This is a genomic window from Methylobacterium nodulans ORS 2060, assembly GCF_000022085.1.
Lineage (GTDB): Bacteria > Pseudomonadota > Alphaproteobacteria > Rhizobiales > Beijerinckiaceae > Methylobacterium > Methylobacterium nodulans.
The window spans coordinates 7471993-7701317 of record NC_011894.1 but is presented as its reverse complement, the minus strand read 5'-3'; the positions used below and the strand labels follow the sequence as shown (position 1 = coordinate 7701317).

Below are 229325 nucleotides of genomic sequence, written 5' to 3'. Positions count from 1 at the left end.
TCGTCGGCCGCGGCGATCAGATCCGCCATGTCCTCCCCTGCCTTCAGCAGGTTCACCGACGAGAGCACGTAGTGGAAGTCCGAACAGGAGCCGTGCTTCGCCTTCAGCGCGCTCGCTCGGCGCCTCGCGCCTACTCCGCCCTCGGCGGCCACGTAGAGGACGGGAACCTTGGTCGTGCGCATCCCGTCCCACGGTAGCCCGCGGGCGACATGGTACGCCAAGCTAGTCGCCACGAAGGTCTTCCCGGCTCCGGACTTCCCGTACAGAACCGACAGGGTGCCCATGTCGAGCAAGCCTTTCACGAGAGGTTTGAGGCTTGATCCGAGGGCAGTATCTGCGGCTTCGTCGAACGAGATGAGCTTCAGCCTGCGGGGCGGGGCTGCCGGCTCAGGCTGGACCGCGATCGGTGCCTCGGCCTCTGATTTAAGGAACGCCTCCGGAAGGGGCGCATCCAGATCGATGTCCTTGAAAAAATATTCCACCAGGTCCAGCCAGTAGGTCGTGCCCGAGCCGACGTCGTGGATGAAGGGCCGACCCCCGTCGTTGAGGGCGATGAAAGCGGCCTCGCTACTGGACTCCCTGAAAGGCGCCTCGCAGCGCAGCTTGCCGCCGGCTGGGATGTCCGGGAGCCACTCCTCAAGCGTCCTCACGACGCCCCGGCGCTCGATCTCCGTGTCCCGACGGAGCGAGGACTCGTCGTGGGCGGTGATCGTCACGCCGTCGTCGCTGAAGCTGATCGCCCGGCCGGTGCGCTCCCTGTACGTGTCGCACGCCCGCGTGTCGGGCAGCTCCACCCACGAGAGGTCGAGCGGGCCGCCCCCCCGCATTCACGATCCGCACGCCGGCGTCGTGCACCTCGCGCCCAGGTGCGTCCTGCACGTCGGGACGCGCGACGAAGACGAGACGCCCGTGGTCCCAGACCGCGAGGTCGATCAGCGTCCGCCAGTCGCTCCCCGTGACCTTGCCCGGCTCGGTGCGGCTGTAGCGGGGAGAAGCGAAGGCGAGGTCGGCGTTCACGGCCGCGATCCGCACCGCCGCGCGCAACCGCTCGATCTTCTCGGGGTGGCTCACCCGGATCCACGCATGTGTACGCTCCCCAGGGGGCTCGCCAATCTTGCTCACCCGCGCGGTGGATGAGCGGTACTCGACGCGCTCCACCGACGAGACACCGGGGATGATCGCCTCCAGCAGCTCCAGTCGCCCGGCGATCGGCATGCCGACCCACTCCGCGCGCATCCCGGCGGGATCGTCGGCGTCGAGCAGCAGCCAGGGCGAAGGATCGATGCCGCGCTTGACGCGGGCGGCGACGCGCTCGCCGCCGATCGTCTGGACCCCGCCGGGCGGCGCTCCGGCGCTGCCCAGCAGATCGGCGAGCCGCCGCTCGGTCACCTGCCGGAAGGGCTCGTCGCCCGCGCCGTGGAAGGTCCCCGAGCAGAAGGCGAGGTCGGTGCTCTCGGTCACCTCCGTCAGGAGCGCCGCCAGCGCCTCCGCGTCAGGCACGGCCCGGGTCTGCGCCACACCGGCGGTGACGTGCGCGACGGCCCTCTTGTCGAGCTTACCGCCCTGGTCGAGGAAGAACCGCTTGCCGACGTGGCTTGGGTCGGCCGACCGAATGACGGTCAGCGCCGCGCAGGCGGGCGCCGCCTCGACGCTGCCCATCGGCGGTGCGTCGCTCCCGATGAGAGAAGCCGCGGCAAAGTGCTCGTCAGGCGCGTCTTGACACAGCGCCTGAGTAACGCTAAATTCAAGCATAGAGATTACACTTATTGAGCCCCGCAGGTAAAACCCCTGACGGGGCTCTCCTTTGTGGGCATGGGTTGTTGAACCGTGCCTCGTCGCCGAGGCGGCCTGAAGTCTGCTCCTTTGTCTGTGGGTCTACTTAGCTGGCGCGCGGAGCCTCCGCCGGCAGGGCCAGCATCTTCCTGATCGGCAGCGTCGGGATGAGCTTCCCGCGCCCGACCGGCACCGCCGGGATGATCCCCTTCCGGATTGCCGAGTAGATGGACCTCTCCCCGACGTTCATCGCCGCCGCGACCACGCGCGGCGGCACCATCGTCTTCGTCAGAACCTCCACGACCGCGTCGCGGTCGCTGATCTTCCGTCTCATGCACTTCCCCTATCTCGGCACACCTGCGTGCCTGCCGGCGACAGTGGGGTGCATTACGAAAGGTTTCAAGCTACTAGCGCCGCACCCTCCAGTTTACGCTGTGGGGTATGGGACTGCGGAGAGCCCCGCAAGTGCGAGTCAAATCAAAGACTTAAGCGGCGTAACAACTATTGTGTGATATCGCAGCTTCGCTCCACCACGTTGGCGCTGGCAGCACGCGGAACATCGGCTGCGAAGACACGGCGGCTCCGAAGACACGGCACGCGGAACGCCGGCACGCCTGCGAGCCCCGCGCTGCCATGCCGACGTTCCTGCTCCGCGGTGTTGCGCGTCCTACTCAGCCGGATCGACCAGATCCCCATAGTAGGCGCGACGACCGTGATCGTAGGCAAGGATAGCCCACAGCTCGACCCACTCGGCCGCGTCCCGTGGCTCGCACTGGGCTAACTCCGCCACGACGGCGCGGCGCATGTCCTCTATCTCGTCGCAACGGTGGCAGAGCCAGTGCCAGAAGACGCCTTCGGGTACTGCCTTCTCGATAAGAGGGAAGGCAGCGCGCACTTCTATCTGCCAACACGCGATCTGATCATGCCGATCTGCCAGCGCCCGAAAGTCGAGCGCTTTCAAGTCCGGCTCCTGACTCCACGTGTGAAACGCATTATAATCGAATTCAGCCATGGTCGTACCCGCAGTGCGACAGTGGTCAGACCCGATCGAGGCTGGCAGGCCCTTGATCGGGTCGCCTGTTAGTTGCATTTTTGCCCAGGCATAACAAGAGTTAAGATGGATTAGGCCACCGACAAATTGTCGGTTATTTTCCATGAGGGTAGGGAAGATCCTCTATTGGACAGCGTAAAGTGACTAGTGACGTCGCGTGACGCCTATTTTATTGATGCTTGCTGCGGAATCATCTTCTACCCTGGCAGGAAGATCCGCAGCGGACGCGTTGATATGCGCGCAGACGCAGAGCCGAGGCGGGGAGTGGCGGCCGGGCCGGCGGGGCGGCCCGAGTCTAGAGAGGAAACGCACGGGAATGTGTCGCACCGCAATAGCACGTGTTGCAGTGCAGGGTTCCTCAATCCATCGACGTCAGAAGCAGAGATTGGCGGCAGGGCCGATCACCGAACGCATCGCCCTGGCTTGTCGATGGGTATGAAGGCGCCTTGCTGGCTCGGTGGAATAGATGTCACTGGCGAAGGCTCCCCCTCTTTCCAACCGCCACGATTTCGCTAGGCTACGGCCAAGCTGAATTGCGGAGGGCCATGCCAATGAGCCTAGCAAGCAAGCTGCGGGCGAGGATTGCCGACTGGCGCCAAGCGAGGCAGCCTGATCGAATAGCAATCGCTGCACTCAGGCTGCTGAATGACGTTTCGGCCGGCCGCAGTCTCAGCGGGCATGAGCTGATCGCGATGGCACGGGCCGCCAGGTCACAAAACAGCTGGCACTGACACAACACTGAGCCGGCGGCCGGTCCGCCGGTTACCGGCAGCTCCGATCGAGCTTGAACCCGTGCGGACCGCTGAAGCCCGTGAAATGACAGCCGCCGAACGTGCCCTCGAAGCCGTAAGCGTCCCGCCCGGTCTTCCAGGTCGCGCCCCCGCCCCCATTCCACTTCGCAGCGCGATAGCCGACGGGGCGGTCCGGCCGGCGATAGTCGGACGGAGCCTCGACAACTTCCCTCGCCGGGGTACGGACCCTGCGCGGCGCGACCACCGGCTCGTTCGCGGCGGGATAACCCTCGGGCTGAGCCACCCCAGCCGGGGCCGGCACGTAGCCCTGGTTCGGCGCATCGGCCCGGGGCAAGTCGATCACGCGCGGAGCGGGCCTGCTGGCCTGAGGCTGTTCGTCGGCATCGCTCTGAGTCGTGGAGGCTAAGGTTGTCACCTCAGCGTAGACCTTGGGCGGGGTGCGCGTTGCCGCCTGCGCAGGAGTAGGTTCGGCCCAAGCGGTGGGCTGAGGGGCCGGTGGGGTGGGCTGGCTCAGGCTGAGGTTCGCGTGCGCGACAGTGGCTAGCCCGAGGGTAGCGATCCCAGCAGCGGCGAGCGAGCGCTTGATCATGGTGTACTCCGGCGAGGAACCAACCTGTGGTGAGATCTCCGTCGCATGCGGACCGTCGTGTCGGAGTGCTGGGGCGCACCAGCTCATTGACCCATTTCGAACTGGTCAGGTTTTCCACAGCTATCCACATCCCTAAGCGCCCTTGACCGAACCGGACGCCCCGTGGCGTGTTCCTGTTTCGTTCTCATCTGAGTCGGACGGGACAGCCATGGCCAAGGCATCAGCACCCCAGAGTGCCCAAGCGTCCAACTCCTCGCCGGTTGAGGAGATCGCGGCGGCCTACCTGTCCAGGGCGGCTGGCGATCCCGAACTGGCCCTCCGGTGCGCGATAACCGACGCGCTGGCGGACCTCATGGACGCGGAGCGGCGCACGCGTGAGCGCAGCCGCCTGATCTCGCTCGGCTACGTCCGGAACCGCCTCCACGATGTCTGAGGACGCTCTGGAGCCACGCAGCCTCGCGAGCTATCCGTATGTCGTCGTTCGGGTCGCCTGCACGCTCTGTCCTCACCGGCAGGGCACCTATCGGCTGGCACGGCTCGCGGCGAAGTTCGGCCCGGAGATGGGCCTGGACGAGGTGTTGGATCGGATCGCGTTCGATTGCCCGTGGCGGCCGTCCCGGCGGCTTCGGCCGGGCAACCAGTACGTTCCGAAGTGCAAGGCATCATTCGTGGATCTGGAGCAGCCCAGGAGGCCGCCGGATCTACCTCCGGGGCTTATGGGGCTGCGCGTGGTTAAGGGCGGGTGCGAATAACCCTGAAAAGCGTCAGGCGACCTGAACCGCCTTCGCGAGAAACGCATCAAGGTCGATGCGGCGAATTACAGTGCGGCCGCCAATGCGCACACGAGGGAGTTCCCCTCTCTTGAGCAGCCGCCAGATAGAAGCGCGGGATATACGAAGGTACTCCGCGGCCTCATCAACGCTTACGGCACCAGAACCCGCTTCTCTATTAGAAACGTATCGGCGTGACATCATGAAGCCTCATGGTTGATCATGTGGATTCATGATTGTCACTTTCGGTGCGAGCTGTCTCCTGACAAATTCGCTGCGGTCTTTTTGTCGGCTCGGCGCTTCGCGCGTTGGTAGTAGCGCTCGATGGCCGCGGGCGTGTTGCCGCGGTTCTCGCCAAACAAGCTTTGGGTTTTGGTAGTGGCGAGGTCGAGGTGCGCTTGCTCCCACAGTGCCCTGCCTCTGAGGCCGTCGCGCTTCAGCCCTTCAACGTAGGCGATGACCAGCCTGTCCTGCGAGGGATCGACACGCCGCCCGCTTTTGCTGACCGGTCGCTCAACACCGAGCTTGGCGCAGACCGCCCGGACGAAGGCGCCGCCTCTGTCCAATTCTCGAAGAGCCTTCTCCGGATCCTCTCCGGCCGCAACCGCCCATTCGCGCACGGTGCGGCGGAACTGGTTCCAGGTTTGCGGACCCGGGGGTTTGGCCGACGAGTTAGGCGGACTCATCGCGCGGGCCTGCAACGAATTCGACAACGAATGTGCGGGAGGCATCCCGGGCGTTGGCTAACCTATTGAGAAGGTTGGCGCTCCCAAGGGGACTCGAACCCCTGTTTTCGCCGTGAGAGGGCGACGTCCTAGACCGCTAGACGATGGGAGCTTGCCCGAGCGGTGAGCGGGGGTATAGCGACGGCGATCCGGGGGCACAAGCCTGAATCGTGCGTGATGCGAGCTTTTCATCAGGAGCAGGATGTGGAGAGCGAGGTCAGGGTTGCAGAGATTCCGGCCGGGGAGGCGCCTGAGCGTCTCGACCGCGCGCTCGCGCGGACCTGGCCCGATCTCTCGCGCAGCCGTCTGCAGGGGCTGATCCGCGAGGGCGGGGTGCGGCTCGACGGGGCCGAGATCCGCGACGCGGCGGTCCGGGTCGCGGGCGGCCAGACCGTCGCGGTCACGGTGCCCCCCGCACGCCCCGCCACGCCGGAGGCGGAGGAGCGCGCCCTCATCATTCCTTACGAGGACGACGACCTCATCGTCATCGACAAGCCGCCCGGCCTCGTCGTGCACCCGGCCCCCGGGCATGACAGCGGCACGCTCGTCAACGCGCTCATCGCCCATTGCGGGGCGAGCCTGTCGGGGATCGGCGGCGTGCGCCGCCCCGGCATCGTGCACCGCCTCGACAAGGATACGAGCGGGCTCCTCGTCGTCGCCAAGAACGACATGGCCCATGCGGCCTTAAGCCTGCAATTCGCCGATCACGGCCGCAGCGGCCAGTTGGAACGGGCCTATCTCGCCCTCGTCTGGGGCGTGCCGGAGCCGCGGGCGGGGAGGATCGACGCGGCCCTTGCGCGGTCGGACAGCAACCGGGAGAAGATCGCCGTGGTGCGCCCCGAGAAGGGCCGCCATGCGATCACGCACTACCGCACCGAGGCGGTTCTCGGCGTCCGCGAGCCGGTGGGGCTCGTCCGCTGCCGCCTGGAGACGGGGCGCACGCACCAGATCCGCGTCCACCTCGCCCATCGCGGGCATCCGCTCCTCGGCGACGCCACCTACGGCGCCGCCTTCCGCACCAAGGCCGCACGCCTCGAACCGGAGGCCCGCGCAGCGCTCGACGCCCTCGGACGCCAGGCGCTGCATGCGGCGGTGCTGGGCTTCGTCCACCCGCGCACCAACGCGTTCCTGCGCTTCGAGAGCCCGCTGCCCGCGGATCTCGCCCGCCTCGTCGCGGCGCTCGGGCCCTCTCCGGGCGGGCAGGGACCCCGCGTCTGAGCGCCGCACTCGCGAGATCGTGTGGACCGCTCCGTTCCCCCGAACCGAACCTTGCCCGAATGGCGACGCACGCACCAACCGAAGGGTTGCGCGTTGATCGCGGCGGACCCTCGGTCCGTTGCTACCCGTCGGCGTCTCGTCCTGCTATAAGGGCAGATCGGACGGCCGGCCGCTCGGAGGTCGTTCGCGCTCGCCCAGATCGGGGAGCTTCCAGGAGGTTTGAATGGCTGCTGCACTGCCCGTGCTCGCCAACGAGGGGGGCCTGTCCCGCTATCTCGACGAGATCCGCCGGTTTCCGATGCTGGAGCCGACGGAGGAATACATGCTCGCCAAGAGCTGGCGCGAGCACGGAGACCGCGAGGCAGCCCATAAGCTCGTCACATCCCATCTGCGCCTTGTCGCCAAGATCGCCATGGGCTATCGCGGCTACGGCCTGCCGATCGGCGAGGTCGTGTCCGAAGGCAATGTCGGCCTGATGCAGGCCGTCAAGCGCTTCGATCCCGACAAGGGCTTCCGCCTCGCCACCTACGCGATGTGGTGGATCAAGGCGGCGATTCAAGAATACATCCTGCGCTCGTGGTCGCTCGTGAAGATGGGCACCACCGCGAACCAGAAGAAGCTGTTCTTCAACCTGCGCAAGGCGAAGGGCCGCATCTCGGCCCTCGACGAGGGCGACCTGCGCCCCGAGCAGGTCAAGCAGATCGCGACCCGGCTCGGCGTGCCCGAGCAGGACGTGATCGACATGAACCGGCGCCTCTCCGGCGACGCCTCGCTCAACGCCCCCTTACGCGAGGAGGGCGAGGGCGAGTGGCAGGACTGGCTGGTGGACGACAGCCCGAGCCAGGAGGCCGTACTCGCCCGCGAGGAGGAGGGGCAGAACCGCCTCGCGGCGTTGCGCGACGCGCTGAGCGTGCTCAACCCGCGCGAGCGGCGCATCTTCGAGGCGCGCCGGCTCGCCGAGGAGCCGATCACCCTGGAGGATCTGTCGACCGAGTTCGGCGTCTCCCGCGAGCGGGTGCGGCAGATCGAGGTGCGCGCCTTCGAGAAGGTGCAGGACGCCGTCAAGCGCAACCTCGCGAGCCGCGAGACCGCCCGCGCGGGCGTGCCCGCCTGAGTGCGGGCGGCCTGCCCGACAGGCTGCCCGCCGGATCCGCTCCGTTCACTGCCACTGCGCGAAGGCGTCGCGCATCACCTGCTCTCCCGCCGAGCCCTTCTCGAAGGTGAGGATCGCCCGGCCGCCCGACGCATAGCGAATCGGCAGGTCGATCCAGTTGCGGCGCATGAGGAGATCGCTGTTGCGCTCCACGTCGCTCTTCAGGCTGGAGAGCCCGATCAGGAAGATGTTCTCGCGCACGGGGACCGGCAGGCCCGAGACCGGCGAGCCGCGGCCGCTCTCGTCATCCTTGAACTGAAGCAGACCGACATCGCGGACCGACCGCGAGGGGTTGCCCGGCGTGAAGGTCAGCTCGATCACGTGCGAGGCCGGCAGCGTGGTGTCCGTGTTCCTGCGAATCACCAGGGCGAGGGAGAGGCCGGCCTCCTGCACCTCCAGGGTCGCCCGCACCACCGTCTGGAGCGGCTGGCCCTGGCCGGCATTGATGGCGTCGAGGCGCCAGACGACCTGGCCCTGGATCGCCCGCGGCGCATTGTTGGGGCCGCCCGATTCCTCGTACAGGGTGGCGCGCTGCGCAATGGCGATGTCGCTGCCGGCGGCGCTGGGGCGGGACGGCGCAGCGGGGGCGGCTGGCGCGGCCGGGGCGCGCTCGCCCCCGACGCGGTCGGCGAACTTGGAATCCTGGCTCTCGGGCGGCCGTTCGGCAGCGTTCTCGCTGATCTTGGATTGCAGGGTCGCGGGGGTGTCGCGGAGCGACCAGGCCGTGAACGCGATGGCCCCGATCACCGCCGCCAGCACGCCCGCCACGATGCCGTTGCGCAGGAGCCGCGAGCGGTCGCCCTTCGGGCGCACCACGTCGATCCGCGGGCGCTGCCGCGTCGCCTGCCCGTCCTCGGCCGGTGATTCGGCGGCCGGCTCGGCGAGCTTCGAACGGTCCGGATCGGGCAGCTTCAGGGCGACCGGCGGCCCGGGCTCGGGGAGGGCCGGCTCGGCGGCCGGCTCGGGCTCCGGCAAGGGCGGCGCGGCCTCCGCGACGGCGGGCTCCGGCTCCCGCACCCGCGGGGCGCCGCCATACTCCACCTCCAGCCGGTCGATGGCGGCGTCGAGCGACCGGCGCTCGGCGTCGATGTCCTCCTCGGAGAGCGGCGGGTCGAGGGAGCGCAGCTGCCCGGTCAGCGCCGCCCGCGCGCGCTCGTAGACCGCCTTGCGCATGTCCGGCGACCGGTCGGGCAGGGCGTCGAGCGCCCGTGCGAGCAGGGGATAGTAATCGGCCATGGGATCCGGCGCCTGCCATGTCGCGGCAGGCGCCTGACGTCAAGCTTCGCGACGTCGCTTCGCCGGCAAAGCCGGCGGCTCAGTCTTCGAAGGGGTTGTGGACGAGGATCGTGTCGTCGCGCTCCGGCGAGGTCGAGAGCAGGGCGACGGTCGCGCCGATCAGCTCCTCGATTCGGCGCACGTACTTGATCGCCTGGGCGGGCAGCTCGGCCCAGGAGCGGGCGCCGGCGGTCGTCTCGAACCAGCCGTCGATGGTCTCGTAGACCGGTTCCACGCGCGCCTGGTCGGCCTGGCTCGCCGGCAGATGGTCGATGATGCGGCCGTCGAGGCGGTAGCCGGTGCAGATCTTGATCGTCTCGAATCCGTCCAGGATGTCGAGCTTGGTGAGGGCGATCCCGTCGATGCCGGAGGTCCGCACGGTCTGGCGCACGAGCGCGGCGTCGAACCAGCCGCAGCGCCGCTTGCGCCCGGTCACGACGCCGAATTCCCGCCCGCGCTCGCCGATCTTCTCGCCGATCGCGTCGGTGAGCTCGGTCGGGAAGGGGCCCTCGCCGACGCGGGTCGTGTAGGCCTTCACGATGCCGAGCACGTAGCCGATGGCGGAGGGGCCGAGGCCCGATCCGGTGGCGGCCTGTGCGGCGACGATGTTGGACGAGGTCACGTAGGGGTAGGTGCCGTGGTCGACGTCGAGGAGCGCCCCCTGCGCCCCCTCGAACAGGATGCGGCGGCCGGCGCGGCGCGCCTCGTCGAGGAGCGCCCAGACCGTGTCGGCGAAGGGCAGGATCCTGGGCGCGATGGCGAGGAGCTCGGTCTTGAGCGCCGCCCCGTCGACCTCCTCGATGCCGAGGCCCCGGCGCAGGGCGTTGTGATGGGCGAGCAGCCGTTCGATCTTGGCGCCGAGCAGGTCCGCATCCGCGAGATCGACGACCCGGATCGCCCGGCGGCCGACCTTGTCCTCGTAGGCCGGGCCGATGCCGCGCTTGGTGGTGCCGATCCGCAGCGTGGCGTTGGCCGTCTCGCGGAAATGGTCGAGTTCGCGGTGGAGCGGCAGGATCAGCGTCGCGTTGTCGGCGATGCGCAGCGTCTCGGGCGTGATCGTCACGCCCTGCTGGCCGAGCCGCGCGATCTCGTCGACGAGATGCCAGGGATCGACCACGACGCCGTTGCCGATCACCGACAGGGTGCCGCCGCGCACGACGCCGGAGGGCAGCAGCGAGAGCTTGTAGGTGGTACCGTCGATGACGAGCGTGTGGCCGGCATTGTGGCCGCCCTGGAAGCGCACCACCACGTCGGCCTGCTCGGCAAGCCAATCGACGATCTTGCCCTTGCCCTCGTCGCCCCACTGGGCGCCCACGACGACGACGTTCGCCATCCGCTGATCCCGATCCTGTCACGTAGACGGACAGCCCCGGCCGGCGGCCGGGGCTGTCGCATGCTGGCGGTCTTGGGCGATCCGGGCCGGGAAATCAAGGAACGCCGCCCGGCGAGGAAGGCCGGTCTGGGCTGCGTCGCCCGCGCCCCGGCTTCGGCTACTTGGCGTCGGCGGAGCCGGGCAGGTCGCCGGGCTTGATCACCCGGGTCGAGTTCGGGTTCGGCTCCGGTGGCTTCACCGTCATGTCCGGCGCCGCATTCGGCGGCGGGCGCAGGACGCCGTCGGACTTCTCAAGCTTGTCGCTGAGGGTCGAGCCGGTCGTGTCGGGGTCCGCGGGCGAGCCGTTCGGGCGAATCTTCTCGGGAATGCGCTCGTTCGGCGGCGGCAGGGGAGAGGTGTCCCGCCCCCGCAGAGGAGCATCGGGCGATTGCGCCAGGGCGGCAGTGCTCAGGAGCGCCGCGAACGCGAGCCCGGCGCCGTGCATCAGCTTCAGCATCGGAATCTCCTTCGGTCGTTGCTGAGGAAACCGGCCCACGCGGGGTCCGGTTCCGGCCCAGCTCACGGCCGAGCTGGAGAGACCGCTGGAGAGACCTCAGGCAGCCGCCATCTCCAGGTAGAGCCCGCGCAGGCGGCGGGTGAGGGGGCCCGGCTGGCCGCCGCCGATCCGGCGGCCGTCGATCTCCACGATCGGCATCACGAAGGCCGAGGCACTGGTGAAGAAGGCCTCGGCCGCCCCGAAGGCTTCCTCCAGCGTGAAGGCGCGTTCCTCGACGGTGAGCCCCTGCTCCTCGGCGAGCCGCATCACCGCGCGCCGGGTGATGCCGGGCAGGATCGCGGTCGAGAGCGGCCGGGTGACGATGCGCCCGTCCTGCGTGATGATGAAGGCCGTGGAGGAGCCGCCCTCGGTCACGAACCCGTCCTCGTGCATCCAGGCCTCGGACGCGCCGGCCGCGGCGGCGTGCTGCTTGGCGAGCACCTGGGCGAGGAGCGCGACCGACTTGATGTCCCGCCGCTTCCAGCGCAGGTCCTCCACCGACACGACCTTGGCGCCGCGGTCGGCGAGCGGGTTGGCTGCGATCGACTTCGCCTGCGTGAACATCACCACGGTCGGCGGCGTGCCGTCAGACGGGAAGACGAAGTCGCGCTCCGCGACGCCCCGCGTCACCTGCATGTAGACGACCCCTTCCTTCAGGCCGTTGCGGGCGACGAGTTCCTCCTCCAGCCGGGTCCAGCCGGCCGCGTCGTGGGGGTTGCGGATGCCGATCTCGGCCAGCGAGCGGTCGAGCCGCGCCAGATGGGCCTCGTTGTCCACGAGCCGGCCGTTCAGCACCGCGCTGACCTCGTAGATCCCGTCCGCGAACAGGAAGCCGCGGTCCATGATCGGGATCGTGGCCTCCTCATAGGGGAGGAACCGGCCGTTGACGTAGACGATGCGGGACATGGGGGTGGTCCTCGAGGGCTGGATGGTCCGGGCGCGGGCTCCTTCAAGCACCCACCTCGACCGCGCCGCAAGCGCAATTCGCAGCGCTTGCGCATACGGACGAGGCAGTTGCGCCGGTGCGAGCAACCCTCCTAGGGTGACGGCTCCTTAAGCACGGACCCGGCTCATGCGGCTCTCCTCCGACGCCAAGGGCGTCTATCCCATCGCCCCGACCCCGTTCCTGCCCGACGGCCGGATCGATGAGGCCTCGATCGACCGGATCACCGATTTCTACGGCGAGATCGGCGCGACCGGCCTCACGGTCCTCGGCGTGATGGGCGAGGCGCCGAAGCTCGACGGGGCGGAAGCCGCCGCCGTGGCCGCGCGGTTCATCCGGCGGACCTCCCTGCCGGTCATCGTCGGCGTCTCGGCGCCGGGCTTCGCCGCGATGGCGTCCCTCGCGAAAACCGCCATGGAGGCGGGCGCGGCGGGCGTGATGATCGCCCCACCCAATACGCTCCGCACCGACGACCACATCGTGACCTATTACCGGCACGCTGCCGAGGCGATCGGGCCCGACGTGCCCTTCGTGATCCAGGACTATCCCTTGAGCTTCTCCGTCGTGATGACGCCGGGCGTCATCCGCCGCATCGTCGCGGACAATCCGTCCTGCGTGATGCTCAAGCACGAGGATTGGCCGGGCCTCGAGAAGATCTCGGCCCTGCGCGGCTTCCAGCGCGACGGGTCGATGCGGCCGATCTCGATCCTGTGCGGCAACGGCGGCCTCTTCCTCGACTTCGAGTGCGAGCGTGGCGCGGACGGCGCCATGACGGGCTATGCCTTCCCGGAGATGCTGGTCGACGTGGTGCGGCTCGTCGCGGCGGGCGAGCGCGCGCGGGCCCACGACATCTTCGACGCGCATCTGCCGCTGCTGCGCTACGAGCAGCAGCCGGGCGTTGGCTTGGCGGTGCGCAAATACGTGCTGATGCGCCGCGGCCTTCTCGCTTCGGACGCGCAGCGCAAACCCGCGGGCGGTCTCTCGGCCACGGCGCGGGCGGAGGTGGATTTCCTGCTTGCGCGCTTGGCGCGGCACGACGGGCGGGCGCGGCTCGCCTGAGCGGACCGCGCGCGCCTCCCGCGCTGGAGAGGGGGCCCGGCCGGGTCAGCTCTCGCCGAAGACCCGGCGGAAGATCGTGTCCACGTGCTTGTAGTGGTAGCCGAGGTCGAAACAGGCCTCGATCGCCTCGGGGCTCAGCGCGGCCGTCACCTCCGGATCGGCCTTGAGCAGGGTCAGGAACTCGCCCTCGCCACGCCAGACCGGCATCGCGTTGCGCTGCACCAGCCGGTAGGCATCCTCGCGCGACACGCCGGCCTGGGTCAGCGCCAGGAGCACGCGCTGGGAATGGACGAGGCCGCCTAGCCGATCGAGATTGCGCTGCATGTTCGCCGGATAGACCAGCAGCTTGTCGATCACGCCGGTGAGGCGGGCGAGCGCGAAGTCGAGGGTGACGGTGGCGTCCGGCCCGATCATGCGCTCGACGGACGAATGCGAAATGTCGCGCTCGTGCCAGAGAGCCACGTTCTCCATCGCGGGGAGCGCATAGGCCCGCACCATGCGGGCGAGGCCGGTCAGGTTCTCGGTCAGAACCGGGTTGCGCTTGTGGGGCATGGCGGAGGAGCCCTTCTGCCCCTCGGAGAAATACTCCTCGGCCTCCAGCACCTCGGTGCGCTGGAGATGGCGCACCTCGATCGCCAGCCGCTCGACCGAGGAGGCGATGACGCCGAGCGTCGCGAAATACATGGCGTGGCGGTCGCGGGGGATGACCTGGGTCGAGACGGGCTCCGGCGTCAGCCCCATCTTCTCGGCGACGTATTCCTCGACCTGCGGGTCGATGTTGGCGAAGGTGCCGACCGCCCCCGAGATGGCACAAGTGGCGACCTCGGTGCGGGCCGCGACCAGCCGCTCCCGGGCCCGGGTGAACTCCGCATAGGCCTGCGCGAGCTTCAGCCCGAAGGTGACGGGCTCCGCGTGGATGCCGTGCGAGCGGCCGATCGTGGGCGTGAGCTTGTGCTCGAAGGCCCGGCGCTTGAGGGCGGCGAGCAGCGCGTCGAGATCGGCGAGGAGGATGTCGGCGGCGCGGACGAGCTGGACGTTGAGGCAGGTATCGAGCACGTCCGAGGAGGTCATGCCCTGGTGGACGAAGCGCGCCTCCGGCCCGACTATCTCGGCAAGGTGGGTCAGGAAGGCGATGACGTCGTGCTTGGTGACCCGCTCGATCTCGTCGATGCGGGCGACGTCGAACACCGCGTCGCGGCCCTTCTCCCAGACCGTCTCGGCGGCTTCCTTCGGCACGACGCCGAGCTCGGCGAGCGCCGTGGTGGCATGGGCCTCGATCTCGAACCAGATGCGGAAGCGCGTCTCCGGCGACCAGATCGCCGTCATCTCGGGCCGGCTGTAACGGGGGATCATCGGGCGCCTCGCATGCGACTTATGTTCAGGATGCGCGGCCGGTAGCATGGGCCGGGGAGGGGCTCAACGCGAACCCGCCGATCGCGGCAGGCGTCCCCGCCTCACTCCACCCGGACCCAGCCCTGCGGCATCAGCCGCTCCTGGGGGCCGAACTTGGCCTTGTAGTCCATCTTGCGGGAGCCCTCGACCCAGTAGCCGAGATAGAGATAGGGCAGGCCCAGCAGCCGCGCGCGCTCGATATGGTCGAGAATCATGTAGGTGCCGAGCGAGCGGTCGGCCTCCGACGGCTCGTAGAAGGAATAGACCATCGAGAGCCCGTCCGAGAGGACGTCGGTCAGGCAGATCGCGATCGGCGCGCCGACGCCGCGCCCGTTGATGGCGGTGTCCGGGCCGCGCTTGCGGTAGACCACCAGATGGGTTTCGACGTGGCTGTCCTCGACCATCATGGCGTAGTCGAGCACGGTCATGTCGACCATGCCGCCGTCGCCGTGGCGGGCGTCGAGATAGCGGCGGAACAGGGCGTACTGCTCCGAGGCCGGGCGGTTCGGCTGGGGCTGGCCCACGAGGTCGCGGTTGCGGCGCATCACCCGGCGCTGGCTCGCGCTCGGCACGAAGTCGCCGACGATGACGCGCACCGAGATGCAGGCGCGGCAGGTCTCGCAGGCCGGCCGGTAGGCGATGGTCTGCGAGCGGCGGAAACCGCCCTGGGTCAGGATCTCGTTGAGGTCGCGGGCCCGGCGGCCGACGAGGTGTGTGAACACCTTCCGCTCGTATTGCCCCGGCAGGTAGGGGCAGGGCGAGGGCGCCGTGAGGTAGAACTGAGGGGCGTCGCGCGGATGGCTCGTCACACTTCGGATCGCTCGCTGGGGCGGCACGAACACACCGCAGAGGCCACCATAGCATTCCGCCTCTGCGGCTCAACACGGTCACACGGTGGACGCATCGGTTTATTCCCCGGTCTCCCGGCGGAAGGGCGTCAGGCGGCGCGCACGATGGCGAGGCCGACGATGAGGTCGTGGCCGGTGCGGCGGTCGGCGCGCATCAGGCCGATGCCGACATCGAGGAGCCAGAGCAGGAAGGTCGAGACCGCCACGTAGAACAGCAGCGCGTGGACGCCTGCCGTGATCCAGTCGACCGGGCCGCCGGTCTCCGCCTGGATGCCGCGCAGGCCGAGCATCCGCATGCCGTAGGTGCTCTGATAGGCCCCGCCGAGCGTCACCGCGCTGTAGATGATCCCGCTCGCCGGCAGGATCGCGAACAGCGTCCAGCCCAGCCCGAAGGTGATGACGCCGAGGACGGCGATCGCCACCCAGAGCAGGCAGGTGAAGCCGAAGATGAACACGATGTCGAGGAGATAGGCGAAGAAGCGCCGGCTCAGCGAGGCGTATTCCACCGCGACCGGTGCCCCGTATCCCGGCGCGGGCTGCGGCGCGCCCTGCCAGGACTGCCCCTGCCATGGCTGGCCCTGCCAGCCGTTGCCCTGCCACGAATTCGACATCGCCCGCGCTCCATCGGCCGCGCCACTCCCGTCAGGTGGCGCTTAGGTCGGCTGGGCTCAAGGGCTCAGCGCGAAGTTCCGGCAACCGCCGTGCCGTGCGGACCGATGCGGCGCGGGGCGAGCCCCTCCTCCGCCAGCCTCGCCAGGATCTCGGCGGTGTGGCCGGGGCCGCGGGTCTCGATGGTGACGTCGATCGACACGCTTTTCGCCGGCACGTCGAGATGCAGGCGCCCGTGCGAGACCTCCAGGATGTTGGCGCCGAGCTCGCCGAGACGTCCGGCGACGCGGCCGAGCACCCCCGGCCGGTCGCTCGCGGTCACGCGGAAGGAGACGATGCGGTCCTCCCGCTCGAGCTCGCGCACCATCACGGAAGCGAGGAGCCGCGCGTCGATGTTGCCCCCGCAGAGGACGAGGCCGACCGTGCGGCCCGCGAAGAGGTCGGGCCGCGCGAGCAGCGCGGCGAGACCCGCTGCGCCCGCTCCCTCGGCGAGGCTGCGCTGCAGTGTCGCGTAGTCGTGCACCGCCCGTTCGATCTGCGGCTCGTCGACCAGCAGGATCTCGCGCACGCGCTCGCGGATGATCGGCAGAGTGAGCCGCCCCACGGTCTTGACCGCGATGCCCTCGGCAAGGGTCGGGCCGCCGATGGGCCGCGCCTGACCGTCGATGGCGTTGAGGAAGGACGGGTAGAGGGCGGCCTCGACGCCGAAGAGTTCGATCTCGGGGCGGGTGGAGGCTGCAACCGCCATCCCGGCCATCAGCCCGCCACCGCCGATCGGCACGACGAGGCAGTCGAGGTGAGGCGCGTCCTCCAGCATCTCCAGGGCGACCGTGCCCTGTCCGGCCATCACGGCCGGGTCGTCATAGGGGTGGACGAGGACGAGGCCGCTTCTGTCCACGAGGTCGCGGGCGACCTCCGCCGCCTCGGAGAGGGTTTCCCCCTCCAGGACGACGGTGGCGCCGTGGGCGCGGGTGTTCTCGACCTTCACGAGCGGGGTCGTTGCCGGCATGACGATGGTGGCTGGAACGCCGAGGCGGCGGGCGTGATAGGCGACCGCCTGGGCATGGTTGCCCGCGGACATCGCCACCACCCCGCGGCGGCGCTCGTCGGGATCGAGGCGGCTCAGGCGGTTGACCGCGCCGCGCTCCTTGAAGGCGCCCGTCGCCTGCATGTTCTCGTGCTTGACCAGCACCCGGGCCCCGGTGAGGTCCGACAGGCGCGGGGCCGGCACCAGGGGGGTGCGCAGCACGTGGCCCCGGATGGCCTCGGCCGCCCGGGCGACGTCATCGGGACTGATCGCGTAAGGCTCACTCAACGGTCGCTCCTGCATTGCGGCGCCCGCAGCAGCGGGCCGCGGTCGACTAGCCCGCCTGACCGATCCGGCCCTTGCCGGAGATCGCCGTGACGATCACGCCGCGGTTACACCACCAAGGGGGGACACGACCCGCGCAAAAGTAGCGGACGCTATTCCTCTCGCAAGCGGAACTCTCAGTGGTAATGGCGAGCTGTGTGTTTCTGCAGAAACCGGCCGAGTCACGACTGCGCGGCGAATTGTTCGACGATGTTGGTCTGGCCGCAGACGATGAGAAGGTCGCCTGGCTCGATCATAGTCTCAGGCCTCGCATAGATGAAATCTTGCCGCGGCCGCTTCACTCCGATCACCGTGACGCCGAACCGCGCGCGCAGTTGGGAATCGGCCAGGGTGCGGCCCACCGTCTGCTGCGGGGCGCGCATCTTGACGATGGCGAATCCGTCGTCGAACTCGATGAAGTCGATCATCCGGCTGGTCACGAGATGAGCGACACGTTCGCCCATAGCGGCTTCCGGAAAGATGACGTGGTGCGCACCGATGCGCTCGAGGATGCGCCCGTGATTGGCGGTGACCGCCTTCGCCCAGATATCCGGCACGCCGATTTCGGCCAGCGCAAGGACGGTGAGGGCGCTCGCCTCGATATCGGTGCCGATCGCCACGACAGCGCGGGGAAATTCATGGACGCCGAGACTGCGCAGGGTATCGGCATCGATACTGCTCGCCTGAACCACATGAGTGAGCCGGTCGGACCATTGCTGAACGAGGGCAAGGTCGACATCCATGGCCAGGACATTGTGGCCAAGCCGGACCAATGCCTCCGCGACGGAACTGCCGAAGCGGCCGAGGCCGATCACGACGACGCCGGTGGTCCGATCCGTGCGCGGGCGTTGAGCCATCGCATGTCTCCTTTCAGGGCGCGCGCGGCGCGCCAGAGCATTTTCCGACGAAGTGGATACCGGCTCGTCGCAGAAAATGCGGCAAGATCAAAGAGCTAGCCGACAATGGGCCGCTCCTCGGGGTAGCGGAAGGCGGAGCGGCGCTCCTTGAGCGCCAGCACGCTCGCAACGGTGATCGTGCCGACGCGCCCGAGGAACATCAGGCAGGTGAGTACGGCGAGCGCCGGCGCCGGCAATTGCGGCGTAATCCCGGTCGAAAGTCCGGTCGTCGCGAAGGCGGATACGACCTCGAACAGCACCGTCTCGAAGGCGAAATCGGTCAGGCTGAGCATGATGAGGACGCCGATCGCTATGATGCCGACGGCGAGCAGCACGACCGAGAGAGCCTGGCGCTGCGCCTGCTGGCTGATGCGGCGCCGGAAGGCGGTGGTGTCCTCCTCGCCTCGGATCTCCGCCCAGACGACGAAGCCGAGGATAAGGAAGGTGGTGATCTTGATGCCGCCGGCCGTGCCAGCGCTGCCGCCGCCGATCAGCATCAATGCATCACTCACCATGAGGGTGGTCAGCTTCATCTTGCCGACGTCGACGGCGTTGAAGCCGGCGCTGCGGGTCATGACGGAGTGGAAGGCGGCGTTGAAGAGCTTCTCGGGCCAGGCGAGAGCGCCGATCGTCGCCGTGTTGTCCCATTCATAGGCGGCGACCGCGACGAAGCCGACGAGCAACAGCAGAGCCGAGCCGAAGAGCGTCATCTTGCCGTGAACGGACCAGCGCGAGGGCCGGCGCGCGCCATAGGCGAGTTCGTGGATCACAGGGAAGCCGAGGCTGCCGATCATGACGGTCAGCATGATCGGTGTCAGGACGAAGGGATCGCGCGCGAAGCGCATCAGATTGTCGGAATAGGTCGAGAACCCCGCGTGGTTGAAGGCGAAGACCGCGTGGCAGAGGCCGTGCCAGAGCGCCTCGCCCCACGTCTGATCATAGGCGTAGCGAAACCTCAGGGTCAGGGCGGCCATCGTCGTGGCCTCCATGACGAGGGTGACGGTCAGGATCAGACGCAGCACTGTGGTGACGTCGCCGAGGCGCAAGCTGCGCGTTTCGGCTTGCGCGATAAGCCGTGTCGCTAGACCGAGGCGACGGCTTACCAGCAAGCCGAGCAGCGTCGCCCCGGTCATGATGCCGAGCCCGCCGATCTGGGCGAGGATCAGAATGGTCGCTTGGCCGAAGGCGCTCCAGTAGGTCGCGGTGTCGGTCGCGGCGAGGCCCGTCACGCAGACGGCCGAGGTCGCTGTGAACAGCGCGACGATGAACGGAGCATGGCCGGGAGCGGCCCGCGCGGCCGGCAGCATCAGCACGACTGTGCCGAGCGCAATGACCAAGAGAAAGGCGAGTGGGATGATCCGGCCGGGATGACTCAACCTGGTCTTGCGCACGATCGCCTTGGCCCACTCTGCCTTCAGATGCTCGGATCGAGCTTAGAGCATCGTGCCGAAAAGTGGATACCGGTTTTCGGCGGAAAACGATGCGAAAACAAAGAGACAGCATCGGACCTGATTCCCGAAGAGAGGTCCGATGCTGTAGAGCGCGTTATTGACCATCCATAGCCCGTTGATTTTGCATCACTTTCTGGATTGTTTCTTTTTTAGAAAGACAAGCAAAATCAAAGGCTTGGCGGCACTCAATAACACGCCCTAGCCGGGTCCCGGCTCGGCCGCCACCGCGTCGGGCGTGTCGAGATAGTAGCGCTTGAGCAGGTAGAGGGCGGCGCCGCCCACCGGACCGCGGTCGCTGATCACGCCCGAGAGGTCGGTGCGGCTCATCTCCGAGAAGCGGCAGACCGCCCAGCGGGTGACAGGCGGGCGCCCGGGTCGCTGCTCCACGAAATCCATGCGGATGCTGCGCGGCTCGCGGCCCGCCGCGGCGCCGAGCACGCGCACGCTGCCGCCCTCCGCCACCAGCGTCGGCAGGACGCGGCGGCAGACCCGCTCGCGCTCGGGATCGATGTCGGAGGAGCAGGCCCCCAGGAGGGCGAGCCCCAGCAGGAGGGGGGCCGCCGGAGACGCGGTGCTCACCCCGCCCGCAGCCGCTCCGCCACCTGGAGCGCGAAGTAGGTGAAGACGCCGTCCGCCCCCGCGCGCTTGAAGGCCATCAGACTCTCGATCATGGCGCGCTCGCCGTCGAGCCAGCCGTTCTGCGCCGCGGCGGCGATCATCGCGTATTCGCCGGAGACCTGATAGGCGAAGGTCGGCACGCCGAACCCGTCCTTCACCCGGCGGATGATGTCGAGATAGGGCAGGCCGGGCTTCACCATCACGGAATCGGCACCCTCCTCGAGATCGAGGGCGACCTCGCGCAGGGCCTCCTCGGAATTGCCCGGATCCATCTGGTAGGTGCGCTTGTCGCCCTTGAGGGTGGCGCTGGTGCCGATCGCGTCGCGGAACGGACCGTAGAACGCGCTCGCATACTTGGCCGCATAGGCCATGATCTGCACGTCCCGGAACCCGGCCTTGTCGAGCCCGGCCCGGATCGCGCCCACGCGCCCGTCCATCATGTCGGAGGGGGCGATCACGTCGGTGCCGGCCTCCGCCTGGACGAGGCTCTGCTCGACGAGGAGTGCCACCGTCGCATCGTTCACGATCACGGTGTCGTCGAGGAGGCCGTCATGCCCGTGGCTGGTATAGGGGTCGAGGGCGACGTCCGTGATGACGCCGATCTCCGGCACGGCCGCCTTCACGGCCCGCACGGCCCGGCAGACGAGATTGTTGCGGTTGAGCGCCTCGGAGCCGGTCTCGTCGCGTAAGGTAGGGTCGACATAGGGAAAGAACGAGATCGCCGGGATCTTGAGCGCGGCGGCGCGCTCGGCCTCCCGCACCGCCTCGTCGACGCTCAGGCGCTCGACGCCCGGCATCGAGGCGACGGGCTCGCGGCGGCGCTCGCCCTCGATGAGGAAGAGCGGCCAGATCAGGTCGTCGACGGTGAGCACCGTCTCGCGCACGAGCCGGCGCGACCACTCCGCCTTGCGGTTGCGCCGCGGGCGCTGCGCCAGGGTGAGGCCGGGCGCGGCCTGCGTCCGGGCGGCGTCGCGCGCGAGGGGACCGGCCAAGGGCTGGATCTGGAGCATCGGAGTCGAAGCCTCCCGGACCCGCTCGGGCACGGGTCGCTGTCATTGTTCTAAAGAACGCCTAGCACAGTCCTGCCGCAGCCCGGAACCCGGTCGGCAAGGCGCCCGCGGCATAGCTGTCAGCGATGCAGCGCGGCGGTCGCGTTGACGCACCGCCCGGCGGCTGGTTTACGGCCCTCGCATCAGGATGGATGGGCATGACAGGCGACGCTTCGGACGAGGTGCTGGTCGAGCGGCGGGGCGCTGCGGGGCTCCTGACGCTCAACCGGCCGAAGGCGCTCAACGCGCTCGATCTCGGCATGGTCCGCCGGCTCCGTGCGGCGCTCGATGCCTGGGGCGAGGATCCCGGCGTCACCCGGATCGTGCTGCGCGGGACCGGACGGGCCTTCTGTGCGGGCGGCGACCTCCGCCGCATCCACGACATCGCGAAGGCCGCCGGCCCCGCCGCGGTCGACGTGTTCTGGCGCGAGGAATATGCCCTCAACACGCTGATCCACCGCTACCCGAAGCCGATCGTCTCGCTCATCGACGGCATCGTGATGGGCGGCGGCGTCGGCCTGTCGCTGCACGGCTCGAACCGCGTCGCGGGCGAGCGCTACGCCTTCGCGATGCCGGAGGTCAGCATCGGCTTCTTCCCCGATGTCGGCGCGACTTACGCGCTGCCGCGGCTGCCGGGGGCCTTCGGCACCTATCTGGCGCTCACGGGCGAGCGGGTGGGGCCGGGGGATGGCCTCGCCTTCGGGCTCGCCACCCACGCGGTGCCGGCCGCGTCCTTCGAGGCGATCACCGAAACCCTCGCGGCGGGCGGCCCGGTCGAGGAGGCGCTGGAGCAGGCGCCGGGGCACGACGCGCCGCCGCCCGGCCCGCTCCATGCCGCGCGCGCGCTCATCGACGCCTGCTTCTCGGCCGAGAGCGTCGCCGCGGTGCTGGCCCGGCTCGATGCCGCAGCGGCGCAGGGGTCGGACTTCGCCGCCAGGACCGCCGCCACCATCCGCACCCGCTCGCCCACGAGCCTCGCAGTCGCCTTCGCGCAGATGCGCCGCGGCGGCTCCATGAGCTTCCCGGAGGCGATGCTCACCGAGTACCGGATCGTCACCCGCATCCTGCAGGGCCACGACTTCTACGAGGGCGTGCGCGCCGTGATCATTGACAAGCATGGCGCGCCGCGCTGGCAGCCCGACAGCCTCGACGCGGTGGCGCCGGCGGCGGTGGAAGCCTATTTCGCGCCGCTGCCCGACGAGCCGCGGTTCGGCTGACATGCGCCCCCTCACGAAGGTCCGCACGCCAGCCACCCGCGGCACGACGCTCGCGGAGGACAGGGGCGACCGCATCGAGCGCAACCCGCAGCCGCCGGGCGCGCGCTGGGACGTCGTGCTCGTCTGGCTGATGCGCATCGTCGCGGTGATCTGGATGATCAAGGGGCTGAGCGCCTGGGCGGAGATTCTGGGGGCCCGGCCCGGCGCGCCGCCCTTCGAGGGGGCGCCGGTGGGGCGGCAGGCCGTCATCATCTATTTCGGCGTGATCGATCTCCTGGCGGCGGTGGGCCTCTGGCTTGCCACCGCCTGGGGCGGCGTGGTCTGGCTGCTCGCCGCCACCTCCGCCTTCGTGCTGGCGCTGCTCACGCCGCAGCTCCTGCCCATGAGTTTACCGAATCTTGCCTTCGACGGCACAATCATCCTGCTCTACTTCACCGTTTCTTGGCTCGCCTCGCGCGAGATGCGCTGACCGGAGCCGTGCCCGCGCCGGTCGGGCCATCCGATCGGATCGGGCCGCTCTTCAGGTCCAGCCGGGAGTCGGGCTCTCTTGCGCCGAGCCGGCCTCCACTTCGGCTAGGGCATTGTCCGACGAAGTGGATCCCGGTTCGTCGCAGACAATGCGGCACAATCAAAAACCTGGAGCAGGGTCTGTTCACGGTGGAACGGAGCTTGCTCTAGAGAGCGCCCGAGGGGCATCCGCGTGCCGGATTCCCGGCACTTCATCTTCAGTTTACCCAGATCGGTAAATCGAGAATTTAGCCTGTCGCTTAAACCCAGATTCACGGGGCCGGCCTAGGTTGGCTGCATAAGCGGAGCGGGAAACACCGCCGATGCAAGCAGTACAGAGAGGCGCAACCATGAAGAACCAGGCGTTGAAGGTGGCCGAGCAGGTCCGGGCTCCCGAAGCCGAGCCGACGGTCCGCACCCAATACCTCGAGGCCCTGCATCTCGTCGAGCGCCTGCACCGCCGGCTGCTCGACGTGATCAAGGACGAGTTCGAGCGGCGGGGCCGGGAGGACGTCAACAGCGTCCAGGCGCTGCTGCTCTACAACATCGGCGACAAGGAGCTGACCGCGAGCGAGCTGCGCACCCGCGGCTATTATCTGGGCTCGAACGTCTCCTACAACGTCAAGAAGCTCGTGGAGTCCGGCTACCTGCACCACGCCCGCTCGAAGACCGACCGGCGCTCGGTGCGGATCAGCCTCACCGACAAGGGCCGCGAGATCCACGAGATCGTCCGCGGGCTCTATGACAAGCATGCCAAGACGATCCAGCCGATCGGCGGCATCTCGGAGGACGACTTCGCCCGCCTCAACCAGTCCCTGGCGCGCCTGGAGCGCTTCTGGACCGACCAGATCCGCTACCGCCTGTGAGCGGGGAGCGTGCGCCGTCGCGCCCGTCGACAGGCGGGCCGCACCGGCCTACACCGCACGGATCGGCAACGGAGGCAGGCATGCTGGGTCGGTTCGAGCGCGGGGGATCGGGCGAGGCGGTCGTCGAATACGGCGACAGCAATCTCAGGGTCGTGCGGCCCGGCCGGTTCGTGCGCTGCGCCGTGACCGGCGTGGAGATCCCGCTCGACGACCTGCGCTACTGGAGCGTCGCCCGACAGGAAGCCTATGCCAGCCCGGACGCCGTGATGCAGCGGCTGCGCGAGACCGGCCGTCCGTGAGCCATGCGCCGCCGGACAGGCGGCCGCGCAAGGGCTGACGGCGCTCATCCGACCGCGTGAGTTTGCCACCGGCCGGGCCGACCTTGACGGATGAAACCGCGGCTGAATGAGCGCTCCCTCCCGTGGCGGCCAACCCCGCTCCTCATGCTGAGGAGCGGAATGGCTTCCACGCACCACAGTTTCAATTGCGGGGATGGGTCCGTCGCTCAGTCGGGGCGCGTGCGCGGGTCCGGCGGCGCCGGGCCGAGGGCGGCGAGGCGCGCGCGCAGGAGCGCCGCGTCCGGCTCCGAAAAATGAAGGCTCACGGGCAGCACCGTCACGGGTGCCGCGGCGGGCAGGCGCACGCGGTCCTTCTCGGTCGTGACGAGGGTCAGGCCCTCCCGCCGGGCGAGGCGTTCGAGCCCCGCGAGATCCGCAGCCCGGTAGGCGTGGTGATCGGGAAAGGCGCGCGTCGCGCGGATCTCCGCACCGGCGGCCCGCAGGCTCTCGAAGAACTTGTCCGGCCGGCCGATTCCCGCGAAGGCGAGCACGGGCCGCCCTGCCAGCGCGGCGGCGGCACCCGGCTCGGGCCGCAGCTGCGCCCGGATCACCGGAAGGCCGCGCCGGACCGCATCGGCCGCCACGGGCTCCCCCGCCGGACCCTCGCCGATGATCAGAACGGCATCGATATGGGGCCATTGCGCCGCCAGCGGCGCCCGCAGCGGACCCGCCGGGAAGGCGAGACCGTTGCCGATGCCGACGCCCGCATCGAACACCGCGATCGACCAGTCCTTGCGCAGCGACGGGTTCTGAAGCCCGTCATCCATGATGATCGCCGTGGCATCCGCCGCGGCGCAGAGGGCCGCTCCCGCGGGGCGGTCGCGCGCGACGATTGTCGGCGCCGCACGGGCGAGGAGCAGCGGCTCGTCCCCGACCTCGGCCGCGCCGTGCTGCGCCGGATCGACACGCACCGGGCCCGGCAGGCGCCCGCCATAGCCGCGGCTGAGAAAGGCGGGCTCGTGCCCGATCTCACGCAGCAGCCCGGCGAGGGCCAGCGCCGTCGGCGTCTTGCCCGCGCCGCCCAGGGTGACGTTGCCGACGCAGATCACCGGCAGCGGCGCGCTCGCGCCGGGACGCGCCATCCGGCGCGCCACCTGCCCGCCATAGAGCCGCCCGAGTGGGGCGAGGAGCCGCGCCGGCAGGGCGGTTGGGACGGACCACCAGAATCCGGGCGCGCGCATGCTCAGCCGAGCCGGCCGGCGATCTTCATCTGGCAGATGAAGGGTTCGAGGGCCGCCATGGTCCGCTCCAGGGCGCCACCGCCGGCCGCCACCGCCCCCTGGCCCGCCCGCGCCATGACGCTCCGGCGCGCCGGATCGGCGAGGAGCCGGGAGACGGCCCCTGCGAGCCCCGCCGCATCCGGCACGGCCACGGCCGCACCCGCCTCGTCCAGCACCGCATAGGGCTGCGCGAAGTTCCAGACATGCGGGCCGTGCAGGATGGCGCTGTCGAGCCGCGCCGGCTCGATGGGGTTCTGGCCGCCGTGCTCGGCGAGCGATCCGCCCATGAAGACGAGGGGCGCGAGGCGGTAGAACAGGCCGAGCTCGCCCACCGTATCGGCCACATGGAGGTCGGTGCGGGCGTCCGGCAGGCCGCCCGCTTCCCGCCGCGAGACGCGCAGGCCCGCCGCCGCAGCCTCGGCGGCGATCTCCACGCCCCGCCGCGGATGGCGCGGCACCACCAGGGTCAGGAGGCCGGGATGATGCGGGGCGAGGACCCGGTGCGCCGCGATCACCGCCGTCTCCTCGCCCGGATGGGTGCTCGCCGCGAGCCAGACCGGACGTCCCGCCACCATGCCGGAGAGCTGCGCCAGAGCCGCCGGATCGGCCGGCGGCGCGGGAGCGTCGAACTTGAGATTGCCGGCGACGGCGACCCGCGGGGCGCCGAGGCTGCGGAAGCGCTCGGCCTCCTCGGGCGTCTGGACGAGGCAGACGGCGATGCGCGCGAGCACCGCCTGCGCGAGGGCCGGGCTGCGCGCCCAGCCGCGGGCCGAGCGCGCCGACATCCGCCCGTTGACGAGGATCAGCGGCACCTGCCGCGCATCGAGGGCCAGGACGGTGTTGGGCCAGAGTTCGGACTCGGCCACGAGCGCGAGATCGGGGCGCCAGTGATCGAGGAAGCGAGCGACGTAGCGCGGCGCGTCGAGGGGGGCGAACTGGTGCAGGGCCCCCCGCGGCAGCCGCGCGGCGATGAGCTCCGCCGAGGTCCGGGTGCCCGAGGTGACGAGCACCGTGAAGCCGCGCCGGGTCAGCCATTCCACGAGGGGCAGGAGCGACAGGGCCTCGCCGATGCTCGCGCCGTGCGCCCAGACCAGAGCCCCGGCCGGCCGCGGCTTGCCTGGCCGCCCGACCCGCTCCGGCAGGCGCTCGGGATCCTCCTTGCCCTTGTGGCGGCGCCACGCGAGCAGGCCGCCGAGGGCCGGCTCGAGGGCGATGAGCCCATAATGGTAGGCCCGCAGCAGGGGCGGGACGGGGCGGGGTCTCATGCGGCGACGCGACCGGGGCCTCGGAGGAGGCGGGGCCTCAAGGAAGATGGCGGAGCGGGAGATGCCACGATCCGGCTGTCCGGTCAGGGTCCGCTCCGGGACTGCGCCGCCTCTAGCGTCGTTGGCGGCCGAACCGCAACTGCCTCCAGTGGCCTATGCCGGATCCTGCGGCGAAAGCCCCCTGCAATCGCTGCAGCCCTGCCCGGCGATCACAGGAGCGCGAGCCGGTTGTTTGGAACGATTCGAAGTTATAGCTCAGAATTATTCCAAACAAGGAGGGGTCTATGAAGGCGCTCGGCGATCTCACCCCGCGGGAGGTGCTGGCGCTCGCCATCGCCAGCGAGGAAGAGGATTCCCGCATCTACCAGAGCTTCGCCGAGCAGCTGCGTCCGGACTTCCCTGCCTCGGCCGGCTTGTTCGAGGCGATGGCCCGGGAAGAGCGCAGCCACCGAGACGCCCTCACGGCGGCCTACCGGGAGCGCTTCGGCCAGCATCTGCCGCCGCTGCGGCGCGAGGATGTCCGCGGCTTCGCCAAGCGCCGGCCGTTCTGGTGGGACGGCCTCGATCCGGCCCGGATGCGCCAGGAGGCGGCGGCCATGGAGGCGCAGGCGGCGGCCTTCTACGAGCGCGCCGCGGATCTCTCCCGCGACCTCGACGTGCGCGGGCTGTTCACCCGGCTCTCCGAGGTCGAGCACGGCCACGAGCGCCGGGCCGAGGCGCTGGAAGCGGAGCATCTCACCGAGACCGCGGCGGCGAACGAGGCCGCCGCGCAGCACCGGCTCTTCGTGCTGCGCTACGTCCAGCCGGGCCTCGCGGGCCTGATCGACGGCTCGGTCTCGACCCTCGCTCCGCTCTTCGCCGCCGCCTTTGCGACCCACAACAACGGGCAGACCTTCCTCGTCGGCCTCGCCGCCTCGATCGGCGCAGGGATCAGCATGGGCTTCACGGAGGCCCTCTCCGACGACGGCAGCATCACGGGGCGCGGCTCGCCCTGGATTCGCGGCCTTGTCTGCGGGCTGATGACGGCTCTCGGCGGCCTCGGCCACACGCTGCCCTATCTGGTGCCGGATTCCTGGACCAACGCCTTCGCGATCGCCACGACGCTCGCGGCGATCGTGGTGGCGGTGGAGCTTCTCGCGATCTCGACCATCCGCACCCGCTACATGGAGACGCCGTTCTGGCGCGCGACGCTCCAGGTGGTGCTCGGCGGCGTGCTGGTCCTCCTCGCCGGAGTGGTTATCGGCAGCGCGTGAATCTTGCGGGGGCCGGCCGGCTTGGACATAAGCCGACCGGCCCCACGATGCGCCCCATGCCGCGGCTCACCGGAGGCGCCCGCGCGTTGTCCCATCCGATGTTCCGCCTCGCCCACCTGACAGATCCGCATGTCGGCCCGCTCTCGAAGCCGCGCCTGCGCCAGCTCCTCAGCAAGCGCGCCACCGGCTGGGTGAACTGGACCCGCGGCCGTCACCGCACCCACGACATGGCGGTGCTGGAGGCGCTGATCGCCGACCTCCTGGCGGCCGCGCCCGATCACATCGCCTGCACGGGCGACCTCTGCAACATCGGCCTGCCGAGCGAGTGGGAAACCGCGCGGGTGTTCCTGGAGGCGCTGGGCGGGCCCGAGGCGGTGAGCTTCGTGCCGGGCAACCACGACGCCTATGTGCGGGGCTCCCTCGAAGGCCTGCTCGGCGCGGTCGGTCCCTGGACCCGGGACGATGCGGGCCGCGAGCGGGCCTTCCCGTATCTGCGCCGCCGCGGGCCGCTCGCGCTCGTCGGGCTCTCCTCGGCGATTCCGACCGCGCCCTTCGTGGCGAGCGGGCGGCTCGGCTCGCGCCAGCTCGCGGCGGCGGAGGCGCTGCTGGGCAGCCTCGCCCGTGAGCCCGAGCGACCCTGCCGGGTCGTGATGATCCACCATCCGCCGCATGTCGGCGGCGCCCTGCCGGGCCGCAACCTGACGGATTCCTCGGCCTTCGAGGCGGTGATCCGGCGGGTCGGCGCGGATCTCGTCCTGCACGGCCACAACCATGTCGGGTCGGTCGCCTTCCTGATCGGGCCGGACGGCCGGCGCGTCCCGGTGATCGGCGCCCCGTCGGCCTCGGCCCGTGGCGGCACGCTGACGCATTGCGCCGGCTACCACCTCTACGGCTTCGAGCGCACCGCGACCGGCTACGCCGTGACGGCGACCCTGCGGGGGCTCCTGCCCGACGAGCGGATCGGCGACCTCGGCACCCTCACCCTGTACGGCTGAAGCCCGCAACATTTCCCGAAAGCCGGCGTTCTCCGGGCGGGCGGGGTAACCCATGCGCCCGGCACGGAGCCGCGACTGCGGGTTCCCAGTCGCCAGGCGCCGGCGCGGGAGACGGATCACCATGGCCGAGGAAACGGGCGTCGTTCGGGCGCAGGTGGCGAATGCGCGGGCGCAGGATGTGGGGCGCGGCGTCGCCCGGGTGAGCGCGGCGTTGCTGCACAGCCTGCGGCTCCAGGAGGGCGACGCCATCGAGATCATCGGCAAGCGCCACACCACCGCGCTCGCCATCGCGCTCGGCGCCGAGGACGAGGGCCTCAGCATCATCCGCCTCGACGGCCTCCAGCGCGTCAATGCGGGCGTCGGCTCGGGCGACCACGTGGAGATCCGGCGCGCCGAGGTGCGCCCGGCCACCCGCATCGTCCTGGCGCCCGCCCAGAAGAACCTGCGCCTGCAGGGCTCGGGCGAGGCCCTGCGCCGCACCTTCTACCGCCGGCCCCTCGTCGCCGGGGACGTGATCTCCACCTCGGTCCAGTCGCGGATGGGCCGCGACGACGTGCCCCCGGAGCTGCGCTCGATGTTCAACCTGCCGGCCTATGGTCTGCAGGAGATCCGCCTCGTCGTCGTCTCGACCCAGCCGCGCGGCATCGTGCAGGTCACGGCCGAGACCGAGGTCGAGCTGCGGCCGATGTTCGAGGAGCCCAAGGAGGCGCGCCGCGCCGACGTCACCTACGACGACATCGGCGGCCTCGGCTCGACGGTCGATCAGGTCCGCGAGATGGTGGAGCTGCCGCTGCGCCATCCCGAGCTGTTCCAGCGCCTCGGCATAGACCCGCCCAAGGGCGTTCTCCTCTACGGCCCGCCCGGCACCGGCAAGACGCTGCTTGCCCGCGCGGTCGCGAACGAGACCGAGGCGCAGTTCTTCCACATCGCCGGTCCCGAGATCATGGGCAGCCAGTACGGCGAATCCGAGCAGCGCCTGCGCCAGATCTTCTCCGAGGCGCAGCGCAACGCGCCCGCCATCATCTTCATCGACGAGATCGACTCAATCGCGCCCAAGCGCGAGGAAGCCCGCGGCGAGGTCGAGCGGCGCATCGTCGCCCAGCTCCTGACCCTGATGGACGGGCTCGAACCGCGCCAGAACATCGTGGTGATCGGCGCCACCAACCGGCGCGACGCCATCGACGAGGCCCTGCGCCGGCCCGGCCGCTTCGACCGCGAGATCGTCATCGGCGTCCCCGACGAGCCGGGCCGGCGCGAGGTGCTGACCATCCACACCCGCGGCATGCCGCTCGGCGAGAATGTCGATCTCGACGAGATCGCCCGCACCACCTACGGCTTCGTCGGCGCCGATCTCGCGGCGCTGGCCCGCGAGGCGGCCATGGACGCGCTGCGCCGCGTGCTGCCGCAGATCAACCTGAAGGAGGGGATCCCGCCGGAGATCCTGGAGACCCTGCAGGTCTGCCGGGAGGATTTTCTCAACGCGCTCAAGCGCGTGCAGCCCTCGGCCCTGCGCGAGATCATGATCCAGGTTCCGAATGTCGGCTGGGAGGATGTCGGCGGCCTCGGCGACGTCCAGACGAAGCTGCGCGAGGGCGTCGAGCTTCCCCTCAAGAACCCGGAGGCCTTCCGGCGGATCGGCATCCGCCCGGCCAAGGGCTTCCTGCTGTTCGGGCCGCCCGGTACCGGCAAGACGCTGCTCGCCAAGGCTGTGGCCCGCGAGGCATCGGCGAATTTCGTGGCGACGAAGTCCTCCGACCTGCTCTCGAAATGGTACGGCGAATCCGAGCAGCAGGTCTCGCGCCTCTTCGCCCGCGCCCGCCAGGTCGCCCCGACGGTGATCTTCATCGACGAGATCGACTCGCTTGCTCCCGTGCGGGGCGGCGGGCTCGGCGAGCCCGCCGTGACCGAGCGGGTGGTCAACACGATCCTGGCCGAGATGGACGGGCTCGAAGAGCTGCAGGGCGTGGTGGTGATCGCCGCGACGAACCGACCGAACCTCGTCGATCCGGCCCTGCTGCGCCCCGGGCGCTTCGACGAACTCGTCTACGTGCCGGTGCCGAACGTGGCCGGGCGCCGCCACATTCTGGGCATCCACACCCGCGGCATGCCGCTCGCGGGCGACGTCGACCTCGACGACCTCGCCGCCCGCACGGTGCGCTTCACCGGCGCGGATCTGGAGGATCTCACGCGGCGCGCCGGCCTGATGGCCCTGCGCGCCAATCTCGACGCGCGCGAGGTCACTCGGGCGCATTTCGACGCTGCCCTGCAGGAGACCCGACCCTCGGTGACGCCCGAGATGGAGCAGGATTACGAGACGATGCTGCGCACGCTCAGGCAGGAGGGCCCGCAGCGCCAGCCGATCGGGTTCGTGCCGCGACGGCAGACGGCGGAATAGGCGCAGCGCGCGGCTGGAGCATGTTCGGCACCCGCTCGGCATGACGACCGTGCCATGCGGATCTTGGATAAGACCGCGTCAGCCCACGCGAGGATGTCCGCTCCTCCTTTCCCGGGCGCATGCAGCGCCAGCGGAATGCGACCCGGGAAAGGGCAGAGAATCCGGGAAGGGGCGGAGACCCTGTGATCCTGTGATCCGTTCGCAGACCGGATCATCGCGCCTACCGGAGCGAAGCCGGCACCCGCAGGGCGAAGCCGTCGATCGGACTTCGCATCACCCGTTCAGCGCCCGGCTCTCCTCGTCGGTGAACAGGCGCGAGCGCACGTGGAAGCGCACATCCCGGCCGTTCTCCAGCGAGAACATGCCGCCGCGGCCCGGCACCACGTCGATGATGAGCTGCGTGTGCTTCCAGTACTCGAACTGCGCGCGGCTGATGTAGAAATCCGCGCCGCCGATCTGACCGAGATGGACATCGCTGTCGCCGATGATGAAATCACCAACAGGATAGCACATCGGCGAGGAGCCGTCGCAGCAGCCGCCCGATTGATGGAACAGGATCGGACCGTAGTCCCGGCGCAGGGTGTCGATCAGGGCAAGCGTCGCGTCGGTCGCGGTGACGCGAGGGGGACGATCGATCATCGGCGGCTCGTCAGGCGTGGAACGATGCCACCGCCGCAGCCGACACGCGGCCGGGCGGTGCGGGTGCGCCCCGCCGGCCGTTTGGCCGGCGGGGCCGTACCGGGATGCTCAGAAGAACCCGAGCGCCTTGGGCGAGTAGCTGACCAGCATGTTCTTGGTCTGCTGATAGTGGTCGAGCATCATCTTGTGGGTCTCGCGGCCGATGCCGGACTGCTTGTAGCCGCCGAAGGCCGCGTGAGCCGGATAGGCGTGGTAGCAGTTCGTCCAGACGCGGCCGGCCTGGATCGCCCGGCCGAAGCGGTAGGCCCGGGTGATGTCGCGGGTCCACACGCCGGCCCCGAGCCCGTAGAGCGTGTCGTTGGCGATCGCCAGCGCCTCCTCGTCGTCCTTGAAGGTCGTCACCGACAGCACCGGCCCAAAAATCTCCTCCTGGAAGATCCGCATCCGGTTGTGGCCCTTGAACACCGTCGGCTTCACATAGAAGCCTTGCGCGAACTCGCCCTCCAGCCGGTTGCGCTCGCCGCCGGTGAGAAGCTGCGCGCCCTCCTGCTTGCCGATGTCGATGTAGGACAGGATCTTCTGGAGCTGCTCGCCCGAGGCCTGGGCGCCGATCATCGTGGCGGGATCGAGCGGCGAGCCCTGCTTGATGGCGTTCACGCGGGCGACCGCCTTCTCGATGAAGCGGTCGTAGATCGCTTCGTGCACCAGCGCCCGGCTGGGGCAGGTGCAGACCTCGCCCTGGTTGAGGGCGAACATCGTGAAGCCCTCCAGCGCCTTGTCCAGGAAGGCGTCGTCCTCGGCCAGCACGTCCTTGAAGAAGATGTTCGGCGACTTGCCGCCCAGCTCCAGCGTGACCGGGATCAGGTTCTGGCTGGCATACTGCATGATCAGCCGGCCGGTCGAGGTCTCGCCCGTGAAGGCGATCTTGGCGATCCGCGGCGAGGAGGCGAGCGGCTTGCCGGCCTCCAGCCCGAAGCCGTTGACGATGTTGAGCACCCCGGCCGGCAGCAGGTCGCCGACGATCTCGGCCAGCACCAGCACCGAGGCCGGGGTCTGCTCGGCCGGCTTGAGCACCACGCAGTTGCCGGCCGCCAGCGCGGGGGCGAGCTTCCACACCGCCATCAGCAGGGGGAAGTTCCACGGGATGATCTGGCCGACCACGCCGAGCGGCTCGTGGAAGTGGTAGGCGACCGTGTCCTGGTCGATCTCGGAGAGCGAGCCCTCCTGCGCGCGGATGCAGCCCGCGAAGTAGCGGAAATGGTCGATGGCGAGCGGGATGTCGGCGTGGGTGGTCTCGCGGATCGGCTTGCCGTTGTCCCAGGTCTCGGCGAGCGCGAGGAGTTCGAGGTTCTCCTCCATGCGGTCGGCCATCCTGTTGAGGATGCGGGCGCGCTCGGCCGGCGCGGTGTGGCCCCAGGCCTCCTTGGCGGCGTGCGCGGCATCGAGCGCCCGCTCGATGTCCTGCGCGTCGGAGCGGGCCACCTCGCAGATCACCCGGCCGGTGAGCGGCGACGTGTTCTCGAAGTAGCGGCCGCCGGCCGGCGCCACCCACTGGCCGCCGATGAAGTTGTCGTAGCGCGCGGAGAACGGCGAGGCCGTCGTGCCGTGCAGGAATTCGGGCTTGTTCATCGTGTCCCTCCCACAATCGTCGCCGTCGTCTTTCTCGTCCGTGGCGACGCGTGCCTTCTTGAGCAGCCGTCGTGCCAGCAGCCGAACCGCCACGCCGAGGATCGATGCTGCATTGCGGTAAGTCTTTGAGGCTGCTTTGGAGCGACGACATCTCCGCCGCCACCGCGGTGGCATGCGGCGATGCTTCCCGGTTCATGGGCCAGATTTCCCTCGACTGATCCTGCGACACCTGCAACAGGTGTCGCAGCATGCGACAGACGGGAGGCTGAGCATGGAGAGCCGCGTGGCGACGCCCCGCACGCTCCTGGCTGCGCGCCAGCGCGTGTTCGCGCAGGGCGGCGTCGACGGGGTGCCGGACCCGATCCTGCGCTCCTGGCAGCGCTGCGCGGCGCTGGGCCTCGATTTCGGCGCCAGGCCTCGGGTCGAGCCGCTGACCGAGCGCGAATTGCGCGAGGCCTGGGAGCGCAACGACGCGCTGCGCCGCCGCTGCCGCCCGGAGATCGAGGCGCTCCATGCCGACGCGCAGGCGACCGACAGCCTCGTCATCCTCACCGATGCGAACGGGCTCGTCCTCGACACAATCGGCAGCACCGCCTTCGCGGGCCGTGCTGCCCAGGTGGCGCTTCGCCCCGGCGTGCCCTGGAGCGAGGCCGTCACCGGCACGAACGCCATCGGAACGGCGCTGATCGAGCGCCGGCCGGTCGAGGTGCACGGGCCCGAACATTATTTCGAGCCGCACCGCATCCTCAGCTGCGCGGCGATGCCGATCCTCGGCATGCGGGGCGAGACGCTGGGCGCCCTCGACCTGTCGGGGCCGGCGGCCGTGCACCACATGCACGCGCTCGGGCTGATCCGGCTCGCCGTCGACGCGATCGAGCACCGGCAGTTCGAGGCGCCGGCCCCGGACCGCGCGACCTTGCGGCTCCACTACGATCCGGCGCTGCTCGGCACGCCGCGCGAGGGCGTGCTGGTCTTCGCCGAGAACCGGCTCGTCGGCGCCAATCGCGCCGCCCTCGCGCTGCTCGGGCTCGACTGGGACGCCCTCGACCGGACGGTTTTCGAGGCCCTGTTTCCCGACCAGCGCGCTCCGGCGCCGGGCCCCTTAAGCCTGCGCGACGGGGCCGGCCGCGCCTTGCGCGGCCATTTCCAGGCCGAGCCGGCCCGGCCGCAGCCGCGGCGGAAGGCCGCCCCCGCAGCCTCCGCCGAGCATCCGGTCTTCGATCCCGGAACCGAGCACCTGCTGGCCCGCGCGGTGCGGCTGCTTGATGCGGGCATCCCGATCGTCGTCGAGGGCGAGACCGGCACCGGCAAGGAGGTTTTTTCGCGATCAGTGCATGCCCGTTCGGCCCGGGCGCAGGCCCCCTTCGTCGCGGTGAACTGCGCGGCGCTCCCCGAGAGCCTGATCGAGGCCGAGCTGTTCGGCTACGAGCCGGGCGCCTTCACGGGCGCGGCCAGGCACGGCGCCAAGGGCCTGCTGCGGCAGGCCGATGGCGGCCTCCTGTTCCTCGACGAGATCGGCGACATGCCGCTGTCCCTGCAATCGCGCCTGCTGCGGGTGCTACAGGAGCGCGAGGTGCAGCCGGTCGGCGGCGGGCGCCCCGTGCCGGTCGATTTCACGCTGATCTGCGCGACGCACCGCGACCTCGGCCAACTGGTGGAGGAGGGGCGCTTCCGGGCCGATCTCTACTACCGCATCGCGCCCTACCGGGTGGCACTGCCCCCCTTGCGCGCGCGCAGCGACCGCCTCGCTCTCGTACGGACGCTGTGGGACCGGCTCGGCGGCGGCCTGCACCGCATCGCGCTCGCGCCCGCCTGCGCGGCGGCCCTGGCGGAGGCCGAATGGCCGGGCAATTTCCGCCAGCTCGTCGGCACGCTGCGCGCGCTCCTCGCCCTGGCGGATCCGGGGGACGTGGTGGGGCTAGACGCCCTGCCGGAGACCCTCCGGCGGCCGATGCCCATCATGGCCGCGCCGCCCGAGGCGGCTGCGCAGTCCCGCGCGACGGTGCCGCCGGCCGGGGACCGTCTCGACAGCATCGCCCGGGAGGCGATGCGGGCGGCCCTCGACGCGGCAGGCGGCAATGTCTCGGAGGCCGCGCGCCGCCTCGGGATCAGCCGGAGCACGCTCTACAGGCGCTGCCTCTCCGAGCGCGGGTAGCGCCGGTCCGAGACGGCAAAGCCGCTCCTGCGGAGAGCCGGCGCTCAAGAGCCGACCGCCCACCCCCTGCCTTTCCCGGACGACTGAAACGAAGTGGAAGGAGATCCGGGAACCAGCGAGAGACGTCGCGCAGCGACCGCTTGTCGGCCACGGTGGAGGCAACCGGAGCCGCTTCGCGGCGAGTCCTCGCGCTGGATCCCGGATCTCCTTCTGACGCTGCAGTCGTGCAGGCCCGAACGGGCCCGAAAAGGGCGGGGCGGGCGAGGCGGAGTCTCGGTCAGAGCGCGCGCAGGAACCCGGCGAACCGCATCAGCCCTTCCGGCCAGGGCCCGTGCCCGCTCTCGCTGTTGAGATGCCCGGATTCGCCCGCATCGACGAGCTCGGCCCCCCAGGCCGCCGCGAATTCGTGGGCACGGTCATAGGCCGTCCAGGGATCGGTGCGGCTCGTGACCAGAACGGCGGGGAAGGGCAGGGGATCGCGCGGGATCGGCGCGAAGGCGTGCAGCAGGGCAGGCGTGTCGGGCCGCTCGATATCGGGCAGCGCCACCAGGAAGGCGCCGCGGGTCGAGCCCGGCGGCAGGTAGGGTGCGGCCTGAACCGCCGAGACCACGCCGAGGCTGTGGGCGACCAGGACCACCGGCCGCGTCGCCGCCTGGACGGCCGCGATGACCGCGTCGCGCCACGGCCCGGGATCGGGATGGTCCCAATCGGGCATCGCGATGCGGCGCGCCGTCGAGAGGCGCTCCTCCCAGCGGCTCTGCCAGTGGTCGGGCCCGGAATTGCCGAAGCCCGGGACGAGGAGGATGTCGCAATCGGCGGTTCGCATGGCGGTCCATCGATACCGTGCGGGAGCCGGGGCGTCGAGGCGGGCTCACTCCGCCGCAAGCGCCGGCGCCGGCCCGCCGAGGTTCTCCTGCTTCGCCTCGATCTCGAAATCGCTCCAGGCGAGATGCCGCGCTTTCTCAAGTCGCATGCCGCTGTCGCGGCATGCGCCCCGGACGGAAACCACGCGGGTCGACGCGCCTCAATGGGTCTGGATCGTCGGCCCGCCCGGCCGCGGTGCGGAAGATCCTTCCGTCCCGCGCTGCTTGAGCTCGTCGGAGGCGGCGTTCGCGGCGGCGGAAGCCGCATCCTGCGCCTGATCGAGGGCCGTCTCGACGAATTGCCGACCGCGCTCGGTCGCCTCGCGGGCGTAGCGCAGGCCCTGGTCGCGCACTTCGTCCGCCCAGGCGCCGACGGTCTGATCCTCGCGGCGCGTGCGCGGCAGCAGGGCGCCGAGGAGCAAGCCGGCCGCGAGGCCGACGACGCCGACGAGGAGCGGGTTCTCGCCCACGAACCGCTCGACTGCGCTCTGCCCGCGCGAGAACCGCGCGGCGCCGCGCTCGCGCAGGTCCGCATAGCGGCGCGCGCCGCTCTCGATGGCGTCGTTGGCGAGATCGCGGGCGCGATCGAGGGCCTCGGAGCCGCGCTGCTGGACGGCGCCGTAGGTCTGGTTCGCCCGCTCGTGGGCCTGCGCGACCGCATCGCTCGCGGTGCGCCTCAGGCGCTCGGCGGCGGCATCCGCGGCCTGACGGACCTGATCGGCGGTCTGCCCGGCGGTCTCGCTCACCTTCGCGGCGAGGTCCGCGGCCTGGCCGGACGCCTGGGAGGCGGCATCCCGCACGTCGCCGGCAGCTTGACCGGCGGCGCCCGTCACGCTGTCGCGGTCCTGATGGAGATTCCGCTCGGGCCCTGCGCCGGGCACCTGGGCGGAGGGTGAATCGGGGGAGGCGGGCTTCACGGTATGGTCTGCCATCTCTGCAACTTCCTTGGTTGGCGGGCGGTCCGCGGGGCGCGCGGCCCGGCCCTCGTCAGATCCGGGCGGAATGCGGGCTGGCGATCGCGTCCGCGGCCGGGTGGTCGGTCGGGCGGTCCGGATCGTAGACGCGTGCCGCCCCGTCGTTGAGCACGGGCACGGATTCGGCGCTGCGGGCGGTCGCCTCGATATGGCGGCGGCGGCGCGCATCCTCCGACATCCGGTGCAGCAGCCAGCCGACGCCCGCGGCGATCAGCATCACCGGCACCGGGTTGCGCCGCACGGCCGCCAGTGCCCCGTCATAGAGGCCGCTCATCGGCGATTGGCGCATCGTCCCGAGCATCTCGTCGACGATGCTCGCAGGCGAGAGCCGATCCTGGATCCGGTCGATGGTCTGGTCGAGCCGGGCGCGGGTCTGCTCGATGTCCTGTTCGAGATCCGAGATCGACTGGGTCATCCGGAAACCCTCTCCGACAGAACGCGGGCGTCCTGGCGGACCTGGCGCGTGGTGCGGGTCGGCGTCAGCGCCGAGAGCGACATCGCCCGTCTGCCCGCGAGCGCGAGGCCGGCCGCGATGACGAGGAACACGCCTCCCACGATGAGCGCGGCGAGCGCCTCGGAATGGACCACGGTCGCCAGCCACTTCACCAGCGCGTCGACCAGCACGAGAAGGGCGACGACCGCGAAGACCGCGGCGCCCACCATCATGCCGAGCCCGAGGAACAGCGTCCTCAGGTTGTTCGACATCTCGGTGCGGAAGAGGGCGATCTCCTTGCGGGCGAGATCGGTCGTCTCGCGCAGGGCCTCCGCGAGAAGGCCCTGGATGCTGCCGTTGCCGGGCTCGGCCATGGGCGTCTCCCTCAGGCCGTGTGGCGCATGCCGGGCCGGCGCTCGGCCGAGGAGGCGTCACGCTTAGGAATCGCGTGCGGCGGATGGGCCGAGGACTTGATGAAGCGGGCCGCCAGGAAACCGGTGACGAAGCTCGCGATCGCCACCGCCGCGGGACGCCGCCGCGCCACCGCCTCGACGTCGCTGTAGAACTCCTCGAAGCTGCGCGCGCGGATCGAATCGGAGAGATGCTCCAGCCCCTCGGCCGCGCTGTCGAAGAAGGCCTTCACGTTCGGCTGCCTCTCCAGGCCGTCGCCGGATTGGCGCAGCGCGTGGGCAAGCTCGGCGACCGATTGCGCGGCATCCTCCTTGCGCCGGCCCACATAGCCGGTGACCTGCTCGCGGGCGGCCTCGACCAGGCTGTAGCCGCGCTCCATGGCGACGTCGCCGAGTTGGCGCACGTCCTCGCGCAGTTCCGTCCAGTCGGCGGGGTGATCCGCGGACGCCCCGGCCCGTTGCGTCTGGTGTTGCCCGTTCTGGTAACCCGCGCTCATCACTGGGACTCCTTGGAAACGTCATGGCGCGTCGGACCCGCGCCCGGCGCGCTGAGCAGTGTGTGCGAGTAACCGCAGCCGCGTCCCGGGGTTCCGGAGTCCCGTACTCCCGGGGTTCTGGAATCCCGTACTCACTGGAATCCGGTACTCCCGGAGTTCTGGAATCCCGTGCTCCGGCTTGGACATCCTGCGTGACGGCCCTGCGAAGGCGGCCGGGAATCCTGTGGAGCGCCGCCCCCCGGCCGGAGCGCCCTTCTGCAACCGATGCGTTCGGCAAGGGTTGACCACGGACCGCGGATCGCGCTTGCATGCCGCGCGTTCTACGCTCGTGCCGTGAGGGAGGGACCGGAGCCGGAACCCTTCCCCGCTCAGGGAGTCCGTAACCGCCGTGTCACGCCTGATCATCGTCTCGAACCGCGTCGCCGTCCCGGAAGCGGGATCCAAGGCCGTCGCGGCGGGTGGCCTCGCGGTCGCGCTGAAGGAAGCCTTCACCGCTTACCGGGGCCTGTGGTTCGGATGGAGCGGCAAGATCGCGGAGCAGCCCGCCGACACCCCGACCATCGCCGATCGCGGCCGGGTCCGCTACGCGGTGATGGACCTCTCGCCCCAGGACCATCGCGAGTACTACAGCGGCTTCGCCAACCGGGCGCTCTGGCCAATCATGCACTACCGGCTCGGCCTCGCCGCCTATTCGCGGGCCGACTATGCGGGCTACCAGCGCGTCAACCGCATCTTCGCCCAAGCCCTCGCGGGGCTGATCGAGCCCGGCGACCTGATCTGGGTGCACGACTACCACCTGATCCCGCTCGCCTCGGAGCTGCGCGGCCTCGGCGTGGCGAACCCGATCGGCTATTTCCACCACATTCCCTGGCCGTCCGGCGAGGTGTTCAACACCCTGCCGGCCTCGAACGAGCTCCTGCGGGCGGTGGCCGACTACGACCTGATCGGCCTCCAGACCGAGTGCGACGTCCACAATCTCTCCCGCAACCTCGTCGACGAGCTGCGGGCGATCCCGCTCGGCGGCGGCTCGCTGATGGTCGACGGGCGCCGCACGCGCATCCGCAGCTTCCCGATCGGCATCGACGTGGAGGGCTTCCGGCAGGCGGCGGACCGGGCGGGCATGAACCGGACCGTGCGGGACACGGTGGCGGGCCTGCGCACCCGCAAGCTGCTCATCGGGGTCGACCGGCTGGACTATTCGAAGGGCGTGCCGGAGCGCATGGAGGCGGTGGACCGCTTCTTCGCCTCCAACCCCGACCAGCGCGGCAACGTCGTGTTCCTGCAGATCGCCCCGAAGTCGCGCACCGAGGTGCCCGAATACGAGCAGCTCAGCCGCGACGTGAACGAGGTGCTCGGCAACATCAACGGCTCGCTCGGCGAGCCGTCCTGGACGCCGATCCAGTACGTCACCAAGGCCTATCCGCGCGCCGTGCTGGCGGGACTGTACCGGGCGGCGCGGGTCGGCCTCGTCACGCCGATGCGCGACGGCATGAACCTCGTCGCCAAGGAATACGTGGCGGCGCAGAACGAGGAGGATCCGGGCGTCCTCGTGCTGTCGAAATTCGCAGGCGCCGCCCGCCAGCTGCCCGAGGCGCTCCTGGTCAATCCGTATGACCGGTTCGAGGTCGCCGAGGCGATCCGCGCCGCGCTCTACATGCCGAAGGCCGAGCGCCTGGAGCGCTGGAAGCCGATGGTCGAGCGTTTGGCCCGCGAGGACGTGGATTGGTGGGCCCGCACCTACCTGACCGAACTCGAAGCCTTCCGGACGATCGAGCGCGAGCCGCCGGCCGCGGCCGAGGCGGCACAGTAGACGACCTGCCCCATCCGCCGCGGCGCGAGGCTTGACCATAGGCCAGCTGCGCGTCGATGAAGGCGGGATGATCGCCCTCGACGACGGCCTGCCGGCTCCCCTTGGCGCCCATTTCGACGGGCGCGGGGTGAATTTCGCGCTGTTCTCCGCCCATGCCACCGCGGTGGATCTCTGCCTGTTCGATCCGACCGGGCGTCACCAGACCGACGTGATCCGCCTGCCGCGGCGGACCGACGACATCTGGCACGGCTATCTCGCGGGGATGCTGCCGGGTCAGCTCTACGGCTACCGCGTCCACGGGCCGTGGGATCCCGGCCAGGGACACCGCTTCAACCCGCACAAGCTCTCTCTCGATCCCTATGCGCGTGAGCTGCAGGGGCGGGTGCGCTGGCACGACGCCGTCTACGCCTACCGGCGGGGCCTGCACCGGGACGACCTGATCGACCGGCGCGACAGCGCCACCATGGTGCCGAAGGGCGTCGTCACGGCGCCGGACGCGCCGGTGTCGGAGGATCCGCCACTCCGCCGGCCCCTTGTCGACAGCGTGATCTACGAGGCCCATGTCAGGGCCTTCACGCAGACCCATCCGGGCGTGCCGCTGCCGTGGCGCGGCACCTATGCGGCGCTCGGCCATCCGGCCATCGTCGAGCACCTCCTGCGCCTCGGCGTCACGGCGATCGAGCTCCTGCCGATCCAGGCTTTCGTCGACGACCGCTTCCTCGTGGAGCGCGGCCTGTCGAACTTCTGGGGCTACTCGCCGCTCAACTACTTCTCCCCCGAGCCGCGCTATCTCGGCCCCGCCGGGATCCCGGGCCTGAAGGCCGCGATCCGGCAGCTCCACGCGGCCGGGATCGAGGTGCTGATCGACGTCGTCTACAACCACACCTGCGAGGCCGACCGCACGGGCCCCAGCCTGTCCTTCCGGGGCATCGACAACGCCGCCTACTACAAGCTGCGGCCGGACGACCGGCGGGAGACCCTCGACTTCACCGGCTGCGGCAACACCCTCGACGTCGCCCATCCCAGGGTGATGCAGATGGTGCTCGATTCCTTACGCCACTGGGTCGAGGCCTACCGGGTGGACGGATTCCGCTTCGACCTCGCATCGAGCCTCGCGCGCGCGCCGCACGATTTCTCGCCGCGCGCCGCAGCGCTCCAGGCGATGCTGCAGGACCCGGTGCTCTCCCGCGTCAAGCTCATCGCCGAGCCCTGGGACCTCGGCATGGGCGGCTACCAGCTCGGCGGCTTCCCGATCGGCTGGAGCGACTGGAACGACCAGTTCCGCGACGCGACGCGCGGCTTCTGGCGCGGCGACGACGGCCAGCTGCCGCGCCTCACCCAGGGGCTCACCGGCTCGCGGGAGATCTTCGCGCCCTCCGGGCGCGGGCCGGGCGCGAGCGTCAACTTCATCACCTCGCATGACGGCTACACCCTCGCCGACGTGGTCTCCTACGAGCACAAGCACAACGAGGCGAACGGCGAGGGGAACCGCGACGGCCACGGCCACAACGTCTCGTGCAACTATGGCGTCGAGGGGCCGACCGACGATCCGGCGATTCTGGCCTTACGCGCGCGCCAGAAGCGCAACCTCCTCGCCACGATCGTGCTGGCGCAGGGCGTGCCGATGCTGCTGATGGGCGACGAGCGCTCGCGCAGCCAGGGCGGCAACAACAACGCCTATTGCCAGGACAACGCGACCTCCTGGGTCGACTGGGAGGATGATGGGGGCGATCCGGCGCTGAGCGATTTCCTGAGGAACCTGCTGGCGCTGCGCCACGACCACCGGGCGCTGCGCCGCCGCAGGTTCCTCACCGGCGAGGCGGTGACGCAAGCCGGCCTCAAGGACGTGCACTGGCTCTCGCCCTGCGGGCAGGAGATGGATGCGGCGGCCTGGGCGGATGGCAGCCGGCGGGCCTTCGGCATGCAGGTCGGCAACGACGCGCCGGACGGCAAGCGCCTGCTGTTCCTGGCCAATGCGGCGCCCGACCCGGTCGCCTTCCACCTCGCCCGGGTCATCGGCGGCCCCTGGACGCCGCTCTTCGACACCTCGGTTCCGGACGGGCGGCCCCGCGGACACGAGCCGGTCCGCATCGGCGGCACGGTGACGATGCCCGCGCGCGCGCTCCTGGTGTTCAGCCGGCACATGGCGCGGCCGGGAAAATCTGCCCGAGCGTAAGCGCGGCCGGTTGCCCCGTGCGGTCGCCGCCATACCTCGTCGGTCGTGGCTGAGTTGGCCCCGGAACCAGGGCAAGCTCGGCGGATTGCCTCAGCGGGAGAATGCCGGGACGCCTCCCGCAACCGAACGGCACGAAGGATGGTGGATCCGATGCGGCGCGCGCACAGCATGCCTTTCGGCGCACAGATCGAACCGGAGGGTGTGCGCTTCGCGCTCTGGGCACCGACGGCCCGGGACGTCTCCCTCCTCCTCGACGGCGCCGAGCACCCGATGCCGGAGGAAGGCGAGGGATGGCGGCGCCTCACCCTGCCGACCGCGAAGCCCGGCGGCCGCTACGGCTTCCGCATCGACCGCAACCTCGTCGTGCCGGACCCGGCCTCCCGCTTCCAGCCGGACGACGTCTCGTCCTTGAGCGAGATCGTCGATCCGCGGGCCTTCGCCTGGAGCGACGGCTCCTGGCGCGGGCGCCCCTGGGAGGAGGCGGTGATCTACGAGGCCCATGTGGGCAGCGCGACGCCGGAGGGCACCTTTGCGGGCCTCACCGCGAAGCTCGAGACGCTGCGCGACCTCGGCGTGACGGCTCTCGAGCTCATGCCGCTCGCCGATTTCAAGGGGAGGCGCAACTGGGGCTACGACGGCGTGCTCCCCTACGCGCCCGATTCCGCCTACGGCACGCCCGACGACCTCAAGCGCCTGATCGACCATGCCCATGCGCTCGGGCTCATGGTCTTCATCGACGTGGTCTACAATCACTTCGGTCCGGCCGGGAACTACCTCCACTCCTACGCCAGGACCTTCTTCACCGAGCGCCACCAGACCCCCTGGGGCGCGGGCATCAACTTCGACGGGGCGGAGCGGCCGGTGCGGGACTTCTTCCTGCACAATGCCCTGTACTGGCTGGAGGAATTCCACGCGGACGGGCTGCGCTTCGACGCCGTCCACGCGATCCTCGACGATTCCGAGACGCATTTCCTCGCCGAGCTCTCCGAGCGCATCCGCGCGGCGTTCCCGCAGCGCGAGATCCACCTGATCCTGGAGAACGAGGCGAACCAGGCACGCTGGCTCACCCGAGGGGAGGGCGGCAAGCCCGTGCGCCACACCGCCCAATGGGCGGACGACCTCCATCACGGCTGGCACGTGCTGCTCACCGGCGAGGATGCCGGCTATTACGGGAGCTTCGCGGACCGGCCCGTGGCGCATCTCGCCCGCAGCCTCGCGGAGGGGTTCGCCTATCAGGGCGAGCCGTTCCGCACCCTGGACAACCACCCGCGCGGCGAGCCCTCCGGCCACCTGCCACCTTGCGCCTTCGTCACCTTCCTGCAGAACCACGACCAGGTGGGCAACCGTGCGATGGGCGAGCGCCTGAGCCACCTCGCGGATCCGCAGCGCCTCGCACTCGCCCGGGCGGGCCTGCTGCTGGCGCCCCAGATCCCGATGCTGTGGATGGGCGAGGAATGGTCGGCCTCGGCGCCTTTCCTGTTCTTCGTCGATTTCGCGCCGGACGAGGATCTCAACCGCGCGGTGCGCGACGGGCGCCGCCGGGAGTTCCGCCACTTCGCGGCCTTCGCGGATGAGGAGAAGGCCAAGGCCATCCCCGACCCGACCGCGGAAGATACCTTCCGGCGCTCGAAGATCGACTGGGCGGAGCGCGAGCGCTCGCCCCACCGGGAGGTGCTGGCCGACACCGCTTCGCTGCTGGCGCTCCGCCGGGCCGAGATCGTGCCGCTGACGAAGTCGGACTGGCTCGGCGGACGGGCCGCGCTGCCGCGGCCGGACGTGATCGACGTGACCTGGCGCTTCGGGCGCGGCACGCTGCGCTTCGTCGCCAATTTCGGCGCGGACTTCGCCTTGCCGATGCCGGCGGGCCGGGTGATCTGGACCTCGCCGGCCGCGACCTGTCGCGAGGGCGGCGAGATCGTCCTGCCCGCCTGGGCCGGCCTGTTCGCGAAAGAGGTGGCGTGATGGCCGTGTCCGAGGATGTCGTCGCGCGGCTCGCCCGGCTCGCGGGCCTCGCCGCCGACTACGTCGATGCCTTCGGCAGCCCAATCGAGACGCCCCTCGACGCCCGGCGCGGCGTGCTCGCTGCCCTGGGCCTGCCCTCCGGCACCGAGGAGGAGGCCCGCTCAAGCCTCGCGCGGATCGAGGCCCTGCGCCATGGCCTGGTGCCGCCGCTGGTGCCGGTCGAGGCCAGGCGCGCCTCGCGGGTGCCCGTGCGGGCGGACCGCAACGGGACCCTGAACTGGCGCGTCGTCGACGAGCGCGGCAGCGCGCGGGACGGCCGCGCCCCGATCGCTCTCGGGGGCGGGACACCCGCCTTCGACCTGCCGCCGCTGACTCCGGGCTATCACCGCCTCACCGTGACGCTGGGTGACAAGCGCGCCGAGGCGACCGTGATCGCCGCGCCCCAGCGCTGCTGGCGCCCGCGGGCGCTCGGCGAGGAGGGCGCCCGGGACTGGGGCCTCGCCGTGCAGCTCTACGGCCTGCGCTCGGCCGAGAATCTCGGCATCGGCACCTACACGGATGCGGGCCGGGCGGCGACCGACGCGGGCGCGCGGGGCGCGGCCTTCCTGGGGCTCAGTCCCGTCCACGCGCTGTTTCCGAGCGACCGGCACAAGGTCTCGCCCTATTCGCCCTCCTCGCGGCTCTTCCTCGAAACCCTCTACATCGACCCGCAGGCGGTGCCGGGCTTCGCCGGCAGCCGGGCCGCTTCCCTCCTCGACGCGATGCGCCCGCAGGTGGAGCGGCTGCGGGAAGCCGCCCTCGTCGACCATGCTGGCGTCTGGGAGGTGCTGGGGCCGGTCCTCGACGCCCTCTGGCAGGAATCCCGCGCCCGGGCCGGGCAGGATACGGAGTTCCTGGCCTTCCGCGCCGCGGGTGGCGAGAGCCTCGAAGCGCACGCGACCTTCGATGCCCTGTCCGAGCATTTCCGCCGCCAGGGGGCGTCCTGGCTCGGCGAGTGGCCGGAGGAATACCGCCGCAACGGCACGCCGGCGGTTCTGGCCTTCGCGGCGGAGCACCCTGAGCGCATCGCCTACTACGCGTGGCTGCAGTTCATCGCCGACCGGCAGCTCGCGGCGGCGGCCGCCGCCGCGCAGGCCGCCGGCATGCGGCTCGGCCTCTACCGCGACCTTGCGGTCGGGGCCGACCGGGGCGGGTCCGAGGTCTGGTCGAACCCTGAGCGCTTCGCCACCGGCCTGTCCATCGGCGCGCCGCCGGACCTCCTCGCCCCGAACGGCCAGGATTGGGGTCTGCCGCCCTTCGATCCCCTCGAACTGGAGCGGGACGGGCTCGCGGCCTTCCGGGCGCTGGTTCAGGCCAATATGCGCCACGCGGGCGCGATCCGCATCGACCACGCCTTCCAGCTCGCCAGGCTCTACCTGATCCCGGCGGGGCAGGGGGCGAAGGCGGGCGCCTATGTGGCGATGCCCTTCGAGCCGATGCTGGCGGTGCTGCGGCTCGAGAGCCACCGGGCGAAGTGCCTCGTCATCGCCGAGGATCTCGGCACGGCGCCGCAGGGCTTCTCCGACGCGCTGATGCAGGCGGGCATCCTGAGCTACCGCATCCTCGCCTTCGAGCGGGGCGAGGGCGGCTCGTTCAAGAGCCCGGAGGCCTATCCGCGCGACGCGCTCTGCGCCATCACCACGCACGACCTGCCGACCTTCGTCGGCTGGTGGCGGGGGGTCGACACGGATCTGCGCCAGTCGCTGGGCCTCTACGACGGCGAGCGGGCGGATGCGGAGCGGGCCGAGCGCGTGACCGAGCGGCGGCGCCTCACCGAGGCGCTCCACAGCGAGAACCTGCAGCCGGGCGCGGAGCCCCCGGACCAGCCGCCCTTCGATGCGGCGGCCCGCTATCTCGCCCGCGCCCCCTCGGTGCTCACCGCCGTGCAGTACGAGGACGTGCTCGGCGAGGTGAGCCAGGCCAACATGCCGGGCATCACCGACGGCTACCCGAACTGGCGCCGCAAGCTCGACCGGGACCTCGATGCCATCGCGGCGCCGGGCGGGCCGCTCGCCAAGCTCGCCGCTTCGCTCGCCTCGGAGGATCGCGGCCCGCGCTCGGGCGCCGCGCGCCTCGCCTCCGAGCCGCCGCGGGCGACCTACCGCCTGCAGTTCCACAAGGACTTCACCTTCGACGACGCGGTCGGCATCCTGCCCTACCTCGCGAAGCTCGGGATCAGCCACGTCTACGCCTCGCCGATCCACAAGGCCCGGCCCGGCTCGACCCATGGCTACGACATCGTCGACCACCGCGAGATCAATCCGGAGCTCGGCGGCGAGGCGGCCTTCATCCGCTTCAGCGACGCCCTGAAGGCGCACGGGCTGAAGCTCCTCCTCGACATCGTGCCCAACCACATGGGCGTGGGCGGCGCCGACAATCCCTGGTGGCTCTCGGTCCTCGAATGGGGAGCGCTCTCGCCCGCCTCCGAGGCCTTCGACATCGACTGGGAGCGAATCGGCGCGCACAACAAGCTCGTGGTGCCGTTCCTGGGCGACCGCTACGGCGAGGCCCTGGAGAAGGGCGACCTCAAGCTCACCTTCGATCCGGCCGAGGGCGGCTTCTCGGTCTGGCACCACGAGCACAAGTTCCCGATCTGCCCCTTGAGCTATCCGATCGTGCTCGACCGGGCGCTGGCGGCCCTGCCGGAGGCCGGCGACGAGCCCTCCGCCGAGGTGCTGGCGATCTCCGAGCGCCTGCGCCGCATGAGCGAGGAGACGGATCCGGAGCGCCTCGCCGGCTTCCCGGCGGAGGCCGACGGGCTCAAGCACCGCCTCGCCGAGGCGGTGAAGTCCTCGCCCGAGCTGCAGCAGGCGATCGACCGCGCCGTGGCGCTGGTGAACGGCTTCAAGGGCCATCCCGACAGCTTCGGGGCGCTCCACCGCATCCTGGAGGCGCAATCCTACCGGCTCGCCCATTGGCGGGTCGCGGCGAGCGACATCAACTACCGCCGCTTCTTCGACGTGAATTCCCTCGCGGGCCTGCGCGTCGAGCGCCCGGCGGTGTTCGAGGGCGCGCATGCGATGCTCTTCCGCCAGATCCGGGCGGGGCGGATCGACGGATTGCGCATCGACCACATCGACGGCCTCGCCGATCCGGCCGGCTACGTGCGGGCGCTGCAGGAGGCGGTCGGCCCCGGCTTCTACATCGTGGTCGAGAAGATCCTGGAGCCGGGCGAGCGGCTGCGGCCCTGGCTCGTCGCCGGCACCACCGGCTACGACGTGCTCAACCAGATCGACGGGCTGTTCGTCGACCGCGACAAGCGCGAGGCGGTGCGCGCCTTCTACGCGGAGGCGACCGGGACCGACGAGCCCTATGGCGTGCTCCTGCGGCAGGTGAAGGCGGAGATCCTGGAGACGAGCTTCGCGAGCGAGCTCGAGGTCCTCACCTCCGACCTCAAGCGCGTGGCCGATGCCGACCGGCGCACCCGCGACTTCTCGGTCAACGCGCTGCGCCAAGCCCTCACGGAGATCGTGGCGCGCTTCCCCGTCTATCGCAGCTACATGCCCCAGGACCTCGACGGGGACGAGCTGGAGGCCGAGGACGTGCGGCTGATCGAGGGGGCGGTGCGCAAGGCCAAGCGCCATTCGCGCCTGCCCGACCGCTCGGTCCACGACTTCGCCCAGAGCGTGCTCCTCGGGCGCATCGACACGGATAGTCCGGGCCGGCCCTCGCCCGAGATCGTGCGCCGCGTGCGCCGCCGCTTCCAGCAGCTCACCGGCCCCGTGATGGCGAAGAGCCTGGAGGACACCCTGTTCTACCGCTTCGTCGAGCTCCTGGCGCTGAACGAGGTGGGCGGCGATCCCGGCGAGTACGGCCTCACCGCGGAGCATTTCCACGCCCTCCAGGCGGCCCGCGCCCGCGACTGGCCGAATGCGCTGATCACCACGGCGACGCACGACACCAAGCGCGGCGAGGATGCCCGCGCGCGCCTCCTCGCGCTCTCGGCCATGCCCGAGCTCTGGCAGGCCGAATGGGCGCGCTGGCGGGAGATCGCCGAGCCGCATCTCACCGAACTCGAGGGCGAGCCCGCCCCCGACGCCAACGACCAGTGGATGTTCTTCCAGGCGATCCTGGGCGCTTGGCCCCTCGACCTCCTCGACGACGTCTCGGACGCAGGCACGGTCGAGGCGTTCCGCCAGCGCCTCGGCGCCTATGCGGAGAAGGCCCTGCGCGAGAGCAAGCGCTGGTCGAGCTGGGTCAACATCGACGAGGCCTACGAGGGCGCGGTGGCCGGGCTGTTCGATGCGCTCATCGCGCCGGGCTCCGAATTCCTCACCGCCTTCCGGCCCTTCGCGCGCCGCCTCGCCGAGGCCGGGATGGTGACCGGGCTCGCCCGCACGGTGCTCAAATGCACGCTGCCGGGTCTGCCCGACACCTACCAGGGCACCGAGTTCTGGGACTTCTCCTTCGTCGATCCCGACAACCGGCGGCCCGTCGACTATGCGGCCCGGGCGCGCGCGCTGGCGGAGGATGGCCCCATCGACGAGATGCTGGCGCAATGGCCGGACGGGCGGATCAAGCAGGCGGTCCTGGCGCGGCTCCTCGCCGACCGCGCGGCCGAGCCCACCTTCTACGCCGATGCCGATTACCGCCCGGTCGAGGCGGAGGGGTCGCGGGCGCGCCAGCTGCTCGCCTTCATCCGCGGCGAGGCCGCCACGGGCGGCGAACTCCTCGTCGTCGTGCCGCGGCAGGTGGCAGATCTGGCCGGGGACCTGCCCCGCTTCGGAGAGGCTTTTTTCGGTACCGTGCTCCCCGTACAGGAGGGCAGCCGCTGGCGCGATCTCGTCACCGGACAGGAACTCGGGCCCGAGGGCGGGCGTCTTCCGGTCGACCGCCTCTTCCGGAGGCTCCCCCTCGCGGTTCTGCGACGGCTGACCGCGTCGAGTTAGTCCGCAGCCGGGGATCCTGGCGCGGGAAACCCCTCTCCCGAGCGGGAGAGGGGACCCGCACCATTCCCGGCTGCAGGTTCACGGACACGTCGCGGCCGTCGTGCACACGGCCCGTCGACCCAAGGTCGACTCAACCACGAGTCGAACCAAGACAGGATGCAGGCAGGATCGGTTCGATGAACGTACCCCGCACCAGCACCACGCCCGCCGAGCGCGCCGTGACGCCGCTGCCGTCGACTCTCGCGCCCCTCGCCGCAGGCCCCCGGATCTACAACCTCTTCCCGCTCCTCGTCGGCCGGGTGCGGGACTGGACCGCCGAACTGCCCCGCATCGCCGCGATGGGCTTCGACTGGGTCTACCTCAACCCCTTCCACCAGACGGGCGGGTCCGGCTCGCTCTACGCGGTGGCGGATCCCGATCGGCTCGACGACCGCTTCCGCGATTCCGACGGCACGCCGGACGACGAGCAGATCCGCCGCTTCGTGGCCGCGGCCGCAGAGGCTGGCCTCAAGGTCATGACCGACCTCGTGGTGAACCACGCCGCCAATGACGGCCGCCTGGTGCGCGAGCGCCCGGAATTGTTCCTGCACGAGGCGGACGGCACCCCGGTGAGCCCGGCCGCGGTCGATCCCGACGACCCGACCAAGGTCACGGTCTGGGGCGACCTTGCCGAGTTCGACTATGGGGCGGAGGCGCCGCGCGCCGCGCTCACGGAATTCTGGGACGGCTACATCGCCCGGCTCCAGGGCCTCGGCGTGGCCGGCTTCCGGTGCGATGCCGCCTACAAGGTGCCGCCAGAGGTCTGGCGGGTGCTGATCGGGCACGCGAAGGCGCGCGACCACGCGGTGCTGTTTGCGGCCGAGACCCTCGGCTGCACCTTCGAGGAGACCCGCGCCACCGCGGGCGCGGGCTTCGACTACCTGTTCAACAGCTTCGCGTGGTGGGACCTCAAGGCCCCCTGGGCCCTGGAGCAGTACGACCGCTTACGCACCATCGCGCCCTCGATCGCCTTCCCGGAGAACCACGACATGGCCCGGCTCGCCGCCGGGGTGACGGGCGGGCCAGAGGCGGTCGCGCAGCGGCTCAAGACCCGCTACGCGCTCGCGGCCTTCTTCTCGGCCGGCGTGCTGATGCCGATCGGCTACGAGTGGGGCTACCAGAAGGCCCTGCATGTGGTGGAGACGAGCCCGGCCTCCCGCGAGACCGACAGCGGCCTCGACATCTCCCCCTACATCGCGGCGGTGAACCGCCTGCGGGCGGAGCTGCCCGCCGCCAATGTCGAGGGCGCCCAATGGCGCCTCTCGGCGCCGGACGCGCCCTATCTGGCGCTCTGGCGCCTCGATACCGGCCATCCGGGCTCGGCCACCCACGGGGTTCTCGTGCTGTACAACCCGACCGACGCGCCGGTCGCGGTGGATCCCGGGCCGCTCATCGCCCGCACGGGCGGCGAACTCGGCCCCTTCGAGGACCTGACGCCGGAGACCGCCCCGCTGCCCTTCCGGGCCGATCTTTCGATCGATCTCGGCCCCGGCGCGCTCCGCATCCTGGCGGCGCGGCGGATCGCGGCGCCGGCCCTGCCGCGGCGGCGCAAATCCGAGCCGAGCGGCGAGGGACGCGTCATCATCGAGGCGGTGAGCCCGGAGATCGACGGCGGTCGCTCGGCGGTGAAGCGCGTGGTCGGCGAGCGCCTGCGGGTCGAGGCCGACATCTTCACGGACGGGCACGAGATCATCAACGCGGCGGTGCTGTCGCGGCTCGCGGGCGAGCGCGAGTGGCGCCGCGACCCGATGGTGTTCATCGACAACGACCGCTGGGGCGGGTCCTTCCCGCTCTCGCGCAATGCCCGCTACGAGTACACGGTCGAGGCGTGGCGCGACGACTTCTCGTCCTGGCTGCGGGGCCTGGAGAAGAAGCGGCTCGCGGGCATCGACGTGCATCTCGAGACGCTGGAGGGCGTCGCGCTGGTCAGGCGCGCCGCCGAACTTAGCCAGGGCAGCGACGCCCAGGCGCTCAACGGCCTCGTCGCCGCCCTCGAGGCGGAGCAGGCGGGATCGCCCGCGCAGCTCACCCGCATCATCGAGCAGCAGCGGCTGATCCACCGCAACTCCGAGAAGGTGAACCTCTCGCGCTATCCGGTCGTCCTCGAAGTCGTCGCCGACCGGCTCGCGGCCCGCTTCTCCGCCTGGTACGAGATCTTCCCGCGCTCGCAATCGGGGGACCCGAACCGCCACGGCACCTTCGACGACGTCATCGCGCGGCTGCCCGCGATCCGGGAACTCGGCTTCGACGTCCTCTACTTCACGCCGATCCATCCGATCGGCCGCAAGAACCGCAAGGGCAAGAACAACTCGCTGAAGGCGAAGCCGGACGATATCGGCTCCGTCTACGCGGTGGGCTCGCAGGAGGGCGGCCACGAGGCGGTGCATCCCGAACTCGGCACCCTCGACGATTTCCGCCGCCTCGTCGCGGCGAGCCACGCCCACGGCATGGAGATCGCCCTCGACTTCGCCATCCAGTGCTCGCCGGACCATCCCTGGATCAGCGAGCATCCCGGTTGGTTCGACTGGCGGCCGGACGGCACCATCCAGTACGCCGAGAACCCGCCGAAGAAGTACGAGGACATCGTCAACGTCGACTTCTATCGGGAGGACAGCCTGCCCGCCCTCTGGATCGCGCTGCGGGACGTCGTGGTCGGCTGGGTCGAGCTCGGCGTGCGCATCTTCCGGGTCGACAACCCGCACACCAAGCCGATCCCGTTCTGGGAATGGATGATCCGGGATGTCAACGACCGCTACCCGGACGTGATCTTCCTGGCCGAGGCCTTCACGCGCCCCAAGATGATGAAGAAGCTCGCCAAGACGGGCTTCCAGCAGAGCTACACCTACTTCACTTGGCGCAACACGAAGGACGAGCTGACCAGCTACGCGCTGGAATTGGCCGGCCCGATGGGCGAGTACTACCGCCCGAACTTCTTCGCCAACACGCCCGACATCAACCCGTTCTACCTGCAGACGAGCGGCCGGCCGGGCTTCATCGTGCGCGGCACGCTCGCCGCCACGCTGTCGAGCGTCTACGGCATCTACAACGGCTTCGAGCTCTGCGAGGGCACGCCGATTCCCGGCAAGGAGGAATACCTCGATTCCGAGAAGTACGAGATCAAGGCCTGGGACTACGACCGGCCGGGCAACATCCGCGACCACATCATCAAGCTCAACCGCATCCGCCGCGAGAATCCCGCCCTCTGGGATTTCCGCAACGTCGTGTTCACGCCGGCCTGGAACGACCAGATCATCGCCTATGTCCGGGCAACGCCGAGCCGGGACAACGTCGTGTTCGTGATGGTCAATCTCGACCCGAGGAACCGGCAGGAATGCACCTACGAGGTGCCGCTCTGGGAGTTCGGCCTGCCGGATGACGGGGCGGTCGCGGTGGAGGATCTGCTGCTCGGCTACAAGTTCCAGCTGCGCGGCAAGGTCCACCGCATCGCGCTCGACCCGTCCGAGCGCTCCGTCGTGATCTGGCGCCTGAGCCGGGTTGCGGTCTGAGTCCGCGCGTGGCAGGTCGGGCGGCCGGCCTCGGCGGTCCCGCGCCGAGGCCGATCGCACCCGTCGTTTTCCGTACCCCCTCCCGGCGCTACCCGCGTTCAAGCAGGACCTCACCGTCTTATACGCTTGGCGCACGCAACCCGGTCGAACGAGGCTCTGACGCGATGATCGATCGCAGCGATCCGCAATGGTACCGTGACGCCATCATCTACCAGGTCCACGTCAAATCCTTCTTCGACGCCAACAATGACGGGATCGGCGACTTCGACGGGCTGACCGCCAAGCTCGACTACATCCGCGACCTCGGCGTCACGGCGATCTGGCTGATGCCGTTCTACCCATCGCCGCTGCGGGACGACGGCTACGACATCGCCGACTACAAGGGCATCAATCCGTCCTACGGGACGATGCGCGACTTCCGGCGCTTCGTGCGTGAGGCCCACGACCGGGGCTTGCGCGTCGTCACCGAGCTCGTCATCAACCACACCTCGGACCAGCACCCCTGGTTCCAGCGCGCCCGCAACGCCCCCAAGGGCTCGAAATGGCGCGACTTCTACGTCTGGTCCGACACGGACGACAGATACCGCGACACCCGCATCATCTTCCTCGATACGGAAGCCTCGAACTGGACCTGGGACCCGGTCGCCAAGGCGTATTACTGGCACCGCTTCTACTCGCACCAGCCGGATCTCAACTTCGACAACCCGCGGGTGCTCGAAGCGGTGATCGACGTGATGCGCTACTGGCTCGACATGGGCGTGGACGGCCTGCGCCTCGACGCGATCCCCTACCTGATCGAGCGCGAGCACACGAACTGCGAGAACCTCCCCGAGACGCACGACGTCATCAAGAAGATCCGCGCGGCGCTCGATGCCGGCTATCCGGACCGGATGCTGCTCGCCGAGGCGAACCAGTGGCCCGAGGAGACGGCGCAGTATTTCGGCAACGGGGACGAATGCCACATGGCGTTCCACTTCCCGCTGATGCCGCGCATGTACATGGCGATCGCCCAGGAGGACCGGCACCCGATCACCGACATCATGCGGCAGACACCGGAGATCCCGGAGGGCTGCCAATGGGCGATCTTCCTGCGCAACCACGACGAGCTCACGCTCGAGATGGTGACCGACAAGGAGCGCGACTACCTCTGGAGCTTCTACGCCGCCGACCGGCGCGCCCGCATCAATCTCGGCATCCGCCGCCGTCTCGCGCCGCTCCTGGAGAACGATCGGCGCAAGATCGAGTTGATGAAGTTCCTGCTGCTGTCGATGCCCGGGACGCCGGTGCTCTACTACGGCGACGAGATCGGGATGGGTGACAACATCTATCTGGGCGACCGCGACGGGGTGCGCACCCCGATGCAATGGTCGCCCGACCGGAACGGGGGCTTCTCCCGCGCTGATCCCGCGCGCCTGTTCCTGCCCACCATCCAGGACCCGATCTACGGCTTCGACGCCGTGAACGTCGAGGCCCATAGCCGCGCCCAGACGAGCCTGCTCAACTGGACCCGGCGCATGATCGCCATTCGCAACAACCAGCGCGCCCTCGGGCGCGGAGCCTTACGCTTCCTCTATCCGAGCAACCGCAAGGTGCTGGCGTGGCTGCGCGAGCTCGATACCGAGAAGGTGCTCTGCGTCGCCAACCTGTCGCGGGCGCCCCAGGCCGTCCAGCTCGACCTATCGGAGCTGCGCAATGCCGTGCCGGTGGAGCTCACCGGCGGCACCTCCTTCCCGCCGATCGGCGACCTGCCCTACCTGCTGACGCTGCCGGCTTACGGGTTCTACTGGTTCCAGCTCGCCCAGGGACAGGCGGAGACGGCGCCCCGGGTCGAGCCGCCCGAGCTCTTCACCCTCGTGCTCACCGGCGGCGTCGAGACCCTGATGAAGGGCCGCGAGCGGCTGGCCTTCGAGCGCACGGTGGCGCCGCTCTTCATCGGCTCCCGCCGCTGGTTCGGCGCCAAGGGCTCGCGCATCCGCAGCGTCCAGGTGACCGACAGCGCCACGCTCCCCGACCGGACGGGCAAGGGCAGCTTCCTGCTGCCGCGGCTCGCCGTGTCGCTCGCCAATGGCGAGCGCCAAGCCTATTTCACGCCGCTTGCGGTCGACGAGGGCCGCGAGGACGAGGCGCTCCTCGACCATGCGGTCGCCCGGGTGCGGCGCGGCCCGCGCATGGGCCTCCTCTACGGGGCGTCCTCCTCGACCGAGTTCGCGCTCTCGATGGTGGACGGCATCCGCCGGGGCCTCGATCTGTCCTCGGAGGAGGGGGTGCTGCAGTTCCGGGCGACCACGCTGTTCGACCCCGAGCTCGACCTCGATCCGGCCGATATCCGCCGCCTCTCGACCGAGCAGAGCAACACCTCGATCGCCTTCGGCTCGCGGCTGATGCTGAAGATCCTGCGCCGCCTCCAGCCGGGGGTCCACCCGGAGGTCGAGGTCGGGCGCTTCCTCAGCGAGGCGGCAGGCTTCCGCAACACGCCGGCGCTGCTGGGGAGCGTGGAGCACGTGGCGCCGGACGGCACCCGCACGGCCCTCGCGCTGCTCCAGGCCTTCGTGCGCAACCAGGGCGATGCGTGGACGCTGATGCGCGAATACCTGCGCCGCGACCTCGACACGATCGTGCTCGTCCCCGAGAGCGAGGCGCCCACGCCCGAAGAGGTCTTCGCCACGCATCTGCGCTGGGCGAGCCTGCTCGGCCAGCGCACCGCCGAGATGCACCGCGCCTTCGCCATGGAGACCGACGATCCGGCCTTCGCGGCGGAGCCCTTCACGGCGGACGACCTCGCGACCCTCGTCGCCGATACGCGGCGTCAGGCCGAGAAGGCGATGCGGGGCGTCGCGGGCATCGGGCCCGCGGCCGCCGAGAGCGCCCGCGAGGCGGCGGCCGAGATCCTGGCCTCCCGCAACGAGCTCGACGCGCTGATCACCCGCCTCGGGCAGCACGAGCCGCTCGGCGCGTGCAAGATCCGCATCCACGGCGACTACCATCTGGGCCAGGTGCTCGCCTCGCAGGACGACCTCATCATCGTCGATTTCGAGGGCGAGCCGTCCCGCCCGGTCGACGAGCGCCGGGCGAAGTCCACGCCCTTGCGCGACGTCGCGGGCGTGCTGCGCTCCTTCGCGTATGGCGGCGAGACGGTGACCCGCGAGATCGTCTCCCGCTTCGCCGAGGCGAGCGACCGGACCGTCACGACGGTCGCGGCATGGCGCGCCATGATCACGGCGGCCTTCCTCGAAACCTATGGGCTCGCGGTGCGGGGCAGCCGGGCCGCCGTCTCGGACGACGCCACCCACGACCGCCTGCTGCGCCTCTGCCTGCTGAACAAGGCCCTGTACGAGATCGACTACGAGGCCAACAACCGCCCGGACTGGATCGAGATTCCCGCCCGCGGCGTGCTCTCCCTCCTCGACGAGATGCGAAAGGTGCCCGAATGACGGTTGACGCGCCCCGCACCCGCCCGCCGGCTCCGCCCTCGCGGATGCCCCAGACCGCCGCGATGCATGCCAATGCCTCCTCGGAGCCGGCCCGCATCGTCACGCCGTCCCGCCACGCGGGTCTTCACCCCGACGCCGTCGAGGCGATCATGGCGGCGAATCACGGCGACCCCTTCGCGGTGCTGGGGCCCCACGAGATCGGCCCGGGCCAGTGGGAGGTGCGGGCCGTGCTGCCCGAGGCCCGTGCGGCGGCCGTGATCCTGGGCGACACGCGCATCGAGATGGAGCGCCGCCACCCGGCGGGCTTCTTCGTGGGCGCCTTCGCGCATGACCGCCGCCCCGATTACCGGATCGCCGTCGAGGCCTGGGACAATACCGAGCGTGTCCGGCGCGACCCCTACGAGTTCGGCGAGACCCTCGACCAGGACGAGATCCACCTCCTGCGCGACGTCGGCAACGACGCGGTGCAGCGGGTGCTGGGCGCTCAAGGCGTCACGATCGGGGGCATCGAGGGCTTCCGCTTCGCGGTCTGGGCCCCGAACGCGCGCCGCGTCAGCGTCGTCGGCGACTTCAACGACTGGGATGGCCGCCGCCATCCCATGCGCCTGTGGCACGACGGCGGCGTCTGGGAGCTGTTCATCCCGGACCTGCCGAAGGGCACGAACTACAAGTTCGAGATCCGCGGCCCGGACGGCACTCTCCTGCCGCTCAAGGCCGACCCGGTCGCCTTCGCGTCCCAGCAGCCGCCCGAGACCGCCTCGCGCGTCAACGGCCGGCCGGCGCCGCGCTGGCACGACGCGGCCTGGATGACGGGCCGCGGCAAGGCCGACCACCGCCACAGCCCGATCTCCATCTACGAGGTGCATCTCGGCTCCTGGGCGCGGGTGCCGGAGGAGGGCAACCGCTACCTCACCTACCGGGAACTCGCCCAGCGCCTGATTCCCTACGTGAAGGAGATGGGCTTCACCCATATCGAGCTTTTGCCGATCACCGAGCACCCGTTCGACGGTTCCTGGGGCTACCAGCCGGTCTCGCTCTTCGCGCCCACCAGTCGCTTCGGCGCGCCGGAAGACTTCGCCGAGTTCGTGAATGCCGCGCACGAGGCGGGCATCGGCGTGCTGCTCGACTGGGTGCCGGGGCACTTCCCCCTCGACGCCCACGGGCTCGGGCTCTTCGACGGCACCCACCTCTACGAGCACGCCGACCCGCGCCAGGGCTTCCACCAGGATTGGGGCACCTACATCTACAATTTCGGGCGTACCGAGGTCGCGGCCTTCCTCGCCGCCAATGCGCGCTTCTGGCTTGAGGAGTACCACCTCGACGGCCTGCGGGTCGATGCGGTGGCCTCGATGCTCTACCTCGACTACTCGCGGCGGCCCGGGGAGTGGGTCCCCAACCAGTATGGCGGGAACGAGAATCTCGACGCCATCGACTTCATGCGCCGCACCAACGAGGCGACCTACAGCCACGCCCCCGGCACCATGACGGTGGCGGAGGAATCGACCTCGTGGCCGGGCGTCTCGCATCCGACCTATACGGGCGGCCTCGGCTTCGGCTTCAAGTGGAACATGGGGTGGATGCACGACACCCTGCGCTTCATCGCGAAGGACCCGATCCACCGCCGCTACCACCACAACGACCTGACCTTCGGGCTGCTCTACGCCTTCTCGGAGAACTTCATCCTGCCGCTCTCCCACGACGAGGTCGTGCACGGGAAGGGCTCGCTCTTCGGCAAGATGCCGGGCGACCGCTGGCAGAAATTCGCGAATCTGCGCGCCTATCTCGGCTTCATGTGGGGCCATCCCGGCAAGAAGCTGCTGTTCATGGGCGGCGAATTCGGCCAGGAGCGGGAGTGGAACCACAACCAGAGCCTCGACTGGCACCTGCTGGAGGACAGGTTCCATGCCGGGCTCAAGGATCTGGTGCGGGACCTCAACCGCCTCTACGTGGGGACGCCGGCCCTCCACGCCCGCGACACGGAGGCGGCCGGCTTCCAGTGGCTGGTGGCGGACGACGCCGACAACAGCGTCATCGCCTGGGCGCGCAAGGGCCGCCACGAGGGCGAGATCGCCGTCGTGGTCTCGAACTTCACGCCGGTTCCACGCCACGGCTACCGCATCGGCGTGCCGGCGCCCGGCTACTACCGGGAGGCGATCAACACCGACGCGGCCGCCTATGGCGGCGGCAATGTGGGGAATTACGGGGGCGTCGAGGCGCTCTGCGAGCCGTCGCACGGGCAGGACTGCTCGCTCTGCCTGTCGCTGCCACCCCTCGGCACGCTGATCTTCGTCCGGGAGGGTTGAGTCGCGCTTCGGGCGAGGGCAAGGCTCGGGGGACCTCTCACTCCCAGCTGCTTGAGTCGCTCATGACCTCGATGCCGAAACCTCCGTCGCTGCCGCCGGTGAATCCGACGGCGGAGGGCGTCCTGCCGAGCGGCATCGGCGAGCTGATCGGCTACGGCACCGACCGGCCCGGGCTGATCCCGCTCTGGGTCGGGGAGGGCGACCGCCCGACCCCCGACTTCATCGGCGAGGCAGCGGCCCGGGCCCTGAGGGACGGACAGACCTTCTACACGCGGATGCTCGGCATCCCGGAGCTGCGGGAGGCCATCGCGGCCTATATCGCCCGCCTGTATGGCGGCGCGGCGGAGCCGGATCGGATCTTCGTCACGGTCGGCGGCATGCAGGCCTTCGACATCGCCCTCAAGATCGCGGCCGTGCCGGGCGACGAGGTCGTGGTGCCGACGCCGACCTGGCCGAACTTCTTCGGCGCGATCGAAGCCAGCGGCGCCCACCGCGTGATGGTGCCGATGAGCTTCTCGCCCGCCTCGGGCTGGGCCCTCGACATCGAGCGCCTTGCCGCGGCGGTGACGGCGCGCACCCGCGTCCTCGTCGTCAACTCGCCGGCCAATCCGACCGGCTGGACCGCGACCCACGCCGACCTGCGGGCGCTGCTCGCCATCGCGCGCCGGCATGATCTCTGGATCATCGCCGACGAGATCTACGGCCGCTTCAGCTTCGATCCCGCCCATGCGGCGCTCGGGCGCGCGCCCTCCATCCGCGACGTCTGGGAGCCGGAGGACCGCGACCGGGTGCTGTTCGTCCAGACCTTCTCGAAGAACTGGGCGATGACCGGCTGGCGGATCGGCTGGCTCGAAGGCCCGGCGCAGCTCGGCCGGATCGTCGACGGGCTGATCCTCTATGGGACCTCCGGCATCGCCACCTTCCTGCAGCATGCCGCGGTGGTGGCGGTGCGCGACGGCGAGCCCCTGGTCCAGGCCCAGATCGCGCAGGCACGGGAGGGCCGCCGCATTCTCGCGGAGGGATTGGGACGCCTGCCCGGCGTCGAGCTTCCGCCGCCGGCCGGCGCCTTCTACGCCTTCCCCCGCATCCCCGGGGAGCCCGACGCGCGGCACCTCGCCATGCGGCTCGTGGACGAGGCGAATGTCGGTGTCGCCCCCGGCACGGCCTTCGGCCCCGGCGGGCAGAGCTTCCTGCGCCTCTGCTTCGCGCGCAGCGCCGGCGACCTGCATGAGGCCGTGCGGCGGCTCGCGCCGGTGCTCGCAGCCGGACGTTGACCGTACCAACGGCCCAGGCTGCTGATGCAGCATCCGGTTGGTCTGTTCCGAGACGAGTTCACGCAGGGAACCCCTCTCCCGTGCGGGAGAGGGGCAGGCGATCGAAGATCGCGCGTGAGGGCCCAGGTGGTTCAGCAAGAGGACTGAACCGTCCCGCTGCCAGCACAACGCTTAGTGATTCATGGCGGCACCGTCCGGGACCCTCACCCCTACCCCTCTCCCGCACGGGAGAGGGGTTCCCACGCGTCCTCGTCTCGGAAGGAATCTACCGGAAACCGTATAATCCGCGACGAAGCTCGACCATTAAGGAACGATCACCGCGATAAAACCCTCGTGCCGGACCGCACAGACGGGAATGCTTGTCGAAGACAGCCTCCGCACCATCCAAGACGGGCTGGGGCGCGGCCCGGACGGGAGGCAAGCATGGCAAAAGCGGTTTCGATCGCGGGCAGCGCGATCTGGACCCTGATTTTTCCAGCGGGGCTGGTCCTTCTGTTCCTCCTGAATTTCGGCTTGGTCAATCAGGCGTTCCGCGACCTCCTGGCGATGACCTCCAGGATCCACAGCATGAAGACGGCCTGGGTGGAATTCACGCTGCGGGACAAGGATCACCTCGCCGTCTCGGTCTCGACCTCCGACCTCGGCGGTGTCGACGCGCCGGAGCGCCAAGCCATCGTCAAGACGGTCAAGTGGCTGAACGGGCTGCGCACCCAGCGCCTGTTCACCCTGGAGAAGGACGATCTTCACTGCGCTTTCACCCAGGCCACGGCCCAGATGCGCCGGCTGGCCGGGGTCGATTACGACCTGGAGGAAGCCGGCCTGATCACATCCACCTACGACGAGGCCGCCACGCAGGCGGCGGCAGGAAAGGCCGATCCGCTCATCGGAACGGCCCAGAGCTGCTACCGCATCCGGCTCACCCCTCGCGGCTACAACGTCAAGACGGTCCTGGTCGAGGTGATCCGCAACGGCTTCGAGGATGGCGTCGGCATCGAGGGCGAGAAGCTTTAGGCTCAGCCGCCCCGACCGCGCCCGATTGACCCGCCGGGAGGCCGAGGGCCGCCTGCGGGTCACCGCGATCGCGCCTCCGCGCGGGACAAGCCCCGCGCGGAGGCGGAAGGGTCAGCTATGCGCCAGGATCGCCAGCAGCAGCAGCGCAATGATGTTGGTGATCTTGATGGCCGGGTTCACGGCGGGGCCGGCCGTATCCTTGTAGGGATCCCCCACCGTATCGCCGGTCACGGCCGCCTTGTGGGCATCCGAGCCCTTGCCGCCGTAGTGGCCATCCTCGATGAGCTTCTTGGCATTGTCCCAGGCGCCGCCGCCGGAGGTCATGGAGACCGCCACGTAGAGGCCCGTCACGATCACGCCGAGCAGCATCGCGCCCACCGCCGCGAAGCCCTGCCCCTTGCCGGCGATGAGGCTGATGACGAAGAACAGCACCACCGGCGACAGCACCGGCAGCAGCGAGGGCACCACCATCTCGCGGATCGCCGCCCGGGTCAGCATGTCGACGGCCCGGCCGTAATCCGGCCGGTCGGTGCCCCTCATGATGCCGGGCTTCTCGCGGAACTGGCGGCGCACCTCCTCCACGACCGAGCCCGCCGCCCGGCCCACCGCCGTCATGGCGATGCCGCCGAACAGGAAGGGGATCAGGCCACCGAGCATAAGCCCGACCACCACATAGGGATTCGACAGCGAGAAGTCGACGCTGACGCCCTGGAAGTACTTGTACTGCGTCGCACTCGCGTTCTGGGTGAAGTAGTTCAGATCCGACGTGTAAGCGGCGAAGAGCACCAGCGCCCCGAGGCCGGCCGATCCGATCGCGTAGCCCTTGGTGACGGCCTTGGTGGTGTTGCCGACCGCGTCGAGGGCATCCGTGGACTTGCGCACTTCCTTAGGGAGACCGGACATCTCGGCGATGCCGCCCGCGTTGTCGGTCACGGGTCCGAAGGCGTCGAGGGCGACGATGACGCCCGCCAATGCCAGCATGGCAGTGACCGCGATCGCGATGCCGAACAGGCCCGCGAGGGAGTAGGTGGCGATGATGCCGGCCACGATCACGAGCGCCGGCAGGGCGGTCGATTCCAGCGAGACGGCGAGCCCCTGGATCACGTTGGTGCCGTGACCCGTGACCGAGGCCCGGGCGATCGACTTGACCGGCCGGTAGGTGGTCCCGGTGTAGAACTCGGTGATCACGACGATCAGCGCCGTGATCGCAAGGCCGATCGTGGCGCAGACGAAGAGGCTCAGCGACGTGAAGGTCACGCCGGTATTGGTGGTGAAGCTGGTGGTGAAGCCCCCGAACAGCACGATGTTGATGGCCGCGATGGCCGCCACCGAGAGGAGCCCTGAGCCGATCAGGCCCTTGTAGAGGGCGCCCATGATCGACTGGTTGGCGCCGAGCGTGACGAAGAAGGTGCCGATGATCGAGGTCACGATGCAGGCCGCGCCGATCGCCATCGGGTAGATCAGCATCGTCTCCAGGATGTTGCGCCCGCCCACATCGGTCTGGCCGGAGAAGAAGATCGCCGCCAGCACCATCGTGGCGACGAGGGTGACCGCGTAGGTCTCGAACAGGTCGGCGGCCATGCCGGCGCAGTCGCCGACATTGTCGCCGACATTGTCCGCGATGGTGGCGGGGTTGCGCGGATCGTCCTCCGGAATGCCGGCCTCGACCTTGCCGACGAGGTCGCCGCCCACATCGGCGCCCTTGGTGAAGATGCCGCCGCCGAGACGGGCGAAGATCGAGATCAGGGAGGCGCCGAACCCGAGCGCCACGAGCGAGTCGATGACGTCGCGGCTTGCCGGCGGCAGGCCGAGCTGGCGGGTGAGAAAGGTGTAGTAGAGGGCGACGCCGAGGAGGGCGAGGCCCGCCACCAGCATCCCGGTGACCGCGCCCGACTTGAACGCGACGTCGAGACCGCCGCTCAGCGACTGCGTGGCGGCCTGGGCGGTGCGCACATTCGCCCGCACGGAGACGTTCATGCCGATGAAGCCGGCCGCCCCCGAGAGCACCGCGCCGATCAGGAAGCCGATTCCGACCTTGATGCCGAGGAGATAGGAGAGCAGGGCGAACAGCAGGATCCCGACCACCGCGATGGTGGTGTATTGCCGGCGCAGATAGGCCTGGGCGCCCTCGGCGATGGCGCCTGCGATCTCCTGCATGCGCTGGGTGCCGGCGTCGCGCCGCATGACGTCGTTGATCGTGTAGATGCCGTAGGCAACGGCGCAGAGGCCGCCCACGATGATGAGCAGGAGTGCGGTCATTCTACCGTCCTTGATGTCGGGCTTTGCCCCGCGACGGTTGACGGCCTTGAGGCGAGCGGCGTCCCGTGCGGGTGTCCCTCCCCGATTAAGCGCATCGGCCTGATCCGACCCGCCGGACTTGAGTGCCAAACTTCAGGGACGAGCGCAAACGCTCTTAAGCTTCTTGCCCCGCGGAAGGAGGCGGAAATCCCGGGGAAATCCGACGAAGGTCTCAAGCCTCAGAAGTGGCTGAACGAGCCGGAGGCGAAGATCCGCATGGTTCCGGCGGCATCGCGAAAACCCGGCGCCGCATGGCCCGCGATCACGCGGCCGATCGGCGTGAGGGTGATCCCGGCCCGCCGCGCCTCGTCCCGAATGGCCTCGACGCGCTCGGGCGCCACCGCGCAGAGGATCTCGTAATCATCGCCGCCCGTGAGGATCGGGTCGATCAGGCCCTCGTCCGCCGCGAGGGCGGCCCGCGCGGCCGGCGAGAGCGGCACGGCCGGGATCTCGACCTCGGCGCTCGCGCCGGACGCCCGCAGCATCTTGGCGAGGTCGCCCGCGAGCCCGTCCGAGACATCCATCGCGGCCCGCGCATGCGCGAGGAGCGCCGGGGCGAGGGGCAGGCGCGGATGCGGATGCAGGTAGCGGTCGGCGAGGTGCTGCCGGTCGGCCTCGCCGAGGCCGGCGGCCCAGCCGGGCGCGCGGCGGAGCCTGAGGCCAAGGGCGGCATCGCCGATCGTGCCCGAGACGAGGAGCCGGTCGCCGGGCTCGGCCGTGAAGCGCCGCACCATCCGGCCCGTCGGCACCTCGCCGAGGGCGGTCACGCTGATCAGCGTGGGACCGGCGGCCCGCACCGTGTCGCCGCCGAGCAGCGGACAGCCGAACCGGGCCGCGGTCTCGCTGAGGCCGGTGCAGAACGCCGCGAGCCACGCCTCGTCCCAATCATCGGCGAGGGCGAGCGTCAGCAGGAAACCCCGCGGCTCCGCGCCCTTGGCGGCGAGATCCGAGAGGTTCACGCCGAGCGCCTTGGCGGCAATGGAGGCGGGCGGATCGTCGGGGAGGTAATGAACGCCGGCCACCACCGCATCGACGGTGAGGACGAGGTCGTGCCCCGGCCGCGGCGCGAGGATCGCCGCATCGTCCCGCAGGCCGAGCCCGCCGGGTCCGGCGAGCGGCGCGAAGTAGCGGGCGATCAGCTCGTCCTCGGACGGGCGGGGGAGGGCGGCCATGGCGATCCTGCCTAAATAGAACAAATAGAAACTGAGGCGTGGAAGCCGCCCCACTCCTCATGCTGAGGTGCAGCCGTAGGCTGCCTCGAAGCACCCCGGACCGGTATTCCCGGTCACCCGGATCTTAGATGAGCGTTCAGGCGTGCTTCGAGGCTGCGGCTGCGCCGCAGCACCTCAGCATGAGGGTCGGTGGGACTGCCCCAGGCGGAAGTGCTCAGTTAGCTACGATTTCATTCGCCAGGGGCGGCAGCGCCGGCGGCAACTCATACCAACGGCCCAAGCGGCCGACGCATCGGGCTGGTATCAGCCGTCGCGCGCGGCCCCGTCGAGTTCCTCGGCCCGGGCGGCCCGCGCCACCTTGTCGAGCACAGCGTTCACGAGGCCCGGCTCGTCGCCACCGTAGAAGCTGTGGGCGACGTCCACGTATTCGGAGATCGCGACCCGCACCGGCACGTCCTTGCGGAAGATCACCTCGTAGGCGCCCGCGCGCAGGATCGCCCGCAGCACCGCCTCGACCCGCCGCAGCGGCCAGCCCGCCGACAGCGCGCCATCGAGTCGCTGGTCGATCACCCGCTGCTCCTCGACCGCGCCGCGCAGGACGTCGCGGAAGAAGGCGGTCTCGGCCGGCGGGTGCTCGATCCCATCGACCACCTGACCGATCCAGAAGGCTTCGAACTCCGCGAGCGCGTCGATCACGCCCTTGCCGGAGATCTCCATCTCGTAGAGGGCCTGCACGACGGCCAGGCGGGCGCCGCTGCGCTCGGCAGGTTTCATTCCGCTGTCTCCGCGGCGCGGCGAGGGGTGAAGCCGATGGTGCGGCCCGGGTGCTCGGCCGCGTTCGCGCGCTTCAGGGCCAGCACGGCGAGGGCCGCCTCCGCGGCGCCCCCACCCTTGTTCATCTCCGAGACGCGGGCCCGCGCCTGCGCCTGCGCCTCGGTCTCGACGGTGAGGATGCCGTTGCCGAGCGGCAGGCGGAGCAGGACCGACAGATCCATCAGCGCCCGCGCACTCTCGCCGGCCACAATGTCGTAGTGGCCGGTCTCCCCGCGGATGACGCAGCCCAGCGCCACGACGGCGTCGTAGGGCTTGCCCGATCGCATCGCCGCCTCGACCAGGATCGCCACGGTCTGCGGGATCTCCAGCGCGCCCGGAACGGTCACGACCTCGGCCTCGGCGCCGGATGCCGCGATCGCCTCGGTGGCGCCGCGCAGCAATTCATCCGCGATGTCGTCGTAGTAGCGGGCCTCGACGACCAGGATCCGGGCGTCCTTGAGCGACGGGCGGTCGCTCCCGCTGTCTCGGCGTGGCGTTACCATCTCGGAACCCGATCGAAACCATGGGACGAACGCGCGCGGAGCAGGCCGTGTTGCGGCGCGCCGTGCGGGGAGGCGGGAGCACTAGACCGAAGCGCCGTCCCGGACAAGGGAGGGCCGTCCCGGCGCCGGGATCCGGCTTGCCAAGACCGGCTTGCCAAGACCTGCCGGTCGGGTCCATGGCGCGGGCCAGCCGGAACGCCAGACCCGGACGGGAGGATGCTAAAGGCCCATGACCGACCTCGAGACCCGCACGATCCGCCGCGTGAGCCGCCGGCTGATTCCGTTCCTGATCCTCTGCTACTTCGTCGCCTATCTCGACCGGGTGAATGTCGGCTTCGCGTCGCTCACCATGAACCGGGACCTCGGCATCTCGGCCACCGCCTACGGGCTCGGCGCCGGCCTGTTCTTCCTCACCTACTTCATCTTCGAGGTGCCCTCGAACCTGTTCCTGGAGCGGTTCGGGGCGCGGCGCTGGATCGCCCGCATCATGCTGAGCTGGGGCCTGATCTCGGGCGGCATGGCCTTCATCGGCGGGGAGGCGAGCTTCTACGTGATGCGCTTGGCTCTCGGCGCCGCGGAGGCCGGCTTCTTCCCGGGCATCATCTTCTATCTCACCCTCTGGTTCCCGGCCGCCTACCGGGCGCGGATCGTCAGCGCCTTCATGGTGGCCATCCCGCTGTCGAGCCTGATCGGCGCCCCGATCTCGGGCGCGCTCCTCGAACTCGACGGGCTCCTCGGTCTCAAGGGCTGGCAATGGCTCTACCTGATCGAGGCAGTGCCGGCCGTCGTCCTCTCGGTCGTCACCTTCTTCTATCTCACCGACCGGCCGGCCGAGGCGCGCTGGCTTCCCGCCGACGAACGCGCCTGGCTCGAAGAGCGCATGGCCGCCGAGGAGGCGGCGCGGCGCGGGACCGCCCACCACCGGCCGCTGACACGCGAGATCTTCGACGCCCGGGTGATCGCCATCGCGTTCATCTATTTCGGCGCGGTGGCGCTGCTCTACGCCTTCGGCTTCTTCCTGCCGCAGATCATCAAGGCGTTCGGGCTCACCAACCTCGAGACCGGCTTCGTGACCCTCGTCCCCTATCTGGTCGGCACGATCGGCATGCTGTGGTGGGGACGGCGCTCGGATGCCAAGCGGGAGCGGCGCTTCCACCTCGTCGCGGCGCTCGCCTGCGCCTCCCTCGGCACGATCGGGGCGGCGCTGGTCGCCGATCCAGTGCTCAAGATGGTGCTGTTCTCCGGCGCGGCCTTCGGCATCTTCGCGGCGCTTCCCATCGTCTGGACGCTGCCCACCGAGACGCTCGCGGGGGCGGCGGCGGCGGGCGCCATCGCGGTGGTGAACTCGATCGGCAACCTGTCGGGCTTCGTCGCCCCCTACATCGTCGGCGCGATCAAGGACCGCACCGGCGACTTCACGGGCGGGCTGCTCACCATCTCGGCGGCCGGCCTCGTGGGAATCGGGCTGGTGCTCTGGCTCGGCCGGACGCGGGCGCGCTCTGCGCCGCAGGCCGCGGCCTGAGCGTGCGAGGCCGCAAAAAACTGGCCCGGCCGGGGCGCTCAATGCTGGCGCCCCGGCCGGAAGCGTGGCAGAGAGCGACCGCGCGGGCGACGCCCGGTCGCATTGCACGCGCATTCGGGCTGGTGCTTCGGTCCGCCGGAACCGGGGGACCACCTCGGACCCTGCCCCAGGAAAGTGGTCCGCGCATGGCTTTAAGCGGCCTGCGGCGGGCCTCGCCGTTCATGCTTCTCGGGAGAGCCGGAACTTGGCCACGACCGTCGCCCCTTCTGACGCAGCCCATCCGCACGGGACGACCCGCCGGGACTTCCTGTTCCTCGCCACCGGCGCGGGCGTCGCGGTCGGCGCCGCCGCCCTCGCATGGCCCTTCGTGGCGTCGATGGCGCCGGACGCCGAGACCGTCGCGGCCGGCGCGCCGATCGATGTCGATCTCTCCCCGATCACCGAAGGCCAGATCGTCAACGTGTTCTGGCGCGGCAAGCTCATCTTCGTGCGCCGCCTCTCTGGCAAGGAGATCGCGGACATGAAGGCGGTCAAGCTGAGCGATCTCCTTGACCCGGCGCCGTTCCAAGCCCGCGTCAAGGAGGGCCACGACCAGTGGCTCGTGACCTACGGCAACTGCACGCATCTCGGCTGCGTGCCGATCGGCCACCAGGGCGATTTCGAAGGTTGGGCCTGCCCCTGCCACGGCTCGCAGTTCGACGCGGTCGGCCGGGTGCGCCGGGGCCCGGCCCCGATCAACCTGCCGATCCCGCCCTACGCGTTCCAGGGCGACACCAAGGTGCGTATCGGCGAAGGCGCCGCCGCCTGATCCGGCCCCCCGGATCCACGAATTTGCCGCATCGTCCTCGACGGGCCGGCCTTTCGGCTCATCGGACGATGCCCTGAACCAGCAAGCGGGCTGTCCTCATGAGCGCACACGCCACGACATACGTACCGAAGAGCCGATTCGCGAAATGGTTCGAGGCCCGGCTGCCGATCGTCGGCCTCGTCCATTCCTCCTTCGTGGCCTTCCCGGTCCCGCGCAACCTGAACTACTTCTGGACGTTCGGCGCGATCCTGATCGTGATGCTGGCCTCCCAGATCGTCACCGGCGTCTGGCTCGCCATGCACTACCAGCCCTCGGCCACCGAGGCGTTCAACTCCGTCGAGCACATCATGCGCGACGTGAATTTCGGCTGGCTGCTGCGCTACATGCATTCCAACGGGGCCTCGATGTTCTTCATCGCGGTCTACGTGCATATGTTCCGCAACCTCTATTATGGGTCGTATAAGGCCCCGCGCGAGGTGCTCTACATCCTGGGCGTCATCATCTACCTGCTGATGATGGCGACCGCCTTCCTCGGCTACACGCTGCCCTGGGGGCAGATGTCGTTCTGGGGCGCCACCGTCATCACCAACATCCTGGCGGCGATCCCGATCGTCGGCGACACCATCCAGAGCCTGCTCTGGGGCGGCTACTCGGTCGGCAACCCGACCATCAACCGCTTCTTCTCACTGCATTATCTGCTACCGTTCATGATCGCCGGCGTCGTGGTCCTCCACGTCTGGGCGCTGCACGTCACCGGCCAGAACAACCCGACCGGTATTCCGATCAAGACCGGCAAGGACGCCGTCCCGTTCACGCCCTACGCCACCGTCAAGGACGTGTTCGCGGTCGTCGTGTTCTTCATCTTCTTCGCCTACTGGATCTTCCTGCAGCCGAACTATCTCGGCCACGCGGACAACTACATCCCGGCGAATCCCGGCGTGACGCCTGCGCATATCGTGCCCGAATGGTACTTCCTGCCGTTCTACGCCATCCTGCGTGCGGTGCCGGACAAGCTCGGCGGCGTGATCCTGATGTTCGGCGCGGTGATCATCCTGGCCTTCGCGCCCTGGCTCGACACCTCGCGCGTCCGCTCCTCGAACTACCGACCGATCTACCGGCAGTTCTTCTGGGTGTTCGTCGGCTGCTGCTTCCTGCTGGGCTGGCTCGGCGCCAAGCCGCCGGAGGGGGGCTACGTGATCGCGGCGCGCATCGCCACGATCTACTACTTCGCCCACTTCCTGATCGTGATGCCGCTCGTCGGCCTGTTCGAGACGCCCAAGCCCCTGCCGGGCTCGATCCTGGAGAGCGTCACGGGCCCGGGCAAGCAGGTCGGCGCCTCCGGCCTGCCGGCCGGCGCCGCCGCCGCCCCGCCCACCAAGGGCTGATCCGACCACGCAACAGGCCGCGCTCGACGGCGCGGCCTTAGCACCTCCACGCACTGACGACGCCGCAAGGGGCATCGAGGGAATGATCAGAACACGCGCTCTCGTGGCGGCCGCACTCGCCGCGATCCTGTCGGGCACCGCCGCCCTCGCGGAAGAGCACGGCAGCCTTCCCCCGCGCGAGAAGTGGACCTTCTCGGGCGTGTTCGGCACCTTCGACCAGGCGCAGCTGCAGCGGGGCTTCCAGGTCTACCGCGAGGTCTGCTCGAACTGCCACAGCATGAACTACGTCCGCTTCCGCAACCTGGCGGAAGAGGGCGGGCCGGATTTCTCGGAGTCGCAGGTCAAGGCGCTCGCGGCCTCCTACAAGGTCAAGGACGGCCCCAACGACCAGGGCGAGATGTTCGAGCGGCCCGGCCGCCCAGCCGACAAGCTGCCCGCGCCCTTCCCGAACGAGCAGGCGGCCGCGGTGGCGAATGGCGGCAAGGCCCCGCCGGACCTCTCGCTGATGGCCAAGGCCCGCACCTTCGGCCGTGGCGGCCTCTGGTTCCTGATCGATTGGCTGCCCTTCGTCGGCTACACCGAGCAGGGTCCCGACTACGTCCATGCGCTGCTGAACGGCTACGAGGAGACCCCGCCCCAGGGGTTCCAGCTGCCGGAGGGCGGCCACTACAACAAGTACTTCCCGGGCAACATCATCGCGATGCCCAAGCCTCTGAGCGACGGGCAGGTGAGCTATCCGAAGGGCGCCGACGGCCAGCCGGTCGCACCCGAGACCGTGGACCAGTACTCGCGCGACGTCACCGCCTTCCTGATGTGGACGGCGGAGCCGCACTTCATCGCCCGCAAGGAACTGGGCCTGCGCGCGATCCTGTTCCTGATCGTGCTGTCCGGATTGCTCTACTACGTGAAGAAGAAGATCTGGGCGGATGTCGGCGGCGAGACGCACGGCCTGCAGCCCGAGCTTCACAAGACGAGCTGACGGGCGGCATGGTCCTTGAAGAGGCCCCGCCAGGGGCCTCTTTTCGTTTGTACCAGCGGTCATTGGACATGACCGCTGGTTCCGCTCTCGAATTTTCGCCAAGCCTCGTCACAAAGCCTTTGGCTTGGCGTCGACAAGTCGAGACAGGTCAACGGCCCGATGCGTGAGCATGCGCGGCAGCACTTGGCTTACGTCAGCAGCCTGGGCCGTTGGTATGGGCGATGGGCAGGAGGACGGGATGGCCAAGGCGGTGCTCGGGGTGATCGGCGGATCGGGCGTCTATGATCTGCCCGGCCTGGAGAACGTGCGCGAGGAGCGCATCGCTTCGCCCTGGGGCGAGCCCTCCGATGCACTGCGCATCGGGCGGATCGGCGCCACCCCGGTGGTGTTCCTGGCCCGCCACGGCCGCGGCCATCGCCTGTCGCCCTCCGGCATCAACTACCGGGCCAATATCGACGTCATGAAGCGGGCGGGCGTCACCGATCTCGTCTCGCTCTCCGCCTGCGGCTCCTTCCGGCAGGAGCTCTATCCGGGCCTGTTCGTGCTGGTGGACCAGTTCGTGGATCGCACCTTCGGCCGGGCCTCGTCCTTCTTCGGCGACGGCTGCGTGGCCCATGTCTCGATGGCCCATCCGGTCGGCCCCGCCCTCCAGGCCCGCCTTCTCGCGGCGGCGGAGGCGGAGGAGATCGCGGTGCGCCAGAACGGCACCTATGTCTGCATGGAGGGGCCGCAATTCTCCAGCTACGCCGAGTCGCTCACCTACAAGAGCCTCGGCTACGACGTGATCGGCATGACCAACATGCCCGAGGCCAAGCTCGCCCGCGAGGCCGAGATCACCTATGCGACCATCGCCATGGTGACGGATTTCGACTGCTGGCATCCAGATCACGACGCCGTCGAGGTCTCGGCCGTGATCGCCGTGGCGCGGGCGAACGCCGCCAAGGCCGCCCGGCTGGTGAGCCGCCTCGCCCGCGACTTCCCCGAGGAGCACGAACCCTGCCCAGTGCGCTCCGATCGGGCGCTCGACGGCGCCATCATCACGCCGCCCGAGCACCGCGACCCGGCCCTCATCGCCAAGCTCGACGCCGTGGCGGGCCGCGTCCTAGAGCCGTGATGTGACGCGCTCCCTTGCACCGAATCGGTGTCCACTTCGGCGGGGAGCGCTCCAGCGCAATAGCATCCCCCCTCTGGCCTTTCCCCCGGCGGCCCGGTTAAAAGGCAGCCGGCTCTCATTCCGATCCTGCGATGACCGACACTTCCTCCCGGACCGGCCGGGTCAGCCGGCGGACGGCCGAGACCGACGTCAGCGTCGCGATCGACCTCGACGGCAGCGGCCGGGCCTCGATCGCCACCGGCGTCGGGTTCCTCGACCACATGCTGGACCTTCTCGCCCGCCACGCGCTCTTCGACCTCGACGTCAAGGTGACGGGCGACCTGCATGTCGACCAGCACCACACCACCGAGGATACGGGCATCGCGCTCGGCCAAGCCTTTGCGCAGGCGCTCGGGTCGAAGCGCGGCATCCGCCGCTACGCCGACCTGCACCTGCCGATGGACGAGACGCTGACCCGGGTCGCGGTCGACATCTCGGGGCGGCCGTTCCTGGTCTTCCGCACGGACTTCGCCCGCGAGAAGATCGGGCAGTTCGACACCGAGCTCGTGCGCGAGTGGTTCCAGGCCTTTGCCATGAATGCGGGGATCACGCTCCACGTCGAGACGCTCTACGGCGAGAATCAGCACCACATCGCCGAGAGCTGCTACAAGGGGCTGGCGCGCGCCCTACGCCAGGCGGTCGCCGTCGACCCGCGCGAGGGCGACCGGGTGCCGTCGACCAAGGGCTCGCTCTAGAGCGCTCCCCGCCGAAGTGGATACCAGTTCGGCGTAAGGGAGCGCGTCACATCAAGAGCTTGCAGCCGTGCCCGTTTCAACAGAAACGGCCACGGCTCTAGGGCATCCGCGCCGCGAGGCGTAAGAAGGGCCGGGGACATCATGATGCCGACCTACACGCTGCACCTGCCGGACGAGGTCGATCCCGGTGCGCCGGACGCTCTCGATCGCGCCAAGCTCGTGGCCGACCGCTTCATCTGGCCGGCCTTCTGGTTCACGGCCCTGTGGTTCTTCTGGCATCGGCTCTGGCTCGCGGGGCTCATCGTCCTCGCCGCCGAGGTGGCGGCCTGGCTCGGCAGCCTCGCCCTCAACCTGTCGGCGTGGGCGGGCTTCGTCGTCATGCTGCTGCTGTCGCTGCTCATCGGCCTCGAAGCCTCGTCCCTGCGCCGCTGGACCTACGAGCGCCGCGGGCAGCCCTTGCGCGACGCGGTCACGGCCTCGGACGCCAAGGAGGCGGAGGTGAAGCTCGTCGGCCGCTGGCTCGACCGTCACGCCGCGCCTGCCCTGGCGAGCCCGCCGCGCATGCCGCCCTACGCCAAGACCGGCAGCCCCGCCCTCGGCCTCTTCCCCGAGGCGGACAGGCACCGGTGACGGCCCGAGAGCCTCAAGGAGGAGATCCGGTGAGCGCCGGGACCGTCGCCATCATCGATTACGGATCGGGCAACCTGCACTCAGCCGCCAAGGCCTTCGAGCGGGCGGCGCGGGAGGCGGGCCTCGACGGCACGCGCATCGTCGTGACCTCGGATCCGGAGGCCGTGGCCGCTGCCGACCGCGTGGTGCTGCCGGGCGTCGGCGCCTTCGCGGATTGCCGTCGCGGCCTCGATGCCGTGCCGGGCCTCGTGGCGGCCATGACGGAAGTCGCGCAGGCGCGGGGCCGGCCGTTCCTCGGCATCTGCGTCGGCATGCAGCTCCTCGCCTCCCGCGGGCTCGAATACGAGACCACGGCCGGCCTCGGCTGGATCCCGGGCGACGTCGCCCCGATCACGCCTGCCGATCCCGGCCTCAAGGTGCCGCATATGGGCTGGAACACCCTCCAGGCGCTCCGGGCGACACCGCTCCTCGACGGCATTCCGACCGGGGAGGGCGGCCTGCACGCCTATTTCGTGCACAGCTATGCGCTCGCGGCGGCGGACCGCGGCGACGTAGTGGCGACGAGCGATTACGGCGGCCCGGTCACGGCCATCGTCTCCCGCGGGAACGTCGCGGGCACGCAGTTCCACCCCGAGAAGAGCCAGCGGCTCGGCCTCGCGCTGATCGCCAACTTCCTGCGCTGGCGGCCTTAGAGGATGTCCAGGAGAAGCGGACACCTTTTCTCCGTCCGGACATCCGAAAAATCAAAGGCTTAGAGTCTGCCAGGCGCTTCCATAAGCGCCTGGCAGACTCTAGGATATGTTGGGGCGAGGTGGAGTTCGGTTGTCGTCCGGGCCTCCGGCCCGTCCCTAGCTTGAGAGGCGGTCGGGCGCTCATAGCGGCCTCCGAGACCGTTGCTTCCCTCCCATCCTGCGGTGACGCGCGTGATCCTGTTTCCGGCCATCGATCTCAAGGAGGGGCGCTGCGTCCGCCTCGTTCAGGGCGACATGGCGCAGGCCATCGTCTTCAGCGACGATCCGGCCGCGCAGGCCGCCAGCTTCGCCGAGCAGGGCTTCTCCTGGCTCCACGTCGTCGACCTCGACGGGGCCTTCGCGGGCGCCCCGATGAACGCGGCCGCCGTCGACGCCATCCTGGCTGCGGTGACAATCCCGGTGCAGCTCGGCGGCGGCATCCGCGAGATGCGTACCGTGGAGGGCTGGCTCGCCAAGGGGGTCAGCCGCGTCATCATCGGCACGGCGGCCGTGCGCGACCCGGCCTTCGTGCGCGAGGCGGCGCGGCTCTTCCCCGGCCGGATCGCGGTCGGCATCGATGCCAAGGACGGGCGCGTCGCCGTCGAGGGCTGGGCCAAGACCTCGACCGTGACCGCCGAGGAGCTCGGTCGCCGCTTCGAGGATGCGGGGGTCGCCGCGCTGATCTACACCGACATCGCCCGCGACGGCGTGCTCAAGGGTCTCAACATCCCGATGACCCTGGCGCTGGCGCAGGCGGTGAGCATCCCGGTGATCGCCTCCGGCGGCCTCGCCTCGATCGAGGACGTTCACCGCATCCTCGAGCCCGACTGCGCGCTCCTCGCCGGCGCCATCACGGGCCGGGCGCTCTATGACGGGCGGATCGACCCGCGGGAGGCTCTCGCGGCGATCCGGCGGGCCGAGGAGGCGCGCCGCTCAGGGTCGTGATAGAGTCCCGGCCGGGAGCCGCTCCGATGACGGTTGCGGCACGCCCGACCCAATCCCCCCTTCACGCGGGACGCGACGAAGTCCGTGTCCCTGCCGCTTCGAGTGACGAGAGCGTGCTCAAGACCCGCGTCATCCCCTGCCTCGATGTCAAGGACGGCCGCGTCGTCAAGGGCGTCCAGTTCCTCGACCTGCGCGATGCCGGCGATCCGGTGGAGGCCGCCAAGGCCTATGACCGGGCCGGCGCCGACGAACTCTGCTTCCTCGACATCACGGCGAGCCACGAGGCCCGCGGCATTCTGCTCGACGTGGTTCAGCGCACGGCGGAAGCCTGTTTCATGCCGCTCACCGTCGGGGGTGGGGTGCGCACCGTCGAGGACATCCGGGCCCTGCTGCTCGCAGGGGCCGACAAGGTCTCGATCAACACGGCGGCGGTGAACAACCCCGATTTCGTGGCCGAGGCCGCGGAAAAATTCGGCGCCCAGTGCATCGTGGTGGCGATCGACGCCAAGCGCGTCTCGGGTCCCGGCGAGCCGCCGCGCTGGGAGATCTTCACCCATGGCGGGCGCCGCGCCACCGGCATCGACGCGGTGGCCTTCGCCCGGACCGTCACGGCGCGGGGAGCGGGCGAACTTCTCGTCACCTCCATGGACCGGGACGGGATGCGCTCGGGCTACGATCTCGGACTGACCCGGGCCATCGCCGATGCGGTGAGCGTGCCGGTGATCGCCTCAGGGGGCGTCGGCGGCCTCGACGATCTCGTGGCGGGCGTCGCGGAGGGTCATGCCAGTGCAGTCCTCGCCGCCTCGATCTTCCATTTCGGCGAGGCGACGGTGGCGCAGGCCAAGGCCCATATGGCGGCGGCGGGCCTCGCCATGCGGCTGGACCCCTGATCCGGCTTCCGCGAGGCCGCTTGACCGCCGCTTGCTCCCGGCACAAGGGTCGGATCTCCGGCCGCTTCCGGGCCGGGATCCGACGCGACAGCCCCGATGACCACCTTCACCCTTGCCGACCTAGACCGGATCGTCCGCAGCCGCGCCGCGGCCTCCCCGGAGGAATCCTACACGGCGAAGCTCATCGCGGCCGGGCCGGGGAAGCCGGCGAAGAAGCTCGGTGAGGAGGCGGTCGAAGCGGCGATCGCGGCCGTGCAGGGAGACCGCACGAGCCTCGTGTCCGAGGCCGCCGATGTGCTCTATCATCTGCTGGTGGTGCTGGCCGGGGGCGGCATCCCGCTGGAGGAGGTGATGGCGGAGCTGGAGCGGCGCACGACCCAGAGCGGGCTCGCCGAGAAGGCCGCACGGAGGCGGCCGTGAACGAGCGGCTGGCGCTGTCGACCCGGCCGCCGCAGGCGGAGCTCGCCGCCAGCCTCGACCAGGCGACCGACCACCTGTCGCCCTACCGCGTCTTCTCCCGGGAGGAATGGGCGCAGCTGCGCGCCGACACGCCGCTGACGCTCACCGCCGAGGAGGTGCTGCGGCTGCAATCCCTCAACGATCCGATCTCCCTCGAGGAGGTCGTCGCCATCTACCTGCCGCTGTCGCGGCTGCTCTCGCTCTACGTCGCGGCCACCCAGGGGCTGTTCAAGGCAACCCAGCGCTTCCTCCTCGCCGAGCGCGAGGTGAAGGTGCCCTACATCATCGGCGTCGCGGGATCGGTCGCGGTCGGCAAGTCGACCACGGCCCGCGTGCTCCAGGCGCTCCTCGCCCGCTGGCCCAATACGCCGAAGGTCGATCTCGTCACCACGGACGGCTTCCTGCTGCCCAATGCCGAACTCGGCCGGCTCGGCCTGATGGAGCGCAAGGGCTTCCCGGAGAGCTACGACACGCCGATGCTGCTGCGCTTCCTCGCCGACATCAAGGCCGGCAAGCGCCACGTGGCGGCCCCGCTCTACTCGCACCTCGTCTACGACGTGGTCCCGGGCGAGACCACCGTGGTCGACCGCCCGGACATCCTCATCGTGGAGGGACTGAACGTCCTCCAGCCCGCGCGGCTTCCCCGCGACGGCACCGCGATCCCGTTCGTCTCCGACTATTTCGACTTCTCGGTCTACCTCGACGCCCACGAGGACGACCTGCACCGCTGGTACGTCAACCGCTTCCTGCGCCTGCGTCTCACCGCCTTCCGCGACCCGCGCTCCTATTTCCGCAAATATGCCGAGGTGACGGAGGACGAGGCGATCGCCATCGCGGACGGCCTGTGGTCGCGCATCAACCTGCCCAATCTGCGCGAGAACATCGTGCCCACCCGGCAGCGGGCGAGCCTGATCCTGGCCAAGGGCGCGAGCCACCGGATCGAGAGCGTGGCGCTCCGGCGGCTGTGAGGCCCCGAGCGACGCCGTGACCGGCCGATTCACGTCGGGATCGCCGATCGACTGCGCGGCAGCCTTCCTTCCGCAAGGCCGTCCCGCAACCAGGGCAGCCGCCTCAGAAGAGAGAGGGGCAACGGAGCACATCAAGACGTGAGCGCAACGGCTCCTTAACGACGCAGCCGGTAATTCCTGACCGTGGCTTCTGCTGCGGTTGGCTCCCGGTCCATGGATGGTGGTCCCTCGCGCGATGACGACGGCCCGCGCAGGACGGGCCCCGTCCTGCCGCGGCGGGGGCGGCCGATGCGGCCCTGGCCGACCTCGTCGCGCTCGCCCGCAGCAGCTTGCGCGCTCCCGTCGCGCTCCTGATCCTGCCGGACGGCAGGGCACCGCTGGTCGCAGCCGGACGGATCGATGCCGCTCCGATCCATGCCGCTTCCTTGGCGACCTGCGGCTTCGTGCGGTCCGTGGCCGGTTCGGGCGAGCCGCTCACCATCGCGGATGCGCGGTGCGATGCCCGCTTCCGGGCGGATCCGCTGGTGGCGGGAGGCCCGCACCTGCGCCTTCTATGCCGGCCGGCCCGTCCCGGCCGAGGGCGGCATCGCGACGCTGTCGCTCATCGGCTGCCGGCCGCGGGTGCTGTCGCGCGCGGACGAGGACACGCTCGACCGCATGGCCCGCCTCGCGGGGGCGCTGCTGCGCTGCCGGGACGAGACCTGGGCGCTGGCCCGCACCCTCGATACGCAGACGGCGCTCGCCCGCGACCAAGCCGAGCGCTTGGCGGAGCGCAAGCGGATCTTCGACCGTGCCTTCGAGGCCGCGAAGATCGGCGTGTGGCAATGCGACCTCGCCACCGAACAGCTGCGCTGGACCGACGCGGTCTACGACCTGTTCGAACTGCCCCGCGGTGGCGCGATCACCCGGGCGGAGATCGTCCGGCACTACACCCCCTCGTCGCTCGCCGCGATGGAAGCCGCGCGCGCAGGCTATCCGGGAGCGCGGCAGCTTCACGCTCGATGCGGAGATCGTCACCGCCCGCGGCAACCGGCGCTGGATGCGGCTGACCGGCAATGTCGAATGCGAGAACGGCACGCGGGTGCGCATCTTCGGCCTGAAGCAGGACATCACCGCGGAGCGGATGCTGTGGGAGCGCACGCGCTTCCTCGCCGAGACCGACATGCTCACCGGGCTCGCGAACCGCAGCCTGTTCCAGGCCCGGCTCGCGAGCCTCGACGCGGCGATGGCGGGCCCGTCCGGGATCGGCGCGCTGCTCCTCATCGACCTCGATGGCTTCAAGCCGGTCAACGACACCTTCGGCCACGCCGCCGGGGATGCCTGCCTGCGCGAGGTGGCGGCGCGGCTGACCACGGTCTGCCGGGAGGCCGATCTCGTCGCGCGCATCATGGTGGCCCGGGTCGTGCGCGCGCTCGGCTGCCCGACCGGGCAGGGGCCGCTGATCGGGGATCCGCGCCCGGCCGCGCAGGCAGCGGCGTGGCTCGCCCCCGCGGATGCCGTCACGCGGGTGGCCTAAATAGAACCTGACCTGCGTGGAAGCCGCCCCGCTCCTCATGCTGAGGTGCTGCGTAGCAGCCTCGAAGCACGCCTGAGCGCTGGTCCGAGTCTCCGGTGGATAGGGGCACCGGTCTGGGGTGCTTCGAGGCAGCCTACGGCTGCACCGCAGCATGAGGAGCGGTGGTGCTGCCATCGGGGGCGCCTTGCGGCCGGTTTCATCCGCCAGGGTCGGCTCAGCCGGGAGTGATGGGTCAACGGCCCGCTGCGTCAGCACTTGGCTTACGTCAGCAGCCCGGGCCGTTGGTATGACACAGTCAGGCGAGGTCGCGCGCGTGCTGGACCGCGAAATGCGTGAGTTCGGTAAGCGTGCCGAGGCCGAGGCGCTGACGCAGGGCCGCGCAGGCATTCGTGACCGTCTTGTAGCTCACGGACAGGTCCCGGGCGATCTCCGCATAGGTCCGGCCCTGGGCGAGGAGCGCGAGGATGCGGCGCTCCCGTGGGCTCATCTGTCCCAGGGCCGCGCGGCGCGGATCCTGGCGCAGCAGGGCCACCTCGGCGGCGACCGACGGATCGAGATAGGGGCGGCCGCTTCGCACGCGCGCGACGGCCCGGAGCAGGTCGTCGGCGGGCGCATCCTTGAGCACGTAGCCGAGGGCGCCGCATTCGAGCGCGCGGGCGATGATCGCCGGATCCGCATGCATGCTGAAGACGAGCATGCGGGTGGGCAGTCCCCGCGCCGCAATCCGCCGCAGCAGGGCGAGGCCGGCGAGGTCGCGGCCCGGGAAGGCGAGATCGATCACCGCGAGGTCGGGCCGGTGGCGCAGCACGGCGCGGTAGCCCGCGGCCAGGGTCGCGGCGACCCGGACCTCGGCGCCGGTCTCCTCCAGGAGGCGGCGGCAGCCCTGGAGCACGATCGGATGGTCGTCGACGACGAGGATCGCGGTCACGCGCGCGCCGCCTCCGGGCGGTCCGCAGCGTCGGCCGCCGCCTCCAGCGGGATCGTGGCCATGAGCACCGTGCCGGTGCCGGGCGCATCGAGGGTGAGGGTGCCGCCGAGCGCCTCGACGCGCTCGCGCATGCCGGGCAGGCCGCGCCCGGTCGCGACCACGGGGGCGAGCCCCACCCCGTCATCCGCGATGCGGATCCTCAGCGCAGCAGCATCCTCCTCCAGCCGCACGGCGATCCGGCGGCCCTGCGCGTGGCGAAGCGCGTTGGTGACGCCCTCCTGCACGCAGCGATAGGCGGTGAGGTCCACCAGATCGCCGTAGCTGCGGCGCAGCCCCTCGTAAGCGCTCTCGATCGTCACGCCGGGATTGTGCCGGGCGAGGTCGCGCAGCAGCAGGTCGAGGCAGGCATCGAGCGGCGCCTGTCCGAGCCCGGCCGGGCGCAGGCGGCTCAGGAGCGCCCGGTTAATGGTCTGCACCCGCTTCACGATGGCGGCGATGTCGTCGGTGCGCTGCTGCAGCCGGCCGCGGGCCGGCTCGTCGAGGGTCCCGGCGATGCGGGCGATCGAGGCCGAGTTGGCTTCGAGAGCGAACAGGCAGGGCCCGAACTCGTCGTGCAGTTCGAGCGCCGTGCGGCGCCGCTCGTCGTCCTGCGCGGTGAGGAGCTGACGGGTGAGCTGGCGGTTGGCCGCCCGGGCGCCCTCCAGCGCCTCGGCGAGGCGGTTGAAGCGGCCGGCAATCACCGCGAGCTCGCGGGTGTCCGGGCGCTCCAGGCGCGGGCTGTAATCCTGCTGCTCCAGGCGCGTCAGCCCCTCGGCGAGCCGTTCGAGCGGACGCAGCAGGCGCCCGAAGGCGAAGAACAGGGTCGCCAGCATGGCGAGGCTCAGGGTCGTCCCGGTGAGGCCGAGCGCCAGCGCGTAGCCCCAGACCTCGTCGATCTCGTCGGATGGCTCCGTGGTGACGATCGCGGTGCCGATGCGGCGGCCCTGGAGCACCAGCGGCACCTCGTGGCTCAGCACCGGGGGCGCGATCAGGCGCGCGAACCACGCGGGCGCGCGGCGCCTGCCTGCGTGCCCGCCGCCTGCCTTCTCGCCGACGACCGCTTGCGTGGCGTCGAGCAGGCGCACCCGCACGTGGCGCAGGGCCTGGAAGCGCAGGGTCAGCACCCGGAACAGGCCGGGCACCGGGGCGTCCTGCATCATCTGCAGGGTCTCGGCCACGAGCGGCTCGGCAACGGCCATGGAGGCGGCGGTCTCGACCTGCGTCGCCGTGCGGGCCTTGACGATGATCACCGCCCCGGAGACGGCCGCCGCCGCGAGATTGATGAGGACGACGACCACCATCAGGCGCGCCCGCATCGGCCGCCCGGACCACAGGGAGGGCAGGCGCAGCCGCGGCCGCGCCGCGGCGGAAGGGACGGCCTCGGAGAACATGGCGGGTGACGGGTTCCGGCCGGGCCGCGCGGTCCCGGACCGTCACCAGACGGGAAGGCGCGGCCCGATGTCAATGGGCGGAGGCTGCTACCAGGTCACGCGCATGCCGCCATAGACCGAGAGCGGCTGGATCAAAGCGGTGGTGCGCGGGTCGTTCAGTGCGTAGCGGTTGGCGAACAGCTCGCCCGGCTCCGTCCGCTCCAGGAAGGTGCCGAAGTTCGGCACGCGCGTGTTGAACAGGTTGGTCACCAGCGCGAACACCTCCATGTTCCTCGTCAGCTGCACGCTCGTGTTCAGGTTGGCGATCGCATAGGCCGGCAGCTTGCGGTTCAGGTTCGACTCGTCACCCCGGAAGTACGACGATGAGAACGCCGCCACGTTCAGGCCGAACTTCCACTGCGGCGTGATCGCGTACTCGAAGCCGGCCTTGATCTGGTGCTCCGGCACCAGCGGCAGCTTGTTGCCCGGCCGCACCGTGATCAGCCCGTCATCGGCCAGCGGGTTGTTGGGCGAGGACAGGTCGCCGCGGAACTGGAAGGTGGCGTCGATCAGCGCGTAGTTGGCGTAAAGCCGCAGACGCTCGCCCACATACTCCGCCGCCACCTCGATGCCCTGCCGCTGCGTCGCCGGCACGTTCACGAAATAGCCCCGCGCCGCATTGCCGGGCACCGCGATCTGCAGGATGTCGTTGGTCAGGTCCGTGCGGAAGAAGCCGAGCTTGTAGGTGAGCAGGCCCCCCTCGGCGACGTCCGGCACCGTGCCGCGGATCCCCGCCTCGTAGGTGTGTGCCTCCACCTGCTGGAGCGGCGGGTCGGCCACCAGCGAGTTCGGCAGCAGGCAGGGCCGGTTCGGGTTGGCGCAGGCCAGTTCGAGCGGCGTCGGCGCCCGGTTCGATTCCGAGTAGCCGCCATACAGCGTCAGCCAGGGGAAGAACCGGTAGGTCAGGCCCGCCACCGGGTTGAGGCGGGTGAAGAAGTGCGTGCCGGTGACATCCGGCGAGAACCCGGTCAGGTCCTGGGTGGAGATGCGCGCGAAGTTCAGCCGCGCCCCGGCGGTGAGCGAGAGCTGATCGGTGACGTCGAAGGTGTCGAGGGCGTAGAGGCCCATGTAGAGGTTCGAGCCGATCACCTGGCTCGGCGCGACGCCGAGCGCCGCGGCGGTGCGGATCGGCCCGGTGCCGAGCCCGGGGATCAGGCCGTAGGTCGGGTTGTTCGGGTCGGTGGTGACGCTCAGGTCCGGGTTGATCACCCCGAGCGTGCTCGCCGACTTGAAGGTGTAGGAGGCCGCATCGATGCTGCCGCCGAGGATGAAGGTGTTGGCGTGATCGAACACCCGGTCGCGGTTCGTCGCCTGCAGCGTGCCGCCGTAGCCGGTCGCCTCGGTGCGGACCGTATCGTGGGTGCCGTACGGGATGCCTGCCCGGAAGGGGATCGGCTGGCCGTTCGGCCCCAGGATCAGGAACTGGTTGCGGAACTGCGCCTGGGTCTGGCCGGGGGCGGGCGAGAACCCGTCGTCCTCGAAACAGAGAAAGCCGCGGAAAGAGGAGCGCGTGCTGCAATTCTCGAAGTTGCCGTCGTTGCCGTCGACCACGAACTGGCTGAAGCGGCGCACATAGGCGTTGCCCGCGAGGTCCCAGGTCGGGGAGAGGTTCACCTTGCCGGTGACCTGGATCTGGCCGGCCTCGGTGTCGATGGTCTGCGGGTTGGTGAAAATCGCCCGCTCGGTGAGGCGCTGGAGATCGACCGGCGCGGCGGAGGTGGCCCCGAAGAAGGTCTTGGCGCCCGAGGCGATGAGGTGGAACTCGGAATCGGGCGTGCGATGGCCGATATCGGCATAGACGCGGCCGATCTCGGAGGGCGACCTGAAGCGCCAGCCGTCGTCCTTGAGGCCCTCGCCGGCGAAGTAGAAGCTCCAGGGCCCGACCACCTCGCCGTATTGCAGGGTGCCGAGGATGCGGCCGTCCGAGCCGCCCATCACCGAGACTTCCTGGCCCTGCCAGGTGAAGCCGTTCTTCATCGCGATGTTGACCGCGCCGCCGAGCGCGTTGAGGCCGAAGATCGGGTTGCCGGTGACGAGGTCGATGCGGTTGATGGCGACCTGGGGGATCAGGTCCCAGTTCACGACGTCGCCGAAGGCCTCGTTGATGCGGGTGCCGTTCTGGTAGACGGCCAGCCCCTGGGGCGCGCCCTGGAGCGGGGAGGCGTCGAAGCCGCGATAGGTGAGGGTCTGGCGGAAGCTGTTGCCCTGGCCGTCCGAGAGGCTGACGCCGGGGGTGGTGCGGGCCAGCGTGAAGGTGGGGTCGAGGGTGGCGCGGTCCTGCTCGAACTGGCGCGCGGTGACGGTCTCGGCCGTGAACGGCACCTTGGAGAGCGGCAGCGCGCCGCCGGCGGCGCCGGTCTCGGCGCGGGCCGCACCGCCGGCTCCGCCGACCGGGGTCACCGGAACGACATCGATCTGCTCGAGGGCGATGGTATCGCCCTGCGCGGCGGCGCGACCGGCCAGCCCCACGGCCCCGCACGGCACCAGGATCGTCGTGACCAGAAGTCCGCGACGCAATCCCATCATCGTTCCCTCCGCCCCTCGCCTTGTGCCCCGCCACCGACGGGGTGTCCCGTCGCGACAGGATCCCTTGAGGTCCGGATAACGAACTCGGCCGTTCTCCCGCAATCCCGACCCGCGCCGGGTTGCACAACAAACACCAGTCGATGCATGATCGGACGTGCGCCGATACTCAGCGTGCCTTTTATGTCACTGTATTAAAGTCTTATGAGAACCTCACCCGGGATAATTCGGCAATCAGTTTTGCTTGTTTTCCCGGGCCGGAACCTCATGGAACAGGGCAGCTAGTCTCCGATGCCGAACAGCCGCTCGAGGAAGTTGCGGTCCTCGCGGCTCGGGCCGCCGCGCGGCTGAGGCACCGGGCGCGGCGGGGCCTGCGGCTCGCCGAACAGCTCACCGATCAGGCCGCCGATCCCCTGCTCGGGCGCGGCCGAGGCCACCGTGCCGGCGCCGCGCCGCCAGCGGGCCGCGCCGGGCAGGGCCGCAACCTTGTCGTTGCGCAGGGCCGTGGTCATGAAGCGGTTCCAGACCTCGACCGGCAGGTTGCCGCCACTCACGCGCTTCGTCGGCTCGCCATCGTCGTTGCCGAGCCACACGCCCGCAACCAGGCTGGTCGAGTAGCCGACGAACCACGCGTCACGGAAATCCTGGCTGGTGCCGGTCTTGCCGGCGAGATCCATGCCCGGGATGTCGCCCTTCCGGGCGGTGCCGCTCACGAAGACCTCGTGCAGCATCGCGTTCATCATGCCGACCGCGTTCGGGTCGATCACGCGGCCGAGCCCGGTCGGGCTGCGCTTGTAGACAATCTTGCCGTTCGTGGTCTTCACGCTGGCGATCACGTACGGGATGACGCCGGTGCCGCCATTGGCGAAGGCCGCATAGGCGCCGACGAGTTCGAGGGGGGTCACCTCCGAGGTGCCGAGCGCGATCGAAGCATTGGCCTGGAGCGGCGAGGTGATGCCGAGGCGCTGCGCCGTCTGCACCACCGCCTTGGGGCCGACCTCCATCCCGAGCTTCACCGCCACCGTGTTGAGGGAATGGGCGAGGGCGTCGCGCAGGGTCACCGGGCCCGCATAGCTGCGGCTGTAGTTCTCCGGGCTCCAGCCCTTGATGCTGACCGGCGAATCCTCCCGCACCGTGTCGGGGGTGAGGCCCCGCTCGACCGCCGCCAGATAGACGAAGGGCTTGAAGGCGGAGCCCGGCTGCCGCTTCGCCGTGGTGGCGCGGTTGAACTGGCTCTGCGCGTAGTCGCGCCCGCCGACGAGAGCGCGAATCGCTCCGTCCGGCCGCATGGCGACGACCGCACCCTGCGCGACGTTGTAGCGGGCGCCCTTCTGGTTGAGCTCGTCGACGAGGGCCTTCTCGGCCGCCGCCTGCAGAACCGGATCGACCGTGGTCGAGACCGTGACGTCGCTCTCGATCGTGCCGACATAATCGTCGAGCACATCCATCACGAGATCGGCCACGTAGTTGGCCGAGCCGCCGCCCGCCGCGCGGTTGGGCCTGGCCGGCTTGTCGAGGGCGAGCTTGACCTCCTGGGGCTTGGCGAAGCCGAGTTCCTGCATGGCCGCCAGCACCTGCGCGGCGCGCGCCTGGGCGGCCGGCAGGTTGCGGTTGGGCGCGAGCCGCGAGGGCGCCTGGACGAGGCCGCCCAGCATGGCGGCTTCCGCCAGCGTCACCTCCTTCGCGGGCTTGGCGAAGTAGCGCTGCGCCGCCGCCTCGACGCCGTAGGCACCCGCCCCGAAATAGACCCGGTTGAGATAGAGTTCGAGGATCTCGTCCTTCGTGTATTTGTGCTCCAGCCAGAGCGCCAGGATCGCCTCCTGGATCTTGCGGGAGGCGGTGCGCTCCTGGGTGAGGAAGAGGTTCTTGGCGAGCTGCTGGGTCAGGGTGGAGCCGCCCTGCGCCACGCCGCGCGAGGTCAGGTTGCGGAAGATCGCCCGGGTGATGCCGACCGGATCGATCCCGAGATGGCCGTAGAAGCGCCGGTCCTCGATCGCCACGAAGGCGCGCGGCAGGTAGGGCGGCAGTTCCTTGATCGAGACCGTGCGGCCGCCCGTCTCGCCGCGATTGGCCAGCAGCGATCCGTCGCTCGCCAGGATGGCGATGTTCGGCGGGCGCTTGGGCACCGCGAGCTGGTCGATCGGGGGCAGCTGCGAGGCGTGATAGGCCACGAGGCCCGCGAGCGCGACGACGCCCCAGACGCCGAGGATCACCAGGCCGTAGACGAGGCGCCCGAGCAGCGAGCGCCGCCGCCGGGGTGCCGGGCCGCGCGCGGCGGATTTTCCGCCTCGTCCTGTCTTCGATCGTGCCATGGCCGCTCCCGCCCGGTCGCCGCGCGTCAGGCGCAGGTCGAGGGAGGCCGGATCCGGGCGCCCCTCCGGCGCGTCGAACTTCGGCTCGACCCGGCCGCCGCGTCCCTTCGCCATCTGCCTGTACCCTCATGACACAGGAGCCGCGGCGCCGGACGAAGCCGGCCCCGACTCGAACGGGCCCCGACAGAGACGCTAAATGAGGCGGGTTTAAGGGCCGTTAACCGAAAATTCTCCCTTTTATTCCGGCAATTTAGCGAGAAATCGCCGCAACCCGCGGGCAGGCCGGCCGCCGGGACATCCGCAACCTGCTCGATCGGCCGGCCCGCTTAAGGCCCGCGCGAGCGTTAAGGACTCGGGAAGGACTCCGGCGCACCGTCTTTGCTATAAGAACGGCCCGCCTCTCGCCGGACCCCTCGCTTGCGCTACCCGCCTCACCTGCTGGAAGAGATCCGCGCCCGGCTGCCCCTGTCCGACGTGGTCGGCCGGAAGGTGCGCCTGAAGAAGGCCGGCCGCGAGTGGCGCGGGCTGTCGCCCTTCAACGCCGAGAAGACGCCGTCCTTCTACGTGAACGACCAGAAGCAGTTCTACCACTGCTTCTCGTCGGGCAAGCACGGCGACGTGTTCCGCTTCCTCCAGGAGACGGAAGGGCTCTCTTTCCCGGAGGCGGTGGAGCGCCTCGCGGCGGAGGCCGGGGTGGCGCTGCCGGCGCCGAGCCGCGAGACCCGCGACAGCGAGGAGCGCCGCCGCGGCGCCCTCGAGGTGATGGAACTCGCCGCCGCCTTCTTCGAGAGCCAGCTCGCCGGGCGACCGGGCGGGCGGGCGCGCGACTATCTCGCGCGGCGGGGCCTGGGGGAAGCGGTGCAGCGCGACTTCCGCCTCGGCTATGCGCCCGGCGAGCGCTTCGCGCTGCGCGACCATCTCGCCGCCCGGGACGTGCCCGCCGACCTGATGATCGAGCTCGGCCTCCTCGTCGGGGGCGAGGACATCGCGGTGCCCTACGACCGCTTCCGCGACCGGGTGATCTTCCCGATCCGCGACCTGCGCGGGCGGGTGATCGCCTTCGGGGGGCGGGGGCTCGCGCCGGACGCCAAGCCCAAATACCTCAACTCCCCGGAGACGCCGCTCTTCCACAAGGGCTCGGTGCTCTACAACCACCACGCCGCCCGGCGCGCCGCGCACGACACAAGCCGGGTGATCGCCGTCGAGGGCTATGTCGACGTGATCGCCATGACGATGGGCGGGCACCCGGAAACGGTGGCGCCGCTCGGCACCGCGCTCACGGAGGACCAGCTCGCCCTCCTGTGGCGGATGGCCGACGAGCCGATCCTGTGCTTCGATGGCGACGGGGCGGGGCGCCGGGCCGCCTACCGGGCCCTCGACGTGGCCCTTCCCGGGCTCGCTCCGGGCAAGTCCCTGCGCTTCGCGCTGCTGCCGGAGGGCCAGGATCCGGACGACCTGCTGCGCTCCGGCGGCGCCGCGGCGCTCGATCGCGTGCTGGAGGCCGCCCGCCCGCTCGTGGAGGTGCTGTGGTCGCGCGAGACCGAGATGACGCCCGTCGACACGCCGGAGCGCCGCGCCGGCCTCGCCCAGCGCCTGCGCGAGCTGGTCGGCCAGATCCGCGACGAGACCCTGCGGCGCTTCTACCGCGACGAGATCGAGGCGCGGCTGCGCAGCCTCGGACCAAGCCCCGCAGCGCGCGCACGGCGCGAGGCGGCTCCCTTCGTGCCGCGCGCGCGCCTTACGGACCGCGCCGCCTCGCCGCGGCTCACCGCGCGGGCGAGCCCCCTGCTCGCCCGGTCGTCGCTGTTCGCGGGCGGCACCTCGCCGCGCGAGGCGCTCATCATCGGCATGCTCCTCGTCCATCCCGAACTCCTCGCCGGGGAGGTGGAGGACCTCGCGGAACTCGACCTCGCGAGCGTGGATGCGCGCGCCCTGCGCCAGGCGCTGATCGACCATGCGGCCGAGGGTGGGATCGGGGACGCGGAGGCCGTCAACGCGAGGCTCGAGCGGGTGGGGCTTGCCGCAGCGGCCGGGCGAATCGCCGCGCATGTGCGGCCGGGCGACCGCTGGGCCCTTGACCCGCATGCCGATCCCGTGCGTCTGGAAGACGCGCTGCGGCAGGCCGTGATCTTGCACCGCAAGGCGGGCTCTCTACATAGCGAGCTTCGGGCAGCCGAACGCGCCCTCGCCGAGGAGGAGACGGAGGCGAATTTCGCGTGGCTTCGCGACGTGTTGGATCGCTTGGCCTTTGTGGCCGCCGCCGAGGCCGATGCGGACCAGGAGGCCGACGGCGTCGCGTCCCTCTGACGCGCCAGGCGTGACTTCGGGGTTCGAACCGGGATAGTTAACAATAAGTCAAGCGTCTTGCTTGCACAATTGGAACGAGATCCGAGGGCGGCTGGGCCGGTGGCTCCGCTGCCCGTCTGTACATCACGGTGCCGACGAGGCGGGCCTCCTGTCCCGTTCGGGCGGGCCGGCACCGGAACCATAGGCTGATCATGGCGACGAAGGCAACGGAACGAGAAGAGACCGAAGCGGCCCCCGAGCAGCAGACCGACGGACCGCTCCTCGACCTGACGGATGCCTCCGTCAAGCGGATGATCAAGCTCGCCAAGAAGCGCGGCTACGTCACCTACGACGAGCTGAACGAGGTGCTGCCGCAGGAGGAATTCACCTCCGAGCAGATCGAGGACGTGCTGGGCCAGCTCTCCGAACTCGGGGTGAACGTGGTCGAGGCCGAGGAGGCCGACGACAACCAGGCCGAGGGTGCCGGCGAGGGCGGTGCCGAGGACGAGGAGGTGAGCGAGGGGACCGAGGTCGCCGAGGTCGCCCAGAACCGGCCGGCCGTCCTGCGCACCGAGACCACCAAGGAGCCCACCGACCGCACGGACGACCCCGTGCGCATGTATCTGCGCGAGATGGGCTCGGTGGAGCTCCTCTCCCGCGAGGGCGAGATCGCCATCGCCAAGCGCATCGAGGCCGGGCGCGAGGCGATGATCGCGGGGCTCTGCGAGAGCCCGCTGACCTTCCAGGCCATCATCATCTGGCGCGACGAGCTCGTCGACGGCCGGGTGCTGCTGCGCGACATCATCGACCTCGAGGCGACCTATGCAGGGCCGGACGGCCGCGGCGGGCCGGCCGAGGGCGAGGAGGAGGGCGAGGGCGAGGCGCCCGAGGGCGAGGTGCCGCCGCCGGAGGGCGAGGGGGACGAGGACGACCTCGAGAACAACGTCTCGCTTTCGGCCATGGAGGCCGAACTGAAGCCGCGGGTGCTCGAGACCTTCGACGCCATCGCCGAGAACTACCGCAAGCTGCGCAACGTCCAGGCCGAGCAGGCCGAGACCCGCCTGCAGGGCGGCGGCGCCAGCGAAGCCCAGGGCCGGCAATATTCCGAGCTCAAGAGCCGGATCGTCGCCGACGTGAAGTCGCTCTCGCTCAACGCCAACCGCATCGAGGCGCTGGTCGAGCAGCTCTACGACATCAACAAGCGGCTGATCTCGCAGGAGGGCCGCCTGATGCGGCTCGCCGAGAGCCACGGCGTGGCCCGCGACGAGTTCCTGCGCCACTACCAGGGCTACGAGCTCGATCCGCACTGGGTCGAGCGCGTGGGCAAGCTCGGCGGCAAGGGCTGGAAGAACTTCGTCGAGCGCGGGGCCGACGGGATCCAGAGCTTACGCGAGCAGATCATGTCCCTCGCCTCCGAGACCGGCCTGGAGATCCAGGAGTATCGGAAGATCGTCCACATGGTCCAGAAGGGCGAGCGTGAAGCCCGGCAGGCCAAGAAGGAGATGATCGAGGCGAACCTGCGGCTCGTGATCTCGATCGCCAAGAAATACACGAATCGCGGCCTGCAATTCCTGGACCTGATCCAGGAGGGCAATATCGGCCTGATGAAGGCAGTGGACAAGTTCGAGTACCGGCGCGGCTACAAGTTCTCGACCTACGCCACGTGGTGGATCCGGCAGGCGATCACCCGCTCGATCGCCGACCAGGCCCGCACGATTCGCATCCCGGTGCACATGATCGAGACGATCAACAAGATCGTCCGGACCTCGCGCCAGATGCTGCACGAGATCGGCCGCGAGCCGACGCCGGAGGAGCTGGCCGAGAAGCTGGCCATGCCGCTGGAGAAGGTGCGCAAGGTCCTCAAGATCGCCAAGGAGCCGATCTCCCTCGAGACGCCGATTGGTGACGAGGAGGATTCGCATCTCGGCGATTTCATCGAGGACAAGAACGTCGTCCTGCCGATCGATGCGGCGATCCAGTCGAACCTGCGCGAGACGACGACGCGGGTGCTGGCCTCGCTCACGCCCCGCGAGGAGCGCGTGCTGCGCATGCGCTTCGGCATCGGCATGAACACCGACCACACCCTGGAGGAGGTCGGCCAGCAATTCTCGGTGACCCGCGAGCGCATCCGCCAGATCGAGGCGAAGGCGCTGCGCAAGCTCAAGCACCCGAGCCGGTCGCGCAAGCTGCGCAGCTTCCTCGACAACTGAGACGGTTTCCGGTCGATCCGTTCGGAGACGAGAGGGCGCGGGAACCGCGGGATCCCCTCTCCCGTGCGGGAGAGGGGATCCCGCGGTTCCCGCGCCCTCTCGTCTCCGAACGGATCGACCGGAAGCCGTATGACTGAGTGCTCCCGCCTGGGGCAGCCCCACCGGCCCTCATGCTGAGGTGGCCGGCGGCAGCCGGCCCTCGAAGCACGCATGACCGCTGGTCCGAGGCTGTGGTAGCTGGGAGCACCGGTCCGGGGTGCTTCGAGGCAGCCTGCGCGATCTGCGATCGCCCGCGCGATCTGCGATCGCCAGCACCTCAGCATGAGGAGCGGGGCGGATTCCACTCACGTCAGTTTCTATTCAGACGCCGACGGCCCGCGGATGCGCAAGTCGCCGCAACGTCACCTTGGCAAGACCCGCATCGGCCACAAGAGCATACCGGGAGCCTTGCCTTGGCCGTGCGGGCTGCCCATCTCCGCCCCATGCCGCACGCCCAGCCGACCGACCGATCCCATCCGCTGCCGACGGCCGAGGCGGACGGATCCGAGGCGAGCGCCATTCCGATCGGGCTGTTCCGGGCCTGCGTCGCCCTGCGCGACTGGCTGCTGAGCGAGGGCGCAAGGCTGCCCGAATCGGGCGACGTTCTCGCGGGCCTGGCCCTGCGCCTGAACGATCTCGGCGTGCCGGTCGACCGGGCGACCACCGCCATCGACGCGCTTCATTCGGAATATACCGGGGTCGGCCGGTTCTGGACGCGGGAAGATGGGGTGTCGCTGCGCCTGTTCCCGCACGGCGAGGCGTCGGATCAGGCGCTCGCCCGGAGCCCCTTCGCGCATATCTACGCCACCCGCGAATGGCTGCTCCTCGATCTCGCCGAGACGCCGGACGATCGTTTCGCGATCATCCCGGAGCTGAAGGCCGGCGGCTACCGGCACTATCTTGCGGTGCCGCTGTTCTTCACCAACGGCACCAACAACGGCGTGACCTTCGCGACGCGCTCGCCCGAGGGCTTCACGGCCGAGAGCCTCGCCATCCTGCGCTTCATCGTGCCGACGCTGTCGGCCGTGATGGAGATGCGGGGCCTCAACACGCGGCTCGACCAGGTGCTGCGGATCTATGTCGGCGACGGGCCGCACCACGCGATCCTGTCGGGCTCGATCCGCCGCGGGCAGGTGGAGCGGATCCGCTCGGCGATCCTGTTCGCCGACATGCGCGGCTACACGCAACTCACCGCCTCGCTGACGCCAGAAGCCTCCGTCGAGCTCCTCAACACCTATTTCGACTGCCTGGTGCCGCCGATCGAGAGCGAGGGCGGCGAGGTGCTGAAATACATGGGCGACGGCCTGCTCGCGATCTTCCGCGAGACCGGCGACGGGCTCGGCGGTGCGGCTCAGAGCGCGCTCACCGCCGCCCAGACCGCCCTGCGGCGCCTCGACGAGGCCAATGCCGCGGGCCGCTTCCCGGACCGGATCGCGGCCGGGATCGCCCTGCATCACGGCGAAGCGGCCTACGGCAATGTCGGCTCGGGTGCGCGGCTCGACTTCACGGTGATCGGGCGCGACGTGAACCTCGCGAGCCGGCTCGCCAAGCTCAACAAGGTGCTGAACGAGCCGCTCCTGATGTCGAAGCCCTTCGTCGACTTCCTGTGGGGCGACCCGGAGCCGCTCGGCTGCCACCCCCTCGACGGGTTTCCCGAGGAGATCGCGCTCTATCGGCCTGCGCGGAACGGTTGACGGCGGCGCGGGCCTCGCCCACATTCCCAGGCGTTCCAGGGAGATCCCCGACAAGGGGCTGAGACACCGATGGATCGGCGCCTTTCCGCCGATCAGCGCGGAAATCCTTCGAACCTGATCCGGCTCATACCGGCGTAGGGATTGGACGGGGTCCGCGGACCCGGCGCTTCAAGGACTTCGGCGGGCGCACCTCCAATCTCGACGGGCTACCGTGGAGACGAGGGTGCTCATGTCTTCTCCATCCCCGATCGGCCGGCGCCGCGGCGCGGAGGCCGACCCCGCCACCGACCGCCTGCCCGAGCGGGCCGATGTCGTGGTGGTCGGCGGCGGCCTGATCGGGCTGTCGATCGGCTGGCGGCTCGCGGAAGCCGGGCTCGCCGTGGCGGTGCTGGAGAAGGGGCGGGCCGGCGACGGCGCGAGCCTCGCCGCCACCGGCATGCTGGCCGCCGCCGCCGAGCACGAGCCGGGCGGCGATGCGCTCCTGCCCCTGGCGCTGGAGAGCCAGCGGCTCTGGCATCCCTTCCGCGACGACCTGGAGGCCGCGTCCGGCCTCACCATCGACTACCGGCGCGAGGGCACCCTGGTGATCGCGCTCGGCCGCGACGAGGTCGAACGCTTACGCTTCCGGCATGAGCTGCAGCGCCGGGCGGGGCTCGACGTGGCCTGGCTTTCCGGGCCGGCGGTGCGCGACCGCGAGCCGTCCCTGCGCCCCACCGTCACGGCCGGCCTGTTCTGCGCCGAGGACCATCAGGTCGATCCTCCCCGCGTGATGACGGCCCTCCGGCGGGCGCTGCGCGCCGCGGGCGGGCGCCTCGTCGAGGATTGCGCGGTCGAGGCGCTCGACCGGGCCGGCGGGCGCGTCGTCGGCGTCCGGACGGCGGCTGGCGCGGTGCGGGCCGGGACAATCGTGCTCGCCTCCGGCGCCTGGGCGGGGGAGGGCAGCCTCGTGCCCGAGCTGGCGCTCCCGGTGCGCCCGCTGAAGGGCCAGTCCCTCGCCCTCAAGACCACGCAGCGCAGCGGCCGGCTCGACCATGTGGTCTGGACCGAGCAGATCCACATGGCGCCCAAGAGCGACGGGCAGCTCATCGTCGGCGCCACCGTCGAGGAGATCGGCTTCGACCCGACCCTGACCGCCGGCGGCCTGTTCGCCCTGCTGGAGGGCGCGCGGCGCGCCTTTCCGGGCATTGAGGAGATGAGCATCGAGGGCGTCTGGAGCGGCTTCCGGCCGACCTCCGACGACGACGCGCCGATCCTCGGCGAGGCGCTGCCCGGCCTCGCCCTGGCGGTCGGTCACCACCGCAACGGCTACCTGCTGGCGCCGGCCACCGCCGCCGCGATCAGCGAACTCGTCCGCGGCGGCGCGCTCCCCGCCGTCGCCGCCCCCTTCGGCCTCGGCCGCTTCGCGCGCGCCGGGAGCCGCCTGCAGAGGATCCCATGAAGCTCACCGTCAACGGCGAGGCGCGCGAGAGCGCCGCCGCCACCCTCGATGCGCTCTGGCGCGAGGAAACCGCGGATCTCGATCTGCCGGGACCGCAGGGCTTCGCCATCGCCCTCAACGGAGCGGTGGTGCGCCGCCAGGACTGGGCGGCGACTGCGCTCGCGGAGGGCGACCGCGTCGAGATCGTCCGCGCCATGCAGGGCGGCTGAGGGCCGCCATGCAGGGCGGCTGAGGGCGCCCGCCCCGGACCACGGGGCCATCATCACGAAGCTGATTGCGTAACAGGAGTTCGATCATGACCATTGTCGCCCCCCTCGGCCGCGAGGCCGACGACCCGCTGGTGATCGCCGGGACGGCCTTGCGCTCGCGCCTCCTCATCGGCACGGCCGGCTACCCGACCCAGGCCATCATGGCCGAGGCGGTGCGGGCGAGCGGGGCCGAGGTGGCGACCCTGTCGATCCGGCGCGTGTCGCTGCGCGGCCATGGCTCGGACACGGTCTCACTGCTGTCCGGCTTCCGCTTCCTGCCGAACACCGCCGGCTGCGAGACCGCCCGCGACGCCGTGATGACCGCCGAGCTCGCCCGCGAGGCGCTCGGCACGAACTGGATCAAGGTCGAGGTCATCGGCGACCGCGAGACGCTCTATCCGGACGTCGCGGAGACGATCGAGGCCACGCGCCAGCTCGTCGATGCGGGCTTCGTGGTGCTGCCCTATTGCAACGACGATCCGGTGGTCTGCAGCCGGCTCGCCGATCTCGGCGCCGCGGCCGTGATGCCGATGGGCTCGCTGATCGGCTCCGGCATGGGCGTGGCGAACCCCGCCAACCTCGAACTGATCTGCCGCCGCTCGCCCGTGCCGGTGATCGTCGATGCCGGCATCGGCACGGCCTCCGACGCGGTGATCGCCATGGAACTCGGCGCGGCCGCCGTGCTGCTCAACACGGCGGTGGCCAAGGCCGACGACCCGGTGCGGATGGCGCGGGCCATGCGGCATGCCGTCGAGGCCGGGCGCCTCGCCTTCGGTGCCGGCCGCATCCCGCGGCGCGCCCGCGCGGAGCCGTCGAGCCCGCAGCTCGGCCTCGTCGGCTCGTGAACGGCCTTCCGGCCCGGCTCCTCTTGGTCACGGACCGGCACGGATCGGACCTGCCGCTCCTGCGGCGGGTCGGGGCGGCCCTGGAGGCGGGGGCCCGCTGGATCTGGCTGCGCGACCGGGACCTGCCGGAGGCCGAGCGCGCCGCGCTGGCGGCCGACCTCGCCCGGCTGGTGCGGGGGGCGGGCGGGCGCCTCACAATTGGCCGCGACGTCGATCTCGCGGCGCGGATCGGAGCGGACGGCGTGCAGCTCGCCTCGGCCGCGGTGGTGGCCGAGGCGCGGGCGCGGCTCGGGCCCGGGGCCCTGATCGGCCTCTCGGCCCATCGCCTCGCGGAGATCGCGGCGGCCCGGGAGGCCGGCGCCGATTACGCGACCCTCAGCCCGATCTTCGCGAGCGCGAGCAAGCCCGGCTACGGCCCGGCGCTGGGGCCGGCCGCGCTCGCGCAGGCGGCTCGGACCGGGCTGCCGGTGATCGCGCTTGGCGGCGTGGAGCCGGGGACGGCGCCGGCCTGCCTTGCGGCAGGCGCCGCTGGCGTCGCCGTTATGGGCGGGGTGATGCGGGCAGCGGATCCGGGGGCGGCCGTGCAGGCGCTGCTCAAGGCAATGGCGCGGGAACCGCGGGATCCCCTCTTCCGAGTGGGAGAGGGGTATGGGGATCGAAGATCCCACGTGAGGGTCCCGGACCCTTCAGAATAAAACCGAGACGGTGGTGCTGGCAGCGGCACGGTTCAGGATACTTGCTGCACCGTCTCCACCCTCACCCCTGCCCCTCTCCCGCACGGGAGAGGGGTTCCCCGCGCTTGTCTCGTCTCGAAAAGACCAACCGGAAACCGTCTCACACCCCTGCGGACGGCCCATAGGGCGGGCGCGGGATCGCCCGGTGCGCTGCTCGCAAGGCTGCCGACCAGCGCTCGCGCAGGTCATGGAAATAGGGCTCGCCCGCCTCGATCCGGTGCACGACCTCCGTCCGGCAGCTGTTGCGGCGGATCACCGCGAGGTCGATGGGCAGGCCGACGCCCAGATTCGAGCGCATGGTCGAATCCATCGAGATCAGCCCGACCTTCAGCGCGTCGTAGATGTCCGTCTTGAAGGTGACGGCGCGGTCGAGAATGGGCTTGCCGTATTTGTGCTCGCCGATCTGCAGGAAGGGCGCGTCCTGGCTGCAAGCCATGAAGTTGCCGGCCGAGTAGATCATGTAGAGCCGCATCGGCCCGTCGGCGATCTGGCCGCCGAACAGGAACGTGACCTCGAAGCGCAGCTGCGCCGCCTCGAACCCCTCGCGCTCGATCGCCCGCACGCGACGGATCGCCCGGCCGATGAGCTGGGCGGCCTGAAACATGGTCGGGGCCTCCAGGATGGTCTCGACGGCGCCCGTCTCGGGGTTCGCCACGCCCTCGTTAAGCAGGGCCACGACCGACTGGGTCACCGAGAGATTGCCCGCCGAGGCGAGCGCGAGCACCCGCTCGCCGGGCACCTCGAACAGGTGCAGCTTGCGGAAGGTCGAGATGTCGTCGAGACCCGCATTGGTGCGGGTGTCGGCGATCATGACGAGGCCGTCCTCGACCAGGATCCCGACGCAGTAAGTCATCGCTCAGCGCTCCCCTCGGCTCCCGCCGGCGCGCGTCCGTCCAACCCTCGCAAAGCCGGCGGACCGGGTCCAGTTGAAAGCGCTGGTCGTCAGCGAATGCCGAGGAAGCGCCGCACCCGGTCGAGCCAGCGGCGGCCCGAGGTCTCCACGGAATCGGCGACGAGGGCGCCCGCGATCACCGAGGCCGTCATGGTGAGGAAGTGGGCGAGCGGGAGATCGAACGGGAAGGCGGTCATCGGACTTAGTCTTGCGTGAGGTGAAGGCGTCGCAGAGCGGCCATGGTCGCCGCGCGCCGACCCCGGGCCGGGCTGCCGGTAACCCGGCCCCCACCCATAAGTCACGCCTGCCGCAAGGCAAGATCTCCGCCGTTCGCCGCCGCGAATTCGCCGTCCCGTCACAATTGCGCCACGGCCGGCCCCACTCGTCAGGACTGCGCCTGAGCCTGCGCTTGGGCCTGCACTTGGGCGCGGACGTCGTCCACGACCACGCGGACCGTCATCGTCTCGGTGCCGCCCCCCATCCGGCTGCCGCGCACCGGAGCGGCGTCGAGGTAGTCGAGGCCGACGGCCACCCGCAGATGCGCCTCCGTGGCGGAAATGCCGAAGCACGGATCGAAGCCGACCCAGCCGAGATCGGGCACCGCGGCCTCGACCCAGGCATGCCCCGCTTCCTGTGCGGGCGTGTCGGCCCGGTAGTAATAGCCGGAGACATAGCGCACCGGGATCTCGAGGTGCCGCGCCGCCGCGAGGAAGATATGGGCGAGGTCCTGGCCCACCCCCTTGCGCAGCCCGAAAGCCTCGGCGGCGGTGCTGTTCGAGTGGGTCGGCCCGCCGGGGGCGTATTCCACCTCGCGATGCACGCCCGCCAGGAGGGCGTGGAGGCGCGCCAGCGGATCGGCCTCGCTGCGGGCGATGTCGTCGGCGAATTCGCGAATCGCCGGATCGGCGGCCGCGAAGCGCGATTCGCGCAGGTAGAACATGTCGGGCAGACGCTCGACGGCCCCCCGGATGACGCCGTGGGTCTCGGTGGTCTCGACCTCGCCGCACACCCGGACCACCAGGGATTCCTCGGGCCCGTCGGCGCTGAACACGTGGACGATGTTGCCGAACCCGTCCTTGCGGCGGCTGAGGCGCCCGTCCGCCGTCGGCTCGATGCGCCACGCGCGGACATGCTGCCCGTCATGGTCGCGCGGGGTGAGGCGCAGCATCTGGATCAGGCCGCGGGCCGGAGATTGGTACTCGTAGGCCGTCTCGTGAACGACGCGGATGCGCATGGTGTCCTGTCAGGGTGGGGGAGGTTCCCGGGGGAAGCGGCCCGCACGGTGGAGTCCGTCCTCTAGCGCGAAACCGCGCGCCGGGCATCCGGCCGGGGAGGGGTGATGCGTCGCAGCCGGCAACGGATTAAGCGTCACACGAGATACTGGTCGGTGATGGCCTCCCCGAGGCGGTTGTTCTCCTGGATGAAGTCCTGGATGAACTCGTGCAGCCCGCCCGCGAAGACGCCCTCCACCGAGATCCTGTCGAGCCGCGCCAGCATGTTGCTGGCAAGGCGCTGGCTCGGGCCGCGGCGCCCATAGGCATCCGCGATCAGGTCGAGGTGGCGCACCAGCATCTCGTAGCAATTGGCGAGCGAGCGCGGCATCTGCCGGTTGAGGATGAGCAGGTCGGCGACCAGCCACGGCTTGATGCTCTCGCGGTAGACCCAGTGATAGGCGGTGAGCGCCGACACCTCGCGCAGGATCGTCGTCCACTGGAAGTAGTCGAGGCTGCCGCCGACCCGCTCCGTCTCGGGCAGCAGCACGTGGTACTTCACGTCGAGGATGCGGGCGGTGTTGTCCGCCCGCTCGATCGCGACGCCGAGGCGGGTGAACCAGTAGGAATCGTTGCGCAGCATGGTGCGGTAGGCCGAGCCGTCGAAGGCCAGCGACACGCCCTTCACCCAGTCGAGGAAGCGGGCGAATTCCTCGCGGCTGAGGTCCCGGCCCTCGTAGGAGCGCAAGGTCAGCCACGCCTCGTTGATCGATTCCCACATCTCGCCGGTGAGCGCGGTGCGGACGCTGCGGGCGTTCTCGCGGGCCGTCTGGAGGCAGGAGCGGATCGACGAGGGGTTGTGCGGGCTGAAGGCCAGAAAGTCCCGGACCGTGTGCTCGTTCACGCTGTCGTAGAGCGGCCGAAAGATCTCGGCGCTGCCCGCGGAGGCGAGCGCCGAGCCCCATTCGTTCGATTCGCCCCCGCCGTAGCTGGCCGGGAGGGCTGTGAGCCGCAGGGCCGCGTCGAGGATCCGGGCGATGAAATCCGCGCGCTCGGTGTAGCGCGAGACCCAGTAGAGGTTGTCGGCGGTGCGGGACAGCATGGCGGACGCGTTTCGCGAGAGGAGGGATGGGGGGCCGGAGCCGTGATCATGCCGCCGGGCCTGCGGCGAACCGGCCTCCCGCACGAATCGCGGGATGCCGGGCCGTGCGGTCATGCATCGAGCACCCAGGTGTCCTTGGTCCCCCCGCCCTGGCTCGAATTCACCACGAGCGAGCCCTCCTTGAGCGCCACGCGGGTGAGGCCGCCCGGCACGATCCGGATCTCGTCCGCGCCCGAGAGCACGAAGGGCCGCAGGTCGACGTGGCGGGGCGCAACGCCCGAGGCCACGAAGGTCGGGCAGGTGGAGAGGGCGAGGGTCGGCTGGGCGATGAAGCCGTCCGGCGCGTGGCGCAGCTTGCGGCCGAACTCCTCGATCTCGCGCTTCGTCGCGTGCGGCCCCACCAGCATGCCATAGCCGCCCGACCCGTTGACCTCCTTGACCACGAGGTCGCCGAGATTGGCCAGCACATAGGCCAGGGCCTCCTTCTCGCGGCAGCGCCAAGTCGGCACGTTGTGCAGGATCGGCTCCTCGCCGGTGAAGAAGCGCACGATCTCCGGCATGTAGCTGTAGACTGCCTTGTCGTCCGCGATGCCGGTGCCCACCGCATTGGCGAGGGTCACGCTGCCGCTCTGATAGGCGCTCATCAGGCCCGGCACGCCGAGCACCGAATCGGGCCGGAACACCAGCGGGTCGAGGAAGTCGTCGTCGATGCGCCGGTAGATCACGTCGACCCGCCGCGGCCCCTCCGTGGTCCGCATGTAGACCACGTCGTCCTTGGTGAAGAGGTCCGAGGCCTCGACGAGCTCGACGCCGAGCTTGTCGGCCAGGAACGAGTGCTCGTAGAAGGCCGAGTTGAAGCGCCCGGGCGTCAGCAGCACCACCGTCGGGTCGCGCGCCGCGCTCATCGGCGCGAGGCTGCGCAGGGTCGCGAGCAGCGCGTCCGGATAGTCCTCCACCGGCGAGACCCGGTGCCTGGAGAACAGTTCGGGGAAGAGGCGCAGCATCACCTCCCGGTTCTCCAGCATGTAGGAGACCCCGGAGGGCGTGCGGGCATTGTCCTCCAGCACGAAGAACTGGTCCTCGCCGGTGCGGACGATATCGATCCCGGCGATGTGGACGTACTTGCCGTGCGGGACCTTGAAGTCCCGCATCTCCAGCCGGTAGTGCGGATTGCGGTAGACGAGATCCCCGGGGATTACCCCGGCCTTGATGCATTCCTGCGCGCCGTAGACGTCGGCCAGGAAGGCGTTGAGCGCGGTGACCCGCTGCTTGAGGCCCCGCTCCAGGAACCCCCATTCGGGCTTGGTGAGCACCCGCGGGATGATGTCGAAGGGGATGAGGCGCTCGGTCGACTCGTTGTCGCCGTAGACCGCGAAGGTGATGCCGATCCGGCGGAAGAACAGCTCGGCCTGACTGCGGCGGGTGTTGAAATGTTCCGGCGGCGTCGAATCGAGCCAAGTCTTCAAGGCCGCATAGGCAGAGCGGACGGAGGCTTGGTCGTGTCCGCTCTCCCGAAGTCCGTTCATTTCGTCGAACGCGCTGAGCGGCATGGGCGTCCCCCTGTATGGCCCGAGGCTAGACGCAAGACAGGGGCCAAGGCAAAGGAAATGCGCGGCTGCCGTCTCGGGTTCGCGCGGGCTGCCCCAGAGGCAGGACGGGATTCAAGCTGACAGGACCGATTCCTGCCCAATCCGCAGGCAAAACCCGGCTCAGATGAGCTTCAGGCCCTTGAAGCTCGCATGGCCCTCGCGCCCGACCACGATGTGGTCGTGCACCACGATGCCGAGCGGCTCGGCCGCCCCGACGATGTCGCGGGTCATCCGGATGTCGGCCTGAGAGGGAGTCGGATCGCCGGAGGGATGGTTGTGGACGAGGATGAGCGCCGTCGCCGAGAGTTCGAGGGCGCGGCGCACCACCTCGCGGGGATAGACCGGCGTGTGGTCGACGGTGCCGCGGCCCTGCACCTCGTCGGCGATGAGCCGGTTGCGCTTGTCGAGGAAGAGGATGCGGAACTCCTCCCGCGGCGCGAAGGCCATTGCGGCCCGGCAATAGTCGATCACGGCGCTCCAGGAGGAGAGCAGGGGGCGCTCGGCCACCGCGCCGCGGGCGAGACGCCGCCCCGCCGCCTCCAGGATCTTCAGGTCGGCGACGACGGCGGGCCCGATCCCGTCCGTCTCCATCAAAAGCTCGGCCGGAGCGGTGATCACCTCCGCGAAGCTGCCGAAGCGCTGGATCAGCGCCTTGGCGATGGGCTTCACGTCCCGCCGCGGAATCGAGCGGAACAGCACCAGTTCCAGGAACTCGTAGTCGGGCAGCGTGTCGCCTTGCGCGAAGCGGGCCCGCAGCCGCTCGCGATGGCCGTGGTAATGCGGCGTCTCGCCCGCGGCCTCGGCGAGCGCGCCGGTCCTGTCCGGGGGATGAGGCCGGCCGCGGGCCATCGGAGGCGGATCCGCCCGCTCAGGCGGGCCGGCGCGGCATGTCCAGGCCCTTCGGCGACAGGGTGAAGATCTCCACCCCCGTCTCCGTCACCGCCACGGTGTGCTCGAACTGGGCCGACAGCGAGCGGTCGCGGGTCACGGCGGTCCAGCCATCGGAGAGCACCTTCACGTGCGGCCGGCCGAGATTGATCATCGGCTCCACGGTGAAGAACTGGCCCGGCCGCAGCACCACGCTGTAGCTCGGCTCCACGTAGTGGAGGATGGTCGGCGCGTCGTGGTAGACGCGCCCGAGCCCGTGGCCGCAGAAGTCGCGCACCACGGAGCAGCGCTCGCCCTCCGCAAAGCTCTGGATCGCCGCGCCGATGTCGTTGGTGGTGGCCCCGGGCTTGATGGCGGCGATGCCGCGCATCATCGCCTCGTGGGTGATCTCGCACAGGCGCGCGGCCTTGCGGGGCACCTCGCCCACATAGGCCATGCGGCTCGAATCCCCGTGCCAGCCATCCACGATCAGGCAGATGTCGAGATTGACGATGTCGCCCTCGCGCAGGGGCTTGTCGTTGGGAATGCCGTGGCAGACGACGTGGTTGATCGAGGTGCAGATCGACTTCGGGTAGCCGCGGTAGAACAGCGAGGCCGGATAGGCGCCGTGGTCCATGGCGAAGGTGTAGGCGAGCTTGTCGAGCGCCTCGGTGGTGATGCCCGGCGCCACCGCCTCCATCAGCAGGTCGAGCGCCTCGGCGGTGAGGCGCCCGGCCTTGCGCATGGCCTCGAAGGCCTCGGGACCGTGGATGGGCGGTTCCTGACGGCGGCCATCCTGGGCCGTCTTCTGCTCGTCACGACTCATGGAACCGGATCCGGCTTGACTGGCGCGTGGGCTTGCGGGCGTAACGTCGATGTAGGCGCTTCCGACCCGGAAGCCAAGCGCGGTTCCGTGCGGGCGGGCCTGCCGCCCGCTCAGCGCGGGTTGACCCAGCCGGTATTGGTCCGCTGGGCGACCCGGGCGGCGGGCGCGGCGGCCTTCGCCCGGACGGCCCGGCGCCGGGCGTAGCGGCGGCGCGGCTTCGTGGATTCGCCCCAGGCGGCGCCGACGAGGCCGCCCACCACGGCGCCGATCGGCCCGGCCACCACCGCCCCCGCCACGACGCCGGCCCCGGCGCCGACGGCGGTGTTGCTCTGCGCGGACGCCGCCTGCGGCACCAGGAGCGCGGCGGCGAGCGCCGCGCCGGTGATCCAGGTCCTCATCGTAACCATCCCCTCAATGTTCGTCTCACACGGGCCTCGTTGAGGGGCGATCGTGACCAAAGCGGGACGGCCGGGCCGGATGACAGCGACGGCCCGGCTCTGGAACAGGGCTCGTTTCAACGGGAACGAGCCCTGTTCCAGGTTCTTGATTCTTCGCATCTTCTGCGACGAACCGGTGTCCGCTTCGTCGGAAAATGCTCTAGGCGCCCCGTCCGCAAGGGGCTAGAGGGGGGCGCTGAGAGAGCCAGGCTCCAGCAGGATCCCCGCGATGGCAGACAAGGCGGTACCCCACTTCCACAACCAGGACGGCGTGCGCGTCATCCATGTGGGCTCGAAGGAGTTCATGTGCATCGGGGCGCTGCCGCCCTTCGACCACCCCCACGTCTTCCTCGACATGGGCGCCGAGAGCGAGATCATCTGTCAGTACTGCTCGACGCTCTATCGCTACCGTTCCGACCTGAAGCCGGGCACCGCCGATCCGGCCTCCTGCGTCTGGGACGACCGCGCCCGCCTTGCCGCCGAATAGCCCCGTCCCGGACCGGCCGGGCCTCAGGATCGCCATCGCCGGGGCGGGGATCGGCGGGCTCACGGCGGCGCTCGCGCTCGCGGCGCGCGGCCATACGGTGACGCTGGCCGAGCGGCGCACGGCCTTCAGCGAGGTCGGGGCCGGCCTGCAGCTCTCGCCGAATGCCAGTCGCATCCTGACCGATCTCGGGCTCGGGCCGTCGCTGCGCCGCGCGGCGACGGAGCCGTCCCGGGTGCGGATCCGCGGCCTCGCGAGCGGGCGCCAGATCGGCGAGGTGGCGCTCGGCCCCGCCATGCGCGAGCGGTTCGGTGCGCCCTATCTGGTGATCCACCGGGCCGATCTGCAGACGATCCTCCTCGACGCGGTGCGGGGCCGGCCGGGCATCCGGCTTCTCGTCGGGCGCAGCGCGACCGCCTTTGCCGAGACGCAGGCAGGCGCGAGCCTGACGCTCGAGAGCGAGAGCGGGCGCGCCGAGACGCTCGCCGCCGACCTCGTCGTCGCGGCGGACGGGATCCGCTCGACCCTGCGGGCGTGTCTCGACGGGCGCCCCTTACGCCCGGTCGGAGCGGCGGCGTGGCGCGCGACAGTGCCGCGCGACTGCGCCCCGCCGGCCCTGCGAGGCGACGAGACGGGCCTGTGGCTCGGGCACGGGCGGCACGTGGTGCATTATCCGATCGCGGGCGGCGAGCGGATTAATCTGGTGGCGGTCCTGCCCCAGGCGGGGGAGGATGCGGATTGGAGCGCGCCGGGCGATCCCGCCCAGCTGAGGGCCGCCTTCGCGGATGCCGCCGCGCCGCTCGCCGACCTCCTCCGCCTTCCGGAGCAGTGGCTGGTCTGGACCCTCGCGGATCGCCGGGCCGCCGCCCCGATGGCACGCGGGCGCCTCGCGCTCCTCGGCGACGCCGCCCATCCGGTGCTGCCCTATTTGGCCCAGGGCGCGGCGCTCGCCATCGAGGATGCGGCGGTGCTGGCGGCGAGCCTGTCGGGGAGGCAGGTGCCGGCGGCGCTCGCCGCCTATGCGACGGCGCGCGGGCCCCGCGCCCGCACCATCCAGTCCCAGGCGCGCCGCAACGGGCGCATCTATCATGCCGGGCGTCTCGCGGCAGCGGCCCGGGACGCCGTGATGAGCCGACTCGGACCCGCCCGCATGACCGAGCGCTACGCGTGGCTCTACGGCTGGAGGCCGGCCTCCGACGCCGCCGGCGCTTGATCTCGCGCCCGGTGGCGGAGTAACCCGGACCGGCGCGGACGTGGCGGAATCGGTAGACGCACGAGACTTAAAATCTTGCGGCCGTAAGGCCGTGCCGGTTCGAGTCCGGCCGTCCGCACCAGCCTTATTGAAAACGTGAGTGACGCCAGTAAGATACTGCCACTCCGATGTTTCTCGGCGCCCTGCCGCTACAAAGGGCGCTACAAATGGCTGTTCCGATGACCTCCCTGAGCCGTGCTCCTAACGGTGACTGGTTCGCCCGGAAGGGCATCCCAAAGGACATACGTGAGGCGTACAAGGCAGCGTTCGGGGTCTCTCAGGAGGAGCGTTTCCGTCGCCCTTCCAGCCTGTCAGTGGGCACCGCTAAGGCCGAGCTACGGGATTGGGACGCCACCGTAACGGGCCGTATCGAGACACTCAGGGCAGCAGCAAGGGGCGAGGGCAGGGGGCTCACTCACCGAGAAGCCCATGGTTTGGCTGGGCAGTGGTACGTTTGGTTTGTCTCTAGGCACGAACAGGAACCGGGACAGCCTGAGCAGTGGGACCACCTCTACGAACGGCTTGAGGAAGCTCGGGAAAGGTTCTCCAATCAGCTAGGCGCCCCCGGTGAGGACGATGACGCTCCTGAGAGCCCGGCCACACGCCGTCATGTGCGACAAGTCGTCACTGAGCTAGGACAGGTCGCCAGCTTCTTGGGCGAACAGGGCATCAGGCTCACTCAGGAGGCAACGGACGCGTTCCTCGACATCGTTGAGGGAGAGCTATCGGCTGCTACTGCTACGCTCAGGCGCCGTGCTGATGGCGACTACACGCCCGATGCCCGGGTTGAGCGACACCCTGAGTTCCACAGGAAGGCTCCTGAGAAGCGCGCTGGGCTGACTCCCTGGTCGCTGTTCGAGGCGTGGATCAAAGAGCGCAAGCCGGGCGCTGCCACGGTCAACCGTTGGCGAGCCGTTATGCGAGCCCTGGACGCCTTCTTCGAGGGGAGGGACATTGCCGCCATCACCCCTGAAGATGCCCTGGCTTGGAAGGACACGCTGGTCACCCCTGAGCGGTCCGCAAGCGTCGTCAATGACGTGTGGCTCAGGGCTGCACGGGTGAACTTCGGGTGGGCTCTCGACAACAAGCGCATCACCGTGAACCCCTTCGATGGGGTCTCGGTAGCGGTCGGGAAGGCTCCTCAGAAGGTCCGTGAGCGGGAGTTTGAGGACGCCGAGTGGGCTACCATCCTGAGAGCGACAACGGCGCCTCAGCCGCCCCGGATGGCTGCTCACAACGCAGCAGCACGTCGCTGGGTGCCTTGGCTCTGTGCCTACACCGGGTCACGCCCTGGGGAGGTCACGCAGCTTCGCGCTGAGGACATCCAGCAGCACAAGGCTGGGTTCTGGGTGATGAAGATCAACCCCGAGGCTGGCACCGTGAAGGGCGGCCAAGCTCGCGTGGTCCCCATCCACCCTCACATCATCGAACAAGGCTTCCTCGCGTTTGTCCAAGGCACCGGTAAAGGGCCGCTGTTCTACGATCCCGAGGGGCAGAAGGTGGAGCGTGACGACCCCACGAACCCCGTTCAGGCACCGTGGGTGAAGCAGCGGAACAAGCTTGCTGAGTGGGTCCGCGGTCTCGGCGTGACAGACCCAAACATCAGCCCGAACCACGCTTGGCGTCACACCTTCAAGCGACGCGCGGCAAGAGCAGGCATCGAACGGCGCATTCGGTTCGCCTTCTGCGGCCATAGCTCGTCCGATGTGGGCGACGAGTACGAGACGCCTACGGTTGAGGACATGGCGAAGGAGCTTGAGCGGCTCCCACGCTACGCCGTCTGAGCGACCGCGACCTCACTGACCACCAGGAGACAGCATGACTCGCGATGGGTGCGACGATGCGCCCCTGCGCGTGCTCACCCTCAGATTCAGCCCTGGCATCAAGGGGTCCAGGAAAGCCTTCAGGGTCCGGGCAGTGGTCGCGGAGGGGCGCCTATGGTGCGTAGAGCAGGACGCCTGTGACGCTACCAGCTGGCACGAGGCACCCTCCGTACCACTGCGCGAAGGCCCTCAGCAGCCATCAGTGGGGCTTCACGTGCATTCCTATCTGGCCCAGTGATCGTGAGGGGGTGCGATCTGGCCACCTGCGCACACTAGGAGCCCGTCCGAGTAAGTACCTCGACGGCGGCGCTTTGGGATGATTCACTCGGCTCATGGCCAAGGTGTTTCGCTCCTGGGACGTCGATCAGGGCTGGCTGCTGCCACCCTCGCTGCATGAGTTCGTGCCGCCCGGGCACATGGCGCACTTCGTGCGCGATACGGTGCGCGAGGCGCTCGACCTCTCAGCCATTCTCGACACCTACACCGAGGAGCGCGGCTACCCGCCCTACCATCCCGGCATGATGGTGGCCCTGCTCCTCTACGGCTACAGCCGCGGTCTGTACTCGTCGCGTCAGCTCGCCCGCGCCTGCGAGGAGCGGGTTGACTTCATGGCCGTGACCGGCCTGAACCGGCCCGACTTCCGCACCATCGCTGACTTCCGCAAGCGGCATCTGACGGCGCTCTCGGACCTGTTCGTGCAGGTGCTGCGGCTGTGCCGGGCGGCCGGGCTGGTCGGCTTTGCCCACGTGGCGGTGGACGGCACCAAGCTGAAGGCCAACGCCTCGCGCCACAAGGCGATGAGCTACGGCCGGATGAAGGCGGCCGAGTCGACGCTGGCCGCCGAGGTCGAGGCTTGGCTGGATCAAGCGCGCGAGGCCGACGCGGCGGAGGATCGGGCTCATGGGACCGACCATCGTGGCGACGAGACACCGGCCTGGATGGCCGACAAGCAGCGGCGGCTGGAGACGATCCGCGCCGCCAAGGCCGCGTTGGAGGCAGAGGCTGCCGATCCGCCCGATCCGGAGGACGAGGACGGGCCGGGGGCCTCGTCGGGCATGCGCTGGCAAGGTCGGCCCTTGCGGGGCGAGGACGGCGGTCCGCCCGACCGGGCGCAGCGCAACTTCACCGACCCGGACAGCCGCATCCTGCCCACGCGCGACGGGTTCGTGCAGGGCTACAACGGCCAGATTGCGGTTGATGCGGCCCATCAGGTGATCGTCGCGCATCGGCTCGTGACGAACCCCGCCGACTCGCGCGCTCTCGTGCCGCTCGTCGACGGCGTCTGCACCCATCTCGGGCGCAAGCCGCGGGAGGTCTCCGGAGATGCCGGCTTTGCCACCGAGGCGAACCTGGCCGCGCTGCAGGAGCGACGGATCACAGCCTATCTCGCTCCGGGCCGTGCCCGTCACGGCGAGGCGGATGCAGCAGGTCGCCGGAGGCTGACGAAGATGCCCCTGATGAGCGCGATGGCCGTCCGCCTGAAGCGGGCTGGGCGCCGGAGCCGTTACCGTCTCAGGAAGCAGGTCGTCGAGCCGGTGTTCGGGCAGATCAAGCAGGCCAGAGGCTTCCGACAGTTCCTGCTACGTGGGCTCGATCAGGTCCGCGGCGAGTGGGCGATGATCTGCACCGCCCATAACCTCCTGAAGCTGGCGCAGGCCGCGCGCTGAGCCTGTGGCGCAGGAGCCATCCGCCCAGATCTCAACCTTAGTCCCAACGCATCAAACCGTTACTCGGACGGGCTCCTAGAGCATTTTCAGCTTAATCCTGATCGCGTCTCGCAAGGTGTGGCCGCGGGCGCGCCGGCAGGCTACGACGGGTGCAGCCCAGGATACGATCAAGGCTGACCCGGATTTCACTGAAAATGCTCTAGAGCCGCTCCCGATCAGGTTGAAGCGTAAGCATCATCCTCGTATCCAGCAGCTGTGAAGTAGTTGCGGCACTCAGCCGGCGAGAAGCATTTGAAGGCTTGGTGGATCGCCGCCCAGAGTTCACTGACACTGCGGGCCGCCGCCCTGCGCAACAGCGCTTTCAGCTTGGCGAAGGCCTGCTCAATCGGGTTGAACTCAGGTGAGTACGGAGGAAGATAAAGCAGCCGGGCCCCGGTTGCCGCGATCGCCTCGCGCACGCCGGCCACCTTGTGAGCGCCCAGATTGTCCAGGATCACGGTGTCGCCGGGTCTCAGGGTGGGGACCAGGGTGTCGGTCACGTAGGCGCGGAAGCGTTCGCCCGTCACAGGGCCGTCCAGCAGAGCGATCGCGTCAGGCCCGCTCGTGCGCAGCCCGGCAATCACAGTGGTGGTTTTCCAGTGCCCTGCGGGTGCCGCGAGGCGGCAACGCTCGCCGCGCGGGGCCCAGCCGTAGCGGCGGACCATGCTGGTGGTGGCGGCGGTCTCATCCAGGAACACCAGTCGCTCCGGATCCAGCTCAAGCTGGCCGGCAAACCACGCCTCACGAGCCGCCTTTACATCCTCCCGCTCCTGCTCAGCTGCGTACGTCGCCCTTTTTTCCGCGTGATGCGGTGCCGGGCGAAGAAGCGCGACAGGCTACTGCGGCTGACCGGAACGCCTTGCTCCTGGAGCGTCTCGCAGAGCTCATGCAGGAAGCTCTGCGGGTGGGCTTGGTAGGTCTGCAGGATGAGCTCGGCATGAGCCTCGATGCGCTGCGAGCGCTGGTCGCCGCCCATGGGCTTGGGCGTGACATCTCCCTGGCCCTCCTGCTGCCTGGACCAGCGGCTGACGCTGGCCACGCTGACCCCGAAGCGCGCGGCGGCCTGATGGCAGGAGGCGCCTTCTGCAACGGCCGAGACGACGCGCTGGCGCAGGTCGACAGACAAAGCTGAGGGCATGGGCCACCTCCGTTGAGCCGCCCCCCCGGGGACCGGCCAACGCGTTGCCATCACCACGGTTTCAACCCGCTCGGACCCCGCTCTAGTGGTCAAAATCTGACGCTTGGTACCCGCTGCCAAGGGCTGCTTGCGACCGATATCGTTGAAAAACTCCGTTTGGGGCTCGTTTTTGTGCGTCAGCATACAACAGGTTGGGCCGGTGCGCTGCAGTTGCCGCTACCTGTTGAGGAGCCGAAGGGCGTCAGGGACTTTTTCAACAATACCGACCCTTCTCGGGCCTTCGGACGGTCCGCTTTTCGGCAGTCTGGCTGGTGCTGAACGACAGCAGATGGCCGTAGATGGATTGTCTATTTTCGGGCGAGTGCGTGGCAGAGCGAACGCTCACCTCAGGCTGGCGGTCTTGCAGTTCCTGACTCGTGGGGGCCAATAGAACTGGCAAGCGGCCTAGCTTAGTAGATCGCGTCACGTTCTTCGAGAAGCCTCACGCTTGAGAATTCCCGTTGCGCGACGACCCATCCAGGTGCATTGTTTTCTTCTGGACAACTGCTACGCCGAGGACCGGGTCATGCAGTTCGGCTCCTGCAATTGCAATTCGGTTGCCTCATCCATATCCAGACGCGGCTTGCTTTGCGCAGGTGGTACCGGATTTGTGACCGCATTGATCGGCACGCTGGTCAGCACCTCACAAACCGCACAAGCGCAAGCGCTGGGCTCCAAGCCGCCGGAGATCGATAGTCTCGCGGTGCAGATCGTCACGGACAATCAGCTCATCAAGTTTATTCCGACCGAGAAGCGAGATGGGCTAACCATCGAGCGCAATCCGGGCGGCAATCTAAGCAAGGATGCCCCTCCGAGCGTGGACCTGCTTGGCGAGTGGGGGCTCTCGATGCACGCCCAGTCGCGGCGCGACAACGAGGTGCGCAATATCCTGATCGACTTCGGCTATCAGCCGAGCACTCTCCTCAACAACATGTCGGTCCTGAAGATCGACCCGGCGAGCATCGATGCCATGGTGCTGAGCCACGGCCATTATGATCATTTCGGCGGGCTAGTCGGCTTTCTGTCGGCGAACAAGGGCAAGCTCAAGACGGGTCTTCCTTTCTTCGTCGGCGGAGAGGATTGTTTCTGCACGCGCGAAACCGCCGCCGGCCAGTATGGTGTGCTCGATCGCAAGGCCATCATGGAAGCGGACCTCTCGCTTATGATGGCGGAAGGGCCGGCCGTTGTGGCCGATCACGCCTTCACCACGGGCAAGATCGCGTTGAGCGGTTTCGAGAAGCCGCTGCGCCCAAGCCGCGAGAAGGTCGGGGTCGTCAACGGGTTCGGATGTTTCCCGGAGAAGGTCTCGCCAGCGAAGAACACTGGCACTTTCATTCCCGACGACTTCGAGCATGAGATCGCCACGAGCTTTGTCGTCAAAGGAAAGGGGCTGGTCGTGCTGACGTCCTGCAGTCACCGCGGCGTTATTAATACGATCAGGCAGGCACAAGCCGCTTCCGGCGTTCAGAAGGTGCATGCGCTCATCGGCGGCTTCCACATCGTGCCACCGCTGAATGACGATTACATCCAGCAGGTCATCGCAGCGTTCAAGGAGTTCAATCCCGACTATCTGATACCGGGCCATTGTGCAGGTGAAAGGTTTTACGACCTAGTCCGGGCTGAGATGCCCGACAAGGTCATCCACTCGGCGGTCGGAACGCGTTTTGTCTTCGAGGCATGAGGCAACGAAGAGGGCGTTTGTATCGACAGACGCGAGCGTGTCCTGCCCCAGCCGTGATCCCGGCCCGCGGAAAGTGCCGGCCATGGCAGACCGCATCGCGATCATTAGGAGAGGCACGAGAACGGCCGCTTCGCCCCATTAACAAGCGAGTCTCACGAGACGGCTTTGGCGCAGAGCCGAAGGTCTGGTTACGGGTGTTAAGCCAACTTCCGTTCACCACCCGTAGCGGACCTCGCGAGCGGGTACCAAGCGTCAGATTTTGACCACTAGATCATCTTCTTCAGGGCCTCGACCGCAACAGCCACGCCGATCTTCTCGGCAATCTTGAGCGCCCAGGTCCCGGCGCTCTTAAGGTATCGCAGGGCGGCAGGACCATCACCTTTGGCTGCTGCCTCCTCTGCATCGGCTACAGCGACGACCGCCTTGTCCTGCTCGCGTGTCCCCGTGGACTCGCCCTTCATGGCGTCACGCAGGCGCCCCAACTCCTCCGCGAGCTTTGGCAGGTCAATACCGCCCTGGATCTGCTGGAAGGTGTTGTCGTGGGAGTGCGCGCCGGGGCCGACTGCTCCGGCTTGCCCAGGGATGTGGTAGGTGTCTCGGCTCATGGTGGGACCCTCGATGGCGGTTAGCCCGGTTGGGCCGTGGAAATGAATTGCTTGCCTCGGGAGCGCCAGGAACTCGGAGATTGCCGAGATACCCTTCGAGATTAGCATATCTAGGCGCTGCTGAAGGCGATCTCGTTCTTCAACAACGCACTCCAGTTTAGTCTGGATGCGCACAAGCTCCTGCCCGAACGCCTTGGAGTCGCGGCCCGCGAGGTCCTCGACGGTGATCGTAACTGAGGCGCCGCCAGCATCATTCTGCACCGAGCGGACCTGAAGTACACTACCGGGGTGTTCGGCTTGTAGGCGCTCAACGACGAGCGGCAGCGCGATAAGGTCTACTGGCGACATGCCGCCAGGGTAGCGCAGCACGATGCGTGGTTTCTCGGCGAAGAGGCGCTCGAACTCACCTTCCCCGTACTCGGTAGGCTCCTCGCCTTCCCTGTCCCAAAAAGCATGCTGGCAGATAACACCCTTGATTGACCAGCCGGTACAGTGAGTTTCCCAGAGCTTCGCGCCGGTTAGGTCAGCGCGGTCGAGACAAGCATCGATGAGATTTGCTTGTCTCAGGACCGCCCCGCCGAGGTTCGCCCCGCTGAGGTTCGCATTGTTGAGGTTCGCCCCGGTGAGGTCCGCCCCGCTGAGGTTCGCATTGTTGAGGTTCGCCCTGTAGAGGATCGCCCAGCCGAGGTACACCTCGACGAGATCCGCCCCGTCGAGGATCGCCCCGGGGAGGTCCGCCCTGTCGAGGTCCGGCCTAGTCCAGGGATTTTTCTCCCTCCAGGCATTCCAGACATCGACTCCTTGCCGGAGCCGTTCGAGGTGACCCGCATCTGCCATCTGCGCGACCCCGATCGATCCGCCTAAGACTATACATCCGATTGAATTGTTTGAGCATGTTTGGGCTGCGATAGCTCGGTTGTCCCGTCGCGCTGACCGTAGGTGGCCAGATCGCACACCCTCGCGGCCACTGGGCCTACCGGCAAGGGCTCGTATCGTGGACCGCTGGAAGGAGCTTAAAGCTCAGGTGGCGAAGCTTGCGGCCGCACTCAGTAAGGCCCCGAAGGCTGTTCAGATCTACTCAGGCAACTGGCGGCTTGCCTTTGGAATTGTGCGACGGAGCCACCAGATTATTAAACCAACAACATCAAGGGTTAGACAAAGACCCACAACGAACTCGTCGGGGCGATGAGGACGTGCGATGAGCGTGATACCAGCACTGAGCAAAGCGATCATCGCTCCCCAGAACAACCAAGACCCAAATCGTTTCACTCGCCTGCTCCTAAATCTCAGATGGAAAACTCACTTATGAAGGAGTCTCTTTCAAGGACCTTGCTGAAGCGAGGCATGCCCTCCCAAAAGTACACAGAAAATTTCTCAGAGGAGATCGATAGATCGAAGTGCGGGAGATTCTCCCCCCCATGGCCCCTGGCTTCTTCGTATGAGCGGTGCCTGCCAGTACATTCTCTAGCGAGGCTACGCAGGCCCCTACTACTCCACCTTGCTCCTCAAGTCCTACAGCCGCGGCTCGTTTGCGGGCTTAGGAGTACGAGCACAAGCAGCCGTTCCCTCAAGCGTGACGTTCAAAGGTCCATAGCGCGTTGCTTTATCTTATAAAGAGATTCAAGTTTGTCGAAAGCTTCAGGAATCAACCTCACTATGCCTTCAGGCTGAAGATAACCGGCCGCGTCACTGAGAAAGCAAGCGAACTGCGTTCTTTGTTTTCCAAGCCAGTTACGTCCAGCATCAATTTTCATTATCACTAATGTTGTTTCTAAATCCCAGGACGAAATAAACACAAGCCCTTGAGCAGATGCGGACTCTATGAAATCAATCATCTGTTCAGGATTGGGATTTCTTAAACATGGGTCCAATGGTAGTGGCTGAATTTCTCGTCCTATATGCAGCCAACTCTTGCCGGTTCTGAATACTAATCTGATATCGTCCGCGTCCAAGGGGACGCGACGATGCGAACGCATAGCCTCTTCGAGTGTCGGCAGTGTTGCTCTTGAGACGAGATGCTCAAGGCCGGCGATCCGTATGCTTCTGCCTGCTTCCGTGAATGACACGCTGCATCCCCTGAGGCTGTTCACCCAAACTGTCTGACAGCGCATCGCGCAGCAAGCTCTTTGCTGGCTTGACGGGCACTCATCCTCACCATAACAATCTATTCAACGCTCGTTGTCTGGAATGTGAGAGTGCGATGGCTCAAGGTAGCTTCGTGGCCTACTATCGCGTGAGTACGGCTCGGCAGGGCGCCTCAGGGCTTGGGCTCGAAGCACAGAAGGAAGCTGTCAGGCGCTACCTCAATGGCGGTGACTGGACCATCAAGGCTGAGTTCGTAGAGATCGAGAGTGGACGCAAGAGCGATCGTCCTGAACTGGAGCGTGCTCTTTCTACCGCTCGCCTCCATCGCGTTCCCTTGATTGTTGCCAATGTCTCGCGCCTCACTCGTTCATCTGCCTTTCTTCACCGGTTATTGGAGGCTGGTGTTGAGGTGAGGTTCTGTGACCTTCCTGAGATTGAAGGCCCCACAGGACGCTTTCTGCTTCAGCAGATGGCTGCGGTAGCTGAGTTGGAGGCTGGCATGATCGCGAGCCGCACTAAGGCCGCGCTGCAAGCCGCTAAGGCTCGCGGGAAGAAGCTTGGGGGCAACCGCGGCGTGGTCATGTCTGACGCCACTCGGGCCGCTGGAAGGGCAGCTAGGACGCTCAAGGCCGATGGTCGGGCGGCTGACCTCGCTCCTACTATTGCCGAACTCCAGGCGGCCGGCATCACATCGCTCGGAGGGATCGCTAAGGCTCTGAACGAGCGTGGCATCCCGACTGCAAGAGGCGGTGAGTGGTCACCGATGCAGGTATCACGAGTGCTCACGAAGCTTGCTGAGAAGGCGGCGTGAGCGGCCTCACAGAGCGTGGGCGTGGGCCTCCTGTCCATTGGCGGAGGCTGATTGCTCGGCCAGCACCTGACGGTAAGCCTGCTCAAGCACCCCACACGGGTAGACACCAACCTTATTCCGGTGCGCGCCCTTGATGGACGGTCGGACCTTCTTGGGTGCCCGGCCAAGGATTTCCTCGTGGAGCAGACGTGCTCGCTTACCTACGCGGATGAGGAAGCTCCGATCCCACTTCTCACCACCGAGCTTCATGAACTGCTGGGTGGTCAGCCGCATCACGCGGCAGGGCTTACAGGCGGTGCAATCGATACCAGATGTGGTCACCGAACGAGGTCCTTATTGAGGGGGACACACTATACGCAGAACCACCACTCTCCAATCTGGCTAAAATCCTAGCCCCAGCAATGGCTTAAAGCAAATTTGGCGAATTTGGCGTATCTAAGCCCCCAGAGAAGGCTCTGCGCAATCGGCTGCCGAGCGTCTTGAGGGCGGTTTGTTCGAGCAGCAGCTACACGCCTGTCTCTTGAGAGATGGACGCGGCTTCAAGGCGCCTTAGCGCGGCACCTCAGAAGTGCAGCATCGAACAAGCATCCGCAGAACGTTGCGATGATGATTGTATTCAACGCGACGTGACAGACAATCTTAGATAAGGAAACCACGAACAATGACTACACGCACCTGCCGTGCGCCTGGATGTGGCGCGCGAACGACCCGTTATGGCGTCTATTGTACCACTCACAAGTCACGCTATCGACGTCATGGACACCCTGAGCAGCACGCGATCACCAAGGCTGACCTCAAGCCATACCTGAAGCGCGTCCGTCAGCGGATCGCGAAGAACGCCGACAACCCGCTCTGGGGTCACTGCGAGGACCGTTGGAGCGACCTCGTGAGCCACGCCAAGGAGATCGTTGCTGCCTATCGAGGTGGACAAGCGAGCTACCGCCATGAGCGCATCGCTGCTGAAGAGGTAGTGAAGCTCTCAGCCAACGTTGAGGCGAGGGAGGTCATTGAGACCACCTTCGCGATGTTCCTCCTTGAGGACCACCAACCACGACGCTTCAGGTCAGATGGAGCCTTTCGCTTCCAGCTTGCCAGACGTCTTCGTGGGCTGACCGAGACGAACTCTGGAACGTGGGTAGACCCGAGCACTGGCAGGACCAAGCGGGCTTACCACGAGCTGTCACCGAGAGCCTGTGAGGTGTTCTCACGGTGGGTGATCAAGGCTCTTGGTGGCGTAGGAGCCCATCTCGCGAAGCTTGAACGAGACGAGGAAGAAGAGCGGCAACGTCGCGTGAACGACATGCACGAAGCTACGGCTGCTCTGAGATAATCGCCATGCTCTACACTGACGAGATTATCGACCGAAAGAAGGGCGAATTAGTCACCATCTCAAAGGGAAACTGGATTACTGTCACCGAGCTAGGCCAGCTATACGGAGCCGGACCTAGGCAGACACGAGCCATCCTCAGGCAGATGGATTTCCTGGGTGTCGAGGGAGGAGGAAATCATGATCGCCATCGCATCCAAACATGGGCCGTCGACCGTGGCTTTGGTCGTCGTATCATTCCAAGAGCCAAGGGAGGTTACCCCTTCGATGTCATAAGCCCAGAAGGACAGAAGTGGATCGCAGAACAGTGGTCTACTGCCGTGGCAGCTCTCGAAGCTGCAACATCCAGTCCTATTACGGAGGAGGCAGCGATCCAACTTCAGCTTTATGAGACTGAGCGAGAGAGAAACAAGCTAACTAAGCTCTCTGTTCAAGCGCAGGTCTATTGGCTTTGTGATCACTACAAAGATCTCACTCACACTGACATGGCTTCCATCCTCAGCGTGTCTCAGCAACTTGTGACTCGGTATGCTGGGTGTCGGAGCCGGCAGCGTCGAACACGGCTGGAACGAAAGGCAGCAGAGGTTCCTGTGTTGTCGAATGCCAACCGTGTTGACACTCGATGGGATGACTTCTGTGACGCCTGACAAGGTGTCGAGATCTATTACCTAAGCCCACAACACCTCGAAAAATGACCGAGGTCACCGCAAGCAGTCCCTCAAACCGGCTGATCAGTAGCGGTGATCTCGGCCCAAAGTGTACCCTCAGAGCACACGCGGGAGGACACTCCATCCGTCTTACGCACGATCGGACAGCAGCGTTCAGCAGGAGGTAGAGCAAGCTGCCTTTTCAAGAAGCTTGTAGAGTGGCATTAGGAGGCCACTAGAGCGCGTTCACTGCTTGGCTGGCCCTTCCCTTCGACAACACAGAAATCCCGTGCAGGGCCATTCTAAACCATTACAGAAGCCATCGCCCGCCTGACCTTGGAAACAGAAGATGCTCTCTGCTGAAGCAGGCTCAATGCACCTCAATCCGACTTGCCTATCCGTCTCGTCTGCTCCACAAGCCTTTTCAGCTCTCGAAGGCCATCCCGCAGTCCAGCCTGCTCGCTCTGAATGTCTGAGCACAGCCGCAGTGTTCTCTCTACCTGAAGGTTATTGACGCGCACTGTTGAACGCGAGCGGGGTCCCCTCGGCTGCCGTCCCCTTTCGAGCGCTTCTGAGAAGGGCACTTCCATAAGGCTTCGCTGGCTGCTGTCGGTGATCTGAAAGGCGTATCTGTCAGGGTTCTTGCCCTTCCTTGCGAGCTCGGAAGCCATGTCGGGCACGGCCCGATAAGCTTCAAGAAAGGCGAGCTCTACACTCTCAAGCTCAAGCCCACAGTCATCCCTGTCCAGGCCTTCCGGGGTGCGCAGGTGAAAGTAGAAGAGGGGCATCTCGATCAACTGCTGGCTGTGGCGGGTGAATCAACTCGCTCAACTCCAGAGAGATCTCAGCTACATATGTTAGACGGCTGCAAGGTGGACGAGAGGGGTTGGATCGCGAAAGGGATTGGATCGTTAGAATGGGAGGCACCCACCCGGGCCGTGTGTTAGCGCCGGCAGTGTGAATGTGGTGGTTCATGCGGGGGCCTGTGAGAGAGCACTATGAACCCGCTGACACGCAAGCTTGAGCACTTTGTCCGGCTCTCCAGCGAGGACAAAGCCGCGCTTGATCGCCTCGCCTCCGAGCAGCTGCGAGGGTTCGGCCCTCACGCCAACATCATCCACGAGGGGCAGCCGCCGAAGGTGATGAGACTGATGCTCTCCGGCTGGGCCTGCCGCTACAAGCTGCTGGAGGATGGTGGTCGTCAGATCGTCGGACTCTTCCTGCCCGGCGACTTCTGTGACGTGAGCGTCTTCATCCTGCGCGAGATGGATCACTCCATCGCCGCAATGACCGATGTCACCTTGGCACAGATCTCGGCCGAGACATTCAACGAGATCGCCTTTGCCCAACCTCGCATCATGTACGCGCTGTGGTGGGAGTCACTCGTCCGGGAAGCGATTCAGCGGGAGTGGATCGTCAGTCTGGGCAGGCGCGACACGGATGAGCGCATTGCGCACCTGTTCTGTGAGTTGTTCATCCGGCTGCGCTGCGTAGGCCTGACATCAGGTGTCAGCATAGAGCTACCCATGACCCAATCCGATCTTTCTGACATCGTGGGCGTCTCGGCGGTTCATGTGAATCGAACCCTGCAAACGCTGCGTGCCAACGGGCTGGTCATCCTCAAAGGCAAGACCCTGACGATCCCGAACCTCAATGCGCTGATGGATGCAGCACAGTTCAACACGAACTATCTCCATCTCGATCATGAGGGCGCACACCTCGACGCCAGTGAGGGGTGATCGGAAACACCACTGTCCAACCGGCTTACCTGACGATGACCGCTGGTGGCCCTGCCCTCGGGTGCGTCGTCAAAGATGCCCTGACCGACCTCTGGAAGCCGTGAGATGCAATCGGGGGCAGAGCCGCCAGAACGCCGAGGGCTACCTTGAAGGGCGCCTGGACCATGCCCGAGGGAGCGCCAGAGCGTCGCCGCATCCCTCCTTGCGTGGGGCGGGCCAGAACTCCCCCGTATGGTGGCCGGTAGCCTTATCAGGGGCAGCGTCTCGACCACCTGCCCTCGTCCCTAGGCCACAGCTTCGTGCTCCCAAACGGCAGCATCCTCTTCGATGCAGCCTCTCACCCACCGCTTCGCGTCCTCTGCGGTTTCGAACACCTCAGGCGCCCGGTGCGAGCAGGGACCGAACCCCGCTTCCAGGAACCAGCGGCCGGCGAACTCCTCGCTCACCGAATTGCGAAGCTGAGTGACAACCGCGAGAAGCGTTTTGTCAAGGTACACCAGCATGCCGTCTTCGTATCCGGTTTCGAGAGCGATGCGGGTAGGCTGTGATCTAAGCTGAGCGTTCATGGGCGCCGCTTAGCGAATACAACTCGCTTTCACCAATGACAATTGCGCAATGCTGATATTTGCTAACGAAGGCGTCGCAGGACGGCACCACGCTCCTCAGCGCCAAGCTGGACTGCTTCATTCCAAGGGACGTGTCAGAGGCACCTAGACGATGCCTGACGGGTCACCCGAGCCACGTACGCTGGCCAGCTTCCCGGACTTGGTCGTTTCATCGCCTGCCACTCTGTCCCCACCGACAAGGCCCTGAGCAGGCGTATAGCCTGTTCCCTCAAGGGGTCCGCCAATGAGGGGAGGGGCCGAGCCAACACCACCGACCCAGCACCATCGGCACCTGACCGAACCATCGTCCTCACTGCGCGTTATCGCTATGTCCTCATCTAAGTTGGTAAGTTGGGAGGGGGCAAGCTATGATGCATCAGCGGATATACGAGAGCCCTCAAGCGCCCGCCTCGTGCCCCGTTGAGGACATCGTAGCAGCCTACCTCAGGCTGGCCGAAGGCGATGTCGCCCTTGCGTTCAGGTGGGCTGTCACAGATGCCCTGGCTGATCTCCTAGCGGCTGACAGACGTACCCGAGAGCGTAGCCGGCTTATTTCCAGGGGCTACACAAAAGGGCATCTCAGCGATTTCTGACGGGTCATGAGAGCTCGTGCGCTCTGCCCTCACCGGCTACGCCGAGTTAGCACTTAGCGTAGCCGTTGAACAAGGTACCCATATTGCGCACTTAGCGCGCCGAGATTGCTGCTGAGTTCGAGAGACCTGACCCGATGAAAGCGAGTGATGCTGAGGATAATGTCCGCAGCCTGCGTGTCGCCTTCCAATTCACTTATCCGAGCCAGCCTGCCGCACTCTGCAGCGAGGTTCTCATGGACGAGCACGGCTGCACTCAGCTTCATATGTAACCTCTCAATCTTGCCGATCATGATTTTGCCTATCAGCAGATGTGTCCTGCCTCTCGTGTGAAATCGCTTGCTGGCCTGGGTGGGTAAAAACTGGCCAATGCTCAGCCAATGCACGCGCTGCGCCCGCCAATACAGGATCGTAGATGCTTCCGAAGGAGGGAACATGCGGGTCTACGGCTATAAAGCTTGTCTTTGATCCAGCCAACGGCGAAGTCCTCGTGGAGCACGGGATAAGGGCCTGACTGGGTTAACGACGCATCCAGAGCGATGTTGCTCGGCTACCCCGGAGGGGCACCATTTAGCTCTGAGCCCCTGCCAAGCTGGTGACTCCTTGGCGGGGCTCATGAAGACGGGGAAGTTTGGGCCAGTTCTCTGGGCTGGCCCTGTGACGCTCAGTGGGCCGGGTGGTCACGAGAGAGTCAACGTGGCGGAGAACACTCAAGCATCGCCAGCCGTGACCCTGACGCGATCCTCAACGCGACCTTCGGCAGTGGTCTGTCGGCCAAGCGGGTGGACGGCCGGGTCATTCTCACATTGCCGGGCGGTGGCGAGATGTCATTCGAGGCGGCTGTCAGGAGCGGCATCATCACCGTGAGGGGCGCCTGAGAGGACACCCTTATTTCGACCCTTATTTCCACCTACAAGACCCGCGCCACGAACCCGCAAGCATGGAGGAGATGCCATGTTGGCGCTTGACGCTTACAACGTCTTTCGTCGCAAGCACGAACCCGCTCTGAACTGCGCCGTCCGGCAGGATCGACCGGTACCGGATTTCGTCCGAGGCGACACCTGGGACTACGCGGGTACCGTCCAGACCTCTGGCCAAACACCTGCTGGCTTCAAACCTGAGGCCGCGAGAGAGGCGACGACATGTAGGGGCTACTACCTGTTCTACGCGCTGAACACCTGACAGCAGAACGCCCGGCGAAGGGAAGACCTTTCCGGGCGCTCGCTATGAGGCGGTTATATCGAAGTGAGCGATATCCTGTGACCGTCCTATCTATCCTGCCAGCATCGAGGCTGACAGCAAGAAAACTTCCACCGCGAACCGGTGTTCCAGCTTGGCGATAACTTATCGCTCTAATACCTAGTTGGAGTGACAATCTATACCATACGCGAAGCGGTCAGGTTTGTTCTATTAACCTAGATTACGACCATACCTAGTACATCAACTTAGTTTTTAACCCATGCAAACATTGCTTCTGCTGCGCTTGCACGGCCCTCAGGCTCCCATCCACACCACCTTGAACCGCTCCTGGCCGGCTGTGGCATTCATGGCCTTGCAGGTAGTGCGGGCCTGCTCCTCCGAGAAGAAGGTCATCTTGACGATCGGTCGGCGGAAGCCCGTGTCCACGAGGTACCAGGGCTTGCCAGTGGAGGCGGTCTGTAGCGTGCTGAGGGTGTGGGTATGGGTATGCGTATCAGGCATCTCGCCTCTCCGGTCACACCTTGGAGCTGCCGGCAGCGTATCTGAGTCGTTGGGCCGTCACCCCATCAAACGACGCTACCAGGGCCGCCGCACACCGGTCTCGTAGAACTCGCGGAAGCGATAGAAATTGTCACGCGAGTAGCCCATCAGCTTGCAGGCTTGGCTGACGTTGCCGAGCTGCTTGGCCGGCTCCAGCAGGCCGACCTTGGCCCGGATGACCTTCTGCTCCTTCGTCATGGCCGGTGTCCTCTCGAACGCCTCAGCTTTGCGACACCGTCCGTCAGATCAAATCCTGACTACTGCACATGAGGCTATGGCCGCGCTGACCTGAGTCTCACGACAAACAATCCACGTTCATCTCAGCCCGAAAGTCCCCCAAGACACAATAGTAAAACCGTGTCGCGGGGGATTTTAGCAGGCACTCAACCCATTCAAGGAAAACTATGACCGACACAGCGAAACTCGTGTCTGCCTTCTGGCGCATCGTAGAGAAGCAGACCATTGAACGAGGGAACACGCTTTCCGATTTCAGTCGCTCTGTAGCTCAATCCATTCTCGACGCCGGCATGGCCGCTTATGATGATCGGGACCATCGCCGTGAGCAGTACCGCGTGGTCTCCGCTCCTACGGGCTCTGGCAAGTCATCCTATGCATGGGCGCTTCTGGCTGCCCTCATAGAAGCCGTCCCGGGCTCCTCTGCGGTGTTCCTGTGCGAAACCATAAACCAGTGTGAGGACACGTATAGGGAGCTGCTGAAGCTGGTCGATGCTGGTGATCTCGCCATCTGGACGAGTGCCCACGATGCAGCGAAGTCACTGGAGGACATTGAAAGAGCTTATCACTTCACGCCCTCAGCCCAGTTCAGAGCAAACGATCTCCCTGACTATCGGGTTATCGTTGTCACACACAAATTCTACAAGGGCACACGTGGAGCCCTATCACGTGAGTACAATGGCGAAGACCGTACGCTTACCATCATTGATGAGAAGCCCTCGGAGGTCGCCATCTTCGACATCGATGTCGCCGATGTTATGAAAGTCCGTGAATGGGCGTTGGCTGCGGCTCGTATTAATGATGCCTTTGACGCTTTCACTGCTTTACGGACGTACCTCGAAGACGTTTGGGAGTTGGAGCGAACTGGCCCGAAGAACTACAGAGCGCTTCAGCACTCAGACCTTACTTGGTTCTCGTCAGAGCAGGCGAATAGGCTTCGCGAGGAATACGAAGGCCGGGAAGCACCGGACCTGAAGGTGGCGAGCGTCATCGGCTTCGCTCAAGCCCTCGCGAGCGGCTTCGCATTTATGAGCCGCTATCAGAGCAGCAGTCAGGGTGGACGTTTTGTGGGCTACAAGCCTGACCTGCCCATCCGTCCCGGCACGGTGCTACTGGACGCCACGAGTGACATCGACGGAGTGGCCCAGATCGCTCCTTGGCGCATGCTGATGCCAGCCCCCCAGCTCTCGTTTGAGAACCTGACGGTCGCCCATCTCGTACCGCCTGCGGAGGTGATTAAGCCCGGTGAACGGGTATCTCAGATCGTGAAAAAATATCAAAGGGCTGAGCCATACGCGAGGTGGATTAAACAGGCAGTCTGCGAGAACACCGATCCTGGTGAGAAGGTGCTTGTGGTCGTGCAAAAGGCGATGCTGGACCACAACTATCTTCCTGGTGAGAGCGGAAGTTTCGGTGATGATGCCTACGATCTCAATGGTCGGAAGGTCGCCTTTATCAACTGGGGCACTGGAATCGGTTCGAACCGCTGGAAGGACGCTACGAGCGTGTTCCTGTTCGGTGAGTTCCACCTTCCGCAACGGGCCACTGTGGGGACGGCTCTGGGTATCCTGAACGAGCCAGCAGGCGCCTGTGCTCGTCTCTCCAAGATGGGGAGCTCCAACAGCAGGGATGAGGTGTTCTTGACTCTTCGGGAGGGCCATCTGCTGCGCTGGGAGAAGCAGCTTGCGATGCGGGGCAACGCCCGTAACATTACCAGCGATGGTGTCTGTGGTCGGCAGAAGCTGTTTGTGACCTCCGAGTTCTCCCGCTTCCTCCTGCACAAGGACGGCCTCTTCCCAGGAGCTACCTTCACGAAGAGCGAAGAGGCGAGGAAGGCTGAGTTGGCGAAGGGCGGCGCGAAGGCCGTGGCAACGTTGCTGGCCACCACTGATCGAGACTGCATCACCAGCCTTGAGGTGCAGGACGAGACGAGGGTCAGCCTCCAGAAGCATGCCTCTCGCATCCTGGCATCTGAGCCGATGCAAGCGGTTATGGCGCAGGGAGGCTGGACCTTCGTTCGGGGGCGCGGACGGGGGAACCCGAGCAAGTTCGTGAGGGCGGCCGTGAGCCAACAGGCGGACCTCGGTCTGGCTGCATAGGGAGCACCCACAGCCGCACACTCAAATGATCACGCCGCGCCTTCGTGAGAGGAGGCAATGCTTTCTGAGGGCGCGGCAGCAGACCTACACCTGGCCGTGTCCGGGCACGCTGAGGTGCGCTGGACGTGGATTAAGCGACACGCGAGGAATGCGCTGAACGAGCGCGTTGACGAGATCGCGAGCGGGAAAGGTGTTGTCCCGTGTGATCAAGTGCTGCGCGTCCAAACCTGTCACTTTGCGGCACTGTAACGACGACTGCGCCATGCGAGCCTCCGGGGCCGCGCCAGGCACGCACGAGGAGTAACCGTCTTGTTTCAATACCTCAAGCTTGACTCCAAGCTTATTGGCTCAACGGTCCTGGTGAGCGCTCTTGGAATGGTAGCCGCAGCGTCCAACGCCTATGCCATCACCGAGCAAGAGGCGCAGGATATTGCAGTTGAGGCTTACGTGTATTTCTATCCGCTCGTCACCATGGACCTAACGCGCAAGCAGTTAACCAACCTTGAACCGGGCAGAGTTCCGGGCCGCGGTCCAATGAACATGTTCAATAACATCCCGACCTACCCGCCCGCTGATGACAGGACGGTGGTTCGACCGAATTTCGATACGCTCTATTCAATCGCCTATCTGGATCTCACCAAGGAGCCGGTGGTCGTCTCTGTCCCAGACACCGGCGGCCGCTACTACCTGCTGCCGATGCTCGACATGTGGACGGATGTGTTCGCCTCGCCGGGCTGGCGCACCACGGGAACCAAGGCAGGCGAGTTCTTGGTCATGCCGGCTGGGTGGCGACCAGACCTTCGCGACAGGTTCGTTGAGGAGTTCCGGCTGCCAAACGGGACGCAGCGTATTGAGGCTCCGACACCTCACGTCTGGATCATCGGACGCACGAGGACAGACGGTCCAGCCGATTATGACGCGGTGAGAAAGATACAGGCAGGGTTCAAGGTCACGCCGCTATCCGATTGGGGGAAGACACCGCGAGCGCCAGAAATAAAGATCGACTCCAGCGTCGACATGAAGACGCCGCCCAGGGTGCAGGTCGACACAATGCCGTCTGGCAAGTACTTCGCCTATGCAGTAGACCTGTTGAAGATAAATGGCCCTCATTTGACCGATGAGCCTACCATTGCCCGCATGAAGCGCATCGGCCTTGAGGCAGGTAAGAGCTTCGACATCGAAAAGGTCGAACCCGTAATCCGCAAGGCCTTAGAGGCTGCGCCGGAGAGCGCTCAGAAGCTCATGGAATGGAAGGTGAGGTCGCTTGCTCGCGTGACGAACGGCTGGTCTATGAACACCGACACTATGGGCGTATACGGCAACTACTATCTCAAGCGGGCCATTGTGGCGCAGCTTGGCCTCGGCGCTAATCTGCCAGAGGATGCGATCTACCCACTCAACCTTGCAGACGACACCGGTAGGCCACTGGATGGCGGGAACAAGTACGTCATCCACTTTGAGAAGGACGAAACGCCTCCGGTCGCCGCATTCTGGTCAATCACGCTCTACAACTCGGAGGGCTATCAGGTCGCCAACAGCCTGAACCGCTTCGCGGTCAGCAGTTGGATGCCATTCAAATACAATGCGGACGGGTCACTCGACCTCTTCTTTCAGAGCGACAGCCCGGGAGATGACAAAGAGTCCAACTGGCTGCCCGCGCCGAACGGACCATTTAACCTGACCATGAGGCTATACGCCCCGAAGGCAGAGGTCCTGATGGGCAGGTGGAACCCGCCTTCGATTACGAAGCGCGAAGCAGTGTCGAGCCTAACCGCACAATGAATGATCTTAGAGTCCGTTGGGAAAGGGTGGCCAAGAGAAAATGCGGGATGATAGAGCATGTCTGCTCGTCTCGAATGGATGAATGGCCCCTCCTTGGTCTGGACCGCTGCAAATCGGCCGCGCTATGATCGTCGCAGCCAGAGATACCCGAGTGATATGACGAACGACGAGTGGCTCACCCTGGAGCCACTGCTTCCTGTCGCGGAGGGGATCGGGCGGCCCCGGACCTATCCTATTCGGGACATCATGAACGGCATCCGCTACGTGCAGCGGTACGGCATTCCCTGGGATGCCATGCCAAAGGATCTGCCGCCCGCCAGTCTCTGCTACGATTACTGGCGGTTGCTCACCGATGGCGGCCACATGGACCGGATCAACCATCATCTCGTGATGAGGGATCGTGAGAAGTCCGGGAAAGAAGCCAGTCCAACGCTGGCGATTGTGGATGCCCAGGCGGTGAAGTGTGACGCCCCGCAAGGCGAGCGCGGGTACGATGCGGCGAAACAAGTGCTGGGGCGCAAGCGGCATCTGGCGGTCGACAGCGACGGACGCCTGCTTGCGGTGATGATCACTCCGGCCAACGTTCAGGATCAAGAGGGCGGGATCCCGCTCGTCAAGCGCTTGGTTCGTCTCTGTCCCTGGATCAAGACAATCGTGGTGGACGGTGGGTACAAGGCCCGTTTCATTGAGGCGGTTCAGGCTGGCACGAGCCGTGTCGTGGAAGTGGTCGTACGGCCGCAATTTGGGAAGGGCTTTGTGCTTCTGCCGAAACGATGGCGGATTGAGCAAAGCATCGGCGCTCTCACGGTGTCGCGCCGTCTCAAGCTGGATTACGATACGCTGCTTCACATCTCGGCGGCGGCTATGCTTTTCGCCTCTATAACTCGGCTTCTCGCGTCAATCACTATGAAATGACCCTTTCCCAACGGACTCTTACTGAGCGCTGGGGCTGCGGCTTCAGCGCCGTGGAGGCCATCGCTGCGGCCTATCTCGCCATCACGGCAGGTGACCCATCCCTCGCGCTCAGGATGGCCATTGCGGACGCCTTGGCCGACCGGATGGAGGCTGAGAGGCGAACACAGCGGCGCGACCGCCTTCTCCAAGGCTTCGTCAGAGAGGGGGCCTGGAACATGCCTGCACACAAGCATCGTTCCCCTAAATGGCGGTTTGCATCGCCTGCCCCCTCTGCCCTCTAGTCCTTGATCGATATACCTACCTCAGAAGCGAATTTTATCTGCGGCCTGCGTACCCCAGATTCATGGAAGCTGCGGATGATATTTTTCTTCACGATCAAAGAGAAATTTTGCGCTTCTTTCATTTTTTCAATCACAGCATCGAGCTTTTTCCAGTAGGTGTTCCACACGTCAATTCCGGCCCACTCCTCAAGGGGACGGGGTGTCACCTGACCCCACTTCTCGAACTTATCGAGCCGTCTGACACGCTCTTCGAGGTCAAAAACCCCTCTGGTTTTTGGCGAATGTTTCGCAGGTCCTACCATCCACGATCGCCACTCTCTTGGACCCTTCGAGGAGTTGCACCGGCTACATGATGGCACGAGGTTTCTTACCTCGTGAATGTAGCCCGTCGGCCTCTTGTCTCGCACCAACGGATGGAAATGATCCATGGTTGTAGAGCTATCGCCGCAGTAGCAGCACGACTTCGTTGAAGGCGTCATGCCAAGTATCGCCAGTGCCTCCTCAACCTCCTCAGCCGAAGGTTCAATGACAGGTATAATCGCTTGGACAAAGCTGTTTGTAATTGAGGAGGTTCTGCTCAGAATGTTGCCAGGCTTTTTCATTATATCTTCGCCCTCACTGTGCTAAAATTTATGCCAGCACAATCCAGCAGCCTGCTTGCTGCGATTCGAACTAGAATGCTATCTGCTTAAGATAGAGGAACAAAGGCTTCCAAAGAGGTAGAGAGTGCAGCCCGCCCTATGGGCTTGCGGGGCTCTTGCAAGTCGTTCCTTATCCGCCGCGCTCCGGCTCCGCGAACGACTCGCAGAGGTGGCAGGGCTCGTGATTCAAGGCGGCTCTTGCGGCTGGCATCATCAGAGTGAAGGGTGCCTAACTCGCTCCCGCTCCACGGCAGAAGAACGACTAGAGAAGGCGGGCTTGAGCTGGGCCCGCCATTCACGCTTAACCGCCGGAGGCAAGCTTCGCCTTATCAAGCTGGATAAGCCAGCGAAGATGGGATGCCCCTGTGCTAACTAACAAGACCGCTAATTCTAATGGGGGCTGATTCGGCTCCTCTTGTCCCTGTCCGTGACGATAGAACTGTGCCGCAGCAACCCAATCCGTAAAGCCTTGTACGAGCTTGTTTGCAGAGTCCTGAGCCGGCGCATCAGAAGCATAATAGCGCGCAACGAACGGCGATAAGTGCTGTCCAAGTTCAGGTGCGGCAAGTCGCCGAGCGCCTGGAAACGTCAGCTTGAGGACAATCTCGCAAGCCTCAAAAACAGCACGAACGGCGCGCTTACCGTCTGGATCGGTAGCTGATAAAGCCTTATACGCATCTATGAACTCAATCCGGGCACCCGAGTAACGTTTATCCTCAAGCCCCGCCAAAGTTGAAGCCCTTTCAGTCTCAAAATTCTCATCTACCCGCAGGACCACCGATCCGCCAGGTGTGATTCTGTACTTTGCGTTCTGAGAGTCAAAGACTGCCTGAACACCTTTACGCCAAACTTCGGCCGCTCCTGCATTTTCTCTTTGCGCTAGAACAGTGTTCGTAATTGTTATCAAGTCAAGTATGTCCCGTAGTTCTCCATTCTCAAAGAACTCCTCCCAGGCATAGCCCCACCGATTTGGTACGGTAGCCCCGCTCTTAAACCTGAGCTTCTTTACAATGGATTCCGCCGCCTGTTCGGAGATGAATTCCTCGAAAAGCATGTGCAGTTGGACTCGCATCCGGGCTAAGTCCTCTTGGAGTGCCTCAGGCCGGAGATATCGCTCACTGAACAACATGCCGCACACTTCCGCATCGAATACTGCCTGGACGAGCTATGATAGGGCACGGTGAAGCACCAACCGAATCACGGCACATCGTGATGTTAACGGACTGCCAATGGCAGAGCGGCAACGAGCGTGCGCGGTCCACAGGCAAACAGCCAAGAGTGCGCAGAAGGGGATTTCGTGGGAGACGCAAGTGCCTCGTTCCGTCCGTCGATCCCGCGTCAGGCGCTCTGCCTGCACTCGCCAACCACTACAAAAGGCGCTACAAAGGGCTCCTGAAGGCACCGAAAAACATCAACGTTTTCAAGCAAGTGCTCTGGTACGGAGGGTCTCCGGCCGTCCGCACCAGCCTCGTTGAGAATGCGAGTGTCGCCAGCAGGATCCGGCACTCTGCTGTTTCTCGGCGCCCTGCCGCCACAAGGGGCCGTTCCGATGATCTTCCGGAGCCGAGCCCTCGCCCCCGAACGGGAGCTGGTTCGCCCGGAAGGGCGCGTCGCGGCGCCGCGGGACACGCGCCGCAGCGCAAAAACTTAGTCGACATATAGATTGTGCACTGCCATATATCGCCCGCGGCTTCGGGATCGGAGGTCCGGGAACCCACATGCGAAGCGTCGCCGAGCGTAGCGCCGAGATCGAGGGTCGCGTCACGTTTCGAGGGCGCGGCTTGGCGGTCGTGTCGGGCCGCCGCATCTCGCTGATGGTCTGCCCCGTCTGCTCGCAGCGGAATACCTGCTCCGCCAATCCGTCGAGCCGGTGCAACTGGTGCGCCTATGAGCCCCACCTGTCGGATGCCGAGCCTGTTCGACAGGCATGAGCGGCGCTCAGGAGGGCGCCTGTGAGCGAGCCTCACCGCTTCGCGACCTGCGAGGCGATCTCGCACTGATGGTCCAGGAGCGCCTCCGCGTGAGCACGGGGCGCCTGATAGGCAAGGATGTAGAAGCCCGGATGCGGGTCGTTCGGGGAGGTCGCTACGACAGCCAGGCTGGTGGCGCTCAAGCCTCCTCGCGTGGCAGGGAGATGCGCCAGAGCCGCGAACGGGTTGAAGTCCCGCGCATTCATCGCGCCGACCCTCAGGGCATAGTAGTGGTCTCCTTCGAGCCCGAAGGGCAGTCTCGTCCACTTGCTCCCGATCAGCCCGGAGCGGGCGTCCAGAGTCGCGCGGACGCTCGGGTCCACGCAATCCAGGTGGATATGGAGTTGGTCCTGAGATCGGCCGCCTTTCGAGTTCACCGCCAGGGCGACGTCGCTCAACGGCAATCGGCTTTTCAGCGCATCGACGATATATCGGCGCGAGTCCAGGGCGGCTCGCCAGTAGGCGAATCCCTGGGCGGACTGAAGGGCCGGCGCCTCGATTCCGATGATGGGCGTTGTCGGGACCACCAGGACGTGGCTGCGCGCCCCGGGAGGTCGGACCAGGACGTAGCCGGGATCCGTCCTGTCTCCTGCCTTCACCAGAACGCATGGGAACGGCAAGCCCGTCAGCCGCTCGGCGCCAAGGCACGAGCGGACCACGAGCCAGAGTGAGTCGCGTGGGAGCGCCTCAGCGGCGGTGGCCATGACCGCCAGGGCCGCGAGAGACCCGAAAACAGCGCGGATGCTGAAGGGCACGCTGCCTCTCCCTGACGAGGTGATCTCGGGACGCGGCCACAGCCCGGGGGAAGAAGCCGCATGGCGCGCCTCAATCGGTCGCTTCCAACCCGCTCGTCATACAGGGCAGGAGGCGGCCGATCGCTGTGGCATCCTGCGTAGCACCAAGGAGTGCCTAGAGCAGAATCCATTCACTGTGGACCGGCTTCTGCTCCAGGTCTTTGAGTTTGCCGCATTGTCTGCGCCGAACCGGCCTCCACTTCGGCGGGAAGCGCTCCGGTGCCCGCTCCCGCCGCAGCAGATCTGCGAACAATACAGTATACGGCAGTGGCATACAGCGTACTCGAAACTACCAAGTCGACACGAAGACGTGACGCGAAAGTCGACATGTTGCCCGAAGCCCCTCGCTTTCGGCCTTGAAATGAGGGATACTGGTTGCGTCACCGGGCAGGCGACGAATGGCGCCATCGGTGGGGAGGGACAGCACATGTCCCGAGATCAATCCAAGCGAATTATTTCCAGCTCTTCGCATGATGATGGCCCGGTATATCGGGCATACCTGCTCGGCAGCGACGATCGCATCATCGGCGTTGAAGATATTGTTGCGTCTGACGATATCGAGGCGCTCATGCGCGCTCGCTCTCTCGCCGACAGAAATGCGGTGGAGCTTTGGGACAGGGCCCGTCGCATCATACGAGTGGAGCGAAGAACGCACTGACGAGCCGTCTGACGGGCTCTCGACACCTTCGCTGATCTGACGTCGAATACCGACGGCCCAGGCTGCTGACGCAGCGGGCCGTTGACCCGTCTCGAATTTTCTATGCCAAGCCTTTGGCTCGGCGAAAATTCGAGAGCGAAACCAACGGTCATTTTCAATGACCGTTGGTAGAAGACAACGGTTCGAGGATCAGGACGGCTCTCGGCGGGTGCAAGGATGCGTCCATTCGAGCGCTCATCTTCGCATACGAGCGGGCCGCCTATCGCTCCCGGCAGCAGGATCCCGGCCACTGGGAGGTAGAATGTACGACTTGCTCTGGCATGTCCGAGACGAGCAAGGGCTGCCAGTTCAGGCGGTTGGCTGGATACCCTTCCGCCAGCGCAGCAATTCGCCGAGGCTGCAGACGCTCAACGCGCTCCCTCGGAAAGCTCCGGCGTGTCCGCCAAGCGTCCTGCGCAGGCGCTTGGCTGGCCATCGGCGCGAGTGGCGTTGGACCGCGGATCACGTTTTCGCCGCCGCTTCGAGCGCGGCCACGTTGTCTTGCTCGAGGATGGAACGAGGCTCGAAACCCATCACGCGGCTCAGGTCGGCTTGCGGCCCACAGACGCCTTTCGATGCGCAGCCCCGTCGCAAACCAATCGGTCTCGCGGCAATCCAGCGCACGACGCGGTCATTGCCCGACCGTTTGAGTTGCCGGTGCATGATACGCCTCACCCAAGCCGGATGATGTCCAGATCCAATCAAGTTCGCCCTCCCTTTGACTATCAATTTTCTTAGACAAGAATAGCATATGGCAAGCCAGGTCAATTCTGGTCAGCCACGAATACGATGCAATGACAAATCTGAAGCAGCATTAACCAATATCAACGCCAGGCTCTGCAATTGCCATTCATTGCAGGCAGACATAACATATGTTTGTACGATGGCAGACAAATCGGCGAGCTCATCTGGCGAGCACTATCGCCGATGAGGCTCAATGTGCTAGATGGCTGAAAGAATTGGAGCGCGGCGAACAACAGCGAAGCTGCGACGTCCCAATCCACTGCCGCATCGCTGCGTTCATGATGTCACCGGCCGAGCCGTCGTAGCCGATGCGGGAACCGTGACCAAGATACGATGAACCCGCTGACCAGCAAGCTCGAGCACTTTGTCCGGCTCTCCAGCGAGGACAAAGCCGCGCTTGATCGCCTCGCCTCCGAGCAGATGCGAGGGTTCGGTCCTCACACCGACATCGTCCACGAGGGTCAGCCGCCGAAGGTGCTGAGACTGATGCTCTCAGGCTGGGCCTGCCGCTACAAGCTGCTGGAGGATGGCCGCCGTCAGATCGTCGGACTCTTTCTGCCCGGCGATTTCTGCGACCTGAGCATCTTCATCCTGCGTGAGATGGACCACTCCATCGCCGCCATTACCGATGTCACCTTGGCACAGATCTCGGCCGAGACATTCAACGAGATCGCCTTTGCCCAACCTCGCATCATGTACGCGCTATGGTGGGAGTCACTCGTCCGGGAAGCGATTCAGCGGGAGTGGATCGTCAGTCTGGGCAGACGCGACACGGATGAGCGCATTGCTCACCTGTTCTGCGAGCTGTTCATCCGGATGCGGAGCGTGGGGCTGACATCCGGATGCAGCATAGACCTGCCCATGACCCAATCCGAACTGTCCGATATCGTGGGCGTCTCGGCGGTTCATGTGAACCGAACCCTGCAAGCGCTCCGCGCCAGCGGACTGGTCATCCTCAAAGGCAAGACCCTGACGATCCCGAACCTCAATGCGCTGATGGATGCAGCACAGTTCAACACGAACTATCTCCATCTCGATCATGAGGGCGCACACCTCGACGCCACCAACGGGTGATGAAACACCCCTGTCCGACCGCTCCGGGGGAAGGACCGCACCGAGGTTCCGGCTCTCGCTCGATGGGGCAGAAGCTCCCCGGAGCCCGCCCTGCCCCTCGTCCGCCCCCCTCATCGCGACGCGCTTGACTGAACCATCGGCCTCGTGGCGTGTTCATGTTTTGTTCCAACCTGAGTCGGACGGACATTCCATGGCGCAAGCGCGGACACCCCGGAGCCTTGAAGCGTCCACCTCGTGCCCCGTCGAGGACATCGTGGCGGCCTATCTGACGATGACCGCTGGCGACCCTGCCCTGGCCCTCAGATGCGCCGTCACGGATGCCCTGGCCGACCTTCTGGAGGCCGAGCGACGCACGCGGGAGCGCAGCCGCCTCATCGCCAAGGGCCGCCTCGGAAGGCGCCTGGACCACGCCTGACGGGCCGCCCGAGCCCCGCATGCCGGCCTCCCGGATGTGGTCGTTCGCATCGCCTGCCCGCCCTGTCCTCACCGGCAAGGCTCCGACAGGTTCGCACGGCTGGCCGCGGAGATCGGCCCAAAATAGAAACCGACCGGCGTGGAGACCGCCCCGCTCCTCATGCTGAGGCGCGCGCGAAGCGCGCCTCTAAGCGCGCCGGATCGGTGCTCCCATCCACCAGAGCCTCGGACCAGCGGTCAGGCGTGCTTCGAGGCAGAGCGATCTTCGATCGCCTGCACCTCAGCATGAGGGCCGGGGTTGGCTGCCAGAGGGAGCGCCCTTGCGGCCGCCTCAGGTTTCTTCCGTCAGGGTCGGCCCGGCCGGTGGCAACTGAGATGCCGCCGGAACGATGCTGGATCGGATCGCATATGACAGCCCGTGGCGGCACCTCCCGAGAGGGCGGGAGACGAGCCGATCCGTCCCCCGTTGCAAGGCTCGGCACCCGGAGCTCGAAGGGCCGCGAAGGCCGCCGGACCTGTCGCCCGGGCTGACGCGGCTCAGGCTGCCGAAGGGTGGGAAGGCGTGACGCCAAGACTCCGAGCCAAGCCCCGAGCCAAGATTCCGAGGGACCCGCTCCGAGGAACCCCCTCTTGAGGCCGCCGTTGGTCGCCGCACCGATGGCAGCACCCGGAGGAGGACGCAATGAGCATCTTTGGTTCGATCATGTCGAAGATCTTCGGGGGACCGGCGACCGCTCAGGCCGCGGCGCCTCACGCCTCGGAGACCCCGAACGTCACGGCAGGAGGAAGCACCGGAGCCGGAGGGCCTTCAGGATCCGCGAGCCGCGCAGCGGCCCCGTCCATGAGCGGTGCGCCATCCCCCGTTGCCAACAACCCGACCGCCGGCACCCCGGCCACCGTGGACGTGGGCGCGGTGCTGCAGGACCTCGCCGCCAAATCCGGCCAGCAGCTGGACTACAAGCGCTCCATCGTGGATCTGATGAAGCTCCTGGGCCTCGACAGCAGCTTGGCGGCCCGCAAAGAGCTGGCGCGGGAGCTTCATTACGGCGGCGACACCGACGACACCGCCACCATGAACGTCTGGCTGCACAAGCAGGTGATGCAGAAGCTTGCCGAGAATGGCGGGAAGGTGCCGGACGACCTGAAGCACGCCTGAGGTCGACCGTACGGCAGAGCACCCGGCGAGGGCCAGCACCTTGCCGGGCGCCTGTCATCAAGAGCCGCACGATTCAGCCGGGGCCGCGCCATCGCCGGTCGAGCCCGGTTCCGCATCGGAGCGACGGCCCGGCTGCTCTGCAAACGGGTGGATCGCCGGACCGCCGCCCTGCACCGGCCAGCATCCGTGGCCGGCATGTCCGGCCCACGCGCTTCGCAGCCTCGTATGCCAGATACAAAAAGGCCGCCCTTGCGAGCGGCCCGAAGTCTAGGGAGGAAACGCCCTGGAAGGGCAGTACCGGTCTACCGTGTGCCGACCGTTGCCGCGGTGCGAAAACGCACATGCCCTGCAGCAAGTCGCGTCGGCCCTCGTCGCGGTCGACCGGTTCGGCGCCCCGCCGACATCCTCGCGAATGCCGCCCGAGACCTGCCGCCGAAGACAAGGAGGGTTGTCCCTGGGGATCCTGCTGCGGGTATCCGCCGGGGGCGGCATGCGCCCGGGTGGGGGAGGCGCAGTGCCAGGCGGCATCGCCGCGGCCAAGCCAGGGATGCGGGCCTCCGCTCGCACTGCCATCCAGCCTTGCACCTCCGGACACGAAGCCCGGCAACAGAAAGCCTCGCGACGCCGTCGAATGTCACTTGCATCATGATAGTTACTGCGCTATCTAGATCGCCATGCAACGCGCTTCCTTCGGCCACATGCAGTGCCCCATCGCCCGCAGCCTCGAGCGTGTCGGGGAGTGGTGGAGCATTCTCATCCTGCGGGATGCCTTCTACGGCCTGACCCGCTTCGAGCAGTTCCAGACCAGCCTCGGCATCGCGCCCAACATGCTCACCCGGCGTCTGAAGGCCCTCGTCGAGGCCGGGCTCCTGGAGCGGCGGCTCTACCAGCAGCGCCCGCCGCGCCACGAATACGTGCTGACCGAGAAGGGCCGCGACTTCCGGCCCGTCCTCTGGACCCTCCTGGCCTGGGGCAACCGCCACCTCGCGCCGGAAGGCGCCAGCGTCGAGCTCGTCGAGCCGGAGACGGGCGAACTGGTCGACCCCGTGGTGGTCGACCGGCGCACCGGCCGGCTTCTCACCGAGGGCGTGCGCGTCGTGCCCGGCCCTGCGGCCGATGCGCGGCTCCGCCGGCGCTTCGGCGACGGCATCAATCTGTAGCGGGACGAGAACCATGAGCAGCACCGCCACGGTCGACAGGTTTACGGCGAGCGGCGAGCCGGTGCTGCCGCAGGTCGCGTCGCCGCGGGCCTGGAAGCGGCGCCTCATCCCGCTCGCGGCGCTCGCGGCGCTGCTGGGAGCGGGCCTCTACGGCCGCTACTGGTGGGAGACGGGCCGGTTCCTGGAGACGACGGACGACGCCTATGTGGGTGGCGACGTCACGGTGATCGCCAGCAAGGTGCCGGGCTTCGTCGCCGCGGTCGCGGTCGGCGACAACCAGCGGATCCGCGCCGGCGACCTCCTGCTGCGGATCGACGACCGGGACTACCGGGCCGCCCTGGCCCGCGCCGAGGCGGCCGTCGCCGGGCAGGACGCCGCGCTCGCCAACCTGGAGGCCACGCGCGCGTTGCAGCGGGCCGTGATCGCGCAGGCCCGCGCCGACCTCGCCGCCAGCGAAGCCGAGGCCGCCCGGACGGCCTTCGATCTCACCCGCTACCGCCAGCTTTCGGCCAATCAGTACGCGTCCGAGCAGCGCTTCCAGCAGGCCGAGGCGGACCACAAGAAGGCCGCCGCCGCCGTCGAGAAGGCGCATGCCACCCTGGATGCGGCCGAGCGGCAGCTCGCGGTCATCGACACGCAGACGCGTCAGGTGCGGGCGGCGCGGGAGCAGGCCCGGGCGGAGCAGGACATCGCGCGGCTGAACCTCGGCTATACCGAGGTCCGGGCTCCCGTCGATGGCGTGGTCGGCAACCGCAGCGCCCGGACGGGCTCCTACGCCACGGTGGGCGCGAGCCTCGTCTCGCTCGTCCCGGCCGACGGGCTGTGGGTCGACGCGAACTTCAAGGAGAGCCAGCTCGCCCGGATGCGGCCGGGCCAGCGCGTCTCGGTGGTCGCGGACGTGTTGCCGGACGAAACCTTCAGCGGCCATGTCGAGAGCCTCGCTCCCGCCACCGGCGCTCAGTTCAGCATCCTGCCGCCCGAGAACGCCACGGGCAATTTCACCAAGATCGTGCAGCGCGTGCCGGTGCGCATCCGCCTCGACGGCGAGGGCGCCCGCCTCGGCAAGCTGCGCCCGGGCCTGTCGGTCACCGCCACCGTGGACCGGCGCGGCGGGACGGATGCGGCAGAGCCCGCGGACGGCCGCCCCGGGGCGGCCAGGATGGTCATCGGGGAGGCGACGCGGTGAGCGCCGCCCTCGCTCTCCGGCCCGGCGCAGCCGCGCCCCGCCGCGCCGGTGCCGCAGGCGGATCGATCTCGCCCCCGCGCCAGCTGACGGAGGGCCAGAAGATCTTCGCCTTCGCGGCGATGTGCGTCGGCTTCTTCATCGCGCTCCTCGACATCCAGATCGTCTCGGCCTCGCTCAAGGACATCGGCGGGGGGCTCTCGGCGAGCCCCGACGAGGTCGCCTGGGTCCAGACGAGCTATCTCATCGCCGAGATCATCGTGATCCCGCTCTCGGGCTTCCTCGCCCGGGTGATGTCGACGCGCTGGCTGTTCTGCGTCTCGGCGGTCGGCTTCACGGCGACCAGCCTGCTCTGCGGCTGGGCCTGGGACATCGGCAGCATGATCGTGTTCCGGGCGCTCCAGGGCTTCCTCGGCGGCTCGATGATCCCGACCGTGTTCACCACCGCCTTCGCGTTCTTCCCCGGCCGCAAGGTCGTGGTGGCGGCGGCGACCATCGGTGCCCTGTCCTCCCTCGCGCCGACGCTCGGACCGACGGTGGGCGGCTGGATCACCGACAACTACTCCTGGCACTGGCTGTTCTTCGTCAACCTCGTGCCGGGCGTGTTCGTCGCGGTCGTCGTCCCGCTCCTGGTGCGCATCGACGAGCCGGACCTCTCGCTGCTGCGGCAGGCCGATTACCTGGGCATCGCCCTCATGGCCGTGTTCCTCGGCACCCTCGAATATGCCCTTGAGGAAGGCCCGCGCTGGGAGTGGCTGGACGACGAGGCGGTCCGCCTCTGCGCGATCACCGCGCTCGTGACCGGAATCGCCTTCGTCTGGCGCAGCCTCACCTACGCTCATCCGGTCGTCGACCTGACGGCCCTGAAGAGCCGCAACTTCGCGCTCGGCTGCCTCTTCTCGTTCGTCACCGGCGTCGGGATCTTCGCGACCATCTACCTGACGCCGCTCTTCCTCGGGCGGGTGCGGGGCTTCTCGGCCCTGCAGATCGGACTGGCCGTGTTCTCCACGGGCGTGTTCCAGGTGATGGCGATCCCCGCCTACACGCTGTGCGCCAAGCGCTTCGACCTGCGCTGGCTGATGATGTTCGGCCTCGCCCTGTTCGGGCTCAGCATGTGGTCGTTCACGCCCATCACCCACGATTGGGGCTGGCGCGAACTCCTCTGGCCCCAGGCGCTGCGCGGCTTCGCCCAGCAATTCGCCGTCGCCCCGACCGTCACGCTGACGCTCGGCGGCCTTCCCCCGGCCAAGCTCAAGCTCGCTTCGGGCCTGTTCAACCTGATGCGCAACCTCGGCGGCGCGATCGGCATCGCAGCCTGCGGCACGATCCTGAACGACCGCACCAACCTGCACTTCCTGCGCCTCGCCGAGCACCTGACCGCAGCGAATGCCAGCATGACGGACGCACTCGGGCGCATCAGCGCCCGCGCGACCATCGTCCTCGGCGACGCCGCCCACGGGCAGGCGGCCGGTCTTCGCCAGCTCTGGTCGCTCACCTACCGCGAGGCGCAGACGATGACCTACGCCGACGCCTTCCTGGCGATCGCCGCCTGCTTCGCCCTCGCCACTGCGCTGGTGCCGCTGATGCGCAAGGTGGCGCCGCCGCAGGGCCCTTCCGCCGATGCGCATTGAGCGCGACCCGAGGAGATAAGCATGACAGACATCGTCCTGTGCCAGCCGGTGCGCACCGCGATCGGAGCCTATAACGGCAGCCTGAAGGGCATTCCCGCCACCGATCTCGGCGCCGTCGTCGTCCGGGAGACCCTGCGGCGCGCGGGGCTCGATCCCGCCGAGGTCGGCTCGGTCGTGATGGGCAACGTGGTCCAGGCGGGCAACCGCATGAATCCCGCCCGGCAGGCCGCGATCGGCGGCGGCGCGCCGGTCTCGGTGCCGGCGCTGACCGTGAACCGTGTCTGCGGCTCGGGCGCGCAGGCGATCGTCACGGCGGCCCAGCAGATCGTGAGCGGCGAGGTGGAGATCGCGGTGGCGGGCGGCATGGAGAACATGGACCGCGCGCCGTACCTGCTGGAGGGCGGCCGCTGGGGCTACCGCATGGGGCCGGCCCAGATCCTCGACAGCATGCTCACGGACGGGCTGAACGACGCCTTCTCGGGCGAGCATTCGGGCTGGCACACGGATGATCTCGCCGCACGCTGCCAGCTCACCCGCGAGGCGCAGGACCGCTTCGCCGCCCGCTCGCAGCAGCGTTTCGCGGCGGCTCAGGCCGCGGGAGCGTTCGAGGCCGAGATCGTCCCGGTCGAGATCAAGGGCCGCAAGGGCCCCGAGACCTTCGCGACCGACGAGGCGCCGCGGCCCGACACGACGATGGAGATCCTCGCCAGGCTCAAGCCGGCCTTCCGGAAGGACGGGACCATTACGGCGGGGAACGCACCGGGGCTCAACAGCGGCGCCGCCGCGATGATCGTGGCCGCGCGCGGCACCGCCGAGGCGAGAGGCATCGCCCCCTTGGGCCGGCTCGTCGCCTACGGCATCGCCGCCGTCGAACCGGGGCTGTTCGGGCTGGGACCGGTGCCGGCGATCCGCCGGGCGATGGAGCGCGCCGGATGGACGCTCGCGCAGGTGGAGCGGATCGAGATCAACGAGGCCTTCGCGGCCGTGCCGCTGGCCGTGGCCCAGGAGCTTGGCCTGCCCGAAGACATCATCAACGTCGAGGGCGGCGCGATCGCACATGGCCACCCGATCGGCGCGACGGGCGCCGTCCTGACCACGCGCCTGCTGCATTCCATGCGCCGTGACGGCCTTCGGCGGGGCGTCGTGACGCTCTGCATCGGCGGCGGCCAAGGCATCGCGCTGGCGCTCGAAGCGCTCTGAGGCGCCCGGGATCAACTCACGGCAGCGGACCGCCGATGGCGGTCCGCCTCCGCATCGGCCGGGGCGCGGAGGTGATGCGCCTTCCGGCGGGACCATCGGCCGCCCTCCGCGCGGAAGCCGACGCAAGAGCCGACGAGCCGGCCCACCTCAGCATGAGCAGCGGGGCGGCTGCCACGCAGGTCAGCTTCGATTGAGTTCACCACCGGTCGAGCCGCCCCTAACGGATGAAACCGACCGCAAGGCCCCCGATGGCAGCCCCACCGGTCCTCATGCTGAGGTGCTCCTGGCGATCGAAGATCGCACGGAGCCTCGAAGCACCCCGGACCGGTGCTCCTGCTCACCCTGATCTTGGACGAACGTTCAGGCGTGCTTCGAGGCAGCCTGCGCGATCTTCGATCGCCAACACCTCAGCATGAGGAGCAGAGCGGCTGCCACGCAGGTCAGGTTCGATTTAGGCCAGAGAGATTTCGCGCCGCATGCACCGTCAGGCGTTCACGCCGCCGTCGACCGTGAGCCCCGTTCCGGTGATCTGCCGGGCGGCGGGGCTGGCCAGGAAAGCGACCGCTGCGGCGACATCGTCCGCGGTCCCGTAGTGGCCGAGCGCGATCAGCGCCCGCTGCGCGTCGGCTTGGGTTCCATCCGCGGGGTTCATGTCGGTGTCGGTCGGGCCCGGGTGGACAAGGTTGACCGTGATGCCGCGCGGTCCGAGCTCGCGCGCCAGGCCCCGCGTGAACGAGATCAGGGCCGATTTCGACATGGAATAGACCGTCACCCCACCGAAGGCGACCCGCTCGGCCAGGCAAGAGCCGATGGAGATGATCCGGCCGCCCTCCTTCAGGTGCGGGATCGCGGCCTGCGAGGCGAGCACGACCGAGCGGATGTTGACCGCCAGGATGGCATCGATGTCGGCGAGGCTCATCTCCGCGAGCGGCCCGCCGCGCGCGATGCCGGCATTATTGACCAGGATGTCGAGGCCGCCGAGTTGCGAGGCCGCCTCGTCCACCGAGCGCCTCACAGCCGCAGGATCGGCACTGTCGGCCTGGATGGCAAAGCCGCGTCGCCCTTGCTCCTCGACGGCGCGCACGACCTCGGCGGCGCGCTCCACCGACCGCTCGTAGGTGATGGCGACGTCCGCACCTCGCGCGGCGAGGGTGCCAGCGATTGCGGCGCCGATGCCGCGCGCGGCGCCCGTCACGAGGGCGCGTTTGCCTGTCAGCTCAACCATCGCTCAGCCTTTCTGTAGTGATCGACACAGAAATGCATATGAGCGTTGCGGCCAGCCGTCAAGCAATTTATGTAGCGAACGATGCAGAATTCATCCCGCACCCCGTCTGCCAAGCGTGCGACGGTGTCCAGGAGCCGTGGCCGCCCGCGCGCCTTCGATCGCGAGGCGGCTCTCGCGCAGGCCATGCGCCTGTTCTGGCACAAGGGCTACGCTGCCACCTCGATCTCCGACCTGACCGAGACCATGGGCATCGGCTCGCCGAGCCTCTACGCGGCCTTCGGCTCCAAGGAAGCGCTCTACGCGGAGGCGCTGCGCCACTACGGCGAGCAGTACGAGCCCCGCGTCTGGGGGAACTTCGCGGCGGCTGCCACGGCGCGCGACGCGGTCGAGGCGCTCCTGATGGACACGGCCGCCGCCCTGACGCAGGCGTGCGGGCGCGATGACCCTCTCGGCTGCATGGTGACGCTTTCGGCCGTCGGCGGCGAGGGAAGCGCCGAGCTTGGCGATCTCGTGCACGCGGCGCGCGCCCGCAATCTGGCACGGGTCGAAGCGCGGCTTGCCCGCGCGGCGGCCGAGGGCGAGCTGCCGCAATCGCTCGACACCGGCGCGCTCGCCCGCCTCGTCCTCACCGTCCAGGGCGGGATGTCACTCCAGGCGCGTGACGGCGCGAGCCGGGCCGAGCTGGAAGCGGTGGCTCGGATGATGATGGCCGGGTGGGATGCGCGCGTCGCGGGCTGAGGGACACTCGGGCCATTGGCCGCGCGGTGCGGCCAGGGCGGGCGGCCAGGGCGGGCTCCGCCTCGCCGACCACGGCCACGATCCTGAATCCGCCACCGTCCACCGGCGCCTCGCCGCTTGCACAGGCCAGCCACGCCCCTCGGAACAAGAGGACACCCTCACCGTTGAACGACCTCGCATTCCCCCTTGGGAAAGATGAACGGTTGTTCAACTTGGAGGTGCTCATGAAGCGCGCATTGTCTGCTGCAGCAGCTCTGACCCTAATCGGAGGGGCCGCTCTCGCGCAGACCGTCACGATCACCGAGGAGCCGGTCGAGATTGCCCCGCCTCAGCGCGTGATCATCAAGAAGTACGTCACCGAGCAGCGCGTGGCGCCCGTGCGCATTCGGGAACGCGTGACGGTCGGCTCGACGCTCCCGGCCGACATCGACCTTCATCCGCTGCCCCCGACCGTGATCGAGGAGAGCCCGCGCCTGAAGGGCTACAGCTACGTGACGTCGGGCGACGACATCTACGTGGTCGAGCCGCGCACCCGCCGCATCATCACCACCATCGACTGACCCCGAACCCGCGCGCTGCCGGACCACGTAAAGCCGCAGCGCCGCCCATGGACCGGGAGCGCGGGCGCGCCCCGGCCCGACCGTAAGCCATCCCGGTCCGGCTGCCAGGTCACGGCCGCCTCCAGGCCGTGCCACGCGATTCACGTCGTGCCCGGCACCGGAGCAATCCCGTTCCCGCCCCGCCCTCATCGTCAGGTCCGCAGGCGCCGCATCGCTCTCGGCAAAGGATTCGTGGCCCCGATCCGGGCCAGCACCGGCTCCATGCCCTTCAGGCCAAGTTGTCGGCGTCCGCTTCCAGCCGCTCCGCACCGCCTGCCAGAACATGCCTCAGATCCCGCTTTGGACCCGCCCGGGAAGCCCGGCCTGACCGGATGGAGAAGCGCCGGCCGAAAGCCGGCGAGCGCGGAGATACCCGACACACCCGCTTGCGGAACACTTGAGGAACGCCTAACATGTTCGCGATTTGTTTCGTATCGCGCATCGGCGCAGGCGAAGAGAGTGCCCCATGCTCACCCGTAAGCAGTTGGACCTGCTCCGCTTCATCCAGCAGCGGATGCGCGAGACGGGGGTCCCCCCGTCCTTCGACGAGATGAAGGACGCGCTCGATCTCAAGTCCAAGTCAGGCATTCATCGGCTGATCACGGCCCTGGAGGAACGCGGCTTCCTGCGGCGGTTGCCGAACCGGGCTCGCGCGATCGAGGTCATTCGGATCCCCGATGCGGTGGTGCCTCCTTCGGGCGAGGTGGTGCGCTTCACCCCCAGCGTGGTCGAAGGCGGACGGACGGCCGCGCCGGCTGCCAAGGCCGCCCCGATGCCGTCCTCCCTCGGTTCCGACGACAACGGACGCTCGATCAGCATTCCGGTGATGGGGCGGATCGCCGCCGGCACGCCGATCTCGGCAATCCAGAGCCAGAGCCGCACGGTGGCGATGTCGCCGGACTTTCTGGCCGGCGGCGAGCATTACGCGCTCGAAGTGCGCGGCGACTCGATGATCGAAGCCGGCATCCTCGACGGCGACCTCGTGGTGATTCGTCGCCAGGACACGGCCAATACCGGCGACATCGTGGTGGCGCTGATCGATGACGAGGAGGCGACCCTCAAGCGCCTGCGCCGCCGCGGCTCCTCCATCGCGCTCGAAGCGGCGAATCCGGCCTACGAGACCCGGGTGCTCGGGCCGGACCGCGTCCGCATCCAGGGCCGCCTCGTGAGCCTCATCCGCAAGTACTGAACGTCGCCCCCGAAACGGGGCGTAAGCCAAGGCCTCCGCATGGCGGAGGCCTTTTTTTGATCCTTACCCAGGGTCATGAGCGAGTTCAGCGGCAACAACGATTCACGCCTTCGTTGCGGAACGGCCTCGATCGGGCGTTGGCGGGACAGGCCCGACGATGATCGACCGCTCCGCGACGCCTCTCATCAATCCACATGCGCCAATCGCCCTCTTTCAAGGGAAAGCTTAACCGATCTATTCGAGGATCGGGCGATCAGCGGTAAGGAGCATGGAGCCGGCTCCTGGGTCGGGAGATCGTGCGGGGCATGCCATGCGGGACGGATTCATCCTGCTGATCACGGACGAGCCGCGGACGGCCCGAACGCTCGCCGGCAGCCTCGCGCGCCTTCTGCCCTGCATCGCCCTGCTCCCGGGCGAAGGCCTGCCGCCGGGCCGGTTCCAGGCGGCGGTGCTCGACGTCGCCCTCGATGACGCCGCCATTCTGGCGGGGATCCGGCGCGCGATGAGCCGCGTGCGTGCCCGCGGCGCCCCCTGCCTCTGTCTCGCCCGGGACCTCAGCCCGGTCACCCTCGCGCGGGCGCGGGCGCTCGGCGCTGCGCAGGTGCTGCCGCCCACCGCCTCCCAGGCCGAGCTCAGGGCGACGCTCCTCGCCTTGATCGAGGCGGAGGCGGAAGCCCGCGCGGCCGAACCGCTGCGGCAGGCCCGTGCGCAGGCCGCGGAAGCCAACGCGCTGGTCTCACGGCTCTTCCAGGCCGCCGCGAACGGCGTGGCCTTGAGCCTCGACGACATCGATGCCGGCACCGAGATCGTCCTGGAGGCCATAGCGGAGGCGGGAATTCGCGCCTGGCTCGACGTCATCCGCACCCACGAGATCGGGGTCTACCAGCACTCGCTCGGCGTGGCCGGCTACGCGGGCGCTTTCGCCGGGCTCCTCGGATTCCGGCGGCACGACCAGGAGCGGCTGGTGCGGGCGGCCCTGCTCCATGATGTCGGCAAGGCCCGGATCCCGCTCGCCATCCTCAACAAGCCGAGCAGCCTCTCCGCAGAGGAGATGGCGGTGATGCGCAGGCATCCGGTCATCGGGGCGGCGCTGCTGGCCCGGCAGCCGGGATTCGATGCCGAGATCCTCGACGTGGTGCGACACCACCACGAGATGCTCGACGGCTCGGGCTATCCCGACGGGCTCCGCGGCGGGGCGATCGGCGATCTCGTGCGGCTCGTGACGATCTGCGACATCTGCTCGGCCCTGACCGAGCGGCGTCCCTACCGCGCTCCGATCGGTCCCGCAGAGGCCTGGGCGGCGATGGACCGGATGGGACAGAAGCTCGACAGGCAGCTCCTTGCGGCCTTCAGGCCGGTCGCCATGGGTCTTGCCGCCGCGGCCGTCCCTTAATTGGATCAATCGTCCGCGAGCATCCGGTGCTCGGCACCATTGATGTCGTCGTACTGGCCGCTGCGCAGCGCCCACAGGAAGGCGCAGAGCCCCATCCCGCCGAGGAAGAGGGCGATCGGGATCATCAGGATGAGGACGTTCATCGGCGTGCTGCCTCCGGCAGGGCGGGCGCCCGGCGCGCCCGCAGGGCGTTGAGCGTGACCACGACGGACGAGCCCGACATGGCAAGCGCAGCGATCAGGGGCGTCAGCAGGCCCGCCGCCGCGAGCGGGATCGCCACGAGGTTGTAGGCGGCCGAGAACCACAGGTTCTGCAGCATGAGGCGCCTGGCGGTCCGGCCGCTGCGCAGCACTGCAAGCACCGGGGCGAGGCTGCGGCCGAGGAAGAGCGCGTCGGCCGCCGCCTGGCTCACGTGAGCGGCGGTGACGGGCGACAGGGAGGCATGGGCGGCAGCCAGCGCCGGGGCGTCGTTGAGCCCGTCCCCCACCATCAGCACCCGGCTTCCCTCGCGCCCGAGCGCCTCGATCCGGCGGATCTTCTCCTGGGGAGTGAGGCCGCCCTGCCACTCGGCGACCGCGAGGGCGTCGGCCACGGCGGCGACCGCCTCCGGACGGTCGCCCGACAGGATCAGCACGCGATAGCCGCTCCGGCGCAGCGCCTGCAGCACCTCGCGCGCGTCCGGCCGCGGCGCCTGCCGCACGCGGAACACGACCGGCGCCGCCTCGCCGGCCCGCAGGCAGATCGCCGAGGCTTCCGGATCGCGGGCGAGCGCCTGCGCCGCCTCGTCCTCGGCCGCGCAGAAGCGGGGCGAGCCGAGCCGGACCGGCACGCCGTCGACCATGGCCCGCACGCCGAGCCCCGCCGCCTCCTCCGCCCCCGGACAGGGCAGGGCGTCCGGCACCGCGGCGCTGAGCGCTGCCGCCATCGGGTGCCGACTCGACCGGGCGAGCCGGGCCCCGAGCGCGAGCGCCGCCGGATCGTAGTGGCCCGCCAGGACCGGCTCCGGCAGGGTCAGCGTTCCGGTCTTGTCGAAGGCGACCGTGTCGATGGCCGCGAAACGCTCGAGCGCGTCGCCGCTGTTGAGGAGCACGCCGTCGCGGAACAGGGCGCCCGCGGCCACCACCTGCACGGCCGGAATCGCGAGCCCGAGCGCGCAGGGGCAGGTGATGATCAGCACCGCCACCGCCGTCATCAGCGCCGCGTGGAACCCGGCCCCCAGCCCGAGCCAGCCCGCGAAGGTCAGCACCGCCGCCGCGTGCACGACCGGCACGTAGAGGCGCGTCGCCCGGTCGGCGAGGACGAGCGCCCGCGACTTCGCCTCCAGCGCCCGCCGCATCAGCCCCTCGACCTCGTCGAGGAGCGTGCCCCGGGTCGCCGCGGTCACCCGCACCGTGAGCGCCCCGCTCGCATTGAGCGAGCCGGCATGGACGGTGTCGCCGGGCCCCGCGGCCACCGGCGCCGTCTCGCCGGTGACGAGGCTGCGGTCGAGCTCCGAGCGGCCCTGCGCGATGATGCCGTCCACCGGAACCCGCTCGCCCGGGCGCACCAGCACCGCATCCCCGGGCGAGAGGTCGGCGAGCAGCACCTCCCGCACCGACCCGTCGGCCCCGATCCACGCCGCATTCTCGCTGCGCAGGGCCGCGAGGTTCTCGGCGAGGGTCTGGGTGCGGCGGCGCATCGTCTGGTCGAGGACGCGGCCGATCAGCAGGAAGAACAGCAGCATGATGGCGCCGTCGAAATAGGCATGGGCCGCGCCCATCGCCGTCTCGACCACCGACATCACCAGGGTCAGCACCACGCCGAGCGTGATCGGGAAATCCATTGTCACGCGGCCGGCGCGCAGGCCCCGGAAGGCGCCCTCGTAGAAGGGCCGCCCTGCATAGGCCGCCGCCGGCAGGGCGATCACCGCCTGCAGCCAGTGGAAGAGGTCACGGTTCTCGGGCGTCATGTCGGAGACGTTGCCGGCCCAGACCGAGATCGCGAGCAGCATCACGTTCATGGAGGCGAAGCCCGCGACCGCGAGCGCTCGGATCAGGCGCTCCGTCTCGCGGGCGGCCGCCGGGTCGCGGCGCTGGCGCGGGTCGAACGGGTGGCCCCGGTAGCCCAGCCCGTCGAGGGCGGCGAGCACCGCGCCGACCTCCGGCGCCGCGCCGGGCGCCCAGGTCACCGAGAGCCGCCGGTCGGTGACGTTGAGCCGTGCCGCGGCAACGCCCGGCAGGGCGCCGACGCCGCGCTCGATCGCGCTCATGCAGGCGGCGCAGCGCACGCCCTCGACCGCGAAGGCGGCGCGGCTCGTCCCGTCGGTCTCGCGAGCCACGAAGGCGGCGTAGTCCCGGGGCAGGGAGGGCCGCGTGTTCGCCTCGCTCCAGGAGGCATGGGCCTCCACATAGGCGAGCGCCGTGTCCGTGCAGCACATCGCGCCGGATCCTTCAGTTCAGCACGACACGGCTGTGGCGGCGGAAGACGCGTCCGGTTGCGTCGGCGACATCCACGACGAGGTTCCACTGGCCGGGGCTCAGGGCCTCGGTTCGGCCCGAATAGGTGCCGGACCCGGTCTCCGTGAGGGCGAGGGCGACGTCCTGACGCTTGTCGGTCGGCCGTTCGAAGCGGGCCTGCAGGGTGAGGCCGGAGAGCGGGGCGGCGTCCCGGTCGCTCAGACGGACCGTGACGGCGACACCCGCGCCCTCCCGGGTCACCTCCTCGGCGAGCTGCCAGCCGCGGGCCGCCTGGGCCCGGGCGAGCCGGATCTCGGCGTTGTAGACCTGGCCCGCATGGTAGGGCGAGGCCTCGTCGAGGCCCGACCACGTCCGCAGGGCCACCGTGACGAGCACGACGTTGACCGCCGCGATGATCCCGAAGAAGGCGACGAAGATCAGCAGCACCTGACGGCCGGTGAGCGGGCGCGCGGCGGGGAGAGCGGGGCTGGACATGGGCAGGGCCTTGGGTCGGGGACCTTGGATCAGGGGGCTTTGAAATGGTCCTGCGCGCGCGCCGTCTCGCCGGATTCGAGATCGGTGATGCGCAGGACGAGCGGGGTGGACTTGTCGAGGGGCGCCCCGGCGGGCGCGAAGGCCAGCGCGCGGAATTCCTGCGTGGCGTCCGGGCCGACCGCGAGCCGCCCGTCGGGCGCGCCGACGACGTCGACCCGCAGGCCCGACACGCCCTCGACGGCCAGGGCGAAACTGCGCGCGACCGGGCGCTTGTTGACGATCCGCAGCGTCAGCCCGTTGCGGATGGAGCCGTCCGCCAGGGTGACGAAGAGCGGGTTGCGGTCGTGCAGGACGCTCAAGGTCGTGAAGCTGCGGGTGGCGAGGCCGTAGAGCATCGTGCCTCCCACCCCGGCGACGAGGAGCGCGTAGAGCAGGGTGCGCGGCCGGACGAGGCGGATGACCGGCGCCTCGCCCCGCCGCCGGCGCTCGCAATTCGCCTCTGTGTCGTAGGCGATGAGGCCGGTCGGACGGCCGAGCTTCGTCATCACCGCATTGCAGGCATCGACGCAGAGCCCGCACTGGATGCAGGGCATCTGCAGACCCTCGCGGATGTCGACCCCGGTCGGGCAGACGACGACGCATTGCCGGCAATCGACACAATCGCCGGCCGGCCGGCCCGCCTCCCGCAGGCCTTGCGCCTTCTTGGCCGCGATGCGGGGCTCGCCGCGGTCGTACCGGTAGGTGACGGCGACGGAATCCTCGTCGGTGAGCGCGCCCTGGATGCGCGGCCAGGGGCACATGTAGGTGCAGACCTGCTCGCGCATGTGGCCGGCGAGCGTGTAGGTCGTGACGGTGAGGATCAGGATCGCCGCATAGGCGACGGGCGGGGCCTGGAAGGTGGCGAGATCGCGCACGAGGGTCGGCGCGTCCGCGAAGTAGAGGACCCAGGCGCCGCCGGTCCACCACGCGATCCCGATCCAGATCGCGTGTTTGAGGATCCGCGCCGTGAGCTTCTCCAGGGACCAGGGCGCGGCGTCGAGGCGGATCCGCGCGCGCCGGTCGCCCTCGATCAGGCGCTCGACGGCCAGGAAGAGGTCGGTCCAGACCGTCTGCGGGCAGAGATAGCCGCACCAGACCCGGCCCGCGACCGCATTCATGAAGAAGAGCGTGAAGGCCGCCAGGATCAGCAGGCCCATCACATAGGTGACCTCCTGCGGCCACAGTTCGATGAAGAAGAAGTAGAACCGCCCCTTGTCGAGGTCGATCAGCACCGCCTGCGACGGCGCCCCCGGGCCGCGATCCCAGCGCAGGAACGGCACGAGGTAGTAGATGCCCAGGGTGACCGCCAGGATGACCCATTTCAGCGTGCGGAAGCGCCCGCGCACGCCCTGCGGGTGGATCTTCCGTCGCGCCGCGTAGAGGGCGCCCGTCTCGGGCGGGACGACGCCCGCGACGGCGCGCTCGCGTCCGACGAGAAGCGTGGTGGTGCCCCTCTGCGGGGCGGTGTCGACCGTGTCCATCCGTCCGGATTCCGGCCCGCGCTGCTGCGGGCGATGCCGGATCCGTCATGCATGCGCGGCCGGGGCGCATTGATCTGCCGCAAGTGGCCCGGCCGGTGGTGAGCTCATCCGACCTCCGGTCGATGGCTTCGCCATACGGGATGGCTGCGCCATGCGGATGTCGTCGGCGCTCACGGGAACGGCTCCAAGCAGAGCCGCAGCGCAGGGAAGGCGACGTCGAGCACACCGGTCATTGGCCGCCTCCAGGGGGAGAGTCGAGCAAGAGCGCCGAGCGGATGAAGGGAGCCGCGCCGAGGAGTACGTCGAGATGACCGAGTCCCGGCAGGCGTTCCCATCGGACCTCTTTCGCGGCATGGCGGGCGAGAAAGGCTTCCAGTCGTTCGACGTCGATGAGTTCATCATTCTCCGGCAGGCCGATGGTCGTCGGAACGCTCAGACGACCGAGCTGGCGCGCAGGGTCGGTGGGCGTCACGGCATTGGCCATGCCAACCGTGTAGGAGGCCAGACAGCCCTCGACGTTCTCTGCGTTGCCGTAATCGAAGCGCACGGCCTCGATTCCGGCACCCAGATGGCCGCCGCTGAAGGCAGAGAGAAGAAATGGCCAAGTCGAGACCCGCGCGAAGGAGCCGAAGGTGCTGTGGTCGCGATAGAGCCCGGAGCGAAAGCCCAGTTCCGGCGCCAGGAGAACCAGACCATCGACCGGTTCGGCCGGGCGTCGCCGCGTCAGATGGTTGAGGAGCATTCCGGCGCCGCTGGAGTGGCCTCCGAGATGCACCCGCGTGCCGGGAAATTCCCGCCGCATGGCGCCGACGAGTCGGTCGACATCGTCCCAGATCGCATCCGGGGTCGGCGCATGGCCGCGTCGTCCCCCCGAAGCTCCGTGACCACGCAGGTCCGGCAGACATACCGCGATGCCCCCATCGCGGACGAGCGCGTCCCCCAGCCGGTCGTAGCCGGCGCGACGATGAGCGCCGCCGCCGTGATAGAAGATCAGGAGGTCGGAGAACGAGTTGTTCGGCAGATGCAGTTCGAATGCCAGCTCCACACTTGGCGTTCCGCTGCTTGAAATCTTCCGCTTCAGACCGGACATCACCTTTTCACCGGACAGGCGGGAAAGGAAGCCGACGAAATCGATCGTCTTGCTCATGGCACACCTCAATGGAACCTGGCCTGCGTGGCAGCCGCCCTGCACCTCAGCATGAGGGCCGATGGGGCTGCCATCGGAGGGCGCCTTGGGCCGGGTCCATCCGTCCGGATTCCGGCCCGCGCTGCTGAGGGCGATGCTGATCCGTCATGCATGCGCGGCCGGAGCGCATTGATCTGCCGCAAGTGGCCCGGCCCTTTTCCGGACGACTGCAGCGTCAGCGGAAGGAGATCCGGAATCCAGCACGAGAACTCGCCGCGAAGCGGCTCAATATTCCAGCACCTGTGCTAAAAAACGGTCGCTACGCGACTTCTCGGCTTAAGTCCCGGGTCGCATTCCGCTGGCGCTGCATGCGCCCGGGACAGGGGAGGGAGCGGGATCTCCCGCGCTTAAGCCCGGAAACCCTCGAACACCATCTGGTCCGCATGGCGGCGCGCCCGCTCCTGCTGCTCGGGCGTGCGAACGGTCCAGGTCATCACCGGGCGGGCACCCAGCAGCCGCGACAGATGGGTGGCGGCATTCGGCAGGTCGTCGACCCGCCAGGACAGGAAGTCCGGCCGGCTCTCGGCGAAGTGCAGCAGATGGGCGAGGCTCAGCCGCGCCTCGGCCGTCATGAGAGCGTAGGCCGGGTCGTCCTGCCGGCTCTCCGCGACGATGCCGCGGGGCACGCCCGGCGCGAGATCGGCCAGCACCCCGACGACGAGCGGATCGAAGGACTTGAGCGCGACCGGACCCTCGTAGCCCGCCACGATCGCGGCGACCCGGCGGGTGAGCGCGAGATCGCCGTCGTGGCGCGACTTCACCTCGATCACGAGGGGCGTGCGTCCTGCGATCCGGCCGAGGAAGTCCGGCAGAGAGGGGATGCGCTCGGCGCTGCCCATCAGGGCGAGCCGCGCCAGATCCTCCGCCCGGCGCTCGCGCACGAGGCCGGTCTCCCCGGTGAGGCGCCCGAGCGCCTCGTCGTGGAAGACCATCGCCTCGCCGTCGCCGCTTAAGCGCACATCGCACTCGATCGCGTAGCCGCCGGCGATCGCGGCCTCGGCGGCCGCGAGCGTGTTCTCAGGGATACCCGCCGCCCGGTCGTGCAGGCCGCGATGGGCGATCGGGCGGGCGGTGAGCCAGTCCGGCGCGAGGGGCGGGGTCATCGCACCTCGAACATGCCCTCGACCTCGACGACCGCGTCGAGGGGCAGTTCGGCGACGCCGACCGTGGACCGGGCGTGCCGCCCGCGGTCGCCCAGCACCTGCACCATCAGGTCCGAGGCGCCGTTCATCACGCCCGCCACCGCCGAGAAGCCGGGCGCCGTGTTGATGAAGCCGCCGAGGCGGATGCAGCTGACCACGGCCTCGTCGAGATTGCCCACCGCGGCCTGGAGCTGGGCCAGCACGTTGAGGGCGCAGAAGCGCGCGGCCTCGGTCGCCACCTCGGGCGTCACCTCGGCCCCGACCTTGCCCTTATGGCGCGCATCGAGCTGGCCGTCGGCCCCGAAGCAGAGCTGGCCGGAGACCACCACGAGGTTGCCCGCCCGCTTGAAGGGGACGTAGTTCGCCACCGGTGCGGCGGCCGGGGGCAGCACGTAGCCGAGTTCCTTCAGCCGCTCGAGCGTCGCGCTCATGCACTCTCTCCTTGAAGGTTCGCTTTAGTCGATCGTGGCTGTCTGGCCCAACCGGGGCCGCCATGGCAAGCCCGCCACAGGCAAGCGCCATCACGGCGCGAGCCTCCGCGGCAGGCTCCGGCGTTGACAGAGCGGCATCGATCCCTAAGTATTCGCGCGCGTGCCGCCCCTTGAGGCGGCGCTTTCTTTTTGGCCGTCCTTCGCTAAGGCGGCCGCGACGGAGACGGGAACGTGACGTCCGCCCTCTTGCCGACCTATGCCAGGGCCAAGGTGTCGTTCGAACGCGGGGAGGGCGCGTGGCTCGTGGCCCGAGACGGGTCGCGATATCTCGACTTCGGCGCCGGCATCGCCGTCAACGCCCTCGGCCACGCCCATCCGCATCTCGTCGCGGCACTCACCGAGCAGGCCCGGAAGGTCTGGCACGTCTCGAACCTGTTCGAGATCCCGGAGGGCGAGCGCTTCGCGCAGCGCCTCGTGGAGGCGACCTTCGCGGACGTCGCCTTCTTCTCGAATTCCGGCGCGGAGGCGAACGAGGCCGCCATCAAGATGGCGCGCAAGTACCACGCCGCGGGCGGCCACCCGGAGCGGTTCCGGATCGTGACCTTCGAGGGCGCCTTCCATGGGCGGACGCTCGCCACCATCGCGGCGGGCGGGCAGCAGAAATACATCGAGGGCTTCGGCCCCAAGGTCGAAGGCTTCGACCAGGTGCCCTACGGCGACCTCACGGCCCTCAAGGCCGCCATCACGCCCGAGACCGCGGCCCTGATGATCGAGCCGATCCAGGGCGAGGGCGGCCTGCGGGTGGTGGCGCCCGAGTGGCTGCGCACCCTGCGCGCCCTGTGCGACGAGCACGGCCTGCTCCTGATCATGGACGAGGTGCAGACCGGCGTCGGGCGCACCGGCAAGCTGTTCGCGCATGAATGGTCGGGCGTGACGCCCGACATCATGTCGGCGGCCAAGGGCATCGGCGGCGGCTTCCCGCTCGGCGTCTGCCTCGCCACGCGCGAGGCGGCGTGCGGCATGACGGTGGGCAGCCACGGCACCACCTTCGGCGGCAACCCGCTCGCCATGGCGGTCGGCAACGCGGTGCTCGACGTCGTGCTGGCGCCGGGCTTCCTGGAGCATGTCCGCCGGACCGGGCTCCTCCTCAAGCAGCGCCTCGCCGCCCTCACGGACCGGCATCCGGACGTGATCGCCGAGGTGCGCGGCGAGGGCCTGATGGTGGGCCTGCGCTGCGTGGTGCCCAACACCGACTTCGCCGCGGCGGCCCGGGCCGAGCACCTGCTCGTGATTCCGGCCGGCGACAACGTGGTGCGGCTCCTGCCGCCCCTGATCATCGGCGAGGCGGAGGTGGACGAGGCGCTGAACCGCCTCGAGGCCGCTTCCTCGTCCCTGGAAACCTCCATGCGGGGAGCGGCCGAGTGATGAACGCACCCTTCACGTCCGGTCCCCGGCACTTCCTCGACCTGACGGACCTCTCGCCCGGGCAGCTGCGCACGGTGCTCGATGCCTGCGCGGAGCTGAAGCGCCACCGCCGCAAGGGGCAGCCGCCGGCGGAGCGCCCGCTCGCCGGCAAGGTGCTGGCGATGGTGTTCGACCGTCCCTCGACCCGCACCCGCGTCTCCTTCGACGTCGCCATGCGGGAACTCGGCGGCGAGACGCTGATGCTGACCGGCAAGGAGATGCAGCTCGGCCGCGGCGAGACGGTGGCGGACACGGCCCGGGTCCTGTCGCGCTACGTCGACGCGATCATGATCCGCATCCTCGACCACGGCATGATGCAGGAACTCGCCGCGCATGCCGAGGTGCCGGTGATCAACGGCCTCACCAAGGTCTCGCATCCCTGCCAGATCATGGCCGATGTGCTGACCTTCGAGGAGCATCGCGGGCCGATCCGCGGTCGCACCGTGGCGTGGTCGGGCGACGCCAACAACGTCCTGGCCTCCTGGGCGCATGCGGCGGCTCGGTTCGACTTCCGCCTCAACGTCGCCTGCCCGCCGGAACTCGCGGTGCGGCCGGACCTCCTGGCCTGGGCCAAGGCCGAGGGCGCGCAGATCAACGTCACCACGGACCCGTTCGAGGCCGTCGCCGGAGCGGATGCGGTCGTCACCGATTGCTGGGTGTCCATGGGCGACGAGGACGAGGCGCACCGCCACAACCTGCTGATGCCCTATCAGGTCAACGGCAAGCTGATGCAGGCTGCGGCCAAGGATGCGATCTTCATGCATTGCCTGCCGGCCCATCGCGGCGAGGAGGTCACCGCCGAGGTGATCGACGGGCCGCAATCGGTGGTCTTCGACGAGGCCGAGAACCGGCTGCACGCCCAGAAGGGCATCCTCGCCTGGTGCCTCGGCGCCGTCGAGGCGTGAAAAGCGCGAGGCGGCTCCCCATATCGGAGGAACCGCCGGTCTCTCTACGCGGCGGTTCCATCCTTCGCTGACTGCGTCGCCCCGCCGGCCCGCCGGCGGGATCGGAGGCATGGAGCCGCGCCGCCGGGAGACCATCGATCCGTTCGAGCGAGCCGCCGCGGCCTTAAGCCGCCTCGGCCCCGGAGAGGACATGAGCTCCGACACTTCCTCCCAGATCGACCTCGCGGCCGCGGGCCGCGACGACGTGGTGCTCCCCTTCTCGGTCGGGCCCCTCGACGTCCGCGGCCGCATCGTGCGGCTCGGCCCGTCCGTCGACACGATCCTGCGCCGCCACGGCTATCCGGACCCCGTCGCCCGGGCGCTCGGCGAGGCGGCGGCGCTCACGGTCCTGCTCGGCTCCTCCCTCAAGTTCGAGGGCCGCTTCCAGCTCCAGACCAAGACCGACGGCCCCATCGACATGGTGGTGGTGGATTTCGAGGCGCCCGACCGCCTGCGCGCCACCGCGCGTTTCGACGCCGGGCGCGTCGCGGCGCTCGGGTCCGGCCGCCGAGGCACGGCCGATCTCCTCGGGAACGGCCACCTCGCCATGACCATCGACCAGGGCTCGGCCCAGAGCCGCTACCAGGGCGTCGTCGCCCTCGCAGGCCAAGGCTTCGAGGAGGCGGCCCACCAGTATTTCCAGCAATCGGAGCAGATCCCGACCCGGGTGCGCCTCGCGGTCGCCGAGCGGCTGGAGGAGGGGACGCGCAGCTGGCGGGCCGGCGGCCTGCTCGTGCAGTTCCTGCCCCAATCGCCCGAGCGGGCGCGCTCGGGCGACCTGCCGCCGGGCGACATCCCGGAGGGTCACGCGCGGCTCGACGAGCGGGCGGTGCCGGAGGACGACGCCTGGATCGAGGCGAAGTCGCTCGTCGCCACCACGGAGGACCACGAGTTGGTGGATCCGACCGTGTCGAGCGAGCGCCTGCTGTACCGGCTCTTCCACGAGCGCGGCGTGCGGGTGTTCAAGAGCCGGGGCGTGCACGAGGCCTGCCGCTGCTCGCGCGAGCGGGTGATGGGGATGATCCGCCGCTTCTCCGACGAGGATCGCCGCCACATGATCGGCGAGAACGGCCGCATCGGCATCACCTGCGAGTTCTGCTCGCGCCATTACGACCTCGACCCGGCGGAGGTGGAGGCGGAGCTCGCGGGCGGCGCCCGGCATTGAGGCGCCGCGGGGCGACGGGGTCCGGATAGCCGTGACCGCCGGCCCTCCCTCCGCTACGCTGCCGCCGCGGAGGATCGGCGATGGCGGCAGAGGATAGCGTTCGGCGAGCCTTCGCGATCCAGGCCGGCCATTGCGCCCGGCTTGGATCCCCCTTCACGGCTTCTCTCTGCGGACTCGTCGCCGAGTGGCTCGACCGCCGCAGCGCGATCGGGTGCCGCATCCTCGACTGGCCCGGCCCGCCGGAGGCCGACGCGCTGGCGCTGCGGCTCTGCGGCGGGCTGCACGCCCTGGTGCGCCGCGGCCGGCTCCCCGAACTGGCGATCCTCTACCCGCCCGCGCCCCTCGACCCCGCGGCTTTGTGGGACGCGACGGCGCGCGCCCTCGACGAGGCGGGCGCCGATCTCGACCCCTGGCTCGACGGCCCGCCGCAGACCAACGAGGTGGCGCGCTCCGGCGTGCTGATGCCCGGATTGATGGCCGTCGCGGCCGCCACGGGCGAGCGGCCGATGATCCTGTGGGAGATCGGAGCCAGCGCCGGCCTCAACCTCGTCCTCGACCGCTACGCCTACGACCTCGGCGGGGTGGCGGCGGGCGATCCGGCGGCGCCGGTGCGCCTCGTTCCGGACTGGACGGGACCGCCGCCTCCCGCCGCCCGGGTCGCGGTGGCGGCCCGCCGCGGCGTCGACCTCAACCCCCTCGACCTGCGCGAGGCCAGCCATCGCGAGCGCTTGGTCGCCTATATCTGGCCCGACCAGCGCGAGCGGCTCGCCCGCATGGAGGCCGCCATCGCGTGCGCGGCGGAAACGCCTCCGCCGCTCGACCGCGGCGAGGCCACCGCATGGCTCGCCGACCGCCTGGCCGAGCCGCCGCAGCCCGGCACGGTGCGGGTTGTGCAGCACTCGATCGCCCTCCAGTACTTTCCGCCGGCGGGGCAGGCGCGGGTCGGCGCCCTGCTGGCGGAGGCGGGCGCCCGCGCGAGCCCCGCGACCCCGCTCGCATGGCTCGCCTACGAGTTCGACGGCAGCGCCTGCGCCCTGACGCTCACGCTCTGGCCGGGCGGCGAGCGGCGGATTCTCGCCAGCGCCCATCCGCATGGGCAGTGGCTGCGCTGGAGCGCGGCATGATGCCCCTCGATCTCTATCTCGCCTTCGTGGGGGCGAGCGTGATCCTGGTGCTGATCCCGGGACCGAACGTCGCCCTCATCGTGGCGAACAGCGTGGCGCACGGCACCCGCCATGGGCTCGCGACGGTTGCGGGTACGAGCGCCGCGATGGTCGTGCAGCTCGGCCTCACCGTTCTCGGCGCGACGACGCTCCTCACGCTGCTGTCGGGCTGGTTCTCGGTCCTGCGCTGGGTCGGCGCGGCCTATCTTGTCTGGCTCGGCATCCGCGCATGGCGGGCGGCTCCCGCGGATCTCGCCGGCACGCGGCCGGCGGCGCGCGACGCCCGGGCCGTGGCGGCGGGCGGATTCCTGGTCTCGCTCACCAACCCGAAGACGCTCCTGTTCTACGGCGCCTTCCTGCCCCAGTTCCTGGACCCGCGCGGGGAGCCGCTGCCGCAGCTCCTCCTCCTCGCCGGCACCTTCCTCGCTGTCGCCGTCACGCTCGACGGCGCCTGGGCCCTGCTCGCCGGGCGGCTGCAGGGCCTGCTCGGTGCGGGCGGGCGCTGGCGCAACCGCATCACGGGCGGCGTCCTGATCGGGGCGGGGCTCGGCCTCGCGCTTGCCCGCCGTCCGGCGGCGTAATCGTCCTCGATCGAAATCGACCTGCGTGGAAGCCGCCCCGCTCCTCTGCGGAGGTGCTGGGCGATCGAAGATCGCGCAGCCTCGAAGCACGCCTGACCGCTCGTCCAAGATCCTGGTGATCGGGAGGACTGGTCAGGGGTGCTTCGAGGCCGCCTGCGCGATCTGCGATCGCCGGCACCTCAGCATGAGGGCCGTTTGGGGCCGCCAGAGGAGGGGGCGCCCTTGTGACCGCCTCAGGGTCGTCCAACAGCCTCGACTCAGCCGCTGGCGAATTCAGGCCGGGCTCCAGCCCGCCGCGCATTCGCGGATGAGGCCGCGCAGGAAGATCTCGCCGGCCTCGAAGGCGGCCAGCGTGATGTACTCGTCCGGCTGGTGCGCCTGATCGATGGAGCCGGGGCCGCACACCACGGTGGGCAGGCCGGCGCGCTGGAAGCGGCCCGCCTCGGTGGCATAGGGCACCGAGATGGTGCGGTTGCGGCCGGCGACCCGCAGCGCCAAGCGCTCGGCGGGCGAGCCGGGCTCCGGCGCGAGGCCCGGCACGGAGGCATCCTGGACCGTCTCGATGCTGCCATAGGGGCCGAAGCGGTTCAGGCGCTCACGCGTCACGGTCTCCGCATGGGCCGCCATGCGGCGGGGAATCTCGTCGAGGTCGAGATCCGGCAGGCCCCGGAACTCCCACTCGAAGGCGCAGGTCTTCGGCAGGATATTGCGCACCGTCCCGCCGCCGATCACGCCCACATGCACGGTGGTGTAGGGCGGATCGAAGCGGCCGCTCGGATCGCCTCGGGCGATCATCTGGTCGGCGATGCGGTTGAGCTCCGCCACGAGCTCCGCTGCCGCCATGATGGCGTTCGCGCCGAGCGCGGGCTTGGCCGAATGTGCCTCGTGGCCGTGGACCGTGGTCACGTAGGTGGCGACGCTCTTGTGCGCATCCGCCACGTCGAGGCCGGTCGGCTCGCCGACGATCACGGCGCCGGGCCGCGGCAGGTCGGCGCCGAGCCGGGCGATCACGTCCACGACCCCGAGGCAGGTGGTCTCCTCGTCGTAGGAGAGGAGGATATGGATCGGCGTCCTGAGCTCCGCGGCCAGCATCTCGGGCACGAGCGCGAGGCAGAGCGCGCAGAACCCTTTCATGTCGACGGCGCCGCGGCCGATGACGCGGCCATCCGCCACCCGCAGCCGGAAGGGATCGCCCGACCAGTCCTGACCGGCCGGGGAGACCACGTCGGTATGGCCGGAGAGCACGACGCCGCCGTCCCGCATCGGCCCGATCGTCGCGAAGAGCGCCGCCTTGTCGCCGGCCCGGTTCGGCACGCGCACGAAGGGCACGCCCCAGCCGGCGAGATACGCCTCCACGAAGGCGATGAGCGAAAGGTTCGACTTCGCGCTCTCGGTGTCGAAGGCGACGAGCCGTTCGAGCAGGGCGAGCGGCGTCAGGCGGGTGCCGGATTTCATCATCGGGATCATGGAGCGGGCAGAGGGGAAGCCGGCTCCAGCCTACGCGTCCCCGGTGCCGCCGCCAACGCGGGGGCAATGCCCTCAGTGCATGACCCGGCGCATATGGGGCACGTCGAGGGAGAAGGCGGGGATCACCGCCTCGAAGCTTTCGCCGTCCGCGGTCGCCATCGTGTAAGTGCCCTCCATGGTGCCGTTCGGCGTCGGCAGCGGGCAGCCGCTGGTGTAGCTGAACGACTCGCCGGGCCCCAGCACGGGCTGCTTGCCGACGACGCCCGCGCCGCGCACCTCCTGCAGGGCGCCCCGGCCGTCGATGATGCGCCAGTGCCGCGAGCGCAGTTGCACCCTGTCGCGCCCGTTGTTGGTGATCTCGACCGTATAGGCGAAGAAGTAGCGGCTCTCGTCCGGCGAGGATTCCTCCTCCACGAACCGGGGCGTGACGATCACGCTGATGCCGCGGGTCTCGGCCTTGTACATCAGGGAGCCTCCCGGGGGGCGCGGCCGCCCCGAGAACCGGAGCCTCCGCCCAGCCGCGCCGTGGTACGGTCCGCCGTTTCGGCCGTCAATCGGCAGCGGGTGCGCTGCGCAGTCCTGCGGGATGACGCGGATCCGCCGCCCCCTTCTTCATGGATCGGCAACCCGGGTCTAGGACACTGGCCGGAAGGATGGTCGGCCATGGACTCGTTGCGCGACGGAATTCAATCGGCGGAGAGCATCGCGGCGCTGCATGCTGCCGGCGTGATCCGCACCGAGGCCCCCTTCGCGGACGACCAGGTCCAGCCCGCGAGCCTCGACCTGCGGCTCGGGCGGAAGGCCTATCGGGTGCGGGCGAGCTTCCTGCCCGGGCGCCTGCGGGACGTCACCGCCTGCCTCGCCAAGCTCAAGCTGCACGAGATCGATCTGCGCCAGGGGGCGGTGCTGGAGACCGGCTGCGTCTACATCGCGGAGCTGCAGGAGGGCCTCGCCCTGCCGCCGGACCTCGCGGCGAGCGCCAACCCGAAGAGCTCGACCGGGCGCATCGACGTCTTCACCCGCGTCATCACCGATCAGGCGCGGGAATTCGACATGGTGGAGCCCGGCTATGCCGGCCCGCTCTTCGCCGAGATCTCGCCGCGCACCTTCCCGGTGCTGGTGCGCACCGGCTCGCGGCTGTCGCAGATCCGCTTCCGCCGCGGCGCCGTGCGGCTCGACGACGCGGCTCTCGCGCGCCTGCATGCCGAGACGCCCCTCGTGAGCGCGGCCGATCCCTCGTTTCAGGGCGGCGTCGCCGTCTCGGTGGATCTCTCGGGGTTCGACGGCCTGATCGGCTACCGCGCCAAGCGCCACACCGGCCTCGTCGACGTGGACCGGCCGAGGAGCTACGCGGTATCCGAGTTCTGGGAGCCGTTGCGCGCGGATGGCTCGGGCACGCTGATCCTCGATCCAGGCCAGTTCTACATCCTGGCCTCGAAGGAATGCGTGCAGGTGCCGCCGGATTTCGCCGCCGAGATGGTGCCCTTCGATCCGCTCGTCGGCGAGTTCCGGGTGCATTACGCGGGTTTCTTCGACCCCGGCTTCGGGCACGCGGCCGCGGGCGGCACCGGGGCGCGGGCCGTGCTGGAGGTGCGCTCCCGCGACGTGCCCTTCATGCTGGAGGACGGCCAGATCGTCGGCCGGCTGGTCTATGAGCGCATGGCCGAGCGGCCGGCGGCGCTCTACGGTGCGCAGGCCGGATCGAACTACCAAGCGCAGGGTCTGAAGCTCTCCAAGCACTTCGTGTGAGTTCACCACCGGCCTTTGCCGACCCCGAGGGATGATACTCGGCTTCCGGTTGATCCGTTCGGAGACAAGAGCGGAGACAAGAGAGCGCGGGATCCCCTCTCCCGTGCGGGAGAGGGGTAGGGGTGAGGGTCCCGGACCGTTCCGCAATGATTCTGAAGCCGTGGTGCTGGCAGCGCGCCGGTTCAGTCTTCTTGCTGAACCACCTGGACCCTCACGCGCGATCTTCGATCGCCTGCCCCTCTCCCGCTCGGGAGAGGGGTTCCCTGCGCGCCCTCGTCTCGGGAAAAATTAGCCGGAAACCGGATCAGACGCCCAGCGTCCCCGCCTTCGCGGCGGCGTAGCGTTGCGCGACCTTCCCCCAATCCACCACGTGCCACCACGCCTTCAGGTAATCCGGCCGGCGATTCCGGTAGGTCAGGTAGTAGGCGTGCTCCCAGACGTCATTGCCCATCAGCACCCGCTGGCCGTCCATCAGCGGCGTGTCCTGGTTCGGGCGCGTGGTGAGGGCGAGCTTGCCGTCCTTCGTCACGGTGACGAAGACCCAGCCCGAGCCGAAGACGCGACCGCCCGCGGCGTTGAAGTCCTCCTGCAGCTTGGACAACCCGCCGAGGTCGCGGTCGATCGCCGCCTTCAGCTCGCCGGTGGGCTCGCCGCCCGCGCCGCCCATGATCTGCCAGAACATGGTGTGGTTGGCGTGGCCGCCGCCATTGTTGCGCACCGCCGTCCGCACGTCCTCCGGCACGGCGCCCAGATTGGCGAGGATCTCGGTCAGCGGCTTCCTGGCGAGTTCGCCGTGCTTGGCGACCGCGGCGTTGAGATTGGCCACATAGGCCGCGTGATGCCGCCCGTGATGGATCTCCATCGTCTCGGCATCGATATGCGGCTGGTTCTTGGCGGCCGGGTAGGGGAGCGGATCGAGGGTGAAGGGGCCGGACGGAGCCTGCTGGGCGAAAGCCCGTTGGGCGGAGCCCACCGGGGCGCGGAGCACGGCGGCTCCCGCAAGGGTCGCGAGCAGGGCACGGCGGTGAAGCTGGATCATCGGGCCTTCGGTCTCCAACGCGGGCGAGATGGAAGCTAGAGCGCTCACCGCCGAAATGTCTCACGATTCGACGAAAGAAATGCTGCGGCCTCGCAAGGGGCCCCGGCGCGACCGCGGGGCCCCTTCGCGCGATCCCGCCGAGAGCGTCCCGGGCGCGGCGCGGAGGGCGGCATCACCCGGCTGCCGCCGCGTCGAGGAGCCAGGCCAGCTCGCCCTGCGCGCGCACCCGCCCGGCCGGCAGGTCCTCGCCCGCGGCGAGCCGGCCGAGCGGCGCCCGCTTGCCCTCGCCTGTGACGAGGAAGAGGGTGAGGCGCGACGAGGCGAGGGCCGGCAGGGTGAGGCTCACCCGGGGCACGAAGGGGGCGAGCCCCGCCTCCGGCACGCCGACGACCCACCGGTCCGTCACCGCGACCGCGGGCTTGCCGGGGAAGAGCGAGGCGGTGTGGCCGTCCTCCCCGAGGCCGAGCAGCACGAGATCGAAGAGCGGGCGGGCCGGATCGAGCGTCCCGCCGCCGTGGAAGGCCGCGAGCTCGGCCGCATAGGCCGCCGCGGCCGCATCGGGGTCGGGCCCGGTCGGAATCGGGTGCAGGTGGCCCTCCGGCACGGGCGAATCGGGGCCGAACGCCTCCCGCACCATGCGCAGGTTGCTGCCGGCCTCAGGCGAGGGGCCGACGCGCTCGTCGCCGAAGAACCAGTGGATCCGCCCCCAGGGCACGCGCGTCCGGAAGCCCGGTCCGGCGAGCAGCGCGTAGAGGCGCTTCGGGGTCGAGCCGCCCGACAGCGCGATCGCGCATCTCTGCGTCCCGGATGCGAGCGCCACCAGCCGCTCCGCCGCCGAGCGGGCAACCGCATCGGGATCGGGCAGCACGACCGAGCCGGCCGGAAGGAGCGGCATCTCAGTGGTCTCCGAGCGGCCGCCAGGCCCGGCCGTCGCGGGCGAGCAGGTCGTCCGCCTCGCGCGGGCCGGCGCTGCCCGCCGCGTAGGGGACCGGATCCCGGTCGGCGGCATCGATGATCGGCTGCACGATGCGCCACCCCGCCTCGATCATGTCGGCGCGCTGGTACAGGGTCGAGTCGCCGATCATCGCGTCGTAGATCAGCGTCTCGTAGCCGGTGCTCGGCTCGACCTTGAAGAAGTCCTTGTAGCAGAAGCGCATCTTCACCGTGTCGAGCCGCACGGCCGGGCCCGGGACCTTGGCGCCGAACTGCAGCGAGATGCCCTCGTCGGGCTGGAGCTGCAGCACCAGCCAATTCTCGATCGCCTCCTCCACGCCCGTGCCGCGGAACAGGGCGAGCGGCGCCTGCTTGAAACGGATCGCGATCTCGGTGTCGCGGTGCGTCATCGCCTTGCCGGTGCGCAGGTAGAACGGCACCCCGGCCCAGCGCCAATTGTCGATGCCGAGCCTGAGGGCCACGAAGGTCTCGGTGCGGCTGTCCGCGGCGACGTCGGGCTCGCGCCGGTAATCCGCCATGGTCCGCTCCTGCACGCGGCCCGCCCTGTACTGGCCGCGCACCACGGCGTCCGGCGAGGCGGGGGGCGTCGCGAGCAGCACCTCCTGCTTCTTGTCCCGCACCGCCTCGGGCGCGAAGGAGATCGGCGGCTCCATGGCCACGAGCGTGAAGAGCTGGAACAGGTGGTTCGGGACCATGTCCCGCAGCGCGCCGGTCGCCTCGTAGAAGCGCCCGCGCCCCTCGACGCCGACCGTCTCCGCCACCGTGATCTGCACGTGGTCGATATGGTCGCGGTTCCAGACCGGCTCGAACATCCCGTTCCCGAATCGGAAGGTCAGGATGTTCTGCACCGTCTCCTTGCCGAGGAAATGGTCGATGCGGAAGACCTGCCCCTCGGACAGGGATGTGAGGATCTCGCGATTGAGCGCTCGCGCGGAGGCGAGGTCGTGCCCGAAGGGCTTCTCGATGATGACGCGCCGCCAGGCCCCCTCGGGCTCCCGCATCAGCCCGGCCTCTCCGAGCTGCCTCACCGTCGGACCGAACAGCTGTGCGGCCACCGCGAGGTAGAACAGCACGCTGCCGCCGTCACGCTGCCCCGTCACCTCGGCGACATGCTGCTTCAGGCGGGCGAAGGTCTCAAGGTCGGCAAGGTCGCCCGACAGGTAACTGACCCGGGAGACGAGGCCGTCCCAGGTCGCCGCATCGAAGAAGCCGCCGCCGGCCTCGGTGCCCCTGGCGGTGATGAAACCCCGCACCCTCTCGGTGAGGTCGGCGCGGTAATCCTCCGACGACATCGGCTTACGGCTCACGCCGACGATGGCGAAGCGCTCCGGCAGGAGCTTCCAGCGGGCGAGATTGTAGAGGGCCGGCATGAGCAGCCGGTGGGTCAGGTCGCCCGTCGCCCCGAAGATGACGAGCGTGCAGGCAGGGGCGGGCGGGGCACTGGTGCGGCCGGTCTTCTCGGTCATCGCAAGCCTCCCCAGGCTATTTCGGTTCCTGATGGCCGCCGAAGCCCTTGCGCATGGCCGAGAGGAGCTTGTCGGCGAAGGAGGCCGTCTCCCGCGAGCGGTAGCGGGCGAAGAGCGCGGCGGCGAGCACATGGGCCGGCACCGCCTCCTCGATCGCGGCGTTGAGCGTCCAGCGTCCCTCGCCCGAATCGGCCACGTGCCCCGTGAAGGCATCGAGATGCTCGTCGCCGGCGAGCGCCGCCGCGGTCAGGTCGAGGAGCCAGGACGACACCACGCTGCCGCGCCGCCACACCTCCGCGATGTCGCCGAGATCGAGCTCGAAGCGCTGCGCCTCCGGCAGGTCCGGCGAATTGGCGTGGCGCAGGATGTCGAACCCCTCCGCGTAGGCCTGCATCAGGCCGTACTCGATGCCGTTGTGGATCATCTTGACGAAGTGGCCCGCGCCGCTCGGACCCGCATGGATGTAGCCCTGCTCGGCCCGCGGATCGCGGCCCTCGCGGCCCGGCGTGCGCGGCACGTCGCCGAGGCCCGGCGCCAGGGTCGCGAAGATCGGGTCGAGGCGGTCCACCGCCTCCTTGGCTCCGCCGATCATCATGCAATAGCCGCGCTCCAGGCCCCACACGCCGCCTGAGGTTCCGACGTCGACGTAGTGCAGGCCCTTCTCGCGCAAGTGCGCGGCCCGGCGGATATCGTCCTTGTAGAAGGAGTTGCCGCCGTCGATGACGACGTCGCCCGCCTGCATCAGCGCGGCGAGGCCGTTGACCGTGTCCTCGGTCGGCGCGCCGGCCGGCAGCATCACCCAGACGGCGCGGGGGAGGTCGAGCCTGGAGACGAAATCCTCCAGGCTCGCCGCGCCCGTCGCGCCCGCCTCGACCAGGGCGGCCACCGCCGCGGGATTGTGGTCGTAGACCACCGCCCTGTGGCCGGCGCGGAGCAGCCGCCGCACGATGTTGCCGCCCATCCGACCCAGACCGACCATGCCGAGCTGCATCGCGACCCTCCTTGGCGGGGCTTCGCCCCGCATGGGCTCCGCCCCGCACCCCGGCAGGGCCGAGGCGGCCCTGCACCCGCCTTGAGTTAGGTCAGAGCCTTTCGGAGGCGATCGAGCCCAGACCGCAAGTCACCCTTGATGTGGACGCGCAGCGCCCGCCGCCCGCGCTCGGAGAGCACCCCGAAATCGCCCCGCGCCTGCGCGGCGATCACGGTGCCGAAGCTCACGGAGCGGCCCGGGATGGCGAGGTCCGGCGCCGGGTCGGCGGTGATCTGCAGGAACACGCCGCTGTCCGGCCCGCCCTTGTAGGCCTGGCCCGTGGAGTGGAGGAAGCGCGGCCCGAACTCGACGCAGGTCGCCACGCGCCTGGAATCCCGCAGAGCCAGCCGGGCGGCCTGGAGCGGGGCGAAATGGTCGGGCTTGCGCTCGATATAGGCGAGGAGCGCAACGTAGTCGCTTAGCCCCGCACGGCCGATCTGGGCACGCAGCCAGCTCTCCGGGTCCTGTCCAGCGCCCGCCTTGCGCAGGGCCTCCGCATTGGCCGGGTCGGTGTAGAGGGCAAGGCCCGTATCCTCCGCCACCGGCGTCTCGGCCGGGAGCGCACCGTCCCGCTCGGCCGCCGCCGTGAGCTCCCGCGTCTTGATCTTGCTCGCCTCGACGTCGGGCTGGTCGAACGGATTGATGCCGAGCACCGCCCCCGCCACCGCCGTGGCGATCTCGAAGCGGAAGAATTCCTGCGGCAACTCCTCGCGGGAGGCGAGGGCGATCCGCGCCACCGGGTGCCCTGCCGCCTCCAGGGCCTTCAGCGCCGCGTCCTGGGCCGCATCCGCCCCGTCGTCGAGGCGCAGATGGACGAAGAAGCGGTCGGACCCATAGACCTCGGGAGCGCCGAGCGGCTCGTTGTCGATGGGGATGAGGCCCTTACCCTCCTTGCCGGTCGATTCGGCGATCAGCTGCTCGACCCAGGCCCCGAAGCTGGCGACGCCCGGCGAGGCGACGAGCGTGACCTTGTCGCGGCCCTGCAGGGTCGCCGCGAGCCCGAGCGCGAGGCCGAGCTGCACGCCCGGATTGAACGCGGGCGGCACCTCGGGTCCGCAGGCGCGCACCATGCGCCGGGCGCTCTCCAGGAAGGCCGCCACGTCGATGCCGCTCGCCGCCGCCGGCACCAGCCCGAAGGCCGAGAGCACCGAGTAGCGCCCGCCGATCTCCGGCACGCCGTGGAAGATCCGTCGGAAGCCGTCGGCCTGCGCGGCCTTCTCCATCGCCGAGCCCGGATCGGTCACGGCGACGAAATGGCGGCCCGCCGTCTCGCCCACCACCGCGCGCATGCGGGCCAGGAAATAATCGCGAAAAACGTTGGGTTCGAGCGTCGAGCCGGATTTCGAGGCGACGATGAACAGCGTGCGGGAAAGGTCCACCGCCTGCTCGACCGCCTTCACCTCCGCCGGATCCGTCGAGTCGAGGATGCGCAGGCGCGGGAAGCCGGCGCGCGCGCCATAGGTCTCGGCCAGCACCTCCGGCCCGAGACTGGAGCCGCCCATGCCGAGCACCACGGCGTCGGAGAATCCCTCGGTGCGGATCTCCTCCGCGAAGGCGGCGTAGTCGGCGGCCTTTGCGAGCTCCTGTTCGACGATGTCGAGCCAGCCGAGCCAGCGCGCCTCGTCGGCGCCGGTCCACACGGAGGCGTCGCGCTGCCACAGCCGGCGCACCAGCCCCTCGGCCCGCCATTGCTCGGCGGCCTTCTCGACCGGCTCCTTCAGGCTGCCCAGCGCCAGGTCCTGGCGGTCGAGCCGCTCGCCCAGGAAGCGGGCGCGCTTGCCCGCCACCGCCCCCAGCAGCTTGTCGGCGGCATCGGCGAAGAGCTGCACGCCCTCGCGCACGAGGTCCTTCGTCACCGCATCGAGGTCGATGCCGGCCCGCGCGAGGCTCGCCAGGATCCGCTCGGCCCCGCCGACATCCTCCTCCAGGGTCGCCCGCACCCGCCCATGGTCGCGGAACGCGTCCATCGTGGCGGGCGGCATGGTGTTGACCGTGTCCGGCCCGATCAGCTCCTCGACGTAGAGAACGTCCGAATAGGCCTTGTTCTTGGTGCCGGTGGAGGCCCAGAGCAGGCGCTGCCGATGCGCGCCCTTCGCCGCCAGCGCCTCCCAGCGCGCTCCCGCGAACAGGCGCTTGTAGCGCTGATAGGCGAGCTTGGCGTTGGCGATGGCGACCCTGCCCTTCAGGGCCTCCAGCGCGGCCTTCTCCTCTGCGCCCGCCTTCGCGATCCGCTCGTCGAGCTTCGCGTCGACGTTCGAGTCGATGCGGCTGACGAAGAAGCTCGCGACGCTCGCGATCCGCCCGACCGGGCCGCCCTTCGCGGCGAGTTCCTCCAGGCCCGCGATATAGGCGTTCGCCACCTCCTCGTAGACGTCCTGGGAGAACAGCAGGGTGATGTTGACGTTGATGCCTTCGGCCGTGAGCGTCCGGATCGCCGGCAGGCCCTCGGGCGTCGCCGGGACCTTGACCATCAGGTTGTCGCGCGCCACCGCGGCCCAGAGGCGGCGCGCCTCCGCGATGGTCTCCTGCGTGTGCATGGCGAGGTAGGGCGAGACTTCGAGGCTCACGAAGCCGTCCCGTCCGCCGCTCGCGTCGTAGACCGACCGCAGGACATCGGCGGCGGCCTGGATATCCGCGATGGCGAGCCCCTCGTAGAGATCGACCACCCGCCCGTCGCCGGCCTTGCGCAGGGCGTCGTCGTACTCGTCCGACTGGCCGATCGCCTTCTCGAAGATCGCCGGGTTCGAGGTGACGCCGCGCAGGCCATCCTCCGTGACGAGGCGTCCGAGGTCACCCCTGGCGACAAAGCCGCGCGCCAGGAAATCGAGCCACACCGCCTGACCCTGTTCCGCGTGCAGTGCCTTGAGCGGATTCATGCCGACCTCCCTGAGCCTGTCCCGCCGGAATGTGGCCAAGCGCGCGCCGCTGTCCAGGGGAGAGCCGCGTGCCGCGGTGGATCATTTGGACGCTCGGTCCGGCAACGCACGATTTACCATTCGGTCCGATGCTCCCGGCACCCCCGAAACCTTGAGGCGCAAAGGCGTAGGGCCCCGTCGCCGGCAGCGAGGATTCCCTAAAGCCATGATGTCCCGCGCGGAACGCTCACATCTCGGCGACTGGTGGTGGACCGTCGACAGGGCCCTGCTCGCCGGCCTCGGCCTGCTGATGACCATCGGGCTCGTCTTCCTGATGGCCGGCGGGCCGCCGGTGGCGGAGCGGCTCGGCCTGCCCACCTTCCACTTCCTCAACCGGCAGGTGATGTACCTGATCCCGACGATCGCGCTGATCGTCGCGGTGTCCTTCCTGTCGCTGCGCCACGTGCGGCGCCTCGCCCTCGTGACCTACGGGGTCGGCATCGTGCTGTGCGTGCTCGCCACCAAGTACGGACCGGAGATCAAGGGCGCGCATCGCTGGATCCAGTTCGGCTCCATCGGCGTGCAGCCCTCCGAGTTCGTGAAGCCGGCCTTCGTGGTGCTGGCGGCCTGGGCCTTCGCGGAGGGCGCGCGGCGCAAGGACATGCCGGGCGGCGCCCTGGCGGTGCTGCTCCTGCCGATGACGATCGTCCCGCTGATCCTGCAACCGGATTTCGGACAGACCATGCTGCTCACCATGGTGTGGTGCTGCATGGTGTTCGTGGCGGGCCTGCACTGGATCTGGGTGGCGGGCCTCGGCGGCGCCGGCCTGCTCGGCGTGGCGGCCGCCTACGAGTTCCTGCCCCACGTGCGCGATCGCATCAACCGCTTCCTCGACAAGGACCCGAGCGAGAACTTCCAGGGCTTCTGGTCGAAGGAATCCTTCAATATCGGCGGCTGGTTCGGCACCGGGCCGGGGGAGGGCATCGCCAAGCGCCACCTGCCGGACGCCCATACGGACTTCATCTTCTCGGTGGCCGGCGAGGAATTCGGGACGCTCGCCTGCATCGGCCTCGTCGTGCTGTTCGCCTTCATCGCGATGCGCGGGCTGATGCTGGCGCGGCGCAGCGAGGACATCTTCTGCCGCCTGGCGATCACCGGCCTGACCACCTTGTTCGGCCTCCAGGCCTGCATCAACATGCTGGTGAACGTGCGGCTGATGCCGGCCAAGGGCATGACGCTTCCCTTCGTGTCCTACGGCGGCTCATCCCTGATCTCGCTCGCGCTCGGCATGGGGTTCCTCGTCGCGCTGACCCGCCGCCGCCCGCGGACCGCGCTGCTCAACCGGGACGAGGGCCTCGCGCGATGAGCCGCAGGATCCCGGACAGGATCCCGGATCGGCGCCTCCCGCGTCCTGGCTTTCGCGTCGCCCCTCATGCTGAGGACGGCTCTTCCTCAAAGGGCGGTCTGTGCCGAGGGCGCTGCCGGGCGGCCCGCCGGGGGTGATCTTGCCGCTCGTCCTGCCTTAAAGAGCGGTCCGCATCCGGAGATTGAAGGCCCGCCATGACGGTCGCCCAACCCCTCGTCCTCCTCGCCGCCGGCGGCACCGGCGGGCACCTCTTCCCGGCGGAGGCCCTGGCGCTGCGCCTGCGCGAGCGCGGCATCCGGGTGGTGCTCGCCACCGACAGTCGCGTCGAGACGCTGTCGGGCGAGTTCCCGGCCTCCGAGATCGTGTCGATCCCCTCCGCGACGCCGTCCGGTCGCTCGCCCCTCGCCCGCGGCGCGGCCCTGGTGACGCTCGGGCGGGGCTTCGCCGCGGCGCTGCGCGTGGTGCGCCGCCTCAACCCGGCCGTGGCGGTCGGCTTCGGCGGCTACCCGACAGTTCCGCCGCTGCTCGCCGCCCAGATGCTCCGGGTGCCGACGCTGCTGCACGAGCAGAATGCCGTGATGGGGCGGGCGAACGCCTTCCTGGCCCGCGGCGCGACGGTGATCGCGACCGGTGTCGCGCAGCAGGTGCGCGGCGTGCCGGAGCGCGCCCGCGCGCGGCGCGTCCATACCGGCAACCCGGTGCGCCCGGCGGTGCTGGCCGCGGCCGCAACACCCTATCCGCCCCTGGCAGTGGAGGGCCCGCTCCAGCTCCTCGCCTTCGGCGGCAGCCAGGGCGCGCGGGTGATGAGCGAGGTGGTGCCCGAGGCGGTGGCGCGCCTGCCCGCCGCCCTGCGCGCCCGCCTCACCGTGGTCCAGCAGGCGCGGGCGGAGGATCTCGCCAGGGCCGAGGCACTCTACGGGCAGGCGGGGCTCGCCGCCTTCTCGGTCGCGCCCTTCTTCAAGGACCTACCCGCCCGGATGGCCGCCGCGCATCTCGTGGTGGCGCGCTCGGGCGCCTCGACGGTGGCGGAGCTCGCGGTGATCGGACGGCCCGCCATCCTGGTGCCGCTGCCCGGCTCCCTCGACCAGGACCAGGCCGCCAACGCCGCGGTGCTGGGCGCGGCCGGCGCCGCCTTTCCGAGACCACAAACGGACTTCACTCCTGAGCGGCTCGCGGCCGACCTCACCGGCCTCTTCGGGGCGCCCGAGCGGCTGATCGCCGCCGCCGCCGCCGCGAAGGGTGCCGGGATCCCGGACGCCGCCGAGCGCCTCGCCGCCCTGGTGGTCGAGACCGCGATCCAGGCCTCGACCCGCTGACACCGACCGCAAGGACACCCTTTTCCATGAAGCTGCCGAACAAGCTCGGACCCATCCACTTCATCGGCATCGGGGGCATCGGCATGTCCGGCATCGCCGAGGTGATGCACAACCTCGGCTACACGGTGCAGGGCTCGGACGCGGCCGACAACTACAATGTCCGCCGCTTGGCGGAGAAGGGCATCCGCACCTTCGTCGGGCACAGGGGCGAGAACCTGGCGGATGCGGAGCTCGTCGTCGTCTCGACGGCGATCCGGCGCGACAATCCGGAACTGGCGCTCGCCCGGGAGCGCCGCCTGCCGGTGGTGCGCCGGGCCGAGATGCTGGCCGAGCTGATGCGCTTCAAATCCTGCGTCGCGGTGGCGGGCACGCACGGCAAGACCACCACGACCTCGCTCGTGGCGACGCTCCTCGATGCGGGCGGCCTCGACCCGACCGTCATCAACGGCGGCATCATCAACGCCTACGGCACCAATGCCCGCATGGGCGAGGGCGACTGGATGGTGGTGGAGGCCGACGAATCCGACGGCACCTTCCTGAAGCTGCCGGCCGACATCGCCATCGTCACCAACATCGACCCGGAGCACCTCGACCATTTCGGCTCCTTCGACGCGATCAAGGACGCGTTCCGGGCCTTCATCGACAACATCCCATTCTACGGCTTCGCGGTGATGTGCATCGACCACCCGACGGTGCAGGACCTCGTCGGGCGCATCGAGGACCGCCGCATCGTCACCTACGGCGAGAACCCGCAGGCGGATGTCCGCCTCATCGACGTCGACCTGAAGGGCGGGCAGAGCCGCTTCCGGGTGATGATCCGCGACCGCCGCCCCGGCTTCCGGCTGGAGATGGAGGATCTGGTCCTGCCGATGCCGGGCAAGCACAACGCGCTCAACGCCACGGCGGCGCTCGCGGTGGCGCACGAGCTCGGCGTCTCGCCGGAGGCGATCCGCAGGGCGCTCGCGGGCTTCGGAGGCGTCAAGCGGCGCTTCACCCGCACGGGCGAGTGGAACGGCGCCCAGATCTTCGACGATTACGGGCACCATCCGGTGGAGATCAAGGCGGTGCTCAAGGCGGCCCGCGCCTCGACGGAGGGCCGCGTCGTGGCGGTGGTGCAGCCGCATCGCTACACGCGGCTCGCCTCGCTGTTCGACGATTTCTGCACCTGCTTCAACGACGCCGACACGGTGATCGTCGCGCCCGTCTACGCGGCGGGCGAGGCGCCGATCGAGGGTTTCGACCGCGACGCGCTGGTGGCGGGCCTCAAGTCCCGCGGCCACCGCAACGCCGTGGCGCTGGAGCGCAGCGAGGATCTCGCCGCCATGATCAGCGGCCTCGCGGGCCCGGGCGACTACGTCGTGTGCCTGGGCGCCGGCAACATCACGCAATGGGCCTACGCACTGCCGGGCGAGCTCGCCGCGCTCGGCGAGAAGGCGGCGTGAGCCCGCCTCGCGCCTGATGCGCGGGCCCGCACCCAGTCGGACGCGGCGGGCGCGCAGCCTGCGGCAGTCCCAAACAGAGGCGGAGGCCCGGCTTTGGTCGCGCCTGTGCGGGTCGCGCCAGCGCGACCGCCGGCTTGGCGGGTTCAAGTTCGTGCGGCAGTGTCCAGTCGGGCCTTACGTGGCTGATTTCGCCTGTCGGGAGGAGAGGCTGATCATCGGGGCCGATGGAAGCCGGCACGCCGACAGCGCTCATGACCAAACGCGCGACGCGCGGCTTTCCGCTCTGGGCTACCGCGTTCTTCGATTCTGGAACGGCGAGATCTTCGCCAACCTCCCTGGCGTTCTCGATACGATCCTCGCAGCCCTCTCCTCTCCCCGCTTGCGGGGAGAGGGTCTCGCCCCCCTCGTCGGGGGCGAGACGAGCCCGAACGGACCGCAGGTCCGCCGCGAGGGTGAGGGGGCGTCGCAGGATAAAACTCGACCCGGGCCGCTGCCGCCCTGCACCACTGCCGGGCCAGATCCGGTCCCGCCCCCTCACCCTCGCGCCGAACCTGCGGTTCGGGCTCGCTTCACCCCCGACGAGGGGGGTGAAGCCCTCTCCCCGCAAGCGGGGAGAGGCGGAGATGCGCACAGATGACCAGCCAGACGACATCCCAAGACATCCTCTCCCAAGACATCCTCTCGCTTCTCGCCCCAGCCGACCTGCGCGGCCGCCTGCTCGCGGATCACCCGCTCGCCGACCTGACCTGGTTCCGGGTGGGCGGCCCCGCGCAGGTGCTGTTCACGCCCGCCGACGAGGAGGACCTCGCCGCCGCCCTCGCGGCGCTGCCCGCCGATGTGCCCGTCACGGTGATCGGCCTCGGCTCGAACCTGATCGTGCGCGACGGCGGCGTGCCGGGGCTGGTGGTGCGGCTCGGCGGCAGGGCCTTCGGCAGCGTCGCGGTCGACGGCGACACGATCCGGGCCGGCGCCGCGGTGCCGGACGTGAAGGTGGCGCGGGCCGCCGCCGAGGCCGGGCTCGACGGGCTCGCCTTCTACCGCGGCATCCCGGGCTCGGTCGGGGGGGCGCTGCGCATGAATGCGGGCGCCCATGGCGGCGAGACCACCGACGTGCTGGTCGAGGCGCGGGGCGTCACCCGCGCCGGCGAGATCCGGGTCTTCTCCCACGCCGAGATGGGCTTCTCGTACCGCCATTGCGGCGTGCCGGCGGACGTGATCTTCACGGGGGCGCTCTATCGCGGCCGGCCCGGCGACAAGGCCGCGATCCTCGCGGAGATGGACCGGGTGACCGCTGCCCGGGAGGCGGCCCAGCCGATCCGTGAGCGCACCGGCGGCTCGACCTTCAAGAACCCGGAGGGCGGCAAGGCGTGGCAGCTCATCGACGCGGCGGGCTGCCGGGGCCTGCGCCGGGGCGGCGCGCAGGTCTCCGAGATGCACTGCAACTTCCTCATCAATACGGGCAGCGCCACCGCGGCCGACATCGAGGGCCTCGGGGAGGAGGTGCGGGCGCGGGTGTGGGCGGCATCAGGCGTCGACCTGCACTGGGAGATCAAGCGGATCGGCGTGGCGGCGTGACGCCTGTCGGCGCCGCCCGTGCCGATACCGTGAAGACGGGCGGGTTCGCGGCCGCGGCCGCCATCCGCGCCTGTGACGACTGAACCGCATCTGCCCCGAGGAGGGCTCCATGTCCAAGCACGTCGCCGTCCTGATGGGCGGCTGGTCCTCCGAGCGGGAGGTGTCGCTGAATTCCGGCCGAGCCTGTGCCCGGGCGCTGGAGGCGCAGGGCTTCCGCATCACCCCGATCGACGTGCAGCGGAATCTCGCCGCCGTGCTCGCCGAGGTGCAGCCCGACATCGCCTTCAACGCCCTGCACGGGCCCTGCGGCGAGGACGGCACCGTGCAGGGCCTGCTCGAGCTGATGGCGATCCCCTACACCCATTCGGGCGTGCTCGCCTCGGCGCTCGCCATGCACAAGGACCGGGCCAAGGTGGTGATGCGGTCCGCCGGCGTGCCGGTCCCGGAGGGCCGAATCGTTAACCGATTCGAGGCCGCAAGCCGCCACGTCCTGCCGCCGCCCTACGTCCTCAAACCCGTCGCCGAGGGCTCCTCCGTGGGGGTCGTGATCGTGCGCGAGGGGCGCTCCCACCCGCCCCAGGAACTCGCCCGGGAGGACTGGTCCTACGGCGACGAAGTCCTTGCAGAGACTTACATTCCGGGCCGCGAGCTGACCTGCGCGGTGATGGGCGATACGGCGCTCGGCGTGATCGACATCCGCCCCGCCACGGGGGAGTGGTACGACTACGACGCCAAGTACGCCAAGGGGGGGTCGGTGCACGTGCTGCCGGCCGAAATTAAACCGAAAATTTACCAGCGGGTTCGAGAGTTGGCGTTAACGGCGCATCAAGCACTTGGCTGCCGGGGCGTGAGCCGTGCCGATCTCCGCTACGACGACACACCGGGTGGCACCGGTGCGCTCGTGGTGCTGGAGGTCAACACGCAACCCGGCATGACCGAGACCAGCCTTGTGCCGGAGCTCGCAGCCCATGCCGGGTATAGTTTCGGTGAACTCGTCCGATGGATGGTGGAGGACGCTTCCCTGAACCGCTGATCGCCGCCGGTCCCGCCGGCGGGCCGGCCGGCGGCGCGCCCGCTCCGGGGGCATCCCTGCCCGGAGGATGGGCGGGCACGGGGATCCTGACGCGATATCTGCCCCGGTTCCTGCGGCCCCGCCGCGCCTCCGTGGCGATCCCGATCGAGAAGCGCATGCCGCGCCTTCTCGGGACGAGCCTGCTGTTCGGCTTCTTCGGCCTCGTCGGCGCGACCGGCTTCGTGGCGAGCGGCGCCTATGCGGAGGTGGTGGCGCGCCACGGCGCGCTCGCCGACATCGCGGCGCGCGCGGCCGGGTTCGGCCTCGACAAGGTGACGATCGCCGGGCTGATCCAGCTTCAGCCCGCCGAGATCCTGCACGCCGCCCGCATCGACCAGCGCAACTCGCTGCCCTTCCTCGACGTGGTCGGGGTGCGCGACCGCCTCGCCGAGGTACCGCTGATCGGCGCGGTCTCGGTGCGCAAGATCTATCCGCACGAACTCGTCGTCACGCTCACCGAGCGCGAGCCGAGCGCGCTGTGGCAGCGCAATGGCGAGATCGCGGTGATCTCCGCGGACGGCACCGTCATCGACCGGATGCGCGACGGCCGCTTCGCCGCCCTGCCGCTCGTGGTCGGGGACGAGGCGAATCTGCGCACCAAGGAATATCTCGATCTCCTCGATGCCGCAGGGCCCCTCAAGGAGCGCATCCGCGCCGGGACCCTGGTGTCGGGGCGGCGCTGGACGCTCAAGCTCGACGGCATCGACATCCGGCTGCCCGAGACCGGCGCACGCGAGGCCATGGCGCGCCTCGTGAAGCTCGATGCCGCCTCGCATCTCCTCGACAAGGACATCATCGCGGTGGACCTGAGGATGCCCGACCGACTGGTGGTGCGCCTGACCGAGGAGGGCGCCGCCGTCCGCCAGGAAGCGCAGAAGAAGAAACAGAAGGGCAAGGGGACCGAGACATGACGCGCTCGCTTGCCCTGCCTCTCATACGGAATCCGATCGATTGCTCCGCAAGGCGGATTTCGGCTCCGCTCACGCCGGCGCGGAGCTCTGCTCCGCGCCGCGCGGGCTCGGTGATCCGGTTTCCGAACCGATCGTCCGGAAACCGTATCACCCCCTCCGTCTCCTCGGGCGTCGCGTCATGAGTCTCCTCCAGCACGGCCTCACGCCCCGCCTGAAGCCGCTCTCCGCGCGGCGCAGCGCGACGCTGTCGGTGCTCGACGTCGGCACGAGCAAGGTCGTCTGCCTCGTCGCCGAGCTGCAGCCGGTCGAGACCCTCGCCACCTTACGCGGCCGCACGCATCTCGCGCGGATCATCGGCATCGGCCACCAGCGCTCCCTCGGCCTCAAGGGCGGGGCGGTGGTCGACCTCGAAGCGGCCGAAGGGGCGATCCGCCACGCGGTCCACGCCGCCGAGCGCATGGCCAAGTGCGAGGTCCAGTCGGTCATCGTGAACCTGTCGGGCGGCCGGCTCGGCTCGCAGCATTTCGAGGCCCGGGTCCCGGTCCGCACCGGCCCGGTGACGGGCTCGGACGTGCAGCGGGTGCTCGAAGCGGCGAGCACGCACAGCGTCAGCCCCGGCCGGGCCGTGTTGCACGCGCTGCCCATCGGCTATTCCCTCGACCAGCAGAGCGCGGTGGTCGATCCCTCGGGCATGATCGGCGAGACGCTCGGCGTCGACCTGCACGTGGTCACCTCCGAGATCGCGACGGCCCGCAACCTGATGCTGGCGGTCGAGAACTGCCATCTGCGCGTCGAGGCGGTGATCGCCACGCCCTACGCCTCCGGCCTGTCCGCCCTGGTAGACGACGAGGCCGAGATGGGCGTCGCGGTGGTCGACATGGGCGGGGGCACGACGAGCGTCGGCGTGTTCATGGGCGGCCACCTCGTCCACGTGGACGCGGTGGCGGTCGGCGGGCACCACGTCACCATGGACATCGCCCGGGGCCTCTCGACCCGCGTGGCCGCGGCCGAGCGCCTCAAGACCCTGTACGGCGCCGCCATGGCCACGGCCTCGGACGAGCGCGACATGATCGCGGTGCACGGCGTCGACGAGGACGAGCGGGACATCCCCCATCACATCCCGAAGTCGCAGCTCGTGCGCATCATCCGCCCCCGGGTCGAGGAGGTGCTGGAACTGGTGCGCGACCGCCTGCGCAATGCGGGCTTCGCCGCCCAGGCCGGCCGGCGCGTGGTGCTGACCGGCGGCGCGAGCCAGCTCGTCGGCCTGCCCGAAGTGGCGCGCCGGATCCTGCAGGGGCAGGTCCGCATCGGCCGGCCGCTCGGGATCAAGGGTCTGCCGGAGGCCGCCAAGGGACCGGCCTTCTCGGCGGCGGTCGGCCTCCTCGTCTACCCGCAGGTCTCCCATGTCGAGCATTTCGAGCCGAAGGGGCAGGCCAGCGGGATGGGGCTGGCGAGCGACAGCTATCTCCACCGGGTCGGACGCTGGATCCGGGAGAGCTTCTAACCAATCGAGCGCCCCGCCCGGCCGATGAGGCCTTAAGGGGCGAGCGGGACGTCACACCGGCGCCGGTCGGCGCTCACGACACCACAAGGGGCACGCGCATCATGGCCATCAGTCTCCAAGCGCCGGACATCCGGGAACTCAAGCCGCGCATCACGGTCTTCGGCGTCGGCGGGGCGGGCGGCAACGCCGTCAACAACATGATCGAGTCGGGGCTGCTCGGCTGCGAGTTCGTGGTCGCCAACACGGACGCGCAGGCGCTGACCTCCTCGAAGGCCGAGCGCGTGATCCAGATGGGCATCGGCGTCACGCAGGGGCTCGGCGCCGGCTCCCAGCCGGAGGTGGGCCGCGCCGCCGCCGAGGAGGTGATCGACGAGATCCGCGACCAGCTCTCGGGCGCGCATATGTGCTTCATCACCGCCGGCATGGGCGGCGGCACCGGCACCGGCGCCGCCCCGGTGATCGCCCGGGCGGCCCGCGACATGGGCATCCTCACGGTCGGCGTGGTGACGAAGCCGTTCCAGTTCGAGGGCGTGCGCCGCATGCGCACCGCCGATGCGGGCATCAACGAGCTGCAGGCCGCCGTCGACACCCTGATCGTGATCCCCAACCAGAACCTGTTCCGGGTCGCCAACGAGAAGACGACCTTCGCGGATGCCTTCGCGATGGCCGATCAGGTGCTCTATTCGGGCGTCGCCTGCATCACCGACCTGATGGTGAAGGAGGGCCTGATCAACCTCGACTTCGCCGACGTGCGCGCGATCATGCGCGGCATGGGCAAGGCCATGATGGGCACCGGCGAGGCCTCCGGCGAGAAGCGCGCCAACCGCGCCGCCGAGGCCGCGATCGCCAACCCGCTCCTCGACGACGTCTCGATGAAGGGCGCTCGCGGCCTGCTGATCTCGATCACCGGCGGCAACGATCTCACCCTCTATGAACTCGACGAGGCGGCGACGCGGATCCGCGAGGAGGTCGATCCGGACGCCAACATCATCCTGGGCGCCACCTTCGACGAAAGCCTCGACGGCATCATCCGGGTCTCCGTGGTGGCGACCGGCATCGAGCCCGCCCTGATCACCGCCAACGCGGTGAACGGGCCGGACCTCGCCCAGACCGAGCAGCGCATCGCCGAGGTGGCCGACCGCCTTCGGGCCGAGGCGCGGGCCCGCGCCAACCAGCAGCCGGCGGCGACCGCCTATCGCCCGGCCGAGCCGCAGGCGACCGCGCGCCCGGCCCATGCGCCGGAGCCGGCCTCCGCCCCCGCGATGGCGGCCCCCGTCGTCGAGGCGCCCCGGGCCGAGCTGCCCCAGGCCGCCCCGATGATGCGCGACGAGGTGCAGATCACCCCGGCCCAGCCGCGGCCGATGCCCGCCTACGAGCCGCAGGCTCCGGCGCCCGTGATGGAGCAGCCGATGGTCTCGGCCTCCGCGCCCTTCATCCCGCCCTCCCCGGCGGTGGTGCGGGCCCCGCGGATGCCGCGGGTCCAGGATCTGCCGCTGCCGGCCCAGAACCAGATCCGCGCGAGCCGTGGCGAGGAGCCGCTCCCCCAGCAGGTCGCGCCCGACGTCAAGCGCACCTCGCTGCTGCGCCGCCTCGCCACCGTGGGCTTCGGCGGCCGGCGCGAGGAGGAGGCGCAGCCGGCGGCGCAGGCCCCGGCCCCGGCAATGCACCAGCCGATGCCGCAGCAGCCCGTCGCCCGCCCGCCGCAGGCGCCGGTCGCCCCGCCGGTCGCCCGGACCCCGGCCCATGCCTCGCAAGCTCATGCCCCGCAGGCCCATTCCCCGCAGGCCTACGCCGCGCAGCCGCAGGGCTACCGGCCGGCGCAGGGGAACCTCGATCCGCAGGGCCGCGCCATGCCTGCCCCGCGGATGATGGACGACGACCAGCTCGAGATCCCCGCCTTCCTGCGGCGGCAGGCGAACTGATCCGGTTTCCGGACGATCCGTTCGGAAACCGGATCACCAAGCCCGCGCGGAGCAGAGCGCCGCGCCGGCGTAAGCGAAGCCGAAATCCGCCTTGCGATGGCGACAGCAATCGCCGAGCAAGCAATCGGATTTCGGATGAGGCGCGAGCGCCGGCCCGTCCGCGGACGGGCCGGACGCGCCACGACACCGCCGCGAAGATGCCCCGACGGCGCCACCGCGGCCTGCCATTGCGGCCTTTCGGATACACCCCGGGATCCCCGATCCCGGGGATTAAGGCGTTGTTTAAGACTCTGTGCCACAACGGCTTTCGGGGACCGAACGCGATCCTCCGGGCTGTTACAGAGCGTAAGAAACCGTGATTTGGCCGCGCTTTGGAGCGCGACTATAGGTGTCCCAACAGCAAAGCAGGGCGCGGGCCGGCGACCGGCCACAATGCCCAAGGGGCTTCAAACAGCGGATGGGTCTCCCTCGAGCGTGTCTCCCGAACGGGACGCGACGGTGGATCGCGTCCGGGGGCTGAAGAATGAGATCGAGTCAGCAGACGACCCTCCGCTCGACCGTGAGCCTGACAGGCATCGGCGTCCATTCCGGTAACCCCGTCAGCATCACCCTCCACCCCCGCGAAGCGCACGAAGGCGTCGAGTTTCTCCGAACCGGCATGCCGAACGGCCTCGACCGGTTGATCAAGGCCCATCACAGCCAAGTCTCCGCCACCGAGCTGTGCACCGTGATCGGCGACCGCCACACCGGCGCGGTCGCCACCATCGAGCACCTGATGTCCGCGCTCAGCGGCCTCGGCCTCGACAACGTGCTGGTCGAGATCGACGGCCCTGAGATGCCGATCCTCGACGGGTCGAGCGCCCCCTTCGTCGCCGCCATCGACTCCGCCGGCATCGTCTCCTGTGGCGCCCCCCGGCGCTTCATCAAGATCCTCAGGCCCATCCGGGCCGAGAAGGGCCGGGCCTTCTCCGAGCTGCGTCCCTACGAGCGCGGCTTCCGCCTCGACGTCGAGATCGACTTCGAGAGCCCGGTGATCGGCCGCAGCCGCAAGGCCCTCGACCTCACCCCCGCCTCCTACCGCCGCGAGATCGCCCGCGCCCGCACCTTCGGGATGATGCGGGACGTGGAGCGCTACTGGAAGGCGGGCTTCGCCCTCGGCGCCTCCCTGGAGAACACCGTCGCGGTCGGGGATGGCGGCGTCGTCAACCCGGAAGGGCTCCGCTATCCGGACGAGTTCGTCCGCCACAAGCTCCTCGACGCAGTCGGCGATCTCGCCCTGGCCGGCCTGCCGATCCTCGGCGCCTACCAATCCTATTGCGGCGGCCACGCCCTCAACGTCGCGGTCCTCGATGCCCTCTTCGCCAACCGGGCGAACTACGCGATCGTCGAAGGGACGGGGACCCGCCGCGAGCCGGTGCTCGCCGAGTTCGGTGTCGGCCTCGGGGTTGCCGCCTACGCCCCAGATCTCTGATCCGTTCGCAGACTAGATCGGCAAGCCCGCGCGGCGCGGAAATCCGCATCGCGACGCAATCCACCGGATTTCGGATGATCGGCCACCGCCGCTTCCCTCCGTTCGCGGACCGGGTTGCGCGAATGCCACAGACCTCCCGCTTTCATGAGAGTATCCGGTGCATCGGCGCATGGCCGGCCTGACCTTATGGTCCGCACGCCGTTTTCGCGCCCAAATCGCCTCGCAGACGTGAGGGCCGTGCCGCGGGCATCGTCCCCCGCGGCGGAGATGTCGTGACAACACCGGCGCCCGCGCGGGCCGCCTGCTTGGGGATGACCCGTATGCCTCTCGCCTCCTCGCTTCGCGGTGCGAAGGATGCCGTTCTCCGCGTCGCGCTGCTCGCGGCCTGCGGCGCTGGTCTCGCGGGCTGCGACGCCCTCGATTCGATCAACCCGTTCGGACCCGAGAAGTACAAGCCGGAGATCATCCAGCGCCGCCCTGCCGACAAGATCTACAGCGAGGGCCTCGCCAAGCTCGAGGACCACGACTACGACGAGGCGGTGAAACGGTTCGAGAACCTCGACAAGGAATACGCCTATTCCGACTGGTCCCGGAAGGCCGTGCTGATGACGGCCTATTCGAACTACGAGGGCCAGAAATACGAGGACGCGATCACTGCGGCCAAGCGCTACCTGCAGCGCCACCCGGGCAGCAAGGATGCGGCCTACGCCCAGTACATCCTGGCGATGTCGCACTACAAGCAGATCCCGGACGTGACCCGCGACCAGGAGCGCTCGGAGCGCGCGCTCGCCGCTCTGCAGGAGCTGGTGCAGAAGTATCCGACCTCGGAATACGCCGCGGACGCCAAGGCGAAGATCCAGATCACCCGGGACCAACTCGCCGGCAAGGAGATGGCGATCGGGCGCTATTATCTGGAGCGCCGCAACTTCCCGGCCGCGATCAACCGCTTCCGCGACGTAGTGAGCAGGTACCAGACCACCCGCCACGCCGAGGAGGCGCTGGAGCGCCTGGCCGAGGCCTACATGGCGCTCGGCATCGTCGGCGAGGCGCAGACCGCCGCCGCCGTGCTCGGCCACAACTTCCCCGACTCGCCCTGGTACAAGGACGCCTACGCGCTCCTGCAATCGGGCGGCGTCGAACCCCGCGAGGAGAAGTCCTCGTGGATCAGTAAGGCCTTCCGCGGCATCGTGGGCATCGAGCAGACCGCCGAGGCGCAGTGACGGCGGGTCTTTGAGCCGAACTGCGGCCGCGGCGCCTCTCGCGCCGCGGCCGGGCGTCCTGTAGAGACGCCCGGTCCGACCCCGAGAGAGACCTGGCCAAGGCGGCATGCTGGTTCAGCTCGCCATCCGCGACATCGTCCTGATCGACAAGCTTGAGCTGAACTTCCGCGACGGCCTCAGCGTGCTGACCGGCGAGACGGGTGCCGGCAAGTCGATCCTCCTCGACGCCTTCACGCTCGCCCTCGGCGGCCGCGGCGACGGCCGCCTCGTGCGCAACGGCGAGGCACAGGGGCAGGTCACCGCCGTCTTCGACGTTCCCCTCGATCACCCGGCCCGCGCCATCGCGGCCGCGGCCGAGCTCGACACCGAGGGCGACCTGGTGCTGCGCCGGCTTCAGGTGGCCGACGGGCGCACCCGCGCCTTCGTCAACGACCAGCCGGTCGGCGTCCAGGTGCTGCGCGCGATCGGTACGGCCCTGGTGGAGATCCACGGCCAGCACGACGACCGGGCGCTCGCCGACCCGACCACGCACCGCGCCATCCTGGACGCCTTCGGCAACCTCCAGGACCGGCAGGCGGCGGTGGCCGAGGCGGCAAGGCGCGTCCGGCAGGCGCGGACGGCTCTCGCCGAGCACCGCGCCCGCGTCGAGGCCGCCCGCAAGGAGGCGGATTTCCTGCGCCACGCCGTCGCGGAACTCGGCGCCCTCGACCCGCAGCCCGGCGAGGAGGCGGATCTCGCCGCGCGCCGCACCGGCATGCAGCAGGGTGAGAAGGTCGCCCGCGAGCTGAACGAGGCTCTCGACGCGGTCGGCGGCCAGGGCTCGCCCACGGCCCATCTCTCGGCCGCCCTGCGCAAGCTGGAGCGCCGGGCCGCGCAGGCGCCGGGCCTCGTCGAGCCCTGTGTCGCGGCCCTCGACGCGGCCCTCGTTGCCCTCGACGAGGCCCGCAACACCCTCGAGGACGCCCTGCAGGCCGCCGAGTTCGATCCGCGCGAACTGGAACGCGTGGAGGAGCGCCTCTTCGCCCTGCGTGCCGCGGCCCGCAAGTACGACGTCGCGGCCGACGACCTCGCGGCCCTGCGCGAGCGCTACGCCGCGGATGTGGCGGCGATCGATGCCGGGGAGGAGACGCTGGCACGGCTCGAAGCCGAGCTGGCGGCAGCCGAGGCGGCCTATCTCGACGAGGCCCGGGCGCTGAGCCAGGGACGCCGCAAGGCCGCCGCCCAGCTCGACACGGCCGTCCAGGCAGAGCTGCCGCCTCTCAAGCTGGAACGCGCCCGCTTCATCACGGAGATCGTCACCGACGAGGAGAGCCGCGATCCGGCCGGCCTCGACCGGGTGGAGTTCTGGGCTCAGACCAATCCCGGCACCCGGCCGGGGCCGATGATGAAGGTCGCCTCCGGCGGTGAGCTCTCGCGCTTCATGCTCGCCCTCAAGGTGGTGCTCGCCGACAAGGGCTCCGCACCGACCCTGATCTTCGACGAGATCGATACCGGGGTCGGCGGCGCGGTGGCGGATGCCATCGGCGCGCGGCTCGCGCGTCTCTCGGCCCGGGTGCAGGTGGTGGCGGTCACGCATGCGCCCCAGGTGGCGGCGCGCGCCGCCACCCATTTCCTGATCGCCAAGGAGGCCGTGAAGGGCTCCGACCGCGTCGCGACCCGCGTCAAGCTCCTTGCCGCCGCGCCCCGCCGCGAGGAGATCGCCCGCATGCTCGCGGGCGCGACCGTGACGGAGGAGGCCCGTGCCGCCGCCGCCCGCCTGATCGAATCCGCGGAAGCGTGACCGCTGGACGGGCCGGAACGAACGGTTAAGCTCCCGCTCGATGATTCGCGCCCGGCCTCGCGCCCGCGCGTCATGGTGAATGAAAGCCGAAATTTACCCGTTCTTTACCATGCGGACCGATCCTCGGTGCTCGCGAGCGGGCTCCCCGTTGCCGGAGTCCCTGACTGCGCAAGGGGATCGCGATGAATCAGGACGCCGTGACGCCGGACATGACGCCCGACCGCCGGCTGCCGTTCCTGGGAGCCGAGATCCAGCGGCGACTGGGACAGGTTCTGCGGGCCTTCTACGAGACGACGACGGACGGCCTCCCGCTGCCCTCCGATCAGATCCAGCTGCTGCTGCGGCTTCGCCACCGGGAGCGGGAGCTGCAGCGTTCGCGCTGACGGACGAGAAACCCCTCTCCGGTGGGAGAGGGGTTTCTCGTTTCGCGCCGGCCGGGCCTGCGCGGCGCCGGAATCAGGCGCTCTCGCTCATTGCGGACTGGATCATCCGGTCGGAACTCAGGTCGTCGTCGGTGTAGCCGAGCAGGTCCGCGAGCCGGTTGCGGGCGCGGTTGACCCGGCTCTTGATGGTCCCGATGGCGACGCCGCAGATGCGGGCGACCTCCTCGTAGGACAGCCCCTCGGCCCCCACGAGGATCAGCGCCTCCCGCTGGTCCGGCGGAAGCTTGGCAAGACCCGCGCGCAGATCCTGCACGTCGAGCCGGTGGCCCTGATCGGGCGCCGTGAACAGGCGGGCCGCATAGGAGCCGTCCTCGTCCTGCACCTCGCGCATGCGCTTGCGCTGCTCCGAGTAGAAGGCGTTGCGCAGGATGGTGAACAGCCACGCATTGAGGTTGGTGCCGGGCTGGAAGCGGTGCTGGTTCTGCCAAGCCCGCAGGATCGTGTCCTGGACGAGGTCGTCCGCCCGGGCGGCGTTGTTGGTGAGCGAGAGCGCGAAGGCCCGCAGCGAGGGCAGGGCGGCGAGCAGGCCGTCGCGGAATTCCGGCTCGACGGTGCGGCCCTGCTCGGTGAGCGCTGCCTCGAGCCGCTCGATCAGCGCCAGGAAACCGTCCGGGATCGTGGTCTCGATCGCCGCGTAGGCGTCCCGCAGGTGCCGGCCGAGATGCTGCTGCACGGCGGAGGGCAGGGAGGGCTTGGCCTCGGCCGAGGTTGCAGCGGCGGCGTTCGGATAGAGCATGACTGGGTAACTCTCGACAGGTGGATGTGAGGGCCGGACGGAACGGTGGGAGACATCGCAGCGGCCGGCCGCACGCGGTGGGGTGGGAGGGAGCGGCCGTGCATCGCCGCCCGAATGCGCCTCAGGCGTCCGAGCGGCGCGGCATCCCGCCTTCCGCCGCGAGCGGCGCGCCACTCGGGATCGTGTCCCCGGCCTGATCCGCATCGATCGCCATCGGCTCCTCCCACGCATGACCGGCGGAGCCCCACAGGGAGGCCGCGCGCCCTGGGCAACGGCCGGAGCACGGTCAAGGTTCCCGCCCCGGGTCGGATCGGCCCTACCAGGACCGTCCGCCGGGCCGGCTCCGGTACTCCGCCGCGCGGATCCGCGTCAGAAGGCGGTCGAGATGCTGGAGAAGCTCCCGCTCCTCGGCCTGAGCGGCCGCGATGGCGTCCGGATCCGACAGGTAGAGGCGTTGCTGGCGTGCCAGCGTGAGTCGGCGCTCCAGCGACTCGCGCTCCGCATGGAGCGCGAGCAGGGCCGCGCGCTCCGGATCTTGCCCGTTTCCGATCTCGGTCGTCGCCTCTTGCACGGCGGGAATCCTCGGCTGCTCCCGTGTTGCCACCGGAGGATTAACGCGCAAGGCCCCTGGAGAGTCGCAATCCCGCGCGCGACTTAACCCCGCGGGCGTCGCCGCGCCGCGCTCCCGCCGGCCCGGGGCGTCATCGAACCGTCATGCAACTGACATAGGGGCGGCGTCGTTGCGGGGCTACCCGTCCCACCGCGATGGACAGTTTGACGAAAGGTCAAGCTTCGGCCGCGCGACAGATCGCCAGGAACACGGAGAGTTTTAGTGAGACCCTTCTCCACCGCGCTCGCCATCGGGCTTGCGACCGCCCAGATCGCCACGGCCGCCCTGGCTGCCGACATCACGGGCGCTGGCGCCACCTTCCCGTTCCCGGTCTACTCGAAGTGGGCCGAGGCGTATCGCAAGGAGGCCAATGTCGGCCTCAACTACCAGTCGATCGGCTCCGGCGGCGGGATCAAGCAGATCCAGGCGCGCACGGTCGATTTCGGCGCGACCGACGCCCCGCTGAAGGGCGAGGCCCTCGAGAAGGACGGTCTCGTGCAGTTCCCGACCGTCATGGGCGGCGTCGTCGCGGTGGTGAACGTCCCGGGCGTCAAGACCGGCGAGGTCAAGCTCACCGGCGAGCTCCTGGCCGAGATCTATTCCGGCAAGATCAAGAAGTGGTCCGACCCGAAGATCGCCAAGCTGAACGAGAGCGTGAAGCTCCCCGACGCGGTGATCACGCCGGTCTACCGCTCCGACGCCTCGGGCACCACGAACATCTTCACCACCTACCTGTCGGACGTGTCGGCCGACTGGAAGAAGGAATTCGGCGCCTCGACGACGGTGAGCTGGCCGGTCGGCCAGGGCGGCAAGGGGAACGAGGGCGTCACCGCCGTCGTCAAGCAGGTGCCGAACGCGATCGGCTACGTCGAATACGCCTACGCCAAGCAGAACAACCTGCCGGTGATCCTGCTGCAGAACAAGGCCGGCCAGTTCCCGCAGCCGGGTGACGAGTCCTTCCAGGCCGCCGCCGCGAATGCCGATTGGAAGGCCATGCCGGGCTTCGGCATCGCGCTGACCAACCAGGCCGGCGAGAAGGCCTGGCCGATCACCGCCGCGACCTTCATCCTGATCCCGAAATCCCCCAACGACCCGGCCCGCGCCGCCGAGGTGCTGAAGTTCTTCGGCTGGGCCTACAAGCACGGCGACAAGCTCGCCAGCGAGCTCGACTACGTGCCGCTGCCCGACAATGTCGTCGGCCTCGTCCAGGAGGAGTGGAAGAAGGTCACCGGCAAGGACGGCAAGCCCGTCTTGGGGCTGTGATCCGGCTTCCCCGATCATGACCGGCGCGGATCCCCTCTCCCCAAGCGGGTGAGGAGATCCTCCTGTTCAGACCGATCCCCATCACCCACTCGCGTCGCTCTGCCCGGCACGCTAAGGCGGTCCAGTTTAGGGAAATCCGGATGGTCGCGTTGTCCGAACACGCCGCTCTCGCCTCCGACCCGAAGGCCGCGCGCAGAGCGCCGAGCCCTGTGGCGGACCGCCTCTTCCAGGCCGCTTCGCTCGGCTCGGCGCTCCTGGTGCTGCTGGTTCTCGCGGGCATCCTCGGCTCGATCGTCTATGGCGGATGGCCGGCCTTCCAGACCTTCGGGCCGGGCTTCATCACCTCGAGCGCCTGGAATGTCGGGCGCGAGGAGTTCGGCGCGCTCGTCGCCATCATCGGCACCCTCGTCTCCGCGCTGCTCGCCCTGCTGATCGGCGTGCCGATCTCGCTCGGCATCGCGATCTACCTCACGCAGCTCTGCCCCGGCTGGGCGCGCAAGCCGGTGGCGATGACGATCGAGCTCCTCGCCTCGGTGCCGAGCATCATCTACGGCATGTGGGGCCTGTTCGTCTTCGCGCCGCTCTTCGCCCGCTTCGTGCAGGTGCCGGTCTCGAACCTCGTCGAGGGCCTGCCCATCGTCGGCACGCTGCTCTACGCGCAGGTGCCCTCCGGCGTCGGCGTGCTCACCGCCGGCATCATCCTCGCCATCATGATCGTGCCCTTCGTGGCCTCGATCACCCGCGACATGCTCGACCAGATCCCGACCGTGCTGCGCGAGAGCGCCTACGGCATCGGCTGCACCACCTGGGAGGTGGTGCGCCACGTGCTGATCCCGCAGGCCTCGGTCTCGATCATCGGCGCCATCATGCTGGGCCTCGGCCGCGCCCTCGGCGAGACCATGGCGGTGACCTTCGTGATCGGCAACGCCAACCGGCTCTCGGCCTCGATCTTCGACCCGGGCTCGACCATCGCCTCGCGCATCGCCAACGAGTTCAACGAGGCCGACGGGATGCAGCTCCATGCGTTGCTCGCGCTCGGCTGCATCCTGTTCGTCATCACCTTCATCGTGCTCATCGTCGCCCGGCTGCTCGTGCGCCGCGTGAAGGTGTCCTGATCCCCCGCGACGGAGCCCCTCCCATGGACGCCCGGACCACCCTCGCCCCGGCAGGCCGAAGCTCGGCAGGTGAAGCTCCTGCAGGCCACGGCGCCGCCCCGGCCGTGCAGGCCTGGGGCCGCGTGCGCGCCGGCCGGCGCACCGCCGACCGCCTGCTGGTCGTGCTGTGCACGGTCGCGACGGTGCTCGGGGCCATCGTGCTCGGCTCGATCCTGGTCATGCTGATCGTCGAGGGCCTGCGCGGCTTCTCGCCGGCCCTGTTCACCGAGGTGACGCCGGGTCCCGGCTCGCAGGGCGGCGGCATCGCCAACGCCATCCTGGGCAGCCTGATCATGACGCTGATCGGCATCGTCGTGGCGACGCCGATCGGGGTGCTGGCCGGGACCTACCTCGCCGAGTACGGCCGGACCTCGAAGCTCGCCGACCTGATCCGCTTCCTCAACGACATCCTGCTCTCCGCCCCCTCGATCCTGATCGGCCTCTTCGTCTACACGGTGATGGTCCGCACCATGGGCGGCTATTCGGGCTGGGCCGGGGGCGTGGCGCTCGCCATCATCGCGACGCCGGTGATCGTGCGCACCACCGAGGACATGCTGCGCCTCGTGCCGAGCAGCCTGCGCGAGGCCGGGGCGGCGCTCGGCGCGCCTGCGTCGATCGTGATCCGGGCCGTGAGCTGGAAGGCCGCGCAGGCCGGCATCGTCACCGGCATCCTGCTCGCGCTCGCCCGCATCGCCGGCGAGACCGCGCCGCTCCTCTTCACCGCGCTCAACAACAATTCCTGGTTCAGCGCCAACCTGATGGGCGGCATCGCCAACCTGCCGGTGATGATCTACCAGTTCGCCCTCTCGCCCTACGAGAACTGGCGCCAGCTCGCCTGGGCCGGGGCGCTCCTCATCACCATCACCATCCTGGGCCTGTCGATCGTGGCCCGCGTCTTCCTGCAAGGCGGCAAGAGCCGCTGATCCCGCCGCCGAGCTTCCGGAGAACCCCGATGAGCGCCCCTGCCACCGCCGCTCCGATCGTCGGACCGAGCTCCGCCGATGAATCCGCGCCGATCCGCATCGCCGTCAAGAACCTGAACTTCTACTACAACACCTTCCACGGCCTGAAGAACATCAATCTCAACTTCCATGACCGGCAGGTCACCGCCCTGATCGGCCCGTCCGGCTGCGGCAAGTCCACCCTGCTGCGCACCTTCAACCGGATCTACAGCCTCTATCCGGAGCAGCGCGCGGATGGAGAGATCCTGCTCGACGGGCGCAACATCCTCGACTCGTCGATCGACCTCAACGAGCTGCGCGCCCGCGTCGGCATGGTGTTCCAGAAGCCGACGCCCTTCCCGATGTCGATCTACGACAACATCGCCTTCGGCATCCGGCTCTACGAGCGCCTGAGCAGGGCCGACCTCGACACCCGCGTCGAGGAGGCCCTGCGCAAGGCGGCGCTCTGGGACGAGGTGAAGGACAAGCTCAAGCAATCCGGCATGGGCCTGTCCGGCGGCCAGCAGCAGCGCCTCTGCATCGCCCGCACGGTGGCCCAGCGCCCCGAGGTGATCCTGTTCGACGAGCCGACCTCGGCGCTCGACCCGATCTCGACCGGGCGCATCGAGGAGCTGATCGAGCAGCTGCGCGGCGAGTTCACCATCGCCATCGTCACCCACAACATGCAGCAGGCGGCCCGCATCTCGCAGTTCACCGCCTTCATGTATCTGGGGGAGCTGATCGAGTTCGGGCCGACCAACCGGCTGTTCATGAACCCGGCCAAGCGCCAGACTCAGGACTACATCACCGGCCGGTTCGGTTGATCGACCGCCAATTCCGCCTCCGGTCCGGTCGGAGGCGGAATCCGGGCTCCGACCGTGCCGCATGGCCTGCGGTGAACCGGCACACGCCATCGGACAATGCTCTTGCGAACGGGGACAGCGCCATGTCGGACCATATCGTCAGTTCCTACGACACGGACCTGCAGAACCTGCGCCGCAGCATCGCCGAGATGGGCGGGATCGGCGAGAAGATGATGGCGGATGCCGCCAACGCCCTGGTGCGGCGCGACGCGACCCTCGCCCAGTCCGTCATCGCCGCGGATTCCCGGCTCGACGGGCTCCAGCGCGAGATCGAGGAGCGGGCGATCCTGCTCATCGCCAAGCGCCAGCCGATGGCCGTCGACCTGCGCGAGACCATCTCGGCCATCCGGGTCTCGGGCGATCTCGAGCGGATCGGCGACCTCGCCAAGAACATCGCCAAGCGGGTCGTAGCGATCAGCGACCAGCCCCAGCCGCAGAAGGTCGTGGTCGGCGTGCAGCACATGAGCGAGCTCGTGCAGGAGCAGCTCAAGGACGTGCTCGACGCCTATGCCACGCAGGACGTGACCGTCGCCCTCGATGTCTGGGCGCGCGACGGCGGCATCGACGCCCTCTACACCTCACTGTTCCGCGAGCTCCTGACCTACATGATGGAGGACCCGCGCAACATCAGCTTCTGCACGCATCTCCTGTTCTGCGCCAAGAACGTCGAGCGGATCGGCGACCACACCACCAATATCGCCGAGACAATCCACTACCTCGTCACCGGCGAGACGCTGCCGACGGACCGGCCGAAGAACGATCGGTCGAGCTTCGCCACGGTGGCGCCGCAGCCGGAGGCGTGACCCTGTCGGAGTTCCAGCGTTCTGCATGAGTACGAGGATCCTGATCGTCGAGGACGAGGAGCCGCTGACGCTCCTCCTTCGCTACAACCTCGAGGCCGAGGGCTTCGAGGTCGATGCCGTCGCCCGCGGCGACGAGGCCGATATCCGGCTGCGCGAGCAGATCCCGGATCTCGTCCTCCTCGACTGGATGGTGCCGGGCCTGTCCGGGATCGAACTCTGCCGCCGCATCCGGGCGCGCCGGGAGACGGAGCGGCTGCCGATCATCATGCTGACCGCGCGGGGCGAGGAGGGCGACCGGGTGCGCGGGCTCGCGACGGGAGCCGACGATTACATCGTCAAGCCCTTCTCGGTGCCGGAACTGCTGGCGCGGGTGCGGGCGCTCCTGCGCCGCGCGAAGCCGGCCCACGTGGCGCACCTCCTGGTCGCGGGCGATATCGAGCTCGACCGGGTGAGCCATCGCGTCAGGCGCGAGGGCCGCGAGCTCCATCTCGGCCCGACGGAGTTCAAGCTGCTCGAGTTCCTGATGCAGAGCCCCGGCCGGGTCTTCTCCCGGGAGCAGCTCCTCGATGGCGTCTGGGGCCACGACGTCTATATCGACGAGCGCACCGTCGACGTGCATATCGGCCGCTTGCGCAAGGCCATCAACCGGCCGCGCCGTCCCGACCCGATCCGCACCGTGAGGGGATCGGGCTATTCGTTCGACGAGATGTTCGCCAACGGCACGGCCTGAGCCGTCACCGCCGAGCCGAGCACAGGAAGGCCGCTCCCCACGGGAGAGGGGCGTTCCTACGCACGGCCCGTTCCGCCGCGACAGTCACCTTGAGCCGGCATCCGGTCACGATGGGCCGGCTGCCGATCCGGGTTCCTGATCGGCCACCTTGCCGATGAAGTGGATGCCGCTTCGTCGAACTAGGCTCTACCGGAAGCCCACGACCCGTCTGTCGCTGCGCTTGCGCTCGGCGGCAGGCTGGTAGGCGATGCGGGCGTGGTGCATGCAGTAGGGCAAGCCCGTGATCGAGCGGGCGCCGCAGAAGCGGAAATCCGGCGAGGACGGATCGCCCATCGGCCAGCGGCACATGAACTCGCGCAGTTCCATGATGGTCACGCGCTCCGACAGCGGCAGGGCGACCTCGGCCGGCGCGATGCTCTCCGGCCGCACCAGCGCGAGAGGCGCGGGCGCCGGCGCCACCACGGTCGGCATCGGCGCGGGGCTCGGGCCGCGCGCCTCCTCGCTCGCCGCTCGCCGGGGTTGAGCCGGCGCGGGCGCCGCCCCGTTCGACCTCAGCACGCGCCCGGCAAGACCGAGCCTGTGCACCTTTCCGATCACCGCATTGCGCGACACGCCCCCGATCTCGGCGGCAATCTGGCTCGCGCTGCGTCCTTCCCCCCAGAGCCGCTTGAGGAGTTCGACCCGTTCCTTCGTCCAGCTCGGGCCCGCATCCGTCATCGCCGCCTCCGACTTCCCCCACACACCAGAGGTCGAGACGCACGCAACCGCCTGCGCCCGGCCATGTGGCCGCACGTCCAACCCCTTCGATCCTGCTGGTGATCGCCGCTTCGTGACAGCGCCTGCGACGGGGGTGAACCTACAGGAGCGGCCGTTCCCCGCGCAAGAGTCCCCGGCCGCAGCGAGGCCCTTTTCCCCGCATCGGTCGGGGCGGAGCGCACCGCTGCGATGGGGGCGCCAAGCGACGGCCCGGCCGGGCGAACGGGCCCCGAGGCTCGCCGAAATCCACATGTCCTCAACAGCTTGTTGTGGATCACATTGGGCCCGCGACGCGCGGCGGCTCCCCCTCCGAGAGGCCGGACGGCGCTGCCGTCCGGCCCGCCGCGAGCCTGCGGCGGGAGCAATCGGCACCGCGCGCGGGACAAGCGTGGCAGACAAGTCACGGTGGCGGCCGTCCGAGAGGCCACGTTGCCCGCGCGGCGGGCTGCACCTATGGTTCGAGCCCGGCGCCGCACGCGCCCGACACGGGAAACTCCATGCGGATCGTCCTCGCGTCCCTGCTTCCGCTCCTCGTGCTCCTCCCCTCCGGCCTCGCCGCCGAGCCGGCGCCCGGCATCCGCCTCGCGCCGCACCGCGCCGTCTACGACCTCTCGCTGATGCGCAGCGGCGGCGCCCGCTCGGTCGAGAGCGCCCGCGGGCGCATCGTGTTCGATTTCTCCGGCGACCCCTGCAAGGGCTGGGCGCTGCAATACCGGCAGGTGACGGTGCTGGAGAGTTCCGAGAGCGGCACGCGCACCTCGGACCTGCGCAACAACACCTTCGAGAGCGGCGACGGCCGCGCCTTCCATTTCCGCACCCAGTCGGACCTCAACGGCAGCCAGCAGCCCGCCATCGACGGCGATGCGGAGCGCGACGAGAAGGGGCTCGCGGTCACGATCAAGCAGCCGCAGAAGACGCGCGTCACGGTGCCGGGCGAGGTGCTGTTTCCGGCAGCCCACATGCGCCGGCTGATCGAGGCCGCCCAGGCGGGCGAGCGGACCGTGTCCGTGAAGGTCTTCGACGGCTCGGATGACGGCCGCAAGGTCTACGACACGCTCGCGGTGATCGGCCCCCGCCGGACGGTTCCGGCGAGCGCGGAGGCCAAGGATGCGGCGCCCAGGGCCGAAGCCCCGCTTCAGGAGGGCGCGCTGGCGGCGATGCCGCGCTGGCCCGTCACCTTGAGCTACTTCTCCACCGGGGAGGGCGAGCGCACGCCGATCTACGTGCTCTCCTTCGACCTCTACGAGAATGGCGTCAGCGGCGCCCTGCGGCTCGACTACGGCGACTTCACCCTGAAGGGCGATCTCTCCCGGATCGATCTCGGCCCCGAGAGCAAGGATTGCCGCCTCTGAGCGGCCCTATCGTTTCGGGTCCTTGGTCGGATCCTTGGCCGATGGCCTGAAGGCGAGGCCGCGCTGGACCGCCGCCGTACCGAAACGGGCGCGCAGCTTTTCCACGGCCGCGGCCCGGCTCGCCTCGCGCCGGGCGCTCTGATCGGCGAGATCGCCCCGGTCGGCGTGGATCGCCGCGCAGAGGTCGCCCGCCCCGATTCCGATCAGGCGATAGGCCGTGCCGTCGCAGGCCTCGCGCAGCATCGCCTCGGCCGGACGGAAGAGACGCTCGGCGAGCTGCGTCGGCGGCAGGCCGGAACGGCTGCGGGTGCGCAGGCGGAAGCCCGCGTCCTTCAGCTTGAGGGTCACGCTGCCGGCGGCGAGCTCCGCCCGCACCAGCCGGCGCGCCACCGTCTCGCACAGGCGCCACAGGATCGGCCGCAGGGCGGAGAAGTCCCGCAGATCCTCCGCGAAGGTGGTCTCCCCCGAAACGCTCTTCGCCTCCCGGGCCGGCTGGACGCGGCGCGGATCCTCGCCGCGGGCGAGGCCCGCGAGCCGGAGGGCGTCGCGCCCGAGGGCCGCCTGCAGGCGGGAGGGCGGGACGCGCAGCAGGTCCCCGACCGTCGTGATGCCGAGGCTCCCGAGCCTCGCTGCCGCCGCCTGCCCGATGCCGGGCAGAATGGCGACGGGACGCGGCGCCAGGAAGCCCTGCGCCTCCGCCCGCCCGATCACCGAGAAGCCCCGCGGCTTCTCCAGGTCCGAGGCGATCTTGGCCAGGAACTTGTTGGGCGCGAGCCCGATCGAGACCGTGATGCCGATCTCGGCCTCGACCGTGCGGGCGAAGCGCGCGAGCGTCACCGCCGGGCTCGCGCCGTGGAGCCGCTCCGTGCCGGACAGGTCGAGGAAGGCCTCGTCGATCGAGACCGGCTCGACCAGGGGCGTGAGCGCCCGCATCATCGCCCGGACCTCGCGGCCGACGCGGGCGTATTTCTCCATGTCGGGGCGCAGCACCACGGCATCCGGGCAGGCCTTCAGCGCCCTGAACATCGGCATGGCCGAGTGCACGCCGTGGGTGCGGGCCAAGTAGCAGGCGGTCGAGACCACGCCGCGGCGCCCGCCGCCGATGATGAGCGGGCGGTCGCGGAGCGACGGATCGTCCCGCTTCTCGATCGCCGCGTAGAAGGCGTCGCAATCGACATGGGCGATCGCGAGCGCGTCGCGCTCCGGATGGATCACCAGCCGGGGCGACCCGCAGGCGGCGCAGCGCAGGCTGCCGCCGGTGAGGCGGGCGCAGTCGCGGCAGAGCGCCGGGCTCATGCCCCGAAGGATTCGGGCTCGGGCGGCCCGAGGCGCCGCCAGGCCAGCGTGATCCGCTCCGGCGCTTCCCCGATCGCTTCGGCACAGGCGAGCAGGAGTTCCTCGTCCGAGACCACGTGGTCGAGGAGCCCGACCAGGAGATCGGGGCTCTCGGCGGCCTCCCGCAGGGAAGCGGGGCTCAGGCCCGCATGGTCCATGAAGCGCATCAGGCGGGCGGGGTCCCCGGTCACGAATCCGAACACGGCGCCCGCGAGCGCCTCGGCCTCGGCCCGGCCCGGTATTCCGCCCCGAGGGGCTTTCCCTCTGGTAAAACTCTGTGATTTGCGTTTCATCAACTTGTGCCGCTTAAACGGGACGAACAGGCGTCGTCGGAGGTTCGGATACGACTCGCCGGCGCCGGAGACAGTGAGCCATGACGAAGACGGTGCTCATCGTCGAGGATAACGAGCTGAACATGAAGCTCTTCAACGACCTGTTGGAGGCTCATGGCTACGCGACCCTCAAGACCGCGAACGGGATCGAGGCGATCGAGCTCGCGCGCCAGCACCGTCCCGACCTGATCCTGATGGACATCCAGCTCCCCGAAGTGTCCGGGCTCGAAGTCACGAAGTGGATCAAGGAGGATGACGAACTCAAGAGCATTCCGGTGATCGCCATCACGGCCTTCGCCATGAAGGGCGACGAGGAGCGCATCCGGGAAGGCGGCTGCGAGGCCTACCTGTCGAAGCCGATCTCGGTGGCGAAGTTCCTCGCCACCGTCCGCACCTACCTCGGCGACGAGCGCCAGAGCTGAGAAAGGCCTTAGGTCCATGTCGGCCCGCGTGCTCATCGTCGACGACCTCTTTCCCAACCTGAAGTTGCTCGAAACCAAGCTCTCGCTGGAATATTTCGACGTCGTCTCGGCCATGAACGGGCTGGACGCGATCGCGATCTGCGAGAAGGGGCTGTGCGACATCGTCCTGCTCGACGCGATGATGCCGGGCATGGATGGGTTCGAGGTGTGCCGTCGGCTGAAGACGACCCCGACCACGGCCCATCTGCCGGTGGTGATGGTGACCGCCCTCGACCAGCCGAGCGACCGTCTGCGCGGGCTCGACGCGGGTGCGGACGATTTCCTGACGAAGCCCATCGATGACACGGCGCTGCTCGCGCGGGTGCGGAGCCTGGTGCGACTCAAGGCGATGACGGACGAGCTGCGCAACCGCGCGCTCGCCTCCCGCGATCTCGGCTTCGGCGATCCGCTCGCCGCAGCCGCGGCCGAGACCGGCCTCAATGCCAGCCTGCTCATTGCCGACGACCGGCGCGCCTCCGCCGGCCGCATGGCCGCGGCGCTCGGCCAGTCTCATTGCGTCGAGGTGGTCTGCGACCCGCACCAGGCGCTCGAGAAGGCCACCGAGGGCTCCTACGACGTGGCCCTGGTGAGCCTCGACTTCGAGGGCTTCGACGGGCTGCGCCTGTGCAGCCAGCTGCGCTCCCTCGACCGCACCCGCACCATGCCGGTGGTGATGCTGGCCGATGCGGGCGACCGCGCCCGGATCATGCGGGGCCTCGATCTCGGGGTGCACGACTACCTCGTGCGGCCGATCGACCGCAACGAGCTGGTGGCGCGCATCCGCACGCAGGTGCGCCGCAAGCGCTTCGCGCATGCCTTACGCGAATCCGTCCAAGCCTCGATGGAACTCGCCGTCACCGATGGGCTCACCGGGCTGCACAACCGCCGCTACTTCGACAGCCACCTCGCCGGCCTGTTCCGCGAGGCGGTCCTGCGCGGGCGCCCAATCGCGCTCCTCCTCCTCGACATCGACCGATTCAAGACCATCAACGACGGCTTCGGGCACGATGCCGGCGACGAGGTCCTGCGGCAGTTCGCCGACCGCATCCGGGCGCATACCCGCGGCATCGACATCGTCGCCCGCTTCGGCGGCGAGGAAATCGTGGTGGTGGTGCCCGATGCCGGGCTCGACGGGGCGCAGCAGGTGGCCGAGCGCATCCGGGAGCGGATCGAGGCGGCGCCGTTCACGATCCATGGCGGCACGCGGACCATCGACGTCACCGTGTCGGTGGGCGTGGCGGTGCGCCATCCCGACGATGCCGGCCCGGCGGACCTGCTCAAGCGCGCCGACGTCGCGCTCTACCAGGCCAAGCAGGAGGGGCGGAACCGGGTGGTCGCCGCGGCCGCGTGACATCCGTCACGCCTCCTGCGGCCGAATGACGCAAGCCCGGCCGGATTGTAGCGGGCAGAGCCTGCCCGCACCCGACGGCTCCGCTCCAGATCGTTGATTTCGACCATCTCTTTTGATGTCGGCCAAGCAACCTTAGCAGTAAAACCAGCAAAAAACGGCATCGATCTTCGCGAATGCATCCTCGCGAACTCTGTAGCATCCTGGTTCGACCGCAGCGCGCGAGATTTAGAGCCGCGCATCGACAGGATGCCCAGCATGGAACATCAGCCGCTTCGTCACCTCCGCGATATCGCCGACGTCGAGCCGGTCTCAGGCCTGCTCGAAGGCCGGCGCGCCCGGCTCGAACGCTGGGCCGAGATCCTCGACCGCGAGCCGACCCGCTCCTTCACGACGCTGGAGGAGATCGAGTTCGTGCCGCGCCGCATGCGCGCCGCGATCCGGGCCGACAATTCGCCGATCGCCTATGCGTATGCGGACCCGGTCCTGCGGGCGAGCGGGCTGTCCGGCGACACCTTCGGCGATGCCCGCAGCTTCTTCGAGCTCAGCACCGGTGAGGCCCACCACCTGCTGTGCTCCTGCGTGAATGGCCGCAGCGTCACGGGCTCCGCCACCGCCCGCCGCCTGCGCCGCCTCGCGGCGAAGCGCCCGGGCCTCTGGCTCGCCTATGGCTGCGCCGCCGCCGTGGTGAGCCTGCCGGGGCTGCTCTACCTTCTCGCCTGACGAAAAAGGCCGCCCCTCGGGGCGGCCTCTCTTCCGTGCGGCGGTAGGTCGGTCTTATACCAACGGCCCAGGTTGCTGACGCAGCAGGTGCTGACGCGCGTGTTCACGCATCGGGCCATTGACCCGTCTCGAATTGTCGGCACCAAGCCAAAGGCTTTGTAACGAGGCTTGGCGACAGTTCGAGCCCGGAACCAACGGTCACATGGAAATGACCGTTGGTATTACTTGATCTTGGCTTCCTTGAACTCGACGTGCTTGCGCGCGACGGGGTCGTACTTCTTGAACGACAGCTTCTCGGTCTGCGTGCGCGAGTTCTTCTTCGTGACGTAGAAATAGCCGGTGTCGGCGGTCGAGACGAGCTTGATCTTGACGGTGACGGCCTTGGCCATGACGCGACCTCGTTGTTCAGGGGATGCGTCCGGGTGACCGAAACGCAAAAAGGGCCGGGAGGGCCCGGCCGAAACGCGCGGCCTCAATGCCCCATTCGTCCCCAAGCGTCAAGCCGCCCCGGGGGTTACGCCGGGGCTGCCCGGATCAGGCGCCCGCCCACCACGACGAGATAGGCGAGGAACAGCCCGGCGAGCGACCACGCGAAGCCGTGCGGGGAGGCGAGGTCCATGCCGCCGCCGACCAGGGGCGGCCCGAGGACGAGGCCGACATTGTAGAGCACCAGGAAGGCCGCATTGGCGCCCGCGAGCGCAGCCCCCTCGAAGCGGGCGCCCAGATGCGCGAGGCCCACCGTGTAGAGCGTGCCCGCGATGCCGCCCCAGGCGAACAGGATGGCGCCGAGGAGCCAGGGCTCGTCCGCGCCCGCCGGGAGCAGCAGGGCGCCGAGGGCCCCGAAGCCGCTCGCGCCGAGCAGCACCTTGCGCCGGTCGACATGGTCCGAGAGCAGGCCAATCGGGATCTGGAACAGCACGTTGCCCAGGGCCGCGAGGCTGACGAGGCCGGCCGCCTCCTCGGCGGTGAAGCCGAGCCGCAGGCCGTAGATCGGCAGGATGGCGAAGCCGCCGGTCTCGACGGCGCCGTAGATCAGGGCGGCGAGCGTCGCCGAGGGCGCGACCCGCAGATAGCCGAGGAAGCCCCGTCCCCCCTTGCGCGGGATCTCGGGCGAGAGGCCGCGGGCGAGGAGGAGCGGCAGGGCGCCGACGCCGAACAGGGCCGCCCCCGCGAGGTAGGGCGTCCAGCCCGCGGTGCCGACGAGGCCGAGCAGCCCCGGGCCGACCGCGAAGCCGAGCGCCAGCACGGTGGCGTAGATCCCCATGACGAGCCCGCGCCGGGCCGGGGGCGCCGCCTGATTGATCCAGAACTCCGACAGCACGAACAGCACGCCGAGCGCCGCCGAGAAGGTGAAGCGCAGCGGGAACCACCACAGGAAACCGAACAGGAGCCGGAAGCCGACCAGCGAGGCGGCGCCCACCGCTATGGCGCCGAGGAGCACCGGCAGCACGCCGAGCCGCGCCGCCACTCGCGGCACGAAGGGCACCACGACGATGCTGGCGACCCCCGCCACCGCGGTGTTGACGCCGATCATCGTGTTCGAGATGCCCATCCGCTCCATCTCGAGGGAGAGGAGGGGGATCGACAGGCTCAGGCCGATGCCGACCACCGCCACGCAGGTGATCGCCGCCGCGATCGAGGCAACGTCGGCCCTGCCGAAACCCTCCGTGACTGCGTGCATCATCATCCTGCCGGCTGGTACGGGCGGCCGGATATGGCGCGAAACCTGCCGTTGGGCCAGGGTGCCGGGTGGGGGGCCCGCATGCGCCGGCGGGGACGCGCCGGGAATGGCCCGGACCGAGGCGTGACGGCGGGGGCTCGTCCCTTCGGGCTTATCCCAACCGCGACCTCATCCCGAGGTGCTGCCGATCTCCGATCGCCAGCACCTCGGGATGAGGTTCAGGTCTGGATCGGCGAGGGCGCCGATCAGATTTCCTCGCGCGTATGCCGGCCCCGCACCTCACGGAAGAACGGCACCGGCAGGAACGGGCTGAAGCCGGCCGCGAGGCGCGCCTCTAGCTCGTCGAGGACGATATGCGTGATGCGCGGCAGGTCGAGCTTGCGCGCCTCCGCGAAGCTCACCCAGGCGAGCTCTGTCAGCTCCGCCTCGGGACCGACCATCCCGGGCGTCTCGGCGGCGACCGCCTCGCGGGTAACGGCGAAGAAGCGGGTGTCGAAACGCTTGGGCCGCTGCGGCGGGGTGATGGCACGGGCGACGAACTGCACGGCTTCGAGATCCGGCATCACTCCCGCCTCGCGGAAGGCCGCCCAGGGCCCGTCCGGCGCCGTCTCGGGCGCCCCGTATTCCCGGGTGCCGATCATCAGGCCGGTCTCCTCGTAGGTCTCGCGGATCGCCGCGAGCGCCAGCGCCCGGCCGAGATGATGGGGTGGACGCGTGACCCGCGCGGTGAGCGCCGCCTCCGCCCGGTCGTTCAGCGTGCCCGCCACCGGCATGTGCCGGTCGGCGAGCTCGATGCGGCCACCCGGAAAGACGTATTTGCCGGGCATGAACTTGTGGCCGTCGTGGCGCCGGCCCATCAGGACGGTGGGCGTCCTGCCGGAATGGTCGAGGATGATCAGCGTCGCGGCGTTCTTGGGCCGCAGCGCGGGCTTGCGCTCACGCGCGGCGGAGATCGGGGGCATGGCCCCGCTGTCCATCGTCCCGGCCGTCGCGCGCGCCATCCCGTGTCTCCCCGCCCGGGCTCGTCTCGGCCCGCCTGCGGCGTATCGCGGCAAAGCCATGCATGCCAAGACCGTATTGCAGCCCGACCACCGCGCCCTTCACGGGCTGGAGCAGGGCGAGCGCTAGGGCCAGGGTCGCGGCCGGCCAGAAGGCGAGCTCGAACCAGAGCGGGATGTCCTCGAAGCGCATCTGGCTTTCCAGGATCCCGAGGCCGATGAGGTGGCCGACGATGAAGATCACCAGATAGGGCGGCAGGTCATCGGCCCGGTGATGATGCAGCTCGGTGCCGCAGGACTCGCAGGCGTCGCGTACCTTGAGGAAGCGTCCGAAGACGCGGCCCTGCCCGCAATGCGGGCAGCGATTGCGAAAACCCCGCGCCATGGCGAGGTACCAGGGCACCTCCTCCGTGGGCATCGCCGCAGGGGTGGCCCTGCCGTCGATCTCGATCATGCCCGCTTCCCCCTTCGCTTGGCCAGGCCCTCGCGACGCTCCGGCAGCGCGCGCCCCTTGCGCAGGCCACCCCGGCGCGGCGCCGGCGCGCCGCGTGCACCCTCCGATACCACTTCGAAGCGCAAGGCGCCTGCAACGGGGGCTGCTTCCACGAGCCGCACCGTGATCCGGTCGCCGAGCCGGAAGGTCTCGCCCGTGCGCTCGCCGACGAGGGCGTGCCGCCCCTCCTCGAGGCGGAAGTAATCCGCCCCGAGACTCGAGACCGGCACGAAGCCGTCGGCGCCGGTCTCGTCGAGCTTCACGAACAGCCCGGCGCGGGTGGCGCCGGAGATCTGGCCCGCGAAGGTGGCCCCGACGCGGTCGGCGAGGTGCTGGGCGATCAGCCGGTCGATGGTCTCGCGCTCCGCCGCCATGGCGCGGCGCTCGGCCATGGAGATCTGCTGGCCGATCTCGGCGAGTTCGCCCGTCCCCATGTCGGGCAGCCCGTCCGGGCCGAGGCGGAGCGCCCGGATCAGCGCCCGGTGCACGACGAGGTCGGCATAGCGCCGGATCGGCGAGGTGAAATGGGCGTAGCGGCGCAACGCCAGCCCGAAATGTCCGACATTCTCCGGCGCATAGACCGCTTGGGCCTGCGACCGGAGGATGACCTCGTTGATGAAGACCTGATGCTCGGTGCCGTCGACGAGGCCGAGGATGCGGTTGAACAGGGAGGGGCGCAGCACCCCTTCCTTGGGCAGCTTGATGCCGATCGAGGCCAGGACCTCGCCGAGCGCCCGCATCTTCTCGAGCGAGGGCTCGTCGTGCACGCGGTAGATCAGCGCCTGGGCCTTCTCCTCCAGCGTCTCCGCGGCGGCGACGTTGGCCTGGATCATGAACTCCTCGATGAGGCGATGTGCCTCCAGCCGCTCGGGCACGACGACCCGGTCGACGCCGCCTTCGGCATCGAGGATCACCTTGCGCTCGGGCAGGTCGAGGGCGAGGGGGCCGCGGGCGTCGCGCGCCCTCGCCATCAGCCGATACGCCGCCCAGAGCGGGCGTAAGCTCGGCTCCAGGAGCGGGAGGGTGACCGCATCCGGCTGCCCCTCGATCGCCGCTTGCGCCTGCGCATAGGCGAGCTTCGCCGCCGAGCGCATCATCACCCGGTGGAAGCTGTGGCGCTTCTTGCGCCCATCCGCGCCGATGACGAGGCGAACCGCCAGGGCCGGCCGGTCCTCGCCGGGGCGCAGGGAGCAGAGGTCGTTCGAGATCCGCTCCGGCAGCATCGGCACGACCCGGTCGGGGAAATAGACCGAGTTGCCGCGCGCGAGCGCCTCGCGGTCGAGGGGGCTGCCCGGCCGCACATAGGCGGCGACATCCGCGATGGCGACCGTAACGAGGAAGCCGCCGGCATTGGCCGGATCCGGGTCCGGCACCGCCCTGACCGCGTCGTCGTGGTCCTTGGCGTCCGGCGGATCGATGGTGACGAGGGGCTCGTCACGCCAATCCTCGCGATTCTCCATCCCGGCCGACGCCGCGCGCTCGGCCTCGGCCAGCACCTCCCGGGGGAAGACATGCGGGATGCCGTGAGCGTGGAGCGCGATGAGGCTGACGGCCTTCTCGGAACTGATCGCGCCGAGCCGCTCCTTCACGCGGCCCTGCGGCAGGCCGAGGCGCCCCTCGCGGGCGAGCGCCACGCTGACGAGGTCGCCGTCGCGCGCCTCGCCCTCCTGGCCGGCCGGAATCGCGATCTCGCGGCCTTGCGCGCGCTTGTCGACGGGCAGGACGCGTCCGCCGCCCTTCTCCAGGGCGCGGTAGACGCCGAGCACCTCGGCCTTGTTGCGGCCGATGACCTTGACGACGCGGCCGATATAGCGGCCGGGGGCCTCCCGGTCGGGCTCGACGCGCAGCAGCGCGCGGTCGCCGATGCCGGGCGCGGGCAGCGCGCCGGAGCGCCGCCCGCGGGGCATCATGACGAGAATCTTCGGGGCAGGGCCGGCCTCCGGATCCCACTGGGCGGGGCTCGCCAGCAACTCGCCGTCGCGGTCGCGCGCATCGATATCGGCGACGAGGACTGGCGGCAGGCGCCCGGCCTTGCGCAGGCCGGAACGGTCCTTTTCGACGATTCCCTCCTCCTTGAGCTCGGCGAGCATGCGCTTGAGCTCGAGCCTGTCGGCCCCCTTGAGGCCGAAGGCCTTGGCGATCTCGCGCTTGCCGACCTTGGTGGTCGCCTCCGCGATGAAGGCGAGGACGGCCTCGCGGGACGGAAGGGCGCCGTGGTCGGCTTTCGGGGCAGTGCGTTTGGCCAAGGGAGAGACTCAGAGGGAGCGGAGACTTGGGGGGAAGCAGGTTTGGGCGAGCGACGACCGGCTCCGCGACACCCTCCGGCCCCGCGAGGGTCTAACCTCTTCACCGGATATGGGATCCCGGGCCCTCGCGAGCAACCGCGGCCGCCGCCGGGGTGGCGGGGAGGGCCAGCTTCCGCTGGCGCTGCATGCGCCCGGGAGAGGGGTGATACGGCTTGCGGTTGATCTGTTCAGAGACAAGTCCGCGCGGGGAACCCCTCTCCCGTGCGGCAGAGGGGTTCCCCGCGTCCATTTAGAACCCGACCAATGGCCCACGGCCATCGCGTCAAAGAAAAGGGCCGGATCGCTCCGGCCCTTCGTTGCGGCAATCCTGAGATCGGCTCAGAGCGAGTAATAGTGCACGAACTCGATCGGGTGCGGCGTCATCTCGAAGCGCAGCACCTCGGTCATCTTCAGCTCGATGAACGAGTCGATGAAGTCATCGTTGAAGACGCCGCCCGCCTTGAGGAACTCGCGGTCCGCGTCGAGGCAGTTCAGCGCCTCGCGCAGCGAGCCGCAGACGGTCGGGATCTCCTTGAGCTCCGCGGGCGGCAGGTCGTAGAGGTCCTTGTCCATGGCCGGCCCGGGATCGATCTTGTTGGCGATCCCGTCCATGCCGGCCATCACCATCGCGGCGAAGGCGAGGTAGGGGTTCGCCATCGGGTCGGGGAAGCGCACCTCGACGCGCTTGGCCTTCGGCGACGTCGTCCACGGGATGCGGCAGGAGGCCGAGCGGTTGCGGGCCGAATAGGCCAGCAGCACCGGAGCCTCGTAGCCCGGGACCAGCCGCTTGTAGGAGTTGGTCGACGGGTTGGTGAAGGCGTTGAGCGCCTTGGCGTGCTTGATGATGCCGCCGATGTACCAGAGGCATTCCTGGCTCAGGTCGGCATACTTGTTGCCCGCGAAGACCGGCTTGCCTTCCTTCCAGATCGACTGGTGGACGTGCATGCCCGACCCGTTGTCGCCATAGACCGGCTTCGGCATGAAGGTCGCGGTCTTGCCGTAGCTCTGGGCGACGTTGTGGATGCAGTACTTATAGATCTGCATATGGTCGGCCATCAGCGTCAGCGTGTCGAACTTCATGCCGAGTTCGTGCTGGGCCGACGCCACCTCGTGGTGGTGCTTCTCGACCTTGACGCCCATGGACTGCATGGCGGCCAGCATCTCGCCGCGCATGTCCTGGGCCGAATCCTGCGGCGGCACCGGGAAGTAGCCGGCCTTGGTCTGGATGCGATGGCCGAGGTTGCCGCCCTCGTATTCGGTCTGGCCGTTGATCGGCAGCTCGACCGAATCGAGCCGGAAGCCGGTGTTGTAGGGATCGGCCGAGAAGCGCACGTCGTCGAAGACGAAGAACTCGGCCTCGGGGCCGACGAAGATGGCGTCGCCGATGCCGCTCGCCTTCACGAAGGCCTCGGCCTTCTTGGCGATGCCGCGGGGATCGCGGCCGTAGGGCTCGCCGGTGGCCGGCTCCAGCACGTCGCAGACGATCGACATCGTCGCGGCCGAGAAGAACGGGTCCATGCAGGCCGTCGCCGGGTCGGGCATCAGCAGCATGTCGGACTCGTTGATCGCCTTCCATCCGGCAATCGACGAACCGTCGAACATCGTGCCTTCCGCAAAGATGTCCTCGTCCACGAGCGACACGTCGAAGGTGACGTGCTGCCACTTGCCCCGCGGATCGGTGAAGCGGAAGTCGACGTACTTGACGTCGTTGTCCTTAATTTCCTTAAGGACTTCCGTGGCAGTCTTGGCCATTCCCTTTGGACCCCTTCCTAGAATCGGCGCTCGGGCCGTCGCAAATCCGCACCCCCCGCTGGGGCGAGGGGACGGTCTGAATTCGGGTGGAGGTCAGGCGGACCGGGAAATCAGATCGCGTCGGCGCCCGTTTCGCCCGTGCGGATCCGGATGGCCTCCTCGATCGACGACACGAAGATCTTCCCGTCGCCGATGCGGCCGGTCTGCGCGGATTTGCGGATGGCGTCAACCGCCCCCTCGACGAGGTGGTCGGGCAGCACGATCTCGAGCTTCACCTTGGGGAGGAAATCGACCACGTATTCCGCGCCGCGGTAGAGCTCGGTATGGCCCTTCTGGCGGCCGAACCCCTTCGCCTCGATCACCGTAATCCCCTGGAGGCCGACCTCCTGAAGGGCTTCCTTCACCTCGTCGAGCTTGAAGGGCTTGATGATCGCTTCGATCTTCTTCATGCCGGGCGGGCCTGGTTCTGCAACGGTTCCGGCCGCATTCCTACCATCGCGCCGCGCCGACCGCCATGAGGATTTCCGGGGCGCCCCGTGAGAACTGCTCAGCAGACGGGCGCATCCTGCGCGATTGTTGTGCAGATGCCGCGTCTTGAGTCCCTTGTCCGGAGATCGGAGGGAAGGCCGCGATGGTGACCATCCAGCTGTTGACCAATGCCGAGATGCGCCGGGCCGATGCCGCGGCGATCGCGGCGGGCACCGACGGGTTCACGCTGATGCGCCGCGCGGGCACGGCCGTGGCCGAGCGGGCGCTGGCCCGGACGGGGGAGGGCGCCCGCATTCTGGTGCTGTGCGGGCCCGGCAACAACGGCGGCGACGGTTTCGTCGCGGCAAGCGCACTCGCGGCCGCGGGGCGCCGGGTGGAGGTGGCGCTGCTCGGCGCGCGCGACGCGCTCAAGGGCGACGCGGCGACGGCCGCCGCATCCTGGACCGGGCCGGTCGCGGATGCGGCCGCGGCGGAGCCCGCGGGCTGCGACCTCGTGATCGACGCCCTGTTCGGCGCGGGGCTGGCGCGGCCGGTCGACGGGGCGGCCCAGGCGCTGATCGAGCGGGTGAACGGTTCGGGCGTCCCGGTTCTCGCGGTCGACGTGCCCTCCGGCCTCGACGGCGACAGCGGGGAGGAACGCGGCATCGCCGTGCAGGCAAGCGAGACCGTCACCTTCGTGCGGCCGAAGCCCGGACACCTGCTGTTTCCGGGGCGGAGCCTGTGCGGGCCGGTCACGGTCGCGGAGATCGGCATCGCGGATGCGATCGTCGAGGGACTCGGCGCCCGCACCTTCGCGAATGCGCCGGCCCTGTGGGCCGCCGCCTTCCCACGGCTGAACGAGACGAGCCACAAATACACGCGCGGCCACGCGGTCGTGGTCTCGGGGCCGGCAACCCGCACCGGCGCGGCGCGGCTGTCGGCGCGCGGGGCGCTGCGCATCGGGGCTGGCCTCGTCACCGTCGCCTCGCCGCAGACGGCGCTTGCCGAGAACGCCGCCCACCTCACGGCCATCATGCTGCGGGCCTGTAACGGCGCCGACGACCTCGAGGACCTGCTCGTCGACGAGCGGCTCAACGCCATTGCGGCGGGGCCGGGCCTCGGCAGAGGCGGCGCGACCCGCGGCATCGTGCGGGTGGCGGCGGAGGCGGGGCGGGGCCTCGTCCTCGATGCCGATGCGCTGACGAGCTTCAAGGGACGCACGGGGGACCTCGCGCAGCATCTGCGGGCGGGGGCTCCGCGGGCCGTGCTCACCCCGCATGCGGGCGAGTTCGCGCGGCTGTTCGACGACGTCGCGGCGGTGCCGCCCGGCTCGAAGCTGGAGCGGGCCCGCTCCGCAGCGGCCTTCCTCGGGGCCGTCCTGGTGTTCAAGGGCGCCGACACGGTCATCGCCGCTCCCGACGGGCGGGCCGCCATCAACCACAACGGCACGCCCTGGCTCGGCACCGCAGGCTCCGGCGACGTGCTCACGGGCTTGATCCTGGGATTGCTCGCGCAGGGCATGCCCCCGTTCGAGGCCGCCTGCGCGGCGGTGTGGATGCATGCCGAGGCGGGGCGGCAGCACGGGCCGGGGCTGATCGCGGAGGACCTGCCCGAGCTGATGCCGCGGGTGCTGGCGGATTTCCTGGGAGCTTATACGGCTTCCGGTTGATCCGTTCGCAGACAAGAGGGCACGGGATCCCCTCTCCCGAGTGGGAGAGGGGTAGGGGTGAGGGTGGAGACGGGTACAGCAAAGACCCTGACCCGTGCCGCGGCCAGCGCGACGCTCAGTGTCTTGTTCAGTGTCTTGTTCTGAAGCGTAGCACCCTCACCCCTGCCCCTCTCCCACTCGGGAGAGGGGTTCCCCGCGCCACAGCCATAAGCCGCCACAGCCCGACGAGAAAGGCCCCGGACGTCGCCGTCCGGGGCCTTGTTCGTATCCGCTGCGATCAGCCGGTCAGTGCGCGACCAGCCCCGAGGCGTCGTCCTCGGGCCGGGCCGGGGCGGCGGGAAGCGTCTCGTCCCACTCGATCGCCTCGGGCAGCCGCACCAGGGCCTTCTGCAGCACCTGGTCCATGCGCGACACCGGGACGATCTCGAGCCCGTTCTTCACGCTCGCCGGGATGTCGGCCAGATCCTTGGCGTTCTCCTCGGGGATCAGCACCGTCTTGATGCCGCCCCGCAGCGCCGCCAGGAGCTTCTCCTTCAGCCCGCCGATCGGGAGCACCCGCCCGCGCAGGGTCACCTCGCCGGTCATGGCGATGTCGCGCCGCACCGGGATGCCGCTGATGACCGAGACGATCGCCGTCGCCATGGCGATGCCGGCCGAGGGCCCGTCCTTCGGGGTCGCCCCCTCCGGCACGTGGACGTGGATGTCCCGGCGCTCGAACAGCGGCGGCTCGACGCCGAAATCCACGGCCCGCGAGCGGACATAGGAGGCCGCCGCCGAGATCGACTCCTTCATCACGTCGCGCAGGTTGCCCGTGACCGTCATCTTGCCCTTGCCGGGCATCATGACGCCCTCGATCGTGAGCAGCTCGCCCCCGACCTCGGTCCAGGCCAGCCCCGTGACCACGCCGACCTGATCGTCCGTCTCGACCTCGCCGTAGCGGAACCGCGCCGGACCCAGGAAGGAATCCATGTTGTCGACCGACACCGTCACGCTCGCGACCTTGGAGATCAGGATCTCCTTGACCGCCTTGCGTATGAGGTTCGAGAGCTCGCGCTCCAGGTTCCGCACCCCTGCCTCGCGGGTGTAGCGGCGGATGAGCAGCATCAGGCCGTCATCCGTGATCGACCATTCCTTCTCCCCGAGGCCGTGCTTCTTCAGCGCGTTCGGGATCAGGTGCCGGCGGGCGATCTCAACCTTCTCCTCCTCGGTGTAGCCGGCGATGCGGATCACCTCCATGCGGTCGAGCAGGGCCGGCGGGATGTTGAGCGTATTCGCCGTCGTCACGAACATCACGTTCGACAGGTCGTAATCGACCTCGAGGTAATGGTCGTTGAAGCTGGCGTTCTGCTCGGGATCCAGCACCTCGAGGAGCGCCGCGGAGGGATCGCCGCGGAAGTCCATGCCCATCTTGTCGATCTCGTCGAGCAGGATGAGCGGGTTCGAGGTCTTGGCCTTGCGCATCGACTGCACGATCTTGCCGGGCATCGAGCCGATATAGGTGCGGCGGTGGCCGCGGATCTCGGCCTCGTCACGCACGCCGCCGAGCGACATGCGCACGAACTCGCGGCCCGTGGCCTTGGCGATCGACTTGCCGAGCGAGGTTTTGCCGACGCCGGGCGGGCCGACGAGGCAGAGGATCGGACCGGTCAGCTTGTTGGCGCGCTGCTGGACCGCGAGGTACTCGACGATGCGCTCCTTCACCTTGTCGAGCCCGAAGTGATCGGCATCGAGCAGGTTCTGCGCGCCTACCAGATCCTTCTTGATCTTCGAGCGCTTGCCCCACGGGATGCCGAGCATCCAGTCGAGATAGTTGCGCACCACCGTCGCCTCGGCGGACATCGGCGACATCTGGCGCAGCTTCTTCAGCTCCGCCATCGCCTTGTCGCGCGCCTCCTTGGACAGCTTGGTCTTCTCGATCTTGTCCTCGAGTTCGGCGAGCTCGTCGCGGCCGTCCTCGTCGCCGAGTTCCTTCTGAATGGCCTTCATCTGCTCATTCAGGTAGTACTCGCGCTGGGTCTTCTCCATCTGCCGCTTGACGCGGGTGCGGATGCGCTTCTCGACCTGCAGGACCGAGATCTCGCTCTCCATGAGCGAGAGCACGCGCTCCAGCCGCTCGGCGACGGTCGGGATCTCGAGGATCGCCTGCTTGTCGGAGATCTTGACCGCCAGATGCGAGGCGACCGTGTCGGCGAGCTTGGAGGGCTCGTCGATCTGGATCACGGCCGAGACCACCTCGGGCGAGATCTTCTTGTTCAGCTTGACGTAGTTCTCGAACTCCGAGATCACCGAACGGGCCAGCGCCTCGGCCTCGATGCGGTCGCCGAGGTCGTTCGGCAGGGTCTCGGCCTCCGCGGCGTAGAACTCGTCCGAGCGCACGAAGGAGCGGATCTTGGCCCGGCCCGCGCCCTCGACCAGCACCTTCACGGTGCCGTCGGGCAGCTTCAGGAGCTGCAGGACCGAGGCCAGCGTGCCGATCGTGTAGATGGCATCGGTCGCCGGATCGTCGTCGGTGGCGTTGACCTGGGTGGCGAGCAGGATGTGGCGATCGGCGCGCACGGCCTCCTCGAGCGCCCGGATCGACTTCTCGCGCCCGACGAAGAGCGGCACGATCATGTGGGGGAAGACCACGATGTCGCGCAGCGGAAGAACCGCGTAGGTCCCGGTCGAGCCGGGGACGACGGGCTGGCGCGATTTCGGCTGGGTCATTGACTGACTTCCTTGATGGTGACTCCCGACGTCTCGCGCCTTCGAAGTTCGGCGAGAAGCACGCGAGACGGGGGGCCGACCGGGCCGCAGGGGTCGGAGGAGGGAGCGGCCGGGCCGCGGCACCGCACCTCCGAGTGAGCATGCGGCCGCCGCGTTCTGCTCTCAGGTGGTTCTGCGCATTGCTTCTTTCAAGCGCCGTGCCACCCCGGCCGCATGGGAGTCGAGACAGAGAAGGCCGCCGCGAATGCGGCGGCCTTCGGAACCGTCAGGCGCTGACGCTCGCCGGGGCGTCCTTGCTGCGGTCCCCGTGGATGTAGAGGGGCCTCGCCTTGCCGTCGACGACCTCGGGGCCGATGACCACCTGCTCGACCGAGTCGAGGCCGGGCAGGTCGTACATCGTCTCCAGCAGGATGCTCTCCAGGATGGAGCGCAGGCCGCGGGCGCCGGTCTTGCGCTCGATCGCCTTGCGGGCGACGAGCGTCAGCGCCTCCTCCTGGAAGGTCAGGTCGACGTTCTCCATCTCGAACAGGCGCTGGTACTGCTTGACCAGCGCGTTCTTGGGCTCCTGGAGGATGCGCTTGAGCGCGATCTCGTCGAGATCCTCCAGGGTGGCGAGCACCGGCAGGCGGCCGACGAATTCGGGGATCAGCCCGAATTTCAAGAGGTCCTCCGGCTCGACGTTGCGGAAGATCTCGCCGGTGCGGCGGTCGTCCGGGGCCTGGACAGTGGCGCCGAAGCCGATCGAGGTGCCCTTGCCGCGGGCCGAGATGATGCGCTCCAGCCCCGCGAAGGCGCCGCCGCAGATGAACAGGATGTTGGTGGTGTCGACCTGCAGGAATTCCTGCTGCGGGTGCTTGCGCCCGCCCTGCGGCGGCACGCTCGCGACCGTCCCCTCCATGATCTTGAGGAGGGCCTGCTGCACGCCCTCGCCCGAGACGTCCCGGGTGATCGACGGGTTGTCGGACTTGCGGGAGATCTTGTCGATCTCGTCGATATAGACGATGCCGCGCTGCGCCCGCTCGACGTTGTAGTCGGAGGCCTGCAGCAGCTTGAGGATGATGTTCTCGACGTCCTCGCCGACATAGCCGGCCTCGGTCAGGGTCGTCGCATCCGCCATGGTGAAGGGCACGTCGAGGATGCGGGCGAGCGTCTGCGCCAGCAGCGTCTTGCCCGACCCGGTCGGCCCGATCAGCAGGATGTTCGACTTCGCGAGCTCGACGTCGTTGTGCTTCGCCGCGTGCGCCAGCCGCTTGTAGTGGTTGTGCACCGCGACGGAGAGCACCTTCTTGGCGAAGTCCTGCCCGATGACGTAGTCGTCGAGCACCCGCCGGATCTCCTTCGGGGTAGGTACGCCGTCCCGCGACTTCACCAGCGAGGATTTCGACTCCTCGCGAATGATGTCCATGCACAGTTCGACGCACTCATCGCAGATGAAGACGGTCGGGCCCGCGATCAGCTTGCGGACCTCGTGCTGGCTCTTGCCACAGAACGAGCAGTACAGCGTGCTCTTCGAGTCGTTGCCGCCAGCCTTGCTCATATGGGTCTCCAAGTCCCCGACGGGCCCCGTCGCAAAGGGCGAGGGCCACGTCCCTCTAGATAGTGACACCCGGCTAAAGAAACAGTCACCGCCTTCGCCGCACGCACGTCGGGTGTCCGACGCAGAACCACAATGCAAACACGCAGCCACCTCCGGATCAATCCCACGGAAGCGACACGGCCTCGCCAAAAGGCCGCATCGCCTGTGGGATCGTTAATCCGTCAGGGGCCGTGACCGTTCCGGATCAGGCGGCCGGACTGGCCTCCGCGCGCTTCTGGAGTACCTCGTCGATGAGGCCCCACTCCCGGGCGGCGTCCGCGGTCATGAAGTTGTCGCGCTCCAGGCCCAGCTCGATCGTGTCGTAGTCCCGGCCCGTGTGCTTGACGTAGATCTCGTTGAGGCGCCGCTTGAGGGCCTCGATCTCGCGGGCGTGGATCAGGATGTCGGTGGCCTGGCCCTGGAAGCCGCCGGAGGGCTGGTGGACCATGATGCGGGCGTTCGGGAGCGCGAAGCGATGGCCGGGCTCGCCCGCGGCGAGCAGCAGGGAGCCCATCGACGCGGCCTGGCCGACGCAGAGGGTCGCCACGGGGCAGCGGATGAACTGCATCGTGTCGTAGATCGACAGGCCCGAGGTCACCACGCCGCCCGGCGAGTTGATGTAGAAGGAGATCTCCTTCTTCGGGTTCTCGGCTTCGAGGAACAGCAGCTGCGCCACGATGAGCGAGGCGGAGTAGTCCTCGACCGGCCCGGTCAGGAAGATGATGCGCTCGCGCAGCAGGCGCGAGTAGATGTCGAAGGCGCGCTCGCCGCGGCTCGACTGCTCGACCACCATGGGGACGAGCGCGCTGTTGTAGAATTCGACGGGGTCTCTCATCGGGGTGGCCCTGGTGCTAGGAAGCCCGGCCGCGCCGCTGCGGCCGGGGGTCGGCGAATGGTTGAGCCCTCCGGGCCCGCCCGGTCCGCCGCCCGGCAGGGCCACGGGGCCGGATCAGGCCGCGCTGGTCTCAGTCTTGGTCTCCGGGGACGCGCCGGCCTCGGACGCGGTCTCGGCGGCAGGCGCCGCCTCGTCCTCGTCGTCGGCGAACAGCGCCTCCTTGGAGACGGGCTCCTCGACGAGTTTGACCTGCCCGAGAACGTGGTCAACCACCTTCTCCTCGAACAGGGGCGCCCGCAGCTCGGCCATGGCCTGGGGGTTCTTGCGGTAGAAGTCGTAGACCTCGCGCTCGCGCCCCGGGAACTGGCGCAGCCGGGCAATGAGCGCCTGGTTCACCTCCTCGTCCGGCACCTTGATATCGGCACTCTCGCCCACCTGCGCAAGCACCAGCCCGAGGCGCACCCGGCGCTCGGCGATTCGGCGGTACTCGCTCTGCGCCTTCTCCTCGGTGGTGCCCTCGTCCTCGAAGCTCTTGCCGCGGCTCTTCAGGTCGTTCTCGACCTGCGCCCACACCGCCGCGAATTCCTGGTGCACCAGGGTCGGGGGCAGATCGAAGGCGTAGCGGCTGTCCAGCGCGTCGAGGAGCGCCTTCTTGACCCGGCGGCGGGACTGCGCGTCGAGCTCGGCGGAGAGCGAGGTGCGGACCGCCTCCTTGAGCTTATCGAGGCTCTCGAGCCCGAAGGTCTTGGCGAGCTCGTCGTCGATCGTGGCCTCGCCCGGCGCCTGCACGGCCTTCACGGTCACATCGAAGACGGCTTCCTTGCCGGCGAGCTGCTCGGCCGGATAGTCCTGCGGGAAGGTCACCGTGACGGTGCGCTGCTCGCCCGCCTTGGCGCCCAGGAGCTGGTCCTCGAAGCCCGGGATGAAGGTGTTGGAGCCGAGGTCGAGATTCGCGTCCTCGGCGCTGCCGCCCTGGAAGACCTCGCCGTCGATGCGTCCGACGAAGTCGATCACCACCCGGTCGCCGGTCTCGGCGGCGGCGCCCTCCGGCCGGTCCGAATAGGAGCGGTTCTGCTCGGCCATGCGGGTGAGCGCGGCATCGACCTCCTCGTCGGCGACCGCGGCGACGGGCTTCGTCAGGGTGATGTCGGAATGATCGACGAGGTCGAAGGTCGGCATCACCTCGAGGGCGACCTTGAAGGAGAGGTCGGCCTTGGCGTCGAGCGCCTTCTCGATCTCGGCCTTGTCCTCCGGCATCTCGATCCGGGGCTCGAGGGCGAGCTTGAGCTTGTTCTCCTCGAGGATCTTCTGGTTGGCCTCGTTGACGGCGTTCTGCACGACGTCGGCCATGATCGAGCGGCCGTAGACGCGGCGCAGATGGGCGACCGGCACCTTGCCGGGACGGAAGCCCTTCAGCTGGACCTTGTCCTTGAGGCCGGCGAGTTCGGTCGCCAGCCGATCCTCGAGTTCGGCCGCGGCGAGCACCACCTGGAACTCGCGCATCAGCCCTTCGGACTTGGTCTCGGTCACCTGCATCGTCGTCGTTCCGCCTCTTTCGAATCCGGACCGCCTGCGGGTCCCGGACGGCGTCGAGAGAGGTGCCGTGCGACGGGAACCGTCAGTCTGGCGGGCCGGCCCTGATGTGAAAAGCCAATCCGTCGTGTCGCCTTGCGGCGTGTATCACCCCGCGGCGTTCTGCCTGGCGAAAGTGGTGCGGGCGGAGGGGCTCGAACCCCCACGACTCTCGTCACTGGAACCTAAATCCAGCGCGTCTACCAGTTCCGCCACGCCCGCAACGCGCGCGCCCGGGATCGCCGCGGCGCTCGGGCGGCGCTCTATAGCATGCTCCGCCGCGCGCGCAGCAAGAATTTTGGGCGCGGCCCAGGCGCTCGCGCAAGCCTGGCCGGGGCGCTCGCGCGAACCGGCCGCGCCCGCTACAAGGCGCACCGCCAAGAGCGGTTCTTCGTTCGTCAACCCTGCCGAGGTGCCATGACGCCGTCCTCCCCGCCCACGCGCCGCGCGCTCCTCGCGGGCGCCGCCCTGGCCCTCGTGCCGGCGGGGCGCCCGCGCGCGCAGACGCCCGAGCCGGAACTGAGGGTGCTGAGCGCGGGCGGCGCGACGGCGCGGCTGCGGCCCGACCCCGCCCCGGAGACGCCGGTCTGGGCCTTCGACGGAAAGGCCGCGCCGCCGGTGCTGCGGATCCGGCGCGGCGAGATGCTGCGCCTGCGCCTCGACAACCGGACCGACAAGCCCCTGTCCCTGCATTGGCACGGGGTGCGCAACGCCAACGCCATGGACGGGGTGGGCGGCGTCACGCAGGCGCCGGTGGCGCCCGGCGCGAGCTTCACCTATGCCTTCACGCCGCCCGATGCCGGCACCTCGTTGATCCGGCCCCTGGTCGTCGGCGGGTCGAGCGAGCCGGCGGGACGAGGGCTGGCGGGACTGCTCGTCGTCGAGGAGACAAAGGCGCCGGCGGTCGACCGCGACCTGCCGCTGGTGCTGCAGGACTGGCGCATCGAGCCGGACGGGAGGCTCGCCGCCTTCGGGCAGGTGCCCTTCGCGGCGAGCGCCGGGCGGCTCGGCAATGCGCTCACGGTCAACGGGCGGCCGGTGCCCGAGGTGATCGCGGCGGCCCCCGGTACGCGGCTGCGCCTGCGGCTCGCCAATGCCTGCAACGCGCGGGCGACGCGCATCCGCTTCGACGGGCTCAAGGTCTGGGTCGCGGCGGTGGACGGGCAGCCGACCGACACGTTCGAGCCCCTGCGCGCCACGCTGCCCTTCCCGCCGGGCACGCGCTACGACGTGCTCCTCGACGTGCCGACCGAGACGGAGGGCAAGGGCACGGTCATGGCGCTGATCGGGCAGGGGATCCCGCTCGCCGTGGTGGCGCCGCAGGGCGAGCCGGTGCCCGCCCGTCCGCCGGTGGCGGCCATCGGCGAGAACCCGCTGCTGCCCCCCGAGATCAAGCTGCAGAACGCCTTCCGGCGCGACCTGACCATCGCGGGCGGGGCGAGCTTCGACAGGGCGAAGCCGGATGTGGCGCCGGCCTATGCGGGCGACCCCGCCCGGATCTGGACCGTGAACGGGGCCGCGGGGGCGCCCGGTTCGGGGCCGCTCTTCTCGGTGAAGCGGGGCACCGCGGTGGTGCTCGCGCTGACGAACCAGACCGCCTTCCCGCAATCGCTGCACCTGCACGGCCACGTCTTCCGGCTGCTGCATCCCCTCGACGACGGCTGGGAGCCCTACTGGCTCGACACCTTCCAGCTCCTGGAGGGCCGCACCGCCCGCATCGCCTTCCTGGCCGACAATCCCGGCCGCTGGCTCATCGGCGCCACGGTGCTGGAGCGGTTCGATACCGGGCTGTGGACCTCGTTCGAGGTGACGTGAGCGGCGCCTTGAGCGCAAGCGCACACGAAAAACCCCTCTCCCGCAGGGGAGAGGGGCTTCAGTCTCCGGTTCCGGCTGCGCCCGTCCGCTCAGGCCCGGCGCCGGCCCAGGCCGCTGCTCTTGGCGAGTTCGGAGCGCTGGGCCGCGTAGTTCGCCGCCACCATCGGGTAATCGTGCGGAAGGCCCCACTTCTGGCGGTACTGCTCGGGCGTGAGGCCGCGGGTGGAGAGATGGCGCTTCAGCGACTTGTACTGCCGCCCGTCCTCCAGGCTGATCAGGTAGTCGGGGGTGATCGTCTTCTTGATCGGCATCAGCGGGACCGGCTTCTCGGGCTCGGCCGCCGCCGGCGTCCGGAGCCGCATGAGCGAGGTATGGACGGCGCTGATCAGCCCCGGCAGCTCCGCCACCGGCACGGAGTTGTTGGAGACGTAGGCCGCGACGATATCGGTTGCGCGCTCGATCAGATCGATTTCTTGGTCTTGGTCCTGCATCCATATGCTCCGGTTCGCAGAGTGCCAGCCCCATGCGCTTTTTGGGCCGCACACGTCAATATTCATTTTGATGAATGCGACAGTCTTACACGAGAGAATCGTTCCGGCAGCGCTGCGATAGCCTGAGACATGGAACGTCCCGTATAGCCGAGCGATGATGTCTCGCCATGCGTTAGGGTAATACAGGCCCTGCGCGGAGGCCCGGAACCCAGGCCGCATCCGGGGCGGATGCGGCCGATTGTGCTCGGGCGCGGGGCCCCTCTATAAACCGCCCTGTCTCAGAAGACGCTGGCGTCGAGCGCTCCCGGCCGGAGCGCTCCGCCGAGCGCCGCCTACGCCCCGGAGAAGCCCATGGCCGGACATTCGCAGTTCAAGAACATCATGCACCGCAAGGGCCGCGTGGACGCGGTCCGCTCCAAGGTCTTCGGCAAGCTCGCGCGCGAGATCACGGTCGCGGCCAAGCTCGGCACGCCGGATCCCGCCATGAACCCGCGCCTGCGCGCGGCGGTGCTGGCGGCCCGCGCCGAGAACATGCCCAAGGACAACATCGAGCGCGCGATCAAGAAGGCATGCGGCGGCGACGCCGAGACCTACGAGGAGATCCGCTACGAAGGCTACGGCCCGGGCGGGGCCGCGCTCATCGTCGAGGCGCAGACCGACAACCGCAACCGCACCGCCTCCGACGTGCGCTCCGCCTTCACCAAGGCCGGGGGCAGCCTCGCCGAGACGGGCGCCGTGTCCTTCATGTTCGACCGCGTCGGCCTCGTCGCCTTCGACGCGAAGGTGGCGGATGCCGACACGATGCTCGAAGCCGCCATCGAGGCGGGGGCCGACGACGTGAAGTCCGACGAGAGCGGCCACGAGGTCACCTGCGAGCAGAGCGCGCTCGGAGAGGTGGCCAAGGCCCTCGAAGCCCGCTTCGGCGAGCCCCGGCGCACCTCCCTGGTCTGGCGCCCGCAGAACACCGTCGAGGTGGACGACGAGACCGGCGAGAAGCTGATCCGGCTCGTCGAGATGATCGAGGATCAGGACGACGTGCAGAACGTCTTCGTGAACTTCGCCGTCTCGGACGCGCTCATGGCCAAGCTGCACGACTGACCCAGGGATCCGCACACGGCAATGTGACGAGCCTGCCCCCGGACGGCCCCAATCGCATGGTGACCTCGGCGCCATGACGGAATGGGATTCACCGGTCCAACTCATCTACTGGCCGGACGGGGGCGAGGGCGCCGAGGAGCGCCCGAGCATGACCCTGCGCGAGGCGATCCGCGCGGCGCGCGCCGTCACGGGCGAGCGCCGGGCCTGGATCGTCACTGCGAGCGGCCACATCCTGCGGCCCGGCGAGGTCGCGAGGCTCGCCGCCGCGCTCGACGAGGCTCCCCCGGCGCGCTAGAGCGGCGTCCGTACCGGTTGGATCGGATGCCGCTCCAAGTCTTTGAGTTCGCCGCATTTTCTACGACGAACCGGCATCCGCTTCGTCGGAAAGTGCTCCAGGCGCCGCGCCGCGCGCGGCTCCCGCGTGACGGATGCCCTTGTCCCGGTCGGGGGGATGCTGCAAAGCGTCGTCGCCTTCACGCAGGGACGGCGGGGCATCCCCGCCGTCGGGAAGACGGGCCGAAACGATGCACGACATCCGGGTCATCCGCGAGAATCCCGCCGCCTTCGACGAGGGCTTGGCGAAGCGCGGGCTGGAGCCCCTTTCCGCCGAGCTGATCGCCCTCGACGACGCGCGCAAGGCGGCGATCTCGGCGGCGCAGGGCGCGCAGGAGCGCCGCAACGCCCTCTCGAAGGAGATCGGCGCGGCCAAGAAGGCGAAGGACGAGGCGCGGGCGCAGGACCTGATGGCCGAGGTGGCGCGCCTCAAGGATGAGGCGCCCGCCCTGGAGGCTGCGGCGGATGCGGCCGCAAAGGCCCTCGACGCGCGGCTTGCCGCGATCCCCAACACGCCGAAGGCCGAGGTGCCGCTCGGCCGCGACGAGCACGACAACGTGGAGTACCGCCGCTTCGAGGGGCGCGGCCGGGCCGAGGCGGGGCGCCAGCATTTCGAGCTCGGCGAGGCCACGGGCCTGATGGATTTCGAGGCGGCGGCCAAGCTCTCGGGCGCGCGCTTCGTGGTGCTGAAGGGCCATCTTGCGCGCCTGGAGCGGGCGCTCGGCCAGTTCATGCTCGACCTGCACACCACCGAGCACGGCTACACGGAGGTCGCCCCGCCGCTCCTCGTGCGCGACGAGGTGATGTTCGGGACGGCGCAGCTTCCGAAGTTCCGGGACGACCAGTTCGCCGCGATGCCGGGCTCGGTCGAGGCCGAGGGCGGGGCGCCGACCCGCTGGCTCATCCCCACCGCCGAGGTGCCGCTCACCAACCTCGTGCGGGAGAGCATCCTCTCCGAGGACGAGCTGCCTTTGCGCTTCACCGCGCTGACCCCCTGCTTCCGCGCCGAGGCCGGCGCGGCGGGGCGCGACACAAGGGGCATGCTGCGCCAGCACCAGTTCACCAAGGTCGAGCTCGTCTCGGTGACGACGCCCGAGCAATCGGACGAGGAGCACGAGCGCATGCTCGCCTCCGCCGAGGCAGTGCTGAAGAAGCTCGACCTGCCCTACCGGGTGGTGACGCTCTGCACCGGCGACATGGGCTTCGCCTCGCAGAAGACCTACGACATCGAGGTCTGGCTGCCCGGGCAGGGGACCTTCCGGGAGATCTCCTCCTGCTCGGTCTGCGGCGACTTCCAGGCACGGCGCATGGACGCCCGCTTCCGGCGCCGCGAGGGGCGGGGGGTGGCCCATGTCCACACCCTCAACGGCTCGGGCGTGGCGGTTGGCCGCGCCCTCATCGCCGTGATGGAGAACTACCAGAACCCGGACGGCAGCGTCACGGTGCCGTCGGCGCTCGTGCCCTACATGGGGGGCATCACGCGAATCGAAGGACCACACGCCTGATGCGCATTCTCGTCACCAACGACGACGGCATCCACGCGCCGGGCCTGAAGGTCCTGGAGGAGATCGCCCGCGAGCTCTCGGACGACGTCTGGGTCGTGGCGCCCGAGACCGACCAGAGCGGCGTCTCGCACTCGCTCTCCCTCAACGATCCGCTGCGCCTGCGGCGCGTCGCGGAGACGCGCTTCGCCGTGAAGGGCACCCCATCCGACTGCGTCATCATGGGGGTGCGCCACATCCTCAAGGAGCGCGGCCCCGACCTCGTGCTGTCGGGCGTCAACCGCGGCCAGAACGTGGCCGAGGACGTGACCTATTCGGGCACCGTCGCGGGCGCCATGGAGGGCACGATCCTCGGCGTGCGCTCGATCGCGCTGAGCCAGGCCTACGGGGTGGGCGGGCGGGCCAACGTGAAGTGGCACACCGCCGCCGAGCACGGCGCGCGCACCATCCGGCGTATCCTGGAGGCCGGCATCGAGCCGGGCATCCTCGTCAACGTGAACTTCCCCGACTGCGAGCCGGAGGCGGTGGAGGGCATCGCGGTGGTGGCCCAGGGCATGCGCAACCAGCAGCTCCTCGCCATCGACGAGCGGCTGGACGGGCGCGGCAATCCCTATTTCTGGCTCGCCTTCGCCAAGGCCCGGTTCGAGCCGGGTCACGGCACGGACCTGAAGGCCATCGCGGAGAACCGCATCGCCGTGACGCCCCTGCGCCTCGACCTCACCGACGAGCCGACCCTGACCCGCTTCGCCCAGGTCTTCGGCTGACGGTCGTGGGGGACGAGGCCGAGCATTCCGACGCCGTCGGAGCCGCCGCCTTCGTGCTGGCCCTGCGCGCCCGCGGCGTGCGCGCTCCCGCCGTGCTCGGCGCCATGGAGCGGGTGCCCCGCGAGCGTTTCGCCCCCGAGGCGCTCCGCGATCTCGCCCGCCGGGACATCGCCCTGCCGCTCGCCTGCGGCCAGACCATGACCGCGCCAAGCGCCGTCGCCGCCATGCTGGCCGTGCTCGAGCCCGGACCGGGCGCCCGCGCCCTCGAGATCGGCACGGGCTCGGGCTACGCCACCGCACTACTCCTGCGCCTCGGCTGCGCGGTGGTCGAAAGCCTGGAGCGCTACGAGACCCTGGCCGGAGAGGCCCAGGGGCGTCTCGATGCCCTCGGGCTGGCCGGATCGGTGCGGCTGCGGATCGCCGATGGCTGCGCGCCCGAGAAGGACGTGACGCCCTTCGACCGCATCCTGGTCAACGGCGCCCTGCCGGCGATCCCGGACAGCCTCGGCCAGCGCCTCGCCCCGGGCGGACGCCTCGTCGGGGCGGTCGCGACCCGGGAGGGCATGCGCCTCGCGGTTGTGGAGCGCGGCCCCGACGGCCTGCACCGTCGCATCCTCGACACGGCCCTGCGCATCGCGCCGCTCACCGCCGGCCGCGCCCGCGTGCTGTAGCCCCGCGGGGCCGTATCCGGCTGGAACCCGGTGGCTTTTCGGGCACGTCCCATGAGGCTCGATCCTGAAGGCCGGCCGCTTCCCCGCAACGGAAGCTTAACCTGAATGGGATTTGAATCCATCTCATCGGGTTGCGTGGATGTGTGGGTGCGTCGATGCGGGATCGCGGGGCTGGCTACGGGATGCGGGCGCTGTCGCGCTTTGCTCTCATCGGGCTGATCGGAGGTGCATCCGCCGCCTGCAGCTCCGACACGATGCGGTTCGGGGATCCGTTCTCGAACCCCTTCTCGTCGAGCGGGGCGAGCGGTGGCGCGAGCGCCGAGCCGGGCGCGACCGGCAGCCTGCCGGAGGATCAGGCGGTGGCGCCGATCCACAGCTCGCCGATCCGCTCGCAGGCCCTCGGCGCGCCGCCCGCGGCCGCTCCGACGCCGCTGTCGAGCCGGCCGGCTCCGGCCCCGCAGACGCCGCGCGCCGTCGCGACGGCGCCCGCCACCGGCGGCCCGGCGGGGTGGACAGCTCAGGGCGGCACGACCGTCACGGTCGGCCAGGGCGACACCCTCAGCCAGATGTCGACCCGCTTCGGCGTGCCGGCCGCCGCGATCCTCTCGGCGAACGGGCTGTCGAGCGCGAGCCAGGTGACGCCCGGCCGGCATATCGTCATTCCGGTCTACCATGCGGGCGGCTCCGCCGCCGTGACGCCGCGGGCGACTCCGGCGGCCCCCCAGCCGCGCATGGTCCTGCAGCAGGGCAAGCCGGCGGCCGAGCCCAGAAGGGTCGTGGAGAAGGTCGCGGAGGCGCCGAAGGAGGAGCCGGCGCCCAAGCCCCATCCGCGTCCGGGACAGGCGATGGCCGCTCCGGTGAAGCCCGCCGCGGTCGAGCGCGCTGCCAAGCTCAATGCCCGCCCGGCCGAGCCGGCCAAGGTCGCCAAGGCCGAGCCCAAGCCGGAGCCGAAGGCGGAGGCCGCCAAGCCCGCCAAGCCGGAGCCGAAGCCCGAGCCGAAGAAGGTCGAGGCCAGGCACGAGGCGAAGCCGGAGGTGAAAACCGCCGCGGCCAAGCCTGCGCCGAAGCTGGAGCCGAAGGTTGTGGCCAAGGCCGAACCCAAGCCGGAGCCGAAGAGGATTCCGGAGAAGCCGGTCGAGAAGGTCGCCAAGATCGAGCCGAGGAAGCCCGTCGAGAAGGCGCCCGAGGCTCCCAAGCCCGTCGCCAGGGCCGAGTTGCCCAAGCCGGAGCCGAAGGCGGAGGCCGCCAAGCCCGCCAAGCCGGAGCCGAAGGTCGTCGCCAAGGTCGAGCCCAAGCCGGAGCCCAAGGTGGAAGCCGCCAAGCCCGTCAAGCCGCCGGCCGAGAAGCCCGTCGCCGAGAAGCCGGCCGAGCCAGCCCCGGCGCCCGCCCCGGCGGAGGAGACCAGCGCGTTCCGCTGGCCGGCCCGCGGCCGGGTGATCGCGGGCTACGGGTCGAGCGGCAACGAGGGCATCAACATCGCTCTGCCCGAGGGCACGCCGGTGAAGGCCGCCGAGGAGGGCACGGTCGCCTATGCGGGCAGCGACGTGAAGGGCTATGGCAAGCTCGTCCTGGTGCGGCACGCCAACGGCTACGTCTCGGCCTACGCTCATAACGGCGAGATCGACGTGCGGCCGGGCGACAAGGTGAAGCGCGGTCAGGTCATCGCGAAGTCCGGCGCCTCGGGCAACGTGACCTCGCCGCAGCTCCACTTCGAGATCCGCAAGGGCGCGACCCCGGTCGACCCGATCCCGAGGCTCGCCAGCAACTGATCCGCGCTTCCATCCGCCGCGACGCGGCGGCCCCCTCCGTCCGGTGCTTCAACCGCACCGGACGGACTCGCATGCGTGACGTGTCGTCCATCGCCAGAGCCGGCTTCCCCGTGTCCAAGACAGCGAGGCCGCCCGCAAGGAACCCTGACGGGCAGGCCCGGTTGTTCCGGCTCACGTACAGGCAAATCCGTCGTCGCCGCACGGAGACATCGGCCATCGGCAGACGTCGCGGAGCGGCGCTTCGGACCTCTCATGGGAGATCACGATGCGACGCCACCTTCTCGTCGTCACGGCTCTGCTGATCGCCGGCCCCGCCCTCGGCCAATCCTTGAGCGAGAGGAGCGGCCTCAACACGCTGATCGGCGCCAGCCCCTCGACCGCCGACTTCGTCAAGGAAGCGGCCATCAGCGACATGTTCGAGCTGCAATCGAGCCAGCTCGCCGCGCAACGCGGCGACGAGGCGACCAAGACATTCGCCACTCACATGCTCGACGACCACCAGAAGACCAGCAGCGACCTCAAGGCGATGGTCCAGGCGGGCAAGGTGAAGGCCGAGATCCCGACCGAGCTCGACTCGACCCATCAGAGCAAGCTCGACAAGCTGAAGGGCCTGAACGGGAGCGACTTCACCAAGCAGTACCAGAGCGATCAGGTGAAGGCGCACAAGGATGCGGTCGACCTGTTCCAGCGCTACGCCAAAGGAGGCGACAACGACGAGCTGAAGGCCTGGGCCGGGAAGATGGAGCCGACCCTGGCGCAGCACCTGAAGATGGCCGAGGATCTCGGCAAGTAGGCGGAACCCTCAGGAAGCGGCTGCGTCCGGCCGGCTGTGGCCGGGCGGAGCCGCTCAGGCGTCCGGGCCGGATCTCCGCCGGATCACGGTGCCGAGGAGTCGCCGTGCGGCCGCACGGCCGTGTGGTGGCCGGAATGGCGGGAGAAGACCCCCAGCCCCACCAGGATCGCGACGAGCACCAGAGCGAAGAGAAAAGCCTGCATCACACCACCATTGCGGATCGGCCCGCCGGAACCGGCGGCAGCCTGTTCAAGATCCGCGCCAACGGAGTGGCGCCGTCAGTACTCGACGGCGAGGCCGCCCAGCCGGGACGCGAGCCGGTAGGCCTTCTCGCGGGTCAGACCCCGCAGGATCACGCGGTCGGCGCTGTAGAGGGTGAAGGTTCCGTCCGCATCAGCCTTGATCCGAATGCCTTCCATGACGGGACGTTCCTCCTGGCGGCCGCTTCCGACGGCCGCTCGCTGCGACTCAACGCGCCGAAGGCGCGAAAAGTGGCGGCAGAGGGCGGGTCATTTTGCGCAATCGTTCGATCTGCTGCGGGCGGCGCGGGCGCGATCGGCCCGTAGCCCAAAGACCCTTTCACCAGGAGCCGCCGTCAGGCCGCGACCGGCGCGAAGCGGGTCGCCAGGATGCCGGAGGTGACCGCCTTGATGTCGCGCAGCCCGCACATCGCCATGGTGGTGTCGAGCTCCTTGCGGATGATGTCGAGGCATTGGGTGACGCCCGCCTCGCCGCCCGCGCCGAGCCCGTACAGGAAGGCCCGGCCGATGAAGACGCCCTTGGCGCCGAGCGCCAGCGCCTTGATGACGTCCTGGCCCGAGCGGATGCCCCCGTCCATCAGCACCTCGATGCGGTCGCCGACCGCCGCCGCAATGGCCGGCAGGGCCGAGATGGAGGAGAGCGCCCCATCGAGCTGACGCCCGCCGTGATTCGACACGATCAGCGCCTGCGCGCCGCTGCGCGCCGCCAGCTCCGCGTCCTCCGGATCGAGGATGCCCTTCAGGATCAGCGGCCCGCCCCAGCGGTCCTGGATGCGCTTCACGTCGTCCCAGTTCAGCGTCGGGTCGAACTGTTCGGCCGTCCAGGAGGAGAGGGACGAGAGGTCGCTCACGCCGCTCGCATGGCCGACGATGTTGCGGAAGGTGCGCCGCTCGGTGCGGAGCATGTTCAGGCACCAGCGCGGCTTGGTCGCGAGGTTGAGGATGTTGGGCAGCGTCATCCGGGGCGGGGTGGAGAGCCCGTTCTTGATGTCCTTGTGGCGCTGGCCGAGGATCTGCAGGTCGAGGGTGAGCACGAGGGCCGAGCAGCCCGCCGCCTTGGCGCGGTCGATCAGCCGGTTGATGAAGTCCCGATCGCGCATGACGTAGAGCTGGAACCAGAACGGCCGGTCGGTGTTCTCGGCGACGTCCTCGATCGAGCAGATGCTCATGGTGGACAGCGTGAAGGGCACGCCGGCCTTGGCGGCGGCGCGCGCGGCCAGGATCTCGCCGTCGGCATGCTGCATGCCGGTGAGGCCGGTCGGCGCGAGGGCCACCGGCATGCTCACGGGCTGGCCGATCATGGTGCTGGCCAGCGTGCGGTTCGTCATGTCGACGGCGACGCGCTGGCGCAGCTTGATGGACGCGAAGTCGGCCTCGTTCGCCCGGTAGGTCCCCTCCGTGTAGGATCCGGAATCCGCGTAGTCGTAGAACATGCGCGGCACGCGCCGCTCGGCGAGCACGCGCAGATCCTCGATGCAGGTGGCGGGCGTCGTCGAGAAGAACCGCGACATCGTGGAGGGCGGCCGTGACGACGGCATCCGGGTCGAGTGCATGGGTATTCCTCGGGCGTTCCTCGATCGGCACCGGACGGCCGTCAAGCCGGGGCGCCTTCTGGTGTTTCTCCGGTGCCCGCAATACTCCTCCGCCGGCGCCCTTGCCCACCCCCTTGCCCACCCCTCGGCCCCGCTACCACCCGCTAAATCTCGTCGATCTCGTCCCGCGGGGTGGCGCTGAGTTCCGCCCAGTCGAGTTCCTCCTCCAGGCGGAAGAACGCGTCGTCGCCGATCGTGCCCTTCTCCCGCAGGCCGAGGATGGTCCGGCGCGCGGCCTCGATCGCCCGCCGGCGCGGGGCATCGGCCGGCAGCGTCCCGGGGGCGCGGCCCTCGCGGTCGCGTTCGGCCTCGCTCAGCGCCGCCGCGAATTCGTGACGCAGGGCCTCCGCGTGGGGCGAGCGCTCCCGGGACAGGCTCCTGACCGCCGCCCGATAGGCCTCGGCCCGGGCGAGCCCGACCTCGCGGCCGACGGGGTCGTCGTCCCGCAGCGAGAACCACGCGAGGAGCGGACGCAGGGTCAGGCCCTGGATCACCAGCGTCCCGAGCACCACGCTGAAGGCGGTCAGAACCACGAGGTCGCGGTGCGGAAAGGCCTGCTCGCCCCCTTCCGGCAAGGCCAGGGCGAGCGCGACCGTGACGACGCCGCGCATGCCGCACCACGCGACGGTGGTGCTGCCGCTGAGGCTCGCGGGCTCCGGGCCGACCGGACCGGTCAGAGGGCGCAGGAGCCGCCCCGCGGCGCCCGCACCCATCACCCAGGCGATGCGCACCAGCACTGCGGTCAGGAAAACCACGCCGGCCACCACGGCATAGCGGCTGCGCTCCTCGGGCGACAATCCTTCCAGGATCGGGCCGATCTGCAGCCCGATCAGCACGAAGGCGAGCACGTTGAGGACGAAGACCGCCGTCTCCCAGACCGCATAGGAGGGCACCCGCAGATGCGCGGGCGTGGTCGCGGGCGAGACGCGCGCCACCGTGATGGCGAAGCTCACCACCGTCAGCACGCCCGACAGGCCGATCCGCTCTGCGAACAGCCACACGCCGAAGGTGGAGACGAACTGCAGCACGATGGCGCTCGGCGCATCGGAGAACCAGCGCAGCCCCCGGATGTAGAGCCACGCCAGGACCGGGCCGGCCACCACGCTGCCGATCACGCCGACCAGGAAGGTCGGCACCACGTCCTGAGCCGCGAAGCTGCCGCTCACGGCCGCCGGCACGGCGAGGCGGTAGATCAGCAGCGCGGAGGCGTCGTTGAACAGGCTCTCGCCCTTGAGGATGGTGACGAGCCGGTGGGGCAGGGGCACGTGGCGCAGCACGGAGAGGGCCGCGACGGCGTCGGGTGGCGCCACGATGGCGCCGAGCGCGATGCAGGCGGCCAGCGGCATGTCCGGCATGAGCCAGCGCACCGCGACCGCGACCGCCGCCGTGGTGACCCCGACGGCCCCGAGCACGAGCCCGGCGATGGAAAGCCAGTTGGCGCGCAGGTCGCGCAGCGAGGTGGCGTAGCCTGCGTCGAGCAGCACGGGCGCGAGAAAGAGCGCGAGCGCGAGATCGGGGTCGAGCCGCAGCTGCGGGACGGCATCCACGAAGGCGAGCCCGGCACCGCCGAGCGCCAGGAAAGCCGGGAACGGCGCCCCCATCCGCCGCGCCAGAGCCGCCAGCAGCACCGCGACCAGCAGGACGCCGACAATCCATTCGAAGACGACCATGATCTCCGCAACCTTCGGGATGCGGGAGATAGGGCGGGCTTGGCAGGTCTGAAGCGTCGGAGGAGCGATCGCGGGCGGATGGGCGCCCGGATGGTCTCGCGCGCCGAAGAGGGCTGAGGGACCGGAGTCTCAGCGAGGCGACTCAATCGAACCTAACCTAACGTGCGTGGCAGCCGCCCCGCTCCTCATGCTGAGGTGGCCGGTGGCGCTGCCATCCGGGCGGACTTGCGGCCGGTTTCATCCCTCAGGGTCGGCCCGGCCGCTGCCAGACCGCCCGGCTGCGCCTTGCGCGGATTTGTCGATCCCGCACAGGATTGAAGATCCTCATCCGTTGCAGGGGCCGAGACGCCTCAGCCGGCCAGCGCCTGCAACTCCCGCACGATGGCATCGCCCATCTCGCTCGTGCCGACGGCGTTCGCGCCGGGGCCCGCGATGTCCCGGGTCCGCACGCCTGCCGCGAGGGTGCGGGTGATCGCGCCGTCCACGAGGTCCGCGGCCTCGCCGAGGCCGAAGGAGTAGCGCAGGGCCATGGCGAGCGAGCCGATCATGGCGATCGGATTGGCGAGGTTCTGCCCGGCGATGTCGGGGGCCGAGCCGTGGACCGGCTCGTAGAGGGCGCGGCGGGTGCCGTTCTCGACCGCGCCGAGCGAGGCCGAAGGCAGCATGCCGAGCGAGCCCGTGAGCATCGCGGCCACGTCCGACAGGATGTCGCCGAACAGGTTGTCGGTGACGAGCACGTCGAACTGCTTCGGGTTGCGCACGAGCTGCATGGCGCAGTTGTCGGCGAGCACATGCTCCAGCGTGACGTCGGAGAACTGCTCCGCATGGACGCGGGTGACGACCTCCTTCCAGAGGACGCCGGTCTTCATCACGTTGTGCTTCTCGGCCGACGAGACCTTGTTGCGGCGCTTGCGGGCGAGGTCGAAGGCCACCCCCGCGATGCGCTCGATCTCGCCCGAGGTGTAGATCTGGGTATCGACGGCGCGCTTGCTGCCGTCCTCCAGGGTGACGATCTCCTTGGGCTCGCCGAAATAGACGCCGCCCGTCAGCTCGCGGACGATGACGATGTCGAGCCCCTCGACGAGCTCGCGCTTGAGGGCCGAAGCCTCGGCGAGCGCCGGATAGCAGATCGCCGGACGCAGATTCGCGAACAGGCCGAGATCCTTGCGCAAGCGCAGCAGGCCCGCCTCCGGGCGGATGGCGTAGGGCACGTTCGCCCATTTCGGCCCGCCGACCGCGCCGAACAGCACCGCGTCGGCGGCCCTGGCGCGGTCGAGGGCGGCGTCGGTCAGCGGCACGCCGTGGGCGTCGATCGCGGCGCCGCCGACGAGGTCGGTCTCGGTCTCGAAGGAGGCGATGCCGCGGCCGGAGAGCCAGCCCAGCACCTTCTCGACCTCGCGCGCCACCTCAGGGCCGATGCCGTCGCCGGGAAGGAGCAGGATCTTGTGCGTGGCCATGGCGTGTTCCGGGATGCTGGAGTGAAGGGTGGTCAGGTGATGCGGTTTCCGGACGATCCGTTCGGAAAGCGTATCACCAAGCCCGCGCGGCGCGGAGCAGAGCTCCGCGCCGGCGTGAGCGAAGCCGAAATCCGCATTGCCGCGCGATTGCGACAGCAATCGCCGAGCAATCAACCGGATTTCGGATGAGAGGGCCGTCAGGTCTTGCGGGCGACGGTGAAGCGGGCGGCCTCGCGCAAGGTCGCGGCTGCCTCGCCCCAGGGGGCGAGCGCCGCCTCGCAGACGGCGACCAGCCGCTCGCATTCGGCGCGGGCGCCGTCGAGGCCGAGCCGGTCGACGAGGGTCGCCTTGCCGGCCTCCTTGTCCTTGCCGGTGCGCTTGCCCATGGCCTCGGAGGAGGCCTCGCGGTCGAGGATGTCGTCGGCGACCTGGAAGGCCTGGCCCAGCGCCCGGCCATAGGCGAGGAGCGCGGCGCGCTGGTCCGGATCGGCGCCGCCGACGATCGCCCCTGCATCGACCGAGACCGCGAGCAGCGCGCCGGTCTTCATCGCCTGGAGCTGGAGCGTCGCGTCGACATCGAGATTGGCCGGCCCGAAGCGGCCCTCCGCGCCGAGGTCGAGGAGCTGCCCGCCCACCATGCCGCCGAGGCCCGCGGCCCGGGCGAGGCCGAGCACCAGCTCGGCCCGGACGCGTGCATCGGGCTGCCAGACCGGATCGGCCAGGATCTCGAAGGCGAAGGTCAGGAGCGCGTCGCCGACCAGGATCGCGGTCGCCTCGTCGAAGGCCCTGTGGACCGTGGGCTTGCCGCGGCGCAGGTCGTCGTTGTCCATCGCCGGCAGGTCGTCGTGCACCAGCGAATAGCAGTGGACGAGCTCGATGCCGCTGCCCGCCGCCAGGGCTCCCGCATAGGGGCCGCCGAGCATGCGGGCGGTCTCGATGGTCAGGAAGGGGCGCAGCCGCTTGCCGCCCCCGAGCACCGCGTGCCGCATGCCCTGCATCAGCCGCACCGGCCGGGTGATCTCGCCGGGGCCGGCCGCATCGCCGAGCCGCTCGTTTAGGAAGCCCTCGACCGCATCGGCGACTGCCGTGAGCCGGGCGGGGAAATCCGCGCCGGTCGGATAGCCGCCGACGGCTGATCCGTGCGAAGGACCATGGGCATCGGTCTGGGGATGGCCCCGGTTCTCGGCCGGCCCGGCCTGCAGTGACGTCATGATGGAAGCCTCGGTCCAGGGAACGGGGGAGGGCGGGATTCAGGAGACGCGTGCCGCGCCGAGGGACGACGAGGCCCGCCCGCCCGCGGCGGCGCCGGCGGGCCGGGCGCCGCGGCTGCGCCGCCTCGTGCGCCTCCTCGTCCTCCTGCCCGTCATGGCGATCGTCCTCGTTCTGATCCTGGCGCTCGTCTATCGCGCAGTGGATCCGCCCTCAACCCTGATGCTTGGCCGTTGGCTCACCGCACGGCCCGTGGAGCGCGACGCCGTCCCGCTCGCCGCCATGGCGCCGTCCCTCGTCCAGGCGGTGGTCGCCTCCGAGGATCAGCGCTTCTGCCTGCATGGCGGGGTCGACTGGGAGGCGCTGGGACAGGTGGTGAGCGACGAGGACGGGCCGAGCCGGGGCGCCTCCACGGTCACCATGCAGACGGTGAAGAACGTCTTCCTGTGGCCGGGCCGCTCCTACCTGCGCAAGGCGATGGAGATCCCGCTCGCCCTCGTCGCGGACCAGATCTGGGGCAAGCGGCGCACCATGGAGATCTACCTCAACGTGGCCGAGTGGGGCGACGGCATCTACGGGGCGGAGGCCGCTTCGCGCCATTGGTTCGGCAAGAGCGCCCGCGACCTGACGCGCAGCGAGGCGGCCCTCCTCGTCGCCTCCCTGCCCAACCCGGCCGCGCGCAACCCGGCGCGCCCCTCGCGCGGGCTGAAGGCCCTGGCCGGGCGGCTGCAGAGCCGGATGGCCCGCATCGGCCCTCTGTCCGCCTGCGCGCGGCCCTGACCCCCGGAACGCGGGTGGCGCCCCGCCGATTCCCCGCTTAGAGAGCGGGCCGACCCCCACAGGAGGCAGCATGTTCACACTCGAAATCGACGGAACCCCGATCGCCGTCATCCGGGCGAGCGAGGCACGGGCCCGCGAGCTCCTCGACGTGGAGGGCTTCAAGGACGACCTGCGCACCATGACGAGCGAGGGACGCCCCCTGTGGTCGGGCAATGCCGCGCAGCTGAAGCTCCGGCCCTCGACCGAGGAGGAGATCGAGACCTTCGACGATGCCATGGAGGAGGACGAGGAGTTCGAGCACGAGCCGGACGATTCCGGAACCGGTGCAGCGGCGAACTCGGCCGACACCGAGGATGACGAGCCGGAGGACGTCGATATCCTGTTCCTGGTCGACATCGACGACGAGGCGGAGCACTGATCCCGCAGGCCCTGCAGCGCCGACGTCGCTCATTCAGGCGCGGGGAACCCCTCTGGGAGAGGGGAGGCCGCGCCAATCGTCGCCGGCCGCAGAAGCACGGCACTCAGGAGCGGTGACGATCTCCACGCTCTTTGGGTAAAGCCTCGCCATTGACAGGGC

At 69.2% G+C, this 229325-nt stretch carries 202 protein-coding genes, 3 tRNA genes, 2 pseudogenes and 1 riboswitch (1 of these 208 running past the window's edge); of the genes and pseudogenes, 111 read left to right on the top strand and 96 right to left on the bottom strand.

The features are described from left to right. From MNOD_RS42075 to MNOD_RS49615, 5 genes are all read right to left on the bottom strand, one after another. Positions 1-716, bottom strand: the 5' portion of a protein-coding gene (locus MNOD_RS42075) for an AAA family ATPase (RefSeq protein ID WP_050783468.1). Its footprint begins 616 nt before the window's first position; only the first 716 of its 1332 coding nucleotides appear in the window; its start codon is at positions 714-716; its stop codon lies beyond the left edge, outside the window. Then, a complete protein-coding gene (locus MNOD_RS48470) occupies positions 637-1659 on the bottom strand; it encodes a hypothetical protein (protein ID WP_043749995.1) in 1023 nt (340 codons plus the stop codon). Before MNOD_RS48470 ends, MNOD_RS42075 begins: the two co-directional genes overlap by 80 nt. A 220-nt stretch (positions 1660-1879) precedes the next feature. Continuing rightward, positions 1880-2107 carry a hypothetical protein gene (locus MNOD_RS35930; RefSeq protein WP_015933881.1) on the bottom strand — a complete coding sequence of 76 codons (228 nt, stop codon included), beginning with the start codon at positions 2105-2107 and terminating at the stop codon, positions 1880-1882. Between the two features lie 333 nt (positions 2108-2440). Next, positions 2441-2785: a hypothetical protein gene (locus MNOD_RS35925; protein WP_015933880.1), complete on the bottom strand. Its 345-nt coding sequence runs from the start codon at positions 2783-2785 to the stop codon at positions 2441-2443. An 801-nt stretch (positions 2786-3586) separates the two neighbouring features. Beyond that, the gene (locus MNOD_RS49615) at positions 3587-3919 is read right to left on the bottom strand and encodes a hypothetical protein (RefSeq protein WP_244424628.1); all 333 of its coding nucleotides are present in this window, start codon (positions 3917-3919) and stop codon (positions 3587-3589) included. A 454-nt stretch (positions 3920-4373) separates the two neighbouring features. Between MNOD_RS49615 and MNOD_RS35915 the strand changes: the two genes are divergently transcribed. Together MNOD_RS35915 and MNOD_RS35910 are read left to right on the top strand one after the other, a co-directional pair. Next, the gene (locus MNOD_RS35915; protein ID WP_015933877.1) at positions 4374-4598 is read left to right on the top strand and encodes a hypothetical protein; all 225 of its coding nucleotides are present in this window, start codon (positions 4374-4376) and stop codon (positions 4596-4598) included. Continuing rightward, positions 4591-4917: a hypothetical protein gene (locus tag MNOD_RS35910; RefSeq protein ID WP_015933876.1), complete on the top strand. Its 327-nt coding sequence runs from the start codon at positions 4591-4593 to the stop codon at positions 4915-4917. The genes MNOD_RS35915 and MNOD_RS35910 overlap by 8 nt, the downstream gene beginning before the upstream one ends. 12 nt (positions 4918-4929) lie before the next feature. Here the strand turns inward: MNOD_RS35910 and MNOD_RS44600 are convergent, their stop codons facing one another. The 3 genes from MNOD_RS44600 to MNOD_RS35895 form a co-directional block, all read right to left on the bottom strand. Next, positions 4930-5136 carry a helix-turn-helix domain-containing protein gene (locus MNOD_RS44600; RefSeq protein WP_083786709.1) on the bottom strand — a complete coding sequence of 69 codons (207 nt, stop codon included), beginning with the start codon at positions 5134-5136 and terminating at the stop codon, positions 4930-4932. Between the two features lie 38 nt (positions 5137-5174). Beyond that, positions 5175-5621: a hypothetical protein gene (locus tag MNOD_RS35900; RefSeq protein ID WP_015933875.1), complete on the bottom strand. Its 447-nt coding sequence runs from the start codon at positions 5619-5621 to the stop codon at positions 5175-5177. Between the two features lie 75 nt (positions 5622-5696). Continuing rightward, positions 5697-5772, bottom strand: a tRNA-Glu gene (locus MNOD_RS35895). Positions 5773-5864: 92 nt separating this feature from the next. On the opposite strand from MNOD_RS35895, the gene MNOD_RS35890 reads away from it, so the two are divergent. Further along, a complete protein-coding gene (locus tag MNOD_RS35890; RefSeq protein ID WP_015933874.1) occupies positions 5865-6878 on the top strand; it encodes an RluA family pseudouridine synthase in 1014 nt (337 codons plus the stop codon). Between the two features lie 223 nt (positions 6879-7101). Next, entirely contained in the window at positions 7102-7992 is an 891-nt protein-coding gene (gene rpoH, locus MNOD_RS35885) for an RNA polymerase sigma factor RpoH (protein WP_015933873.1), read from the top strand. A 45-nt stretch (positions 7993-8037) separates the two neighbouring features. On the opposite strand, the gene MNOD_RS35880 is transcribed toward rpoH, so the two are convergent. From MNOD_RS35880 to MNOD_RS35865, 4 genes are all read right to left on the bottom strand, one after another. Further along, complete coding sequence (locus MNOD_RS35880) at positions 8038-9267, bottom strand: hypothetical protein (protein WP_015933872.1); 1230 nt, start codon at positions 9265-9267, stop codon at positions 8038-8040. A 79-nt stretch (positions 9268-9346) separates the two neighbouring features. Then, positions 9347-10639, bottom strand: coding sequence for an adenylosuccinate synthase (locus MNOD_RS35875; protein ID WP_015933871.1), 1293 nt, complete (start codon positions 10637-10639; stop codon positions 9347-9349). A gap of 157 nt (positions 10640-10796) precedes the next feature. Beyond that, complete coding sequence (locus MNOD_RS35870) at positions 10797-11135, bottom strand: hypothetical protein (protein WP_015933870.1); 339 nt, start codon at positions 11133-11135, stop codon at positions 10797-10799. Positions 11136-11231: 96 nt separating this feature from the next. Then, a complete protein-coding gene (locus MNOD_RS35865) occupies positions 11232-12080 on the bottom strand; it encodes a D-amino-acid transaminase (RefSeq protein ID WP_015933869.1) in 849 nt (282 codons plus the stop codon). A 166-nt stretch (positions 12081-12246) separates the two neighbouring features. On the opposite strand from MNOD_RS35865, the gene MNOD_RS35860 reads away from it, so the two are divergent. Then, complete coding sequence (locus tag MNOD_RS35860; RefSeq protein ID WP_015933868.1) at positions 12247-13176, top strand: dihydrodipicolinate synthase family protein; 930 nt, start codon at positions 12247-12249, stop codon at positions 13174-13176. Between the two features lie 45 nt (positions 13177-13221). Here MNOD_RS35860 and purB read toward each other — a convergent pair whose 3' ends face one another. From purB to hemB, 8 genes are all read right to left on the bottom strand, one after another. Then, positions 13222-14529 carry an adenylosuccinate lyase gene (gene purB / locus MNOD_RS35855; RefSeq protein ID WP_015933867.1) on the bottom strand — a complete coding sequence of 436 codons (1308 nt, stop codon included), beginning with the start codon at positions 14527-14529 and terminating at the stop codon, positions 13222-13224. A gap of 101 nt (positions 14530-14630) precedes the next feature. After that, positions 14631-15377, bottom strand: coding sequence for an arginyltransferase (locus MNOD_RS35850; protein ID WP_015933866.1), 747 nt, complete (start codon positions 15375-15377; stop codon positions 14631-14633). 128 nt (positions 15378-15505) lie between these two features. Beyond that, complete coding sequence (locus MNOD_RS35845) at positions 15506-16027, bottom strand: RDD family protein (RefSeq protein ID WP_015933865.1); 522 nt, start codon at positions 16025-16027, stop codon at positions 15506-15508. Between the two features lie 65 nt (positions 16028-16092). Beyond that, on the bottom strand, positions 16093-17340 hold the full coding sequence (locus MNOD_RS35840) for a threonine ammonia-lyase (RefSeq protein ID WP_015933864.1): 1248 nt from the start codon (positions 17338-17340) through the stop codon (positions 16093-16095). Positions 17341-17558: 218 nt separating this feature from the next. Continuing rightward, positions 17559-18191: a potassium channel family protein gene (locus MNOD_RS35835; protein WP_244424627.1), complete on the bottom strand. Its 633-nt coding sequence runs from the start codon at positions 18189-18191 to the stop codon at positions 17559-17561. Positions 18192-18328: 137 nt separating this feature from the next. Then, a complete protein-coding gene (locus tag MNOD_RS35830) occupies positions 18329-19663 on the bottom strand; it encodes a TrkH family potassium uptake protein (protein WP_015933862.1) in 1335 nt (444 codons plus the stop codon). Between the two features lie 258 nt (positions 19664-19921). Then, positions 19922-20302 (bottom strand): hypothetical protein, encoded by a 381-nt coding sequence (locus MNOD_RS35825; protein WP_015933861.1) that lies wholly within the window; start codon positions 20300-20302, stop codon positions 19922-19924. Continuing rightward, complete coding sequence (gene hemB, locus MNOD_RS35820; RefSeq protein WP_015933860.1) at positions 20299-21351, bottom strand: porphobilinogen synthase; 1053 nt, start codon at positions 21349-21351, stop codon at positions 20299-20301. Before hemB ends, MNOD_RS35825 begins: the two co-directional genes overlap by 4 nt. Positions 21352-21548: 197 nt before the next feature. Between hemB and MNOD_RS35815 the strand changes: the two genes are divergently transcribed. The 4 genes from MNOD_RS35815 (at position 21549) to MNOD_RS35800 (ending at position 24279) form a co-directional block, all read left to right on the top strand. Next, a complete protein-coding gene (locus MNOD_RS35815) occupies positions 21549-22607 on the top strand; it encodes an enoyl-CoA hydratase/isomerase family protein (protein WP_015933859.1) in 1059 nt (352 codons plus the stop codon). Between the two features lies 1 nt (position 22608). Then, entirely contained in the window at positions 22609-23076 is a 468-nt protein-coding gene (locus MNOD_RS35810; RefSeq protein ID WP_015933858.1) for a DUF6163 family protein, read from the top strand. A gap of 388 nt (positions 23077-23464) precedes the next feature. Beyond that, positions 23465-23980: a transcriptional regulator LdtR gene (gene ldtR / locus MNOD_RS35805; RefSeq protein ID WP_015933857.1), complete on the top strand. Its 516-nt coding sequence runs from the start codon at positions 23465-23467 to the stop codon at positions 23978-23980. Between the two features lie 80 nt (positions 23981-24060). Then, the gene (locus MNOD_RS35800; RefSeq protein ID WP_015933856.1) at positions 24061-24279 is read left to right on the top strand and encodes a DUF2093 domain-containing protein; all 219 of its coding nucleotides are present in this window, start codon (positions 24061-24063) and stop codon (positions 24277-24279) included. 206 nt (positions 24280-24485) lie between these two features. Here the strand turns inward: MNOD_RS35800 and lpxK are convergent, their stop codons facing one another. Continuing rightward, positions 24486-25499, bottom strand: coding sequence for a tetraacyldisaccharide 4'-kinase (gene lpxK / locus MNOD_RS35795; protein WP_015933855.1), 1014 nt, complete (start codon positions 25497-25499; stop codon positions 24486-24488). Between the two features lie 2 nt (positions 25500-25501). Beyond that, positions 25502-26803, bottom strand: coding sequence for a 3-deoxy-D-manno-octulosonic acid transferase (locus MNOD_RS35790; protein ID WP_015933854.1), 1302 nt, complete (start codon positions 26801-26803; stop codon positions 25502-25504). Positions 26804-27087: 284 nt separating this feature from the next. Here MNOD_RS35790 and mbfA point away from each other — a divergent pair, with 284 nt between their 5' ends. From mbfA to MNOD_RS35775, 3 genes are all read left to right on the top strand, one after another. Next, positions 27088-28056 (top strand): iron exporter MbfA, encoded by a 969-nt coding sequence (gene mbfA / locus MNOD_RS35785; RefSeq protein WP_015933853.1) that lies wholly within the window; start codon positions 27088-27090, stop codon positions 28054-28056. Positions 28057-28154: 98 nt separating this feature from the next. Further along, the gene (locus MNOD_RS35780; RefSeq protein WP_015933852.1) at positions 28155-29051 is read left to right on the top strand and encodes a metallophosphoesterase family protein; all 897 of its coding nucleotides are present in this window, start codon (positions 28155-28157) and stop codon (positions 29049-29051) included. A gap of 121 nt (positions 29052-29172) precedes the next feature. Next, entirely contained in the window at positions 29173-31446 is a 2274-nt protein-coding gene (locus MNOD_RS35775; RefSeq protein WP_015933851.1) for a CDC48 family AAA ATPase, read from the top strand. Between the two features lie 273 nt (positions 31447-31719). Here MNOD_RS35775 and MNOD_RS35770 read toward each other — a convergent pair whose 3' ends face one another. Both MNOD_RS35770 and adh read right to left on the bottom strand, forming a co-directional pair. Beyond that, complete coding sequence (locus MNOD_RS35770; protein ID WP_015933850.1) at positions 31720-32085, bottom strand: DUF779 domain-containing protein; 366 nt, start codon at positions 32083-32085, stop codon at positions 31720-31722. 108 nt (positions 32086-32193) lie between these two features. Beyond that, positions 32194-33714, bottom strand: a complete 1521-nt coding sequence (gene adh / locus MNOD_RS35765) for an aldehyde dehydrogenase (RefSeq protein WP_015933849.1) — start codon at positions 33712-33714, stop codon at positions 32194-32196. Positions 33715-33985: 271 nt separating this feature from the next. On the opposite strand from adh, the gene MNOD_RS35760 reads away from it, so the two are divergent. Further along, entirely contained in the window at positions 33986-35869 is a 1884-nt protein-coding gene (locus tag MNOD_RS35760; RefSeq protein WP_015933847.1) for a sigma-54-dependent Fis family transcriptional regulator, read from the top strand. 277 nt (positions 35870-36146) lie between these two features. Here MNOD_RS35760 and MNOD_RS35755 read toward each other — a convergent pair whose 3' ends face one another. From MNOD_RS35755 to MNOD_RS35735, 5 genes are all read right to left on the bottom strand, one after another. Next, on the bottom strand, positions 36147-36695 hold the full coding sequence (locus MNOD_RS35755; protein WP_015933846.1) for an RBBP9/YdeN family alpha/beta hydrolase: 549 nt from the start codon (positions 36693-36695) through the stop codon (positions 36147-36149). 198 nt (positions 36696-36893) lie between these two features. Next, positions 36894-37664, bottom strand: a complete 771-nt coding sequence (locus MNOD_RS35750) for a hypothetical protein (protein ID WP_015933845.1) — start codon at positions 37662-37664, stop codon at positions 36894-36896. A gap of 55 nt (positions 37665-37719) precedes the next feature. Next, complete coding sequence (locus tag MNOD_RS35745) at positions 37720-38121, bottom strand: DUF3618 domain-containing protein (RefSeq protein WP_015933844.1); 402 nt, start codon at positions 38119-38121, stop codon at positions 37720-37722. Then, entirely contained in the window at positions 38118-38513 is a 396-nt protein-coding gene (locus MNOD_RS35740; protein ID WP_015933843.1) for a phage holin family protein, read from the bottom strand. Before MNOD_RS35740 ends, MNOD_RS35745 begins: the two co-directional genes overlap by 4 nt. A gap of 11 nt (positions 38514-38524) precedes the next feature. Beyond that, positions 38525-39046, bottom strand: coding sequence for a hypothetical protein (locus MNOD_RS35735; RefSeq protein ID WP_015933842.1), 522 nt, complete (start codon positions 39044-39046; stop codon positions 38525-38527). Between the two features lie 388 nt (positions 39047-39434). On the opposite strand from MNOD_RS35735, the gene MNOD_RS35730 reads away from it, so the two are divergent. From MNOD_RS35730 to MNOD_RS35690, 9 genes are all read left to right on the top strand, one after another. Next, positions 39435-40856, top strand: coding sequence for an alpha,alpha-trehalose-phosphate synthase (UDP-forming) (locus tag MNOD_RS35730; RefSeq protein WP_015933841.1), 1422 nt, complete (start codon positions 39435-39437; stop codon positions 40854-40856). Positions 40857-40923: 67 nt separating this feature from the next. Continuing rightward, a complete protein-coding gene (gene glgX, locus MNOD_RS35725) occupies positions 40924-43032 on the top strand; it encodes a glycogen debranching protein GlgX (protein WP_015933840.1) in 2109 nt (702 codons plus the stop codon). A 150-nt stretch (positions 43033-43182) separates the two neighbouring features. Then, the gene (gene treZ, locus MNOD_RS35720) at positions 43183-44994 is read left to right on the top strand and encodes a malto-oligosyltrehalose trehalohydrolase (protein ID WP_015933839.1); all 1812 of its coding nucleotides are present in this window, start codon (positions 43183-43185) and stop codon (positions 44992-44994) included. Next, positions 44994-49922 carry a malto-oligosyltrehalose synthase gene (locus MNOD_RS35715; RefSeq protein ID WP_015933838.1) on the top strand — a complete coding sequence of 1643 codons (4929 nt, stop codon included), beginning with the start codon at positions 44994-44996 and terminating at the stop codon, positions 49920-49922. Before treZ ends, MNOD_RS35715 begins: the two co-directional genes overlap by 1 nt. Positions 49923-50098: 176 nt before the next feature. After that, positions 50099-53467 (top strand): maltotransferase domain-containing protein, encoded by a 3369-nt coding sequence (locus MNOD_RS35710; protein WP_015933837.1) that lies wholly within the window; start codon positions 50099-50101, stop codon positions 53465-53467. A 164-nt stretch (positions 53468-53631) separates the two neighbouring features. Then, positions 53632-56898 carry a maltose alpha-D-glucosyltransferase gene (treS, locus tag MNOD_RS35705; RefSeq protein ID WP_015933836.1) on the top strand — a complete coding sequence of 1089 codons (3267 nt, stop codon included), beginning with the start codon at positions 53632-53634 and terminating at the stop codon, positions 56896-56898. A gap of 62 nt (positions 56899-56960) precedes the next feature. Next, positions 56961-59201, top strand: a complete 2241-nt coding sequence (glgB, locus tag MNOD_RS35700; RefSeq protein WP_244424836.1) for a 1,4-alpha-glucan branching protein GlgB — start codon at positions 56961-56963, stop codon at positions 59199-59201. Between the two features lie 62 nt (positions 59202-59263). Continuing rightward, positions 59264-60475, top strand: coding sequence for a pyridoxal phosphate-dependent aminotransferase (locus tag MNOD_RS35695; protein WP_015933834.1), 1212 nt, complete (start codon positions 59264-59266; stop codon positions 60473-60475). Positions 60476-60898: 423 nt separating this feature from the next. Further along, a complete protein-coding gene (locus MNOD_RS35690) occupies positions 60899-61486 on the top strand; it encodes a hypothetical protein (RefSeq protein ID WP_015933833.1) in 588 nt (195 codons plus the stop codon). Between the two features lie 111 nt (positions 61487-61597). Here MNOD_RS35690 and MNOD_RS35685 read toward each other — a convergent pair whose 3' ends face one another. From MNOD_RS35685 to ribH, 4 genes are all read right to left on the bottom strand, one after another. After that, positions 61598-63745, bottom strand: coding sequence for a sodium-translocating pyrophosphatase (locus MNOD_RS35685; protein WP_015933832.1), 2148 nt, complete (start codon positions 63743-63745; stop codon positions 61598-61600). Between the two features lie 218 nt (positions 63746-63963). Next, positions 63964-64956 (bottom strand): thiamine-phosphate kinase, encoded by a 993-nt coding sequence (gene thiL, locus MNOD_RS35680; RefSeq protein WP_015933831.1) that lies wholly within the window; start codon positions 64954-64956, stop codon positions 63964-63966. A 303-nt stretch (positions 64957-65259) separates the two neighbouring features. Continuing rightward, positions 65260-65730, bottom strand: a complete 471-nt coding sequence (gene nusB / locus MNOD_RS35675) for a transcription antitermination factor NusB (RefSeq protein WP_015933830.1) — start codon at positions 65728-65730, stop codon at positions 65260-65262. Next, complete coding sequence (ribH, locus tag MNOD_RS35670) at positions 65727-66272, bottom strand: 6,7-dimethyl-8-ribityllumazine synthase (protein WP_015933829.1); 546 nt, start codon at positions 66270-66272, stop codon at positions 65727-65729. Before ribH ends, nusB begins: the two co-directional genes overlap by 4 nt. Positions 66273-66501: 229 nt before the next feature. On the opposite strand from ribH, the gene MNOD_RS35665 reads away from it, so the two are divergent. The 13 genes from MNOD_RS35665 to MNOD_RS50190 all read left to right on the top strand — a co-directional run bounded on the left by MNOD_RS35665 (position 66502) and on the right by MNOD_RS50190 (position 78953). Further along, positions 66502-67794 carry an MFS transporter gene (locus MNOD_RS35665; protein WP_015933828.1) on the top strand — a complete coding sequence of 431 codons (1293 nt, stop codon included), beginning with the start codon at positions 66502-66504 and terminating at the stop codon, positions 67792-67794. Positions 67795-68038: 244 nt separating this feature from the next. After that, positions 68039-68602, top strand: a complete 564-nt coding sequence (gene petA, locus MNOD_RS35660; protein WP_015933827.1) for a ubiquinol-cytochrome c reductase iron-sulfur subunit — start codon at positions 68039-68041, stop codon at positions 68600-68602. Positions 68603-68700: 98 nt separating this feature from the next. Further along, entirely contained in the window at positions 68701-69987 is a 1287-nt protein-coding gene (locus MNOD_RS35655; RefSeq protein WP_015933826.1) for a cytochrome b, read from the top strand. Positions 69988-70069: 82 nt separating this feature from the next. Continuing rightward, positions 70070-70966 carry a cytochrome c1 gene (locus MNOD_RS35650; RefSeq protein WP_015933825.1) on the top strand — a complete coding sequence of 299 codons (897 nt, stop codon included), beginning with the start codon at positions 70070-70072 and terminating at the stop codon, positions 70964-70966. A 238-nt stretch (positions 70967-71204) separates the two neighbouring features. Next, positions 71205-72080 carry an S-methyl-5'-thioadenosine phosphorylase gene (locus MNOD_RS35645; RefSeq protein WP_015933824.1) on the top strand — a complete coding sequence of 292 codons (876 nt, stop codon included), beginning with the start codon at positions 71205-71207 and terminating at the stop codon, positions 72078-72080. Between the two features lie 131 nt (positions 72081-72211). Then, entirely contained in the window at positions 72212-72814 is a 603-nt protein-coding gene (gene hisB, locus MNOD_RS35640) for an imidazoleglycerol-phosphate dehydratase HisB (RefSeq protein WP_015933823.1), read from the top strand. Between the two features lie 144 nt (positions 72815-72958). Beyond that, positions 72959-73444 (top strand): DUF2628 domain-containing protein, encoded by a 486-nt coding sequence (locus MNOD_RS35635; RefSeq protein ID WP_015933822.1) that lies wholly within the window; start codon positions 72959-72961, stop codon positions 73442-73444. Positions 73445-73473: 29 nt separating this feature from the next. After that, positions 73474-74136 carry an imidazole glycerol phosphate synthase subunit HisH gene (gene hisH, locus MNOD_RS35630; RefSeq protein ID WP_015933821.1) on the top strand — a complete coding sequence of 221 codons (663 nt, stop codon included), beginning with the start codon at positions 73474-73476 and terminating at the stop codon, positions 74134-74136. Between the two features lie 222 nt (positions 74137-74358). Then, on the top strand, positions 74359-75120 hold the full coding sequence (hisA, locus tag MNOD_RS35625; RefSeq protein ID WP_015933820.1) for a 1-(5-phosphoribosyl)-5-[(5-phosphoribosylamino)methylideneamino]imidazole-4-carboxamide isomerase: 762 nt from the start codon (positions 74359-74361) through the stop codon (positions 75118-75120). Positions 75121-75233: 113 nt separating this feature from the next. Continuing rightward, a complete protein-coding gene (gene hisF / locus MNOD_RS35620) occupies positions 75234-76010 on the top strand; it encodes an imidazole glycerol phosphate synthase subunit HisF (RefSeq protein ID WP_015933819.1) in 777 nt (258 codons plus the stop codon). Between the two features lie 96 nt (positions 76011-76106). Further along, positions 76107-76430, top strand: coding sequence for a phosphoribosyl-ATP diphosphatase (locus tag MNOD_RS35615; protein WP_015933818.1), 324 nt, complete (start codon positions 76107-76109; stop codon positions 76428-76430). Between the two features lie 8 nt (positions 76431-76438). Further along, on the top strand, positions 76439-77437 hold the full coding sequence (gene coaA, locus MNOD_RS35610; protein WP_425277523.1) for a type I pantothenate kinase: 999 nt from the start codon (positions 76439-76441) through the stop codon (positions 77435-77437). An 892-nt stretch (positions 77438-78329) separates the two neighbouring features. After that, a complete protein-coding gene (locus MNOD_RS50190) occupies positions 78330-78953 on the top strand; it encodes a diguanylate cyclase domain-containing protein (protein WP_280113440.1) in 624 nt (207 codons plus the stop codon). Positions 78954-79248: 295 nt separating this feature from the next. Here the strand turns inward: MNOD_RS50190 and MNOD_RS35600 are convergent, their stop codons facing one another. The 4 genes from MNOD_RS35600 to MNOD_RS35585 form a co-directional block, all read right to left on the bottom strand. Then, positions 79249-79881, bottom strand: a complete 633-nt coding sequence (locus MNOD_RS35600) for a response regulator transcription factor (protein ID WP_015933816.1) — start codon at positions 79879-79881, stop codon at positions 79249-79251. Beyond that, positions 79878-81311, bottom strand: coding sequence for an ATP-binding protein (locus MNOD_RS35595; protein ID WP_015933815.1), 1434 nt, complete (start codon positions 81309-81311; stop codon positions 79878-79880). The genes MNOD_RS35600 and MNOD_RS35595 overlap by 4 nt, the downstream gene beginning before the upstream one ends. An 87-nt stretch (positions 81312-81398) precedes the next feature. After that, complete coding sequence (locus MNOD_RS35590) at positions 81399-83876, bottom strand: TonB-dependent receptor (RefSeq protein WP_015933814.1); 2478 nt, start codon at positions 83874-83876, stop codon at positions 81399-81401. Between the two features lie 278 nt (positions 83877-84154). Then, complete coding sequence (locus tag MNOD_RS35585; protein WP_015933813.1) at positions 84155-86299, bottom strand: transglycosylase domain-containing protein; 2145 nt, start codon at positions 86297-86299, stop codon at positions 84155-84157. 303 nt (positions 86300-86602) lie between these two features. On the opposite strand from MNOD_RS35585, the gene dnaG reads away from it, so the two are divergent. From dnaG to MNOD_RS35550, 7 genes are all read left to right on the top strand, one after another. Then, on the top strand, positions 86603-88492 hold the full coding sequence (gene dnaG, locus MNOD_RS35580) for a DNA primase (RefSeq protein WP_015933812.1): 1890 nt from the start codon (positions 86603-86605) through the stop codon (positions 88490-88492). Positions 88493-88683: 191 nt separating this feature from the next. After that, positions 88684-90681, top strand: coding sequence for an RNA polymerase sigma factor RpoD (rpoD, locus tag MNOD_RS35575; protein WP_015933811.1), 1998 nt, complete (start codon positions 88684-88686; stop codon positions 90679-90681). A gap of 482 nt (positions 90682-91163) precedes the next feature. Continuing rightward, complete coding sequence (locus MNOD_RS35570; RefSeq protein WP_043752964.1) at positions 91164-92414, top strand: adenylate/guanylate cyclase domain-containing protein; 1251 nt, start codon at positions 91164-91166, stop codon at positions 92412-92414. 28 nt (positions 92415-92442) lie between these two features. Beyond that, positions 92443-92573: riboswitch (TPP riboswitch) on the top strand. A gap of 70 nt (positions 92574-92643) precedes the next feature. Next, positions 92644-93852, top strand: coding sequence for a glycine oxidase ThiO (gene thiO / locus MNOD_RS35565; RefSeq protein WP_015933809.1), 1209 nt, complete (start codon positions 92644-92646; stop codon positions 93850-93852). Further along, entirely contained in the window at positions 93849-94061 is a 213-nt protein-coding gene (gene thiS, locus MNOD_RS35560) for a sulfur carrier protein ThiS (protein WP_015933808.1), read from the top strand. Before thiO ends, thiS begins: the two co-directional genes overlap by 4 nt. Before the next feature lie 86 nt (positions 94062-94147). Further along, positions 94148-94945: a thiazole synthase gene (thiG, locus tag MNOD_RS35555; RefSeq protein ID WP_015933807.1), complete on the top strand. Its 798-nt coding sequence runs from the start codon at positions 94148-94150 to the stop codon at positions 94943-94945. Further along, entirely contained in the window at positions 94942-95640 is a 699-nt protein-coding gene (locus MNOD_RS35550; RefSeq protein WP_015933806.1) for a thiamine phosphate synthase, read from the top strand. The genes thiG and MNOD_RS35550 overlap by 4 nt, the downstream gene beginning before the upstream one ends. A 139-nt stretch (positions 95641-95779) precedes the next feature. Here MNOD_RS35550 and MNOD_RS35545 read toward each other — a convergent pair whose 3' ends face one another. From MNOD_RS35545 to MNOD_RS35515, 8 genes are all read right to left on the bottom strand, one after another. Then, entirely contained in the window at positions 95780-96532 is a 753-nt protein-coding gene (locus MNOD_RS35545) for a proteasome-type protease (protein WP_015933805.1), read from the bottom strand. Between the two features lie 89 nt (positions 96533-96621). Then, entirely contained in the window at positions 96622-96768 is a 147-nt protein-coding gene (locus MNOD_RS48465; protein ID WP_015933804.1) for a hypothetical protein, read from the bottom strand. 188 nt (positions 96769-96956) lie between these two features. Next, on the bottom strand, positions 96957-97805 hold the full coding sequence (locus tag MNOD_RS35540; protein WP_015933803.1) for a transglutaminase family protein: 849 nt from the start codon (positions 97803-97805) through the stop codon (positions 96957-96959). 134 nt (positions 97806-97939) lie between these two features. Then, positions 97940-98884, bottom strand: a complete 945-nt coding sequence (locus tag MNOD_RS35535; RefSeq protein ID WP_015933802.1) for an alpha-E domain-containing protein — start codon at positions 98882-98884, stop codon at positions 97940-97942. A 110-nt stretch (positions 98885-98994) separates the two neighbouring features. Continuing rightward, entirely contained in the window at positions 98995-100434 is a 1440-nt protein-coding gene (locus MNOD_RS35530) for a circularly permuted type 2 ATP-grasp protein (protein ID WP_015933801.1), read from the bottom strand. 159 nt (positions 100435-100593) lie between these two features. Then, positions 100594-101322, bottom strand: a complete 729-nt coding sequence (gene radC, locus MNOD_RS35525; RefSeq protein ID WP_015933800.1) for a RadC family protein — start codon at positions 101320-101322, stop codon at positions 100594-100596. A 19-nt stretch (positions 101323-101341) separates the two neighbouring features. Continuing rightward, a complete protein-coding gene (gene map / locus MNOD_RS35520) occupies positions 101342-102166 on the bottom strand; it encodes a type I methionyl aminopeptidase (protein WP_015933799.1) in 825 nt (274 codons plus the stop codon). Positions 102167-102276: 110 nt separating this feature from the next. Next, positions 102277-102564 carry a hypothetical protein gene (locus tag MNOD_RS35515; protein ID WP_015933798.1) on the bottom strand — a complete coding sequence of 96 codons (288 nt, stop codon included), beginning with the start codon at positions 102562-102564 and terminating at the stop codon, positions 102277-102279. 268 nt (positions 102565-102832) lie between these two features. Here MNOD_RS35515 and MNOD_RS35510 point away from each other — a divergent pair, with 268 nt between their 5' ends. The 5 genes from MNOD_RS35510 to MNOD_RS35490 all read left to right on the top strand — a co-directional run bounded on the left by MNOD_RS35510 (position 102833) and on the right by MNOD_RS35490 (position 107829). Beyond that, entirely contained in the window at positions 102833-103090 is a 258-nt protein-coding gene (locus MNOD_RS35510) for a zinc-finger domain-containing protein (protein ID WP_015933797.1), read from the top strand. Then, positions 103077-104300: an FAD-dependent monooxygenase gene (locus MNOD_RS35505; RefSeq protein WP_015933796.1), complete on the top strand. Its 1224-nt coding sequence runs from the start codon at positions 103077-103079 to the stop codon at positions 104298-104300. Before MNOD_RS35510 ends, MNOD_RS35505 begins: the two co-directional genes overlap by 14 nt. Before the next feature lie 34 nt (positions 104301-104334). Next, positions 104335-104421 (top strand) — tRNA-Leu (locus tag MNOD_RS35500). A 97-nt stretch (positions 104422-104518) separates the two neighbouring features. After that, entirely contained in the window at positions 104519-106123 is a 1605-nt protein-coding gene (locus tag MNOD_RS42060) for a site-specific integrase (protein ID WP_157091632.1), read from the top strand. A 371-nt stretch (positions 106124-106494) separates the two neighbouring features. Then, positions 106495-107829 carry an IS1182-like element ISMno38 family transposase gene (locus MNOD_RS35490; RefSeq protein WP_012631034.1) on the top strand — a complete coding sequence of 445 codons (1335 nt, stop codon included), beginning with the start codon at positions 106495-106497 and terminating at the stop codon, positions 107827-107829. Positions 107830-108044: 215 nt separating this feature from the next. On the opposite strand, the gene MNOD_RS44590 is transcribed toward MNOD_RS35490, so the two are convergent. After that, positions 108045-109006 (bottom strand): IS630-like element ISMno11 family transposase gene (locus tag MNOD_RS44590; RefSeq protein WP_076611772.1). Its coding sequence is split into 2 segments (ribosomal slippage): positions 108045-108667 and positions 108667-109006, totalling 963 coding nucleotides; the frame shifts between segments, so codons are not numbered across the junction. Positions 109007-109571: 565 nt separating this feature from the next. On the opposite strand from MNOD_RS44590, the gene MNOD_RS35475 reads away from it, so the two are divergent. Next, positions 109572-110726, top strand: coding sequence for an MBL fold metallo-hydrolase (locus MNOD_RS35475; RefSeq protein ID WP_063748578.1), 1155 nt, complete (start codon positions 109572-109574; stop codon positions 110724-110726). Positions 110727-110992: 266 nt separating this feature from the next. On the opposite strand, the gene MNOD_RS42055 is transcribed toward MNOD_RS35475, so the two are convergent. Then, positions 110993-112168: a pentapeptide repeat-containing protein gene (locus MNOD_RS42055; RefSeq protein ID WP_015933792.1), complete on the bottom strand. Its 1176-nt coding sequence runs from the start codon at positions 112166-112168 to the stop codon at positions 110993-110995. 743 nt (positions 112169-112911) lie between these two features. Next, positions 112912-113397 carry a hypothetical protein gene (locus MNOD_RS47415; protein ID WP_157091631.1) on the bottom strand — a complete coding sequence of 162 codons (486 nt, stop codon included), beginning with the start codon at positions 113395-113397 and terminating at the stop codon, positions 112912-112914. A gap of 134 nt (positions 113398-113531) precedes the next feature. Between MNOD_RS47415 and MNOD_RS35465 the strand changes: the two genes are divergently transcribed. Then, on the top strand, positions 113532-114227 hold the full coding sequence (locus MNOD_RS35465; RefSeq protein WP_015933791.1) for a recombinase family protein: 696 nt from the start codon (positions 113532-113534) through the stop codon (positions 114225-114227). Positions 114228-114233: 6 nt separating this feature from the next. Here the strand turns inward: MNOD_RS35465 and MNOD_RS35460 are convergent, their stop codons facing one another. Beyond that, positions 114234-114548: a hypothetical protein gene (locus MNOD_RS35460; RefSeq protein ID WP_015933790.1), complete on the bottom strand. Its 315-nt coding sequence runs from the start codon at positions 114546-114548 to the stop codon at positions 114234-114236. A gap of 565 nt (positions 114549-115113) precedes the next feature. Here MNOD_RS35460 and MNOD_RS44585 point away from each other — a divergent pair. Then, complete coding sequence (locus MNOD_RS44585; protein ID WP_244424626.1) at positions 115114-115557, top strand: hypothetical protein; 444 nt, start codon at positions 115114-115116, stop codon at positions 115555-115557. A 5-nt stretch (positions 115558-115562) separates the two neighbouring features. Continuing rightward, positions 115563-116201, top strand: coding sequence for a hypothetical protein (locus MNOD_RS44580; protein ID WP_015933788.1), 639 nt, complete (start codon positions 115563-115565; stop codon positions 116199-116201). A 380-nt stretch (positions 116202-116581) separates the two neighbouring features. Here MNOD_RS44580 and MNOD_RS35450 read toward each other — a convergent pair whose 3' ends face one another. After that, the gene (locus tag MNOD_RS35450; protein WP_043752955.1) at positions 116582-116989 is read right to left on the bottom strand and encodes a DUF6894 family protein; all 408 of its coding nucleotides are present in this window, start codon (positions 116987-116989) and stop codon (positions 116582-116584) included. A gap of 210 nt (positions 116990-117199) precedes the next feature. Between MNOD_RS35450 and MNOD_RS35445 the strand changes: the two genes are divergently transcribed. Further along, positions 117200-117940: a Crp/Fnr family transcriptional regulator gene (locus MNOD_RS35445; RefSeq protein ID WP_015933787.1), complete on the top strand. Its 741-nt coding sequence runs from the start codon at positions 117200-117202 to the stop codon at positions 117938-117940. A 284-nt stretch (positions 117941-118224) separates the two neighbouring features. Here the strand turns inward: MNOD_RS35445 and MNOD_RS35440 are convergent, their stop codons facing one another. Further along, positions 118225-118443, bottom strand: coding sequence for a hypothetical protein (locus MNOD_RS35440; RefSeq protein WP_015933786.1), 219 nt, complete (start codon positions 118441-118443; stop codon positions 118225-118227). Between the two features lie 470 nt (positions 118444-118913). Here MNOD_RS35440 and MNOD_RS50810 point away from each other — a divergent pair, with 470 nt between their 5' ends. Beyond that, positions 118914-119138 carry a hypothetical protein gene (locus MNOD_RS50810; RefSeq protein WP_015933785.1) on the top strand — a complete coding sequence of 75 codons (225 nt, stop codon included), beginning with the start codon at positions 118914-118916 and terminating at the stop codon, positions 119136-119138. A gap of 951 nt (positions 119139-120089) precedes the next feature. Next, positions 120090-120317 (top strand): hypothetical protein, encoded by a 228-nt coding sequence (locus MNOD_RS35430; protein WP_015933783.1) that lies wholly within the window; start codon positions 120090-120092, stop codon positions 120315-120317. A 312-nt stretch (positions 120318-120629) separates the two neighbouring features. On the opposite strand, the gene MNOD_RS35425 is transcribed toward MNOD_RS35430, so the two are convergent. Together MNOD_RS35425 and MNOD_RS44570 are read right to left on the bottom strand one after the other, a co-directional pair. Beyond that, positions 120630-120836: a hypothetical protein gene (locus tag MNOD_RS35425; protein WP_015933782.1), complete on the bottom strand. Its 207-nt coding sequence runs from the start codon at positions 120834-120836 to the stop codon at positions 120630-120632. 93 nt (positions 120837-120929) lie between these two features. Continuing rightward, a pseudogene (locus MNOD_RS44570) lies at positions 120930-121073 on the bottom strand (helix-turn-helix domain-containing protein); the annotation flags it as partial. Positions 121074-121279: 206 nt separating this feature from the next. Between MNOD_RS44570 and MNOD_RS35415 the strand changes: the two are divergent. The 3 genes from MNOD_RS35415 to MNOD_RS35405 all read left to right on the top strand — a co-directional run bounded on the left by MNOD_RS35415 (position 121280) and on the right by MNOD_RS35405 (position 125905). Continuing rightward, positions 121280-123208, top strand: a complete 1929-nt coding sequence (locus MNOD_RS35415; protein WP_015933780.1) for a DEAD/DEAH box helicase family protein — start codon at positions 121280-121282, stop codon at positions 123206-123208. 375 nt (positions 123209-123583) lie between these two features. Further along, positions 123584-124990 carry a DUF1254 domain-containing protein gene (locus MNOD_RS35410; protein ID WP_083786708.1) on the top strand — a complete coding sequence of 469 codons (1407 nt, stop codon included), beginning with the start codon at positions 123584-123586 and terminating at the stop codon, positions 124988-124990. A gap of 57 nt (positions 124991-125047) precedes the next feature. Beyond that, entirely contained in the window at positions 125048-125905 is an 858-nt protein-coding gene (locus tag MNOD_RS35405; protein ID WP_015927380.1) for an IS5-like element ISMno12 family transposase, read from the top strand. A gap of 277 nt (positions 125906-126182) precedes the next feature. Here the strand turns inward: MNOD_RS35405 and MNOD_RS49600 are convergent, their stop codons facing one another. The 4 genes and pseudogenes from MNOD_RS49600 to MNOD_RS35400 form a co-directional block, all read right to left on the bottom strand. Continuing rightward, positions 126183-126488 (bottom strand): hypothetical protein, encoded by a 306-nt coding sequence (locus MNOD_RS49600; RefSeq protein WP_244424625.1) that lies wholly within the window; start codon positions 126486-126488, stop codon positions 126183-126185. A 30-nt stretch (positions 126489-126518) separates the two neighbouring features. After that, positions 126519-126665, bottom strand: a pseudogene (locus tag MNOD_RS50805) (HNH endonuclease); the annotation flags it as partial. 463 nt (positions 126666-127128) lie between these two features. Then, entirely contained in the window at positions 127129-127881 is a 753-nt protein-coding gene (locus MNOD_RS44560) for a hypothetical protein (protein WP_244424624.1), read from the bottom strand. Between the two features lie 909 nt (positions 127882-128790). After that, positions 128791-129552 (bottom strand): CDP-diacylglycerol diphosphatase, encoded by a 762-nt coding sequence (locus tag MNOD_RS35400; protein ID WP_015933775.1) that lies wholly within the window; start codon positions 129550-129552, stop codon positions 128791-128793. 466 nt (positions 129553-130018) lie between these two features. On the opposite strand from MNOD_RS35400, the gene MNOD_RS44550 reads away from it, so the two are divergent. Continuing rightward, on the top strand, positions 130019-130249 hold the full coding sequence (locus MNOD_RS44550; protein ID WP_083786707.1) for a hypothetical protein: 231 nt from the start codon (positions 130019-130021) through the stop codon (positions 130247-130249). A 501-nt stretch (positions 130250-130750) separates the two neighbouring features. Here the strand turns inward: MNOD_RS44550 and MNOD_RS47405 are convergent. Continuing rightward, positions 130751-130951 (bottom strand): hypothetical protein, encoded by a 201-nt coding sequence (locus MNOD_RS47405; protein WP_015933773.1) that lies wholly within the window; start codon positions 130949-130951, stop codon positions 130751-130753. 414 nt (positions 130952-131365) lie between these two features. On the opposite strand from MNOD_RS47405, the gene MNOD_RS35395 reads away from it, so the two are divergent. The 8 genes from MNOD_RS35395 to MNOD_RS48625 all read left to right on the top strand — a co-directional run bounded on the left by MNOD_RS35395 (position 131366) and on the right by MNOD_RS48625 (position 139044). Beyond that, the gene (locus MNOD_RS35395; protein ID WP_015933772.1) at positions 131366-132106 is read left to right on the top strand and encodes a Crp/Fnr family transcriptional regulator; all 741 of its coding nucleotides are present in this window, start codon (positions 131366-131368) and stop codon (positions 132104-132106) included. A 190-nt stretch (positions 132107-132296) separates the two neighbouring features. After that, on the top strand, positions 132297-132521 hold the full coding sequence (locus MNOD_RS35390; RefSeq protein ID WP_015933771.1) for a hypothetical protein: 225 nt from the start codon (positions 132297-132299) through the stop codon (positions 132519-132521). 681 nt (positions 132522-133202) lie between these two features. After that, positions 133203-133676: a DUF3597 domain-containing protein gene (locus MNOD_RS35385; protein WP_015933770.1), complete on the top strand. Its 474-nt coding sequence runs from the start codon at positions 133203-133205 to the stop codon at positions 133674-133676. A gap of 674 nt (positions 133677-134350) precedes the next feature. Continuing rightward, positions 134351-134836 (top strand): winged helix-turn-helix transcriptional regulator, encoded by a 486-nt coding sequence (locus MNOD_RS35380; protein WP_015933769.1) that lies wholly within the window; start codon positions 134351-134353, stop codon positions 134834-134836. 13 nt (positions 134837-134849) lie between these two features. Next, the gene (locus MNOD_RS35375; RefSeq protein ID WP_015933768.1) at positions 134850-136022 is read left to right on the top strand and encodes an HlyD family secretion protein; all 1173 of its coding nucleotides are present in this window, start codon (positions 134850-134852) and stop codon (positions 136020-136022) included. Continuing rightward, positions 136019-137650 (top strand): DHA2 family efflux MFS transporter permease subunit, encoded by a 1632-nt coding sequence (locus MNOD_RS35370; protein ID WP_015933767.1) that lies wholly within the window; start codon positions 136019-136021, stop codon positions 137648-137650. Before MNOD_RS35375 ends, MNOD_RS35370 begins: the two co-directional genes overlap by 4 nt. Positions 137651-137671: 21 nt before the next feature. Further along, positions 137672-138850 carry a thiolase family protein gene (locus MNOD_RS35365; protein WP_015933766.1) on the top strand — a complete coding sequence of 393 codons (1179 nt, stop codon included), beginning with the start codon at positions 137672-137674 and terminating at the stop codon, positions 138848-138850. 35 nt (positions 138851-138885) lie between these two features. After that, positions 138886-139044, top strand: a complete 159-nt coding sequence (locus tag MNOD_RS48625; RefSeq protein WP_015933765.1) for a hypothetical protein — start codon at positions 138886-138888, stop codon at positions 139042-139044. A 290-nt stretch (positions 139045-139334) separates the two neighbouring features. On the opposite strand, the gene MNOD_RS35360 is transcribed toward MNOD_RS48625, so the two are convergent. Further along, positions 139335-140075: an SDR family oxidoreductase gene (locus MNOD_RS35360; RefSeq protein ID WP_015933764.1), complete on the bottom strand. Its 741-nt coding sequence runs from the start codon at positions 140073-140075 to the stop codon at positions 139335-139337. An 81-nt stretch (positions 140076-140156) separates the two neighbouring features. Between MNOD_RS35360 and MNOD_RS35355 the strand changes: the two genes are divergently transcribed. The 4 genes from MNOD_RS35355 to MNOD_RS35340 all read left to right on the top strand — a co-directional run bounded on the left by MNOD_RS35355 (position 140157) and on the right by MNOD_RS35340 (position 143994). Continuing rightward, a complete protein-coding gene (locus MNOD_RS35355) occupies positions 140157-140813 on the top strand; it encodes a TetR/AcrR family transcriptional regulator (RefSeq protein ID WP_015933763.1) in 657 nt (218 codons plus the stop codon). 224 nt (positions 140814-141037) lie between these two features. Next, positions 141038-141373, top strand: coding sequence for a DUF1236 domain-containing protein (locus MNOD_RS35350; RefSeq protein WP_015933762.1), 336 nt, complete (start codon positions 141038-141040; stop codon positions 141371-141373). Positions 141374-141878: 505 nt separating this feature from the next. Next, positions 141879-142601, top strand: a complete 723-nt coding sequence (gene lexA / locus MNOD_RS35345; RefSeq protein ID WP_015933761.1) for a transcriptional repressor LexA — start codon at positions 141879-141881, stop codon at positions 142599-142601. Between the two features lie 310 nt (positions 142602-142911). Next, complete coding sequence (locus MNOD_RS35340; RefSeq protein WP_015933760.1) at positions 142912-143994, top strand: HD-GYP domain-containing protein; 1083 nt, start codon at positions 142912-142914, stop codon at positions 143992-143994. A 5-nt stretch (positions 143995-143999) separates the two neighbouring features. Here MNOD_RS35340 and ccoS read toward each other — a convergent pair whose 3' ends face one another. From ccoS to MNOD_RS35305, 7 genes are all read right to left on the bottom strand, one after another. Further along, on the bottom strand, positions 144000-144137 hold the full coding sequence (gene ccoS / locus MNOD_RS35335; protein ID WP_015933759.1) for a cbb3-type cytochrome oxidase assembly protein CcoS: 138 nt from the start codon (positions 144135-144137) through the stop codon (positions 144000-144002). Next, a complete protein-coding gene (locus MNOD_RS35330; RefSeq protein WP_015933758.1) occupies positions 144134-146410 on the bottom strand; it encodes a heavy metal translocating P-type ATPase in 2277 nt (758 codons plus the stop codon). Before MNOD_RS35330 ends, ccoS begins: the two co-directional genes overlap by 4 nt. A gap of 13 nt (positions 146411-146423) precedes the next feature. After that, a complete protein-coding gene (locus tag MNOD_RS35325; RefSeq protein ID WP_015933757.1) occupies positions 146424-146924 on the bottom strand; it encodes a FixH family protein in 501 nt (166 codons plus the stop codon). Positions 146925-146953: 29 nt separating this feature from the next. Further along, the gene (gene ccoG, locus MNOD_RS35320; RefSeq protein ID WP_015933756.1) at positions 146954-148444 is read right to left on the bottom strand and encodes a cytochrome c oxidase accessory protein CcoG; all 1491 of its coding nucleotides are present in this window, start codon (positions 148442-148444) and stop codon (positions 146954-146956) included. A gap of 229 nt (positions 148445-148673) precedes the next feature. Continuing rightward, positions 148674-149591 (bottom strand): alpha/beta fold hydrolase, encoded by a 918-nt coding sequence (locus tag MNOD_RS35315; protein ID WP_015933755.1) that lies wholly within the window; start codon positions 149589-149591, stop codon positions 148674-148676. A gap of 386 nt (positions 149592-149977) precedes the next feature. After that, positions 149978-150733: a glycerophosphodiester phosphodiesterase family protein gene (locus tag MNOD_RS35310; protein ID WP_015933754.1), complete on the bottom strand. Its 756-nt coding sequence runs from the start codon at positions 150731-150733 to the stop codon at positions 149978-149980. After that, entirely contained in the window at positions 150730-151203 is a 474-nt protein-coding gene (locus tag MNOD_RS35305; RefSeq protein WP_015933753.1) for a RidA family protein, read from the bottom strand. The genes MNOD_RS35310 and MNOD_RS35305 overlap by 4 nt, the downstream gene beginning before the upstream one ends. Positions 151204-151434: 231 nt before the next feature. On the opposite strand from MNOD_RS35305, the gene MNOD_RS35300 reads away from it, so the two are divergent. The 5 genes from MNOD_RS35300 (at position 151435) to MNOD_RS35280 (ending at position 156520) form a co-directional block, all read left to right on the top strand. After that, positions 151435-152628: an aspartate aminotransferase family protein gene (locus MNOD_RS35300; protein WP_015933752.1), complete on the top strand. Its 1194-nt coding sequence runs from the start codon at positions 151435-151437 to the stop codon at positions 152626-152628. Beyond that, positions 152628-153572, top strand: coding sequence for an ornithine carbamoyltransferase (argF, locus tag MNOD_RS35295; RefSeq protein WP_015933751.1), 945 nt, complete (start codon positions 152628-152630; stop codon positions 153570-153572). Before MNOD_RS35300 ends, argF begins: the two co-directional genes overlap by 1 nt. Before the next feature lie 190 nt (positions 153573-153762). Then, positions 153763-154776: an Hsp33 family molecular chaperone gene (locus MNOD_RS35290; RefSeq protein WP_015933750.1), complete on the top strand. Its 1014-nt coding sequence runs from the start codon at positions 153763-153765 to the stop codon at positions 154774-154776. Between the two features lie 80 nt (positions 154777-154856). Next, positions 154857-155900: a DUF2332 domain-containing protein gene (locus tag MNOD_RS35285; RefSeq protein ID WP_015933749.1), complete on the top strand. Its 1044-nt coding sequence runs from the start codon at positions 154857-154859 to the stop codon at positions 155898-155900. After that, positions 155897-156520 carry a LysE family translocator gene (locus MNOD_RS35280; protein ID WP_015933748.1) on the top strand — a complete coding sequence of 208 codons (624 nt, stop codon included), beginning with the start codon at positions 155897-155899 and terminating at the stop codon, positions 156518-156520. Before MNOD_RS35285 ends, MNOD_RS35280 begins: the two co-directional genes overlap by 4 nt. Before the next feature lie 273 nt (positions 156521-156793). Here MNOD_RS35280 and argE read toward each other — a convergent pair whose 3' ends face one another. Together argE and apaG are read right to left on the bottom strand one after the other, a co-directional pair. Continuing rightward, a complete protein-coding gene (gene argE, locus MNOD_RS35275) occupies positions 156794-157978 on the bottom strand; it encodes an acetylornithine deacetylase (protein WP_043752928.1) in 1185 nt (394 codons plus the stop codon). A gap of 81 nt (positions 157979-158059) precedes the next feature. Beyond that, positions 158060-158452, bottom strand: a complete 393-nt coding sequence (gene apaG, locus MNOD_RS35270; RefSeq protein ID WP_015933746.1) for a Co2+/Mg2+ efflux protein ApaG — start codon at positions 158450-158452, stop codon at positions 158060-158062. Positions 158453-158650: 198 nt separating this feature from the next. On the opposite strand from apaG, the gene MNOD_RS35265 reads away from it, so the two are divergent. Continuing rightward, entirely contained in the window at positions 158651-159736 is a 1086-nt protein-coding gene (locus tag MNOD_RS35265; protein ID WP_015933745.1) for a 2'-deoxycytidine 5'-triphosphate deaminase, read from the top strand. A 304-nt stretch (positions 159737-160040) separates the two neighbouring features. On the opposite strand, the gene MNOD_RS35260 is transcribed toward MNOD_RS35265, so the two are convergent. The 5 genes from MNOD_RS35260 to MNOD_RS35240 all read right to left on the bottom strand — a co-directional run bounded on the left by MNOD_RS35260 (position 160041) and on the right by MNOD_RS35240 (position 167101). Continuing rightward, positions 160041-160775, bottom strand: coding sequence for a superoxide dismutase (locus MNOD_RS35260; RefSeq protein ID WP_015933744.1), 735 nt, complete (start codon positions 160773-160775; stop codon positions 160041-160043). A gap of 172 nt (positions 160776-160947) precedes the next feature. Next, on the bottom strand, positions 160948-161670 hold the full coding sequence (pgl, locus tag MNOD_RS35255; protein ID WP_015933743.1) for a 6-phosphogluconolactonase: 723 nt from the start codon (positions 161668-161670) through the stop codon (positions 160948-160950). 1 nt (position 161671) lies between these two features. Then, a complete protein-coding gene (gene zwf, locus MNOD_RS35250) occupies positions 161672-163195 on the bottom strand; it encodes a glucose-6-phosphate dehydrogenase (protein WP_015933742.1) in 1524 nt (507 codons plus the stop codon). Positions 163196-163211: 16 nt separating this feature from the next. After that, on the bottom strand, positions 163212-164186 hold the full coding sequence (gnd, locus tag MNOD_RS35245) for a phosphogluconate dehydrogenase (NAD(+)-dependent, decarboxylating) (protein WP_015933741.1): 975 nt from the start codon (positions 164184-164186) through the stop codon (positions 163212-163214). An 86-nt stretch (positions 164187-164272) separates the two neighbouring features. After that, on the bottom strand, positions 164273-167101 hold the full coding sequence (locus tag MNOD_RS35240; RefSeq protein ID WP_015933740.1) for a bifunctional transaldolase/phosoglucose isomerase: 2829 nt from the start codon (positions 167099-167101) through the stop codon (positions 164273-164275). A 205-nt stretch (positions 167102-167306) separates the two neighbouring features. Between MNOD_RS35240 and MNOD_RS35235 the strand changes: the two genes are divergently transcribed. The 13 genes from MNOD_RS35235 (at position 167307) to MNOD_RS35180 (ending at position 183042) form a co-directional block, all read left to right on the top strand. Beyond that, entirely contained in the window at positions 167307-168446 is a 1140-nt protein-coding gene (locus MNOD_RS35235) for an FtsW/RodA/SpoVE family cell cycle protein (protein ID WP_015933739.1), read from the top strand. 194 nt (positions 168447-168640) lie between these two features. Continuing rightward, entirely contained in the window at positions 168641-169762 is a 1122-nt protein-coding gene (locus MNOD_RS35230; RefSeq protein WP_015933738.1) for a UDP-N-acetylglucosamine--N-acetylmuramyl-(pentapeptide) pyrophosphoryl-undecaprenol N-acetylglucosamine transferase, read from the top strand. Positions 169763-169788: 26 nt separating this feature from the next. Continuing rightward, the gene (gene murC / locus MNOD_RS35225) at positions 169789-171204 is read left to right on the top strand and encodes a UDP-N-acetylmuramate--L-alanine ligase (protein ID WP_015933737.1); all 1416 of its coding nucleotides are present in this window, start codon (positions 169789-169791) and stop codon (positions 171202-171204) included. Between the two features lie 16 nt (positions 171205-171220). Beyond that, positions 171221-171841, top strand: a complete 621-nt coding sequence (locus MNOD_RS44545; RefSeq protein ID WP_015933736.1) for an endonuclease domain-containing protein — start codon at positions 171221-171223, stop codon at positions 171839-171841. Further along, positions 171838-172779 carry a UDP-N-acetylmuramate dehydrogenase gene (gene murB, locus MNOD_RS35220; protein WP_015933735.1) on the top strand — a complete coding sequence of 314 codons (942 nt, stop codon included), beginning with the start codon at positions 171838-171840 and terminating at the stop codon, positions 172777-172779. The genes MNOD_RS44545 and murB overlap by 4 nt, the downstream gene beginning before the upstream one ends. A 109-nt stretch (positions 172780-172888) precedes the next feature. Beyond that, positions 172889-173812 (top strand): D-alanine--D-alanine ligase, encoded by a 924-nt coding sequence (locus tag MNOD_RS35215; RefSeq protein WP_015933734.1) that lies wholly within the window; start codon positions 172889-172891, stop codon positions 173810-173812. Beyond that, a complete protein-coding gene (locus tag MNOD_RS35210; RefSeq protein ID WP_015933733.1) occupies positions 173779-174762 on the top strand; it encodes a cell division protein FtsQ/DivIB in 984 nt (327 codons plus the stop codon). The genes MNOD_RS35215 and MNOD_RS35210 overlap by 34 nt, the downstream gene beginning before the upstream one ends. A 178-nt stretch (positions 174763-174940) precedes the next feature. Further along, a complete protein-coding gene (gene ftsA / locus MNOD_RS35205) occupies positions 174941-176266 on the top strand; it encodes a cell division protein FtsA (protein WP_015933732.1) in 1326 nt (441 codons plus the stop codon). A 101-nt stretch (positions 176267-176367) separates the two neighbouring features. Beyond that, complete coding sequence (gene ftsZ / locus MNOD_RS35200) at positions 176368-178188, top strand: cell division protein FtsZ (protein ID WP_015933731.1); 1821 nt, start codon at positions 176368-176370, stop codon at positions 178186-178188. 523 nt (positions 178189-178711) lie between these two features. After that, entirely contained in the window at positions 178712-179659 is a 948-nt protein-coding gene (gene lpxC, locus MNOD_RS35195; protein ID WP_015933730.1) for a UDP-3-O-acyl-N-acetylglucosamine deacetylase, read from the top strand. Positions 179660-179979: 320 nt separating this feature from the next. Further along, entirely contained in the window at positions 179980-180879 is a 900-nt protein-coding gene (locus tag MNOD_RS35190; protein WP_015933729.1) for an outer membrane protein assembly factor BamD, read from the top strand. Positions 180880-180985: 106 nt separating this feature from the next. After that, the gene (gene recN / locus MNOD_RS35185) at positions 180986-182659 is read left to right on the top strand and encodes a DNA repair protein RecN (RefSeq protein ID WP_015933728.1); all 1674 of its coding nucleotides are present in this window, start codon (positions 180986-180988) and stop codon (positions 182657-182659) included. 182 nt (positions 182660-182841) lie between these two features. Beyond that, the gene (locus MNOD_RS35180; protein WP_015933727.1) at positions 182842-183042 is read left to right on the top strand and encodes a hypothetical protein; all 201 of its coding nucleotides are present in this window, start codon (positions 182842-182844) and stop codon (positions 183040-183042) included. 73 nt (positions 183043-183115) lie between these two features. Here the strand turns inward: MNOD_RS35180 and MNOD_RS35175 are convergent, their stop codons facing one another. Together MNOD_RS35175 and MNOD_RS35170 are read right to left on the bottom strand one after the other, a co-directional pair. Further along, a complete protein-coding gene (locus tag MNOD_RS35175; RefSeq protein WP_015933726.1) occupies positions 183116-183838 on the bottom strand; it encodes a sigma-70 family RNA polymerase sigma factor in 723 nt (240 codons plus the stop codon). A gap of 316 nt (positions 183839-184154) precedes the next feature. Next, a complete protein-coding gene (locus MNOD_RS35170) occupies positions 184155-184409 on the bottom strand; it encodes a hypothetical protein (RefSeq protein WP_015933724.1) in 255 nt (84 codons plus the stop codon). A gap of 261 nt (positions 184410-184670) precedes the next feature. Here MNOD_RS35170 and pstS point away from each other — a divergent pair, with 261 nt between their 5' ends. From pstS to phoB, 6 genes are all read left to right on the top strand, one after another. Next, entirely contained in the window at positions 184671-185711 is a 1041-nt protein-coding gene (gene pstS, locus MNOD_RS35165; protein ID WP_015933723.1) for a phosphate ABC transporter substrate-binding protein PstS, read from the top strand. A 140-nt stretch (positions 185712-185851) separates the two neighbouring features. Then, positions 185852-186826: a phosphate ABC transporter permease subunit PstC gene (pstC, locus tag MNOD_RS35160; protein WP_015933722.1), complete on the top strand. Its 975-nt coding sequence runs from the start codon at positions 185852-185854 to the stop codon at positions 186824-186826. Between the two features lie 23 nt (positions 186827-186849). Further along, a complete protein-coding gene (pstA, locus tag MNOD_RS35155; protein ID WP_015933721.1) occupies positions 186850-187788 on the top strand; it encodes a phosphate ABC transporter permease PstA in 939 nt (312 codons plus the stop codon). Positions 187789-187817: 29 nt separating this feature from the next. Beyond that, on the top strand, positions 187818-188630 hold the full coding sequence (gene pstB / locus MNOD_RS35150) for a phosphate ABC transporter ATP-binding protein PstB (RefSeq protein WP_015933720.1): 813 nt from the start codon (positions 187818-187820) through the stop codon (positions 188628-188630). 122 nt (positions 188631-188752) lie between these two features. Then, positions 188753-189472, top strand: a complete 720-nt coding sequence (gene phoU, locus MNOD_RS35145; RefSeq protein ID WP_015933719.1) for a phosphate signaling complex protein PhoU — start codon at positions 188753-188755, stop codon at positions 189470-189472. A 25-nt stretch (positions 189473-189497) separates the two neighbouring features. Next, positions 189498-190202, top strand: a complete 705-nt coding sequence (gene phoB, locus MNOD_RS35140) for a phosphate regulon transcriptional regulator PhoB (protein WP_015933718.1) — start codon at positions 189498-189500, stop codon at positions 190200-190202. A gap of 186 nt (positions 190203-190388) precedes the next feature. Here phoB and MNOD_RS35135 read toward each other — a convergent pair whose 3' ends face one another. Continuing rightward, positions 190389-190919, bottom strand: a complete 531-nt coding sequence (locus MNOD_RS35135) for a GcrA family cell cycle regulator (RefSeq protein ID WP_015933717.1) — start codon at positions 190917-190919, stop codon at positions 190389-190391. Positions 190920-191455: 536 nt separating this feature from the next. Between MNOD_RS35135 and MNOD_RS35130 the strand changes: the two genes are divergently transcribed. Next, positions 191456-192310 (top strand): cell envelope integrity EipB family protein, encoded by an 855-nt coding sequence (locus MNOD_RS35130; RefSeq protein WP_015933716.1) that lies wholly within the window; start codon positions 191456-191458, stop codon positions 192308-192310. 6 nt (positions 192311-192316) lie between these two features. Here the strand turns inward: MNOD_RS35130 and MNOD_RS35125 are convergent, their stop codons facing one another. Both MNOD_RS35125 and MNOD_RS35120 read right to left on the bottom strand, forming a co-directional pair. Next, complete coding sequence (locus tag MNOD_RS35125; protein WP_015933715.1) at positions 192317-193606, bottom strand: DNA polymerase IV; 1290 nt, start codon at positions 193604-193606, stop codon at positions 192317-192319. Next, positions 193603-193836, bottom strand: coding sequence for a DUF3572 domain-containing protein (locus tag MNOD_RS35120; protein ID WP_244424622.1), 234 nt, complete (start codon positions 193834-193836; stop codon positions 193603-193605). Before MNOD_RS35120 ends, MNOD_RS35125 begins: the two co-directional genes overlap by 4 nt. Before the next feature lie 182 nt (positions 193837-194018). On the opposite strand from MNOD_RS35120, the gene MNOD_RS35115 reads away from it, so the two are divergent. From MNOD_RS35115 to MNOD_RS35105, 3 genes are all read left to right on the top strand, one after another. After that, positions 194019-194399 (top strand): response regulator, encoded by a 381-nt coding sequence (locus tag MNOD_RS35115; RefSeq protein WP_015933713.1) that lies wholly within the window; start codon positions 194019-194021, stop codon positions 194397-194399. A 16-nt stretch (positions 194400-194415) separates the two neighbouring features. Then, on the top strand, positions 194416-195789 hold the full coding sequence (locus MNOD_RS35110; protein WP_015933712.1) for a PleD family two-component system response regulator: 1374 nt from the start codon (positions 194416-194418) through the stop codon (positions 195787-195789). 255 nt (positions 195790-196044) lie between these two features. After that, positions 196045-196509, top strand: coding sequence for a hypothetical protein (locus tag MNOD_RS35105; protein WP_015933711.1), 465 nt, complete (start codon positions 196045-196047; stop codon positions 196507-196509). Positions 196510-196730: 221 nt separating this feature from the next. Here the strand turns inward: MNOD_RS35105 and rpmG are convergent, their stop codons facing one another. From rpmG to MNOD_RS35070, 7 genes are all read right to left on the bottom strand, one after another. Continuing rightward, on the bottom strand, positions 196731-196898 hold the full coding sequence (gene rpmG / locus MNOD_RS35100; protein ID WP_015933710.1) for a 50S ribosomal protein L33: 168 nt from the start codon (positions 196896-196898) through the stop codon (positions 196731-196733). A 125-nt stretch (positions 196899-197023) separates the two neighbouring features. Beyond that, a complete protein-coding gene (locus MNOD_RS35095) occupies positions 197024-198190 on the bottom strand; it encodes an MFS transporter (RefSeq protein WP_015933709.1) in 1167 nt (388 codons plus the stop codon). Positions 198191-198435: 245 nt separating this feature from the next. Beyond that, positions 198436-199191 carry an NUDIX hydrolase gene (locus tag MNOD_RS35090; RefSeq protein ID WP_043749972.1) on the bottom strand — a complete coding sequence of 252 codons (756 nt, stop codon included), beginning with the start codon at positions 199189-199191 and terminating at the stop codon, positions 198436-198438. Beyond that, positions 199127-199642, bottom strand: a complete 516-nt coding sequence (locus MNOD_RS35085) for a DUF983 domain-containing protein (RefSeq protein ID WP_015933707.1) — start codon at positions 199640-199642, stop codon at positions 199127-199129. Before MNOD_RS35085 ends, MNOD_RS35090 begins: the two co-directional genes overlap by 65 nt. Next, positions 199639-201927 carry a ribonuclease R gene (gene rnr / locus MNOD_RS35080; protein WP_015933706.1) on the bottom strand — a complete coding sequence of 763 codons (2289 nt, stop codon included), beginning with the start codon at positions 201925-201927 and terminating at the stop codon, positions 199639-199641. Before rnr ends, MNOD_RS35085 begins: the two co-directional genes overlap by 4 nt. Positions 201928-202305: 378 nt before the next feature. Next, positions 202306-203718 carry a type I glutamate--ammonia ligase gene (gene glnA / locus MNOD_RS35075; RefSeq protein WP_015933705.1) on the bottom strand — a complete coding sequence of 471 codons (1413 nt, stop codon included), beginning with the start codon at positions 203716-203718 and terminating at the stop codon, positions 202306-202308. Positions 203719-203828: 110 nt separating this feature from the next. Continuing rightward, entirely contained in the window at positions 203829-204167 is a 339-nt protein-coding gene (locus MNOD_RS35070) for a P-II family nitrogen regulator (protein WP_015933704.1), read from the bottom strand. 182 nt (positions 204168-204349) lie between these two features. Here MNOD_RS35070 and MNOD_RS35065 point away from each other — a divergent pair, with 182 nt between their 5' ends. Next, positions 204350-205855, top strand: a complete 1506-nt coding sequence (locus tag MNOD_RS35065; RefSeq protein WP_015933703.1) for a bifunctional ADP-dependent NAD(P)H-hydrate dehydratase/NAD(P)H-hydrate epimerase — start codon at positions 204350-204352, stop codon at positions 205853-205855. Positions 205856-206140: 285 nt separating this feature from the next. On the opposite strand, the gene lon is transcribed toward MNOD_RS35065, so the two are convergent. From lon to MNOD_RS35040, 5 genes are all read right to left on the bottom strand, one after another. Beyond that, entirely contained in the window at positions 206141-208561 is a 2421-nt protein-coding gene (gene lon / locus MNOD_RS35060; protein WP_015933702.1) for an endopeptidase La, read from the bottom strand. 265 nt (positions 208562-208826) lie between these two features. After that, positions 208827-210098 (bottom strand): ATP-dependent Clp protease ATP-binding subunit ClpX, encoded by a 1272-nt coding sequence (gene clpX, locus MNOD_RS35055; RefSeq protein ID WP_015933701.1) that lies wholly within the window; start codon positions 210096-210098, stop codon positions 208827-208829. A 244-nt stretch (positions 210099-210342) separates the two neighbouring features. Next, positions 210343-210972: an ATP-dependent Clp protease proteolytic subunit gene (locus tag MNOD_RS35050; protein ID WP_015933700.1), complete on the bottom strand. Its 630-nt coding sequence runs from the start codon at positions 210970-210972 to the stop codon at positions 210343-210345. A gap of 114 nt (positions 210973-211086) precedes the next feature. Continuing rightward, complete coding sequence (gene tig / locus MNOD_RS35045; protein WP_015933699.1) at positions 211087-212508, bottom strand: trigger factor; 1422 nt, start codon at positions 212506-212508, stop codon at positions 211087-211089. A gap of 173 nt (positions 212509-212681) precedes the next feature. Beyond that, positions 212682-212766: transfer RNA gene (locus tag MNOD_RS35040), tRNA-Leu, on the bottom strand. 195 nt (positions 212767-212961) lie between these two features. On the opposite strand from MNOD_RS35040, the gene MNOD_RS35035 reads away from it, so the two are divergent. Then, positions 212962-214359, top strand: a complete 1398-nt coding sequence (locus MNOD_RS35035) for a multicopper oxidase family protein (protein ID WP_015933698.1) — start codon at positions 212962-212964, stop codon at positions 214357-214359. 89 nt (positions 214360-214448) lie between these two features. Here MNOD_RS35035 and MNOD_RS35030 read toward each other — a convergent pair whose 3' ends face one another. Beyond that, positions 214449-214850, bottom strand: a complete 402-nt coding sequence (locus MNOD_RS35030; RefSeq protein WP_015933697.1) for a Ros/MucR family transcriptional regulator — start codon at positions 214848-214850, stop codon at positions 214449-214451. 351 nt (positions 214851-215201) lie between these two features. On the opposite strand from MNOD_RS35030, the gene MNOD_RS35025 reads away from it, so the two are divergent. From MNOD_RS35025 to MNOD_RS34995, 7 genes are all read left to right on the top strand, one after another. Beyond that, the gene (locus MNOD_RS35025) at positions 215202-215948 is read left to right on the top strand and encodes a YebC/PmpR family DNA-binding transcriptional regulator (RefSeq protein ID WP_015933696.1); all 747 of its coding nucleotides are present in this window, start codon (positions 215202-215204) and stop codon (positions 215946-215948) included. Between the two features lie 73 nt (positions 215949-216021). Continuing rightward, positions 216022-216243 (top strand): hypothetical protein, encoded by a 222-nt coding sequence (locus MNOD_RS35020; protein WP_015933695.1) that lies wholly within the window; start codon positions 216022-216024, stop codon positions 216241-216243. Positions 216244-216472: 229 nt separating this feature from the next. After that, entirely contained in the window at positions 216473-217786 is a 1314-nt protein-coding gene (serS, locus tag MNOD_RS35015; RefSeq protein ID WP_015933694.1) for a serine--tRNA ligase, read from the top strand. Beyond that, on the top strand, positions 217786-218547 hold the full coding sequence (surE, locus tag MNOD_RS35010) for a 5'/3'-nucleotidase SurE (protein WP_015933693.1): 762 nt from the start codon (positions 217786-217788) through the stop codon (positions 218545-218547). The genes serS and surE overlap by 1 nt, the downstream gene beginning before the upstream one ends. 5 nt (positions 218548-218552) lie before the next feature. Then, a complete protein-coding gene (locus MNOD_RS35005) occupies positions 218553-219218 on the top strand; it encodes a protein-L-isoaspartate O-methyltransferase family protein (RefSeq protein WP_015933692.1) in 666 nt (221 codons plus the stop codon). 155 nt (positions 219219-219373) lie between these two features. Next, the gene (locus MNOD_RS35000) at positions 219374-220987 is read left to right on the top strand and encodes a M23 family metallopeptidase (protein WP_015933691.1); all 1614 of its coding nucleotides are present in this window, start codon (positions 219374-219376) and stop codon (positions 220985-220987) included. A 265-nt stretch (positions 220988-221252) separates the two neighbouring features. Then, a complete protein-coding gene (locus MNOD_RS34995) occupies positions 221253-221780 on the top strand; it encodes a DUF4142 domain-containing protein (protein WP_015933690.1) in 528 nt (175 codons plus the stop codon). Positions 221781-222058: 278 nt separating this feature from the next. On the opposite strand, the gene MNOD_RS48460 is transcribed toward MNOD_RS34995, so the two are convergent. The 4 genes from MNOD_RS48460 to leuB form a co-directional block, all read right to left on the bottom strand. Beyond that, positions 222059-222199, bottom strand: a complete 141-nt coding sequence (locus MNOD_RS48460) for a hypothetical protein (RefSeq protein ID WP_015933688.1) — start codon at positions 222197-222199, stop codon at positions 222059-222061. A gap of 176 nt (positions 222200-222375) precedes the next feature. Beyond that, complete coding sequence (locus tag MNOD_RS34990; RefSeq protein WP_043749969.1) at positions 222376-223551, bottom strand: alpha-hydroxy acid oxidase; 1176 nt, start codon at positions 223549-223551, stop codon at positions 222376-222378. A 185-nt stretch (positions 223552-223736) separates the two neighbouring features. Next, positions 223737-225302, bottom strand: coding sequence for a cation:proton antiporter (locus MNOD_RS34985; protein ID WP_015933686.1), 1566 nt, complete (start codon positions 225300-225302; stop codon positions 223737-223739). A 350-nt stretch (positions 225303-225652) separates the two neighbouring features. Beyond that, positions 225653-226759: a 3-isopropylmalate dehydrogenase gene (leuB, locus tag MNOD_RS34980; protein WP_015933685.1), complete on the bottom strand. Its 1107-nt coding sequence runs from the start codon at positions 226757-226759 to the stop codon at positions 225653-225655. A gap of 21 nt (positions 226760-226780) precedes the next feature. On the opposite strand from leuB, the gene MNOD_RS47400 reads away from it, so the two are divergent. Further along, positions 226781-226948 (top strand): hypothetical protein, encoded by a 168-nt coding sequence (locus MNOD_RS47400; protein ID WP_157091628.1) that lies wholly within the window; start codon positions 226781-226783, stop codon positions 226946-226948. Between the two features lie 8 nt (positions 226949-226956). On the opposite strand, the gene MNOD_RS34975 is transcribed toward MNOD_RS47400, so the two are convergent. Further along, entirely contained in the window at positions 226957-227970 is a 1014-nt protein-coding gene (locus tag MNOD_RS34975; RefSeq protein ID WP_015933684.1) for a polyprenyl synthetase family protein, read from the bottom strand. On the opposite strand from MNOD_RS34975, the gene mtgA reads away from it, so the two are divergent. Further along, entirely contained in the window at positions 227969-228748 is a 780-nt protein-coding gene (gene mtgA / locus MNOD_RS34970; protein ID WP_043749966.1) for a monofunctional biosynthetic peptidoglycan transglycosylase, read from the top strand. The genes MNOD_RS34975 and mtgA overlap by 2 nt on opposite strands. Positions 228749-228818: 70 nt before the next feature. Beyond that, positions 228819-229166, top strand: a complete 348-nt coding sequence (locus tag MNOD_RS34965) for a hypothetical protein (RefSeq protein WP_015933682.1) — start codon at positions 228819-228821, stop codon at positions 229164-229166. Positions 229167-229325: the final 159 nt, after the last annotated feature.

Coding starts and splice junctions, on each gene's coding strand:
- MNOD_RS35645 (WP_015933824.1), top strand. CDS start 71,205: ATGGCCAAGGCGGTGCTCGGGGTGATCGGCGGATCGGGCGTCTATGAT.
- MNOD_RS35665 (WP_015933828.1), top strand. CDS start 66,502: ATGACCGACCTCGAGACCCGCACGATCCGCCGCGTGAGCCGCCGGCTG.
- MNOD_RS35780 (WP_015933852.1), top strand. CDS start 28,155: ATGTTCCGCCTCGCCCACCTGACAGATCCGCATGTCGGCCCGCTCTCG.
- zwf (WP_015933742.1), bottom strand. CDS start 163,195: ATGACCGAGAAGACCGGCCGCACCAGTGCCCCGCCCGCCCCTGCCTGC.
- mbfA (WP_015933853.1), top strand. CDS start 27,088: ATGAAGGCGCTCGGCGATCTCACCCCGCGGGAGGTGCTGGCGCTCGCC.
- MNOD_RS35590 (WP_015933814.1), bottom strand. CDS start 83,876: ATGATGGGATTGCGTCGCGGACTTCTGGTCACGACGATCCTGGTGCCG.
- argE (WP_043752928.1), bottom strand. CDS start 157,978: ATGATGAAATCCGGCACCCGCCTGACGCCGCTCGCCCTGCTCGAACGG.
- treZ (WP_015933839.1), top strand. CDS start 43,183: ATGCGGCGCGCGCACAGCATGCCTTTCGGCGCACAGATCGAACCGGAG.
- MNOD_RS35595 (WP_015933815.1), bottom strand. CDS start 81,311: ATGTTCTCCGAGGCCGTCCCTTCCGCCGCGGCGCGGCCGCGGCTGCGC.
- MNOD_RS35430 (WP_015933783.1), top strand. CDS start 120,090: ATGTTGGCGCTTGACGCTTACAACGTCTTTCGTCGCAAGCACGAACCC.
- MNOD_RS35750 (WP_015933845.1), bottom strand. CDS start 37,664: ATGGCAGACCATACCGTGAAGCCCGCCTCCCCCGATTCACCCTCCGCC.
- MNOD_RS35260 (WP_015933744.1), bottom strand. CDS start 160,775: ATGATCCAGCTTCACCGCCGTGCCCTGCTCGCGACCCTTGCGGGAGCC.
- gnd (WP_015933741.1), bottom strand. CDS start 164,186: ATGCAGCTCGGCATGGTCGGTCTGGGTCGGATGGGCGGCAACATCGTG.
- MNOD_RS35585 (WP_015933813.1), bottom strand. CDS start 86,299: ATGGCGAAGGGACGCGGCGGCCGGGTCGAGCCGAAGTTCGACGCGCCG.
- MNOD_RS35355 (WP_015933763.1), top strand. CDS start 140,157: ATGCAGAATTCATCCCGCACCCCGTCTGCCAAGCGTGCGACGGTGTCC.
- map (WP_015933799.1), bottom strand. CDS start 102,166: ATGAGTCGTGACGAGCAGAAGACGGCCCAGGATGGCCGCCGTCAGGAA.
- MNOD_RS35290 (WP_015933750.1), top strand. CDS start 153,763: ATGAGCTCCGACACTTCCTCCCAGATCGACCTCGCGGCCGCGGGCCGC.
- MNOD_RS48465 (WP_015933804.1), bottom strand. CDS start 96,768: ATGACCGCCTTCCCGTTCGATCTCCCGCTCGCCCACTTCCTCACCATG.
- MNOD_RS35340 (WP_015933760.1), top strand. CDS start 142,912: ATGCGGGACGGATTCATCCTGCTGATCACGGACGAGCCGCGGACGGCC.
- MNOD_RS35740 (WP_015933843.1), bottom strand. CDS start 38,513: ATGGCCGAGCCCGGCAACGGCAGCATCCAGGGCCTTCTCGCGGAGGCC.
- MNOD_RS35130 (WP_015933716.1), top strand. CDS start 191,456: ATGCGGATCGTCCTCGCGTCCCTGCTTCCGCTCCTCGTGCTCCTCCCC.
- MNOD_RS35465 (WP_015933791.1), top strand. CDS start 113,532: ATGGCTCAAGGTAGCTTCGTGGCCTACTATCGCGTGAGTACGGCTCGG.
- MNOD_RS35880 (WP_015933872.1), bottom strand. CDS start 9,267: ATGGCCGATTACTATCCCCTGCTCGCACGGGCGCTCGACGCCCTGCCC.
- MNOD_RS35050 (WP_015933700.1), bottom strand. CDS start 210,972: ATGAGAGACCCCGTCGAATTCTACAACAGCGCGCTCGTCCCCATGGTG.
- leuB (WP_015933685.1), bottom strand. CDS start 226,759: ATGGCCACGCACAAGATCCTGCTCCTTCCCGGCGACGGCATCGGCCCT.
- MNOD_RS35490 (WP_012631034.1), top strand. CDS start 106,495: ATGGCCAAGGTGTTTCGCTCCTGGGACGTCGATCAGGGCTGGCTGCTG.
- MNOD_RS35860 (WP_015933868.1), top strand. CDS start 12,247: ATGCGGCTCTCCTCCGACGCCAAGGGCGTCTATCCCATCGCCCCGACC.
- serS (WP_015933694.1), top strand. CDS start 216,473: ATGCACGACATCCGGGTCATCCGCGAGAATCCCGCCGCCTTCGACGAG.
- nusB (WP_015933830.1), bottom strand. CDS start 65,730: ATGAAACCTGCCGAGCGCAGCGGCGCCCGCCTGGCCGTCGTGCAGGCC.
- MNOD_RS35925 (WP_015933880.1), bottom strand. CDS start 2,785: ATGGCTGAATTCGATTATAATGCGTTTCACACGTGGAGTCAGGAGCCG.
- MNOD_RS44600 (WP_083786709.1), bottom strand. CDS start 5,136: ATGTCACGCCGATACGTTTCTAATAGAGAAGCGGGTTCTGGTGCCGTA.
- MNOD_RS35105 (WP_015933711.1), top strand. CDS start 196,045: ATGGAACATCAGCCGCTTCGTCACCTCCGCGATATCGCCGACGTCGAG.
- pgl (WP_015933743.1), bottom strand. CDS start 161,670: ATGCCGCTCCTTCCGGCCGGCTCGGTCGTGCTGCCCGATCCCGATGCG.
- MNOD_RS35440 (WP_015933786.1), bottom strand. CDS start 118,443: ATGCTGGTGTACCTTGACAAAACGCTTCTCGCGGTTGTCACTCAGCTT.
- MNOD_RS35135 (WP_015933717.1), bottom strand. CDS start 190,919: ATGACGGATGCGGGCCCGAGCTGGACGAAGGAACGGGTCGAACTCCTC.
- MNOD_RS35930 (WP_015933881.1), bottom strand. CDS start 2,107: ATGAGACGGAAGATCAGCGACCGCGACGCGGTCGTGGAGGTTCTGACG.
- thiL (WP_015933831.1), bottom strand. CDS start 64,956: ATGGCCGCCCTCCCCCGCCCGTCCGAGGACGAGCTGATCGCCCGCTAC.
- MNOD_RS35815 (WP_015933859.1), top strand. CDS start 21,549: ATGACAGGCGACGCTTCGGACGAGGTGCTGGTCGAGCGGCGGGGCGCT.
- pstB (WP_015933720.1), top strand. CDS start 187,818: ATGAGCGCCCCTGCCACCGCCGCTCCGATCGTCGGACCGAGCTCCGCC.
- MNOD_RS35265 (WP_015933745.1), top strand. CDS start 158,651: ATGGACTCGTTGCGCGACGGAATTCAATCGGCGGAGAGCATCGCGGCG.
- MNOD_RS47405 (WP_015933773.1), bottom strand. CDS start 130,951: ATGCACCGGCAACTCAAACGGTCGGGCAATGACCGCGTCGTGCGCTGG.
- MNOD_RS35330 (WP_015933758.1), bottom strand. CDS start 146,410: ATGTGCTGCACGGACACGGCGCTCGCCTATGTGGAGGCCCATGCCTCC.
- MNOD_RS35410 (WP_083786708.1), top strand. CDS start 123,584: ATGGTAGCCGCAGCGTCCAACGCCTATGCCATCACCGAGCAAGAGGCG.
- MNOD_RS35635 (WP_015933822.1), top strand. CDS start 72,959: ATGCCGACCTACACGCTGCACCTGCCGGACGAGGTCGATCCCGGTGCG.
- apaG (WP_015933746.1), bottom strand. CDS start 158,452: ATGTACAAGGCCGAGACCCGCGGCATCAGCGTGATCGTCACGCCCCGG.
- MNOD_RS42060 (WP_157091632.1), top strand. CDS start 104,519: ATGACCTCCCTGAGCCGTGCTCCTAACGGTGACTGGTTCGCCCGGAAG.
- MNOD_RS44560 (WP_244424624.1), bottom strand. CDS start 127,881: ATGCTTTTCGAGGAATTCATCTCCGAACAGGCGGCGGAATCCATTGTA.
- tig (WP_015933699.1), bottom strand. CDS start 212,508: ATGCAGGTGACCGAGACCAAGTCCGAAGGGCTGATGCGCGAGTTCCAG.
- pstA (WP_015933721.1), top strand. CDS start 186,850: ATGGACGCCCGGACCACCCTCGCCCCGGCAGGCCGAAGCTCGGCAGGT.
- MNOD_RS35760 (WP_015933847.1), top strand. CDS start 33,986: ATGGAGAGCCGCGTGGCGACGCCCCGCACGCTCCTGGCTGCGCGCCAG.
- MNOD_RS35020 (WP_015933695.1), top strand. CDS start 216,022: ATGACGGAATGGGATTCACCGGTCCAACTCATCTACTGGCCGGACGGG.
- MNOD_RS35685 (WP_015933832.1), bottom strand. CDS start 63,745: ATGACCGCACTCCTGCTCATCATCGTGGGCGGCCTCTGCGCCGTTGCC.
- MNOD_RS35900 (WP_015933875.1), bottom strand. CDS start 5,621: ATGAGTCCGCCTAACTCGTCGGCCAAACCCCCGGGTCCGCAAACCTGG.
- MNOD_RS35770 (WP_015933850.1), bottom strand. CDS start 32,085: ATGATCGATCGTCCCCCTCGCGTCACCGCGACCGACGCGACGCTTGCC.
- MNOD_RS35735 (WP_015933842.1), bottom strand. CDS start 39,046: ATGAGCGCGGGTTACCAGAACGGGCAACACCAGACGCAACGGGCCGGG.
- pstC (WP_015933722.1), top strand. CDS start 185,852: ATGGTCGCGTTGTCCGAACACGCCGCTCTCGCCTCCGACCCGAAGGCC.
- MNOD_RS35535 (WP_015933802.1), bottom strand. CDS start 98,884: ATGCTGTCCCGCACCGCCGACAACCTCTACTGGGTCTCGCGCTACACC.
- MNOD_RS35870 (WP_015933870.1), bottom strand. CDS start 11,135: ATGCTGAAGCTGATGCACGGCGCCGGGCTCGCGTTCGCGGCGCTCCTG.
- ftsA (WP_015933732.1), top strand. CDS start 174,941: ATGAGTCTCCTCCAGCACGGCCTCACGCCCCGCCTGAAGCCGCTCTCC.
- MNOD_RS44580 (WP_015933788.1), top strand. CDS start 115,563: ATGCTCTACACTGACGAGATTATCGACCGAAAGAAGGGCGAATTAGTC.
- MNOD_RS35445 (WP_015933787.1), top strand. CDS start 117,200: ATGAACCCGCTGACACGCAAGCTTGAGCACTTTGTCCGGCTCTCCAGC.
- MNOD_RS35875 (WP_015933871.1), bottom strand. CDS start 10,639: ATGGCGAACGTCGTCGTCGTGGGCGCCCAGTGGGGCGACGAGGGCAAG.
- MNOD_RS35115 (WP_015933713.1), top strand. CDS start 194,019: ATGACGAAGACGGTGCTCATCGTCGAGGATAACGAGCTGAACATGAAG.
- MNOD_RS35405 (WP_015927380.1), top strand. CDS start 125,048: ATGTCTGCTCGTCTCGAATGGATGAATGGCCCCTCCTTGGTCTGGACC.
- MNOD_RS35450 (WP_043752955.1), bottom strand. CDS start 116,989: ATGCCCCTCTTCTACTTTCACCTGCGCACCCCGGAAGGCCTGGACAGG.
- MNOD_RS35315 (WP_015933755.1), bottom strand. CDS start 149,591: ATGAGCAAGACGATCGATTTCGTCGGCTTCCTTTCCCGCCTGTCCGGT.
- MNOD_RS34995 (WP_015933690.1), top strand. CDS start 221,253: ATGCGACGCCACCTTCTCGTCGTCACGGCTCTGCTGATCGCCGGCCCC.
- thiG (WP_015933807.1), top strand. CDS start 94,148: ATGACCATTGTCGCCCCCCTCGGCCGCGAGGCCGACGACCCGCTGGTG.
- ccoG (WP_015933756.1), bottom strand. CDS start 148,444: ATGGACACGGTCGACACCGCCCCGCAGAGGGGCACCACCACGCTTCTC.
- MNOD_RS35910 (WP_015933876.1), top strand. CDS start 4,591: ATGTCTGAGGACGCTCTGGAGCCACGCAGCCTCGCGAGCTATCCGTAT.
- mtgA (WP_043749966.1), top strand. CDS start 227,969: ATGATGGAAGCCTCGGTCCAGGGAACGGGGGAGGGCGGGATTCAGGAG.
- MNOD_RS44550 (WP_083786707.1), top strand. CDS start 130,019: ATGTCCCGAGATCAATCCAAGCGAATTATTTCCAGCTCTTCGCATGAT.
- MNOD_RS35800 (WP_015933856.1), top strand. CDS start 24,061: ATGCTGGGTCGGTTCGAGCGCGGGGGATCGGGCGAGGCGGTCGTCGAA.
- glgB (WP_244424836.1), top strand. CDS start 56,961: ATGCATGCCAATGCCTCCTCGGAGCCGGCCCGCATCGTCACGCCGTCC.
- MNOD_RS35190 (WP_015933729.1), top strand. CDS start 179,980: ATGCCTCTCGCCTCCTCGCTTCGCGGTGCGAAGGATGCCGTTCTCCGC.
- MNOD_RS50810 (WP_015933785.1), top strand. CDS start 118,914: ATGATGCATCAGCGGATATACGAGAGCCCTCAAGCGCCCGCCTCGTGC.
- clpX (WP_015933701.1), bottom strand. CDS start 210,098: ATGAGCAAGGCTGGCGGCAACGACTCGAAGAGCACGCTGTACTGCTCG.
- lon (WP_015933702.1), bottom strand. CDS start 208,561: ATGACCCAGCCGAAATCGCGCCAGCCCGTCGTCCCCGGCTCGACCGGG.
- phoB (WP_015933718.1), top strand. CDS start 189,498: ATGAGTACGAGGATCCTGATCGTCGAGGACGAGGAGCCGCTGACGCTC.
- MNOD_RS34985 (WP_015933686.1), bottom strand. CDS start 225,302: ATGGTCGTCTTCGAATGGATTGTCGGCGTCCTGCTGGTCGCGGTGCTG.
- murC (WP_015933737.1), top strand. CDS start 169,789: ATGAAGCTGCCGAACAAGCTCGGACCCATCCACTTCATCGGCATCGGG.
- MNOD_RS35695 (WP_015933834.1), top strand. CDS start 59,264: ATGACCTCGATGCCGAAACCTCCGTCGCTGCCGCCGGTGAATCCGACG.
- MNOD_RS35000 (WP_015933691.1), top strand. CDS start 219,374: ATGCGGGATCGCGGGGCTGGCTACGGGATGCGGGCGCTGTCGCGCTTT.
- rpmG (WP_015933710.1), bottom strand. CDS start 196,898: ATGGCCAAGGCCGTCACCGTCAAGATCAAGCTCGTCTCGACCGCCGAC.
- MNOD_RS35545 (WP_015933805.1), bottom strand. CDS start 96,532: ATGACTTACTGCGTCGGGATCCTGGTCGAGGACGGCCTCGTCATGATC.
- MNOD_RS35775 (WP_015933851.1), top strand. CDS start 29,173: ATGGCCGAGGAAACGGGCGTCGTTCGGGCGCAGGTGGCGAATGCGCGG.
- MNOD_RS48470 (WP_043749995.1), bottom strand. CDS start 1,659: ATGGGCAGCGTCGAGGCGGCGCCCGCCTGCGCGGCGCTGACCGTCATT.
- MNOD_RS35065 (WP_015933703.1), top strand. CDS start 204,350: ATGGTGACCATCCAGCTGTTGACCAATGCCGAGATGCGCCGGGCCGAT.
- MNOD_RS35360 (WP_015933764.1), bottom strand. CDS start 140,075: ATGGTTGAGCTGACAGGCAAACGCGCCCTCGTGACGGGCGCCGCGCGC.
- MNOD_RS34965 (WP_015933682.1), top strand. CDS start 228,819: ATGTTCACACTCGAAATCGACGGAACCCCGATCGCCGTCATCCGGGCG.
- MNOD_RS35085 (WP_015933707.1), bottom strand. CDS start 199,642: ATGATCGAGATCGACGGCAGGGCCACCCCTGCGGCGATGCCCACGGAG.
- glgX (WP_015933840.1), top strand. CDS start 40,924: ATGATCGCCCTCGACGACGGCCTGCCGGCTCCCCTTGGCGCCCATTTC.
- MNOD_RS35515 (WP_015933798.1), bottom strand. CDS start 102,564: ATGAGGACCTGGATCACCGGCGCGGCGCTCGCCGCCGCGCTCCTGGTG.
- MNOD_RS35305 (WP_015933753.1), bottom strand. CDS start 151,203: ATGAGCGCGACGCTCGAGCGGCTGAAGGAACTCGGCTACGTGCTGCCC.
- MNOD_RS35175 (WP_015933726.1), bottom strand. CDS start 183,838: ATGCTCTATCCGAACGCCGCCGCTGCAACCTCGGCCGAGGCCAAGCCC.
- MNOD_RS35125 (WP_015933715.1), bottom strand. CDS start 193,606: ATGAGCCCGGCGCTCTGCCGCGACTGCGCCCGCCTCACCGGCGGCAGC.
- MNOD_RS48460 (WP_015933688.1), bottom strand. CDS start 222,199: ATGGAAGGCATTCGGATCAAGGCTGATGCGGACGGAACCTTCACCCTC.
- MNOD_RS35095 (WP_015933709.1), bottom strand. CDS start 198,190: ATGCACGCAGTCACGGAGGGTTTCGGCAGGGCCGACGTTGCCTCGATC.
- MNOD_RS35090 (WP_043749972.1), bottom strand. CDS start 199,191: ATGGCGCGCGCGACGGCCGGGACGATGGACAGCGGGGCCATGCCCCCG.
- MNOD_RS35070 (WP_015933704.1), bottom strand. CDS start 204,167: ATGAAGAAGATCGAAGCGATCATCAAGCCCTTCAAGCTCGACGAGGTG.
- MNOD_RS35745 (WP_015933844.1), bottom strand. CDS start 38,121: ATGACCCAGTCGATCTCGGATCTCGAACAGGACATCGAGCAGACCCGC.
- MNOD_RS35215 (WP_015933734.1), top strand. CDS start 172,889: ATGTCCAAGCACGTCGCCGTCCTGATGGGCGGCTGGTCCTCCGAGCGG.
- phoU (WP_015933719.1), top strand. CDS start 188,753: ATGTCGGACCATATCGTCAGTTCCTACGACACGGACCTGCAGAACCTG.
- murB (WP_015933735.1), top strand. CDS start 171,838: ATGACCAGCCAGACGACATCCCAAGACATCCTCTCCCAAGACATCCTC.
- MNOD_RS35350 (WP_015933762.1), top strand. CDS start 141,038: ATGAAGCGCGCATTGTCTGCTGCAGCAGCTCTGACCCTAATCGGAGGG.
- hemB (WP_015933860.1), bottom strand. CDS start 21,351: ATGCTCCAGATCCAGCCCTTGGCCGGTCCCCTCGCGCGCGACGCCGCC.
- MNOD_RS35915 (WP_015933877.1), top strand. CDS start 4,374: ATGGCCAAGGCATCAGCACCCCAGAGTGCCCAAGCGTCCAACTCCTCG.
- recN (WP_015933728.1), top strand. CDS start 180,986: ATGCTGGTTCAGCTCGCCATCCGCGACATCGTCCTGATCGACAAGCTT.
- ccoS (WP_015933759.1), bottom strand. CDS start 144,137: ATGAACGTCCTCATCCTGATGATCCCGATCGCCCTCTTCCTCGGCGGG.
- MNOD_RS35180 (WP_015933727.1), top strand. CDS start 182,842: ATGAATCAGGACGCCGTGACGCCGGACATGACGCCCGACCGCCGGCTG.
- MNOD_RS48625 (WP_015933765.1), top strand. CDS start 138,886: ATGGCGGTCCGCCTCCGCATCGGCCGGGGCGCGGAGGTGATGCGCCTT.
- MNOD_RS34990 (WP_043749969.1), bottom strand. CDS start 223,551: ATGTCGCGGTTCTTCTCGACGACGCCCGCCACCTGCATCGAGGATCTG.
- thiO (WP_015933809.1), top strand. CDS start 92,644: ATGTCTTCTCCATCCCCGATCGGCCGGCGCCGCGGCGCGGAGGCCGAC.
- MNOD_RS35365 (WP_015933766.1), top strand. CDS start 137,672: ATGACAGACATCGTCCTGTGCCAGCCGGTGCGCACCGCGATCGGAGCC.
- MNOD_RS35845 (WP_015933865.1), bottom strand. CDS start 16,027: ATGTCGAATTCGTGGCAGGGCAACGGCTGGCAGGGCCAGCCATGGCAG.
- MNOD_RS35425 (WP_015933782.1), bottom strand. CDS start 120,836: ATGCCTGATACGCATACCCATACCCACACCCTCAGCACGCTACAGACC.
- rpoH (WP_015933873.1), top strand. CDS start 7,102: ATGGCTGCTGCACTGCCCGTGCTCGCCAACGAGGGGGGCCTGTCCCGC.
- treS (WP_015933836.1), top strand. CDS start 53,632: ATGATCGATCGCAGCGATCCGCAATGGTACCGTGACGCCATCATCTAC.
- lpxC (WP_015933730.1), top strand. CDS start 178,712: ATGAGATCGAGTCAGCAGACGACCCTCCGCTCGACCGTGAGCCTGACA.
- MNOD_RS35325 (WP_015933757.1), bottom strand. CDS start 146,924: ATGTCCAGCCCCGCTCTCCCCGCCGCGCGCCCGCTCACCGGCCGTCAG.
- MNOD_RS35650 (WP_015933825.1), top strand. CDS start 70,070: ATGATCAGAACACGCGCTCTCGTGGCGGCCGCACTCGCCGCGATCCTG.
- MNOD_RS35390 (WP_015933771.1), top strand. CDS start 132,297: ATGGCGCAAGCGCGGACACCCCGGAGCCTTGAAGCGTCCACCTCGTGC.
- purB (WP_015933867.1), bottom strand. CDS start 14,529: ATGATCCCCCGTTACAGCCGGCCCGAGATGACGGCGATCTGGTCGCCG.
- MNOD_RS35310 (WP_015933754.1), bottom strand. CDS start 150,733: ATGACCCCGCCCCTCGCGCCGGACTGGCTCACCGCCCGCCCGATCGCC.
- MNOD_RS35025 (WP_015933696.1), top strand. CDS start 215,202: ATGGCCGGACATTCGCAGTTCAAGAACATCATGCACCGCAAGGGCCGC.
- ldtR (WP_015933857.1), top strand. CDS start 23,465: ATGAAGAACCAGGCGTTGAAGGTGGCCGAGCAGGTCCGGGCTCCCGAA.
- MNOD_RS35570 (WP_043752964.1), top strand. CDS start 91,164: ATGCCGCACGCCCAGCCGACCGACCGATCCCATCCGCTGCCGACGGCC.
- ribH (WP_015933829.1), bottom strand. CDS start 66,272: ATGGTAACGCCACGCCGAGACAGCGGGAGCGACCGCCCGTCGCTCAAG.
- MNOD_RS35210 (WP_015933733.1), top strand. CDS start 173,779: ATGGATGGTGGAGGACGCTTCCCTGAACCGCTGATCGCCGCCGGTCCC.
- MNOD_RS35810 (WP_015933858.1), top strand. CDS start 22,609: ATGCGCCCCCTCACGAAGGTCCGCACGCCAGCCACCCGCGGCACGACG.
- adh (WP_015933849.1), bottom strand. CDS start 33,714: ATGAACAAGCCCGAATTCCTGCACGGCACGACGGCCTCGCCGTTCTCC.
- MNOD_RS35230 (WP_015933738.1), top strand. CDS start 168,641: ATGACGGTCGCCCAACCCCTCGTCCTCCTCGCCGCCGGCGGCACCGGC.
- MNOD_RS35375 (WP_015933768.1), top strand. CDS start 134,850: ATGAGCAGCACCGCCACGGTCGACAGGTTTACGGCGAGCGGCGAGCCG.
- surE (WP_015933693.1), top strand. CDS start 217,786: ATGCGCATTCTCGTCACCAACGACGACGGCATCCACGCGCCGGGCCTG.
- MNOD_RS35035 (WP_015933698.1), top strand. CDS start 212,962: ATGACGCCGTCCTCCCCGCCCACGCGCCGCGCGCTCCTCGCGGGCGCC.
- MNOD_RS35710 (WP_015933837.1), top strand. CDS start 50,099: ATGAACGTACCCCGCACCAGCACCACGCCCGCCGAGCGCGCCGTGACG.
- MNOD_RS35415 (WP_015933780.1), top strand. CDS start 121,280: ATGACCGACACAGCGAAACTCGTGTCTGCCTTCTGGCGCATCGTAGAG.
- MNOD_RS49600 (WP_244424625.1), bottom strand. CDS start 126,488: ATGGTAGGACCTGCGAAACATTCGCCAAAAACCAGAGGGGTTTTTGAC.
- radC (WP_015933800.1), bottom strand. CDS start 101,322: ATGGCCCGCGGCCGGCCTCATCCCCCGGACAGGACCGGCGCGCTCGCC.
- MNOD_RS35715 (WP_015933838.1), top strand. CDS start 44,994: ATGGCCGTGTCCGAGGATGTCGTCGCGCGGCTCGCCCGGCTCGCGGGC.
- lpxK (WP_015933855.1), bottom strand. CDS start 25,499: ATGCGCGCGCCCGGATTCTGGTGGTCCGTCCCAACCGCCCTGCCGGCG.
- rpoD (WP_015933811.1), top strand. CDS start 88,684: ATGGCGACGAAGGCAACGGAACGAGAAGAGACCGAAGCGGCCCCCGAG.
- MNOD_RS35030 (WP_015933697.1), bottom strand. CDS start 214,850: ATGCAGGACCAAGACCAAGAAATCGATCTGATCGAGCGCGCAACCGAT.
- MNOD_RS35510 (WP_015933797.1), top strand. CDS start 102,833: ATGGCAGACAAGGCGGTACCCCACTTCCACAACCAGGACGGCGTGCGC.
- MNOD_RS35790 (WP_015933854.1), bottom strand. CDS start 26,803: ATGAGACCCCGCCCCGTCCCGCCCCTGCTGCGGGCCTACCATTATGGG.
- MNOD_RS35280 (WP_015933748.1), top strand. CDS start 155,897: ATGATGCCCCTCGATCTCTATCTCGCCTTCGTGGGGGCGAGCGTGATC.
- MNOD_RS35395 (WP_015933772.1), top strand. CDS start 131,366: ATGAACCCGCTGACCAGCAAGCTCGAGCACTTTGTCCGGCTCTCCAGC.
- thiS (WP_015933808.1), top strand. CDS start 93,849: ATGAAGCTCACCGTCAACGGCGAGGCGCGCGAGAGCGCCGCCGCCACC.
- MNOD_RS35755 (WP_015933846.1), bottom strand. CDS start 36,695: ATGCGAACCGCCGATTGCGACATCCTCCTCGTCCCGGGCTTCGGCAAT.
- MNOD_RS35240 (WP_015933740.1), bottom strand. CDS start 167,101: ATGAATCCGCTCAAGGCACTGCACGCGGAACAGGGTCAGGCGGTGTGG.
- MNOD_RS34975 (WP_015933684.1), bottom strand. CDS start 227,970: ATGACGTCACTGCAGGCCGGGCCGGCCGAGAACCGGGGCCATCCCCAG.
- MNOD_RS35865 (WP_015933869.1), bottom strand. CDS start 12,080: ATGTCCCGCATCGTCTACGTCAACGGCCGGTTCCTCCCCTATGAGGAG.
- MNOD_RS35235 (WP_015933739.1), top strand. CDS start 167,307: ATGATGTCCCGCGCGGAACGCTCACATCTCGGCGACTGGTGGTGGACC.
- MNOD_RS35615 (WP_015933818.1), top strand. CDS start 76,107: ATGACCACCTTCACCCTTGCCGACCTAGACCGGATCGTCCGCAGCCGC.
- MNOD_RS35690 (WP_015933833.1), top strand. CDS start 60,899: ATGGCAAAAGCGGTTTCGATCGCGGGCAGCGCGATCTGGACCCTGATT.
- MNOD_RS35530 (WP_015933801.1), bottom strand. CDS start 100,434: ATGCCGCTCAGCGCGTTCGACGAAATGAACGGACTTCGGGAGAGCGGA.
- MNOD_RS35110 (WP_015933712.1), top strand. CDS start 194,416: ATGTCGGCCCGCGTGCTCATCGTCGACGACCTCTTTCCCAACCTGAAG.
- MNOD_RS42055 (WP_015933792.1), bottom strand. CDS start 112,168: ATGGCAGATGCGGGTCACCTCGAACGGCTCCGGCAAGGAGTCGATGTC.
- hisB (WP_015933823.1), top strand. CDS start 72,212: ATGACCGACACTTCCTCCCGGACCGGCCGGGTCAGCCGGCGGACGGCC.
- glnA (WP_015933705.1), bottom strand. CDS start 203,718: ATGGCCAAGACTGCCACGGAAGTCCTTAAGGAAATTAAGGACAACGAC.
- MNOD_RS44545 (WP_015933736.1), top strand. CDS start 171,221: ATGCGCGGGCCCGCACCCAGTCGGACGCGGCGGGCGCGCAGCCTGCGG.
- MNOD_RS35285 (WP_015933749.1), top strand. CDS start 154,857: ATGGCGGCAGAGGATAGCGTTCGGCGAGCCTTCGCGATCCAGGCCGGC.
- MNOD_RS35380 (WP_015933769.1), top strand. CDS start 134,351: ATGCAACGCGCTTCCTTCGGCCACATGCAGTGCCCCATCGCCCGCAGC.
- argF (WP_015933751.1), top strand. CDS start 152,628: ATGAACGCACCCTTCACGTCCGGTCCCCGGCACTTCCTCGACCTGACG.
- MNOD_RS35475 (WP_063748578.1), top strand. CDS start 109,572: ATGCAGTTCGGCTCCTGCAATTGCAATTCGGTTGCCTCATCCATATCC.
- ftsZ (WP_015933731.1), top strand. CDS start 176,368: ATGGCCATCAGTCTCCAAGCGCCGGACATCCGGGAACTCAAGCCGCGC.
- lexA (WP_015933761.1), top strand. CDS start 141,879: ATGCTCACCCGTAAGCAGTTGGACCTGCTCCGCTTCATCCAGCAGCGG.
- MNOD_RS35385 (WP_015933770.1), top strand. CDS start 133,203: ATGAGCATCTTTGGTTCGATCATGTCGAAGATCTTCGGGGGACCGGCG.
- MNOD_RS35540 (WP_015933803.1), bottom strand. CDS start 97,805: ATGCGCATCCGCGTCGTTCACGAGACGGCCTACGAGTACCAATCTCCG.
- MNOD_RS35655 (WP_015933826.1), top strand. CDS start 68,701: ATGAGCGCACACGCCACGACATACGTACCGAAGAGCCGATTCGCGAAA.